Annotated in this window: 208 protein-coding genes, 1 pseudogene and 1 riboswitch (2 of these 210 cut by a window edge); of the genes and pseudogenes, 98 read left to right on the plus strand and 111 right to left on the minus strand. The window is 37.4% G+C overall.

Annotated elements, in window-relative coordinates; translation table 11 throughout:
* From JNG87_RS06205 to JNG87_RS06220, 3 genes and pseudogenes are all read right to left on the minus strand, one after another.
* Window positions 1-1014, minus strand: partial view of an efflux RND transporter periplasmic adaptor subunit gene (locus tag JNG87_RS06205; RefSeq protein WP_202842519.1) — the 5' portion only. Its footprint begins 141 nt before the window's first position; 1014 of the gene's 1155 nt are visible here — the first part of the coding sequence; it begins with the start codon at window positions 1012-1014; its stop codon lies off the left edge, out of view.
* Between the two features lie 2 nt (window positions 1015-1016).
* A pseudogene (locus JNG87_RS06215) lies at window positions 1017-5364 on the minus strand (CusA/CzcA family heavy metal efflux RND transporter).
* A 125-nt stretch (window positions 5365-5489) separates the two neighbouring features.
* Window positions 5490-5876: a hypothetical protein gene (locus JNG87_RS06220; protein ID WP_202842525.1), complete on the minus strand. Its 387-nt coding sequence runs from the start codon at window positions 5874-5876 to the stop codon at window positions 5490-5492.
* A 164-nt stretch (window positions 5877-6040) separates the two neighbouring features.
* Here JNG87_RS06220 and JNG87_RS06225 point away from each other — a divergent pair, with 164 nt between their 5' ends.
* The 4 genes from JNG87_RS06225 (at window position 6041) to JNG87_RS06240 (ending at window position 9396) form a co-directional block, all read left to right on the plus strand.
* Window positions 6041-7060, plus strand: a complete 1020-nt coding sequence (locus JNG87_RS06225) for a sensor histidine kinase (protein ID WP_202842527.1) — start codon at window positions 6041-6043, stop codon at window positions 7058-7060.
* Window positions 7057-7836: a LytR/AlgR family response regulator transcription factor gene (locus tag JNG87_RS06230; protein ID WP_202842529.1), complete on the plus strand. Its 780-nt coding sequence runs from the start codon at window positions 7057-7059 to the stop codon at window positions 7834-7836. Before JNG87_RS06225 ends, JNG87_RS06230 begins: the two co-directional genes overlap by 4 nt.
* 100 nt (window positions 7837-7936) lie before the next feature.
* Window positions 7937-8320, plus strand: a complete 384-nt coding sequence (locus JNG87_RS06235; RefSeq protein WP_202842531.1) for a hypothetical protein — start codon at window positions 7937-7939, stop codon at window positions 8318-8320.
* Complete coding sequence (locus JNG87_RS06240) at window positions 8317-9396, plus strand: alpha/beta hydrolase family protein (protein WP_202842533.1); 1080 nt, start codon at window positions 8317-8319, stop codon at window positions 9394-9396. Before JNG87_RS06235 ends, JNG87_RS06240 begins: the two co-directional genes overlap by 4 nt.
* Window positions 9397-9646: 250 nt before the next feature.
* Here JNG87_RS06240 and JNG87_RS06245 read toward each other — a convergent pair whose 3' ends face one another.
* From JNG87_RS06245 to JNG87_RS06275, 7 genes are all read right to left on the minus strand, one after another.
* Window positions 9647-11026 carry an MBL fold metallo-hydrolase RNA specificity domain-containing protein gene (locus tag JNG87_RS06245; protein ID WP_202842535.1) on the minus strand — a complete coding sequence of 460 codons (1380 nt, stop codon included), beginning with the start codon at window positions 11024-11026 and terminating at the stop codon, window positions 9647-9649.
* Between the two features lie 11 nt (window positions 11027-11037).
* Window positions 11038-11454, minus strand: a complete 417-nt coding sequence (locus JNG87_RS06250; protein ID WP_202842537.1) for an Hsp20/alpha crystallin family protein — start codon at window positions 11452-11454, stop codon at window positions 11038-11040.
* A gap of 69 nt (window positions 11455-11523) precedes the next feature.
* Window positions 11524-11895, minus strand: coding sequence for a hypothetical protein (locus tag JNG87_RS06255; protein WP_202842539.1), 372 nt, complete (start codon window positions 11893-11895; stop codon window positions 11524-11526).
* An 81-nt stretch (window positions 11896-11976) separates the two neighbouring features.
* Complete coding sequence (locus tag JNG87_RS06260) at window positions 11977-13029, minus strand: response regulator (RefSeq protein ID WP_202842541.1); 1053 nt, start codon at window positions 13027-13029, stop codon at window positions 11977-11979.
* An 11-nt stretch (window positions 13030-13040) separates the two neighbouring features.
* Entirely contained in the window at window positions 13041-14228 is a 1188-nt protein-coding gene (locus JNG87_RS06265; protein ID WP_202842543.1) for a PAS domain-containing sensor histidine kinase, read from the minus strand.
* 119 nt (window positions 14229-14347) lie between these two features.
* Window positions 14348-15223: a universal stress protein gene (locus JNG87_RS06270; protein WP_202842545.1), complete on the minus strand. Its 876-nt coding sequence runs from the start codon at window positions 15221-15223 to the stop codon at window positions 14348-14350.
* A gap of 11 nt (window positions 15224-15234) precedes the next feature.
* Window positions 15235-16599 carry a L,D-transpeptidase family protein gene (locus JNG87_RS06275; protein WP_202842547.1) on the minus strand — a complete coding sequence of 455 codons (1365 nt, stop codon included), beginning with the start codon at window positions 16597-16599 and terminating at the stop codon, window positions 15235-15237.
* Between the two features lie 249 nt (window positions 16600-16848).
* Here JNG87_RS06275 and JNG87_RS06280 point away from each other — a divergent pair, with 249 nt between their 5' ends.
* From JNG87_RS06280 to JNG87_RS06305, 6 genes are all read left to right on the plus strand, one after another.
* The gene (locus tag JNG87_RS06280; protein WP_202842549.1) at window positions 16849-17511 is read left to right on the plus strand and encodes a BON domain-containing protein; all 663 of its coding nucleotides are present in this window, start codon (window positions 16849-16851) and stop codon (window positions 17509-17511) included.
* Between the two features lie 38 nt (window positions 17512-17549).
* Window positions 17550-18314 (plus strand): MlaE family ABC transporter permease, encoded by a 765-nt coding sequence (locus tag JNG87_RS06285; protein ID WP_137904014.1) that lies wholly within the window; start codon window positions 17550-17552, stop codon window positions 18312-18314.
* Entirely contained in the window at window positions 18314-19093 is a 780-nt protein-coding gene (locus tag JNG87_RS06290) for an ABC transporter ATP-binding protein (protein ID WP_110008721.1), read from the plus strand. The genes JNG87_RS06285 and JNG87_RS06290 overlap by 1 nt, the downstream gene beginning before the upstream one ends.
* 12 nt (window positions 19094-19105) lie before the next feature.
* On the plus strand, window positions 19106-20149 hold the full coding sequence (locus JNG87_RS06295) for an MlaD family protein (protein ID WP_110008720.1): 1044 nt from the start codon (window positions 19106-19108) through the stop codon (window positions 20147-20149).
* 436 nt (window positions 20150-20585) lie between these two features.
* Window positions 20586-21722: an FIST signal transduction protein gene (locus JNG87_RS06300; RefSeq protein WP_110008718.1), complete on the plus strand. Its 1137-nt coding sequence runs from the start codon at window positions 20586-20588 to the stop codon at window positions 21720-21722.
* Between the two features lie 2 nt (window positions 21723-21724).
* The gene (locus tag JNG87_RS06305; protein WP_202842551.1) at window positions 21725-23986 is read left to right on the plus strand and encodes a PAS domain-containing hybrid sensor histidine kinase/response regulator; all 2262 of its coding nucleotides are present in this window, start codon (window positions 21725-21727) and stop codon (window positions 23984-23986) included.
* Window positions 23987-24562: 576 nt separating this feature from the next.
* Here the strand turns inward: JNG87_RS06305 and JNG87_RS06310 are convergent.
* Window positions 24563-24949 (minus strand): Rid family hydrolase, encoded by a 387-nt coding sequence (locus JNG87_RS06310; protein WP_202842553.1) that lies wholly within the window; start codon window positions 24947-24949, stop codon window positions 24563-24565.
* 298 nt (window positions 24950-25247) lie between these two features.
* Here JNG87_RS06310 and JNG87_RS06315 point away from each other — a divergent pair, with 298 nt between their 5' ends.
* From JNG87_RS06315 to JNG87_RS06335, 5 genes are all read left to right on the plus strand, one after another.
* Entirely contained in the window at window positions 25248-25601 is a 354-nt protein-coding gene (locus JNG87_RS06315; RefSeq protein ID WP_202842555.1) for a hypothetical protein, read from the plus strand.
* A 130-nt stretch (window positions 25602-25731) separates the two neighbouring features.
* Window positions 25732-28041: a TonB-dependent siderophore receptor gene (locus JNG87_RS06320; protein WP_202842557.1), complete on the plus strand. Its 2310-nt coding sequence runs from the start codon at window positions 25732-25734 to the stop codon at window positions 28039-28041.
* A 3-nt stretch (window positions 28042-28044) separates the two neighbouring features.
* Window positions 28045-29490, plus strand: coding sequence for an ABC transporter permease (locus tag JNG87_RS06325; protein WP_202842559.1), 1446 nt, complete (start codon window positions 28045-28047; stop codon window positions 29488-29490).
* Window positions 29491-30837: a DUF3526 domain-containing protein gene (locus JNG87_RS06330; RefSeq protein WP_202842561.1), complete on the plus strand. Its 1347-nt coding sequence runs from the start codon at window positions 29491-29493 to the stop codon at window positions 30835-30837.
* Window positions 30831-31526 carry an ABC transporter ATP-binding protein gene (locus tag JNG87_RS06335; protein ID WP_202842563.1) on the plus strand — a complete coding sequence of 232 codons (696 nt, stop codon included), beginning with the start codon at window positions 30831-30833 and terminating at the stop codon, window positions 31524-31526. The genes JNG87_RS06330 and JNG87_RS06335 overlap by 7 nt, the downstream gene beginning before the upstream one ends.
* 97 nt (window positions 31527-31623) lie before the next feature.
* Here JNG87_RS06335 and JNG87_RS06340 read toward each other — a convergent pair whose 3' ends face one another.
* A complete protein-coding gene (locus tag JNG87_RS06340; protein ID WP_202842565.1) occupies window positions 31624-32919 on the minus strand; it encodes a cryptochrome/photolyase family protein in 1296 nt (431 codons plus the stop codon).
* Between the two features lie 187 nt (window positions 32920-33106).
* Between JNG87_RS06340 and JNG87_RS06345 the strand changes: the two genes are divergently transcribed.
* Window positions 33107-33349 carry a hypothetical protein gene (locus JNG87_RS06345; protein WP_202842568.1) on the plus strand — a complete coding sequence of 81 codons (243 nt, stop codon included), beginning with the start codon at window positions 33107-33109 and terminating at the stop codon, window positions 33347-33349.
* Window positions 33350-33362: 13 nt separating this feature from the next.
* Here JNG87_RS06345 and JNG87_RS06350 read toward each other — a convergent pair whose 3' ends face one another.
* Window positions 33363-34520 carry an MFS transporter gene (locus JNG87_RS06350; RefSeq protein WP_202842570.1) on the minus strand — a complete coding sequence of 386 codons (1158 nt, stop codon included), beginning with the start codon at window positions 34518-34520 and terminating at the stop codon, window positions 33363-33365.
* Window positions 34521-34950: 430 nt separating this feature from the next.
* On the opposite strand from JNG87_RS06350, the gene JNG87_RS21650 reads away from it, so the two are divergent.
* Window positions 34951-35340, plus strand: a complete 390-nt coding sequence (locus JNG87_RS21650) for a GNAT family N-acetyltransferase (protein WP_238349680.1) — start codon at window positions 34951-34953, stop codon at window positions 35338-35340.
* A gap of 17 nt (window positions 35341-35357) precedes the next feature.
* Window positions 35358-35561 carry a GNAT family N-acetyltransferase gene (locus JNG87_RS21655; RefSeq protein ID WP_238349681.1) on the plus strand — a complete coding sequence of 68 codons (204 nt, stop codon included), beginning with the start codon at window positions 35358-35360 and terminating at the stop codon, window positions 35559-35561.
* A gap of 50 nt (window positions 35562-35611) precedes the next feature.
* Here the strand turns inward: JNG87_RS21655 and JNG87_RS06360 are convergent, their stop codons facing one another.
* Window positions 35612-36526, minus strand: coding sequence for a helix-turn-helix domain-containing protein (locus tag JNG87_RS06360; protein ID WP_110008704.1), 915 nt, complete (start codon window positions 36524-36526; stop codon window positions 35612-35614).
* Between the two features lie 76 nt (window positions 36527-36602).
* Window positions 36603-37400, minus strand: coding sequence for an SDR family oxidoreductase (locus JNG87_RS06365; protein ID WP_202842572.1), 798 nt, complete (start codon window positions 37398-37400; stop codon window positions 36603-36605).
* A 134-nt stretch (window positions 37401-37534) separates the two neighbouring features.
* Between JNG87_RS06365 and JNG87_RS06370 the strand changes: the two genes are divergently transcribed.
* Entirely contained in the window at window positions 37535-40876 is a 3342-nt protein-coding gene (locus tag JNG87_RS06370) for a DEAD/DEAH box helicase (RefSeq protein WP_202842574.1), read from the plus strand.
* Between the two features lie 96 nt (window positions 40877-40972).
* On the opposite strand, the gene JNG87_RS06375 is transcribed toward JNG87_RS06370, so the two are convergent.
* The 6 genes from JNG87_RS06375 to JNG87_RS06400 all read right to left on the minus strand — a co-directional run bounded on the left by JNG87_RS06375 (window position 40973) and on the right by JNG87_RS06400 (window position 46303).
* Entirely contained in the window at window positions 40973-42283 is a 1311-nt protein-coding gene (locus tag JNG87_RS06375; RefSeq protein ID WP_202842576.1) for a T9SS type A sorting domain-containing protein, read from the minus strand.
* A gap of 241 nt (window positions 42284-42524) precedes the next feature.
* Window positions 42525-43700, minus strand: coding sequence for an acetyl-CoA C-acyltransferase (locus JNG87_RS06380; protein ID WP_202842578.1), 1176 nt, complete (start codon window positions 43698-43700; stop codon window positions 42525-42527).
* A 155-nt stretch (window positions 43701-43855) separates the two neighbouring features.
* Window positions 43856-44356, minus strand: coding sequence for an endonuclease V (locus JNG87_RS06385; RefSeq protein ID WP_202842580.1), 501 nt, complete (start codon window positions 44354-44356; stop codon window positions 43856-43858).
* A 2-nt stretch (window positions 44357-44358) separates the two neighbouring features.
* Entirely contained in the window at window positions 44359-44727 is a 369-nt protein-coding gene (locus tag JNG87_RS06390) for a glyoxalase (protein ID WP_062670171.1), read from the minus strand.
* Window positions 44724-45173 (minus strand): GNAT family N-acetyltransferase, encoded by a 450-nt coding sequence (locus JNG87_RS06395; RefSeq protein WP_202842582.1) that lies wholly within the window; start codon window positions 45171-45173, stop codon window positions 44724-44726. The genes JNG87_RS06390 and JNG87_RS06395 overlap by 4 nt, the downstream gene beginning before the upstream one ends.
* 89 nt (window positions 45174-45262) lie before the next feature.
* Window positions 45263-46303 carry a M28 family metallopeptidase gene (locus JNG87_RS06400; RefSeq protein ID WP_202842584.1) on the minus strand — a complete coding sequence of 347 codons (1041 nt, stop codon included), beginning with the start codon at window positions 46301-46303 and terminating at the stop codon, window positions 45263-45265.
* A 160-nt stretch (window positions 46304-46463) separates the two neighbouring features.
* Between JNG87_RS06400 and JNG87_RS06405 the strand changes: the two genes are divergently transcribed.
* A complete protein-coding gene (locus JNG87_RS06405) occupies window positions 46464-47603 on the plus strand; it encodes an aminotransferase class I/II-fold pyridoxal phosphate-dependent enzyme (protein ID WP_202842589.1) in 1140 nt (379 codons plus the stop codon).
* 127 nt (window positions 47604-47730) lie between these two features.
* Here JNG87_RS06405 and JNG87_RS06410 read toward each other — a convergent pair whose 3' ends face one another.
* Window positions 47731-50463, minus strand: a complete 2733-nt coding sequence (locus JNG87_RS06410) for a sodium-translocating pyrophosphatase (RefSeq protein WP_202842591.1) — start codon at window positions 50461-50463, stop codon at window positions 47731-47733.
* A 135-nt stretch (window positions 50464-50598) separates the two neighbouring features.
* Here JNG87_RS06410 and JNG87_RS06415 point away from each other — a divergent pair, with 135 nt between their 5' ends.
* Window positions 50599-52320 carry an amidohydrolase gene (locus JNG87_RS06415; RefSeq protein ID WP_202842592.1) on the plus strand — a complete coding sequence of 574 codons (1722 nt, stop codon included), beginning with the start codon at window positions 50599-50601 and terminating at the stop codon, window positions 52318-52320.
* Window positions 52321-52402: 82 nt separating this feature from the next.
* On the opposite strand, the gene JNG87_RS06420 is transcribed toward JNG87_RS06415, so the two are convergent.
* The 11 genes from JNG87_RS06420 to JNG87_RS06470 all read right to left on the minus strand — a co-directional run bounded on the left by JNG87_RS06420 (window position 52403) and on the right by JNG87_RS06470 (window position 62322).
* Window positions 52403-53014, minus strand: a complete 612-nt coding sequence (locus tag JNG87_RS06420) for an inorganic pyrophosphatase (RefSeq protein ID WP_047495607.1) — start codon at window positions 53012-53014, stop codon at window positions 52403-52405.
* 17 nt (window positions 53015-53031) lie between these two features.
* Window positions 53032-53544 (minus strand): hypothetical protein, encoded by a 513-nt coding sequence (locus JNG87_RS06425; RefSeq protein ID WP_137903997.1) that lies wholly within the window; start codon window positions 53542-53544, stop codon window positions 53032-53034.
* 24 nt (window positions 53545-53568) lie between these two features.
* On the minus strand, window positions 53569-54744 hold the full coding sequence (locus JNG87_RS06430; RefSeq protein WP_202842594.1) for a hypothetical protein: 1176 nt from the start codon (window positions 54742-54744) through the stop codon (window positions 53569-53571).
* A 74-nt stretch (window positions 54745-54818) separates the two neighbouring features.
* Entirely contained in the window at window positions 54819-55751 is a 933-nt protein-coding gene (locus tag JNG87_RS06435; RefSeq protein WP_202842596.1) for a phytanoyl-CoA dioxygenase family protein, read from the minus strand.
* 73 nt (window positions 55752-55824) lie between these two features.
* Window positions 55825-56739 carry a hypothetical protein gene (locus JNG87_RS06440; RefSeq protein WP_202842598.1) on the minus strand — a complete coding sequence of 305 codons (915 nt, stop codon included), beginning with the start codon at window positions 56737-56739 and terminating at the stop codon, window positions 55825-55827.
* A complete protein-coding gene (radC, locus tag JNG87_RS06445; protein ID WP_202842601.1) occupies window positions 56736-57413 on the minus strand; it encodes a RadC family protein in 678 nt (225 codons plus the stop codon). Before radC ends, JNG87_RS06440 begins: the two co-directional genes overlap by 4 nt.
* A 16-nt stretch (window positions 57414-57429) precedes the next feature.
* Entirely contained in the window at window positions 57430-58008 is a 579-nt protein-coding gene (locus tag JNG87_RS06450; protein WP_202842603.1) for a murein L,D-transpeptidase catalytic domain-containing protein, read from the minus strand.
* A gap of 15 nt (window positions 58009-58023) precedes the next feature.
* Window positions 58024-58692 (minus strand): ABC transporter ATP-binding protein, encoded by a 669-nt coding sequence (locus JNG87_RS06455; protein WP_002979895.1) that lies wholly within the window; start codon window positions 58690-58692, stop codon window positions 58024-58026.
* Window positions 58693-58969: 277 nt separating this feature from the next.
* On the minus strand, window positions 58970-60565 hold the full coding sequence (locus JNG87_RS06460) for a 2-oxo acid dehydrogenase subunit E2 (RefSeq protein WP_202842605.1): 1596 nt from the start codon (window positions 60563-60565) through the stop codon (window positions 58970-58972).
* Between the two features lie 84 nt (window positions 60566-60649).
* Window positions 60650-61651 (minus strand): pyruvate dehydrogenase (acetyl-transferring) E1 component subunit alpha, encoded by a 1002-nt coding sequence (gene pdhA / locus JNG87_RS06465; RefSeq protein WP_202842607.1) that lies wholly within the window; start codon window positions 61649-61651, stop codon window positions 60650-60652.
* 317 nt (window positions 61652-61968) lie between these two features.
* Entirely contained in the window at window positions 61969-62322 is a 354-nt protein-coding gene (locus JNG87_RS06470; RefSeq protein ID WP_202844242.1) for an NIPSNAP family protein, read from the minus strand.
* A 277-nt stretch (window positions 62323-62599) separates the two neighbouring features.
* On the opposite strand from JNG87_RS06470, the gene JNG87_RS06475 reads away from it, so the two are divergent.
* The 3 genes from JNG87_RS06475 to JNG87_RS06485 are packed head-to-tail and all read left to right on the plus strand — an operon-like array spanning window position 62600 to window position 65511.
* Entirely contained in the window at window positions 62600-63202 is a 603-nt protein-coding gene (locus JNG87_RS06475) for a phosphatase PAP2 family protein (protein ID WP_202842609.1), read from the plus strand.
* 8 nt (window positions 63203-63210) lie between these two features.
* Window positions 63211-63702, plus strand: coding sequence for a BlaI/MecI/CopY family transcriptional regulator (locus JNG87_RS06480; protein ID WP_202842611.1), 492 nt, complete (start codon window positions 63211-63213; stop codon window positions 63700-63702).
* 24 nt (window positions 63703-63726) lie between these two features.
* Window positions 63727-65511 carry a DUF4153 domain-containing protein gene (locus JNG87_RS06485; protein ID WP_202842612.1) on the plus strand — a complete coding sequence of 595 codons (1785 nt, stop codon included), beginning with the start codon at window positions 63727-63729 and terminating at the stop codon, window positions 65509-65511.
* Between the two features lie 62 nt (window positions 65512-65573).
* Here the strand turns inward: JNG87_RS06485 and JNG87_RS06490 are convergent, their stop codons facing one another.
* Both JNG87_RS06490 and JNG87_RS06495 read right to left on the minus strand, forming a co-directional pair.
* Window positions 65574-65810, minus strand: coding sequence for a hypothetical protein (locus JNG87_RS06490; protein WP_110008683.1), 237 nt, complete (start codon window positions 65808-65810; stop codon window positions 65574-65576).
* 86 nt (window positions 65811-65896) lie between these two features.
* Window positions 65897-66247 carry an RNA recognition motif domain-containing protein gene (locus JNG87_RS06495; protein WP_034696719.1) on the minus strand — a complete coding sequence of 117 codons (351 nt, stop codon included), beginning with the start codon at window positions 66245-66247 and terminating at the stop codon, window positions 65897-65899.
* Window positions 66248-66593: 346 nt separating this feature from the next.
* Between JNG87_RS06495 and JNG87_RS06500 the strand changes: the two genes are divergently transcribed.
* The 9 genes from JNG87_RS06500 (at window position 66594) to JNG87_RS06540 (ending at window position 76488) form a co-directional block, all read left to right on the plus strand.
* Window positions 66594-67007, plus strand: a complete 414-nt coding sequence (locus JNG87_RS06500) for a DUF6157 family protein (RefSeq protein ID WP_202842614.1) — start codon at window positions 66594-66596, stop codon at window positions 67005-67007.
* A gap of 97 nt (window positions 67008-67104) precedes the next feature.
* Window positions 67105-67500: an acyl-CoA thioesterase gene (locus JNG87_RS06505; RefSeq protein ID WP_137903989.1), complete on the plus strand. Its 396-nt coding sequence runs from the start codon at window positions 67105-67107 to the stop codon at window positions 67498-67500.
* Complete coding sequence (locus JNG87_RS06510; protein ID WP_137903988.1) at window positions 67497-68057, plus strand: helix-turn-helix domain-containing protein; 561 nt, start codon at window positions 67497-67499, stop codon at window positions 68055-68057. Before JNG87_RS06505 ends, JNG87_RS06510 begins: the two co-directional genes overlap by 4 nt.
* Window positions 68058-68295: 238 nt before the next feature.
* Window positions 68296-71166: a heavy metal translocating P-type ATPase gene (locus JNG87_RS06515; protein ID WP_202842616.1), complete on the plus strand. Its 2871-nt coding sequence runs from the start codon at window positions 68296-68298 to the stop codon at window positions 71164-71166.
* Window positions 71167-71170: 4 nt separating this feature from the next.
* The gene (locus JNG87_RS06520) at window positions 71171-71899 is read left to right on the plus strand and encodes a DUF72 domain-containing protein (RefSeq protein WP_202842618.1); all 729 of its coding nucleotides are present in this window, start codon (window positions 71171-71173) and stop codon (window positions 71897-71899) included.
* Window positions 71900-72194: 295 nt separating this feature from the next.
* Entirely contained in the window at window positions 72195-73061 is an 867-nt protein-coding gene (locus JNG87_RS06525) for a polysaccharide deacetylase family protein (protein ID WP_202842623.1), read from the plus strand.
* 64 nt (window positions 73062-73125) lie between these two features.
* Window positions 73126-73785, plus strand: a complete 660-nt coding sequence (locus JNG87_RS06530) for a YggS family pyridoxal phosphate-dependent enzyme (protein WP_202842629.1) — start codon at window positions 73126-73128, stop codon at window positions 73783-73785.
* Window positions 73786-73841: 56 nt separating this feature from the next.
* The gene (locus tag JNG87_RS06535) at window positions 73842-75026 is read left to right on the plus strand and encodes a sigma-54-dependent transcriptional regulator (RefSeq protein WP_110008675.1); all 1185 of its coding nucleotides are present in this window, start codon (window positions 73842-73844) and stop codon (window positions 75024-75026) included.
* 100 nt (window positions 75027-75126) lie between these two features.
* Entirely contained in the window at window positions 75127-76488 is a 1362-nt protein-coding gene (locus tag JNG87_RS06540; protein ID WP_110008674.1) for an MATE family efflux transporter, read from the plus strand.
* Between the two features lie 166 nt (window positions 76489-76654).
* Here JNG87_RS06540 and JNG87_RS06545 read toward each other — a convergent pair whose 3' ends face one another.
* The gene (locus JNG87_RS06545; RefSeq protein WP_202842631.1) at window positions 76655-77158 is read right to left on the minus strand and encodes a GNAT family N-acetyltransferase; all 504 of its coding nucleotides are present in this window, start codon (window positions 77156-77158) and stop codon (window positions 76655-76657) included.
* 345 nt (window positions 77159-77503) lie between these two features.
* Complete coding sequence (locus tag JNG87_RS06550) at window positions 77504-78067, minus strand: Crp/Fnr family transcriptional regulator (protein ID WP_202842633.1); 564 nt, start codon at window positions 78065-78067, stop codon at window positions 77504-77506.
* Window positions 78068-78143: 76 nt separating this feature from the next.
* On the opposite strand from JNG87_RS06550, the gene JNG87_RS06555 reads away from it, so the two are divergent.
* Window positions 78144-78839 (plus strand): HAD family hydrolase, encoded by a 696-nt coding sequence (locus JNG87_RS06555; RefSeq protein WP_202842635.1) that lies wholly within the window; start codon window positions 78144-78146, stop codon window positions 78837-78839.
* 123 nt (window positions 78840-78962) lie between these two features.
* On the opposite strand, the gene JNG87_RS06560 is transcribed toward JNG87_RS06555, so the two are convergent.
* The 3 genes from JNG87_RS06560 to era form a co-directional block, all read right to left on the minus strand.
* Window positions 78963-81365 carry an alpha/beta hydrolase family protein gene (locus JNG87_RS06560; protein ID WP_202842637.1) on the minus strand — a complete coding sequence of 801 codons (2403 nt, stop codon included), beginning with the start codon at window positions 81363-81365 and terminating at the stop codon, window positions 78963-78965.
* A 131-nt stretch (window positions 81366-81496) separates the two neighbouring features.
* Window positions 81497-81925, minus strand: coding sequence for a DoxX family protein (locus JNG87_RS06565; protein ID WP_202842638.1), 429 nt, complete (start codon window positions 81923-81925; stop codon window positions 81497-81499).
* A 66-nt stretch (window positions 81926-81991) separates the two neighbouring features.
* Window positions 81992-82867: a GTPase Era gene (gene era, locus JNG87_RS06570; RefSeq protein ID WP_110008669.1), complete on the minus strand. Its 876-nt coding sequence runs from the start codon at window positions 82865-82867 to the stop codon at window positions 81992-81994.
* A gap of 347 nt (window positions 82868-83214) precedes the next feature.
* On the opposite strand from era, the gene JNG87_RS06575 reads away from it, so the two are divergent.
* The 3 genes from JNG87_RS06575 to JNG87_RS06585 all read left to right on the plus strand — a co-directional run bounded on the left by JNG87_RS06575 (window position 83215) and on the right by JNG87_RS06585 (window position 85223).
* Window positions 83215-83778 (plus strand): Crp/Fnr family transcriptional regulator, encoded by a 564-nt coding sequence (locus tag JNG87_RS06575; protein WP_202842640.1) that lies wholly within the window; start codon window positions 83215-83217, stop codon window positions 83776-83778.
* 248 nt (window positions 83779-84026) lie between these two features.
* Window positions 84027-84359: a DMT family transporter gene (locus JNG87_RS06580; protein WP_202842646.1), complete on the plus strand. Its 333-nt coding sequence runs from the start codon at window positions 84027-84029 to the stop codon at window positions 84357-84359.
* A 150-nt stretch (window positions 84360-84509) separates the two neighbouring features.
* Window positions 84510-85223 carry a T9SS type A sorting domain-containing protein gene (locus JNG87_RS06585; RefSeq protein ID WP_202842648.1) on the plus strand — a complete coding sequence of 238 codons (714 nt, stop codon included), beginning with the start codon at window positions 84510-84512 and terminating at the stop codon, window positions 85221-85223.
* Between the two features lie 56 nt (window positions 85224-85279).
* Here JNG87_RS06585 and JNG87_RS06590 read toward each other — a convergent pair whose 3' ends face one another.
* The 6 genes from JNG87_RS06590 to JNG87_RS06615 all read right to left on the minus strand — a co-directional run bounded on the left by JNG87_RS06590 (window position 85280) and on the right by JNG87_RS06615 (window position 91254).
* Window positions 85280-86047 carry a class I SAM-dependent methyltransferase gene (locus JNG87_RS06590; RefSeq protein WP_202842650.1) on the minus strand — a complete coding sequence of 256 codons (768 nt, stop codon included), beginning with the start codon at window positions 86045-86047 and terminating at the stop codon, window positions 85280-85282.
* Window positions 86047-86856, minus strand: a complete 810-nt coding sequence (map, locus tag JNG87_RS06595) for a type I methionyl aminopeptidase (RefSeq protein WP_110366009.1) — start codon at window positions 86854-86856, stop codon at window positions 86047-86049. The genes JNG87_RS06590 and map overlap by 1 nt, the downstream gene beginning before the upstream one ends.
* An 86-nt stretch (window positions 86857-86942) precedes the next feature.
* Window positions 86943-87374: a BT0820 family HAD-type phosphatase gene (locus JNG87_RS06600; RefSeq protein ID WP_062670258.1), complete on the minus strand. Its 432-nt coding sequence runs from the start codon at window positions 87372-87374 to the stop codon at window positions 86943-86945.
* A 97-nt stretch (window positions 87375-87471) separates the two neighbouring features.
* A complete protein-coding gene (locus JNG87_RS06605) occupies window positions 87472-88449 on the minus strand; it encodes an acyl-ACP desaturase (RefSeq protein ID WP_110008663.1) in 978 nt (325 codons plus the stop codon).
* Between the two features lie 150 nt (window positions 88450-88599).
* Window positions 88600-90141: a 2,3-bisphosphoglycerate-independent phosphoglycerate mutase gene (gene gpmI / locus JNG87_RS06610; protein ID WP_202842652.1), complete on the minus strand. Its 1542-nt coding sequence runs from the start codon at window positions 90139-90141 to the stop codon at window positions 88600-88602.
* A gap of 183 nt (window positions 90142-90324) precedes the next feature.
* Entirely contained in the window at window positions 90325-91254 is a 930-nt protein-coding gene (locus JNG87_RS06615; RefSeq protein ID WP_202842653.1) for a DUF2268 domain-containing putative Zn-dependent protease, read from the minus strand.
* Window positions 91255-91413: 159 nt separating this feature from the next.
* Between JNG87_RS06615 and JNG87_RS06620 the strand changes: the two genes are divergently transcribed.
* Window positions 91414-91737, plus strand: coding sequence for a translation initiation factor (locus JNG87_RS06620; RefSeq protein WP_002979957.1), 324 nt, complete (start codon window positions 91414-91416; stop codon window positions 91735-91737).
* Window positions 91738-91739: 2 nt separating this feature from the next.
* Here the strand turns inward: JNG87_RS06620 and JNG87_RS06625 are convergent, their stop codons facing one another.
* The 3 genes from JNG87_RS06625 to JNG87_RS06635 all read right to left on the minus strand — a co-directional run bounded on the left by JNG87_RS06625 (window position 91740) and on the right by JNG87_RS06635 (window position 99185).
* Complete coding sequence (locus JNG87_RS06625) at window positions 91740-92639, minus strand: leucine-rich repeat domain-containing protein (protein ID WP_202842661.1); 900 nt, start codon at window positions 92637-92639, stop codon at window positions 91740-91742.
* A 57-nt stretch (window positions 92640-92696) separates the two neighbouring features.
* The gene (locus JNG87_RS06630; RefSeq protein ID WP_202842663.1) at window positions 92697-94850 is read right to left on the minus strand and encodes an alkaline phosphatase PhoX; all 2154 of its coding nucleotides are present in this window, start codon (window positions 94848-94850) and stop codon (window positions 92697-92699) included.
* A 276-nt stretch (window positions 94851-95126) separates the two neighbouring features.
* On the minus strand, window positions 95127-99185 hold the full coding sequence (locus JNG87_RS06635) for a LamG-like jellyroll fold domain-containing protein (protein ID WP_202842670.1): 4059 nt from the start codon (window positions 99183-99185) through the stop codon (window positions 95127-95129).
* Between the two features lie 493 nt (window positions 99186-99678).
* Between JNG87_RS06635 and JNG87_RS06640 the strand changes: the two genes are divergently transcribed.
* Complete coding sequence (locus JNG87_RS06640; RefSeq protein WP_202842671.1) at window positions 99679-100089, plus strand: helix-turn-helix transcriptional regulator; 411 nt, start codon at window positions 99679-99681, stop codon at window positions 100087-100089.
* A gap of 188 nt (window positions 100090-100277) precedes the next feature.
* Here the strand turns inward: JNG87_RS06640 and JNG87_RS06645 are convergent, their stop codons facing one another.
* Complete coding sequence (locus JNG87_RS06645; protein WP_202842673.1) at window positions 100278-102107, minus strand: cytochrome-c peroxidase; 1830 nt, start codon at window positions 102105-102107, stop codon at window positions 100278-100280.
* A gap of 228 nt (window positions 102108-102335) precedes the next feature.
* On the opposite strand from JNG87_RS06645, the gene JNG87_RS06650 reads away from it, so the two are divergent.
* A complete protein-coding gene (locus JNG87_RS06650; RefSeq protein ID WP_202842675.1) occupies window positions 102336-102821 on the plus strand; it encodes a hypothetical protein in 486 nt (161 codons plus the stop codon).
* 21 nt (window positions 102822-102842) lie between these two features.
* Window positions 102843-103697, plus strand: coding sequence for a nucleoside phosphorylase (locus JNG87_RS06655; RefSeq protein WP_062670273.1), 855 nt, complete (start codon window positions 102843-102845; stop codon window positions 103695-103697).
* Between the two features lie 312 nt (window positions 103698-104009).
* Here the strand turns inward: JNG87_RS06655 and JNG87_RS06660 are convergent, their stop codons facing one another.
* Together JNG87_RS06660 and JNG87_RS06665 are read right to left on the minus strand one after the other, a co-directional pair.
* Complete coding sequence (locus JNG87_RS06660; protein WP_202842677.1) at window positions 104010-104771, minus strand: NAD-binding protein; 762 nt, start codon at window positions 104769-104771, stop codon at window positions 104010-104012.
* A 52-nt stretch (window positions 104772-104823) separates the two neighbouring features.
* Window positions 104824-105381, minus strand: a complete 558-nt coding sequence (locus JNG87_RS06665) for a DNA-3-methyladenine glycosylase I (RefSeq protein WP_202842679.1) — start codon at window positions 105379-105381, stop codon at window positions 104824-104826.
* Between the two features lie 139 nt (window positions 105382-105520).
* Here JNG87_RS06665 and JNG87_RS06670 point away from each other — a divergent pair, with 139 nt between their 5' ends.
* Window positions 105521-105820: a hypothetical protein gene (locus tag JNG87_RS06670; RefSeq protein WP_114821904.1), complete on the plus strand. Its 300-nt coding sequence runs from the start codon at window positions 105521-105523 to the stop codon at window positions 105818-105820.
* A gap of 120 nt (window positions 105821-105940) precedes the next feature.
* A complete protein-coding gene (locus JNG87_RS06675; protein ID WP_202842680.1) occupies window positions 105941-106753 on the plus strand; it encodes an enoyl-ACP reductase in 813 nt (270 codons plus the stop codon).
* A gap of 143 nt (window positions 106754-106896) precedes the next feature.
* On the opposite strand, the gene JNG87_RS06680 is transcribed toward JNG87_RS06675, so the two are convergent.
* From JNG87_RS06680 to JNG87_RS06705, 6 genes are all read right to left on the minus strand, one after another.
* Window positions 106897-108336, minus strand: coding sequence for a glycoside hydrolase family 30 protein (locus JNG87_RS06680; RefSeq protein ID WP_202842681.1), 1440 nt, complete (start codon window positions 108334-108336; stop codon window positions 106897-106899).
* A 40-nt stretch (window positions 108337-108376) separates the two neighbouring features.
* Window positions 108377-109186 (minus strand): family 16 glycosylhydrolase, encoded by an 810-nt coding sequence (locus JNG87_RS06685; RefSeq protein ID WP_202842682.1) that lies wholly within the window; start codon window positions 109184-109186, stop codon window positions 108377-108379.
* A 97-nt stretch (window positions 109187-109283) separates the two neighbouring features.
* Window positions 109284-111506: a glycoside hydrolase family 3 N-terminal domain-containing protein gene (locus JNG87_RS06690; protein ID WP_202842684.1), complete on the minus strand. Its 2223-nt coding sequence runs from the start codon at window positions 111504-111506 to the stop codon at window positions 109284-109286.
* Window positions 111507-111515: 9 nt separating this feature from the next.
* Window positions 111516-112940, minus strand: coding sequence for a glycoside hydrolase family 30 protein (locus tag JNG87_RS06695; protein ID WP_202842686.1), 1425 nt, complete (start codon window positions 112938-112940; stop codon window positions 111516-111518).
* A 3-nt stretch (window positions 112941-112943) separates the two neighbouring features.
* Window positions 112944-114503 carry a RagB/SusD family nutrient uptake outer membrane protein gene (locus tag JNG87_RS06700; RefSeq protein ID WP_202842687.1) on the minus strand — a complete coding sequence of 520 codons (1560 nt, stop codon included), beginning with the start codon at window positions 114501-114503 and terminating at the stop codon, window positions 112944-112946.
* 11 nt (window positions 114504-114514) lie between these two features.
* Window positions 114515-117436: a SusC/RagA family TonB-linked outer membrane protein gene (locus JNG87_RS06705; RefSeq protein WP_202842688.1), complete on the minus strand. Its 2922-nt coding sequence runs from the start codon at window positions 117434-117436 to the stop codon at window positions 114515-114517.
* A gap of 176 nt (window positions 117437-117612) precedes the next feature.
* On the opposite strand from JNG87_RS06705, the gene JNG87_RS06710 reads away from it, so the two are divergent.
* The 4 genes from JNG87_RS06710 (at window position 117613) to JNG87_RS06725 (ending at window position 123026) form a co-directional block, all read left to right on the plus strand.
* Window positions 117613-118797, plus strand: a complete 1185-nt coding sequence (locus tag JNG87_RS06710) for an MFS transporter (protein WP_202842690.1) — start codon at window positions 117613-117615, stop codon at window positions 118795-118797.
* Window positions 118798-118813: 16 nt separating this feature from the next.
* On the plus strand, window positions 118814-119602 hold the full coding sequence (locus JNG87_RS06715; protein ID WP_110008647.1) for an NUDIX hydrolase: 789 nt from the start codon (window positions 118814-118816) through the stop codon (window positions 119600-119602).
* 128 nt (window positions 119603-119730) lie between these two features.
* A complete protein-coding gene (locus tag JNG87_RS06720; protein WP_110008646.1) occupies window positions 119731-120909 on the plus strand; it encodes an acyl-CoA dehydrogenase family protein in 1179 nt (392 codons plus the stop codon).
* 161 nt (window positions 120910-121070) lie between these two features.
* Complete coding sequence (locus JNG87_RS06725) at window positions 121071-123026, plus strand: T9SS type A sorting domain-containing protein (RefSeq protein ID WP_202842692.1); 1956 nt, start codon at window positions 121071-121073, stop codon at window positions 123024-123026.
* A 106-nt stretch (window positions 123027-123132) separates the two neighbouring features.
* Here JNG87_RS06725 and JNG87_RS06730 read toward each other — a convergent pair whose 3' ends face one another.
* The 6 genes from JNG87_RS06730 to JNG87_RS06755 form a co-directional block, all read right to left on the minus strand.
* The gene (locus JNG87_RS06730; RefSeq protein WP_202842696.1) at window positions 123133-125496 is read right to left on the minus strand and encodes a patatin-like phospholipase family protein; all 2364 of its coding nucleotides are present in this window, start codon (window positions 125494-125496) and stop codon (window positions 123133-123135) included.
* A gap of 167 nt (window positions 125497-125663) precedes the next feature.
* The gene (locus tag JNG87_RS06735; RefSeq protein WP_202842703.1) at window positions 125664-128351 is read right to left on the minus strand and encodes a PD-(D/E)XK nuclease family protein; all 2688 of its coding nucleotides are present in this window, start codon (window positions 128349-128351) and stop codon (window positions 125664-125666) included.
* Window positions 128348-128884: a DUF922 domain-containing protein gene (locus tag JNG87_RS06740; protein WP_202842705.1), complete on the minus strand. Its 537-nt coding sequence runs from the start codon at window positions 128882-128884 to the stop codon at window positions 128348-128350. Before JNG87_RS06740 ends, JNG87_RS06735 begins: the two co-directional genes overlap by 4 nt.
* Complete coding sequence (locus JNG87_RS06745) at window positions 128884-129288, minus strand: hypothetical protein (protein WP_202842708.1); 405 nt, start codon at window positions 129286-129288, stop codon at window positions 128884-128886. Before JNG87_RS06745 ends, JNG87_RS06740 begins: the two co-directional genes overlap by 1 nt.
* Before the next feature lie 62 nt (window positions 129289-129350).
* Window positions 129351-129986 (minus strand): 16S rRNA (guanine(527)-N(7))-methyltransferase RsmG, encoded by a 636-nt coding sequence (rsmG, locus tag JNG87_RS06750; RefSeq protein ID WP_110008640.1) that lies wholly within the window; start codon window positions 129984-129986, stop codon window positions 129351-129353.
* Between the two features lie 98 nt (window positions 129987-130084).
* Window positions 130085-131422: a M20/M25/M40 family metallo-hydrolase gene (locus JNG87_RS06755; protein ID WP_202842716.1), complete on the minus strand. Its 1338-nt coding sequence runs from the start codon at window positions 131420-131422 to the stop codon at window positions 130085-130087.
* A gap of 247 nt (window positions 131423-131669) precedes the next feature.
* Between JNG87_RS06755 and JNG87_RS06760 the strand changes: the two genes are divergently transcribed.
* From JNG87_RS06760 to JNG87_RS06780, 5 genes are all read left to right on the plus strand, one after another.
* Entirely contained in the window at window positions 131670-132863 is a 1194-nt protein-coding gene (locus JNG87_RS06760) for a pyridoxal phosphate-dependent aminotransferase (RefSeq protein ID WP_202842722.1), read from the plus strand.
* A 34-nt stretch (window positions 132864-132897) separates the two neighbouring features.
* On the plus strand, window positions 132898-135837 hold the full coding sequence (locus JNG87_RS06765) for a M16 family metallopeptidase (RefSeq protein ID WP_202842723.1): 2940 nt from the start codon (window positions 132898-132900) through the stop codon (window positions 135835-135837).
* 149 nt (window positions 135838-135986) lie between these two features.
* Window positions 135987-136619 (plus strand): peroxiredoxin, encoded by a 633-nt coding sequence (locus JNG87_RS06770; RefSeq protein ID WP_202842725.1) that lies wholly within the window; start codon window positions 135987-135989, stop codon window positions 136617-136619.
* A 127-nt stretch (window positions 136620-136746) separates the two neighbouring features.
* The gene (locus JNG87_RS06775) at window positions 136747-137055 is read left to right on the plus strand and encodes a thioredoxin family protein (RefSeq protein ID WP_062670320.1); all 309 of its coding nucleotides are present in this window, start codon (window positions 136747-136749) and stop codon (window positions 137053-137055) included.
* Window positions 137055-137303: a DUF6952 family protein gene (locus tag JNG87_RS06780; RefSeq protein ID WP_002980002.1), complete on the plus strand. Its 249-nt coding sequence runs from the start codon at window positions 137055-137057 to the stop codon at window positions 137301-137303. The genes JNG87_RS06775 and JNG87_RS06780 overlap by 1 nt, the downstream gene beginning before the upstream one ends.
* 507 nt (window positions 137304-137810) lie before the next feature.
* On the opposite strand, the gene JNG87_RS06785 is transcribed toward JNG87_RS06780, so the two are convergent.
* From JNG87_RS06785 to JNG87_RS06795, 3 genes are read right to left on the minus strand one after another with little or no spacing between them, the layout of a single operon-like run.
* Window positions 137811-138500 (minus strand): Bax inhibitor-1 family protein, encoded by a 690-nt coding sequence (locus JNG87_RS06785; protein WP_202842727.1) that lies wholly within the window; start codon window positions 138498-138500, stop codon window positions 137811-137813.
* A 37-nt stretch (window positions 138501-138537) separates the two neighbouring features.
* Window positions 138538-138972 carry a peptidylprolyl isomerase gene (locus JNG87_RS06790; protein WP_238349683.1) on the minus strand — a complete coding sequence of 145 codons (435 nt, stop codon included), beginning with the start codon at window positions 138970-138972 and terminating at the stop codon, window positions 138538-138540.
* 47 nt (window positions 138973-139019) lie between these two features.
* Complete coding sequence (locus JNG87_RS06795) at window positions 139020-140054, minus strand: acyl-CoA reductase (RefSeq protein ID WP_202842731.1); 1035 nt, start codon at window positions 140052-140054, stop codon at window positions 139020-139022.
* Between the two features lie 59 nt (window positions 140055-140113).
* On the opposite strand from JNG87_RS06795, the gene JNG87_RS06800 reads away from it, so the two are divergent.
* The 8 genes from JNG87_RS06800 to JNG87_RS06835 all read left to right on the plus strand — a co-directional run bounded on the left by JNG87_RS06800 (window position 140114) and on the right by JNG87_RS06835 (window position 149645).
* Window positions 140114-140464, plus strand: coding sequence for a 4Fe-4S binding protein (locus JNG87_RS06800; protein WP_002980006.1), 351 nt, complete (start codon window positions 140114-140116; stop codon window positions 140462-140464).
* A 106-nt stretch (window positions 140465-140570) separates the two neighbouring features.
* Window positions 140571-141635, plus strand: a complete 1065-nt coding sequence (serC, locus tag JNG87_RS06805; RefSeq protein ID WP_202842733.1) for a 3-phosphoserine/phosphohydroxythreonine transaminase — start codon at window positions 140571-140573, stop codon at window positions 141633-141635.
* A gap of 123 nt (window positions 141636-141758) precedes the next feature.
* Window positions 141759-142724, plus strand: coding sequence for a D-2-hydroxyacid dehydrogenase (locus tag JNG87_RS06810; RefSeq protein WP_202842735.1), 966 nt, complete (start codon window positions 141759-141761; stop codon window positions 142722-142724).
* Between the two features lie 2 nt (window positions 142725-142726).
* Window positions 142727-143971, plus strand: a complete 1245-nt coding sequence (locus tag JNG87_RS06815; RefSeq protein WP_137903953.1) for a DUF1015 domain-containing protein — start codon at window positions 142727-142729, stop codon at window positions 143969-143971.
* A gap of 54 nt (window positions 143972-144025) precedes the next feature.
* A complete protein-coding gene (locus JNG87_RS06820) occupies window positions 144026-145429 on the plus strand; it encodes a M28 family peptidase (protein WP_202842736.1) in 1404 nt (467 codons plus the stop codon).
* Window positions 145430-145431: 2 nt separating this feature from the next.
* Window positions 145432-146790, plus strand: a complete 1359-nt coding sequence (locus JNG87_RS06825; RefSeq protein ID WP_202842738.1) for a M20/M25/M40 family metallo-hydrolase — start codon at window positions 145432-145434, stop codon at window positions 146788-146790.
* Window positions 146791-146793: 3 nt separating this feature from the next.
* Entirely contained in the window at window positions 146794-148152 is a 1359-nt protein-coding gene (locus tag JNG87_RS06830; protein WP_202842740.1) for a M20/M25/M40 family metallo-hydrolase, read from the plus strand.
* A 1262-nt stretch (window positions 148153-149414) separates the two neighbouring features.
* Complete coding sequence (locus JNG87_RS06835) at window positions 149415-149645, plus strand: hypothetical protein (protein WP_202842742.1); 231 nt, start codon at window positions 149415-149417, stop codon at window positions 149643-149645.
* A gap of 67 nt (window positions 149646-149712) precedes the next feature.
* Here JNG87_RS06835 and JNG87_RS06840 read toward each other — a convergent pair whose 3' ends face one another.
* The 7 genes from JNG87_RS06840 to JNG87_RS06870 form a co-directional block, all read right to left on the minus strand.
* A complete protein-coding gene (locus JNG87_RS06840) occupies window positions 149713-152055 on the minus strand; it encodes a DGQHR domain-containing protein (RefSeq protein ID WP_202842744.1) in 2343 nt (780 codons plus the stop codon).
* A complete protein-coding gene (locus JNG87_RS06845; RefSeq protein ID WP_202842746.1) occupies window positions 152055-152873 on the minus strand; it encodes a DNA adenine methylase in 819 nt (272 codons plus the stop codon). Before JNG87_RS06845 ends, JNG87_RS06840 begins: the two co-directional genes overlap by 1 nt.
* Before the next feature lie 158 nt (window positions 152874-153031).
* Entirely contained in the window at window positions 153032-153253 is a 222-nt protein-coding gene (locus JNG87_RS06850) for a hypothetical protein (protein ID WP_202842755.1), read from the minus strand.
* Between the two features lie 147 nt (window positions 153254-153400).
* Complete coding sequence (locus JNG87_RS06855) at window positions 153401-153976, minus strand: hypothetical protein (protein ID WP_202842757.1); 576 nt, start codon at window positions 153974-153976, stop codon at window positions 153401-153403.
* A 167-nt stretch (window positions 153977-154143) separates the two neighbouring features.
* On the minus strand, window positions 154144-155181 hold the full coding sequence (locus JNG87_RS06860) for a peptidylprolyl isomerase (RefSeq protein WP_228406592.1): 1038 nt from the start codon (window positions 155179-155181) through the stop codon (window positions 154144-154146).
* 82 nt (window positions 155182-155263) lie between these two features.
* A complete protein-coding gene (locus tag JNG87_RS06865) occupies window positions 155264-155776 on the minus strand; it encodes an FKBP-type peptidyl-prolyl cis-trans isomerase (RefSeq protein WP_110011645.1) in 513 nt (170 codons plus the stop codon).
* 172 nt (window positions 155777-155948) lie between these two features.
* Entirely contained in the window at window positions 155949-157019 is a 1071-nt protein-coding gene (locus JNG87_RS06870) for a branched-chain amino acid aminotransferase (RefSeq protein ID WP_202842759.1), read from the minus strand.
* A gap of 85 nt (window positions 157020-157104) precedes the next feature.
* Here JNG87_RS06870 and mnmD point away from each other — a divergent pair, with 85 nt between their 5' ends.
* Window positions 157105-157779 (plus strand): tRNA (5-methylaminomethyl-2-thiouridine)(34)-methyltransferase MnmD, encoded by a 675-nt coding sequence (gene mnmD, locus JNG87_RS06875; RefSeq protein WP_110011643.1) that lies wholly within the window; start codon window positions 157105-157107, stop codon window positions 157777-157779.
* Window positions 157780-157992: 213 nt separating this feature from the next.
* A complete protein-coding gene (locus JNG87_RS06880) occupies window positions 157993-158409 on the plus strand; it encodes an NUDIX domain-containing protein (RefSeq protein ID WP_137903943.1) in 417 nt (138 codons plus the stop codon).
* Window positions 158410-158430: 21 nt separating this feature from the next.
* Here JNG87_RS06880 and JNG87_RS06885 read toward each other — a convergent pair whose 3' ends face one another.
* Window positions 158431-159135 carry a DUF4294 domain-containing protein gene (locus JNG87_RS06885; RefSeq protein WP_062670356.1) on the minus strand — a complete coding sequence of 235 codons (705 nt, stop codon included), beginning with the start codon at window positions 159133-159135 and terminating at the stop codon, window positions 158431-158433.
* A gap of 51 nt (window positions 159136-159186) precedes the next feature.
* Between JNG87_RS06885 and JNG87_RS06890 the strand changes: the two genes are divergently transcribed.
* Entirely contained in the window at window positions 159187-160260 is a 1074-nt protein-coding gene (locus JNG87_RS06890) for a M42 family peptidase (RefSeq protein WP_062670358.1), read from the plus strand.
* A 331-nt stretch (window positions 160261-160591) separates the two neighbouring features.
* Window positions 160592-161242 carry a ribulose-phosphate 3-epimerase gene (rpe, locus tag JNG87_RS06895; protein ID WP_034698534.1) on the plus strand — a complete coding sequence of 217 codons (651 nt, stop codon included), beginning with the start codon at window positions 160592-160594 and terminating at the stop codon, window positions 161240-161242.
* A gap of 206 nt (window positions 161243-161448) precedes the next feature.
* On the opposite strand, the gene JNG87_RS06900 is transcribed toward rpe, so the two are convergent.
* From JNG87_RS06900 to JNG87_RS06910, 3 genes are read right to left on the minus strand one after another with little or no spacing between them, the layout of a single operon-like run.
* On the minus strand, window positions 161449-161940 hold the full coding sequence (locus tag JNG87_RS06900) for a DUF1772 domain-containing protein (RefSeq protein ID WP_202842761.1): 492 nt from the start codon (window positions 161938-161940) through the stop codon (window positions 161449-161451).
* Between the two features lie 32 nt (window positions 161941-161972).
* Window positions 161973-163070 (minus strand): DUF692 family multinuclear iron-containing protein, encoded by a 1098-nt coding sequence (locus JNG87_RS06905; RefSeq protein WP_202842763.1) that lies wholly within the window; start codon window positions 163068-163070, stop codon window positions 161973-161975.
* 3 nt (window positions 163071-163073) lie between these two features.
* Entirely contained in the window at window positions 163074-163295 is a 222-nt protein-coding gene (locus JNG87_RS06910; RefSeq protein ID WP_202842766.1) for a hypothetical protein, read from the minus strand.
* Between the two features lie 153 nt (window positions 163296-163448).
* On the opposite strand from JNG87_RS06910, the gene JNG87_RS06915 reads away from it, so the two are divergent.
* Window positions 163449-165296 (plus strand): alpha-L-fucosidase, encoded by a 1848-nt coding sequence (locus JNG87_RS06915; RefSeq protein ID WP_202842768.1) that lies wholly within the window; start codon window positions 163449-163451, stop codon window positions 165294-165296.
* A 66-nt stretch (window positions 165297-165362) separates the two neighbouring features.
* Here the strand turns inward: JNG87_RS06915 and JNG87_RS06920 are convergent, their stop codons facing one another.
* The 9 genes from JNG87_RS06920 to JNG87_RS06960 all read right to left on the minus strand — a co-directional run bounded on the left by JNG87_RS06920 (window position 165363) and on the right by JNG87_RS06960 (window position 174322).
* Window positions 165363-165779, minus strand: coding sequence for a nucleoside-diphosphate kinase (locus JNG87_RS06920; protein WP_034722935.1), 417 nt, complete (start codon window positions 165777-165779; stop codon window positions 165363-165365).
* 667 nt (window positions 165780-166446) lie between these two features.
* On the minus strand, window positions 166447-167373 hold the full coding sequence (gene rsgA / locus JNG87_RS06925; protein ID WP_062670366.1) for a ribosome small subunit-dependent GTPase A: 927 nt from the start codon (window positions 167371-167373) through the stop codon (window positions 166447-166449).
* Window positions 167374-167534: 161 nt separating this feature from the next.
* Window positions 167535-168614: a chorismate mutase gene (locus tag JNG87_RS06930; RefSeq protein ID WP_047431451.1), complete on the minus strand. Its 1080-nt coding sequence runs from the start codon at window positions 168612-168614 to the stop codon at window positions 167535-167537.
* Window positions 168615-169012: 398 nt separating this feature from the next.
* A complete protein-coding gene (locus JNG87_RS21660; protein WP_238349684.1) occupies window positions 169013-169588 on the minus strand; it encodes a hypothetical protein in 576 nt (191 codons plus the stop codon).
* A 38-nt stretch (window positions 169589-169626) separates the two neighbouring features.
* A complete protein-coding gene (gene dnaX, locus JNG87_RS06940; RefSeq protein ID WP_202842770.1) occupies window positions 169627-170712 on the minus strand; it encodes a DNA polymerase III subunit gamma/tau in 1086 nt (361 codons plus the stop codon).
* 97 nt (window positions 170713-170809) lie between these two features.
* On the minus strand, window positions 170810-171442 hold the full coding sequence (locus JNG87_RS06945) for a TetR/AcrR family transcriptional regulator (protein WP_047375406.1): 633 nt from the start codon (window positions 171440-171442) through the stop codon (window positions 170810-170812).
* Window positions 171443-171447: 5 nt separating this feature from the next.
* Window positions 171448-172704 carry an aminotransferase class I/II-fold pyridoxal phosphate-dependent enzyme gene (locus JNG87_RS06950; RefSeq protein ID WP_110011634.1) on the minus strand — a complete coding sequence of 419 codons (1257 nt, stop codon included), beginning with the start codon at window positions 172702-172704 and terminating at the stop codon, window positions 171448-171450.
* Between the two features lie 432 nt (window positions 172705-173136).
* Window positions 173137-173493, minus strand: a complete 357-nt coding sequence (locus JNG87_RS06955) for a helix-turn-helix domain-containing protein (RefSeq protein ID WP_202842772.1) — start codon at window positions 173491-173493, stop codon at window positions 173137-173139.
* A gap of 91 nt (window positions 173494-173584) precedes the next feature.
* Complete coding sequence (locus JNG87_RS06960; protein ID WP_202842774.1) at window positions 173585-174322, minus strand: LuxR C-terminal-related transcriptional regulator; 738 nt, start codon at window positions 174320-174322, stop codon at window positions 173585-173587.
* A gap of 89 nt (window positions 174323-174411) precedes the next feature.
* Between JNG87_RS06960 and JNG87_RS06965 the strand changes: the two genes are divergently transcribed.
* The 3 genes from JNG87_RS06965 (at window position 174412) to JNG87_RS06975 (ending at window position 179590) form a co-directional block, all read left to right on the plus strand.
* Window positions 174412-175059, plus strand: coding sequence for a DUF1349 domain-containing protein (locus JNG87_RS06965; RefSeq protein ID WP_202842776.1), 648 nt, complete (start codon window positions 174412-174414; stop codon window positions 175057-175059).
* 989 nt (window positions 175060-176048) lie between these two features.
* On the plus strand, window positions 176049-178973 hold the full coding sequence (locus tag JNG87_RS06970) for a sensor histidine kinase (RefSeq protein WP_202842778.1): 2925 nt from the start codon (window positions 176049-176051) through the stop codon (window positions 178971-178973).
* A 5-nt stretch (window positions 178974-178978) separates the two neighbouring features.
* Window positions 178979-179590, plus strand: coding sequence for a response regulator (locus tag JNG87_RS06975; protein WP_062670379.1), 612 nt, complete (start codon window positions 178979-178981; stop codon window positions 179588-179590).
* Window positions 179591-179722: 132 nt separating this feature from the next.
* On the opposite strand, the gene JNG87_RS06980 is transcribed toward JNG87_RS06975, so the two are convergent.
* Window positions 179723-180568 (minus strand): hypothetical protein, encoded by an 846-nt coding sequence (locus JNG87_RS06980; RefSeq protein WP_202842780.1) that lies wholly within the window; start codon window positions 180566-180568, stop codon window positions 179723-179725.
* A 272-nt stretch (window positions 180569-180840) separates the two neighbouring features.
* On the opposite strand from JNG87_RS06980, the gene JNG87_RS06985 reads away from it, so the two are divergent.
* The 6 genes from JNG87_RS06985 (at window position 180841) to JNG87_RS07010 (ending at window position 185558) form a co-directional block, all read left to right on the plus strand.
* Window positions 180841-181797 carry a helix-turn-helix domain-containing protein gene (locus tag JNG87_RS06985; protein WP_202842782.1) on the plus strand — a complete coding sequence of 319 codons (957 nt, stop codon included), beginning with the start codon at window positions 180841-180843 and terminating at the stop codon, window positions 181795-181797.
* Between the two features lie 114 nt (window positions 181798-181911).
* On the plus strand, window positions 181912-183114 hold the full coding sequence (locus JNG87_RS06990; RefSeq protein ID WP_202842784.1) for an MFS transporter: 1203 nt from the start codon (window positions 181912-181914) through the stop codon (window positions 183112-183114).
* Between the two features lie 196 nt (window positions 183115-183310).
* Complete coding sequence (locus JNG87_RS06995) at window positions 183311-183724, plus strand: hypothetical protein (protein ID WP_202842786.1); 414 nt, start codon at window positions 183311-183313, stop codon at window positions 183722-183724.
* A gap of 132 nt (window positions 183725-183856) precedes the next feature.
* Window positions 183857-184456, plus strand: coding sequence for a Crp/Fnr family transcriptional regulator (locus tag JNG87_RS07000; RefSeq protein WP_202844244.1), 600 nt, complete (start codon window positions 183857-183859; stop codon window positions 184454-184456).
* A 65-nt stretch (window positions 184457-184521) separates the two neighbouring features.
* A complete protein-coding gene (locus tag JNG87_RS07005; protein ID WP_202842788.1) occupies window positions 184522-185142 on the plus strand; it encodes a hypothetical protein in 621 nt (206 codons plus the stop codon).
* Window positions 185143-185156: 14 nt separating this feature from the next.
* Window positions 185157-185558: a DoxX family protein gene (locus JNG87_RS07010; RefSeq protein ID WP_202842789.1), complete on the plus strand. Its 402-nt coding sequence runs from the start codon at window positions 185157-185159 to the stop codon at window positions 185556-185558.
* 79 nt (window positions 185559-185637) lie between these two features.
* Here the strand turns inward: JNG87_RS07010 and JNG87_RS07015 are convergent, their stop codons facing one another.
* Window positions 185638-186273 (minus strand): DUF1062 domain-containing protein, encoded by a 636-nt coding sequence (locus JNG87_RS07015; protein ID WP_202842791.1) that lies wholly within the window; start codon window positions 186271-186273, stop codon window positions 185638-185640.
* A 495-nt stretch (window positions 186274-186768) separates the two neighbouring features.
* Between JNG87_RS07015 and JNG87_RS07020 the strand changes: the two genes are divergently transcribed.
* Entirely contained in the window at window positions 186769-188184 is a 1416-nt protein-coding gene (locus JNG87_RS07020) for an aldehyde dehydrogenase family protein (RefSeq protein ID WP_202842793.1), read from the plus strand.
* A 115-nt stretch (window positions 188185-188299) separates the two neighbouring features.
* Window positions 188300-189097, plus strand: a complete 798-nt coding sequence (locus tag JNG87_RS07025) for a helix-turn-helix domain-containing protein (RefSeq protein ID WP_202842795.1) — start codon at window positions 188300-188302, stop codon at window positions 189095-189097.
* Window positions 189098-189243: 146 nt separating this feature from the next.
* Here the strand turns inward: JNG87_RS07025 and metE are convergent, their stop codons facing one another.
* Window positions 189244-191547, minus strand: coding sequence for a 5-methyltetrahydropteroyltriglutamate--homocysteine S-methyltransferase (metE, locus tag JNG87_RS07030; protein WP_202842797.1), 2304 nt, complete (start codon window positions 191545-191547; stop codon window positions 189244-189246).
* A gap of 178 nt (window positions 191548-191725) precedes the next feature.
* A riboswitch (cobalamin riboswitch) is annotated at window positions 191726-191913 on the minus strand.
* Window positions 191914-192108: 195 nt separating this feature from the next.
* On the opposite strand from metE, the gene JNG87_RS07035 reads away from it, so the two are divergent.
* A complete protein-coding gene (locus tag JNG87_RS07035) occupies window positions 192109-192570 on the plus strand; it encodes an Lrp/AsnC family transcriptional regulator (protein ID WP_202842799.1) in 462 nt (153 codons plus the stop codon).
* An 83-nt stretch (window positions 192571-192653) separates the two neighbouring features.
* Here the strand turns inward: JNG87_RS07035 and JNG87_RS07040 are convergent, their stop codons facing one another.
* The 3 genes from JNG87_RS07040 to JNG87_RS07050 all read right to left on the minus strand — a co-directional run bounded on the left by JNG87_RS07040 (window position 192654) and on the right by JNG87_RS07050 (window position 194578).
* On the minus strand, window positions 192654-193196 hold the full coding sequence (locus JNG87_RS07040) for a hypothetical protein (RefSeq protein WP_202842802.1): 543 nt from the start codon (window positions 193194-193196) through the stop codon (window positions 192654-192656).
* 100 nt (window positions 193197-193296) lie between these two features.
* The gene (locus JNG87_RS07045; RefSeq protein WP_110011617.1) at window positions 193297-193665 is read right to left on the minus strand and encodes a VOC family protein; all 369 of its coding nucleotides are present in this window, start codon (window positions 193663-193665) and stop codon (window positions 193297-193299) included.
* Between the two features lie 52 nt (window positions 193666-193717).
* Complete coding sequence (locus JNG87_RS07050; RefSeq protein WP_202842804.1) at window positions 193718-194578, minus strand: alpha/beta fold hydrolase; 861 nt, start codon at window positions 194576-194578, stop codon at window positions 193718-193720.
* 270 nt (window positions 194579-194848) lie between these two features.
* Here JNG87_RS07050 and JNG87_RS07055 point away from each other — a divergent pair, with 270 nt between their 5' ends.
* From JNG87_RS07055 to JNG87_RS07150, 20 genes are all read left to right on the plus strand, one after another.
* Window positions 194849-194992 (plus strand): bacteriocin-like protein, encoded by a 144-nt coding sequence (locus JNG87_RS07055; protein ID WP_171006235.1) that lies wholly within the window; start codon window positions 194849-194851, stop codon window positions 194990-194992.
* Between the two features lie 26 nt (window positions 194993-195018).
* Window positions 195019-195165, plus strand: coding sequence for a bacteriocin-like protein (locus JNG87_RS07060; protein ID WP_171006234.1), 147 nt, complete (start codon window positions 195019-195021; stop codon window positions 195163-195165).
* A 368-nt stretch (window positions 195166-195533) separates the two neighbouring features.
* The gene (locus JNG87_RS07065) at window positions 195534-196541 is read left to right on the plus strand and encodes a LacI family DNA-binding transcriptional regulator (protein WP_202842806.1); all 1008 of its coding nucleotides are present in this window, start codon (window positions 195534-195536) and stop codon (window positions 196539-196541) included.
* 53 nt (window positions 196542-196594) lie between these two features.
* Window positions 196595-197509, plus strand: a complete 915-nt coding sequence (locus JNG87_RS07070) for a carbohydrate kinase family protein (protein ID WP_202842808.1) — start codon at window positions 196595-196597, stop codon at window positions 197507-197509.
* An 11-nt stretch (window positions 197510-197520) separates the two neighbouring features.
* Window positions 197521-198765, plus strand: coding sequence for a sugar MFS transporter (locus JNG87_RS07075; RefSeq protein ID WP_202842810.1), 1245 nt, complete (start codon window positions 197521-197523; stop codon window positions 198763-198765).
* 5 nt (window positions 198766-198770) lie between these two features.
* Window positions 198771-200180 (plus strand): carbohydrate porin, encoded by a 1410-nt coding sequence (locus JNG87_RS07080; protein ID WP_202842812.1) that lies wholly within the window; start codon window positions 198771-198773, stop codon window positions 200178-200180.
* A 16-nt stretch (window positions 200181-200196) separates the two neighbouring features.
* Window positions 200197-201042 carry a sugar phosphate isomerase/epimerase family protein gene (locus JNG87_RS07085; RefSeq protein WP_238349686.1) on the plus strand — a complete coding sequence of 282 codons (846 nt, stop codon included), beginning with the start codon at window positions 200197-200199 and terminating at the stop codon, window positions 201040-201042.
* A gap of 164 nt (window positions 201043-201206) precedes the next feature.
* The gene (locus tag JNG87_RS07090) at window positions 201207-201680 is read left to right on the plus strand and encodes a Dps family protein (protein ID WP_202842814.1); all 474 of its coding nucleotides are present in this window, start codon (window positions 201207-201209) and stop codon (window positions 201678-201680) included.
* Between the two features lie 54 nt (window positions 201681-201734).
* Window positions 201735-202430 carry a LytR/AlgR family response regulator transcription factor gene (locus tag JNG87_RS07095; RefSeq protein ID WP_202842816.1) on the plus strand — a complete coding sequence of 232 codons (696 nt, stop codon included), beginning with the start codon at window positions 201735-201737 and terminating at the stop codon, window positions 202428-202430.
* 107 nt (window positions 202431-202537) lie between these two features.
* Window positions 202538-204745 (plus strand): hybrid sensor histidine kinase/response regulator, encoded by a 2208-nt coding sequence (locus JNG87_RS07100; protein ID WP_202842818.1) that lies wholly within the window; start codon window positions 202538-202540, stop codon window positions 204743-204745.
* Between the two features lie 12 nt (window positions 204746-204757).
* Window positions 204758-205816 carry an NADH:flavin oxidoreductase/NADH oxidase gene (locus JNG87_RS07105; protein ID WP_202842820.1) on the plus strand — a complete coding sequence of 353 codons (1059 nt, stop codon included), beginning with the start codon at window positions 204758-204760 and terminating at the stop codon, window positions 205814-205816.
* Between the two features lie 22 nt (window positions 205817-205838).
* A complete protein-coding gene (locus tag JNG87_RS07110) occupies window positions 205839-206390 on the plus strand; it encodes an antibiotic biosynthesis monooxygenase (protein WP_238349687.1) in 552 nt (183 codons plus the stop codon).
* A gap of 201 nt (window positions 206391-206591) precedes the next feature.
* On the plus strand, window positions 206592-207149 hold the full coding sequence (locus JNG87_RS07115) for a hypothetical protein (RefSeq protein WP_202842824.1): 558 nt from the start codon (window positions 206592-206594) through the stop codon (window positions 207147-207149).
* Window positions 207150-207281: 132 nt separating this feature from the next.
* Window positions 207282-208328, plus strand: a complete 1047-nt coding sequence (locus JNG87_RS07120) for a cupin domain-containing protein (protein WP_202842826.1) — start codon at window positions 207282-207284, stop codon at window positions 208326-208328.
* Window positions 208329-208333: 5 nt separating this feature from the next.
* Window positions 208334-209026: a YoaK family protein gene (locus tag JNG87_RS07125; RefSeq protein ID WP_202842828.1), complete on the plus strand. Its 693-nt coding sequence runs from the start codon at window positions 208334-208336 to the stop codon at window positions 209024-209026.
* Window positions 209027-209030: 4 nt separating this feature from the next.
* A complete protein-coding gene (locus tag JNG87_RS07130; protein ID WP_202842830.1) occupies window positions 209031-209492 on the plus strand; it encodes a redoxin domain-containing protein in 462 nt (153 codons plus the stop codon).
* 2 nt (window positions 209493-209494) lie between these two features.
* Window positions 209495-210013 (plus strand): DsbA family protein, encoded by a 519-nt coding sequence (locus JNG87_RS07135; protein ID WP_202842832.1) that lies wholly within the window; start codon window positions 209495-209497, stop codon window positions 210011-210013.
* Between the two features lie 50 nt (window positions 210014-210063).
* Window positions 210064-210885: an alpha/beta fold hydrolase gene (locus tag JNG87_RS07140; protein WP_202842833.1), complete on the plus strand. Its 822-nt coding sequence runs from the start codon at window positions 210064-210066 to the stop codon at window positions 210883-210885.
* A 130-nt stretch (window positions 210886-211015) separates the two neighbouring features.
* Window positions 211016-212569, plus strand: coding sequence for a sigma-54 interaction domain-containing protein (locus tag JNG87_RS07145; protein ID WP_202842836.1), 1554 nt, complete (start codon window positions 211016-211018; stop codon window positions 212567-212569).
* A gap of 5 nt (window positions 212570-212574) precedes the next feature.
* A complete protein-coding gene (locus tag JNG87_RS07150; protein ID WP_202842838.1) occupies window positions 212575-213057 on the plus strand; it encodes a hypothetical protein in 483 nt (160 codons plus the stop codon).
* On the opposite strand, the gene JNG87_RS07155 is transcribed toward JNG87_RS07150, so the two are convergent.
* The 17 genes from JNG87_RS07155 to JNG87_RS07235 all read right to left on the minus strand — a co-directional run bounded on the left by JNG87_RS07155 (window position 213054) and on the right by JNG87_RS07235 (window position 229604).
* Window positions 213054-213668, minus strand: coding sequence for a TMEM175 family protein (locus tag JNG87_RS07155; RefSeq protein ID WP_202842839.1), 615 nt, complete (start codon window positions 213666-213668; stop codon window positions 213054-213056). The two genes, JNG87_RS07150 and JNG87_RS07155, sit on opposite strands and share 4 nt — an antisense overlap.
* A 122-nt stretch (window positions 213669-213790) precedes the next feature.
* Entirely contained in the window at window positions 213791-215143 is a 1353-nt protein-coding gene (locus tag JNG87_RS07160; RefSeq protein WP_202842841.1) for a sigma-54-dependent transcriptional regulator, read from the minus strand.
* Window positions 215144-215155: 12 nt separating this feature from the next.
* Complete coding sequence (locus tag JNG87_RS07165) at window positions 215156-217423, minus strand: histidine kinase dimerization/phosphoacceptor domain -containing protein (RefSeq protein WP_202842843.1); 2268 nt, start codon at window positions 217421-217423, stop codon at window positions 215156-215158.
* Window positions 217424-217468: 45 nt separating this feature from the next.
* On the minus strand, window positions 217469-218134 hold the full coding sequence (locus JNG87_RS07170) for a YoaK family protein (protein WP_202842845.1): 666 nt from the start codon (window positions 218132-218134) through the stop codon (window positions 217469-217471).
* 4 nt (window positions 218135-218138) lie between these two features.
* The gene (locus JNG87_RS07175) at window positions 218139-218612 is read right to left on the minus strand and encodes a Dps family protein (RefSeq protein ID WP_202842847.1); all 474 of its coding nucleotides are present in this window, start codon (window positions 218610-218612) and stop codon (window positions 218139-218141) included.
* Window position 218613: 1 nt separating this feature from the next.
* On the minus strand, window positions 218614-219039 hold the full coding sequence (locus tag JNG87_RS07180; protein ID WP_202842849.1) for a DoxX family protein: 426 nt from the start codon (window positions 219037-219039) through the stop codon (window positions 218614-218616).
* A gap of 12 nt (window positions 219040-219051) precedes the next feature.
* A complete protein-coding gene (locus JNG87_RS07185; RefSeq protein WP_202842851.1) occupies window positions 219052-220941 on the minus strand; it encodes an amidohydrolase in 1890 nt (629 codons plus the stop codon).
* 6 nt (window positions 220942-220947) lie between these two features.
* Window positions 220948-221691 carry a M17 family peptidase N-terminal domain-containing protein gene (locus JNG87_RS07190; protein ID WP_202842853.1) on the minus strand — a complete coding sequence of 248 codons (744 nt, stop codon included), beginning with the start codon at window positions 221689-221691 and terminating at the stop codon, window positions 220948-220950.
* 20 nt (window positions 221692-221711) lie between these two features.
* Window positions 221712-223100, minus strand: a complete 1389-nt coding sequence (locus JNG87_RS07195; RefSeq protein ID WP_202842855.1) for an alginate export family protein — start codon at window positions 223098-223100, stop codon at window positions 221712-221714.
* Between the two features lie 19 nt (window positions 223101-223119).
* Window positions 223120-223752: a hydrolase gene (locus JNG87_RS07200; RefSeq protein WP_002978754.1), complete on the minus strand. Its 633-nt coding sequence runs from the start codon at window positions 223750-223752 to the stop codon at window positions 223120-223122.
* 32 nt (window positions 223753-223784) lie between these two features.
* Complete coding sequence (locus tag JNG87_RS07205) at window positions 223785-224096, minus strand: phosphoribosylpyrophosphate synthetase (RefSeq protein WP_202842857.1); 312 nt, start codon at window positions 224094-224096, stop codon at window positions 223785-223787.
* Between the two features lie 16 nt (window positions 224097-224112).
* Window positions 224113-224934 (minus strand): alpha/beta fold hydrolase, encoded by an 822-nt coding sequence (locus tag JNG87_RS07210; protein WP_202842858.1) that lies wholly within the window; start codon window positions 224932-224934, stop codon window positions 224113-224115.
* A gap of 301 nt (window positions 224935-225235) precedes the next feature.
* Window positions 225236-225442 (minus strand): ArsR family transcriptional regulator, encoded by a 207-nt coding sequence (locus JNG87_RS07215; RefSeq protein ID WP_202842860.1) that lies wholly within the window; start codon window positions 225440-225442, stop codon window positions 225236-225238.
* Between the two features lie 32 nt (window positions 225443-225474).
* Entirely contained in the window at window positions 225475-226275 is an 801-nt protein-coding gene (locus JNG87_RS07220) for an HAD family hydrolase (RefSeq protein WP_110009801.1), read from the minus strand.
* Between the two features lie 76 nt (window positions 226276-226351).
* Window positions 226352-227401, minus strand: coding sequence for a UDP-glucose--hexose-1-phosphate uridylyltransferase (locus tag JNG87_RS07225; RefSeq protein WP_110009800.1), 1050 nt, complete (start codon window positions 227399-227401; stop codon window positions 226352-226354).
* Window positions 227385-228569 carry a galactokinase gene (gene galK / locus JNG87_RS07230; RefSeq protein WP_202842862.1) on the minus strand — a complete coding sequence of 395 codons (1185 nt, stop codon included), beginning with the start codon at window positions 228567-228569 and terminating at the stop codon, window positions 227385-227387. The genes JNG87_RS07225 and galK overlap by 17 nt, the downstream gene beginning before the upstream one ends.
* Window positions 228570-228731: 162 nt before the next feature.
* Window positions 228732-229604 (minus strand): AraC family transcriptional regulator, encoded by an 873-nt coding sequence (locus tag JNG87_RS07235; RefSeq protein WP_202842864.1) that lies wholly within the window; start codon window positions 229602-229604, stop codon window positions 228732-228734.
* Between the two features lie 156 nt (window positions 229605-229760).
* On the opposite strand from JNG87_RS07235, the gene JNG87_RS07240 reads away from it, so the two are divergent.
* Complete coding sequence (locus tag JNG87_RS07240; RefSeq protein ID WP_202842866.1) at window positions 229761-230357, plus strand: hypothetical protein; 597 nt, start codon at window positions 229761-229763, stop codon at window positions 230355-230357.
* A gap of 128 nt (window positions 230358-230485) precedes the next feature.
* Here JNG87_RS07240 and JNG87_RS07245 read toward each other — a convergent pair whose 3' ends face one another.
* Window positions 230486-230686: the final stretch of an alpha-glucuronidase gene (locus JNG87_RS07245; RefSeq protein ID WP_202842868.1), read on the minus strand. It continues 1833 nt past the right edge of the window; 201 of the gene's 2034 nt are visible here — the last part of the coding sequence; its start codon lies off the right edge, out of view; the stop codon is at window positions 230486-230488.

Below are 230686 nucleotides of genomic sequence, written 5' to 3' on the forward strand. Positions count from 1 at the left end.
GTAGGTCTGTTTCTTTTCTTCAACGAAGACAAAGTCTTTTCCTTCGAAATTGACAATACTCTCTTCAGAAACAGCATTGGAAAAAGAAGTACTGGTTTCGATCTCTGCATTCATATACATTCCCGGTACAAGGCTCTGGTCATATTTTTCAAAATGACAGTGTACTTCAGCCCATCCGCCCGGGCTCACATCTTTGCTGATCAGCAGAATTTCACCGTAGTATTTTTTATCGGGTTCAGTATTGGTATACGCAGCAAATCTTTGCCCCTTCTTCAGATTAGCCAGATCTTTTTCATATACTTTAAGATTAAGATGAATATCTTCCGGATTAATGAGTTCAAAAAGAACATCGGAAGGATTGACATATTTACCGATGTTCACGTTGACTTTGCTTACAAAGCCATTGATACTGCTGTAAACCGGTACGCTTTTCTGAATATTTCCCGAATTGAGAGATTCAGGATTGATATTGATAAGGCGGAGCTGCTGAGCCAGGGAGTTCATCAGAATTTTCTGACTGTTCATTTCAGACTGAGCCTGCTGCATTACCTTATCGCTGGTGGCCTGGCTTTGGTTAAGGGTTTTCTGGCGGTTATAATCCAATTGGGCAAAATGATTTTTAGATTTTGCCATTAAATAATCCTGCTGAAGCTGAATAAACTGTGGATTTTCTATCACTGCAATCACCTGCCCTTTTGATACCGGCTTTCCCGGAAGCAGGCTGCTCGATTTCAGGTATCCGCCTAAAGGAATACTGACAGAAACCAGATTTTGCGGTGGTACATCTATCATTCCGTTAAGTTTTAAAACAGAGGAAATCTTCTGTAAAGAAAGTACCGTTGTTACGACAGGTGCATTTTTCAGTTGAGCATCCGTAAGCGTTACAACATTTTCATCTTTAGAAGATACTGCGGCTGGTGCCGGCTTGGCTTTTCCATGGTCTTGACACTCATAAAACATGAGCAATCCTATTATTGACAGGGAATATGATATAATTTTAAATGTACGTTTCATTGTTATGGATTTAAAGTGAGATATTCCAGCTCTATAGCACTCTGATTTAGTTTCCAGACTGCATCGGTATAGCTGTTTTTTAAAGTAACCGCCTGATTGATCAGGATGACAAATTCCAGATAATTGATTTCGCCGGCAAGAAACTGTTTTTTAGCTGTTTCAGTGATGATATCGGCATTTTTCAGTTCCGAGTTTTCATATTGCGAAACAATATCAAGGTTAGCCTGATAAATTCCGGATGCCTTTCTGTATTGATTCTGCAGGTTGAATTCCATATTGGCAATATCACTGTCCACAACAGATTCAGCAATTTTTGCGGCCTGAATTCTGGCTTTCTGTCCGCCTGAAAAAACAGGAACCGAAACCCCAAGCTGTACAGAATGAAACTGTGGTGCACCGTTGTAGACTTTTTCATCAGCACCCGTCCCTCTAAAGCTGTTGAGGTTGTAGGCCAGCTGAAGTCCGGGAAGCATTTTTGCTTTTTCAAGGGCAATCTGCTGTTCAGAAATATTTTTCTGTTGCTGTAATACTTTAATAGCCGGATGCAAGCTAAGCTCCTCTTTAAAACCTCCATGGTAAATTTTCTGATCTTCAGGAAGAAAATCTGTTTCTGTATTTAAAAGCCACTGAAGCTGATATCCCAGCACAGTAAGCTCCTGGCGCAATTGCTTCAGCTGAATTTCAATAGAAGATTTCTGATTGGAAGCCGTAGTTTTTTCCAGAATATTGCTTTCTCCTGCTTTCAGACGGATATTTGCCTTATTGAGAAAATCAGTGTACAGCTTTAATGTTTCCTGAAGCAGCTTTTCTTTTTGTTTCGCATACAGGATATTATAAAAAGTAAGACTCACCGCTTTCTTCAGTTCATATTCCTTAAGAGAAACGTTCAGCAGAGACTTTTTCCATTCTTCCGTGTATACATTCTTCTGCTTTTTATACACAGTCGGAAATGCTATATTCTGTGAAATTCCGAATTTCATATCCGTCAGTGCACTGTTGATCTGACCATAATCTACTGTTACTCCCGTTTGAGGAATATCAGATGATGACCTGATAAGGGCTTTTGTATATTCTGATTTTAATTTTTCATTTTTAAGATTTCTGTTATTTTTCAAAGCAATATCAACAGCATCCTGCAATGTAACGGAAGTCTGGGAGTTTACCTGCCCCGCAAAACCGAAACATATAATAAAGACCAGAACGGAAATCTGTTTTTTATTTTTTATTTTTTTCATTTTTAAATCCTTTTTCAATAGTTACATACAATAATGGTAAGACGAACAGAGTAAGAAAAGTTGCGACCATCAGACCCCCAATAACCACTGTGGCCAAAGGTCTTTGTACTTCTGCTCCAGCTCCGTTGCTGACCGCCATCGGAATAAATCCTAATGAAGCAACAAAAGCCGTCATCAAAACCGGACGAAGCCTCGATTCTCCACCATCTATAATGATTCTTACAATATTTTTAATTCCTCTCTTTTGAAGACGGTTGAACTCTGAGATCAGCACAATTCCATTGAGCACTGCCACTCCGAAGAGCGCAATAAATCCCACACCCGCACTGATGCTGAAAGGCATTCCTCTAAGTGCCATCAGAAATACACCACCAATAATAGAAAGTGGAATCGCGGTGTAAATTAACAAGCTTTCTTTAACGGAATTAAAGGCAAGGAAAAGCATTACGAAAATAAGAGCCAGAGCAATGGGAACTGCTATCATGAGACGCTGTTTGGCATTATTGAGGTTTTCAAACGAACCTCCATACGTCATATAATATCCTGTAGGAAGTTTCATCTTCTGATCTACCTTCTGCTGAAGTTCTTCTACAATACTCTGAACATCCCTGCCTTTGATATTAAAACCTACTACAATTCTTCGTTGGGCATTTTCCCTCTGAATCTGATTGGGACCATTCTTCACTTCTACTTTAGCAAGCTGAGACAGCGGAATCTGATTTCCAAACGGTGTAGGAACCAAAAGATTTTTAATATCGGTCACATTTTTCCTGTCTTTGTTATCCAGGCGTACGACCATATCAAAGCGTTTTTCACCTTCAAAAACCAATCCGGTACTTTGCCCCGCAAATGCGGTATTAACCACCCGGTTGATATCTGAAACAGATAAATGGTACTGAGCGATCAGAGGGCGGTTATATTCAATGATTACCTGCGGCATTCCCGAAACAGGCTCTATATAGAGATTCTGGGTTCCTTCCACTGTTTCTATAATCTTCCCGAGCTTCTGTGCATTTTGGGAAAGTATATCAAGGTCTTCCCCAAAAATTTTGATCACGACGTCCTGTCTTGCCCCGGTCATCAGTTCATTAAAACGCATCTGAACAGGATATTGGAAGCTGGCAGTAATTCCTGGTACATCCTGCAGTTGTTTCCCCATTTTATCAGCCAGCTCCGGAAAAGTGGACGCTGAAGTCCATTCTTTTTTATCTTTTAGAATAACCATCATATCAGAAGCATCCATCGGCATCGGGTCTGTAGGAACTTCCCCGCTTCCAATTTTTGTGACCACTTTTTCCACTTCAGGAAATCTGGATTTGAGAATGTGTGCTGCTTTCTGGGTACTTTCGATAGTTGTCGTCAGATTACTTCCAGGTAAAACCCTGGTATCTACTGCAAAATCACCTTCTTCAAGGGAAGGAATAAATTCACCACCCATTTTGGACAAAATGAAAACAGCAGTTATAAATAAGACTGCCACTATCCCAAAAACTATTTTGGGCACTCTGAGAAGTTTGAGCAAAACTGCCAGGTATACCTTCTCTACCTTTTTCATCATTCTGTCTGATAATGTAGGCTTACCGCTTCTTTTTCTAAGCAATAACGCGCTCATCATTGGAATATAGGTCAGTGAGAGCAAAAATGCTCCCAGCAGTGCAAAAGCTACGGTCTGGGCCATAGGCTTAAACATTTTGCCTTCAATTCCCTGCAGGGTAAGGATCGGGAGATAGACAATCAAAATGATAATCTGTCCGAAAACAGCGCTGTTCATCATTTTTCCTGCAGATTCTATAACGACGGTATCCATTTCTGATTTTCCGACAGAGAAAATCTTTTTAAACTTTGAATTATGACTAAACTGATGTAAAACAGATTCCACAATAATCACTGCTCCATCAATAATCAGCCCGAAATCCAAAGCCCCAAGACTCATCAGATTCCCGCTGACTCCAAAGAGGTTCATCATACATATTGCAAAAAGCATCGCCAAAGGAATAACAGAGGCAACCAGCAACCCTGCTCTTATATTCCCAAGAAATAAAACCAGTACGAAGACTACAATCAATGCCCCTTCTGTAAGGTTTTTTTCTACTGTTCCTATGGCATTGTTCACCATTTTGGTTCTGTCCAGAAATGGCTCTATCACCACTCCCTTCGGAAGCGATTTCTGAACCTGGGCAATTTTTTCCTTTACATTTTTTATGACTTGATTACTGTTCTCACCTTTGAGCATCATTACTACAGCACCTGACACTTCTCCCTCATCATTAAAAGTCATCGCTCCATAACGCGTAGCAAACCCCGGCTTTACCTCAGCAATATCCCGTATAAACAGCGGAACATCATTTGTTTTTGTCGCAATAGAAATATTGTTGATTTCTTCAATACTTCCTACTAACCCTTCACTCCTGATGTACAGAACAGTAGGCCCTTTCTCAATATAGGCACCTCCTGTATTCTGATTGTTGGCCTGCAATGCATCAAATACGTCATTGATTGTTATTCCATAGGCATTAAGCCTGTCTGGATTTACAGCAATTTCATATTGTTTCAGCTTGCCTCCGAAGCTGCTCACCTCTGCCACTCCTTTTACTCCCAAAAGCTGTCTTCTTACAATCCAGTCCTGAATGGTGCGGAGTTCTGTGATATTGTATTTTTTTTCGTATCCCTTTTCAGGTCTTACTACATACTGGAAAATTTCACCAAGCCCTGTAGAAATAGGCCCAAGCTGTGGATTTCCTATTCCCTGCGGAATAACAGCCTGTATCTGCTGAAGTCTTTCGGCAACCTGCTGCCTCGCCCAGTAAATGTCAACATCATCTTCAAAGACAATAGTCACCAGGGAAAGTCCAAACCTGGAGAAACTTCTGATTTCCTTTAATCCTGAAATATTATTGTTGGCCTGCTCTATAGGAAAAGTAACAAGCCGTTCTATATCTGTTGCACCAAATGATGGCGCAGTGGTAATAACCTGTACCTGATTGTTGGTAATATCCGGTACCGCATCTATCGGCAGTCTGGTAACCTGATAGGCGCCTACACCAATAAGTCCCAATACCAACAATGCAATAATGAGTTTATTCTTTACAGAAAACTCAATGATTTTTGTAAGCATATAATGATTAATTAATCTTAATTATCGTAATAAAATTCTGGTATTCTGACGCATAGACTCAATGCATCCGCATGACATACAGATACAGAATACCTTTCCGGTCAAAAAATGACTGGGAAAACAGATTAAGATTGACAAAATCTTGGCGGCTGCCAGATAGAATTAAGAATTTCCTTGTTATAAAGTGCGTTTTTGTAAAAGGTCTTTTTTATTTCAATAGGATTACAAACCTTTTCTATACAATGAAAATCTAAGGAAGAATTAATAGTGAAAACCACAGCTAGCAGGTTTGCATGTGAAACAAAAGGTAATCTCTGGTCCTGATCGTGGTCACTGTCTTTTACAGGATGATCGTAATGGGTTTTCAGAAATGCAGTAAATGACATTTCAGGATTCAGGTCTTTATGCTGAATGTAATGCTCAATGAGCAACGGCATTTTCAAAAGCTGATAAAGTTCGGTTGTAGAAACCAAATACAATGTTAACAACAGTATGGAAATCAGCTTTTTCACTCTATCAAAATTACAACTTTTTTCATTAAGAATGATTTTAAATAACAGGTTCTATAGCTCATAATAAAGATTTCTGAAGCAAAGCAGTCAGTTCATCCTTTAATTTTCCAGTTTCAGCATTTTATTTCATCATATTAAACTTAATATTTATTTTCTTTGTATAAATGATTAAAAACGAAGGAAAAATATATTTTTACAGTTCACTATTGATTACTTTAGTAGTCAATTCAGCTAAACTCATGGCACTTAACACGAATGGAATTATTGCCCGCTACTGGCACTTCAATATTTGGGAATATAGTTTTCAGTTTCTTTACAACTTCGTATTTTGTCTTCTGCTGTTTTATTTTAATCTTTCCCGCAACAGATTTTTTGGCATATTCAGAGAAAACAAACAATGGATCAGGTTCTATCTGGCAAATACTTTTCTTATTGCTGTTTTTTTTATTGCCGGAAGTACTATCCATTATATATTTTTCGGTACAGTGCATCTTCCGGGGACTATGATCAGAGGATATTTTGCCAGGTTTTTACTCAGTACCATTATGATTGCTGTAGTCATCCGGCTAATTCTGCTGATGCGGGAGAGCAGAAATAAGGACCAGATTAATGAGCAACTGCAAACAGCCTATCTTCAGGCCCAGCTCAGACAGCTTCAGGAGCAGCTTAATCCTCATTTTCTTTTCAATACCCTCAGCAGTCTGTCTGCCATTGTCCGGGAAAATCCCCAACAGGCACAATCCTATATTGTACATCTGTCTAAAGTTTTCCGATACACATTGGTACACACGGGTAATGATTTGGTAACTATCAATCAGGAACTTCTGCATCTTTCTTCCTATACCCAACTGCTTAGCATGCGTCTGGAAAATAGTTTCCAAATCAACATCGCCATAAGCCAGGAGACTTTACAGCGGGAGATTCCGCATTTATCCTTGCAGCCATTGGTTGAAAATGCGGTTAAGCATAATATTGCTACAATTTCACAACCTTTGTGTATTGATATTTATAATGAAAACAACAGTCTGGTTGTCCGAAACAATCTTCAGCCTTTACCTCATGAGACGGAAGGTACTGGACTTGGGTTAATTAATCTGGGTGAAAGATACAAGCTGCAAATACAACATGAGATAGAAATTCATACAACAAAAGAATATTTTATTGTAAAACTACCCTTATTATGAGCCAGCAACTTCGCATCGTAATTATTGAAGATGAGGCTGCCACAGCAAGAGATCTTGAGTTTATTTTAAAAGAAATCAATTCTGGTTTTGAGATTACAGTCATTTTACAAACTGTCCGGGAGTCAGTACTGTGGCTTTCTTCAAACGAGGATCACTATGATCTTATATTTTCGGACATCCATCTCTCGGATGGTCTCTCATTTGAAATTTTCCGGCAGATTCTTATCCTGAAACCCGTTATTTTTGTGACAGCTTATGATGGTTATGCATTGGAAGCTTTCAGGAATAATGGTATTGGTTATATTTTAAAACCTTTTGATAAAGAAGAAATCAACCGTTCTTTACTGAAATATATAACGCTGACTGCTACTGATAATGGTCTGGAACAATCAAAACTACTTGCCTTATTACAACAGCTACAATCTTCTGTGAGTCGTTATAAAAAAACATTTCTTATCCATTACTGCGGAAAGCTGATTCCTGTTGAAGCTTCTAAAATTTATTGGTTTCAAACTTCCAATGAAATGGTATATGCCCAGCTGGAGAACGGACAAAAATATATTGTAGAATATACTTTAGAACAACTTGAGCAGCAACTGAACCCGGAGCTTTTTTTCCGTGCCAATCGTCAGTTTATAATTAATAAGAAGGCTATTGATTCTATTGAGTATTTTTTCAATGGAAGGTTATCCGTTATAATACATCCTGCTCCGGAGGAACAAGTACTTATAAGTAAAGCAAAAGCACCAGCTTTTCGAAAATGGATGGATCAGTAACAATTTCACCCCCGGATTTAGTCGGTTGACCCTTTTTTTTCTTTATAAAATCTACCTGCATTATTACATTTGTTTCATTAAAAACTAAAACTTATCAAATATGCATGTAAAAACAATAAAGAAAATGCTTCTGTTTACTGCAGTTATATTATGTATACCCTTTACAGTATCTGCACAAAGTAAAAGCCTCAAACAAGCTACCCCTGAACAGAGGGCAAAAATGCAGACTGAATGGATGCGAACGAAGCTTGCATTAAACACGATACAAGTTAAACAGGTATATGCTCTTAACCTTCAGTATGCCCAAAAGAATGATCCCATTATTCAAAGTAAGGAGGGCAATTTTTTTAAATTCAAAAAGATGAAAGCTTTACAGAATGAAAAATCTAATGCCCTAAGCCAAATTCTGGATGCAGGACAATATAGAAAATATCTGGAAGCTAAAGATCAGATGATTCATAATATTAAAGACAAAAAACAATGAAAAAACTATTTTATCCATGGGTAATGATAATGTTTATTACCACTTCGGCATGCTCTCAGAGTAATAACGATACTGAGGAAGGCTCTTCTCAACAATCCAAGCTCACCAACAGTCTTCAGGGACCTATACAAAAACCTGCATCAGGGTATGGCTCAGATGGAAATTATGAAGTTGCTGAAATTGATTTTAATAATCCGCAATACGCAGGAACACAAGTTTCAATTTTCTATCCAAAAGGGATTACTTCACCCAGACCCACTATATTCTTTTCACATCCCTTTGGTGGTGAAGAAAAGGATTACAATATAGAGCTGTATCATTTTATCGCCAAGAAAGGCTATGTTGTGGTATTTGTACCATACCGTACCGTAGATATAAGTGTTGATCACCGTTACCAGACACTTTGGGAAGGATTTATAAAAGCTGCAACAGATTATCCCAACATCATAGATACGCAGAAAGTAGGTTTTATGGGACATTCTTTTGGTGGTGGGGCCAGCATAGATCTTGCCTATAAAGCATTTACAGAAAAAGGATGGGGACAAAATGCACGCTTTCTTTTTACCATGGCACCCTGGTATTCTTTTAACTGGAACAGCCCGTTAACCACACAACAGCAACTGCAGAATTTTCCGGCCAATACCAAAATGATTACCCAGGTTTATGATGAAGATACTGTAAATGATCACAGAATGGCAATTGATATATTTAAAAACATTAATATTTCTACAACTGAAAAAGATTTTATTTATTTTAAATCGTCTGCTATTAATGGATACAATTACATCACTGATCATGCTATGCCAAGTTCACGGAAAGCTTTTGATGCCTTGGATTATTATGGGGTATACCGTCTTCTGGATGCCATGATGGATTATAGCTTTAATGGAAATGTCAATGCCAAGAATGTTGCTTTAGGTAATGGTTCAACGGCACAGGTTACTATGCCGTCCTACAACGGACAGATAATGGCCCCACTCGAAGTCACAGATAATCCTACCCCGAAGTATTTGCAAAGTAAATATCAGTTTTTCTGCGGAAGCAATACCAATCCACGAAACAATTATTGTAATTGAAATTGAAAGAAGAATATCCGATATATCTCATTAAATAATCCTAAAAAATATCAACAATAAAGAGAGGTTTTGTTCCTGAAGGAAAAAGGCCTCTCTTATTTTATGCTTTCTGTTATATTATTATATAGACCTGAACTTTATCAGCAAGAAACGTACTGTGGAGAATTGGAAAAATTCATTGTGGTTCACTTTTATCTTTATGGACACCATTTCAGTGGCAATGCGGTTTATCATTTAAAATAATAATTTCCTATTCCGCTTGTGCTAAAATACTTTCTTCATCTTTTTTAAGAATCTTAACCGGGATCTGAAGTTCCGTCTGGATTTTTACCCTGAGGGCTTCCAATGCAGACAGCTCACCATGGACAAGCATGACCTGCTTTGGAGGAATTTTATATTTTCTGATCCATTCCAATAATTCAGCCTGATCTGCATGAGCGGATAACCCTGTAATTTCTGCAATATGGGCTCTGACCTCATAGTATTTTCCGTGCATTTTAAGTTCATGAGATTGATTTAACAATGCCCGGCCCCTCGTACCTTCAGCCTGAAATCCAACGATCAGCACTGTATTTCTCCTGTCGCCGATATAGTGTTTCAGATATTCAAGCACTCTTCCGCCTGTAATCATACCACTTCCTGCAATGACAATTTTTGATTGCTTTTCTGCAATTATTTCCTGGGTTTCAGTATAATCTTTTGTTATGCAAATCTTTTCCATAATATCATTCCATTGCTGCCTCTCAACTAATGTATAATCTGAGTATCTTACCATAATTTCGGTAGCAGCAGCTGCCATAGGACTATCCAGAACCACTGGAATACTGACCGGGATTTTATTCTTGTTTTTAAGTTCCTGAAGGATATAAATGATTTCCTGTGCCCGCCCCACTGCAAAACAGGGAATAATTATATTTCCCCGGTCTTTTACAGTCTTATTAATCCAATATTCCAACTGATCAGATAAATCTTTATTTTCGTGGAGTCTGTCTCCGTAAGTTGATTCCATAACCAAAAAATCAGCCTGTGTAAAAAAATCGGGAGGAGCTAAAACTGCGCTGTGATTTCTTCCTATATCTCCTGAGAAAACTATTATTTTCCCAAAGCAGGTAATTCTCACAGAACAGGCTCCTATAATATGCCCACAGGGTTTAAACATACAGCTTATATGCTCGCTTAGCTTAATTTCCTTATTCTCATCAATCACAAAAAACTGTTTGAAAGATCTTTCTGCATCATTTACCGTATACAGAGGTTTTGCCGGATGATGTTTTGTATAATGATGACGGTTGGCTTTTTCGGCATCTTCTTCCTGAAGTTTGGCGCTGTCAAGTAATATCAGTTTTGTAAGTTCCTTAGTAGGGCCGCTCATGTAAATTTTACCTTTAAACCCATTTTTTACGATAAGCGGAATATATCCGCAATGATCAAGGTGGGCATGGGTAAGAATAATGGCATCTATTTCCGAAACATCGGTATCCAGCTGCATCCAGTTTTGCTCTCTAAGGTATTTTACGCCCTGAAACAGACCACAATCAATAAGAATAGTAAGTTCAGGAGTTTTTAATAAATGTTTCGATCCGGTAACTGTTTCTGCACCGCCAAGTGATTTTAAAGTAATCGTTTTCATTTTGATATAATTTACTGGACCTTTACTTTTTTATTCATCTGTTTTACGGTATTGGCTTTACCCATTTTAATGTACAGCCGGCCATTTTTATAGTGGGCTTTGATATTACTGATATCAATACCTTCCGGAAGCCTGAAACTTCTTGCAAGAGAAGAGGTTAAAAATTCTTTTCTTACATAATTTTTTTTAATTTCTTCTTTTTTATCTGATGTATAAGCCTGAATGTTCAAAACGCCGTTTTCTATCTTTATCTTAAATTCATCTTTCTTAAAGCCGGGAGCATTAACCTGTATCTTGTAATTTCCGTTTTTATCAATGATATTGACTGAATGTTCTATTTTAGCAGGCTGGTTAACAATTTCGTTTTTACTCCAGAACTCTTCTGTTAATAGTTTTACTGCAGATTGTTTTTGGGCTAAAGTTTTCATAATAACCGTTTTTGATTAGATATCAAAGGTACCATAAGACGTATTCAGAAACCGTGACAGTGATTGCACTTAATTGTGATCGTCATCATCCTTCTGCCACCTATTGATAATATTGATAACTTCCCAGGCACCGGACGGATCTGCATTTCTGATAAATGTCCATCGTAAACTGTCATTCCGTATTCCGGGCACATCATCTTTTAAAGGGTCGTTAAGCCATGCTATAATATATCTGACTCCTAATGAAATAAGAATTTCAAAAATAGAGGGCGAAACAGAACAGGCGTCACCGGTAATGATAACAACATCCTTTGCCTGGGCAAAATATACTGTTGCTTCATCCAACGGGACGCTGATGATGGTCATTTTATGTCTTTTATGATTGGCTAAAGCAAGAAATTGTTTGTCAATCTGACTTATATTATATGCGATCACTTTCATAGCTTCTGTTCATTCATCAAATGTATTGAAGAATAAAAAAGCCAGCCGTGTGCAAAATCATTATTAAAGATGATCTGTATTTTAATTTTTCATTTTCTGTAATCGGCTAATGTCCAAAATTGTAATTCTCCCTGCATTTCTATCAATAAGACCTTCTTCTTTAAAGTCTCCGAGTATCCTGCTTACTGTCTCGATAGCCATACCGGCCATAGAAGCGAGATTCTCCCTGGAAATTTCAAAATTTCCCGTCTCCGGATGCACCTGATATAATCTGCTGAGAATTTCTGCCATCCTTTTTCTTACTGAAAAATAAGCGAGATGTAAAAGCTGCTGTTCATGATTGACCACATTTTGTGCAAGAATTTTAATAAACTTTTCTGCCACATCAGGATATTTACAGATCAGCTGATCCAGCTCTTCTCTGGGAATAGAACATAAGGCAGCATCTTCAAGTACTTCGGCCGTTTCTTTATACTCTCTTCCTGTAAACAATGAAGTAATTCCAAAATATTCGTCAGGATAATATACACATGTCATCAGCTCCTTTCCCTCCTCCGTCATTTTTGTAGTCTTTACCGACCCTGAAAGTATGAGATAAACAGCATTTGCCGTATCACCTTCAGTGTATATAATCTGTTTCTTTTTGAGAGTTTTTATTTTGCGAACATCAAAAGATCTTTTCAGTTCTTCAAGGCCGCTTACAGATCGGAACAAATGATTCATCTGATCATCATTGGTGCTATAAGACTTTTTCTGATGCTCTCTTTTCTTAAGCCTGCTCTCAATAGCATTTAAAAGTTCAATATCATCAAACGGCTTTGTCAGATAATCATCAGCTCCCATTTCTATTCCCCTGCGTATTTCTGCCCTGTCCGCTTTAGCTGTAATAAAGACAAAGGGGATCAGTGAAGTTTCTTCTCTTTTGCTTAAAAGATATAATACTCCATACCCATCGAGCTCCGGCATCATAATATCACACAATATAATGTCAGGTATATATCTGATGGCCAACTCCACTCCCTGTCTGCCATTTTTTGCCTGCAAAACCTCATAGCCGGCCAGTGTCAGAATTTCAGAAGTGCTTTCCCGGATGTCATCATGATCCTCAATGATCAATATTTTTGTTTTTTCCATACATAATGAACTTATTTTCTTGTAAAAGACAACGTAAACTGAGTTCCTTTACCAGGTTCGCTATTAAAATCTATATTCCCGTTCATCAGATTAACATACCGGAGAACAATATTTAGTCCCAGCCCGGTTCCCGGAATATTACCAATGTTATGAGCCCTGAAAAAAGGCTGGAAGAGCCCTGCATGATCATCTTCAGGAATGCCTATTCCATTGTCTTTTACCGTCATTAGGTAATATTCTTTATTTATTTCCGTACAAAACTCAATAAGTGTATTTTCCCCGGAATACTTTATGGCATTACTGATCAGATTCATGAGACAGTTTCTTAATAAATTCTGATCCAGATTGACAATATTTTCTACTCCGGTATGCTGATAAATTATAATTTGATTGTCTTTGGTAATCAGCTGCATTTCTTCCACAAGTTCTTCTGAGAATTTTATAATATCAAACTCATTATAAGCCGGGGTTACCATACCCGCTTCCAGTTTTTCCAGGGAAAGAAAATCATTAAGAATCCCGTTGAGACCAGCAATTGCATTTTTTATTTTATGAAGATGTTTCAGGATTTGAGAATGATCAGCAAGCTGAAGGTATTTTTCAATAAGAACGACAGAAAGCTGCATAGAGCTTAAAGGGGTACGGAATTCATGCGAAGCCATAGATACAAAACGGCTTTTCATCCGGTTAAGCTCCTTTTCTTTTTCAAGGGAAAGATTCGCTTCTTCTTTTGCTTTTTCCAAAGCACTTAGCATCTCCTGAAGAGATTTTGTTCTCTTTTCAACCAGGTCTTCAAGTTCTCCGGTGTATTTTTTAAGGAATTCCTCAGCTTCTTTCTCTTTAGACAAGTCGTGGATAAACCCGGTATAAATAACCCTGTCCTGGAGCTGGACTTCGCTTACAGCAAGCCTGAATGGAAACTGGGTGCCATCTTTCCTAAGCCCTTTTACTTCTCTGCCTTTACCAATTATTTTTTTCTCTCCTGTCTGCTGATAGCGCAGAAGATAGCCATCATGTCTGCTATGATCGGGTTCCGGCATTAACACAGAAATATTTTTACCAATTAATTCTTCTTCTCTATACCCAAATATCTTTAACGCAGAAGGATTTAAATTTTCAATCTTACCCTGACTGTCAATAGTAATAATTCCGTCTATTGCTGTTTCTATAATTGCTTGTAAGAGTCTGGCGCTTTCCATAAAAAATAAATACTTACCCTTATTAAAGATAAGTATTTTAAATCAATTTTCTATGAAACACTGTAATATGTTAACAAATAAATATTTTTTAATTATTATTTTTATCAATATTTTGGAATCTAAAAATAGATGTGCCCTCCTTCCGGAATAATCAATAAAGGAATCTGTAAATCGTGAGCTTGTCTGGCTGCATGACTACCGGCAATAAGCCTGCTTATAAAGCTTTTTTGCTGATGACCCATCACCAGCATATCGATGCTTTTCTCTTTTAAAATGTTCAGTCCTGCATCAATGCTCTCACTTTCAATATAATTATAACAGATTTTTCCTTCAAGATCTCTAAAAAAAGTATCTTTCTTCTGCTGATAGGATGTATTATCTATAAGATCAACAGCGGTGTCTGTGATATGGGTTATAAGCAGTTCAGCATTGAAATACTTCGCAAATTTGATCAGCGCATGTGATATTTTTATATCCTGTATATTCAAATCTGTGGCAAATGCAATCTTTTTCAGGTCCTGATATTGATATCCTGCCGGTATGAGAAGTAATGGATATTCAGTATGCTCAATCATTTTGATACTGTTGCTCCCCAGAAGAAACCGTGCAAGATTGCTTGCTCCTTTCATTCCCATTACCACCAGTAATGTTCTGTTTCTAGCCGCTGTATCGTTGATCAGCCGTATGGGATCTCCTGTTTCGCATGTATAATAGATGGAAGGATGAAAAGGAAAAGAATCCTCTCCCCACAAATGCTTTTCTTTATATTCAATACTTTTTACCTCTTTCTTCAATTCATCCTCATATTCTTTCTTTAGTACAGGATATTCATATAAAGTCCATGCGGTCTGTCCGAGCATGGGCTCTTCAACAGGTATATGGAAGGCATGACACAGTTCTATATTACTTTTTAATGTATGTGCCAGGTGAAGAGCATATTCTGCGGCAGCTCTGGCGGGCTCTGAAAAATCGGTGGGTACTACAATTGTTCTCATTATTTTAGTTATTAAAATTGAAGTTTACGTTCCAGGATAGGATCAAGATTATAAATATCATTATAGAATACCAGCTTTCCGTTTTTGATAAGACAGGTAAGGTAAGCAATCATGATAGGAACCGGTTGTTTTAAAACAAAATCTTTTCTTTCATAACGATCCATAAAAGATTTCATAAGCGGGATCTCTTTTTCAGCTCCATCATATTTCAGCAGCTGGGCAGCCAGGTCTCCTGCATTTTCTACACGGATGCATCCATGGCTTAAGGCCCGCTGCGTCTTTTCAAATAATTGTTTCTGAGAGGTATCATGAAGGTATACCCCATAGGAGTTTGAAAATCTGAAAACGACAGCTCCAAGCGCATTATCACAGCCGGAAGACTGCCTTATACTGTATTGATACGGGTTTTTATATATTTGTTTCAAATTTGAAGAAGTAGCAGGTATTGCTTTTCCTGATCTGTCATACAGTGAATAATGATGATCTTCGAGATACCGGCTGTTTTTTACTATTTTAGGAAGCATTTCTTTTATGAATATATTTTGAGGAACTTTCCAGTCAGGAGCAGTTGTAAAATAATCAACGGTACTCTTTAAAACAGGACTTGGCGTAGAGGGTTTTCCTACAATCACCTTATAATTGAGTATCCTGTCTTTCTGAACGAAATCCAGGGAATAAGCAGGAATATTCACCAACAGATAAGTATCTCTGCTTGCGTCCATCCAGCGCAAACGCTCCATATTGATAGCTATCTTTTTAAATTCTTCTTCCCGGCTTTTAACACCATCGCCATAATTCACATTCAGATAATTCTGAAAATCAACGTATTCCTTAATTTCAGGCTGAACATCCAGAACTGTTTTTTGTAAATCATCTTTCTGTAATGCCTGATGCAATATCTCTACTGCCTTAAAACCTTCTATATTATTACCATCAATAAAAGACGAACTGTAAAAAGGATTGTATTTTCCAAAGTGCAGGTAATTGATATAAGTAATAAGAGCATCTGTCATTAAAATATCAGTTACAGCATTTTCTTTGGTATCTGTATATTGAGTTTGCTCTGCAACAATATTTAAAATTTCCGGGGTAAGACTCTGTCCATGGTAATCTTTGGAAGACAATCCCCTTTTACCGGTATCTTTCAATAAAAGAATGGCATCCTGAAGCAGGCTCTTCTTTACAGAAGGATTGATCCAGACATATTCAAACCCGTGTTGATGATAAAACTGGTTTACAGATTTTGGAAAGTGCAGTTCCGTAAGTTCAGCTTTATCACGGAGTACAATTGCTATTTGATTGGCAGCACTTATATCTTGTCCGTGGAAAAATGTAATACTGAAAATAACAGTTATCCAATTCAATAAAGTCTTCATAATCCTTAATTTATGAATGTAAAGTTCCAAATTCATTGCCTGATGAATAATGACCCTTATCACATAAAAAAATGACATAATCCTGTACTCTATTTTTCTTATATGAATACAGCAATCATCTGTTTTGATAAATCAACTTAAAAATTATATGCACAACCATCATATGATCAACATCATTTTTCAGAATGACTGCCATCATTCCTTTAACTGTAAGTCTTCCTGAACTTTGAAGTATAAAATTGACTACAGATGAAAACAAACGAACAATTACAGCAAGATGTACAGGATGCCATCAAGTGGGAACCTCTGCTCCACCCTGCAGAAATAGGAGTTACGGCAGCAGATGGGGTTGTATCTTTAACCGGAACTGTTGATAGCTTTTCGAAAAAGAAACAGGCAGAAAATGCAGCCAGAAATGTAGCCGGAGTAAGGGTACTGGTCGAAAACATCCAGGTAAAACTTCCGGATTCAAAGGTAAAAACGGATGCTGAAATTGGTGCTGAAATCATCAGTGCTTTTGCTTCCAATGTTATTATTCCTCAGGATAAGATAAAGGTTAAGGTAGAAAACGGATGGGTAGATCTGGATGGTGAGCTTCCCTGGGATTATCAGAGAGAGATTACTGAAAATGCAGTACAATTCCTCCCCGGAATAAAAGGTATCTTTAATAATATCACCATCAATCCCGATACTGATGATACGGTCAGTAAAAATAAAGTAGAAGAAGCATTGAAAAGAAGTGCTGTTGATGAAAGAGAAATAACGGTCTCTGTAACTGGTACAACAGTAACCCTGACAGGAACTGTCCATTCATGGCAGCAAAAGGAAGAAGCAGGCCGGATTGCCTGGAAAACTCCTGGTATTAAACATTTAAAAAACAAACTGGAAGTCGATTATGAATACAATGTATAAGTAAACGATTCCGGTTATCAGAAATTAAACAGAATATTGTGAAATCTTTTCTTACAAAAAGCTTTGCTATTGCAGGCAATATTGCCTCCTTTTCTGCCCGGTTTTTCAGAGAAATGGTGAAATCCGGTTTTGAATATAAAGAGTTTACCAGACAATGTTTTGTTGTGGGATATCAGTCATTACCTCTGGTAACCGTAACTGCTTTTATCATGGGGCTGGTACTTACCATTCAGTCACGTCCGGCGATGTCCAGATTTGGGGCTGAATCCTGGATACCGGGTATGGTTTCCCTTTCATTAATAAGAGAAATTGCTCCGGTTATTACCGCTCTGATCTGTGCAGGAAGAGTTTCATCCGGAATAGGTGCCGAGCTTGGGTCTATGAAGGTTACCGAACAGATTGATGCTATGGAGGTTTCTGCCATTAATCCTTACCGTTATCTTGTTGTAACAAGAACTCTTGCCACAACATTAATGATCCCTGTCCTGGTAATTTTTGCCGATCTGGTGGGAATTCTGGGAGGTTTTATAGGAATCAATATTCACGGAGATAATAGTATCAGTCACTATTTTTCCCATGTTTTTGAGTCACTGGAATTTGCCGATCTTCTTCCGGCAACCCTGAAAACATTTTTTTTCGGTTTTTTTATCGGAATTATCGGCTGTTATCATGGTTTTAGTGCTGAAGGAGGAACAAAAAGTGTAGGAAAAGCTGCCAACACAGCCGTAGTTTCAGCTTCCCTGATGATTTTTATTATTGATTTGCTCGCAGTACAGATCGCGGATTTATTTTTTGAATTGTAATGAAAACATATGAAAACCTTAACGCTGAATTTACCTTACCTCAGATTAACGGACCGCTAATCGAGTTTAAGAATGTATGCAAATCTTATGGCAATAATAAGGTATTGGACGGGATCAGCTTTCAGGTTAAAAAAGGAGAAAATCTGGTGATATTAGGAAGATCAGGTTCAGGAAAGTCCGTTACGGTAAAATGCCTTGTAGGTCTTACCAAAATTGATGAAGGAGAAATCTATATTGGCGGAAAAGCAATAACCAGCCTTAATGAAGAAGAGCTTAACAAGGTGAGGAAAAAAATTGGTTTTCTGTTTCAAAGCGGAGCTTTATATGATTCTATGACGGTGAGACAAAATTTAGCATTCACCTTACAGCATCATAATAAAAATCTGAGTGAAGAAACAATATATCAAGCCATTACAGAAGCGCTAAGCAATGTTGGCCTTGAAGAAGCCATCGACAAAATGCCATCGGAACTTTCAGGAGGAATGCGCAAAAGAATAGGCCTCGCAAGAGCTCTGATCATCAAGCCTGAAATAATGATCTATGACGAACCAACCGGAGGGCTGGATACGATTACTGCCAAAGAAATTATAGAACTGATACGCAGCATTAAGCAGAAGTTCAATACAACTTCTATCATTATCACCCATGATTTATTATGTGCAAAGTATACCAGTGACCGGGTTATTGTACTGAAAGATGGAAAGGTCAATATGGAAGGAACCTATCAATCTATTGAAAGCAATATGGACAGCTGGATAAAATCATTTTTTGAAAAATAAACGGAGGAAGTCATGAAAAACGAATCATCAAATAATCTGAAATTAGGAATCTTTGTTATCGCAGGGATCATCCTCTTTATATTGACCATTTATTTTATTGGCCTTAAAAGAAATATATTTGGTTCTAACTTTATTCTGCGTTCAGAATTCGAAAATGTAAGCGGATTAAAACAAGGCAGCAATGTACGCCTTTCCGGGATCAATATCGGAACTGTCAGTAAAATAGATTTTATTTCTGATTCACTGGTTATGGTAAAAATGAGCATCAAAAAAGATGTTCAGCAGTATATTAAGACAGATGCGGTTGCAAGCATCGCTTCAGACGGATTGGTTGGTGATAAAGTACTTGTTATTTCTCCGGGAACAGGTTCTGCCAATGTAGTTGGTAATAATACTGTAATTGCTTCATACAAAAGCACGGAAATTGAAGATGTCCTTTTCAGCATTAAGAAAAGCGCAGACAATATCCGAACCGTTACCACCGGACTGGTTGATTTCACAGCCAAGATGAACAATAAGGACGGTTTACTGGTAAAAATAATGACCAGTAAGGATTTTGCGAACCGTATAGACAAAACGGTACAGAATCTTCAGACAAGCATGAATGATTTCGCTTCATTCACTCCTGTTCTCCACAATAAGGATGGAATTATCTACAGGGTATTTGCTGATAAAAGTCTGAGCGATAATATGGAAAGCAGTATTCTTGATTTAAAAAACAGTGCAGGGCAGATCAGCCTTTTCGCTGCGAAACTCAATGATAAGAACAATATACTTTCTCAAATAACGACAAATGATACTTTAGCGGCCTCACTGGAAAAAACATTGACAAATCTGGAGAAATCTTCTGAGGATCTGAAAAAATTCACTACAAAGATCAACAATGACGAAAATGTAGTTTCCAAATTGGTTGATAATCCAAGATTGGGAAGGTCTGTAGATTCTACCATCAATAATATCGGTAAAGGGGTTGATGAACTCAGGGAATTAGAGGCTGCGGCCCGAAACAACTTTTTATTGAGAGGATATTTCAAAAAAAAGACTAGGAATAAGTGAGAGCCTGTTTTAATAGATTCAAATACTCACCTACTACTTTCATACACTATATTCAATAATAATCGATTATAATTTAAATTTATCAATCTTTATGATAAAATAATTCATTAGTTGATGAAAATTACTTATTTTAGTAGTAAACTTAAAACTAAAACCAACGCAAATGTGTAAAATATTTATAGCCGACGATAATAATTTCTTTGGAGAAATGTTAAAATATCATCTCCCGCTAAATCCCGATTACGAAGTCCTGCTATTCAGAAATACAAAAAACTGCATTTCAACCCCATACAAATATCCTGGTATAATTTGTACTGACTTTCGATTACCTGACATTCAAGATGGTGAACTCTTTAAACAGATTAAAGCCATCTAAAAGAAATAGGAAAATCAATTATTTATAAGCGATTAATAACCTTGAAACAGCAATAATTACATGAAAGTTGCCAAATTACTTTTTATAAACGGAGATTTCAAATCAGAAAGAAATGAAGAAAAGCTTGACTATCACGAAGTGCAGCTCGTCATAGGATTTGGAACCAGAAATATTATAGAAAAAGAGGACTTTTTTATTCTTTTAAAGAAAAAGTTTCCGAATGCAGAGATCGCCCTCTCCTCTTCCTCAGGAGAAATTTTTTGTAATGAAGTGTATGATGGAACAGTTGTTTTAACCGCAATCAGTTTTTCAACATCTTTCATAAAAACGTCACAAATTGATATTGAAAATTTTTCAGACAGCTATGACGCAGGAAAAAAATTAATTGAAAATCTGCCTTCAGAAGGGCTTAGATGGGTATTCATCCTTTCAGATGGCAACAAGGTAAATGGCAGCCAGCTGGTACATGGACTTAACGCCAGCCGTCCGGAAAAAGTTTTGATCTCAGGGGGACTTGCCGGAGATGGGGATAAATTTGAAAAAACAGTGGTTGGACTCAATCAGGTTCCCCAGCCCAATAAAATTCTTGCTGTTGGATTTTATGGAGAACATCTTGAATTATCACATTCTTCAATCGGAGGCTGGGAAAGCTTTGGACTTGAAAGGATAGTTACAAAATCACAAAATAATCTTCTTTACGAGATTGATAATAAAAACGCACTGGATCTCTATAAAAAATATCTGGGAAAATATGCTGAAGAGCTTCCCGGCTCTGCCCTGCTTTTTCCATTATCGCTTAAGCTATCCAAAGATCCGTCATCAGTAGTAAGAACGATTCTGTCCATTAAAGATGACACAATGATTTTTGCGGGAGATTTACCGGAAGGAAGCAAAGTAAGGTTTATGAAAGCCAATATGGACAGGCTTATTGATGCAGCAAATGACGCAGCCAATGAATGCCTACGGATGACCCAACATAACATTAAACTGGGAATCATTATCAGCTGCGTGGGAAGAAAGATCGTACTGGGTGACAGAGTGTATGAAGAAGCAGATATTGTTCGGGATGTTTTCAAATCAGATACGGTACTGACCGGATTTTATTCATATGGAGAATTATCTCCTTTAAGCCCGTTTGGCAACTGTGCTCTGCACAATCAAACGATTACCATTACCACAGTGAATGAAATTGAATAGCTATGGAAATCAAATTACACAATTTGCTTGAAAGGCAGATTAATAAATACCTTACGGACGACTGTAAAAATCATTCCCAGTTTACTAATTTCATCAATGCAGTTAATGAATCCTACAAATCATTTGACAGGGATAAGGAACTCATGGACTACGCTTTCAAACAAAGTGAAGAAGAATATCAGGAGCTTTATCAAAATCTTAAAGATGAAAATACCCTTAAACAGGAATCTATCAGCAATTTATACGAGTCATTAAAGATTATTGACTCCGATATTGAAATAAAAAAATCAGAAGACCTTAAAGAATTATCCCTGTATCTTTCTGAACAGCTGAGAAAAAGAAAAAGGGCCGAAGATTACATAAAGCAACAGGAAGAAAAATACCGTAATATTATTGCTAATATGAATTTAGGGCTCATTGAAGTAGATAATCATGAAATTATCCGCTACGCTAATCAGAGTTTTTGTGATGTTTCAGGGTTTTCACTGGATGAAGTCATTGGCAAAAATCCCAGTGAACTTTTCCTGTATGGAGAAAATAATATCCGTTTCATACAAGATCAGATAGAATTAAGAAAAAAAGGAGTTTCTAGTGTGTATCAGCTTCCTGTCAGGAATAAGAAGGGGGAAACAAGATGGTGGGCCATAAGTGGAGCTCCCAGTTATGATGATCAGGGAAATTTATTAGGGTCCATAGGAATACATCTTGACATAACCGACCAAAAAAAACTGGAAGACGAATTAAAACTTGAAAAAGCAAAAGCCCTGGAGGCCTCAAAAGCAAAAGAGGTTTTTCTGGCCAATATGAGCCACGAAATCCGAACTCCTCTTAATGGCATCATTGGTTTTTTGCGTGAACTTAAAAGAAGCCACCTGTCTTCAGATCAGCAAGAATTTGTAGAAAACAGCTATAATGCTTCACAACATTTATTATCAATTATCAATAACATACTGGATATCTCTAAAATTGAATCGGGAGAAATGTCTCTGGAAAACAAAAGTTTTTCTTTAAAAGACAGCATTCAAAAGGTGATTTCTGTTCTTAAACCAAAAGCGGATGAGAAAAAACTCAAACTGATTACCTATTTTTCACCTGATATTTTTTCTGTTTTAAAAGGTGATTCGTTAAGGCTTGAACAGGTTCTGTATAATATTATTGGGAATTCCCTAAAATTCACCAATGAGGGCCAGATCAGAGTTGAATCCAAGGTCCTGAAAAGTTTCCCCGACCAACAGACCATTTCAATCAGCATTACGGACACAGGAATTGGAATGAGCGAAGAATATGTACGTGATATATTCAAAAAATTCAATCAGGAAGACAGTTCAATTTCGAGAAAATATGGAGGTACTGGTCTTGGAATGTCTATTACACGGGAACTTATTTACCTTATGAAGGGTGAAATTAATGTAGAAAGTGAAAAAAATACAGGTACATCTATTACAATAACTTTACTTCTGGACAGAGGCAGTGAAGAGGATCTGAAAAAAAATGACTGGAAAAATCAACATATTTCCATCGCCGGCACAAGAGTTCTTTTGGTGGAAGATAATGCCCTTAATCAGCTAGTTGCCGAAAAATCACTACATCATTTTAAATGCAGCGTCGCCAAAGCCGAAAATGGTAAAATAGCCATAGAAATTTTAAAAAGAGAAGAATTTGACATTATTTTGATGGACCTGCAAATGCCGGAAATGGATGGTATCGAAGCAACTAAAATAGTAAGAAAGGAACTTGGAATTAAGACTCCCGTAATAGCACTTACGGCCAATGCTTTTAAAACAGAAATAGATCATTGCATTAACGCGGGAATGAATGATTATATCACTAAGCCTTTTAATGAAGAAAATTTACTGAATATCATTTATAAGTATGTCAAAATTCATGAAAAAACTGCAGAGACAGTATCTGATACAGATGAAAAAAGCCTCTACAACCTGAAAAAGATACAAGCACTCAGCAGGGGTGATAAAGAATTTATACAGAAAATGATCTCATTATTTATTGTGCAGACCGAGACAATAATTCCATTGGTGGAAAAAGCGTTTGAAGAGAAAAACTACACCGAAATTGCAACACTGATGGATAAAATCAGACCGGGCATACAGTCTATTGGAATAGTTTCTATTGAGGATGTTGTAAAACAGCTTGAATTACTTGCAAAGGAACAAAATAAGGAATTTCCTGAACTGTATTCCTTATTTGAAAAAATAAAAAAGACCCTTGAAATAGTTGTGATTCAATTGAAAGATGAGATTAAATAGCCTCATCTGTCTGAGTCGGAAGTATGATTGATCTTATTTTCAGATTGCAATCTTCCTGTCAATCCATAATATCATAAAACAGTCTTCCAAAGCCTGCTTCCCTGGTTGAATCTGATATACCAAATTATACAATGAAAAATCCCCGGATCTCTCCGGGGATAAAACTTATAAAAAAAATTTGATTAACATTTCAAAATTAATAAATCTCCATAAATTGAGTTATGATTATGGTCATAAAAAAACCTCCCTGAGGAGGCTAAAAAAACTTTCTGTACTTATTGTTATTTAAAACTTTGTAAATATACGGATAAGCTGTAATCATTCTCTACGGGAAACCGTAATGTTAGCGTTTAATTATTTGTATTTTAGGAAAATAAATAATAATCATGAAACAAATTGTACATTGTTATACTTAAATTTTTTCAACAAAAAACCTCCCGAATCACTGAGAGGTTATACTGTAATTTGTCAGAAATATGAAATTTTCAATGGCCAAATATAATAAAGTGCCAATACCGTCGAATATGATCTCAATCATATACCGGATAAAACAGTACAAAGAATTCTGATAATCCTTTAAACTTTAGCTGTAACTTTAATTTCCACTTTCTGTCCGGGAAGTGCCAGCTCAGTCACTCCGACAATGGTACTGGCAACCATACAGAACTCACCATAAAATTCTTTTCCTAAAACCTTTCTGCTTTCAAAGCCTTCCTGCATATCGGTAACATAGATGACTTCTTCTGTAATATGGCCGGCATTTAATCCAAATTCACTCAGCAACTTGCCTATATTCTGATAGGTCTGTCTGAACTGGTTCTCCATTCCTTCTGCAAGATTTCCCTGCATATCGTGGCCCAATTGTCCGGAAATCCACACTGTGTCACCGCTTTTTACAGATTGCACATAGCCATATGCCTTTTCCCAGGGCATATCAAAAGTTCTGAATTCTTTAGTATTCATAATGTATTTATTTTTACAATAATCTATAATCAATAAACAGGCACAAAATCATAATACATTGATTATAAACTTATTTAAATGGAGTCACCAAAAAATACTATACGAAATACCGTAGTTTTATAAGTGCTTTATTTCATATCAGTGCTTATCAATATTGCTGCAAACCCAAATAGACAATCATTTCGATCCGGTAAATGGTAGTTGGAACTGAATTATTTTAATTTTTAAAGAAAACATCACCTACTTTTTCTTCATCATTCAATTTTTATCAAATTAAATTGTACATTTGTTTTCTATTATGCAAAAATTTCTCAGGGTCTTTTTTGTTTTTTCTTTACTTCTGATATTTGTTTCAAATGTCAGCGGGGTAACCACGTGTCTTGATCATGCCAGACACGCCAAAAGTAAAGTGATCTATAAAAAAGGGTCAAAAGAAGAGAAAATTCTTTCCTTTTCTCAGGACGACGAATGTCAGTGTGCCCTTCATATGCATATGACACAAATTCTTCTTCCTGACTCTTTGAACATGGATTTTGCCATTGACACAACCAGTGATAATGAAATGCCGCAGCCAAAAGCCATTTCATATCGTTGTCTTCTTGACTTTTTCAGCTCCAGAGCTCCCCCAGCCTTATTTTCCGCGGTAGCTTAATCGATGCTGCCTTAATATTTCGTTTACAGATTTTTTGGTCTGTACTGTAATTCCGTGGATACCTGTGTCTTTACACAATTAAGGATATCCTTTTATTAATGGGCCATTCGCTGCCCGTACATGCTTATTCATGACTACCAGTAATTTTAATTATTCGGGAATAATTTATTGTATTTCCCCAAATCCTGTAAAGCTTTTCAGCACAGGCTTTATCACAGTCTCATCACTTCTTTGTGCTCAGTCACGTCCGGAAGATTCGTTATCTACAGTGGTACAAACTGTTGAGGTTATCGGAAGAAAGTCTAAAGATTATACTTCCGACTACTCTTTTGCCGCCACCAAGATCGCAACGAAAAACAAAGATCTGCCTTTAACACTTAATACCGTTACCAAAGAACTGATCACCGACCGCCAGGCTTTTCAGCTTGGAGATGTCATGAAAAATGTGAACGGTATTTCTCCTTCAAGCTATTATAATCAATACAACATCCGTGGGATCAGCCAGAATGAAGAAGGACAGATCATCAATGGAATGCGCACAAGGCAATATTATTTTTTACAGCCGATGACTTCCAATATAGAACGTGTGGAGGTTTTCAAAGGGCCGGCAAGTATTACCATGTCCAGTGTAGATCCCGGAGGAACGATCAATATGGTTACCAAAAAGCCATTATCAAACCCTCGCCACGAAATCAGTTTATCAGGTGGAAGCTTTGAAACTTACCGTGTCACTACAGATCTTACAGGTCCTTTAAATAAGAGCAAAACTTTATTATTCCGTTTTAACGGAGCGTATCAGAATGCCCGTTCATTCAGAGATCATATTAAAAACAGCGGTATCCTGATCTCTCCTTCTATCACCTTTGTTCCGAATGAAAAAACATCCGTGAATGTAGAAATGATTTTCAATGATCTCTATGGAAATCTGGATCGTGGGCAGCCTATTTTCGGGGCAGCGGCTGGAAAAACAGATTTATACAGCACTCCACGATCTTTGAACCTGGGAGCTCCTGATGATTTTTTTAAAACAAGAGAGCTGATGCTGATGGGAACGGTTGCCCATCATTTTAACCAATATATCAGCTTTAATGCATCTTATATGAAGCAATACTGGAGGGAAAATCTTCAGGAGCACAGAACTACCAATTCTTTTGTTCCGGATATGAACAATATCCCGGTTTCCAGCCTTGCCATGATGCAGTTTGTTCAAAGAAAACAAAACTGGGCAACAGATAATATCAATGCGTATTTCAATTTTAAATTCAAAACGGGTTCTGTTCAGCATCAGGCTCTGATAGGTTACGACAGCCAGATCTGGGAGAAACGCAAAGGCGGACAGCAGAAAGCAGCAAGAGGTTTTCTTTTAAAGAATGGCTCTGTGATTTCCTCTTATAATCCTGCAAATGCTTCGGATTATCAGACCATCAATTATAATGGAACAATTATTCCCAGACCTAATGTAACACCATTTGACCTGAATCCCGGTGCGGCCAATTATCAGGGTACTGATTTTAATACGCTTAATGTGATCACCCCTCTGCCTTCTGCTCTTACCACAACGCATGCTGCTTATATCCAGCATCTTCTTACCTGGAAAAAGTTGACAATATTATCGGGAATACGTCAGGAATGGTTTCAGGATATCACCAATTTCAAAGAAGCCAATGAGTCATCGTTCAAAAATAATAAACTGCTGTACAGATTCGGGATTACCTACAGTGTAACGGATCATATTAATCTGTACGGAACTTATTTAACCGGGTATCAACCTCAGTCCAATACGGTAACGCTGATGCCCAATACCTCAGTCCTCACCGGATCTGCAGCAAGATTTAAGCCTCTGACTTCTGATCTTAAAGAACTGGGAATCAAAGCGCAGCTTTTTGGTAGAATTTCATTGAATCTTGCAGTGTATGAAATCAAACAAAGAAATATAATCATCAATGCCAATAATCCTTCAGAACCTGATGAACTTGTACAGCGTGGTGCTGACCGAAGCCGTGGATTTGAAGCTGAATTTTCCGGACATATCCTTCCTCAATGGCATATTTACGGAGGCTACAGCTATATTGATGCTACAATACTGGATGATACCAACCGTGATCTTGTCGGAAAAAGAAAGGAAAACACTTCTAAAAATTCGGTGAATTTCTGGACACGCTACAACTTTTCAACTATTAAATTCCTCAAAGGCTTCGGAATCGGTGTCGGAATACTGCATCAAAGCTCTAAAATCCCCTGGTTTACAAGAAGCTTTGAACTTCCCGCCTATACGACATTGGATGCAGCATTGTATTACACTCCGGCAAAAACGGTCCAGCTTTCTTTTAATCTGAATAATATAACCAACAAAGTCTATTGGATCGGGGCTCAGAACTACTTAAGACTGTTTCCGGGAACTCCGAGAAATTATCTGCTAACTGCTACTTATAAATTTTAAACTATGGCTATTTCTAATTTACAACTGATGGTGAGAAAAACCTGGCAGGATTTGTTTAAAGGAAAACAAAATCTGTTCACCACGATTGCCGTACTCCTGTTCTGTATGCTGAGTATTGGCATAGGATATACAAAATACACCGATTCTTTTTCGAAAATAAAAGAATACCGGAAGGAAGTCCGGGAAAACTGGGAACACAGACCGGATAAGCATCCGCACCGTATGGCTCACTATGGCTATCTGGTTTTCAGAATCGGACATCCGCTGAATATTTTTGACAACGGACTGGATGACTTTCTGGGAAATGTCATATTTCTGGAGGCTCATAAACAGAATACCGCCAATCTGTCGGAAGCGGGAAGCTCGGGTACTTTGGTAAGATTCGGAGCGTTCAGCAGTGCATTTATTCTGCAGAGCATTGTCCCGTTGATTATTCTCTTTTCAGGATTTGGGTTAATTGTACAGGAACGTGAGAATGCCACTTTAAAAATCATCAGTGTCCAGGGAACTTCCGGAAGAGCGATTATCTGGGGCAAAATTCTGGGACTCTGGCTGTTTTCTCTCTGTTTTCTTATTCCTGTAATTCCTGTTGTTTTCGTCGCTGCACTGATGTCCGAGACAACAGATTCTGCGGATATTCTATTACGTTTGTCATTACTGCTGCCTGCTTACATGATTTATTATTTTTTTATCTGCACATTAACCGTTGTCGTATCGGCAAACAGTAAACGTACCTCATCAGCATTGATCAGCCTTATCGGGTTCTGGCTTCTTTTTATTATCGTTCTGCCTAAAGGAATTCAGTTTGCAGCACAGAATTTATATCCTGCACCTTCCCGGATTGCTTTTGAAACGAGCCTGGAAAAGGATATTTTAAAGTCTGGAGACAGCCATAATCCTGATGATCCGCATTTCAAAAAAATCAAGGATTCTTTACTGGCAAAATATCAGGTAAAAACAACCAATGAACTTCCTTTCAACTATGGCGGATTCGTTATGAAGGAAGGGGAAAAAATAAGTTCACATATCTATATCAGACATCAGAAAGAACTGCAGAACATTTACAGTAAACAGCAAAATCTGACTGATATTTCAGGATTCATTAATCCCGCTATTGCCATTAAAAACTTTTCCATGACTGCTGCAGGAACAGATTTCTTTGCTTATAACCAGTTTCAGAAACAGGCAGAAGAATATCGCTATAAAATGGCTCAGCACTTAAATGATTTACAAATTGAGCACATCAGCAATATTAAACCGGAAAACGGCGGACCAGCTGCTGTCATCGACAGGCACAACTGGGAAAAGTTTCCGGATTTTCAGTATCAGTATTCTTCTGTTCTGAAAAGTTTAAAGCAACAGCCAATACCTGCTGCTGCATTAGTTCTGTGGATGGTTATCTGCATCATTGCTATCGAAATAAGTGGAAGAAAATTAAAACTCATCTAAATGAACCGTTATTTATATATCCAATTTTACCGTAATAAATCGTACATCATTGCACTTCTGTTTCTGTTGATGGCAGGGCTTATGGCTATCTATACAGGAAAAAAATTCCTGGACAGGAACGAAGACATCATCTCCCGAAGCGGAGCATTTCAGAAAGAAAGTATTGAAAGAAATACAAAATTTCATAAGGATGATCTGGGACTGGTTCTTTATTATATTAAATTCAATCTGGTGAATGAAACACCCAAATTGGCTGCTTTAAATATCGGAATGCGTGACCTGAATCCTTCTATTCAGGGAGTAACCATCCGAAATCTCGAGGAACAGCGCTACAATGCTGATTTTTATAATCCAGCCAATGCCGCAGTTGGAAATTTTGACTTTAGTTTCGTTGTTGTTTTCCTGTTTCCACTGGTGATTGTTGCATTCTGCTATAATCTGATTTCTGAGGAAGAAGAAAGAGGAACCTGGAAGCTGCTGTCGGTTCAGAGCGGTAATTTACAAAAGCTTCTGGATCATAAGATGTTCATCCGTCTTTTGGCTGTTACAGTTGTATATTTTGTATTAATTATCATCGCTTCGGTCTGGATAAAAATACCTTTAGACTCGTACTATATTGCTTTTATGGTCAGTGGTTGGTTGTATATTCTGATCTGGTTTTCCCTGTGCAGATGGATTGTGTCTTTTCGGAAATCATCGGCTCAAAACGCATTAATTCTTCTGATTGTATGGGTGGGCATCAATTTTATTATCCCGATGAGCAGTAATATTCTGATACAGAAGCTTTATCCGGTTCATGAGTCCCTTAAAGCTGTGATGGAACAGAGAGAAGGCTATCACAACAAATGGGATGAAGACAAACGTCCTACCATGGAAAAGTTTTACAAAGCCTATCCACAATACAGCAATTTCACTGTAGAAGAAAATGATGCATTCACCTGGACCTGGTATTATGCCATGCAGCATATGGGAGACCTGGAATCTGCAAAATCATCCGAACTGTATACGGAAAAAATGCAGAAACGAAATCAGGCAGCAACCTATTTAGGTTATTTCCTTCCCAATCTACATACTCAGCTTGTAGAAAGTCATCTGGCAAAATCTGATCTGCAGAATCATTTGCAGTATGCTGAATCACTCAAAAAATTCCATGAGAAAAAAAGATTGTTCTTCTACCCTCTTATTTTCTCAGGTAAGAGTGCGGAATCTGTCAACTGGGCACAGCAAACGATAGAGGTTTTCAAATTCTCTTCCACTATCAAATGGATACAGATACTTCTTCCCTATCTCATCTTCATTGCTTTATTCATCATTCTTTCACAATATAAATACAGAAAACTATGTTAAAAACAGTCAATCTACATAAAAAATACAACGATTTTACCGCACTTCATTCTCTTAATCTGGAAGTAAAAAAAGGTGAAATTTTTGCACTGCTCGGACAAAACGGAGCTGGAAAAAGTACAACGATCAATATTCTTTTGGGACTCATTAAAGCAACATCCGGAGATGCTTTCATTAATAATATTTCGGTAAAGGAGGAACCTCAGAAAATTAAAAGACATCTTGCCTATATCCCTGAAACCGTTCTTTTATATCCTCATCTTACAGGAATAGAAAACCTTGATTTTTTCTCCAAAATTGCAGGTTTTGATTACCAGAAAGATGAACTGTCTGCGCTCCTTAAACGTACCGGTTTGCAGGAAACCGCCCATCATAAAGCATTGGGCGGTTATTCCAAGGGGATGCGCCAGAAAGTTGGAATTGCCATTGCCCTGGCCAAAGATGCCAAAGTGCTTCTTCTGGATGAGCCTACCAGCGGCCTGGATCCGATTGCTACTGCAGAATTTACAGAAATTGTAAGGCAGCTGGGTAAAGAAGGCAGAACTGTTTTAATGGCAACTCATGATATTTTCAATGCGGTAAGTGTTGCTACCAATATCGGTATTATGAAACAGGGAGAACTTGTCCAGAATTTACCTTCCAAAGCGTTTACAGCACAGGAATTACAGGAGCTGTATCTGAAAACAATCTGATGATTCCGTTACTTCTGTAAGTAACTTTTCATATTAATATCAATTGGTTGATGCCCGGTGACAATTTGTTACCGGGCATTTTGTTGATACCTGATATTTATGCCAAAGCTTTTTTGTATTCGGATAAAGCTCTTTCGCGGGCAAAGGTGTGTTCTACAATAGGTGATGGATATGCTGGTGTATTCCATTCAGGGAGCCATTTTTTGATGTACAGTAAGTCTTTATCAAATTTTTCTGTCTGAGCCGTTGGATTAAAAACCCTGAAATAAGGTGCTGCATCACATCCCGAGCCTGCAGCCCACTGCCAGTTTCCATTGTTGGCAGACAGATCATAATCATTCAGTTTTAATGCAAAATACGCTTCCCCCCAACGCCAGTCGATCAACAGATGTTTGCATAAAAAGCTCGCGACAATCATTCTTACCCGGTTATGCATATAGCCTGTCTCATTCAGCTCCCTCATTCCGGCATCTACAATCGGATACCCTGTGGTTCCTTCACACCAGTGCTTAAACTCTTTTTCATTATTCCGCCAGTGGATATTATCATACTGCTTTTTGAAAGACTGATGAACTACCTGTGGGAAATGATATAAAATCTGCATAAAAAATTCACGCCAGATCAGCTCGGACAGCCATACCGTATTATGTTTTAATGCAAAACCCACACACTTTCTGATGCTGATGGTTCCAAAGCGTAAAGCAATTCCGAGCTGTGTGGTATGCTGTAATGCGGGAAAATCACGGTACTTATCGTAATCATCAATAATAGACGCATCCAGAACCGGTTTTTTAAAATCAAAATCTGTTTTTTTGAAACCTATTTCCTTTAATGCCATAATCTCAGAATATTCCTGTGGAAAGAGGTTCTTACAATCCAATTCAACAGATTGATAATGTTCAGGAGTTAAAGTTTCCCGCCACTTTTTGGCAAAAGGAGTGTAAACCGTGTAAGGCAAACCGTCTTTTTTAACAATCTGATCCTTATCAAAAATCACCTGATCTTTACAGGCTTTAAAAGGAATATTCTTTTCTTTGAAAAAATAATAGATTTCCTTATCTCTTTCAATCGCCTGAGGTTCATAATCTCTGTTGCAGAAAACACTTTTGATAGTGTATTCTTCAAACAACTTTCTGAATATCTCTATAGGTTTACCATGATAGGTATTGATTTTTGAATGATACTTTTTTAATGAAATATTGATATCCGTCAAAGCCTGGTGGATATAATCAACCCTGCGGTCTTCTTTATCTTCCAGCTTCCCGAGAATATCAGTATCAAATATAAAAATGGGTAGTACCGGTGCATCAGACTGCAGAGCGTGGTGAAGTCCGATATTATCTTCCAATCTCAGGTCACGCCTGAACCAGAAAATGGTGATTGTATCTTTCATAATTGCTTAATTCAAATTCATTGATCATTCCTGCTTTGAAATGACTCCATAACTAAGGATAAATATACAGATTTACTCCATTAATATTTTTAACAATTTGCATAATCCGGCTTTATCATTACAGTTTATATGATGATATGAATTAAAATTTTCCGACATTTGCTCCAATTATAATAGAAGCTTACGCATGGAAGAATTTGAAGTACCGGTAACCTATAAGGGTAAAGATCTGCTTTTCAACGGAAAGCTTGCCACATTCTCTTATGGATACAAACTGTACGTGGATGTAGACGGAACTGAAGTCGTTATTGAGCGTGATGATCACGGTGACTTAAGAGCTCTTCTCCCCGATGCTGCTTCCGAAAAAAATGTAGATAAAGGACTTATTGAAGCCATTATAGAAGTATTTAAAGAGCTTCAGGTTTTATGATTTGTTAAATTCATTATGATTTTCTGAATACTTTCATCTGTCCGGCCATAATAGCCAGTAATATTCCAAAGCAGGCAAAAAGACCATATGAATACCTAAGATCAAAGCTTTCTGCAATATATCCGATAAGAGGCGGCCCCATCAGAAATCCTAAAAATGATATGCTGGAAACAAATGATAAAGCAATACTCGGAGCTACTGTACTCACTTTTCCTACTGTACTGTAAACGGAAGGCACACTCAGGGAACTTCCAAGGCCAATGATCATAAAAGCAATGATGCAGATCCACAGTTCCGGAAAGAAAACACTTAGAAAAAGTCCGCTGCTCATCAATAGCCCACAGCACTGCAGAACAATCTTTTTTCCATATTTTTCAATGATTTTATTCCCGATAAAACGACCTAAAGTCATCATTAAGATAAAACTTGTATATCCCAGTATGACAAGGTTTTCAGGTGCTTTAACTATAGTTTGAAAATAAACCCCGCTCCAGTCGAACATCGCTCCTTCAATCGCCATACTCAGAAAGCCTATAATTCCCAAACCAATCAGTGTAGGATTCACTGCTTTGAAAATTGAACGGGTCTGCGGTTCTGCTTTATGAATAATATTGGTCAGATTTTTTGTACTGTACAACCAAAGTATTCCTACCAGAAGGAAAATAACAGCAAAATGATAAAAAGTTCCTACATGGAGATTAATCATCAGCAAACCTATGACTGCCCCCGTAAGCCCTGCAAAGCACCATGCTCCGTGATAAGAAGAAAGAAGAGTTCTTTTCGTAATAGATTCTATCTCAATTGCTTGTGTATTGATGGCAATATTGCACATATTCCCGGACACACCGAAAAAGAACAGAACAGCCCCTAAAGTCCAGTAAGAAGGTGATAAACCAATTAAGAGAAGAAAAAAAGGATACAGCATAAAGCATCTTTTAATAATTCCGCTGCTTCCGTAGATGCTGATCAGTTTTCCGGCCAGAACCATCGTCGACAGCTGTCCTATCGGCATCAGAAGCAACAGCGTTCCCAACTGTGCTTCAGTAATGGAAAGAGCAGTTTTAATGATAGGAATCCGGCTCGCCCAGGAGGAAAAAACAAGCCCGTGGGCAAAGAATAGTAAAAAACAGGCGGTCGGCATTTTTGCATTAAAAGATGGGGTCTCGTTCATTATAACAGGGTAATAAAAATCCTTTTTGCAAATTTAGACACGCTGCGCTATTAAAATGTAGTTCATTTTTGTCATTTTTATGTTCCATTTTGACCAATTAATGAAATTGCCGACCTCATTATGGTGGAAAATCACATTATTTTTTGAACACAAATTTTTATTTTCAAGTCTGTTTAAACTTAACCACAAAAGTCACAAAAGTTTTTATTTTCTAAACACTTTGGTATACTTTAGAAAGTTTAAGTAAATACCGTGTAATTAAGCTCACATAAGATGAAAATCTTTGATTTTCAACAAAACTTTAGGATACTTTTATACACAAAGCATATAACTTTAAATAGTTTAAGTGTTTAAAAAGCTTTTGTGTCTTTTGTGGTTTTATAACGTTTAAATAACTTTTTCATTAATTTCGTTGTATAAATAATGAGCCATGAAAGAAAAATGGATTGCTTATCCCACCATTTTGGAAGGGGAAACAGTTGAATTAATTCCTCTTGAAAAACAGCATTTTGAAGAATTATATACTGCCGCATCAGATAAAGAACTTTGGGAACTCATTCCTACTGACTGTTCAGAGGAGACGATGTTTTATAAAACTTATGAATTCGCTTTATCAGAAAGAGAAACCGGAAATCAGTACCCGTTTGTCATACGACATAAAGAAACCGGAAAATTGATCGGCTCCACCCGCTTTTTTGAAATATATCCAGCAGACAGAAAACTGGAAATCGGATGGACATGGATCATCAAAGAGTTCTGGGAACAGCCATCAACCTGGAATGCAAATTACTACTGCTCACCTTCTGCTTTGATGTACTGAAAACAAACAGGGTACAGTTGAAAACGAAAGACGATAATTTCAGATCACGAAAAGCAATCGAAAAAATCGGTGGTGTATTTGAAGGTATTTTACGTAAAGACAAAGTCCTCAGGGATGGAAGCACAAGAAATGCGGCTTATTACAGTATTTTGGATAATGAATGGGCAGCCGCAAAATGCAAAATTGAAGCTTTGATCAAAGAAAAGCAAAGTATTGGCTAAAAGTATACCATAAAAAACACCCGATATTTGAAACGGGTGTTTGTATTTATTTAATTGAAAGACTGTCTGTAACTCAGCGGTGTTTTATCGGTTTTCTTTTTAAAGAGCTTGTTGAATGACTGCGGATGTTCAAATCCGAGAGCATATGCTACTTCAGAAACAGAAAAGCCTGTCGTAGTAAGGTATTCTTTTGCCTTCTCGATCAGTTTTTCGTGAATATGCTGCTGGGCGTTTAATCCGGTAAGGTTACGAAGCATATCACTCAGATAATGGGGTGACAGATTGAGTGTGGATGCCAGAAATTCCACCGTTGGAAGCCCTTTATTTAATGTTTCCTGCTCGTTAAAATACTTTTCCAGCACCACATCCATTTTAGCCAGCACATCATTATTAACTGCCTTTCTGGTAATAAACTGTCTTTTATAAAAACGGTTGCTGTAATTGAGAAGAACATCAATATAAGAAACAATAACATCCTGGCTTACTTCATCAATGGCTGTATTCAGTTCATTTCCAATATAATCAAGAAGCCCCGTTATTGTTGTTTTTTCCTGATCCGATAAATGCAGTGCTTCATTTGTATCATAAGAAAAGAAACCGAAGTTTTTGATATTCTTTGCCAAAGGATAACTTCTGATGAAATCCGGATGTACCAGCAAAGTATACCCGCAGTATTCTGCATTCTCATCGGTGGAAAGAACCTGTCCGGGTGCTGTGAACATCATGCCTCCTTCATTGAAGTCGTAATATCCCTGCCCGTAACCCATTTTCCCGACCGTGGAATATTTATATGAGATCTTATAAAAATTCAGGATAAAGCTTCTCTTCAGCATATCTTTTCTGATACTCATTTTCGTATTATCCACAAGGCTTACCAACGGATGAAGCGGCTTGGGCAGCTGCAGCATATCGTGCAATTCTGATATGGATGAGATCTTCAGCGGAATATTATCTTTCTTTTCCATGATATAAAATTATAAATTATTGGAGTAAAAAGACAGTACAATGTAATTTACTTTATACTGTCTTTCAAAAATCTGATTACATAAACTGTTTTCCGAACTGCTCTCTGAATGCTTCATCACCTAGTTCAAGACGCTGTGCATAGATGGCTTTAGCATCTTCTCCGGCCACATATCTCAATTGTTTTTTACCATCTGTTGCAGCCTCATAGACTACTGCTGCAATCTGTTCCGGTGTAGAAGCCGCTTCCATCATTCCTTCCATTTTAGAAAACAGAGAATTCGTCATGTCTTCATAAGCAGGACTGGATGCTGAGTCCAGAGAACGGCTTACAAAATCCGTTTTGATTCCTCCGGGAGAAACAGTTTTAATATCAATTCCCAAAGTATTAAGCTCAAAAGCTAAGCTTTCACTCCACCCTTCAAGCGCCCACTTGGTTGCGTGATAAGTAGAACCTAATGGGAATGCTACCAGTCCTCCTATAGACGTTGTAGAAATGAACATTCCTTTTTTCTGTTCTCTGAAGTAAGGAATAAATGCCTGTGTAACGCGTATAACTCCTAATAAATTCGTGTCCAGCTGTTTGACGATCTGATCATCAGAAAGCGCTTCCAAAGGTCCTATAAGGCCATATCCCGCGTTATTATACACCACATCGATGTCTCCAAGTTCAAGAGCCTGCTGTACAGTAGACTTAATCTGTTCCGGATTGGTAACATCCAGCGGAAGTACAGTTACATTCTCCAAAGCCGCAAGATCAGCTGCTGCTTCAGGGGTTCTCATAGTCGCGATTACTTTCCATCCGTTGTTTTGAAATAATTGGGCAGCTGCTTTTCCTAATCCTGTAGAAGCACCTGTTATAAAAATTGTTTTCATTTTTCCTGGTTTAAAATTACAGGACAAAGTTCTGCATTACAACAAACGCCGGAGTTGCCAAAATGGGGTAAGGTGTAGCCAAAACGGATTCTTCAATATATTTGTTTTTTGTAAGTTTGTCCCGATCTATTTTTATGGCAGAATATATTCTTGACAACATCAATATCAGTACACTTTCCGTATATGACCTGCTGAAACATACCTCAGACAGCGCATTTATCGGAATCAGGGATTTTCGTGAGATCTATCCTGTTGCTATTGAAAACAATACAGGAATATTTACAAAAGAGTCTTCATTACAGAATTTTCCGGTAGTTACCATCAGCAAAATAAACAGCACTCTGCTTTGTTCATGCACTTGCAGCAATGAAAAGAACCAGCTTTGTTCTCATCAGGCAGAAATAATCCACTGCATTATTGAAGATAAAAACTATCGCCTGTTTTTTGATGAAACACTCCGCAAAAAAAACTTTCTTCCTAAAGCAAAAGAATATGGGCTGGAAAATGAGCCGGATCTGGATCAGTATTTTGAACTGGAATATACTGAAGGTAAAATTAAAATACTGCCCAGAATCAAAGAAATGCTTCCTGCAGATGATGTGATGTTGACAAGGGATCTTCTTCCTCAGCTTCCTTCTAAACTGGATGAGCTGGCAGTATTGGAATCGGATAAAAAGCAAATATTGGTTATCGGTAAACACCGTTATTACAATCATATGACCTTCTCACTGATGGAGGCAGAAATAACTCAGACAGGAAAGCTCAAAAATCCCGTAACTCCTGTAGATGCCATGCAGCTTATCTGGAAAGCAGAAAAACCTGCAGACATCAAATTTTATACTGCCATTACTACTTTTCAGAACAACTATAATGAAGATTACAATACGGCAGAACTGGAAGCTTTAAAGCTCATTGTACAGAATCCTCTGGAGCTTGAGGTCTATTATCATGACAGGGAAATCGCAGAAACCGTTTCCTCAAAGTCACTTTCCTTTATTGAATTAAATACTTTAGATGCGGAGGTTCAATTATCTGTATTTAAGAAAGATCCGTTTTTTGAAATCACCGGAGAGCTGTTGTTTAATGACATTGCTCTTCCATTTAAAAATATAGTTCTCAGAAATGAGTATTTTGTGTATAACCGAAACATTTTCAGCTTTGTAGACAATCCGGACATGCTCAGAATCATCCGGTTCTTTAAGGCTCATAATGAAATTTTACTGGTTCATTCTTCAAAATATGAAGCTTTCATGCAGGACATTCTGTCTGCTTTAGAAGAACGTATCCATATTAATTACAGCTACATACAACCTGCAACGAAAGTACAGCTTGAAGACAAGAATTATCATACTGAAAAAGTCATTTATCTCCGTCAGCAGGAAAATTATATAGGAATTACTCCCGTCATGAAATACGGTGATGTGGAAGTTCCGGTCTATTCCAGGAAGCAGCTTTTTGATACAGATCAGAATGGAAATCCGTTTAAAATAGAAAGAAATGAATCAGCCGAAGCCCGCTTTACTTCTTTGGTGATGCAGCAGCATCCTGATTTTGAGGAACAGATGGACGGCTATCAGTATTTTTATCTTCACAGGGATAAGTTCCTTGATAACAACTGGTTTCTTGAAGTATTTGAGACCTGGAGAAACGAAGGGATCATTATACTTGGCTTTAACGAATTAAAAAACAATAAATTAAACCCTCACCGGGCAAAAATCAATATTCAGATTACCAGCGGACTGGATTGGTTTAATGCTAAGCTGAAAGTGGGATTTGGTCCCAAAGAAGCTTCTCTGAAACAGCTTCACCGGGCCATCCGGAATAAGAGTAAATTCGTCCAGCTGGATGACGGCAGCATGGGAATTCTTCCCGAAGAGTGGATGGAAAAGATAGCTGCTTATTTCAGAGCAGGAGAAATTGATGAAGAGCTTTTAAAGATTCCGAAAATCAATTTTTCGGAGGTAACGTCACTGTTTGAAAAAGAAATTCTGAGCAAGGAGATTCAGGAAGAACTTACCTCCTATTCCACAAAATTTTCAAAAGTAAAAAACATTCCTGAAGTAGCTGTTCCCGCTGAACTGAATGCTGAACTGAGGGATTATCAGCATGACGGACTGAACTGGCTTAATTTTCTTGACAGTTTCAACTTCGGAGGATGTCTTGCAGATGATATGGGACTTGGAAAAACCATTCAGATCATTGCTTTTATTCTTTCGCAGAGGGAAAAAAGAGGCCATACCACCAACCTGATTGTGGTTCCTACTTCCCTGCTCTTCAACTGGCAGGAAGAGATCAGCAGATTTGCACCTTCCATAAAAGTTCTGCTTCATTATGGTGCAGACCGACCGAAAACAACAGCTCATATGCCTGACTATGAAGTGGTTCTTACTACGTATGGGATGCTGCTTTCGGACATTCAATTTTTGAAAAATTTTAATTTCAATTATGTATTTCTGGATGAATCACAGGTGATTAAAAATCCTAATTCAGAAAGATACAAAGCCGCAAGACTTCTTCAATCAAGAAACAGAATTGTTCTGACCGGAACTCCTGTCGAAAACAGCACTTTTGATCTTTACAGCCAGCTTTCTTTTGCCTGTCCCGGATTATTGGGAAGCAAACAGTATTTTAAGGATATTTATGCCATTCCAATTGATAAATTTGAGTACAGCAAACGTGCCGTGGAGCTTCAGCAAAAGATAAAACCATTCATTCTCAGAAGAACCAAAAAGCAGGTTGCTAAAGAACTTCCGGATAAAACAGAAACAGTGATCTACTGTGAAATGAATACGGAACAGCGTAAAATTTATGATGCTTATGAAAAGGAGCTTCGGGAATTTATTGCCGCCAATGATGACGATGATCTGAACAAAAACAGCATGCACGTCCTTACAGGGCTTACGAGGCTCAGACAGATCTGTAATTCCCCTGTTCTGATGAAGGAGGGATATTCCGGAGAAAATGCCGTTAAAATCGAAATTCTGATGGAGCAAATCCTTGGAAAATCCAAAGATCATAAAATCCTTGTTTTCTCACAATTTGTAGGCATGCTTGATTTGATCAAGACTGAGCTGGAACGCCACAATATTCAGTTTGAATATTTAACAGGTCAAACGAAAGACAGAGGTGAAAAAGTTGCTCATTTTCAGAACAATGAAGATATCCGTGTATTTTTGATCAGCTTAAAGGCCGGAGGTGTCGGTCTCAATCTTACCCAGGCAGATTATATTTATCTTGTTGACCCATGGTGGAATCCTGCAGCTGAAAACCAGGCTATTGACCGAAGTTACCGTATAGGACAGACCAAAAATGTAATTGCGGTGAGGATGATCTGCTCCAATACTGTAGAAGAAAAGATTCTTACCCTTCAAAAGAAGAAAAAAGAACTGGCTCAGAATCTGCTGACTACAGATGGAAAGAAACTCCAGGGATTGTCTAAACAGGATTTGATGAATTTACTGGGATCTGAATCGTAATATAAAAGCTTAAAACCAGCAAAAAAAACCGACAGGTAAAGGACCTGTCGATTAAAAAACAAAAATTGATATGGATATGATTTAGATATGATGTGTCTATTTTTTAATAATCTTTTCTGTGACTGTTTTCTGATTTTTTGTATGAATTTTGATCAGATAAGTTCCTGGAACAAAACGGTCCATTGAAATCGTCATCGAATTACCTTCCAGCATCTTTTGTCCGGACATGTTATAAATTTCATATTTCTCCAATCCTTCTTTCATCTTGATTGTTATAGAATTAGCGGTAGGATTTGGATATATGGCAACAAGAGTTGATGCCTCTTTGGAAACTTCAAGGGTTGAAAGACTCTCAGGCTGAATATTTATAGTATAATCTTCTGCCTGGCCGATAAACCAATCTGAAGGACACGGAAGATTCTTCAAAGCACCCATCCAGGAATTGGATTCATAGGCTTTTACCAGTCTGAAACGGGTTTCTCCCAACTGTGCTCCTGCCGGAATGGTGATATTTCCCGTTGTCACCCCGGACTGCTGGCCAGGAACCGGATTGGAATTATCCAGATAGCCCAGATTAAACTGCTCATCGGCATCAAACTGATTATTATGGTTAAAATCAATATAAGCATAAGCGGATACGGTGGTTTGGCCATGGGTACCGCCTGTAATATTTATTGGATAGCTATTTCCACGGTTCACATTGAAAACTGTTGCTGTGAAGTTTTCAAGCACATCGGAATTTCCATCCAATGCACTGTTTCTAACAACTCCGGCAAATTCTACCGTACTGATCTCACTCACGGTTGAACTTGTAATATTTTCAGTACCGCAATAAGGAGCCGGGAAACTCGCCGTATTTCCTATGATATTCACTGTATAATCTTCCGTCTGCCCTGCTCTTAAACTGCTGTCGCAAGCTGAGCTTATAGAATTAGCGGCTGCCGGATCGGAATAAGCCTGAACATTGGTATTTTTAAGAACCCTCATTCTTGTACTTCCGATGGCAGCATTGGCCGGGATTGCTATGGTATTATTTACTGTAAAAGCATTGGCCGGATTAGCAGCATCAAGTCTTCCGATATAAAAGCTTTCTCCTGCATCATCAAAATTTCCGTTCTGATTAAAGTCTATAAAAACAACTACATCGCTGGGAAATGTACTGGATGGCCCTTGCACGGATATCGGATAGGAATTTCCCAAGTGCAGGTCTGTAGATATTGCAGTAAAATTCTCATAAATTTGCACATTTGCAGATTGTACTGACGATGAATTATTAATCGTTCCGAAAGTCACATTACTGATCATGTTGCTGTCAGCTCCATACTGAAAGGTTGGCATACAATATTGCAGCTGCGCATTCGTCAGGGATGCAAGTACAATACCAGAAAGAGTAGTTATTTTTTTCATTTTCTTTGTTCAATTTCCTGAGACAAATTTATATTTATTTAGAATGAATAAAAATAAGAATGTAATGATATTTGTCAGTTTAATAAAAATAGAGCTTTAACCTTTCGTCTGTAATCATTGAATATTCTGTTTTACCAATGGATAATCAATCTGTTACCAACGCAAAAGATCCTTCTCAAATTTAACTTTAAGAAAGATCTTTTTTAATATAATAATTGGAATCTAAAGTATTTTATCCCTTTTAGCCTATACTTTCAATAAGAACGGCGGAAGCGCCTCCTCCTCCATTACAGATGGCGGCAATTCCATACTTTCCTTTTTCCTGGCGTAAAACATTCACTAAAGTGGTCATAATTCTTGCTCCTGAAGCACCGATCGGATGTCCCAATGCCACTGCTCCTCCGTATACATTTACCTTGCTGATATCATATCCTAGAATTTTCTGATTGGATAGAATTACTGAGGAATACGCTTCATTAATCTCGAAAAAGTCGATATCAGACAGGCTAAGACCGGTTTGTTTCAACAATTTCTGAATAGCGATGGAAGGTGAAGTGGTAAACCATTCCGGTGCCTGCGCGGCATCTGCATAGGCAATTATTTTTGCCAGTGGTTTTAAATTATGTTGCTCTATTGCTTCAGAGGACGCTAGTAAAAGGGCTGCAGCCCCATCATTCAGATTGCTGGAATTGGCTGCTGTGAGTGTTCCGTCGGCTTCAAATGCAGGTTTCAAAAGGGAAATTTTCTCTGGGATCAGTTTATCAATATCCTCGTCTTTACTAACGATTGTAGTTCCTTTTTTACTTTCAATCGATATTGGGATCAATTCGTTGCCAATCTTGTCGTTTTTTGCCGCTTCCTGAGCTCTCTGGTATGAGAGAAGGGCATAATCATCAAGTTCCTGTCTGGTAAGTCCATATTTTTTCACGCCTAATTCCGCTGCACTTCCCATGTGGAAATCATTGTAGACATCCCATAGCCCGTCTTTAATCAATCCATCAGTAAGATTCGTATCTCCCAGTTTTATTCCCCGGCGGATTTTGACATAATGCGGAACGTTGCTCATGCTTTCCATTCCTCCCGTCATAACAATATGATCCATTCCAAGCTGAATCTGCTGTGCACCTATCATCGCCGATTTCATTCCGGAAGCACAAACTTTGTTGATTGTTGTGGCGTCTTTATCTACAGGAATTCCGGCAAAAATAGCCGCCTGCCTTGCTGGTGACTGTCCCAATCCGGCGCTCAGCACATTTCCCATATATACACTGTCTATATGTTCCGGAGCAAGTCCGATACTTTCGTAAGCATTCTGAATGGCCAAAGCCCCCAGCTGAGGCGCTGTAAATCCTGACAGACTTCCCATAAAACCACCAATCGGGGTTCGTTTTGCTGCTACTATAAATATTTCTTTCATAGATTTTATTTTTAAATATACCGACCGGTATATTATTATTTAAAAAAAATCCTTTTCATTTTTAAAAGGAAACTATAGCAAAGATAGTTAAAATATACCAATCGGTATATTATTAAATGATAAAAAATCTTACTTTCTGGGTAAGATTTTATTATTTATGCTCTGCTTAGCTGATCAAGTTTTTTTAATAATGTAGGAATCCTGTAAGCGCCATGCATTTGCTCTACTTTCGACTGAACTTCATCTACACTCATTCCTCTGGCAGTAACAAATAGCGGAGTCTTGCTTTCTCCACGAAATACGCTTCTCCGCTGGAAATCCGGCGTTGTAAATTCATTTTTTGCAATCCCAACTATAGGATACTTTTCTTCCAGTTCTTCATACAGATGACCACCCAGGCCAATTTTCCCGTGATCATCCAAAGTGACGTATCCATCCACAATAATGATATCTCCGGATTTTAATGTAATTTTCTTCAGTAGGCTTACAATACAGGGTAATTCTCTTTTATAGAAGGCTCCGCTTTCATATTCTGAACTCACAGGGGTTTGTTCTATAAACGTTTCCACTTCTTTTTCAGAGGTCCAGTCTTCAAATGCAATACAAACGGTATTGGCATAATCCTCATAATAATAGGTATCAAATGCGTAAATCATATTTATTTCTTAAAAAACTCACCGAAGTGCCACAATATTCCTGAAGGATCATGTACAAAGCACTCTTTCCCCCAATCCATTGTTCTTACAGGAGTAAGCCTCACATTTTCATATTTTTCTGTAAGCTCCAGAGACAAGAGTTCTTTCCAGAATTCATCTGTATTGGCAACTTCCATAAAGATCATGGTATTATCCACCCAGTCTTTTGCATAATAATCCTGGAGATAAAAACCGATTTCTTCTCTTGTAAATAAAGACAATTTAGATTCCAGAACTACTTCTTGAAATCCCATATCTCTGTAAAAATTTCTGCTGATCTCAAAGTTTTGCGCTCCGATAAAAGGTCTGATGGATTTCAGTTTTGGTGTCATAATTTTTTATTTTTCCAGTTTTCAGAACTCATTTGAAACTTGATTTCTCCTTTTCCATGGGGTCCAGCTTCCTTCCATCCAGATTTTCTGTAAAAGATTTCAGCCCTTGTTCCAGGTGAAGTACCCAGCCATACGGAATCTTTATTTTGTTCAAAATACCAGTCCAGCATAATATCATGGAGTTTCCTGCCTATTCCAAGGTTTTCAAAATCCGGATGCACAAAGAGTGCCCAGATATTGTTTTCTTTCAGATCTGCAATGGAAAAACCAACGATCTGATCTTTCATCTCACAAACCCAACCTTTTCCTCTTTGGAATAGAAATTCCTCACAATCTTTATCGGTAACCAATCCAGGATCTGACAGCGTGTTTTCTTTCACGGAGTTTCTCACAATCTGTATTTGTGGGATATCTTCTGGCTTTGCTTCCCGGATTATTGTTTTCATGGTAATGTTTTTGCTGGCAGTTTACAGGAATGATATTTTTTTAACCTTATCAAGGTTTAAAAAAATATCATTCCAATTAAAATTAATAATTATTTTCTGTCAACCACAATTCTTTCTTCTCTGTTGGCAATATCCCATGCAGTGGTAAAAATAAGCTGGGTTCTTTTCTCCAGCAACTGATAATCAATTTTTTCAGGATCATCACCTGGTTTGTGATAATCTTCATGAATACCGTCAAAGAAAAATGCTACAGGAATATTATGCTTGGCAAAATTATAGTGGTCCGAACGGTAATACAATTGTTCAGGGTCATTCAAGTCATCGTATTTGTAATTCAGTTCCAGGTTGTTGGTTCTTTTGTTCGCCGCTTCGTTGATTACTTTAAGTTGGGAGCTCAACATTTCAGAACCAATCACATAGACATATTGCTTACCTCTGTTGGCAGGATCATCACGTCCGATCATATCAATATTAAGGTCAACAACGGTATTGGCTAATGGAAAAACAGGGTTTTCGGAATAATATTCTGAACCGAAAAGTCCATGTTCTTCTCCTGTAACATGGAGAAACAGGATTGATCTTTTAGGCCCTTTTCCTGCTTTTTTAGCTTGCTGAAATGCTTTGGCTATTTCCATTACAGCAACGGTTCCGCTTCCGTCATCATCTGCTCCGTTGTATACCACTCCATTTTTTGTACCTACATGGTCATAATGTGCTGAAACCACTACAATCTCGTCCGGCTTTTCACTTCCTTCAATAAACGCTAAAATATTTTCAGAATCAGGAAGATTGCCACCACCTCTTTTCTTCATGAATTCAGACGGCACTTTCTGATAGTAAGATCCTAATGCTTTAGGAGCTGCAATACCCAGATTTTTGTAATAATTAATCATATACTCACCCGCTTTTTTCTGCCCCTTGCTTCCGGTATCGCGCCCTTCCATATCATCTGCTGCAATAACGTACAGGTTTTTCTTTAAATCCTCTGCATTAATCTCTTTATAGGCATTGTTAAATGCTTTGTTATGTTTTGTTGAAACAGAATGTGGCGCGCTTCCGTCAGCTATTTTTGCCGTTCCGCAACTGGTTACTACCGCCATGGCCAATAACGGGATAAGTATTTTTTTCATAAAGAATAAATTTCTTAAAAATAACAATTTTTATTGAATCCCCGCATTGATAATCAACAGGACAAAATAATATGCAGTTCATTACAAATCTACCAACACATAGGCCTAAGTATAATTTTGATATTAAAATTTTATTATATTTGATAAAAATACAAAATAAGTGAAAGAAATTTACGGATTTACTCATTATTCCTTTTTTACGGAAATGTCCGAGCTGGCAGCCAGGCACGGAAGCTTTGATCTTTCTCTGGGACTTCCCGATTTTGATATTGATGAACGCCTGAAAGTATTTTTAAAGGAAGCTGCTGAGCACAACACGCATCACTATGAACCTCTTGCAGGCAATCCTCTGCTGATGGAGAGCATTATCAGATTCAATGCAAAACGAATTCATCAAATAACGGTTACCACAAAGGAAATCACGATTGTACCCTGTGCAACCTTTGCTTTATATACTGCACTTAAATCAATTCTGAATCAAGGTAATGAAGTTATCATTATTCAACCTTCATACTACACTTATGGGCCAGCTGTTGTTATGAATGGAGGAATTCCTGTTTATTATGATCTTGATGGTGATTTTACCATAGATTGGGATCTGTTTAAAGACTGTATTACTGAAAAGACAAGAGCAGTCATTGTCAACTCTCCCCAGAATCCAACCGGAAAAATATGGAAAAAAGAAGACTGGAATCAGCTCTATGAACTGATCAAAGACCGTGATATTTATTTGATTTCAGAAGAAATATATGATACTTATTGTTATGATGAAACTGAACATTACAGTTCTTTCATCCATCCTGAACTCAGGAAAAAGACTTTCTGTATTTTTTCTTTTGGTAAAATGTTTCATACTTCGGGATGGAAAGTGAGTTATATGCTTGCTTCAGAAGTTTTAACAACAAGATTTCAATGTCATCAACAGTATATTTCTTACAGTGCCAATGCTCCTGCACAATATGCTATCGCAAAATATCTCGACGTATTTGATCCGGATCTCAATAAAAAACTCATGCAGAAAAAAAGAGATATTTTTAATGAAATGATTAAAGAAACACCGCTTCAGATCGAACAACAAGCGGAAGGAAGTGTTTTTCAGGTTGTTAATTTCAGGACTATTTCTAAAAGCATGACAGATGTAGAGTTTTCAAAATGGCTTACCATTGATAAGAAGGTTTCCTGTCTTCCACTTTCTGCATTTTATAATTCAAGGGAGAATTCTGATTATGTCAGGTTTAGTTTTGCTAAAAAAGATGAATTGATTATTCAGGCTTTGGAGCATTTGAAAAGAAGTCTTTAATTTTTCTGGATTTGCTTTTCCCAAAGATCACACAGATTTTCACAGATGATGGTGGATATTTTTAGACTGTATTTATAATACAAAAGCACCGCCATAGCGATGCTTTTGTACTATTTTCACATTTATTTTAAAGAGCCAATACTCTTACATCAATTCTTCTGTTTTTTGCTTTGCATTCATCAGTATCATTAGCTTCACAAACAGGATGCTGTGAACCATATCCTTCTGCTTCTATTCTGTCTCCGGAAATACCTAGTTCGAGCAGTTTAAGTTTGGCTGTCTGCGCTCTCAGATTGGATAATTTAAGGTTACTGTCCTCGTTACCACTGTTGTCTGTATATCCGCCCAATTTTATTTTCAGATCAGGATAAGCATTTAAAATTTCCGCCAGTGTATTAAGCTGAAGCGCGGATTCTGCTTTCAGATCGCTGGAACCTGTTTCAAAATAAAGGTTTTCAATGGTGTACCATTTATTGGGATCTAAAGCCGATTTATCTTTTTGTTTCACCACATTATAAAGCTGGTAAAGCTGGCTTCCATCCCCTATGGCAATTGTTTTACCTCCATTCAGTTTTATTTTCTGGATATTTCCTGTTTCATACACAAAGTCCCCGTTTTCGTTAAGATATCCCTTAATTTCTCCGGGAACAGCAGTAATGATCGGAGTCTCGCCACTTGCAGCTGTTGTCATACCGGAAACTCCTGTAAGGCTTTCAATTTTTGCTTTTCTGTTAGCTTCAATTTTATCTTTATGCAAAACAGCCAAAGTAGGTGCAATCACCAGAGAAACGATTGACATTAATTTGATCAGGATGTTCATCGAAGGTCCTGATGTATCTTTAAACGGATCTCCCACCGTATCACCTGTTACAGATGCTTTGTGTGGTTCTGAACCTTTATAATACGTCTGTCCATTAATATCAACTCCTTTTTCGAAGGATTTTTTCGCATTGTCCCACGCGCCTCCTGCGTTATTCTGAAACATTCCCATTAAGACACCACATACTGTAGCTCCCGCCAGGAATCCTCCTAATACTTCAGGTCCGAAAATAAAACCGATTAATAAAGGAGAAACGATAGCAATCGCACCAGGCAGCATCATTTTTCTGATGGACGCATCGGTAGAAATGGCTACACATTTTTCATATTCCGGTTGCGCTTTCCCTTCCAGAATTCCCGGAATTTCACGGAATTGTCTTCTTACTTCTTCTACCATTGCCATAGCAGCCTGTCCTACTGCGGTAATCGCCAATGAGGAGAAGATAAACGGAATCATCCCACCTACAAAAAGTCCGGCAAGAACATCTGCTCTGTAAATATCAATACCATCAATTCCTGCAATTCCTACAAAAGCAGCAAATAAGGCCAATGCTGTTAAAGCAGCTGAAGCAATGGCAAATCCTTTTCCTGTAGCAGCCGTTGTATTTCCTACGGCATCCAGAATATCTGTTTTTTCACGTACTTCTTTGGGAAGTTCACTCATCTCAGCAATACCTCCGGCATTATCTGCGATAGGTCCAAAAGCATCAATAGCAAGCTGCATGGCTGTGGTAGCCATCATTCCAGCTGCGGCAATTGCCACTCCATAAAGCCCGGCACACAGATAAGAACCATAAATTCCTCCCGCCAATACAATAATAGGAAGCAAAGTAGATTCCATTCCCACGGAAAGCCCACCGATAATATTGGTTGCATGCCCTGTAGAAGATTGTCTCACAATACTGGAAACGGGTCTTTTCCCCATGGCAGTGTAATATTCTGTAATAATGCTCATTAAAGTTCCCACTACCAGACCTACCATGATAGCTCCGAATACACCCATTTTCGTAAACTCATGACCTCTGAGAACCATTTTTTCAGGAAGGATATACGTTACCAGGAAATAGGAAGCAATAGCCGTAATCACAATACTTCCCCAGTTTCCAAGATTTAATGCATTTTGTACGCTGGAAGTGGATGCCCCTTCATTGTCATTAATTTTCACAAATAAAGTTCCGATCATTGAAAATATAATTCCTGTTCCTGCAATCAGCATCGGCAAAAGAATCGGGGCAAAACCTCCGAAAGCATCATCAGAAACAGTTTCTCTACCTAATACCATTGTGGCAAGAACTGTCGCCACATACGATCCAAAGAGGTCTGCACCCATTCCTGCAACATCTCCTACATTGTCTCCAACGTTATCTGCAATGGTAGCCGGGTTTCGGGGATCGTCTTCGGGAATTCCGGCCTCCACTTTTCCCACAAGGTCAGCACCTACGTCTGCCGCTTTTGTATAAATACCGCCTCCTACTCTTGCAAAAAGGGCGATAGATTCAGCACCAAGAGAAAATCCGGTGAGAATTTCAATGGTTCTTTCCATTTCGTGGGAATCTACGGTAGCTTCAGGGGCAAAAATCTGCTTAATGATCAGAAATAAAGCACCTAATCCTAAAACAGCAAGACCAGCGACTCCCATTCCCATCACAGAACCTCCGGTAAAAGATACTTTAAGGGCTTTTGACAGTGAAGTTCTTGCCGCTTCAGCTGTTCTGACATTAGCTTTGGTAGCGATTTTCATTCCGATAAAACCTGCACATGCTGAGAAAATAGCACCTACTACAAAGGCAATTCCTATACTCCAGTGTGAATTTGCATTACTTGATCCCATCACTGCCAGTAAAATGGCAACGACTACAACAAAGTACGTTAAGATTTTGTATTCAGCCTTTAGAAAAGCCATTGCACCATCTGCAATGTGGCCGCTGATTGTTTTCATTTTTTCATTTCCGGCATTCTGTTTATTGACCCAGTTGCTCTGAAGAAATGTATAAAGCAAAGCTATGACACCAAAAATTGGCACTAACACAAATAGATCCATAGTTTATTATTTTATATTAAAAAATTGAGATTAGTCTTATAAATATAATGAAATTATAAACACGTAATAAAATTCACTAATAATAATCTATTATTTTGTAAATTTGTTTCTCACTACAATTTGAATTAATTATTTATGAAAAGGATTTTATATACTCTTTTTTTATCTGTAAGCATAAGCAGTTGCCACAATAAGATACCTAAAGAAAAAGCTGAAATTCTCTATTTCGGAGGTCCTATTATAACAATGGAGGATTCTTCTCCTCAAGTTGAAGCAGTAGCAGTTAAAGATGGGAAAATACTTTTTGCCGGAACAAGACCGGAGGCAGAGCATTTCTCGGAACCTGCCACCAAAATGATTAATTTAAATGGAAAAACTCTTCTTCCCGGTTTTATAGATGTTCATGGGCATCTTACTTCAAGAGCCGGGATCATGGATGCTGTAGATCTTTCTCCCGAACCCTATGGCACGGTGAATTCAATCAAAGATTTGCAGAATACAATTAAAAACTATATCAAAAACAATAAAATTAACGGTCAGCAGCCCATTATCGGAAATGGGTATGATGATGCGATTATGGCAGAACACCGTCATCCTACAAAAACAGAACTTGATGCCATCAGCAAAACCAATCCTATTATTGTTATTCATGCTTCGGGCCATGCCAGCGTGGCAAACAGCGCCATGCTGCAATTGCTGGGAATAACAGAAGCATCAAAAGATCCTGAAGGAGGACACATTGGCAGGGACAAAAAAACAGGAAAACTGAACGGAAAACTAGAAGAGAATGCCAGTTTCACTGCTTTATTGACCTTAACGGAAAAAATGAATACAGGCAAAGATCCTCAGGCTCACGCCATGGAAAACCTGATGAAGGCTCAGGATGAATGGCTCAGCTATGGACAGACTACCATTTGTGATGGGAGAACAATGGGCGAAAGTGTTGCTCTGTTAGAAAAGGCAGCATCTCAACATCTTTTTAAAGCTGATGTTGTATACTTTCCCGATTATGAATATTTCAAAAAGGATTTCAACAGTTTCAGACCAAAATATATGAAATATGAAAACCGCTTGAAACTGGCCGGGTTCAAATTTTCTGATGACGGTTCTCCACAAGGTAAAACGGCCTGGCTCACTCAGCCTTATTTAGTTCCACCTGAAGGTCAATCTACAGATTACAAAGGATTTCCCATCTTTACGGATGAAACGTTATATAACGACCTGAAAACACTTTTCCAGAATCATATAACCGCACAGCTTCATGTGAATGGAGATGCTGCAATAGATCAGGCTATACGGGTTATTAAAAGGTTAAAAGATGAAAATATTTACCATCCGGAATTGCGGGCAACCTTAATTCATGTACAAAACAGCCGCCCGGATCACATTCAAAAAATAAAAGAATTGGGGGTAATTCCTTCTTACTTTTCTACTCATGCGTATTTATGGGGAGACTGGCATTATTCAAGTGTTTTCGGCCCTGAAAGAGCTTCTTTTATAAGCCCGGCAAATTCAGCATTAAAAGCAGGAATTATTTTTACCATTCATCATGACGCTCCGGTTACACCACCCGATCTGATTACCGCAGTTTATGCAGCAGTGAATAGAAAGACGCGTTCGGGAATGATCTTAGGACCTAATGAAAGAATCACTCCCATGGAAGCTTTAAAAGCGATTACCATTAACGGAGCCTATCAGTTGCAGGAAGAAAATAAAAAAGGTTCTATTAAAGCAGGTAAAATGGCTGACTTTGTTATTCTTGATCAGAATCCTTTAACGATAAGCCCTGAAAATCTCAGAAATATTAAGGTGCTTGAAACGATAAAAGAAGGAAATTCCGTATACAAAAGAAACTGAATTTATTGATATCATAAAATATTCACAAAGAAAAAGCAGATGAATTTTCATCTGCTTTTTTGTATGCGTTGGGAAGAAAATCTTATCCTCCGAATTTTTCTGCGTAATCAGCCTGAGAAGCTTTGATCACTTTTCTTGCGTGCTCAGCTCCGTAAACTTCCTGGATTCTGCATTTTGCAGGCTCATCCGGTAAGTTTTTATAGGTAAGGAAGTAGTGCATTAATCTTTTTACTTCTGCTTCCGGTAATTCAGAAATATCTCTGAAGTGTCCGAAAGCGTGGTCATTGATCATTACAGCAACAATTTTATCATCCGCTTCACCACCGTCGATCATTTTGAAACCACCGATTGGAATAGCTTCCATCAATAAACCTCCTGCATGGATGTTGTGAGAACTTAAAACACAGATATCAAGCGGGTCATGATCTCCCATCGTTACATCATCAGCTCCAGCCTCTATAGCAAGTTTCATTACTTCATTGTGGCAGTAAGTTCTAGGAACAAAACCATATAAAGCAGGGATAATGTTAGAGAATTTCTGCGGCCTGTCTACCTTTAAATATCCTGTTTCTTTATCTACTTCATATTTAATAGTATCTGAAGGAACAATTTCCACAAATACGTTTACAACATTTGGCGCATCTTCTCCTGCAGAAATTCCGTGCCATGGATGTGCTTTAAAATTTGGAATCATTATTTATCTGTTAATTTTTAAGTTATTATTAAAATTTCTTTTCTTAAATCTTCAATGGTTTCAGCAATATAGTCGTTGCCTTCCATATAGTTCATGATGAAAATCGTTTTGAATTCATCCAGCTGAACTTCTCCTTTTAACCCGTCATAAGTTTTATGAAGCAGTTCTATAATTGCATTTTTTGAGTCTACGATATTCTTCCAGGAGTTTTTTGTAATGTATAACTGCTGTGAAGAGTTGTATTCAAATTCTTCATTGATCGCCTTTTCAGTCAGGAAAATAAACTCATGAACAGCCAGTCCCCTGTCGAACCTCTGTATAAGGTTTGATGGTTTCATTCTGTCCAGAAACAAGGTCATTCTTTCATAGGAATGTGCTTTGTTCTCTGAATTGGATTTCACACTAAGTAATTTGATTTCCTGGTTCTTAAGAGTAATATATGAGTGTACAAATTGTCTGAGCAAAACCAGAAAAGGAATTGCAATAATCAATGCAAATGCATAGGGTAAATATCCTGATAGACTCGTCATAATTTTAGACTGCAAAATTACTAATTATTTTCCGTCTTCTAAAGAGTTTTTAAAGATATCCACTTTAGAAATTTGTATATAGACCAATGCAAGGATAATTATAAGATAAAAGCCAAGCATCATCCTGTTTACCAGAGACGGAAAAACCAAAAATCTCAGCATGACAGTTGTGTAAATAACAGCGAAAAACAAGAGCTGAGCCTGGTTCTTTTTATTGTAAAATGAGAAACGATTGGCTAAAATGATTACAATAAAAATCAATAAGATTGGAAAGTAGGAAGAATTGAACTCTAACATTACATTACTTTTAATAAAGTGAATATAATCTTCAAAGGAAAACGGATCAGGCTGTGACACAGGATAAATCTGAACTTTGGTAAACTGATTCATAAAGAGTGCAGACCAAGAAACCTGATTAAAAGCCTGTATTAAAAAGAAGGAAAGAAATATATATCCGTATGCTACCAGTAATGAACCTGTTTTAATCTGAAAGTTATTTCTATAAAAATAAATAAGGGCGTACAGGAATGAATAGAATATAAAATATTCCGGCCTCGTAAGCACACACAGCATAGCCAATATGCTTGCGAAAAAGAAATTTTTTCTCACTAAAAATACATAAAAGCTCAAAAGAAGCAGCAAGCATGATAAGGAATCTGCTGAAACATGCCGGGCCGATTCCGGCAAAGGCTTGAACAGTGAAATTAAAACAGTAAGGATAAAGGCAAGAGGATAATTTCTCAGAATTTTTATCAAAAAGCTGAAAATCAGAACTAGAATCAAAGCATAAGAGATAACTGAAATCAAAGAGATGGAAGCAGAAGCACTGAAACCTAATTTGAATAATGACCAGCTTATAAAATTATAAAAAGGTTTCACCACAAAAAGCTGCAGCTCTTCTTCGTAGGCTTTGGGATTTTGCGAGATGATTTTATAGTAAGTGCTCTCCCCTTTTGCTACTTCCTCAGCCATTGGATTAACAGGACCAAGTCCCGCGAAATCAGGACTTTTTTCTCTCAGTTCGTCATATACCTTCTGATGAATTTCTTCAATTTTCATTTCAGGACATTCCGTTTTATAGATGAGTCCCATATAGGCTTCCATATCAGTATTGTAGTAATGATGGGTATACAGGTAGTATGACATCATGCATACATAGATTGAAAATATAAAAACAAGAATATTCTTCTTTTTTCCCATACACTGATATTAAGGATACAAATGTAAAAAAACTATCATTTAAAATGCCTAAAGAAAGTTTTTATGAAAGTTCCCTAAAGTTCAAACAGGGCGGGTCTTTGTGTTACTTCATGATAGCACACACTATTTTCATCAAAAAAATGATAGACAAGACTTTTCCTCGTTCTGTTCTTATCTGTGTGAGGTTCTCCGCCATGAAGAATATTGGCGTGCCAGATCAGTAGATCTCCTTTTTTGGCTTTAAAAATTTCTTTCTGTAAGCCTAATTCTTTTACTTTATCTTCCAGAAAGGTTTCATAGGCTCTGTAGCTTTTCTTTCCTATTTTCAGGGCTGTGCCTTCATTATCATAATCGGAATTCAGGAAATAAGGAAGCTTATGACTTTTAGGAATATAATGAAGCGCTCCGTTACTTTCGTCTACATCTTCCAGGGCAATCCATACTCCAAGCAGTCCTCCCAATGGATAAGTAGTCATGTGAATACTGTCAGAATGGGTTTTCTGCTGGCTGCCGTTGATGAAGTTGATACTTTGGAAAAGCTTGGATTTTCCGTCCAGTAAAACAGATAAAAAGTCTAACAGTTCTTGATCACTTCCAATATTTTTAATGATTTCTGAATGATGGATTGCAAACATCAGTTTTCCTCCGTAAATAAATTTCAAAGTCCCGTCCTTCATCAGTTTATCAATTTCAGTATTGATTTGATCTGCTGTTTCCGGACTAAGGAAATTTCTCAGAATCATATACCCATTCTCATCATACTGAAGAGCACTTTCTTTATTTTCTTCAGAAAGCTTCTTAAAAAAAGGGGTTTCCTTCAATTTTGTATAATCCAGTGTTCTTTCACTAGTTGGAAGATGAGCAAAATCTTTGCTTGAAATACTTGAAAAATAGTTCTTATTGATTCCGTATTTTTTATATAATGGAATATTATGCTTTAATTTATTCTTTTTAAACAAGTTATAAAGCATGTATGATAATTTGTACTGACGAATCTGTTGTAACATAACTGTTTTACTAAGGATTTTATAAAGTTACGGAATATTACTTAATTAGAACCAATCTAAACAATGCTTTTCATCATAAAAAAGACTTTCCTCTTAATATAAGATACCCTAACTTTTTGAAAAGGTTCTTTTTTGAATTCTCAATAATTCCGTAAGGCCTTAATTCCGGCCGGAATCCGCGGAAAAATTCCTCAATATTGGGGAGTTCTCCTCCTTCAAAATCAAATATATGAGTTTCAATATTCTCTTTAATGACATGATCAATCAATACGGATGCTCCTGATAATCTGACATAATTTTTATCATTAAAATTTCCTAAAAGCGCTACCATATCACAGTCCGTATAGGTAGCAATTACATTGATGATCTTATGCTGATAGTAAAATGCCGTAAATTTGAGGTAACCAAGATGATGAAAACTTTCAAATATCCTCATGAATTCTCCAAGATCATTTTCTTTGCTCAGCCCTATAGTATTCGCTTCAATAAAAGCTTTAGCTTTATCGTAAGTGATTGTTTTAATTTCTGATTCTTTTAAAACACCTTCATCTAACCGAAGTTTTCTTTTTCTTTTGGGTGAGTATCTCGAATATACTTTCTCATAAGCATCAGGATACAGTAAAAAATTTTTCTTGATTCTGATCTTTGTACGAAGCTGATTGACATCATTGAAAGGATATGCCCTGATCATATAGTTTTTTTCCAGATATTCCAGAAAAGCCTCATTAAGATCCACATCATCTTTAACGGAAAAAACACCAAGCTGCTGACAAAGCTTAGGGTTGTGCACGATTTTCATTCCATATTTTCTTACGAAAGGAACAGGCATTACTGCTTGGTAATCTTTATAAACAAGAATTTCCCAGGGCATTGTAGAAGTAGTATCTAAGAAATGCTTTGTAGCAGAATATTTTCTCTGCTCGGAATTTTCTAAACACTGAGCATATTTTACAAAGTCAATTTCATGGTATTTTAATCTTCTAATCATAACAATCCTGCGTCCGAGAAACTAAAATAAGCATCCTGCGTGACAATAATATGGTCTAAAAGCTGAATACTTAGTGTATTTCCTGCTTCTTTTATTTTCTGTGTGATATTGATGTCTTCCCGGCTTGGTTTTAAGCTTCCGGAAGGGTGATTGTGGGCAATGATAATGCCGGTTGAAAAATGATCCAGTGCGGCTTTATAAAGAGTTCTTACATCTACAATAGACTGGCTGATTCCTCCCTGGGTAAGCTGGGAAACATGAATCACTTTATTACTGTTGTTAAGGAAAATCGCCCAGAATTCTTCTGTTCTCAGGTCAGAGAGCTGGTTTCTGAGAATGACATAGGCATCGTGACTGTTTCCAATCACCGTTTTTTCAGGAATTTCCTGAACAGCTCTTCTTTTTCCGATCTCTAAAGCTGTAATGATTGAAATAGCTTTTGCAGCACCAATTCCTTTGAATTTCATCAGGTCTTTAACGGATAGCAAACTTAGCTGATGCCAGTTGTTATTGACAGAATTCAGAATTTTTCTTGCAAGCTCTACAGCATTCTCATCCCTGTTTCCACTTCCCATAATAATTGCCAACAGCTCAGAATCCGAAAGTGAGCTCTTGCCTTTCTGCAAAAACTTTTCTCTGGGTCTGTCATCTTCTGCAAGAAATTTTATAGCCATGGAAAGGAATTATAAGTTAATAGAATGCATATAAGATGATCGGCTTCTTCGACTGATCAATATATTTTGCCGTCTCTTTAAAAGCATTTACCGAAAGCATAGGACAGCCTAAACTTAAACATGCAGGATTCCGGGATTCAGTATCCGGAATACATCCGTACGAATGGAGAACAATGGCTCTCTGCATAGCATTACTGTTGGTAGAATCCAGACCTGCCAGCCGATACGCTTTACCAAATTTTCCTACATAGCTTTCTCCAATAGCATATTTTCCAAGGGATGACTGGTAAGATCCTTCAATATTACTGAATTTTAAAGCATCTGACTTTGGAGTCACTGAACCTGAACCATGGGAGACTATAGCCTGCTGTACGATTGTATTGTTTTTCAGGTTATAAATAAAATAGCGATACTTTCCTGAAGGGATTTTAAAGTTGATAAAAACAGCCAGTTCCTGATTGTATTCTTTTCCTTTAATATAATTTTTAATCTCCGAAATCCTTGCCTGAGGAATACCCAATGGATTCAACTGCTGGGAGTCAGCTTTTGAACAGGAAATTACTATTAAAAAAAGAAAAACAAAGTGTTTCATCATCCGGTTTTTATACTGCTATTCTATGATCATTCCATCTTTCATAACAAGCTTACGGTCTGTAATTTCTGCAAGATTAGGGTTATGGGTTACAATGACAAAAGTCTGGTTATATTTGTCTCTAAGATCAAAAAACAATCTGTGAAGATCGTCCGCATTCTTGGAATCAAGGTTACCTGTAGGCTCATCTGCAAAAATGATTTTCGGTGAATTGATTAAAGCCCTTGCCACCGCTACTCTTTGCGCTTCTCCACCAGAAAGTTGGTTGGGTTTATGATTCAGTCTTTGCTCTATCTTCAGATCTTCAAATAAAGCATAAGCCTTTTCGATAGCTTCTCTTTCGTTGGCTCCTGCTATTTTTGTCGGAAGCAATACGTTTTCCAACGCGGTAAACTCCGGAAGAAGCTGATGAAACTGAAATACGAAACCGATATTCTGATTTCTGAATTTTGAAAGCTGCTTATCATTCATATTGATAAATGATTCACCTGCTATTTCAATTTCAGTATCGTATTTCCCGGACTGGGTGGGATGATCCAGTGTTCCTAAAATCTGCAGCAGTGTAGATTTACCTGCTCCCGATTCTCCTACAATAGAAACCACTTCTCCTGTTTTGATATGAATATCAACTCCTTTCAGTACCTCTAAATTCCCATAAGATTTATGGATATTTCTTGCTTTAATCATGATTCAAAAATAGTGAATTGCCTGCAAATAAAAAACCGCTTTTTGAAGCGGTTTGTATTTTATTTTACTTTTTGAATGTTTAGATTCCGGCAATCTACTTATACAGTTCTTTTCTATTAATTTTTTAAATTATTACAGTCTTATTTTTTATAAAAATATTTGTACCAGAAGCTTTTTCTAAACCTATAAGGTTTGTCATTCATCATCATTTCCATTTACCCAAAAAAACAAAAAAACCTCCCAGTCCGGGAGGTTTCAATATTTTCAATTCAGAAAATTACAGTAACAATGTTAATGGACTTTCTAAATAGGTTCTTAAAGTTTGTAAGAACTGAGCACCCGTAGCACCGTCTACCACTCTGTGGTCACAAGCCAATGAAAGTTTCATGGTGTTTCCAACTACGATCTGACCATCTTTAACGATAGGCTTCTCGATAATCGCTCCTACTGAAAGGATAGCAGAGTTTGGCTGATTGATGATACTTGTAAATGTTTCAATTCCGAACATTCCTAAGTTAGAAATAGAGAATGTAGATCCTTCCATTTCATTAGCCTTAAGACCTTTACTCTTAGCTCTTGATGCCATATCTTTTACAGCTGCGGAAATCTGGGTATACGTCATCTGATCTGTATTTTTCAATACAGGAACTACCAATCCGTCCGGAATAGCTACTGCTACACCAATATTGATATTTCCTCTGTGGATGATCTTATCACCAGCCCAGCTTGAATTTACCTGAGGGTGTTTTCTTAAAGCAATTGCAGTGGCTTTAATGATCATATCATTGAAAGAGATCTTGGTATCCGGTAAAGAATTGATTTCTTTTCTGGCCTCAATTGCCTTATCCATATTGATCTCAACCATCAGATAGTAGTGAGGGGCAGTGAATTTACTTTCAGAAAGACGTTTTGCAATAATATTTCTTACCTGAGAGTTTGGAGTTTCTGTATCTTCACCCTGTACAAAGCTTACTGCGACAGGAGCAGCGCTTGCTGCAGGAGCTGAAGCAGCTTGTTTTACAGCTGGCTGATAGTTTTCAATATCTTTTTTAACGATTCTTCCGTTTTCACCAGATCCCTGAACACTGCTGATATCAACTCCTTTATCCTGAGCCATTTTCTTAGCCAGTGGAGAAATTGCCACTCTGTCAGAAGATGAAGAATTGGCAGCCGGAGCAGCTTTTTCTTCTGGTTTAGCTTCTGTTTTTTGTTCAGCTGGTTTTTCAGTTGACTGACCCGCAGCTTTTGGAGCCCCTACAGCGGAAACATCTGTTCCTGCAGGGCCAATGATTGCTAATACGGAATCAACCGGAGCAGCACCTCCTTCTTCTACACCTTGCTTCAATAGTACTCCATTGAATTCAGATTCGAAATCCTGTACCGCTTTATCTGTTTCGATCTCAGCAAGAAGATCTCCTTCTTTTACTGTATCACCTACATTTTTGTGCCATTTAGCCACCTTACCTTCTGTCATTGTATCAGAAAGTCTCGGCATTGTAATAATTTCAACTCCTGCCGGAACTTCTGCAGCAGCAGGCGCAGCAGTTTCTGCTTTAGGCTGTTCTTCTGATTTTTTTTCTTCAGTTGCAGCAGCGGGAGCAGCAGCCCCACCTGTCAATCCTGAAATATCTTCTCCTTCATTCCCGATAATAGCTAAAACAGAGTCTACAGCAGCAGCAGATCCTTCTTCTACACCTACGTATAAAAGAGTACCTTCTATTTCAGATTCGAAATCCTGAACTGCTTTATCAGTTTCAATTTCAGCTAAAATATCTCCTTCTTTTACTTTATCTCCTACTTTTTTATGCCATTTGGCCACCTTACCTTCCGTCATTGTGTCGGACAGGCGGGGCATCGTAATTACTTCTGCCATAATCTATATTGATTTGAGATTCGAGATTTGAGATTTGAGATTTCAGAAATTTCAAACTTCAAATTTCAAATTAATTTTTATTTTTTAGTTTTCTAATTTGTCTAGGAATGGATAGTCTTCCTGAGCATATACATACTCATAGATTTTTTCTGCATCAGGATACGGAGAGTTTTCCATAAATTCGATACACTCTTCAACAAAGTCTCTGGACTTGTTATCGATAGCTTCCAATTCTGTTTCTGTAGCCCATCCGCTTTCTAAAATTCTATGTTTTATCAATTCGATCGGGTCATCATTTTTATGAAGAGCTACTTCTTCTTTAGATCTGTATGGCTCAGCATCAGACATTGAGTGTCCTCTGTAACGGTAAGTTCTTGCTTCAATAAATGTAGGTCCGTCTCCTCTTCTTGCTCTTTCAATAGCTTCGTAAGCAGCTTCTGCTACTTTCTCAGGATCCATTGCATCTACAGCAAGGCAAGGCATTTCGTATCCTAAACCTAATTTATAGATATCTTCGTGGTTGGCAGTTCTTTTTACAGAAGTTCCCATTGCATATTGGTTGTTTTCCACAACAAATACTACCGGAAGTTTCCAGTTCATTGCCATATTGAAAGTTTCATGTAAAGAACCTTGTCTTGCAGCACCATCTCCAAAGAAACAGATGTTTACAGCTTTTCTGTCGAAATATTTATCAGCAAAAGCAATACCTGCACCTAAAGGAATTTGTCCTCCAACGATACCATGTCCTCCGTAAAAACGGTGTTCTTTACTGAAAATGTGCATAGATCCACCCATACCTCCGGATGTCCCTGTAGCTTTACCACAAAGTTCTGCCATGATTCTTTTAGGATCCACACCCATCGCCATTGGATGAATGTGACATCTGTAAGCAGTAATCATACTGTCCTTTGTCAGATCCATTGCATGTGTAAACCCGGCAGGGATAGCTTCCTGACCGTTATACAAATGTAAAAATCCTCTGATCTTTTGTTTTAGGTAAAGAGAACGGCATTTGTCTTCAAACCTTCTCCACATTGTCATATCTTCATACCACTTCAGGTATACCTCTTTAGAAAATTCTTTCATGTGTTAGCTCTTGCTTTTTTATGATGAAATAGTTGAGCAAAATTATGAAAAAAACTTTGTTTTTATTCTATACATAGATAACTTTTCGATTTTTCTGTAAAATCTACTTGCAGGCCGGACGGATTATTCTTAATTTTCGAGCCTTTGAAACTCTCATAAAGCAACCTTTTATTAATCATTTTCTTATCATGACAGCTAAGCAATCAGCCTGTTAATGTGGCTTTTCCGAAATTACAATCAAGATAAAAATACAGGGAAATGATTATGCTTCACTCTCCATTTCCTTCCCCTTTAATTATCGTTAATATATCTTTTGGTTATTTCAATAGCTTTTTTTTCGGAGAAAAACCGGTAAGTTTGAGCGTTCTGTCTTCAATTTCATTAACAAAATTGCCATATTGGCTGGCTGTTCTTGCTTTAATTTCCTTCCATTCCTGATCTGCCAAAAATCCTTCCCAGGCCGTTTTCATAGTGGCTTCATCTTTCCATTCAAGCAGATAAACAAATTCTGTTTTATCTTTAAATTCCGACTCCCAGATAGACACAATGGTAAACCCATATTTTTTCATTATTCTCAGAGCATGATCTCTGAAACGGTCCAGAAAAACCTGCTTGTTCTCTTTGGGAATTTCATAAATTCTTAATTGATGTACAGGTGGCGGCGAAGAAATATTTTTCCGTGAAAACCTTTTGTCCGAAAGTAAAAAATCCTAAGATAACCAATACGAATGTGAATAGGTGCTTCATGATAGTGATGATTAAACTGATCAATTAAAAATAAAACATTTCCTGCAAAATTTAATATTAATCTAAAAAAGTAAAAAAAAGGTTATCGCATCAAAACCTATTAATAATGAATTATTTTCTCAATTTATCCATCAACTTCAGACGGCTTCTTCCCCTTGTTTTTTGAGGTTATAATAGTATATTTGGTTTTTAAACTTGATTATGGAAGAAAAGCAGTCTTCATTATTACACAAAATTTCAAAAGTCATTTCTGATTTTTTTAATCCTTTGGTCTCTCTGATCATTTTCTTTACCTACATGAGCATCAGGGAATATTCTCTTAAGGATTCTATGCTGTATTTTCTGCCTGTATTATTAATGATCATTATTCCGGTTGTTGTATGGCTGGTATGGAATGTGAAAACGGGAAGATATACCAATATGGATGTCTCCAATCGTGTTCAAAGGAAAACCCTGTATATATTTATTGCAGTCTGCGTGATCATTTATCTTCTTTTCAATTATATTAAAAACGGATATATTGATCTTGTCATGCTATTTATTCTGGTGCTGCTTTTCGCCCTTCAGATCAGTAATCTTTTTATCAAAAGCTCGATGCATACAGCATTCAATATATTTGTAGCAGCATTATTTTTCTCACTCGACTGGAAAATGGGTCTTGCGTGGCTGGGAATTGCTGTTTTGGTCGGAATTACCCGTATCATTTTAAAAAGACATACCGTAAAAGAAGTATTTATGGGGGCTGGAATAGCTTTTTTGGTATCTTTTATCTATCTTTATTGCAATATTCAATTTCAACATTAGAATACTCTATGAAAATAAATCATCTTACTGCCGCAGAAGAAAACTTTATGAAGCTGTTTTGGAAAATGGAATCTTTCTATCTGAAGGACGTTATGGAGCAGCATCCGGAACCGAAACCACACCAGAATACGGTTTCCACTTATTTGAAAATATTAGTTGAAAAAGGCTATCTGTCTACTGTAAAAGAAGGAAGAATCTTCAAATACAGCGTGCTTGTTCCTTTAGAAGAGTATAAAAAATTCCTGTTAAAAGAGCTTTCGCATAACTTTTTTAATCATTCAGGGAAAGAAATTCTAGAGCTTTTATTAAGTGAAAAATTAATTTCCCAGGAAGATATGAAAGGCTATTTTGATCTTAAAATCGAAATAAAGCCGGCAAAAATTGAAGAACCTAAGTTCGAAGTAGCTGAAGAAATCCTGAATCCCAAAAAAGAAAAGAAAACCAAAGGAAAGGAAAAAGAGAAAGACAAGGACAAAAAGAAGAAAAAGAAAAAAGATTAATTTAAATTCAAAAAACACCAAATCATGAAAACAAAATTCCAGGAAACTCTAAGCCGGGCCAATGAAGCCATTTTCCGATATCCAATGGTTTTGGTAATGGCTTTATTAGCTTCTGCCGGTGCCATATGTATTGCGGAAACAGATCGCTTTGAAATCACTTCTTATATCAAATTTACCATATGTGCCTGTTTGGGAATTTCCCTGATGTTTGCATTAAAAATGCTGTCACAAAGAATCGGAAAAGAATTATTATTGCACGTATCCGGCGTTATCTTTCTCATCGGTTTTTATTGTATTCTCCCTGACAGAAAGGAAAGTTTTACAGAAGTGCATGCTTATCTTATTGCTGTTACCGCTCTTCTTTCCCATTTACTCGTATCATTTATTCCGTTTCTGGAGAGAGACAGAGAGCTCAGGTTCTGGCAGTACAACAAAAATCTTTTTATCAATATCTTTCTTACTGCCGTATTTACAGGAGTTTTGACTGGTGGCGTTGAATTGGCAATTCTGGCCATTGATAAACTTTTTGATTTTAACTTTCATGACAGAATTTACAGAGATACTTTCTTTGTTCTCGCTATTTTCGGGAGCAGTTTTATTTTCCTTTTATTTAATGATAAAGGCTTAAACAACCTTGAAAAAGATGGTACCTATCCCGTCGTTCTGAAGTTTTTCACTCAGTTTATTTTAATTCCTTTACTCCTGATCTATGTAACGATCCTTTATTTCTATTCTGTTAAAATAGTCATCAACTGGCAGCTTCCGAGAGGCTGGGTTTCTTATCTTGTTTTAGCGTACAGCATTGTGGGTATCCTTGCATTACTTCTTGTACATCCTCTGAAGCAGGAAAACGCAAAATCCTGGGTCAGGATATTCTCAAAAGTATTCTATTATACAATACTACCTTTGATTGCTCTGCTTTTCACTGCAATTTTCACCAGAATTTTAGAATATGGCTATACAGAACCAAGGTACTTTGTTCTCCTGCTTGCTTTATGGCTGTCAAGCATAGTTGTCTACTTTATTTTCAACAAAAAAGCCACCATAAAATTCATTCCTGTCAGCTTATTTTTATTTGGTGTTTTTGCATTGATTTTCCCTTACCTTAATGCTTTTAGCGTGGCTAAAAGAAGTCAGAAAACGGAATTAATGAATATCTTAAAACAACATCAGCTGATCAGTGCCGGCAAGATTAATTTCCAGAAAAAGGTTACAGATACAATCCGTACTGAAATTGCCAATAAATTTGAATTTCTGGCTGAAAGAAAACAAGAGGCATTCCTATCGGGTTTACTGAATGAAAAAGATCAGGCTGAATTGTCAGAAAATATTGAAAAAGGTTCCTTTTACAGTATCAATTACAGCATTCAGAATAAGTTTTCAGATGTGAATGTCACTGTAAAAAACAGGGCGTACGAAATGAACAGACTCGTTCTTGTTCGTGAAGAAAAGGCTGTAGGAATCGGGAATTATCAATATTTAATTTCTTTCCATCGGTATAGCAGAGATCCACAACAACTGAATAATGACCAGTTTGAGCTTACAGACCAACTGACAGAAAAATCCTCATTGAAACTCAGTTTAAATGATCAGGAAGAAGTAGATTTCGGACCACAGATCATTAAACTATTTGAGGAAAATAAAAACAAAACAGGAAACGTAAAACTTCCTGAAATTGCGATGGAATCTGACTTAGGCAAGTATCACGTTAAACTTATCTTCAATGAGATTACAAAGGAAAAATACTCTGAAAATGACACTGCCGATATTTATTACGAAAACGTTTACATTCTTATAAAATTAAAATAACGTTCCAATAAAAAAGAGACTACCTTCTGGATAGTCTCTTTTATTTATCTGAGTTGTATAATTTATCTGTTCGTTCCGGAACTCCAAAGCGGAGAGTTTCTTCCGTAGATCACAAGATTTCCGTCATCCTGAACGGACAACTTGTTTGCTCCTTTACCACCTGTATTTGAACTGAAGGCAACGCCATTTCCACGGGTATACACTACCAGATTACCATCTTCCTTGAAAATTGCTCTTACTCCTCTGCTGGTTGTCTTTGCTTCCCATACAGGAACACCGGATTTGTTATAAAATACCACAACATTTCACCCCAAAATTATAATTAAATGATTTACTGGAAATAAAATTTCCATAAAAAAAGCGGCTTAAAAGCCGCTTTATATTTTTACCAACGATTTCCGCCTCCGCCACGGTTGTTACCATAGCCTCCGCCTCTATTGTTGTTGTTACCATAACCTCCACCTCTGTTGTTATCGAAGCTTCTTCTTGGTTTTTCTTCTCTTGGTTTAGCTTCAGATACGTTTAGAGTTTTTCCGTTGAATTCTTTTTGGTTAAGAGCTTCAATAGCTTGCTTTCCTTCTTCATCACCCATCTCTACGAAACCGAAACCTCTGGAACGACCAGTTTCTCTGTCTGTAACGATTTTAGCTGATGATACATCTCCAAATTCTGCGAATAGATCGTGCAACTCATACTCTTTAGTTGCGTAATTGATGTTTGAAACAAAAATGTTCATTTTAAATAAATTAAAAAATTAATAAAAATTTGGTATATAAAAGAAAAACAACATAAATTAATGAACAAATATTGATTCCAAATATAAACGTATGCAAGATACAATTAAAAATTTCAAATCAAAGCTTTTTTTACATATTTCTCACATTATGTTGAGTACAAGCTATCAAAAAGTATATAAAAACAATTTAAATAACTGAAAATCAAACAATTAAATACTGTATTATCATTTAGTTAATTTATTTAACATTTGACGTAAAAAACAACCTTTATCCAACTTAATCCCGCATTTATATTGACGCACTTATTTTCATTTTAAATTCGAAAAAACATCAAATCATCAACATATGAAACAGCATACCACCAATTACACAGATACTCTTATTGAAATTGCTGAAGACTGTCCGGTTTCCCAGGCACAGATTCCTCCGGAAAAGAAAACAAAGACACTCGCCAACCTTCAATATGAGAAGCTGATAAAACAGCCTTATCAATACTCGTCCGATGATCTTATTTTTGAATGTTATGCAATTAAAAATGATCTATCAGAAAGCGAAAAACAAAGTGAAAGAGAAAAATTCTTTTCCAAAGGCCAGCCCTGCCTCCGGTGCTCTCCTCTTGCAAAAAAATACGGATTCGGATTTCATCACAATTCCGAAGGAAAAGTTGCCCTGATTCCTGTGGAGAGTGAAGAATATCAGATATTGCTAAATGACCGTTCTGTAGCAAAAACAAAAGCCATGCGTTCCAAAAAAAAATGATTGAGAAAATGAATGATTCTTTTCAGTTCAATGAATACTATTCTTTTGAAAAGATCAGCTTTTAACACTAAATTTGTACTTCAAATTATTAAAAGATATGAACTACCATACCAGAAAATGGGTGAAGCCCGAAGATTTAAACCCCAACCATTCACTTTTCGGAGGAAGACTTCTTCAATGGATTGACGAAGAAGCGGCATTGTATGCTATTATCCAATTGGAAAACACAAAAGTAGTAACCAAATTTATCTCTGAAATCAACTTCGTGAGCTCCGCCAAACAGGGAGATATTATAGAAATAGGAATTGAAGCTACTCATTTCGGTTCTTCTTCTATTACTTTGAGATGTGATGTGAGAAACAAAATGACTCATCAGACGATTATTACTGTAGAAAGAATTGTTATGGTCAACCTTGATGCGGAAGGTAATCCTGCTCCTCATGGCAAGACCCAGATTGAATTCGTAAAAGACAGGTTAAACAAAAGCTTATGAAAATATTCATAAAGAATATGGTCTGCAACAGATGTATTGCAGCGGTAGAAAATATTTTCCGTAATGCAGATGTAAGGATAAGCAATATCTTATTAGGTGAAGTAGAAACAGAGAATGAAATTTCACCTGAAAAAATCCAGATTATTGAAAAGGAATTGCTTGACACAGGTTTTGAAAGGATCATGGATTCTGCACATCAGACCGTAGAAAAAATCAAAAACCTCATTATTGTAAAAATAAGCGACCTTGATATCCCGGAAGACTTTCTGCTTTCAGAATTTTTAAGTTCAAAATTTCACAAGGATTACAGCGCTCTTTCAAAAACATTTTCGCAAAACGAAAATATCACATTAGAGCAGTTCTTCATTCTTCAGAAAATTGAAAAAGTAAAAGAACTTCTTTTGTACAATGAATTCAATCTTACCGAAATTGCAGGAAAACTAGGCTACAAAAGTGTTCAGCATCTTTCTTCCCAATTCCGCAATATAACCGGATTTACTCCCACAGAGTTCAAAAAACTTAAGGAACACCATCGCAAGGCTCTTGACAATCTTTAATACGTTTGAGTGTTTGAGGAGTGAAGGAATTAAGTATCCCTATCACACTTACAAACTCTCAAACGCTCAAATCCTACAACTCTACAACTCTACAACTCTACAACTCTACAACTCTCAAACTCTCTTACTCTTATACTCTCAAACTCACCCACTCCACCTAATTTTATAACTATTATCCTTAAATTTATAACAACCTTAGTTTTCCATTTTGGAAATTTGTAGTATAAATTTAAGAATCATGGAACAACAGTATAAAATACTCGGAATGACCTGTTCCGGCTGCCAGAAAAAGATATCCAACCAACTAAACAGTGTTGATGGTGTTAAAGCCGATGTAAATCTGGAAACCCATACCGCCACCATCACTTCTGATCATGGAGTGAAACTTTCAGTTTTGAATAACGCTTTGGCAGAGATAGGAAAATACAGACTTGAAGATCCTGATAATCCTGAGAAAACTTTTATAAAACCTCAGGACCGTGTATCTCCGTCTTCAGTATACTATTGTCCGATGGAATGTGAAGGCGATAAAGTTTATTTCAAGCAGGGCGAAAGATGTCCTGTCTGCAAAATGTATCTGGTTCCTATTGAAGAAAAGCTGGCTAAGGATCCTAATCATAAACCAACCTATTCATCAACCAACCTTCCTGAAAACTTTAAAGACAGCATAGGAAAATACTATTGTCCGATGTTTTGCGAAGGGGATAAAGTATACGATGAGAAAGGCAGCTGCCCTGTTTGTCATATGGATTTGGAGCCTATCACTGAAGAACTTGTACAAAATGTAAGCTCACATCAGCATCACGCTCATTCGCATACTGCTCACAACCATCACGATCACCATCACAGCCATCATCACGAAGCACCAAAAGTGACTGATGAAATGGCCGGCAGATATTACTGTCCGATGTACTGTGAAGGCGACAAAACCTACGATTCCAATGTAGGATGTCCCGTTTGTGGAATGGACCTTGTAAAATATCCTGAAAAGAAAACTGCAAAATACACCTGTCCTATGCATCCGGAAATCATCCGTAACGAACCGGGAGACTGCCCGATCTGTGGAATGGATCTCGTGAGAATGCCAGACAGCGGTGATAACGAGGAAGATGAAACCTATACCATATTAAAGAGAAAATTCATTACCTCACTGATATTTACGATTCCGGTTTTCATTCTTTCTATGGGAGGAATGCTGATCAATTTCCCTTTTTCTCATCAGGTTCAGGGATTTATTGAGCTTGCTTTAACGCTTCCGGTCATGTTTTATTCAGGATGGTTTCTGTTGAAAAGAGGCTGGGTTTCCTTCAAAACATGGAACCTCAATATGTTCAGTCTTATTGCTCTGGGAGTTGCTGCTGCATTTATTTTCAGTATTGTTGCTCTGATATTTCCAGACATTATTCCACATGAAATTCGTGGACACAATCATGAAATCCCATTGTATTTTGAGGCAGTCTGTGTGATTTTAACCCTTGTTATTTTAGGTCAGCTGATGGAAGCAGCAGCTCATAAAAAAACAGGAAATGCCATCAAAGAATTAATGAACCTTTCACCTGATGAAGCCAATCTTATGGTAAATGGTGAGGAAAAGAAAGTTTTGCTCTCTCAGGTAAAAATAGGTGATTTATTAAAAGTAAAACCGGGTGAAAAAATTCCCGTAGACGGAAAAATCATTGAAGGAAATTCTATCGTAGATGAAAGTATGATTACCGGAGAGCCTGTTCCCGTTGAAAAAAATGTAGACGATAAAGTATCTTCCGGAACCATCAACGGTAATCAGGTATTCATTATGAAGGCAGAAAAGGTAGGTGATGAAACACTGCTTTCCCAGATCATTAAAATGGTGAATGAAGCCAGCCGCAGCAAAGCTCCTATCCAGAAGCTTACCGATAAAGTTTCTAAAGTATTTGTTCCTGTAGTCATTCTTATTGCTGTGCTTACTTTTATTCTGTGGCAGTTTTTCGGTCCGGAAGGGAAAAGAACCTTATTTGCTTTTGTGAATGCTGTTGCAGTTCTTATTGTGGCTTGTCCCTGTGCCCTTGGGCTGGCAACTCCAATGTCTTTAATGGTTGGAATCGGAAAAGGTGCTAAAAATGGAATTCTGATCAAAAATGCAGAAGCTCTTGAACAGATGAATAAAGTAAATGTTCTGATTACCGATAAAACAGGAACTTTAACAGAAGGAAAACCTTCAGTAGAACATATTGAAACGGTAAACGGAGATGAAAATCACATTTTAAAACTGGCTTTTTCTCTGAACCAGAATTCTGAACACCCGCTTTCCAATGCCATCATAAAAAGAGCAAAAGAAGAGAATGTAAGTGCTGAAAAAGTAGATCAATTTGAAAACATATCCGGAAAAGGAGTCAAAGGAAATATCAATGGCAAGACCGCTTATCTTGGAAATGAAAGTCTATTGACCTCGCATCAGATTATGATTCCGGAGAGCTTAAAACAGAAAGCAGTAGAAGTTCAGTCTAAAGCCCATACTATTTCTTATATCGCACAGGAACAACAGGTGCTGGGATTCGTAAGCTTTACGGATAAAATCAAAGAAAGCTCTAAGAAAGCCGTAAAACAGCTGATGAGCGAAGGAATAGACGTCATCATGATGACCGGAGACAATGAACATACCGCCAAAGCTGTTGCAGATGAGTTAGGAATCAAACATTTCAAAGCCAACTGTCTTCCTGAAGACAAGCTGAATGAGGTAAAAAAACTACAGCAGCAGGGCAAAATTGTAGCGATGACGGGAGACGGAATCAACGACTCTCCTGCTCTTGCACAGTCTGATGTGGGCATTGCCATGGGAACAGGAACAGATGTTGCCATTGAAAGTGCTGAAATTACTTTATTAAAAGGCGATATCCTAGGTGTTGCAAAAGCTAAATTACTGAGTGAAAAGCTTCTCAAAAACATTAAGGAAAATCTGTTCTTCGCATTCATCTATAATGTACTGGGCGTTCCGGTTGCGGCAGGATTATTGTATCCATTCTTTGGAATTCTTTTATCACCAATGATTGCAGCTGCTGCGATGAGCTTCAGTTCCCTGTCTGTGATACTGAATTCATTGAGATTAAACTCCGTGGATCTGGATATAAAATAATAACATGACAAAAGAAAATCTTTACATAGGGTGCTCGGGATTTTATAATAATGACTGGAAAGGGTCTTTATATCCTGAAAATGCCCCAAGTAAAGATTTTCTTTCTTTATACTCAAAAACGTACAATGCCGTAGAAATCAATTCTACTTTTTATAGGAAGCCAACCTCAAAAACACTGTTAAAGTGGCATGATGAAACACCCGAGGGATTCAGATTTTTCATTAAAATTCCAAAGGCCATTACGCATCAAAACCTGTTTGAAAATTCCAAAGACGAGATTGCTGTATTCTGTGACCACATTCAGGACAGTCTGAAAGATAAACTTTCCGGATTTCTGTATCAGCTTCCTCCTTCCTTTAAAAATACGGCAGAGAATACAGAGCGGATTATCAACAGTATTGATCCCCGATTTCTGAACGTCATTGAATTCCGGCACAGCTCATGGTGGCAAGAAGAAATATTCGATCTTTTAAAACAACACGATATTGTCTTCTCAGGCGTAAGTTTTCCAGGCAATCTTCCTGAAGACCTTATTATTAATCATCCGGAAATACTGTATTACAGGCTTCATGGAAAACCTGTTCTTTACAAATCAGAATATAGTAAAGATTTCATGGATGCATTAGCTGAAAAGATTAAAAATGCCTCTCAAACCTCTTTTATTTTCTTTAATAATACCTGGGGAACGGCAGCTATTAAAAATTCGCTGTATCTAAAACATATTTTGGAATAACACTCCGGCAGAATAATTTGATTTTGTTAAAATAAAATAATTCCCTTTCAATTGAAGAATATTGAAATCTTAACAAACATAGAAAAATACTATCGTTTTCATATTTATAAATGTTAAATTTTAAAGAAAAGAAAATCATAAATTTACAACTTGTCAGGTAATGGAAATTTCCCTTAAAATAAAGTTCTTAAAATAAACTTAAAAAGAAAAAACACTGTACAGCTTGGCATATAATTTGTTAATTTTCAACTGTTATTTTTAACGATTTTTAACAATTTAAAATTCCATTATTTTTATGAGAAAAATTTTTGCGGGAAAGTCAAAAAATATGACTTTTCTTGGGATGGTTGCATTGATGAGTGCAACTTCAGCATTACTGAACAGCTGTAATTTCAAAAACGAAGTGAATAATGACCCCGTCGTCAGTTCACAGGAACATCCTTCCGCAGAAATAGTCCCCGATAATAATGAAGAAGAAGTAGACCCTGATAAAAGAGTGATTTATCTTACCTTTGATGACGGCCCCAACCAGGGAACCGAAAATCTTTTAAAAATCCTTGACAAAAGAAACGTTTGCGCAACTGCCTTTCTGGTTGGTAAACATGCTTATGGAAGTAAAAGACAAAAAGATGATTTTCAGCTTTTGAAGCAAAATCCTCTTATAGAACTGGCCAATCACAGTTTCACGCATGCTCATAACAAATACACTGATTTTTATAAAAATGCTGACGCTGTAGTTCATGATTTTGATATCGCCAAAGACAGTCTGAAGCTTACTGATAAAATAGCAAGAACTCCGGGAAGAAATATCTGGAGACTCAACAATATTAACGTAACAGATATCAAAAGCTCAACAGCAGCTGCAGACGGCCTTAAAAAAGCCGGCTATAAAGTAATCGGTTGGGATCTTGAATGGAGACCTTCACAAAAAATGACTTTAAAAGGAAGTCATGAAGCCATGATCAAGAAAGTAGACAGTATTTTCTTAAATGATCTTGAGAAGACATCAAGACACCTTGTATTCCTTACCCACGACCAGTATCTTAGAGATGCAGACTCTATCAATGAACTGGATATGTTTATTGAGAAACTGCAGAAGAGCAACAAGTTTGTGTTCAGAAAAATATCTCAATATCCTAAAATCAATGAGGTTTTGAATTAATAAACCCTGCAAACCTGATATCACTAAGCTTTGAACATTCAGAGAATTTTCGGACATTTGTATTATGAGTATTAAAGAGAACTACAACACTATAAAAAACCAGCTGCCATCCACTGTGCAGCTGGTTGCCGTTTCTAAAACCCATCCGGTTTCTGCAGTACAGGAAGTCTATGATCTCGGACAGAAGGTTTTTGGAGAAAACAAGGTTCAGGAACTGATGGAAAAAGCTCCTCTCCTTCCTCAGGATATCCAATGGCACCTGATCGGACACTTACAGACCAACAAAGTAAAGTACATTGCTCCTTTCATAGATACCATACAAAGTGTGGATTCTGAAAGATTATTAACAGAAATCAATAAAGAAGCAGAAAAAAATAACAGAATCATCAAAGTCCTTCTGCAGGTAAAAATTGCAGCTGAGGATAGCAAGTTCGGGCTTGAAATTTCTGAAGCAAAAGATCTTTTCCAGCAATACATTGAGGGTAAATTTCCGCATGTTGAAATTACCGGCCTCATGGGAATGGCCACATTCACCGATGAGGAGCAGCAGGTTAGAAATGAGTTTTTAACCCTAAAGAAGCTTTTTGATGAATTAAATCAATCAAAAACATTAAATACCCTATCAATGGGAATGAGTGATGATTTCCCGATAGCGATCGAGTGTGGGGCCAACTCTGTGAGGGTCGGATCTGCCATTTTCGGGAGAAGAGACTACTCCAAATAGAATATTTAGGTACAGTTTTTGCTAATAATTGAAACAAAAAATTTAAATTTGCAACTATGCAAAAAATCCTTATAGTAGAAGACGAAAAAGCAATCTCGGGAGTACTTCACAGTATTCTTTCGGATGAACTCACCGATTATGAATTTGTTATTGCCGAAGATGGCCTTGAAGGTTACAAACAGGTGGAAAAAGAAGATTTCGCATTGGTGATTTCTGATATCAAGATGCCTAAGCTTTCAGGAACCGAGCTTTTGAAACAAAGTCTTGCCTTAAAACCGGAAACTACTTTTATCATGATCTCAGGCCACGCAGACATCGATTCTGCTGTTTCCTGCCTGAAAGAGGGTGCATATGATTTTATTTCCAAGCCCATTGACATCAACAGACTTATTACAAGTGTGAAAAATGCATTGGTAAAAGAAACCCTGAAGAAAGAAAACAAAAACCTTCAGACAGAAAATAAAACCTTAAAGAAAAAAGTAAGTAAAAAATACCAGATGATCGGTACCTCTCCTGCTCTTCAAAAGATTCAGGATATGATTGAAAAGGTAGCTGCTTCTGATGCCAGAGTTCTGATCACCGGGCCTAACGGTGCAGGAAAGGAATTGGTGGCTCATGCGATCCACAATCAAAGTGAGCGTGCAAGAGGTCCTATGGTAGAGGTAAACTGTGCTGCGATTCCGTCTGAACTTATTGAGTCTGAACTTTTCGGACACGTAAAAGGATCTTTTACAGGTGCTATTAAAGATAAGCAGGGAAAATTTGAACAGGCTAATGGTGGAACCATTTTCCTTGATGAGATTGGAGATATGAGCCTTATTGCTCAGGCTAAGGTATTAAGAGCACTTCAGGAAAGCAAAGTTTCTCCTGTGGGAAGTGATAAAGAAATTAAAGTTGACGTAAGAGTAATTGCGGCAACCAATAAAAATATGCAGAAAGAAATTGAGGAAGGAAAATTCAGAGAAGACCTTTATCACAGACTTTCTGTTATTGAAATCTATGTTCCGCCATTGGATGAAAGAAAAGAAGATATCAAATTATTGGTTGAGCACTTTTCAGGAATGATTGCTGATGAGCATGGTACTGCTGCGAAAAAGTTTGACGATAAAGCTATTGATGCTTTAAAAGCGCTTTCGTGGACTGGAAATATCCGAGAATTAAGGAATGTTGTTGAAAGATTGATTATTCTTGGTGGAAACACTGTTTCCGAAGGTGACGTTGCAAGTTTTGTAAGGAAATAATAAGCTATTATTTACCATATTATAAAAATTTGCAGTGTTACCACTGCAAATTTTTTTTTGACCCTATTTGAATGATAAACTATATGAATCTTAAAATATTATGAACTTTTTAAACAAAAATTATACGAAAGAATGCCTGACTTTGGCTCTGCCTGTGATGCTTACCCAGGTGGGGCAGGTTTCAGTAAACTTATTCGATAATATTATTGTCGGAAAATTGTTGGGTGCCGATGCGCTGGCATCCGTTTCGTTGGGAAATGCTGTATTTTTCTCGATATTTGTACTAGCCCTGGGCTTTTCATTTGCGATTCCTCCATTGGTTTCGGAAGCACATTCCAGAGAGGATCATGCTACGATCAACTCTGTTTTCAGCCACGGTTTTATTATCAATATGTCTGTAGGGATTATCCTGATGGTCATCTTATTGTTGGGAATGCCGCTACTCTATCATTCCGGACAGCCTGCCAAGATCATTCCTGATACGGTAAGCTTCCTGAGCATAATGGTAGTGAGTATGATTCCGTTCATGGCATTTCAGACCCTTCGTGAAGTTTCTGAAGGACTTTCTTATACGATTGGAGTTACCAAAGCAACTATTATTGCCAATATCATCAATATTGCCCTAAACTACGTATTTATCAAAGGACTTTGGGGAATTCCTCCAATGGGAGTTAAAGGATCTGCTTTGGCAACTTTGATTTCCAGAATTTTCATGGTGGTTTTCCTTTATTTTGTATTGCTTAAAGAAAAAAGAACAAGACGTTATATCAAAGATTTTTCTTTAAAAATTCAGAATTTTTCAAAGCAGATGTTTGATAAAATGGTAAAACTGGGATTGCCTACAGCGTTACAGATGTTCTTTGAAGTAACCGCTTTTGCCGGAGCCGCGTTTATCTGTGGATTGATCTCTGCTCATGATATTGCTTCCCATCAGATCGCTTTAAGTATGGCTTCATTTACCTTCAACCTGTGTGTCGGTTTCAGTGTTGCATCTACCGTGATGATTGGCAGAAAACTGGGTGAACAGAACTTTGTTGAATTGAGAAAAGTAGGAATCAACAATCTGAAAATTGCTTTTATTTTCATGTGTATCTGTGGACTGGTATTTATTTTAGGCAGAAACATACTTCCGACTTTCTTTACCAAAAAAGAAGAAGTGGAAGTGATTACACTGGCTGCGAAATTAATGATCATCGCCGCTTTATTCCAGCTTTCTGATGGAATTCAGGTGACAGCTTTGGGAATGCTCAGAGGTTTGCAGGATGTGAAAATTCCTTCTATTTATACCTTTATTGCATACTGGGTGATTACCATTCCTTTGGGATATTTCTTCTGTGTTACTTTAGAAATGGGCGCATTCGGAATGTGGATCGCACTTGGACTGGGATTAACGGTCTCCGCTGTTTTCCTGGTAAAACGATTCCTGAATATGTCTGCAAAAAGAATTAAGCAGAATTCATAAAAACAAAAAAGCTGTTTCAATATTTGAGACAGCTTTTTTTATTCTTTTTACAGCAGAACATGATTGATGCCCTTTCTCACATCTACAGGATTATGTGTATTTTCTAAACACCAATAGCACAAATTAATTAACAAATAGACACAAGGTATTTATTTTCATGTTCTATTTAATCTATCCTCTTTCCTAAAATCTTCAGACTTCTTTCCACACCATCCAGAATGGCTACATTAGGAAGGCTTCCCCAATCTTCAAATCCAAAGTGTCTGAATAACTTCAAACTTGGCTCATTATGAAGGAAAATAAGGGCTACAAGGTTTTTTACTCCAAATTTTCCGGCGTTATCAATACAGTACTGAAGAATGGTTTTTCCGTATCCTTTTCCTCTTGAGGTTTCGTCCAGATAAATACTTACTTCTACCGTACCGTTATATGCTGCCCTTTCATGGAATGAACTGAAACTGACCCAACCAACGGTTTGATTCTGGTCATCTTCAACTACCCAAAGCGGCCTTGTCTGGGGATTGTGCTCTTCAAACCATTTTAACTTGCTTTCCACAGAAACTTCTTCCATATCTGCAGTCACCATTCTTGAGGCAATTGTTGAATTATATATAGCTACGATTTTATTTAAATCTGCCAACTCAGCATTTCTGAATTTTAATTTTTCCATGAATATTAGATTCAACTAATTCTAATACAAAAATACAAAATTTTAAAAACACCCTATAGATTTAATATATTTTATCCAAATTTTAATATTAAAACAGAAAAACCCCTTGTAATAACACCAACACTCGCATCTGTTTTAATATTTTTTTTTGGAATACGCAAAGGCGCAATAAGATTGAAAGCTAGAATATTTTTAAGGCGCAACGATTTTATCTTCGATAAAATTAAATTCTGATCATTTTATTGCTTGAGGATTATGCTGATTAAAATTGCTAGTGAAAAATCTACGCAATCTCTTCATTCTGCGGGAAAAATTACCGTAATTCCATTAGCATATTCAACAAAATTATTTCAAATCTTTTAAAATTCTATTTAAACTTCTTACTGCAATTCCGAGATAGGCTGCCATATCTTCTTTGGAAATTTGAATATTTTGCTTAGACTGTATTTGAAGCAACTGTTTCAAAGTATGTTCTACCGTGTAGAGTTGCTGATAGGATGCTCTGCTGGAAGTATTGATAATTCGCTCTGCAAAAGACTCTAAAAGAAGGTGGTTCAGGGCAAGATCATTTTTAATCAAAGCTTTAAAAAACGGAATCTTTACTGCATATACTGTCACTTCATTGAGGGCTTCAATACTGCACAGACAGTTTATATTTTTGATTAATTCCACTTCCCCGATGATTTCACCGCTTCCCAGAAACTCAACGATGTATTCTTTTCCGTTTTCTTCAGCCAGAAAGCATTTGACAATCCCTTCTTTAATCATCATGACATGAGAAAGCTGATGATCCTGTACCAGTATTTGATCCCCTGTAGAAAAAGATTTTACTAGAATATCGTCACTCGTGTTCTGCTTTTTGTGCAGTTCATCAAGATAGTTTAAAAATGTCTGATTCGTCCTTAACATATTCTCCCGGGACAAATGTCCTTTTCTTATTGAGTTTTTATACTGAATTTTACGGACAGAAAATTACAAAACAAAAATGAATAATCATATTACAACCATTGCTTTTGATGCGGATGATACACTTTGGATCAACGAACCTTATTTTCAGGAAGCAGAAAAAGAATTCTGTGTACTTCTTGAAGATTATCTTCCACAACATTCGGTATCACAGGAATTGTTTAAAACAGAAATGCAGAATCTTCATCTGTACGGTTATGGAGTAAAAGGATTTATGCTTTGTATGGTTGAAACCATATCCAGAATATCCAACAATACAGCCTCATTAGAATTGGTTAACAAAGCTATTCAGCTAGGCCGGGAGCTTCTGCAGAAACCTATTGAATTGTTGGATGGCGTTACAGAAACCCTTGAAAGTTTAAAAGGAAAATACAGGCTGGTTGTTGCTACGAAAGGAGATCTGCTTGATCAGGAACGTAAATTGAAAAACTCCGGTTTACAGGAGTACTTCCACCACATTGAAATCATGAGTGACAAGAAAGAAAATGACTATAAAAAACTGCTGAAACATCTGGACTGCCAGCCTGAAAACTTTCTGATGCTTGGAAATTCCATCAAATCAGATATTTTACCGGTACTGGAAATCGGAGGTTTTGCAGCACATATTCCTTACCATGTCACATGGAGCCATGAACAGCATGATGTTACTTTGGAGCATCCGAATTTTATGGAGCTTACAAGTGTTGATGAGATCCTGAAGCATCTTACCATTTAAACCGTTAAGATTGATTAAGCAGGTAAGATTATTAAGGTGAGCTTCACTGTAAGAAATTTTACGTCCCCATTATATTTTAAGTAAAAAAAGAGACTGTTTGCTATAAACAGTCTCTTTTGTCATTTATTTCTTCAAACACTTTTCAAGGAACTGATCCTGTTCCCATAAAAGGTGTAAGATATTTTCTTTAGCCTGGTATCCGTGTGCTTCTTTTGGAAGAAGAACCATTTTTACCGGAGCACCCAGATTTTTCAATGCCTGGAAGTATCTCTCCGTCTGCAAAGTAAATGTTCCCGGGTTATTATCTGCATCACCGTGAATCAGAAGAAGCGGTGTCTTCATTTTGTCCGCATGCATGAACGGAGACATCGTATTATAGATTTCCGGCACATCCCAATAGTTTCTTTGTTCACTCTGGAATCCGAATGGTGTTAATGTTCTGTTATAAGCACCACTTCTTGCAATTCCACATGCAAAAAGATTAGAATGGGTCAAAAGATTTGCGGTCATGAAGGCACCGTAAGAATGTCCTCCTACAGCCACTTTCTTTTTGTCGATATATCCCAGATGATCCACGGCATCGATAGCAGCCGCAGCATTGGCTACCAATTGCGTAATGAAGGTATCATTAGGCTCTGTTTTTCCTTCACCGATAATCGGGAAAGCGGCATCATCCAGAACAGCATATCCTTTCGTTGTCCAATACACAAAAGATCCGTAATACGGGAATGTAAAGTCATTCGAGTTTTGGGTATTCTGTCCTGCTGTATTTTTATCTTTATATTCAGTTGGATAAGCCCAGATTAGCAACGGAAGCTTCTCTTTTTTTGCTTTTCTGTCGTAATTAGCCGGAAGATAAAGAGTTCCTGTTAAGGTAACACCATCATTTCTCTTGTAGGTAATCACTTCTTTGTAAACGTCTTTGATACTTTCAAAAGGATTGGCAAAATTCGTTACAGCTTCTGCTTTATTAGATTTAATATTCTTTCTGAAGTAATTCGGATAAAGACTTGGTGATTGCTGAGTTGTAAGGACTTCACCCTTTGAGGCATTAAGGATATCAATGATTTCTTCTTTACCGTTTTTTATATTAGACGTGTAGAGTCTTTTCTTTTTCAGTGATTTAACATCCATTTCGTCAATAAATGGGTGCTGGCCGTCTTTGGAAAATCCGTCCCCGATCAGATAGGCTTTTCCACCTTTCATATCGATTACATATCTCCCGTATTGGTTTTTCGTTGTGTTAAATCTTCCCGGATCGCTGTATACATCCTGATAATTTCTGTCATCAAAAACTTTGGATTCTCCGTTGTTAATATCTATCAGGTAAGATTTTGTATTTCGTGTGTCATACCAGCCTTCAGAAACAATTGCATAATGATCATTGGTCCAGACTACATCTTCATATCTCTGTCTGGTTTTAAAGAAGGATTTTGGAGCGGCTGTAAACGGAGCTTCCCAGGTAAATATTTCATCTCTGTAATCTGCTTTTTTAGACTGGTCTCCTCCATCCAAAGCTTCAGCATAGGTAAGTGTAGCAGGAGCATCACTTCTCCATGCCATATCTCTTTTTCCGGTTCTTACAGAAGAAAATCCTTTCGGCATGATTTCATTCAGAGGAACATCATTTACTGTTTTCACAATATTTCCTTTCCTATCGTAGACAACCGTTGTGGATGGGAACCTATTAAGCGGAACGATATAGGAAAAAGGTTTCTTGATCATGGTAGCCATCAGATAGTTTCCGTCCGGAGAAAAACTTAAGCCGGCATACATATCCTGCTCTTTCAGTTTCTTAAGATTTCCTGTAAGATCTACGTTGTAAAGTTCGGAAGCTGTAAGGGTCTCAAAGTTTTTTTCGTCCTGAGGATTCTTCAAAAGATCCTGATACGTTCTGTTCTGGGACACTTTACCGTCTGCTGTTGAAACAATCGGGCCTGTAGGAAGATCTTTAGCGGCATCAATAAGAGCAGCTCTGTTTTGCGGAAGTGTTCTGATCAGGAAGCTTTGAGAGTCATTATACCATACATAAGGCATTCCCAGATTGGCATTCAGATTATCTGCTGTAATTTTTTTAGCAGATGCAGTTTCCATATCCACTACCCAAAGCTCCACTCCTTTAGCGGTTGTATTGGTAAAAGCCAGTTTTTTTTCATCCGGTGAAAATGAAACATAGGCAATTTTTGGATTGGAAGGCAGATTTTTTACCTGAATCTCATTTTTATCATTGATCTTTCTGATCTTCAGATTATTTGAGTAGGTCATGCTGCTTGAAATATTAGTAACCGGGTTGATTCTAAGTCCACCAAGCTTCATTTCACTCTGGCTGAGATCTTCTAATGTTTTATATGTTGGACGATAGGTAAAAACTACCCAGTCTTTTTTGCTGTTCATCAGAACACCTGGAGGTCTGTCATAATCTGCCAGTTTTAAAATCTCAGCAGAAGGCTTTTGATACGTAATATTTTCCTGTGCATCATAAAAATTGAGAAATGCCAGAAGGCAAATAGTCAGTTTTATCTTCATATATATTCATTTTCTACGAATGTAGTGAATTTTAAAAGAATTTAACATTAAAAAGTCACTTATCACATTGCAATTATAAACAGAAAGGCACTTCATTTCCTGAAGTGCCTTTTATTTATTGTGTTGTAAAATTACCAGTCTGAAGCTCTTTTTCTTCTTTCTATCATATGATCTACTGAAACTTTCCCGGCTCCGGTTACCATGAGTAGAAGATAAACAGAAAGATAGACAAGTGCCATTTCTCTTTTTTCAAAAGGATCTGCTCCGTGTACTGCAAAAGCAGCAATGATCATGGTAAAGATCAGGAAGCCTAAAGAAACTCTTGTAAAAAGCCCTAAAATAAGTAGTATCGAACATACAAATTCAGCAAAAACCGTAAGAATCAGTGAAATCTGAGGGCCAAGTCCCATAAAATCGAAAAACTCAATTTTACCGCCTGTCAACAGCATCTGAAGTTTTGGAAAACCATGGGACAGCATGGCAAAACCAACAAACACTCTCACTGCTAATAATATAATATCTTTAGGTATTGAGCTCCAATTTGAATTATTATAGTTCATCTACTAAAAAATTTATACTAAGGTAATAAAAATCTTTTAATACAACGGGATTCCGGCTATTTTAGTTTATCTGTAACCGAAATTTTTAAGATCTCTGTCGTTCTTTCTCCAGTCTTTTTTCACTTTCACAAATAAGTTCAAATGAATTTTTTTGGTGAAAAACTTCTCCAGATCTATTCTTGCTTCAGTTCCTACTTTCTTAATCGCTTCTCCTTTGTGCCCGATAATAATTCCCTTCTGAGTATCTCTTTCAACATAGATAATTGAATCGATAAAGATAATTCCTTCTTTCTCCTTGAACTGTTCTGTTACCACTTCTACAGAATAGGGAATTTCCTTATCATAATTCAAAAGGATTTTCTCACGAATGGCCTCATTTACGAAAAATCTTTCCGGTTTATCGGTGTACTGATCTTTATCATAGTAAGGAGGGTTTTCGGGAAGTAAAGATTTTATTTTAGGTAAAATAACTTCTGTGTTGAAGGCATTCAGGGCAGAAATAGGCAGAATTTCAGCTTTTGGAATTCTGTTGTGCCATTCTTCTACCAATTTTTCAAGGCCTGCCTGATCGGTTTGGTCTACTTTATTCAAGAGAAGAAGTACAGGTACAGGGATTTTATTCAGTTTATCAATTAAAAATTCTGATGGTTCCGCTTTATCGGTAACGTCTACAATAAACAGGAAAACGTCAGCATCCTGCAAAGAATCCTTTACAAAATCCATCATTTTTTCCTGCAGTCCGTATTTTGGATCCAATACTCCCGGAGTATCAGAAAATACAATCTGAAGGTCATCTTCATTATAAATACCAAAAATTCTGTGGCGGGTTGTCTGAGCTTTCTGCGTTACAATCGCCAGCTTCTCCCCCATTAATTGGTTGAGCAAGGTCGATTTTCCAGCATTGGGCTTTCCAACTATATTTACAAATCCTGCTTTGTGCATAAAAATAATATTACGAACTGCAAAGTTAGTAAAACAAAATTGGTCTTTACGGTTAATCTTAATTTTTAAAGGAAAAAAGAGAGTTATAGTTTGAAATAAGGGATGTTGAAGAGGAAATATAAAGGGATTCGATGGCTGAGCTAACCACCCCGTCAAAAATTCTTTGAGTTTTCGCCACTCGTCCAGAGGAGGGGAATTTGCTATTTTCGTTGTAATATTGACAGTAAATAAACTGAATCCGGAAGAATTTTGATCGTAATCATTACAAGATTTCTGACAAAAATTAAGGGATAATTTTGTATTGCATTACTTAAAACTGATATTTTTGAATATTAGAATTCATCTTTATGAATATAGACCAGATTCTTGATAAGGTTTACCTTCTTCCTGAAGCATCAAAAAACAGCTTAAAAGAGCATATTACTGAAGTTTCCTATCCTAAAGGATTTTGTCTGATGGAAGCCGACAAAGTGATTCCTTATCTTTATTTTATACGAAAAGGTATTGCGAGAGCCTATTCTTCAACAGCTGACAATGATATTACCTTCTGGTTCGGAAGCGAAGGTCAATGCATTCTCTCGATGAAAAGCTATGTGAAAGATCAACCCGGTTACGAGAGCATCGAGCTTCTGGAAGACTGCGACCTCTATCGAATGGAAACGGAAAGCCTCAGAAAACTGTTCAATGAAGATATTCATATTGCCAACTGGGGGCGAAAGCTTGCTGAAGCAGAAATGATAAAATCCGAAGAGCTGATTATTTCAAGACAGTTTAAAACTTCTCTGGAACGCTACAAAGATATTATGACCTATCAGCCTGAGCTTCTTAAAAGAGTACAGCTGGGTTATATTGCGTCTTATCTGGGGATTACGCAGGTGAGTTTAAGTAGAATCAGGGGGGAGATTAAATAAATTTAAAGATTCAAAGATTTAAGAATTGAAAGATTTAAATATTCTTATGTTTTGGTTAAAGCCAACGGAATGATTTTTTATATTATAAGCGGACTAAAGTCCGCTCCTATTGATATGAGGCAATCTTTTCTTTTTTCTTGCAGCTTACTATTCAAATCCTCCAGCTTCCAGCTTGCTTTTATTTTTTAACAATTGTAAAATTTTTTCTCCTGTCAAATTCTGAACTTTGCAGTAGAAAAATTTAAAAAATGAATTGGTTACTATTAGTTATCGCAGGATTATTTGAAGTTGCCTTCGCATCATGTCTGGGAAAGGCAAAGGAAACGTCAGGAACTGAAATGTACCTGTGGTACGCGGGATTTCTGATCACCATGACGATCAGTATGCTTTTGCTGATTAAAGCGACTCAAACGCTGCCTATCGGGACTGCTTATGCAGTATGGACAGGCATCGGAGCAGTGGGAACTGCCTTAATGGGAATTATCTTTTTTAAGGATCCTGTAAGTTTTTGGAGGGTATTTTTTATTGTAACACTTATCGGTTCTGTGGTAGGATTAAAGGCTGTATCTTCATCACACTAGAAATCGCATAAACTTCTATCAATATTTAAAAATGGGCCGTCTTCGTCATGAAGGCGGTTTTTGTTTGTCTTAATTTTCATCTTGATGATCCTTATAAAAGAGCAAACAGTAAGTAATTCTTTTTATATCTTTACCGGAAACTTTTAACCTATGAAAAAAATTCTATTCCTTTTAGCAGGTGGTTTACTGACTGCCCAGCAAACTTCTGAACTGCTTTCCAATAATTGGTATATTTCCAAAATGGTGACCAGTAGCGGGCAGACCACCAACACACCTGTAATAGATAATGGAGTGCCTGCTACTACATTTAATTCGGCAGGAGGTACAAGCTATGTTATCAATTCAAGGTATTACAATACATCCATGATGAGTTTTGGAGTTATGCCTGGAAGTAACAATCTTATCAAAACAGCCAGCTCGTGTACTCTTTTGTTTTATAATGGCGGAAATGCTCCAGCCGTTCGGGCCTACGATCAGAAAAACTGTGACACTTACGTTTCGGGAGCCTATGCATCTATATACAGCTATCAGATTATTACAAATGGCAACCTCAAAACGCTGATAATAACGGATCCTTCAGGAAATAAGGTCTATTACAACAATAATACTGCACAAATGAGTACGAAAGAAACTGATGCCGTTGCAAAAACGTTTAAAGCATATCCAAATCCTGTAAAAGAGATTTTACATCTTGAAAATATTGAGAGAAACCTTTCTCTTAAGATCTACGATCTGTCAGGAAAACTGGTATCAGAAACGACAACTAACGGCAGCAAAACGTCAATTGATACAAGCAGTTTACAGAAAGGACAATATATGATCAAGATAGAAAATTATAAGTCATATCCTTTTGTCAAAGAATAACAACTGACTTTTCAATTATACAAAACCCGTTTCAAAAGTTGAAACGGGTTTTTATTTTATTTTTTATAAACTACCGGTAAGATTTCGTTATGTCTTAACCCGTACTTTTTTATTTCTTCTTCAGAGAATTTCTGTGAATAGAAGTTGGGTTCTATTTCAAAGCCAGCTTTTCTTAAACGGTCGAAATAATCCATTCCGTACCAGCGAACGTGATCATACTGCCCGAAATGCTTCTGACGTTCCTTTGGATCTTTAATGGTAAAATCTTCATAGGTTTTCTCCAGTGAGTTTTTCATCGGAACCTGAAGAATTCCCCATCCGCCGGGTTTCATTACCCTGTATAGCTCGCTCATTGCTTTTGCATCGTCTTCAATATGTTCCAGAACATGGTTACAGAAAACAATGTCAAAGCTGTCATTTTCAAAAGGCAAATCCAGAATATCAGCTTTCACATCTACAATCGGAGAATATAAGTCTGCCGATATATAATTCAGGTTGCTCATTCTCTTGAATTTTCTTAAAAATTCCTGTTCAGGAGCGATATGCAGAACTTTATAATTTTTAATAAAAAAATCGGTTTCGTTCTGAAGATACAGCCACATCTGGCGGTGTCTTTCCAAACTTAACGTTCCCGGAGAGAGTGCATTTTCTCTTTGTTTTCCATATCCGTACGGAAGGAATTTTCTGTAAGATCTTCCGTCAATGGGATCTAAAAACTGATCTCCTTTGAAAAACTGATAAATAAGCGGTCTTGCCCAGATGCTCATTTTAATAAGCATAGGACGTGGAATTTTATTCAGTAAAAGCTTAGTTACCTTTTTCATTAAAAATCCAGTTGGAACTGCTTTTCTTCATCACTTACAATCCCTAAAGCTTCATATACATAATCAAATGTTGAAAGCAATACCGGCTTACCATTGATCACTGCTACATCATGTTCGAAGTGAGCAGATGGCATGTTATCTAACGTTGTTACCGTCCAGCCGTCGTTATGGAACTTCACTTTTTCAGTTCCCATGTTCACCATCGGTTCAATAGCAATTGCTAAACCGTCTTTAATGACTTTTCCGCTTCCCTGTCTTCCATAGTTCGGAACCTGCGGATCTTCGTGCATTTTTCTGCCTAATCCATGGCCTACAAGCTCTCTTACCACTCCATATCCTTCTTTTTCACAATGTGCCTGAATCGCATGGGAGATATCTCCGATCCTCTTTCCTCTGACACACTGCTCAATCCCTTTGTACAGAGATTCTTTGGTAACCTGTAGTAATTTTTTAATCTCAGGCTTTACTTCCCCGATTTCAAAAGTGTAGGCATGATCTCCTACAAAACCGTTTAGAATAACTCCACAGTCTACAGAAAGAACATCTCCTTCTTTTACCACATCATTGTTTGGGAAACCATGAACAACCTGCTCATTCGGAGAGATACAAAGAGAGTTTGGAAATCCTCCGTATCCTAAAAATGCAGGTTCAGCACCATGATCTTTAATAAAATCATGAGCCAGTTTATCTAAATATAAGGTAGTAATCCCCGGTTTAATTTCTTTTGCCAACATTCCCAATGTTTTAGAAACCAATCGGGCACTCTCCTTCATCAGACGTAATTCGTCTATCGTTTTTAATTGAATCATTGTATTAATTTACCAATGTATTAATAGATCAGTGTAACAATATGGATTGGTAAATTGGTACACTGTTAAATTTAAATTGTTTTATTCTACCAGAAAAGTCCTTTTTTCTTTTCTTTTTTAAGTTTTGAATAGGCAAGAACCTCTTTTCCTTCCACACGGAATTCTATTCTTTCCTGAATGATGTTGTAGATTTCACCCCATCCCGGGAATCCTCCTAAATTTCTGTCGTCAATAAACCAGTCTGCATCTAATTTTCTGGACTGATTTTCAGGATCAAAAACTTCTCCTTCAAAGCTTGAGTTCACAGCATAAAATTCTATTCCGTTTTTTTTGCAGAATTCTACCGCTTCATCTAATGTTTTTCCGTGTCTGTATGTCCAAAGTATCAATCTGAATCCTTCAGACTGAAGTCTTTTCAAAGTTTCGAATGCAAAAGTTTTCGGTTTTCCAATTGCCGGGTAAGCATCGTCAACAATAGTCCCGTCAAAGTCAACAGCAATCTTTTTATTATTTAACATTTTGTCTTTTTTTAGCTTTGCAAAGATAAGAAATAAAAAGAGTGCCAAAAAGAAAGGCACTCAATACTTTTATATTTTAATAATAATAAAGATCGTATTAGCTTTTTACCCAGCTAAACTGGAACTGAAGATCGGGAGTAGAAACTCTGTCTGTGATCTTCTGCAGCCTTGCAGGAAGCTTCATCAGGTATTCCTGAGCTTTTTCAGCTTTTTCTGTAAGTCCTTTTACGTGCTCAATTTTCCATTCATCTAAAAGGTCTTTCATAATGTTGATATAATCCTGGCCTGTGTACACCATACATCTTTGTGCAGCATCTGAGAAATGCCCCCAAAGTTCACCTGCTTTTTGTCCTGACTGTCTCATTAAGTGAGCAGGCATTACAATTTTTTTACGCATCATATCTTCAAACGCAAGAATCATTTCCGAAGGGTCTACTTCAAGGATTTTTGCTACGAAATGTTTGTATGCTTTAGCGTGTCTTGCTTCATCTGCAGCAATCACACCACACATTTTTGCCAATTTTCCGTTTCCGGATTGTTTAGCCAATGTTCCTACTCTTCTGTGAGAAATATTGGTAGCCGTTTCCTGGAAACTCGTATAAATGAAGTTTCTGTATGGGTCCATACTTGTTCCCAGATCGAATCCGTCATTGATCAGGTATTGGGTAGTGATTTCCACTTCTCTCATGTTTACTCTTCCACACAGATAAAGATATTTGTTTAATAAATCTCCGTGTCTGTTTTCCTCAGCGGTCCACGCTCTTACCCAATTGGCCCAGCCTACTTTTTCTTCCTGATTGATTCCATCAACTCCCATTAACCAAGACTCATAAGATGGAAGTGCCTCTTCCGTGATACAGTCACCGATTAATGTTACAAAAAGATCATAAGGCATTTCGCGGGCAAAAGTCTGAATTTCTTCTAAGTCGTGTTTAAATTCTTCACTTGAAGGATCTGGTAAATAATCGGAAGGCTGCCATATTTTTTCAATTGGCGTTAAAAATTTATCAAGAAAAGAACCTACTTCCTTTTCCAATAATCCCATTACTTCTTTCCTAACAAGCTTTTGATACATTTTACTATTCAGTTTTAATTTACAAAGATATGATTTATTTATTATTTAACGCATAATAAAGTATGACTTGCATACTTTATCTGACATAAATCATAAAAAAAATGCCGCTACTAAAGCATAACGGCATTTTTTTAACAATATTATTGAATATTAATTAACCAAAACTTCTCCAGTCATTGCATCTGGTATTTCCACATCCATTACTTTAAGGATTGTAGGGGCTACATCGCCCAGTTTTCCTGGTTTTAAATTCCATGTATGGTCTTTATCCATCACAATAAAAGGAACCAGGTTTGTGGAGTGCTGGGTATTTGGAGTTCCGTCCGGATTGATCATTACATCTGAGTTTCCGTGATCGGCAAGAATGAAAACAGCATATCCGTTTTCATAGGCTGCTGTAGCCACTTTTTCTATACATTGATCTACCACTTCTGCTGCCTTCACTGCTGCTTCAAAAACACCTGTATGGCCTACCATATCTGTATTGGCGAAATTTAAGCAGACAAAATCAGCTGTTCCCTGCTCCAGTTCGGGTACTATAGCATTGGTAATATCATAGGCCGACATTTCCGGTTTCAGATCGTAGGTAGGAACATCTTTCGGGCTTGGGCAAAGCAGTCTTCTTTCTCCTGTAAATTCCTCTTCCCTTCCTCCTGAGAAGAAGAAAGTAACGTGAGGATATTTTTCTGTTTCTGCAATTCTGATCTGGGTTTTTCCATTTTTCTCCAGAATTTCACCCATGGTTTCTGTCAGTACGTTTTCATCAAAAACAACCTGCACATTCTGGAATGTTTTATCATAGTTCGTCAATGTGATATAATAAAGGTTCAGCTTCTTCATTCCAAATTCCGGGAAATCTTTCTGGGAAAGAACTTCTGTAATTTCTCTTCCTCTGTCTGTACGGAAATTGAAGCAGATCACCACATCATCTTCAATGATTCTTGCTACCGGTACTACATTTCCTGTAGCAGTAGTATTCACTAAAATAATAGGCTTCAGGAACTCATCGGTTACATTATTATCATAATACATCTTGATTGTTGCCAAAGCATCCGTTGTCTGTTCTCCTATTCCTTCCACAAGGGCACCGTACGCTAATTTTACACGCTCCCATCTTTTATCTCTGTCCATGGCATAGTATCTTCCTACCACTGTTGCCAGCTTTCCGGTAGTTGCTTCCATATGTTTCTGAAGTTCATCGATAAACCCTAATCCGGAATGCGGATCACAGTCTCTGCCATCGGTAAATGCGTGAACAAAAACATTCTCATTTAAACCGAATTCTTTAGCAGCGGTCAGTAATCCTTTTAAGTGATTGATATGTGAGTGTACACCTCCGTTGGAAACCAATCCGATGAAATGTACTTTTTTATTTTCTTTTTTGGCGTATTCAAAGGCATCCTGAATCACTTTTTCCTGACCCAGTGTTCCTTTTTCGACGGCCATGTTCAGTTTTACCAGGTTTTGGTATACTACTCTTCCGGCTCCCAGGTTCATGTGTCCTACTTCAGAATTTCCCATCTGTCCGGCTGGTAAACCTACCGCCAGCCCGCTTGCTTCAAGGGTGGTATGTGGAAATTTCTGGTAACAGCTGTCTATGAATGGTGTATTTGCTTTATCTATTGCAGAAACGTTAGGGTTTGTTCCCAATCCCCATCCGTCAAGAATGGCCAGTATTGCTTTTTTCGACATTTTGTAAAACTTTTGTTAGACAAATTTACCTAATTTCCTATGAATAGAAGAATTTGAAGTCTTGAATTTTATGGACTGCTGATGATTAGTCAATTAATTTTGAAATTTTAACCGTGTCAAGGTTTAAAACCTTGACACGGTTCGTATAATGATGAACTTTTAAATTGCCAGCAGTATTCCATTTTATTCTTTAAAAAAATCTTCAAAACTGCTATTATTTTGCTTCACATATTCTCTGATATACCGATCCAAAAGGCCACTCTCTTTAAGAAACAGAAGAGGATTCTGAATATGTAAGATATCGTCAATAGCTTTATGCTTATCTGACTGTTTATTAAAATATGCCTCAGAAATATTATACCCAATCCAGTAGCCCAGATCGTTCGGTCTGTTGTCTTTTTTGCTGGTTCCGTAAAGCCAGTCTGTAGGATCATTTTTCTTGAGTACCGTTACAAATTCTTTGTATAATTGATCAGAATGAGCCTCTCCATATTGATAAAACGGGCTGTTATGGCTTTCTCCGGACACCAGCTCACTGATAAAATCAGCACTACCTTCGCTTAATGTGTATTTTAAAAGGTTATCAGTTCCTTTGATATCCTGTTGAAAGTGAATCGTCTCATGTGAAACAAGTCCTGCAATTCCATCCAGATTCTGAAGAGTTTCGGTACCGATCATAATGCCGTCTTTAGAAAATGTTCCTCCCGTATTAAATCTTCCGTATACAAAATATATGGGTGGAAATTTTGCCTGCGGATACCAGTATTTCAATGCGCTGTACACCGCTCTGATTCTTTTTTCTTTTTGATTGATTCCTGACAGAACATTCCGGCTTTTAAGATAATCTTCTTTTCTCTTTTTTACCATTGTATATAACGAATCAGCATTGATTATGCGGTATTCCATAAAACCTTTTACGCCCGGAGATCCGTTACTGATATAATCTCTAAAAGGATTTTCTTTTGAAGCCTCCATTTTATCGAATGCTTTCCAGAACCGGTCTGTATCTCTGGTTTCAAATACAGCGTTCAATGGATCAGTGGAGAAACCTGTCTGTGCTTTTGCAATTCCGGAGGCTAAAAGAAGACATGTAAAAATATATCTGGTTTTCATATTAGTTTTTAAAGATATCTTATCAAACGGCTAAAAATATAAAAACTTATACAGAATAGAAATAAACGCTGTCAAGGTTTGAACCTGACAGGGTTGAAAAATTAAAATTTCGTTGATTATTTCAGTTCATTAATCGCTAATTCTTTTTAATTTTGCGGTATGGATTTACGAGATCAATTGAAGAATCTTTTTCCTGATCATGAAGAGCAGGATTTTGAGATGCCTGAAGAAGAATTCAAGCAGAAAGAGCCATTGGTATGCAAATTTGAGAAAAAAGGAAGAAACGGTAAGCCTGTAACGATTGTTGAAGGCTGGGAAGGCAGCGAGGAAGACCTGAAAAAAATCTCAAAGAAAATAAAAACCACCTTGGGTATAGGCGGCTCTGAGAAGGATGGAACGATTATCATTCAAGGAGATAACCGTGATAAAATCATGAATATCCTTAAAGAAATGGGATATAAAACCAAACGTGTTGGCGGATAGTTCTAGAAATAGATCTGGGTTTCCGGCAGTAAGGTTTTTAAGTTTTCAATTTTAGATTTTTCTATAGGATTTCCTGTAAGAATCAATGTTTTCAGATTTTTAAGCTGTTTGATTTCTACAGGAATGTCTTTCAGATCATTATTGGCCAGATTCATGCTGACGATATTTTTCAGCCCTTTTACTTTGGGCGATATTTCTGTGATATGATTTCCGCTTACATTCAGAAATTCAAGCTTCTTTGCTTTAAAAAGGTTTTCCGGAAGCCTCATAATAGCATTCTGCTGCAGTTCAAGATATTTTAAATTTTCCGGAAAAGACAGATTTCCAAGATCATTGATCTGGTTATTTGAAAGGTTGAGAAATTTCAGATTTTTGATCTGATCCAGTTTGTCTGCAATAAAACTTATCTGGTTTCCCTGAAGATTGATTTCTTCCAACGCGGGAATTTCCATAAGGGCTTCGGGAAATATATTTAGATTATTAGCATCAAAATGTACCACTTTTAAGTTCTGAAGCTTTGCAAGATTAGGATTAATGCTTGTCAAGCTGTTCAGATTCATAGAAAAAGTAGTCAGTTTCTTCAGATTGCTTACCTCATCAGGAATAAATTTAATGCTGTTTTCATTCACATTTAAAATTTCCAGTTCTTTTAAAGCAAAAAGTTCCTGATCCATTTTCTCAAGCTTATTCGCCATAATATTCAAAAAGAATAATGAATCCAGTTTTACAATCTGAGGAGGAAGATTAAAAAGACCTTTTTCTCTGAAACTTATACTGTAAACCGCTTTTTTACTTTTTAAAGCATCTTCAATATTGGTAAATGTAGGATATTTCACCGGATCAATCTGTGCTTTGATCTGAGAAAGTGAGATGACGGAAATCAATAAGAAAAGCTTTTTCATAAAAATAAAAGGTCTGCCAGCAACCAAAGCTGCCGACAGACAAGAATTATAAATAATTTATTTCTTTACAAGTTTAACTGTTTTCTGGAATCCTCCTTCAGCTTCAATATTTAAAACTAAAACTCGTGATCCTTCCAACTGTTGTGTGAAATCAAGATCCAATGCTTTATTGGTTCCGTTGAATTTCTTCGTGTAAACGATTTTCCCGTCCATGCTGTAAGCTGTTACAGAAATATCTTTCAATCCTTTTACAGAATTGATTTTTACCACTCCTGAAGTTGGGTTCGGTGCTACCGTTACTGTATTCTCTTCAATTTTGGTATCAATAGTCCCTAAAGTTCCTTCAGTTCCAAGATTATTTTTAAGGGCAATAACAACTGTTGCTGATTTCCCTCTGTAATCAATCGTATTTCCTGTTGCATCTACGTCTGTAGAAATCGTAGAATCCGGATGCTGGATAGAGAAGAAACCAAATTTATGATCAGGAGTAAATGTCAATCCTGTAGGTTCCGAACCAGCCGGCATAGAAGCAAATAGTCTTACTTTCGGATTGGCCTGTGTATGATCCGGAGCAATGACCCAGATATAGTTTTTACCACCATCCTGAAGTACCCAAAGGTTTCCAAGTTCATCGAAAGTAAGGTTGTCATTTCCGTCTCCCCAGGCTTCAGATTTCATTCCCTGAGCTGTATTGAAAGAATATACAGAAGAACTTCCACCTACAAATGTTTCTACCTGAGAAGCAGTAGTTCCGTTATCCTGTAAACGGTATACTCTGTCTAATCCTTTGGCTGTAAAATAGATTTTACCATCCAGCGGGCTGATATCAACATCTTCTACCCCGTTGAATTTTGTTCCACCTAATGACAGGGCGTTGGTATTGGTATTATTCTGATCTGCTTTTTCTTTATTCGGAACCTGAATCCATGTCGCTGTAGTTCCTACCGGATCTCCTGCAGCCGTTAATCCCTGATCCAGTTTTAATACGTAAAGGTTTCCAGAAGAGAGATCATTAGGAGTATCCATTACATATTTGTACACCAAGTGAGTTCCACCGTCTTCTCCATAATATGCTATAGTTCCCGCATTATTGATCACCACGTTCTCGTGGTTCATGATTCCCATCTGCCAAAGCTTACCTTTTGTCCCGTTAGGGTTTTTAGATATAACCTGAGCAGTAGCAGGATCAATCTCTACCAGCCAGCCATAATCTTTATAACCGTCATTGTTCACATCATTGGAAGTTACAGATTCTTCTGCAGTGACTATAGTTCCCCACGGCGTAACTCCTCCGGAACAGTTCCTGATCGTCTGTACCAAACTTGGATCTGAGAAACTTACCGCTCTTGATTTTGTCAGCTGCCAAAGTTTTGAAGTCGCGTTATAGTTGATTTCTGCCATGGTAACTCCTCCGGGATTCGTTTCATGATTGACAGAAAGGTATCCGTTGGTACTACTTCCTGTTTTTGGAACATAACCGGTAAAGTCATTCTGACCTCCTACCAATCCTCCGCCTTCGGTATAGCTGTCTCCTTCTTTTAAAATAAGCTGGTATTTGTGTTCAGCAGGAATAATTAACTTATTGGTTTGTGCTGTAGGAACAATTGAAGTAAAACAACTGATATGCGTTCCGTTACAAGCTACAGGAATAGTTGTATTGGTAGTCGTTTTCAGATAAGCATCAATTCTTAAGTCTGAACTGGTTGTACTTCTGTTATGTAATTCAATAGAAAATCTGTTAACACCGTTTACAAATTTTGATTTTGGAATTGAAAAAATGTTATAAACACTCTCTGCTGCCCCGTCAATAGTAGTACTGGAGAAAGTATTGAATGTAACAGCACCTGCAGGCATATTATCTCTTACAACTTCTTCTCCGTTAAGGTATACAATAATACCATCATCTCTCATCACACCAAACTCTATAGTATCGGAAAGCGTTGAAAGATCTACCGTAAAATCTTTAGCAAAATAGGCTGTAGTAAGCCCTGAATTGATGGTAGTAGTTACAGGATCTCCATATCCCAACGGACCGTTTCCTACTGCCCATGTTGAAATATCATAGGTTTGGGCATTCCAACCGGCTGGCTGCGCCTGGTTGTTATCTTTATAGCTCCATGACGCATTCTTATTGAATATCAAGGTCTGCGCCTGAAGACCAGAACTGGCCAGTATAGCCAAAGCTCCCACTGCTAGTAGTTTTTTCTTCATTTTTTATTTGATTTATTAGACCTTGCAAAACTATTTTTTTAGCGCTTTTTCTCTGTTAATAGGATTTTAAATCTAAATCATCGAATATTAACTTATCAAAAACCTAATGTTAAGTGGATTAATTTTTTGTTACAAAAGCATAAGGTCCCAACCTTTTTTTCGGAACACAAGTATCTGAAATCCTAATTAAGATTATAAAATTTTAGAAAAAGGACAATCAAAAAAATAAGGTATGCCAACTGACATACCCTATAAATCAAATATTGTTTTTAAAATTTATTTAATGATGAATTTTTCCCGAGATGTATCGGTTTTAGATAGATAGGATGCTATATATGATCCCTTAGGAAGGTTCAGCATAATGTTTTCTTCAGATTTTAAACTGAATATTTCTGCTACTTTTTTACCGGACATATCATAAATAATTAATTGTGAGCCCACCCACGCTTTTGGTACGCGGACTGAGATTGGAGTGCCCTGAGCAGAAGGGTTGGGAACAATTCTTGGCAACTGATTTTTCACAACCTCGGAATTAACTCTGGATAATGTAGAAGAAGAATTGGTTAGAAAAAACTGACTGAAAGAATTTACATTTAAATTTGTGTTAAAAGTAACCTTTGTGTTAAGACCTGTACCGGAAACCTGATCTGCATTATCGACGCTTGTTCCCCAGGTGCTTCCAAAGTCATTGCTCCCTCTTTTGAAGAGACTGTAAGAAGATGGATTCAGATAATTGCCAAATCCTGTATTTTTATAAAATGATAAGGAGGCAAGCGGTGAAAATGCAAGGTTTGTCCCATAATTGTTTATAATCGTATAGAAGCCGAAATTAGTATCTGTATTTGGTAGTTGATCCGGATTAATTGTACCTCTTGATATCCATACATCACCATTCGGATATGTACCTGAGTTAAACTCCATAGAAATCCCGGAAGCTGTAAAATCTTTCACACCAGAAGACGTAATATTCATTTTTTCGCTTACTCCTTCAAAAACAGGAGCATTTGAAGCTAATCTTGTATATCCTGTTCCCTGATAGGATGCAAAAGTTCCTGAGTTGTTTTTATTAACCGTAATATTCCCGGCCGATTCATTGAACTGAAGATAATACACCAATCCATTTAAAATAGGATCTCCGGCAATACTTTTTGTCAAGTGTCTCCATTGTCTGATTTCATCAATGGATAGCGGCCTATTCCAGATGGCAACTTCATCCATTTCCAATTGGGTAAATCTGTTCGTATAACCTCTTCCATAGCTTCCTAAAAACAAGACGTTGAAAACTTCAGACGGTAATGCTGTATTATTTACACTTTCTTTTCCGTTAACATATATTTTTACATTCGTTCCGTTGCTTACCAATGCGATGTGTGACCATTGCCCTACCGGAGCCTGTAACCCGGAAGACCAGCTCCAGTCCGGGTGAAAGCCGATAGTGTTGTTGCCTTCTCTGAAATTCATTCCAAATGGATTACTGCCATCCTGAGACATAAAAACACCGCTGTAATCGGTCTGGATACCGTTGGGTTTTATCCAGCAAGAGAATGTAAAAGAATTTTTATTAAGGTTGGTGTTATCTACTTTAATATAATCGCCTGTGGTTTGACCTGTAAGTTTTATGCTGTTTCCAGGGATTTTGTCCGGCTGGCCAGTTCCACACTGATTATTGATTTCGATAAAATTATTGAGTGTCTGCGTGCTTGTTCCATATTGATCTGTCACCGTTAAAGTTACGGGATAGGTTCCGTTCGCTGCTCCCGCATAAGAAACCAATGGGTTTTCTAATGTGGAAGTGGAAGGAGTACCTCCCGGAAAGCTCCATTGCCATGTAGCACTTGCATTATGTACAACGGAATAATCTTTAAACTGGACTTTTTCTGCAGCCGGACAGCTAATTTTATTATTTCCCACTGATATTAAAGCACTGGGAGGACTTATCTCATATAAAGCATGCTCAAATGCACCTCTGGATGTTCCTATTTTTAATTTATTTTCATTGTAATTGATAAACATAAAACGGACATCACACATGGGCAAGCCATTACCCAGCATTACCCAATTCTGCATCACATTATTTCTGTAAAATATTCCTGCTTTATTGCCTACATACACACCGCCGTTTGATCCTCTCTGGAAAATAATTTTCGTAATAGGAGAAGTAGTGAGTACAGAAGAACTGAGATTAGTCCAGGTTGCTCCTCCGTCACCCGACTTTAATACTTTGCATGAAGACTGAACACCGCTGTAAGTTATCCATATTTTGTCTGGATCATCATCTCCAATGGCAATATCTGATATATTGGTTTGTCCGGAAGTTACCGTGGTATTAGGGGTAATATCAGTCCACGTAAGCCCGGCGTCTGTCGTCTTCCAAAGTTTATTATTGGTTAAACCTTCAACAACAATCATTACATTGGGATTTTTAGCAGAAATCTTTTCTCTGAATACCTGATTGCCAAAGGTTTTTACAATAGATATACTATTTCCGTTGTCTTCGGTTTTAATAAGAGAATTTTTCCATGTTGCCAAATTCGGGTTGCCTGTCGGATATTGACCTGCATGATGGGTAATCATGGTATAGTATTTATTGGGATGGAATTCTATGGAATTAAAATAAGCATAAATTCCTCCTAAATCCAGAAAATTAGGTTCATTAATCAGTGTATTCACGCCGGTCCTGAAATACCGGTAATTACTATATCCCTGGCTGTAAATATACCGGTCATCTAACGGATTAACGTCTGTATTCCCTTGATCTGCCCCTGTTCCGTTATACCAATCAAAACCATTGGCACTTTCCTTAATCATTACGGGGCCATGATTATTTCCCGATGCAACCAGATTGGTTTTGAAAGCACTTCCGAAACCCCAAAGCTCATGATTACCAATACTGTTGGTTAAAGTAGTTATTGTGACTCCCAAATTGCCGGATGCTGCCATTTCCCCATCACTGCCTGTTACAAATTTTCCGTTCACGAAATCCATGGATCTGATATCAGGATGGGTATATGACGCAGGAGTAGTAAAGGTAACTCCATTATCTGTGGAAATCCTGATTTGATCCACTCCATAAGTTCCATATACAATCTTATTTTCATCATTACGGTCCATTTGTATGTCGCCATGATGCAGACTGTTAATTCCTCCGGAACCGGGAACCATATTGATTCTGGAATTTTCAACTGCTCCGGTTGTCTTATTAAATTTATAAAGATGAACCGCCTGATGCCCATAAGCATTAGCACCGCTACCTGCTGCTACATAGAACGAAGAAGTATTATTTGTGGGCAAAAAGACTTTAACCCAGCCAATAATTTGCCCATTGGCAGTAGTATCCAGGGTAGTAGAATTTAATTGGGTAAAGCTAACTCCCTTATTAGTTGATTTATAAACTTTGAAAATATTATTGTTTGATGAACTGCCAAAATAAACCGAATTCTCATCATTCGGATCCCATTCCAAAGATTCACTCTGCGTTGAAGAATCCCCAATCTGATAATCTGCAGGAAGACCGGTTTGAACGGCACTCCAGGTATTTCCGCCATCACTCGTTCTGTACAATGAGGTTCCCCAGTGAACCACAGCAATATTGGCATTTGAAGGAGAAACTGCAATATCATAAGCTTTTCCGGAATAGTTTGCGGAAGTCATCGTGGTGGCAGTCCAGTTAAGTCCGCCATCTATAGATTTAATGAGCTGGGTATTGCTTAATGCATACACTGTTTGCGGGTTGGCAATACATACGTCAATGTCATTATATTTAGAATCAGGAAAACCATTGTCTACCAGATTCCAGGACGTTCCTCCATCTATGGTACGCCATAGCCCTCCGGTTACGAAGGATACAAACATCTTTTGAGCATTGGTAGGATCTATCCTGGTTAAAAATACATACCCTCCGTGATTATACTTGTTGGAATAATTTGTACTCGCACTATTCACCGGCCCTATTATTGTCCAATCACCAACTTGTGTTTGTGTGGGTAATAAGGCAATATTTTTTACTTTAGGTTGATTAAACAATAAAGGTTCTGGGGTAACTTTCCCTTGATTGTCCAAATAAAACAATTTTGTTCTTAGCCAGTCTTCACCAATGCTTCTCGGCTTGCTTTTTTCCCATCTGTGATTCCCAAAATATTTGTCGAAACTGGCTTTTACTTTAAAGTAATCGGCATTGTCTTTCATTTCAGAAAACCAGGGCTGAGACTTGTGCCTTAATTCGTATTCAATGTCTTCATCCTCCTCAGTCTCGTTTCTTGCTGCCGGAAGATTTTGGGTATGGTAAAGTGCTGAGATCAGCAATGTAGGTAAAAGAAGTCGTTTTATTTTCATCATTATTATTATTTAAATATTACATTAATATTATTGAAGTAAATTTAAACAATAACAATAATACCTATATGAAATACGAATATTTTACTAATATTTTACATTTTCAATTAATACAATAAAAATATATAACATTGGCTCTTCAGTTGTTTATCTTGCACCTAGACAAGCTTCAATAGATTTAAGGTATACAAAAGTCTAAGAACATTTTATGTAAAAAAAGAACAATTAAAGAAAAAGAAATTTGATAATAGTAAAGAAAATGAACAAATACTACGGGTTTCAGGGTTCGGATATGTGATGTAAGGCACAATTATTTCATATTCTTCTTGGATACTTATCTTTATTAAATTTGTTAATTGATTCAAAACAAGTCATATTCAGTAAGCTAAACCAGTCGAAAAAGAGAAATTTTATTTAGAAACAAGAATATTTTAGAAGGTAATTTATTTTAAAAACGAGTTTTATTCTTATCTCTTAAAACTTTATATTTGTTATTATGATTGACACAGCTATGCAAAATAAAAAAATACATCAAGGCAAAAATATTAAACGTTTCCGTGAAATGCTGGGTATCAAGCAGGAGGCCTTAGCTTTCGAATTAGGTGACGACTGGAATCAGAAGAAAATCTCTCTTTTAGAACAAAAAGAAACAGTAGAATCTGATATTCTCGCTCAGGTGGCTCAGATTCTTAAAGTTCCTGCAGAAGCAATTGAAAATTTTGATGAAGAACAAGCGATAAACATTATTTCTAATACGGCCTCTTTTGATAATTGTCAACAACCGGCTTTTTTTAATAATCAACCCACTTTCAACCCCCTCGACAAAATGGTTGAACTCTATGAGCGTATGCTTAAACAACAACAAGAGATGATTGATAAGCTGGAAAAGCTGATTCAAAACAAATAAACAAACAGATTGATCCGATCTGTAAAATAACTTAAGACTAAATTCTAAAACGAAGGTAGATTACATTTACACCCGTTTCAGAATTTAGCCTGTTTTTATTAAAACCATATCATTCCTACTGAATCTCGTTCCTCAGAACCCCTAATCTCTACCCTCCCACTCTAAAACTCTCAAACCCTCCAACCCATCTACTTCGCTTTACTCACATCCGTAAGGGCATTCAGAAAGGCGATGATCTGTTTTATTTCTGCTTCGGTGAGGTTCAATTTATCGGGTGCCAGCGTCTGATTTTTCATTTTTAATCCTAAACCTTCTCCTCCGCCTTCATTATAAAAATCAAGAACTTCTTCCAGGGTGTTGAAAGCTCCGTTATGGAAATAGGGCTTTGTAAGTGCGATATTTCTCACTGTCACGGTTTTAAAAGAGTAATCATAAATCCATGACTTTTCTTTTTTCACCGGGCTGTTTCCTCTTCCTAAGTCCTGATCAAGTTCTACCGGAAACTGTTTGATCGGCCTGGTAGTTACTCCCAGTACTTCGGATTCATTTTCATTAAAAAACGGCGGTACCAATCCGGAAAAGGTAGGTCCAAAATGGCAGGTTGCACAATTGGCTTTTCCCATAAAGAGGTTGAATCCTTTTTTCACATCATCGGAAACATTTTTTTCATTCCTCATAAAACGGTCAAAATCGCTGTCAAATGAATACAATGAAGCCACATAAGAACTTAATGCTTTGGAGAAGTTTTCTTTACTGATTTTTCCGTCTTTAAATGCAGTACGGAACGCTTTTTTATACTCAGGTTTTGTTTTTAATTTCTGGATAATGCTTTCATAGCTGGTATTGAATTCCTGCTCATTATAAATAACGTGTTCTGCCTGCTGTTCAAGATAGAAAGCACGAAGATCATAGAAAAATCTCCTGGCAAAAACAGCATTATATAAAGAGGGCGAATTTCTCAACACTGTTTTCCCTTCCACATTACTTTGTGATTTTGCTTTCAGATCTGTAAAAGCATTTTCCTGAAGGTGGCATGTGGCACAGCTCATTTTCCCGTTACCACTTAAGTTCTGATCGTAGAAAATGGATTTTCCAAGATTTCGGAGTTCCGGACTGTCTTCCGAAGATTTCAATAAGGTATAAAAATAAGGATCTAAAAAATCACTGCTGAAAAAGTTCTTATTCCCCACATTCCAGCCTGAAAATTCTTTAAGGTCATCCGGTCTGCCATCCCATTTCCCAAGTTCTTCATATAAAGGCTGCACGTATTTTTTATAAAACTCAATCCTGTCAAAGGTTTCAAAGTCGGTGTTTTTTGAAAGATAACTGATGGCTTCTGTTAAAATCTGATTGGCTTTCTGAGTATTATAATTTTTAAAATAAAGATCATCATTAATGTACTTCTGAATTCCTGCAAGTGCATGACTGGTTTCTTCGGAAATATTCAAAGATCCTGGTGTATCAAAACCTGAAACACCCAGTGAGTAGATCCTGATCAACTCTATTCGCAAAGGCAGTGTTTTGTTATTTCCTTTGCTCAACCCATTTTTTAAAGCACTTAAATAAAACCCGGAAAAGCTGTTATACAAAAAGGTAGTGATGGTTTTGATCTTTTCTTTTTCATTTCCTGCTTCCTCTGAAAATATAAGTTCATCAAGCACCTGCAATCCTTCAGGAGGAAGTGTATATGACGATGTCCCAGCTGCTTCGATGTGAAACAATGGCGCTGCATTAAGGTGGCTTTTGGTAAATTCAGGATAATGGTAAGCAATATAAAATTCTATTTCCTTGAATGAGTTTCTTGTACTGCTCAGCGATTTTTGCAGTTCTTCCAGAGAAATACGGTCTTCAGAGAACTTATCAACATCAGATTTCAATTGTTCAAGCTTTATTCTAAAGTCGGACAGCCCTTTATTGACAAATGTATTTTCGTTTTCTCTTCCTTTGTAAACAGGATTAAAGGACATTACTGCAAATCCTATCAGAAGGACAATTACAAGCAGTGGATAAGATCTCATGAATTTTTAGCGGCAAAACTATTGATCTGATGTTATCTGAGTTTTAATAAGAGATTAAATAATGTTTATATTTCTGATATCATATTTTTCACTAATTTTAAACCCCGAAATCAAATTCATTATTCTAAAGAGAACGGTTCTTCGAAATACCGGAAAATAATGGCGGGAGATTATTGGGAGAGGATTTTTTAAATTAAATTCAACACATCAAAAAAACTAAATAGGAGTATGAAAACAAAACTATGGTTTGCTGTTATGGCAAGTTTCCTTTCTATGACGGCATTTTCCCAGAAAAAAAAGCAACCGGAAAAACAACCTGAAAAGAAACAGGAAATGGCTGTTTATGCTGAGAAAAGAGGTTCTGATTATTATTTGGTCCGCCTGGAAAAAGATAAAAATATTCCCAATGTCTATGTACATTCCAATGGGGTAACCAAGCCTTATAAAAATTATTCTGACCTGAAAGATATTGTTACAGAGTTCCCGGGAATGATGACTTCCAACAATTCCACAAAGGAAGAACTGATTTCTATTCTTAAAAAAGAGGATCACTTCTATGAAATCACTTCACAGAGAAAAGATCCTAAAAATATTGAAAAAACCGTTGTTACCGTATATGAAGTAATGAACGGCCAGAAAAGAATTGTAGAAGAATACAATGACATCTACGAAGTGATGGCATCTCCTTATAAAGAGGCCATTATGATTAATTAAAAAACAAAAAATATACATATTATGCTAAACAAACTTGCTGCCTCAGAACTTGTTCTGAATGAAGACGGAAGTGTATACCACCTGAATCTTTTACCTGAAGATATCGCTGACAAAATCATCCTTGTGGGTGATCCTGACAGAGTGGCAAAAGTTTCAAAATACTTCGATACCGTAGAAATCAAAAAAAATAAAAGAGAATTCTATACGCATACAGGAACGCTTCGTGGAGAAAGAATTACCGTAATGTCTACAGGTATCGGAACTGAAAACATCGATATCGTGATGAACGAACTGGATGCTTTGGTGAACATTGATCTTCAGAACAAAGAATTCAAGACTGAGCACAAAGCGCTTGAGCTTTTCCGTATGGGAACCTGTGGAAGTGTAAACCCTGACGTACAGGTGGACAATATGCTTGTAACTCAAAATGTAGTTGGATTAGACGGACTGATGCATTTCTACCAGGACTACAACTTCGAAAATGAGTTTTCTAAGAGTTTCCTTGAAAAATTTCCCTACGAAAGAATCAAGCCAATGCTTTATTTCTCAGACTGGGCAGAAGAAATGGGAGCATACTACAAAGATGCCAAATACCACGGAAATACAGCAACATTCCCGGGATTCTATGCTCCACAGGGAAGACAGCTTCGTTTGAAAGCGGTAGATGACCAATTCCTGGAAACATTGAATGATCTTGGAATTACCAATTTTGAGATGGAGACCTCTGCGATCTATGCTCTTTCAAAATTATTAGGACACAAAGCCATTACCGTAAATAACGTTATTGCCAATAGAAGACGCGGTGAGTTCTCTGCAGATCACCATGCATCTGAGAAAAACCTTATTGAATGGGTGTTGGAAAGAATTATCAAGTAATTTTTATTTGATAAAAACTAAAACCTCCGGAAACTGTTTCCGGAGGTTTTTTATTAGGTTTTGGCTAAAGCCAATGGAATTTTTATCTATTTTTTAACGGGCTAAAGCCCGTTCCTAATGAATTGTATCTTGCTGAAAATATTGATTCTTTTACGATGAACAAAGCTTACCACTCACCTTATCATTCCCTAGGAATCTAAATACAAAACTTTAAAAACAGCGTAGAGATTCCTGCGGAATTACAGAGTTGTCAATAGAAATCTTGTAAGTAAAATAGTTAAAGGCCGATAATCATTAATACAAATGCCATGATTACAAATGAAAACTCCTCGGATCCGGATATTGAAATGTATACTCCAGTTCTGAAATGAGTTTTGAAGACATTACTTTCTTCCCTTTCACTTCAAACTCTTCTTCATCAAGTAGATTTTTCTGTGCGTTAATCACCTGACTTTTCGCAGGATGTACAGGAGCCGTAACATTATAAAGTTTTGATTCACTTTTCTGTTCAATCATTTCTGAGATAATCCTGCTGATATCAGCATAATGAATATGATTTACCGCATGGTCCAGATTACCTACATTATAATTTTTTAAAAGTCTGTTATCTCCCATCAACCCTCCAAGTCTCAGAATATTCAGTTGGGGATATTTATTTCTCAACATTCTTTCGCCTGATATTTTCTCCAAAGGGACATCTTCTTCTGTAAATTCTTTAGCAATATCGGGATAAACACCTGTAGAACTCATCAGAAACATCTGCCCTTTAAAGTCTCCTATAAAAGCTGACAAATTCTGAATCCTGTTATACAATGAGCTTACACAACAGCTTTTTTCAGAAACAGGAATTGTAATAATCAGAACATCCATATTTTTAATTTCCTCCCATTGGGAAAAAGATTCTGTCAACTGATAATCTGGGAAAGAAGCTATTACAGCAGTGATTCCTCTATTATTGAGATCTTCTGCTTTATTTTCCGTTGTGGTTGTTGCGGACAGATTATATTTTCCGGATAAGGAAGATGCAAGTCTCTCTCCCAGCCAGCCATAGCCGATAATTCCTATTTTCTTCATATTTCAACAGAGGTTTTCACTTTTTTGATGATACAAAAATATCAATAAGTTATCATTTTCTTATAAAACAGCTTTTTAAATGATCATTAATCATTCCGGTGGCCTGCATATGAGCATACATTACTGTAGAACCAACAAATTTGAATCCTCTTTTTTTAAGGTCTTTAGAGACGAGATCGGAAATCTCTGTTGTGGCAGGAACATCAGACAATTTTTCGGGTTTGTTATCGATTGGCTTTCCATCTACAAAACCCCAGATATAGTTGGAAAAGCTTCCAAACTCTTTCTGAACTTCCATAAATCTTTGAGCATTGGTAACCGCTGCAAGAATTTTAAGTCTGTTTCTTATAATTCCTGGGTTGTTCATTAATTCTTCAATCTTTTTATCAGAATAGGCAGCTACTTTTTTATAATCAAAATGATCAAAGGCCTTCCTGAAATTTTCCCTTTTGGATAAAATGGTATACCAGCTCAGGCCGGCCTGAAAGCACTCCAGAATCAGGAACTCAAATATTGTTTCATCATCATAAACAGGTCTTCCCCATTCTTCATCATGATACTTTCTGTAGAGATCATCTTTTTCGCACCAGCCACAGCGGATTTTTTCCATAATTATGATATTTTACAGGTTAAAGTTACTATTGATTTTGAAAAGTATAACAAAATATTATGAAAAGTTTAACAATGACCTTCAGTTTTAGGAATGGTTATTGTTTAATTAGTATTACCAAATTAAAATTTATACTATTATGAACAATTCAGAGTACAACAAAGCGGAAAATGCAGTAAACAATGTAGAAAATTCTTTACAGAATGCAACGGACAAAGCCAAATGGAAAATCGATGAATTGGCAGATAAGGCTAAAGATTATATTAATGAGAAAAGGAATAATGATCAGGAAGCAAGCCAGGAAGACTGGCTAGACAGGGTAAAAGCTAATGTATCCGATGCCTGGGAAGATATTAAGGATAAAGCAGATGAGGCATGGGAAAAAACCAAAGATGCGGCGGAAGATGTAAAGGCAGAATGGAATAAGAAAACCAATTAGTATTTCAGTCATATAAATATTTTCAATAAAATGGAGTCTTAAATTGATAAGGCTCCATTTTTTATTATGCCATAAGCACAATTATTGTTACATTTGTATTATAATAAACATTAAAAAATTATGTCATACGGTTTACTTAAAGGCAAAAAGGGAATTATTTTTGGAGCCCTTAATGAACAATCTATCGCATGGAAAGTTGCTGAAAGATGCCATGAGGAAGGTGCTGAATTTATCTTATCTAATGCTCCTATAGCATTAAGAATGGGAGAACTTAATGGTTTAGCAGAAAAAACAGGTTCTGAAGTAATAGGTGCTGATGCTACTTCTGTAGAAGATCTTGAAAAACTTTTTGATGCCGCTGTTGCAAAATTTGGAAAAATCGACTTTATCCTTCACTCTATCGGTATGTCTATCAACGTAAGAAAAGGAAAACACTATACAGAAATGAATTACGACTGGTTGGAAAAAGGCTGGGATATTTCCGCTGTTTCTTTCCATAAAGTAATGCGTGTAGCATGGGAAAAAGACTGTATGAACGAATGGGGAAGCATTTTGGCGCTTACTTATATTGCAGCTCAGAGAACATTCCCGGATTACAACGATATGTCTGATAACAAAGCGTACCTTGAAAGTATTGCAAGAACTTTCGGAAACTACTGGGGAGAAAGAAAAGTACGTGTAAATACAGTTTCTCAGTCTCCTACAATGACTACTGCCGGAAGCGGTGTGAAAGGTTTCGGAGGATTCCTTGGATATGCAGAAGATATGTCTCCACTGGGAAATGCTACTGCTCTTGAATGTGCAGACTACTGTGTAACGTTATTCTCTGATCTTACTAAAAAGGTAACGATGCAGAACCTGTTCCATGACGGAGGTTTCAGCAGCTCAGGAGTTACTCAGAAAGTGATCAGTAAATATGACGCTGAAAAATAATGAACTGATAAAGTTTCATTTACAATACATAAGACCCATGAAGTTTTTTCATGGGTTTTCTATTTTTATCATCTGAAGACAAATAAAAATCCGGCGGCCTCAAAGAGGCCGCCGGATCTGTCAAAAATAATATTAATATGATATTACAAAATTACGGTCTGTATAGAGTGCGCAGGAGCATTCAGTTTGGCAGCCATACCTTCTATCCATAGATTCGTTTCAATATCATTGTCTGAATCGTTCATGATAACGGTTACCAGCTGGCCGTTTTCATTCATAAAAGCAGAAGATGTAAGCGCTGCTCTGTTGGAAGAGCTTCCGATTCTCTGCGCATTGGGTTTGATATATTTTGAAACATGGCCTATATAATAGTATTCATAGGTATAGAAAACCTCACCGGTTTTGGTATCTGCAATAATCGGGGCAAAGCAGAAGTTTCCCTTATGGTTAGGTCCTCCGGTTTCATCCAATAGAATATTCCAGTCAGTCCATAAAGCATTTCCTTTGTTAAAATCGTTCAGCATATTTTTGCTGTAAAGTTCCCCCAGACTTACATCATAGATTTTATCCATATTGAACTGTTCTTTACATCCTTCCGTAAAAGCCAGGAATTTATCAGGAAATGCTCTGTGTGTTTCTGCCAGATTGTCAAAAAGCTGCGTTTTATTATTCCATGTTTCATACCAGTGATACCCAATACCGCTGGCATATTTTGAGGTTTCAGGATCACTTAATGTAGTGGTTGCTCTTTGATAAATAAGGTCTCTGTTGTGGTCCCAGATCATAACTTTTTTATCTTTGTAACCGTTTTTCCAAAGCGTTGGCCCCAGGTTCTTTTTCAGGAATTCTCCTTCTTCTTCGGCAGTATAGATGCATGATTCCCAGCTTTGGGTAGCCATTGGTTCATTCTGAACGGTTAACCCCCAGATGTTGATTCCTCTCTTTTCGTATTCTTTGATGAATTTGATATAATAATCTGCCCATGTCTGGTAGTATTGATTTTCCAATCTTCCTCCTTTGTACAAACTTTTGTTGGATTTCATCCAGGCTGGCGGGCTCCAAGGCGAGAAATAGAATGTGAAGTTATTACCAATGGCTTTCTGAGCTTCTTTAATCATCGGAATTTTATACTTCTCATCATGAACAACGTTAAATGTCTTCAGAGAAGTATCATTATCCTCTACATAGGTATACGAATCGCTGGAGAAATCACAGGAATTCATATTGGTACGAACCACTGTGTATCCCAATCCGTTTTTTCCGAAATAAGCATCCAGAATTTCTTTCTGCTTATTCTTTGGCATTTTATAAAAAGTCTCTGCTGAAGCGTCTGTAATAGCACCTCCGATTCCTATCAGTTTCTGATATTTAAAACGGGGAGCCACAAAAATACAGGCCTCAGTTTCTTTAGGCTGTCCGAACTGTTCAAATGTAACGGTTCCTTTATCCGCCATCTTCTCATTCACTTTCGAGTTGGTAAGGATTACTTTAGCTGTTTTTCCTGCATTCTTCTTCCAGTAATTCTGAGCATTAACATTGATGAAAACGCCTACTACAAAACAACTTACAATTAATTTTCTCATGATTTTTTCTGTTTCCGGACCCTTCTGGTCCTCATTTTCATTATTTATTTTGATAGACTCTTACGTAGTCTATATAATACTTCTGTGGAAATACAGCATCATCAATGCCTTCTTTCCCACCCCAAAATCCACCTACTGCCAGATTTAAAATGATAAAGTAAGGTCTGTCAAAAGGCCATGCTTCATCGTTTTTCTCTCTGTTCACATACGTGAAAAATTTTTTATCATCTACATAAACATCAATCTTTTCAGGAGTCCAGTCTGCCTTATAGACATGGAATTTTTCGCTGGCATCTTTTACAAACAAGGTATCTGTTTTCTGTGTTCCCTGGATATGGTTGTATTTTTTGGTGTGAACAGAAGCATGTATAAATCCCTGATTGTATCCTACATGTTCCATAATATCCAGTTCACCGTCATCCGGCCATTTCTTCATATTTTCACTCATCATCCAGATGGCAGGCCATGTTCCACGTCCTTTGGGAAGCTTTGCTCTAACTTCTACTGTTCCATACTGAAAGGCAAATTTTCCTTTGGTTAAAAGCCTGGCAGAAGTGTATTTATTATTTTCCCAATTTTCTTTTCTGGCTTCAATGATAAGGTTTCCCTTTTCCATTCTGACATTCTCAGTTCTGTTTTTGGTATAAAACTGAGCTTCTTCATTTCCAAAACCTCCTCCTCCTACATCGTAATTCCATTTTGATGAATCAGGTAGCCCTTTACCGTTAAACTCATCACTCCATATCAGCGTTCTGCGGGCTTCAGGTTTTTGCGAAGCGCAATTCAAAACAGTAAGGAAAAAAATTCCTGCTGCGCATATTTTGATGATATTTTTAGCTTTGAGATTCATGCATAAGTAGATTTAAGTTTTGGCTAAAGTCATTTTTTTTCTGACTTTTGATTAAGCGGGCTAAAGCCCACTCCTATTGAATTGAATTGAATTCAATTTATTTTGTCCAGGTGATTCTTTTGGTCTGAACATGTTGAGAATCCGTCCCGACCATAATGTCAAATTCCCCGCCTTCCCAATCAAAATTCAAGTTATCATCATAGAATTTCAGATCTTCGGGAGTCAGTTTAAAATCGATCTTTTTGCTTTCTCCTTTTTTGATGAATACTTTCTGGAAGCCTTTCAATTCTTTTACCGGTCTGACTACTTTCCCGAAAAGATCCCTGATATACAGCTGTACCACTTCTTCTCCGTCATATTTTCCTGTGTTGGAAACCGTAACGCTGATATTCAAGGTCTGATTTCCTGTAAGGTTTGTGGAATTTAAAACCATATCAGAATATTTGAAATCCGTATAGCTTAAACCATATCCAAATGGGTATTTGGGATCATTATCAAGATCTATATACGCGGAAACATAGTTTCTGTCTGTATTATTTTTTGCTGGTCTTCCTGTATTGTAATGATTGTAGTACACAGGAATCTGACCTTCTGTTCTTGGGAAAGTCATTGGAAGCTTTCCACCGGGATTCACTGTCCCGAACAAAACATCTGCAATAGAGTTTCCTGCTTCTGTTCCCAGCCACCATGTGTACATAATGGCAGGAATATTGTCTGATGCCCAGTTGAAAATCAGAGGCCTTCCGGCATTGATCATCAGGATGATTGGCTTACCTGTTTTGGCAATTTCTTTCAATAAATCTTCCTGAACACCTGTAAAACCAATATTACTTCTGCTTTTTGCTTCTCCACTCATCGCATGGCCTTCACCCAGCGTCATGATGACAACATCTGCTTTTTTCGCCGTTTCTACTGCTTCGGCAAACTGGCTTTTATTCTGATCGTCAACATTGCAGCCTTTTGCATATAATAAAGTAGCGTTTTTATCCAGCTGGTTTTTAATTCCGTCAAATTGAGAAACAATTCTTTGGCTGTCATCTTTGAAAGCAACAGACCAGAAACCGTGATTCGCTACCGTTTCTTTCCCGAAAGGACCAATCAGCGCAACTGTTTTTACACTTTTCGAAAGCGGAAGAATATTTCCCTGGTTTTTAAGAAGAACAATACTTTTAGAACCGAATTCTCTTCCGAATTTTCTGTTTCCCTGATTATCGGTCTGTTCTTTTTGTCTTTTCTCATTGCTGAATCTGTAAGGATCATCGAAAAGTCCCATTTCGAATTTCTTGGTTAAAATTCTACCCGCTGCATCATCTACCAGTTTTGCATCTACTTTTCCTTCTTTCACCAGTTTTGGAAGCTCTGCCATATACACACGGCTTTCCATATCCATATCACTTCCACCCTGTATTGCTCTTTCAGCAGCTTCAGCTCCATCTTTGGCATAACCGTGAGGAACCATTTCCCCGATACTTCCCCAGTCTGACACCACAAAACCTTTATAATTCCATTTTCCTTTTAAGAGGTTTCTCTGTATATATTGGTTGGCCGTTGCAGGAATTCCGTTAATATCATTGAAGGAGTTCATAAAAGTGGCTACTCCTGCCTCCGCAGCGGCTTTGAAAGGAGGAAGATAAGTTTCATTCAATTGTCTGAGACTCATATCTACAGAATTGTAATCTCTTCCGCCTACAGCAGCTCCATATGCCGCGAAATGTTTTGCACAGGCCATCACTGCATCAAGACTTCCCAGACCTCTACCCTGAAATCCTTTAATTCTTGCCAGTCCTATTTTTGTTCCAAGGTAAGTATCTTCTCCTGAACCTTCCATTACTCTTCCCCATCTCGGATCTCTGGCAATATCCACCATCGGAGCAAACGTCCAGTGAATACCGTAAGCGGCAGCTTCTGTAGCAGCAATTCTTTCTGATTTTTCAATCATGGCCAGATCCCAACTTGCAGCCTGTCCAAGATTGACAGGGAATGTGGTACGATAGCCATGGATAACGTCCTGCCCGAACAATAAAGGAATTTTCAGCCTGGACTGCATGGCCAGTTTCTGAAAAGCTCTGGTTTCTTCAGAACCTGCTACATTCAACATGGAACCTACTTTTCCTTTTTTAATTTCTTCTAAAACAGCTGCAGAGTTGGACTGCTGGGGTCCTGTAGCATATTCAAAACCACTATATTGCACCATCTGCCCTACCTTTTCTTCCAGGGTCATTTTAGACAGCAGCTCTGCTACTTTCTGATCAATGGTCTTCTGTCCGTAAGCATTCAATCCCAATGCAGAAAATGCCAGTAAGAAATAAACTCTTTTCATAGTATCAAATTAAAAAATATAGGTTGCTGTAGAACGTCCCGAAATTGTTACAGCAGCGGTTTTCCCGGCAAATTTAATATTAAAATTTTCATCTGCCTGATTATCGTTCTGCACAATTAAAACTATTTTCCCAAATTGAGTCTTAAAGGCAGCCGTTGAAAGCTTATCAGTCTGAGTGGAAGCGATACGCTGAGATCCTGCCGGAATAAATTTTGAAGCGTGTGCAATGATATAGTAAGAAACATTTCTGGTGAAATTCTCACTGTCGGAAACCGTTATGGCTCCTTTACACTCCGTACATCCGCCATCTGTATGAGGGGCAAATTTTGGATCGTTGGCAAGATTCCATTCCAAAGCTGTTTTGCTCCAGTTTCTCATAGAGCCTATGATTACATTTTTCGTATGCCAGTTCAGGTCTTCGGTAAAAGTGCCTTTTGAACCTGTCCATTGTTCAGTAAAGTATAAATTCTTACCCGGAAAAGCATTATGTACCGTACTTAATGCAGAAATATCGCCTTCGTACAGATGAAAAGCAGATCCATCTATATATTTGCCAGCTTCAGAATCTTTTAAAATATCAAGAGCATATTCAGGTTTGTTGCAATTGTGATCATACACAACAATTTTAGTAGTGATTCCGTTGGCTTTAAAAACCGGACCAAGATGGTTCTTAATAAAATCTCCCTGCTGCTCAGACGGCATATACAAACTTGGATTATTTCCGGGATGTAAAGGTTCATTCTGAGGAGTTACGGCATCAATGGTGATCCCTTCTTTTTTCATGCCCTGGATATATTTTACAAAATATTGAGCATACGTTCCATAGAATTCAGGCTTTAAACTCCCTCCTTTTGATTTACCGTTGTCTTTCATCCAAACCGGAGGAGACCACGGGGCAGCAATGATTTTAATGGAAGGATTAATTGCTAAAATTTCCTTCAACATCCCAATCAAAGCCTTGTCTTTTGCCAGATTGAATTTTGAAAGAGAAGGATCAGTCTGTCCTTCAGGCAGATCATCGTACGAGAATACTTCTCCATCAAGATCGGAAGCGCCAATACTCAGTCTTAAATAGCTGATGGATATTGAATTTTTATCATTTCCAAAAAGTTCGTTAAGCAGTGCTTTTCTTTTGGAAGGCGACAACCGGTTGATTACCTCAACACTTCCTCCTGTTAATGTATAGCCAAAGCCATCAATATATTGAAACTTTTGAGTATCATCAATTTCAATATTCTGAAAGCTGTTGGAGCTGTTTACAAATTTAACGGAAACCTGCTGTTGTAATTTTACACTTTCATCCCCTTTTGTAAGCCAGTACTGCACTTCATTTTCTTTATTGGAAGCCACTGAGGTACAAGATAAAGAAAAAAGGGCCACACCACTAAGCAGTGCGGCACCTCTAAAGAAACTATATAAGTTGTGAAACTTCATATTTTAGTAACCAGGATTTTGTTTTAAAGCTGTATTCGGCAATTCATTGAAAGGAATTGGAAGAATTTCATTTTTATTGGCTTTAAATCCTTTGAATGCAAGTACTGATGGAGCATCTCCCCATCTTACAAGGTCAAACCATCTGTGTCCTTCTCCGGCAAGCTCTCTTCTTCTTTCATCTTTAATAGCCTGTAAAGAAACAGGAACTGATGGTAACCCAACTCTTGCTCTTACTGCATCTAATAATGCCTGTGCTCTTGCTCCGGTTGCACCTAATGCTTCAGCCTCCATTAAATAAGTATCCGCCAATCTGATGGCAATATAATTTTGCCTGAAATTAAGCTCAGGAGGCCCTGGAAGTGATGTTTTTAAAGCGTTTGTAGGTAAATACTTGTTGAGGAAGTATCCGGTATCTGCAAAAGCAGGCGTATAAGTAACCTTACCCTCTGTCACCAGTTTTTTTGCATTGAAAACGGTAACGTCCAGTCTTGGATCTCCCTGCATAAAAGTGACAAAGTTCTCTGTTACGGTATTAAATGCCCAACCGGAATAGATATCCGGAGCATTGTTATTCGGGATATCTTTTAAGAAATAAGAACGAGGTCCTACCATCACATTGATAGAGTTTCCTTCGTCTTTTCCCTGTCCCCAGAATCCCCAGTCAGAGCTTCCTTTATTGGTATGCATTACTTCAAGGATAGATTCTGATAAGAATTTGTATTTATTGGGATCCTGATCAGTTTCCAAGGCAACTTTAAATAAATCTGCATAATCTGCCACAAGTTTGTAGCCATACTGACTGGTTCCTCCTGGCGTACCATTTACTTCAGCAAACTGTGCGGCTGCCTGAGGCATTTTCTTATCATAAAGATAAATTTTACCTAATATAGCTCTGGCCGTTCCCTGCGTGATTCGCCCCTTATCACTGATACTTGGCGTCATCATAAGGTCGGGAATAGCAGCAACGATATCGCTTTCTATCTGTGCATACACATCTTCCGGCTTGGCCTGTGGAACGTTCCAGTAATCATCATCAAACTTTATGGTATTAAGAATCAAAGGAATATTTCCAAACATTCTTAGTAATTCAAAATAATATAAAGAACGAAGGACTTTAGCTTCTGCAATATATCTTTTTTTAAGATCCTCATTCATATTTGCCCCCGGAACTCTTTCTATTAAAAGATTAGCACGGGCAACTCCCTGATAGTAATCTCTCCAATAGCTGGCTGGCATTGTATTGGCGTTGATCATATAGTTATTCATTCCCTGGATACCCGCTCCGTCATTGGAATTTCCCCCACCGGAATAAAAATCATCAGATCCTGCATTAAAGAATGTTACGGTATTTTCAAATCCAGCCGAATACTTTCTTAAAGGATCATATACGGAGATCAATGCACTGAAAGACTGCTGCTCATTCTGAAAATATAAATCTGTATTAAAAGATCCTGAATTCTTTACATCATCCAGATAGGAATCACTACAACCGATATTGGTAAAACTCAGACCTGTCAGAAACGCTACGGCAAGTCCTTTATATATTAAATTCTTATTTTTCATTTTGTTGGTCATTAAAATTGAATATTAGCTCCTATAAGGAATGTTCTGGCTTGTGGATAGTAAGCTCTGTCTACACCGATAATATCCTGCTCAGAATTATTTCTTCCCGCAATTTCAGGGTCATATCCTGTATATTTTGTAAAAGTAACCAGGTTCTCTCCTGTGATGTACAGTCTTACCTTGCTCATTCCAAAACGTTGAGTAACATCCTGAGGAATAGTATATCCTAGCTGAACAATTTTCAGACGCACATAATCTCCTTTCTGAAGGTAATAGTTAGACATCCATGAATAGTTGTGGTTAGAATCAGTGCGGGTAAGTCTTGGATTATCATTGGTAGATCCCTCACCTGTCCATCTGTCTAAGATTCTTGTCTGGTAGTTGGCATCAGGCAAATCCAATCTTCTTAACCCCTGGAAAATCTTGTTACCAGCCTGTCCTTGCGCAAACATCATCAGATCAAAATTCTTATAGCTCATATTCACGGTAAGTCCGAAAGTATATTTTGGGATAGAGCTTCCTAAGTTTACTTTATCATTGTCATCAATTTTACCATCTCCATTATTATCCTGCCAGATAAAGTCCCCAGGTTTTGCATCGGGTAATAATTTTACACCATTGGCATTTACATAATTGTCAATTTGTGCCTGATTCTGGAAAACCCCACTATATGTTTGTCCGTAAAATGATCCGTAGGGCTGCCCTACCGCTACTCTGGATACCGCTCCCATGGTCTGGAAAGAAGCCAGGTTGAAGTATTCAATATCATCTTCTAGTCTAAGGACTTTGTTTTTTATCGTAGCGAAGTTACCATTAACCGAAATGCTGAAATCTTCCCAATTTTTCTTGTAGCCTAATTCAAGTTCAACACCTGAGTTTTCCATATCTCCTACATTTGCCCAAGGTGAAACCGGAACTCCTACATAACCAGGGATATTGATTTGTCTGAGAATATCTGTTGTTTTCTTTTTGTACCAGTCTGCTGTAAGGGTAAAATTGTTGAATAATTTCAGATCTGCAGCAATATTCAGCTGGCTGGTCTGTTCCCATTTCAGATTAGGGTTTTCCAGAGTACTTTTCGCATAACCAATGATAATATTATTACTGGAGTTGGTATAATTACTACCGGAAACCATGAAACTTGCAAATCTGAAGTTATCCATTTCATCATTCCCTAACACTCCGTAACCTCCTCTTAATTTTAAGTTATTAACGACATTGTTCTCCGGCCAGAAGTTTTCTTTATGAACGTTCCATCCCAGTGACATAGACGGGAAAGTTCCCCAGTGCTGGTTGGTAGCAAATTTTGAAGAACCGTCTCTACGGATTGTACCTGTAAATAAGTATTTATCTGCATAATCATAAATGATTCTACCAAAATAAGATGCTTTACGGGTCTCGATACCGTCCCATCCTTTTGCTGTAATATTTTCCCTGGGAATATCAAAGTTGAAGGAAGCATCCTGCCAGTTATCAATAGGAAGGTTACTGTAAGTCAAACTGGCACCGCCGGCAATGTTGTATCGGTAAACACCCTGTCCAACCATAATATTGATATTGTGATCACCAAACTTATTCTGATAGGTCAATGTATTTTCCATGCTCCATTCGAACTTATTTTCATCCACCTTATTCAAACTGTTAAAACCGGTATTATTAAAATTTGGGCTTAAATAATATTTCGGTGTAAAGGAGCGGCTTCCCCAATAGGATTTTTTACCATTTAAACTTGTTTTGAATGTAAAGTGATCAAGAAACTTGAGTTCTGCAAAGACATTCCCCACAAAATCATCAGACCAGTTATAATTGCCTTGTTGTATGTGACGGAAAGCCTGCGGATTGGTCATCTCGTTATTTACATATGGGGAAATTCCATATGGACGGCCTTCAGAATCACGGATGATATAAGGACTTTTATAACCGTCCGAATCTACCATTGACCAATCTGTCACGACAACCGGAGTGATAGGATCCAGGTTTACTGCTGAAGCCAACGGTCCTCCAAATTCTTCGTTTGCACTTACTCCCTGAGACTTCACATGGGTATACGCAAAAGTTTGCCCTATGGTCAGGTAATCTGTCACTTTATGGGTTGAGTTAAATCTTGCATTGATTCTTTTGTAATAAGAAATATCACTCATTACAATACCAGTCTGATCAAAATATCCGAAAGAGGTATAGTAGGTGGATTTTTCATTCCCTCCGGTAATACTTACTTCGTGAGACGATTTTTCACCGGTTCCGAAAATAGCATCCTGCCAGTTGGTACCTTTCCCAAATGATTCAGGATTAGAAAATCTGGGTGCCTTTCCGTCATTAACAAAACCTTCATTAATAATTTTGGCATATTGTGTAGCATCTAAGAGATCCAGTTTTTTGGATGCATTTGAGAAACCATAAAACCCGTTATAAGAAAGACTAAGTTTTCCTCTCTTCCCTTTTTTGGTTGTCACCAGGATTACTCCTTTTGCTGCAGAGACTCCATAGATTGCAGATGATGCTCCGTCCTTTAGCACTTCTATACTTTCTATATCCGATTGGTTAAGCCATCCGATATTGTCTACCACAATACCATCTACTACCCACAATGGGCTGTTGCTTCCAGCTCCAAAACTGGTAATCCCTCTTACACGTACAGTAGCAGCAGCACCAGGCTGTCCCGAATTCGTAACAACAGAAACACCGGCAGCTCTACCCTGCAATACCTGTTCAGGCTTACCTGCCGGTATGTTTTCAATGTCACTGGCTTTAATACTCGCGATAGCTCCTGTTACATTACTCTTTTTCTGAGTACCGTAACCGATGACTACCACTTCGTCTATTTTGTTTTCTTTCGCAATTGTGTCCTTCGCCTTGGTGGTCTGGGCACTGAAGTTGGCCGTAAAATAGAGGACGGCAACCACTCCTACGCTTCTTGATATTCTTACATTCATATACAGTTATTGTTTAATTCTCAAATTGAGACAATAAAAATATATTTTTTTTCAATTAATTAACATTCTATTCATAAAAATTTTAATTTTTCTTTTATTTTTCAGGGTTAGAAGCCCTATCTTAGCATCAATATTTCATAAAATTTCATAAAAAATTAATAAAGTTATCTCCCAAAATGATCGTCAAGCCTTCAAAAATTTCTCTTCCGTTAAAACTTACCTTTCTCATTTTTTCAATGGTTCTAAACTGTATGGGACTGGTGATTCTGCAGTTGTCAGAAGAGAAAATCACCTATGGAGAACTGGGACTTTTAGAATCTTTTAAAGATCTACCTATTGCTTTTATTTCGCTTTTTGCAGTGAGCTTTATCAACAAGACAGGACCTAAAAAGGCATTGATCCTTGCCTTGGCCATTGTTGGATTCTGTTCCTGCCTTCTTCCTTTTGTAAAGGTTTTCTGGTTTTATAAACTGTGGTTTGCGATTATAGGAGCCTGTTTCGCTATTGGTAAAATCTGTGTTTTTGGAATTATCAGGAATAATATTTCGGATGAAAAATCCCTGGCAAAGACCATGAATAATGTAGAAGCCTCTTTTATGATCGGAATTTTCGTGGTTAATACCGGTTTTGGGTGGATAATTTCCAGCCAGTACTCGGAATTCTGGAAGTTTGGTTTCCTGATGATTGCTTTATTATCAGCATTTACCATTTTTCTGCTGTCAAAGATAGAAGTAGCAGATTCCAGGCCTATGGAAAACAAAAGCATTCTCTCAGAACTTTCCGGGTTTACCACACCTACGGTAGCTTTATTTTTAGGAGTGATCTTTTTTATCGTCTTTGTAGAGCAGGGATTCAATTCATGGCTTCCTTCTTTTTATAAAAACCATTTGAAGGTCAATTCTTTTTTTGCGCTTCAGGCCACTTCTTTTCTATCCGTCTTTTCTTATGCCGGACGAACGGTTACTGCCAATATCATCAAAAGGTTTTCATTGCCCAGATATTATATTACATGTATGGCTCTTATTATCACCTTACTGATTATTATACTGGGGATACAGTATTTTGATTCGGAGGATTCCAGCTATTTACTTTTTTTATTTCCGGTTATTGGTTTGTTTCTTTCCCCCCTCTACCCTGTAATCAACTCAAAAATGATTGCACAGGTGGATAAAGACAAGATTAATCTTTTCACCTCGCTTATTGTTATTTTTTCTTCTCTGGGCAGCTCTGTAAGCTCTATCATTATGGCTGTTTTATTTGAAAAACAGCTGTTGAATTATTATTCATTATACATCTTATCTTCTGTAATTCTGCTTTTTGTGATTAGTTTTATATATTTTACTGTCACAAATAGAAAATAGTTTTATTTTTACTGCCATGAAAATTAAAGACACAAAAAGTAAAGAAACGCTACAGGAACTCATTGACACGAAAGATTTCGTAGCGCATATTTCCGTTGACTGCACCATATTCGGCTTTCATAATAACATTCTGAAAGTTTTGCTTTTAAAATATCATGATCTGGATCTATGGTCACTTCCGGGTGGTTTTGTTTTTAATGATGAGGACCTGAGAGAAGCTGCTGAAAGGGTTTTGTTTGAAAGAACCCATCTTAAAGGATTATTTTTGAAACAGTTTCACACCTTTGGAAGAATAGACCGTACGGAGAATAATGTACATCAGATCCTTCTTAAAAATAAAGGAATAACCGTTCCTGAAGATCACTGGATATTCCAGCGTTTTGTTACAGTAGGTTACTGCAGCCTCATTGATTTTTCACTGGCTGATACTTTCCCTGATGCTTTCAATGAAAGCTGTGAATGGTTTGAAGTCAACAACCTGCCTAAAATGGCATTCGACCACGACAGAATTATAGAGACAGGTCTTGAATACCTGAGAATGAATATCAATACAGAGGTTGCAGCAAGTAACCTGCTTCCTGAAAAATTTACCATGAAAGATCTTCAGGCTCTTTATGAAACTATTTTAGGACAGAAATTCAGAAGAAATAATTTTCAGCGGAAAATTTTAAGTTTAAATATTCTGGACAGAATGGAAAAACTCTATGACGGCTCGGCCAATAAAGCTCCTTATCTGTATAAATTTAAAACTAAAGTTCATAATTCTACCAATCAGTATCCCATCTCTAATGATGAGGAATCATAAAAATATAAATTTAACTCAAATTATCAACAAAGTAGCAGTAGCCCCCTGAAAATCAATAGTAAAACAAGTTTTTAAAAAAATTTTCAGAACATCACGAAAAATGTTACTTTTAACCAAATCAAAAAATCATGTCATATTATCCTCTTACAAGCATCCCTGATTATTATGGAATTGATGCTTTACTTACTGAAGAACATAAACTAATCCGCCAATCTGTGAGAGACTGGGTTGAAAGTTTTGTAATGCCGCAGATAGATCAGGCCGCTCAAAATCATACAGATCTTCCTAATCTTATGAGAGAATTGGGGAAAATCGGAGCATTGGGACCTTATATCCCGGTTGAGTATGGCGGTTCAGGATTAGACCAGATTTCTTATGGTCTGATTATGCAGGAGCTGGAAAGAGGAGATTCTGCAGTACGTTCTGCTGCTTCGGTACAGAGTTCATTGGTGATGTTCCCTATTAACGAATTTGGTTCTGAAGAACAGAAAAAGAAATACCTTCCAAAGCTTGCTGCGGGAGAAATGATCGGATCTTTTGGATTGACTGAGCCTAACCACGGTTCTGATCCTGGTTCTATGGAAACTTATTTTAAAGATATGGGAGATCATTATCTTTTAAATGGGGCAAAAATGTGGATCACCAACTCTCCTTTATGCGACATCGCTGTAGTATGGGCAAAAAATGAGGAAGGCAAAGTACAGGGATTGATCGTTGAAAGAGGTATGGAAGGTTTCACCACTCCTGAAACTCACAATAAATGGAGCTTGAGAGCATCCAAAACCGGAGAACTGGTATTTAACAACGTAAAAGTTCCCAAAGAAAACCTGCTTCCGGGAGTAACAGGACTGAAAGGACCTTTATCTTGTCTGAATTCTGCAAGATATGGAATTTCCTGGGGAGTAATAGGTGCTGCTATTGACTGTTACTGTACTGCCGTTCAGTATTCCAAAGAAAGAAAACAGTTTGGAAAACCAATCGGTTCTTACCAGCTTCAGCAGAAAAAATTAGCTGAATTCTTAACAGAGATTACAAAAGCTCAGTTACTGTGTCTTCAGCTAGGAAACCTTAAAAACGACCATAAGGCAACTCCGGCCCAGATTTCAATGGCTAAACGTAACAACGTGAAAATGGCAATTGACATTGCAAGAGAATCAAGACAAATCCTAGGAGGTATGGGAATTATGGGTGAATTCCCGATGATGAGACATGCCGCAAACCTGGAATCTGTAATTACTTATGAAGGAACACATGACGTTCATTTACTGATCACTGGATTGGACATCACAGGAATCAACGCTTTCTAAAAAATATACCAATATAAATAATAAAGAGTCTGGCCAATGGTCAGACTCTTTTGTTTACTCACTTTGCAGGGATTTTATATTCAATGAATAATTATTGATCTTATAAAGTTTTTGTTGTTTTATTAAATTTATTACTTTAATACCACGCAAAAACAAACAATATGAAAAAAATCACAACTTTTTTACTAAGTCTTACAGCTCCATTTTACTTTGCACAGCAGGCGGGTGATGTTGTAAGTGCCGAACAGAAACTGGATTTAACACCACAGGGAGTCATCAATTTTATAGCCAATAATCTTGGCGATCAGAATGCTCCTGAGTTTGCCAATTACCTGAACAGTTTCAATATCGGGCTGAAAGGATACAAAATCACTTATTACACCAAAAATGAAAACAATGTTCTTGTAAAAGCTACAGGACTATTGATGTACCCTAACGTACCTTTCAAACTCTCAACAGTAGTATCTGACCATGGAACTACAGACAGCAGGCACAATGTTCCGTCTAATTTCAAAGGGGCTTTAACAGCAGGATTTGTGGTCGAATTATCCTATGTACTCAACGGGTATATTCTGATGGCCCCTGATTACGTAGGGATGGGAACCGGGGACGGAACTCACCCATATGTAGATTATGCCACAGAAGCCGGAGCTACCATAGATTTCATTACCGCTGCCAATAAAGTACTGGCACAACTGAACATCAAACGTTATGATGAATATTTCCTGGCCGGATATTCTCAGGGCGCACATGCTGCAATGTCTACCTTAAAAAGATTAAGCATTTCAAATCCTGATAATATCAAATTCAAATATGCTTACATGGGCGACGGCCCTTATGATTTTTCAGGAGTAACTTTAAATAAAGGAGTCCTTGAAAAAGATATTTATCCTTTCACCTCATTCCTGGCGAATGTCCTTCATACCTGCAACAATACGGGATATAAAACCTATAATAATGACATTTCAGAAGTTATTTCTGCAGAATATCTGGACAAATACAACTATCATGTCGTTCAGGATAACGGCGGACTTTTGTGGGGCCCTGTTATATGGAGAAAGCTCTTTACCACCAGCTTTGTAAACGATGTCACCAATAATCCCAATAACAAGCTCAGACAATGCATGAAACCTAAGGATGTGTATGACTGGTACAATAAAACGCCTATGACACTGGGTCATTCAACTGTCGATTTAGCCATTCCGCCTGAAAATACCTCCAAAACTATTGATGTTCAGCGGGGTTACTATCCATGGTGGGATCTGAACAAGTATAAACTGGATTCCTTCTACTGGGGACCGCTAGGACATGTAGGTGGAATTCTGCCTTTCACTTTAGCTTCCAATGCAAAGTTCAATACCCTGAGAAGCGGCGGCCTTCTTAATGAATGGGCGATTGCAGGTTCAATTTTCGGTAAGCAACCGGAGAAAACTTCTGAAAAACCTTCCCTTCTGTCTTCACAGATAAAACCGGACCTAGGCAGTATGCAGCTGGTTGAAATTACAGATTTCAATAAAGAAAAAGCCCAGAGCAGAACAGCCGGTAGTCAAAATTTATCTGATTTAAAAGACGGAGTTTATTTATTGAAAGTATCGGAAAACAATGAAGATAAAATAATTCCATACATCAAAAATACCCCAAAAGAAGTTGCTGAAAATGAAATTATACAATCTTCCAATGCATCAATATTGCAATTGAAAGTAGATCAGGACGAACTTACTGCTGTGAATATTTTTGATGAAAATAAAACCCTGATCAGAAGTATTTCCTCAAAACAATATCGGGAGGCCGGAGGAATCAATATTCAGAATCTTGAAAACAAAAACTATACGTTTGAAGTTGTTACTCCATACTATAACCTTCAGTTCAGTAAATCGGCTGGCAGCATATTATCATCAGAAAACAGTACTGATATTTACACCCAGAGACAACAGATTGTGGCTAAATCCGGGAATGATATTAAGAACATCAGCATTTACAGTATATCTGGCTCTCTGATCGTTCAACAGGACGTTAATAAACCGGTGTTTGAGTCGAGAAACCTGGAACCGGGAATATATCTGGTGCAGATCACTCTTTCTAATGGAAAAATTATCAATAAAAAAGTAAAACTATAAATCAATCACTCCTCTATATCTTTATTTCAAGTTAATTTTTGGCACTTCAGCAATGAAGTGCCTTTTTGCGTCGATAATTTAAAAGCATTATAAATGGAGCATATCCTTAAAACTTAAATCCGACACTAAAATATATTCTTGAAAAATCAAGCTGGCTGTTTCTGGAAATATTCAAACCAATAGGCCCTATAAGCGATTCATAGCCAAGATTTACTCCGTAGCCGAACATATCAAAACTGTTATTGAAAGGAGAAAACTCTTCACTTACCTTTCCATAACTGAATGATGGGGTAAGATAGAGCTTTTTCATAATTCTGTACTGAAATGAGATGGCCGCCTTAGCAACTGAAGTCATCGGAAGCTCTTTCTGACGAAGTCCATTGAATTCCGGGCTTAGCAGGTCGTAATTATACTCACTGCCTCCAAGATTATACTTTTGGTTCAGGAACAGATACGGAACCTGATCTTCTTTTTTGGCACCAAAGCTCGTACCGAGAAACACATTTGCTTTTACGGTCAGTCTTCTTGTAATCGGGTAGAAAAAGTTCTCATTCAGTGTAAATGAAACGAGATTTTTAGGCTCATAATAGTAAGAGTCTTTCGGGTTAAGAATCTGATAAAGAAGAGGCTGTACCACGTTCAGGTCATAAAGCTCATACTGATCTCCATAGTAAAATCTTGTGCTCACCTGAAGATGATTCCCCCTGCTTGTAAAATACCTTTTATTAAGATTATTCTGTTCAAATTTCAGGAAAGTATTGAAATTGCTGTGGTTATACAGCTTTTTGCTGTAATTATCTACTTTTGACTGATCTACTTTATCCAGTAAACTGTACATTCTTTCCGTACTGAATTCCGTTCCAAGAGACAGGTAAGAATTGGGATTGATATTATAATTCAGTGCAATTTTTCCGGTTATGTTACGGTACATATGGTTCGGAAAACGGTCGCCGCCATCTTCACTTATATCATACAGCCTGAAGTTCAGGTCATTACTTTTAAGATGAACCATTTTAGCTTCCAGATCCAGCCATAAACGTTTACCACTGTCTAAGAACTGCTGGTAAGCAACTTTAGCTTTAAAACGTTCGGAAATATCTACTGTTGCCAGAAACCTGGATCTGTTCAGGAGAATGTTTCTGTACGTATAATTGACAATAATTCCTACGGACTGTTCCGTATCATAGTGCAAAGCCAGTTTAAACGCTCCTTTTTTCGCTCTTTTCACAAAAACATTCATCACAAGACCGTCGTTTACATTTGTGTAGGTATAATACACCTTTACATACTGCCGCATTCCGAAGACCCTGTCTATGGCTTCATTAACGGTTTTTACATCGTAATACTTCCCTTCCGTAAGCCCCATCTGCTTTTTCAGCACTTCAATTTCTGCAGCATCTGTAATGGGTGTTCCGTCTTCTTCGTTAAAAGTAAATTTTGTTGTAGGCAGTTTCACTTCTTCAATCATTGTATGCTCATACGTAATTCCGGCTTTGCGCTGAGCTTCTGCCAGGGCGACAAACTCAGGAAGATGCTTTCTCGCCTCCATCTCTCCTATTTTTATGATCCTTCTGAATTTGGCAAAATCTTTCGTTGTAATTTCTCCCAGTGGATCTACAAAGTCGACCAGAATATTTGATAATTCTTTCTGATGTTTAAAATCTTCTACAGAGCGGATGGCATGAGTCTGATAGATCATCTTCATCGGATTTTCAATCTCTTTTTTCGTAAAAAGTCTGAATCCGGTGTAGCCTCCGATCACAAAACCGGCACCCATCTCACGAACTTCATTGGCCGGATAATTACGATCCAGACCGCCATCAACCAAAAGCTTTCCATCAATATAAACAGGAGCAAAGGCGGCAGGAATAGCCAGCGTAGATCGAATAGCCAGTGGTAATGATCCTTCTTTCTGCATCACCAGACCGCCATTTTCAATATCGGAAGATGTAAGCTGCACAGGAATTCTCAGTTTACTGAAATCGTTGATATGCTTTGCGTTGAAAGTAAGCGTATTAAGAACTTCTCCCATGTACTGCCCTTCAATATAAGAACTTGGAAGTGTGGGAAATCCTTTGACTACTGGAAATTCAAGGATATATTTGTCGTATTCATCTTTTTCACTGATATTGACTTTGTTATAAGGAATTTTATTACTCAGAATTCTGTTCCAGTCCATTTTATAAATGGTATGCTTCATCTGGTCAGCATTATATCCCATTGCATATAAGCCTCCCAGAATCCCTCCCATACTGGTTCCTGTGATATAATCGACTTTGATTCCCAATGAATCGATCATTTTTAAAATCCCGATGTGTGCAAATCCCTTTGCCCCGCCGCCACTGAGTGCAAGACCAAACTTAGTATCTTTGGTTACATTTTGAAGCGCAATATTCAGGGAATCATTTTTTTGCTGAGATTTGATAATAAGAGAAAAAGCAATAGCTAAAAATATCAGGATCTTTTTCATTGGTGCTGCTTAATGTATCTGATTTAAACTTTATAAGTTTTTAATAAGTAGTAAAGATACACAAAAAGTTACCTGCTTTATCACAACATTTCGTGAAGTAAACGATTCTAAGCCAGCTTATTTATTAAGAATAAACAGAGAGAAAAAATATACTAAGACTAAAATTTTTAATATGTTTTTATCGTTTCCACGAAATTGATATCCGGATTCAGGATTTCAAGAATAAGGCTTTTCACAGATTTCATGGCATCATCAATATTTCCTTTATCAAACTGCAGGGCAACCATTCCCTTTTTAGCATCTGCAAAACTCCAGATTCCGGTTTCAATCGGGAAACCCCAAAACTCAGGAAGGTGCTGTACTACGTAATGGTAAATACAAAGCTGAAGGGCCTGTTTCCTGTCGCTGTTATGGAAATATTCATCTACGTTATCCTGATCAATCTTTACAGTAAGATTTTTAGTCCTGGCGGTTTTATAATCAATAATTCTCAGAGTACCGTTCAGTTTATCAATCCTGTCAATGAATCCAAAGAAAGAAATTTTATCATTTCCATCGAGAGGAAAATCGATGTTTTCAAACCTTCTTTCGATATCAATAATCTCCAGTTTATTACCTTGCTTTATGAGTTCAAGATCATGATTCAGCACATTTTCAATGACCTTTTTAGCAATGGCCTTATGGATATAATTCATCCCTTTTTCATAAAATTCCGGCTGGTGTTTCAGTTTTTCAATAGCAATATTTATATATTCATCTACTGCTTTAACTGAATTCTTTAAATCACTTTCTTTTAAAACCTTACCCTTTAACACCTCATACACTTCTTGAAGTGAATAATGGACCAGATTTCCGTAATTTTTTATCGAAAGTTCTTCTTCAATTTCATCTGTTTCCGAAGTGTTTAAAATCTTGGAAAGGTAGAAATCAATCGGATTGTAAAGATAACTCGTCAGGTGGGAAGCAGATACTTTTTCCTTCCATTTCTGAAGACGTTCCTGTACAATTTGTGTCTTGGAAATTTCAATCGGTTTGGTGGCAATAGGTTCAGAGGAATTTTCAATAATGAGATGTTCAATCTCATGAGAACTCTCCATTTCAATTTGGGTAATGAAACGGCTCTTCTCTCCGGTATTCACTCCGGAGCTTAAAGCATTATACAGCAAATGGACATTCTTCGCATCCTGAATCAGCCTGTAAAAGTGATAGGCATAAATGCTGTCATTTTCAAGAAAAGTATGGAGATCAAAGAATCTTCGGATATCAAAAGGAATATAGGTATTCTGTGAGTTTCCAAGCGGGAGTTTCCCTTCGTTGACAGAAAGCAGAATAACGTTTTCAAAGTTCAGGAGACGCGTTTCCAGTAATCCCATGATCTGAAGTCCTTTTAATGGTTCACCCTGAAAATCGATACTTTCAGAATTGATATGCTGGTTAATCAGGATTTCCAGCGTTTCCATTTTAATCTCAATATTGTAGGGAGTCAGCTGGTTTTTGATGATTCTGAATGCATTTTCAAAGTGAGAGACATTCTCATACTGAATATCATCTATTTCGAGCCATTTTACCTGCTGGCAGAACTCAATAAGCATATTCAGGTAGCCGTTGGTTCCAGTTGCTTTTTGAAGAAGACCATAATAAGACAGTCCGCTCAGCAGTTCATGTAAAAGTTTTCTGGAAATATACACAATATTCCTCTCTTCTACTTTGGCTTTAAAATCATTGATAATCTGTTCATCTTCTGCTGATTTCGGCAGCTCTTCCAAAATGGGGAAAACATCTCTGTAATAGTAAGACAGTTTGTTTTTTTCCAATTGCTTCTGCAGGTAGAAAAGACGTTTCACGGCATTGGAGAAAGATAAATTCTTCAACGGGAATCCCATTGTAATATTCAAATTATCAACGCCATGCATCACATCAAGACTGGCTGGAAGAAGGTTTTCATCCAGCAGTACAACTGCCGTATTGGAGTAGGTTTTATTATTGATCTCTTTAAAGATCTCAGGCAGTACTTTGGTCTGGGTTACATTCCCGGACACTTCGTATACCTTAATTTTTTTAGGTTGATTAAAATCGTCTTCTATCCATTGAAAAGCTCTGTTATCATCAAATTCTTTCCATGTTTTATGATTTCTAAGGAATTTTCCGGCTTCCTGTCTTTCATCATTAAAATAATAACGGTCTGCCTGAAAGAAACACTGCGCTTTATTCCACTGTAAAAGGCTTCTTACAAGCTTTTCTTCTACCGGAGTAAAGGCATTGAAGCCACAAAAAACAAATTCTTCTTTGGTATTTTTCGCAAAATCAGCAATTCTGGCTTTAGCCGCCTCATGAATCATTCCGGAAGTAGCCCAGTTTCTCTCCTGCAGTCTCTCCTTTAAAACCGGGAGAAAAACATTCATATTCTGCCAGAAATTAAGAAACTTCTTTCTTGGAACATCGTCATCCTCACCAAGGTCCTGAGCCCATTCTTTGATTCTTTCTTCATCAAACATATACTGCAGAACTGCCTGGTCGCTATCTGAGAATTTCAGGATATCATCCCAATCCTTCTGTAAGGTGGGAAACCATTTCAGAAAATCGGAAAAATCATCTCTGGGAATAAGATTCAGGCTTCGGTACACATCAAAAGAGAAAAGCCACAGCGGAATTCCCTGAATCGTCTGTTGATCGGCAATTTTATTGATGAGTTCCTCTATTGTAAAAAAGTTAGGAAGAAATCCTGAGTAATTATTTTCTTCCAGGATCTGTCTGATAAACACAATGGGACGTTTTCCGGGCAGAATGATATTAAACGCAGAAAGATCAGGGTTTTGTGCTAACAGTTCGTGGATGATCTTATTGAGGAATTTCAAAGGGTTTTATAGCTTTTTAAGTTGTCGAGTTGTTCAGAAATCGACTGATTATATTCGGTTTGTTTTTCTTTATCAAGCCCATGACGGGTTTCTCTGTCGTAGGCCATCTGGAAATTCTTATAATCAACGGATATCCCATCGTAAATTGCTCTGAAATATTTGTTGTAGTCTCCTGAATTTTTGATTTTTTCAGCAACTGCTTTTCTGAATTTTCTTACAAACAATTCTGCAATATCAAAATGCTTCTGCTCATGAAGGAGAATATAATCATTCATTCTTTTGGCATCTTTCCATGATTTATCTTCATGAAACAGTGTTTTGATAGTAATGGCAACCGGTGCTTTGGGATCGGAAGATTTTTCAGCATAAAATTCCCATCCACAATGGGTGTATGCTGCCACATCAGGATTCTTTTTTTTGTTAACCGGACTTTTAAAGTTATCCCAGGTTAGCTTTTTGCCTTCCTCCCAGAAAATTTTCTGCCCGTACACCACCTGCGCTGCCAGTAAACACAATACGAAAGTCAACTTCATTATTTTACTACAATGGTTTTTGTAATCCAGCTGTTTCCTCCATTCCAGAATTTAAAAGTATAGGTTCCTTTGCTTTGCGGGCTGAAATTAATCTGATTTGCTCCCACATATTTCCCTTGTGTACAAGGGCCGTTGGTAATATATTTATAGGAAGTAACTGTTCTTTCCAGGTTATTATTGTAAACATAATCATATCCGTAAAAGCCTTCACAGTGAGACGGATAGGTGGAATACGTTTTTATGCTCTGTATCGCGTAAACGTCCATGGTATCATTAACAATTTTTACGCTGTCTATCTTGATTTTATCAATAGATTCGATGGTATGGTAATCATCATCATTACACGAAACCAGAAGCACGCCCAACAGGAATACTGAAGATCCAATATTTAAAAGTTTTTTCATAACCTTTACTTTTCTGATTATTAACAAATATTAGCAAAAATTATTCCTTATTTACATAAAAATCAGGAATTAAAATTACCTTTTGATACATAAACTACTTTCTTGGTATCAAAAAATTCTTCATCAAAATAGTGTTTAAGATTGAATATTTCACATTTAATTCCGGCAAGTTCTTCAGCAAGATCACCGCCTTTTAAATATAAAATTCCGTTGTGTTTAGGATTAAACTGTTCTTTTTCAAATTTCCCTTTCAGCCATCTTAAAAATTCCGGCATCTGGGTTACTGCTCTGCTGACTACAAAATGGAATTTTTCTTTCAGCTTCTCTGCTCTTCCATGAATAGCGGTAACATTAGTTAATCCAACTCCGTCTGCCACAGCCTGTACTACACTGATTTTCTTCCCAATAGAATCAATCAGGGTAAATTCTACTTCAGGAAAAAGGATCGCCAGAGGAATCCCCGGAAAACCACCTCCGGTTCCGATATCCAAAACTTTGGTTCCCGGTGCGAATTCCATCACTTTTGCAATTCCCAAAGAGTGCAGAATGTGCTTTTCATACAGTGATTCCATATCTTTTCTGGAAATTACATTGATCTTTTCATTCCATTCATTGTACAGATTTTCCAATTTGGAGAACTGTTCTTTCTGTTTTTCAGTAAGATCCGGGAAATATTTTAATAGTAACGATGCAGACATGTGAATTATTATAAACCGCAAAAATAAGTTTTATTTCTCTTGTATTCAAATCAACTTTTCCTGATCCTGATGTAAATTCTGGTTTTCAGCAAAATCCGTCACTTTGCAATTCCTGGTATAACAGGGACACTCAGGTTTCCTGACGGGCTCACGCTCTGTACAGCGAAAATATAATTGTCTTTAGAAAGCGGAATCTTCATAGAAAGTCCTGTGGTGAATATTTTTTTCTGCCACAACGCACTGTCTGTTTCCCTTGCCAGCACATAATATCCTGCAGGGATTCCGGATTTTGGCGTTTCCCAATGTAAAGTGGTGGAATTCGTCAGCTCTTTTACATCCATTTCAACTTTCTCCGGTTTTGAAGGAGATTTTGCAAGATTGGCAAGAACAGCAATATTGGCAGCAACATTCTTTTTCAGATATTTAAAATCTATAAATTCGGTAAGATCACCGTACTGTTTATTGTTTTCTGTTCTTATATCCTGATGCTGATGGTCGTAATTTTCATAATACTCGGTCAGTCTTACGGCAGGAAATCCATTATTCACAAAACTGGTGTGATCTCCTCCGCGCAGAAACCTGTCATTTCTATAGATCAGTTTAATCTCCAGCCCCTTCACGTATTCTTCCGTAACTTCTTTGATATAGCGGGCCAACTGTCTGGATTCACTATCGTTTTCAAAACCAAGATTTCTGATCGTCATCGCTTTTTTATCCAGATCTTTGTAAGGCAGGCCTTCACTGAATACACGAAGAATGCGGGTATTGATCTCTCCTGTTTCTCCTGCTTTTGGATTGCCGATCATATCATTATTAAGAACCGCTTCCAGCTGCAGATTTTCTCTTTTCATTTTTTCAGCCAACTGTTTAGATCCCAACAGCGACTGTTCTTCACCGGAAAATGCTACAAAAATAATCGAACCAGGAAATGAAGATCTGCTCAATATTCTGGCCGACTCTATGACAGCACTTACCCCGCTGCCGTCATCATTGGCTCCCGGTGCTGCGGAAGTTCTGTTCATCACATCAGTCACTCTTGAGTCAAGATGTCCTCCGATCAGGAAAATTCTTTTGTCATTCGGATCTGTTCCTTTCAGAAAAGCAACAGCATTTCCAAGGTTTACTATTTTATCAATTCGCTTTCCATCCGGCTGAATGTCTTCCTGCTGTAGATACACTTCCATTCTTCCACCCGAATTTTTAGCATAATCATTGAATTTTCTGATCACCCAGTTCCTTGCCGCACCTATTCCCTTCTTTGGATCATCGATCGAACTCAAGGTATGCCGGGTTTCAAAGCTTACCAACTTTCCGATATATGATTTTAATGAATCTTCATTCACCTGCGAGACATATTTTTTCACTTCATCATCTTTTGAATATCTCTGCGAGAAAACACTACAGGAAATCAGTAATAAAAAAACGGAATATTTCATAGGACAGATCTTAGGTTGTTAAAGATACAAAACCTACGCTGCAAAATTATTCCCTACAATAATTTATTTTGAATTACTGTTTTTTGGCTAAAATAAGATTGAAATCAATCTCTTACTTCAAAATAAAACATTTTTATAACCCAAAAGACAATTTGACAAAAACCTGATAAAAATCTTTAAAACACCCTTATTTTTATTACCTCCACACCACGTTTTTATTATATATTTGTTAAAATTCAAAAAATAGATGGATAAACTTTCAGATAGAGTAAAAAGATTAGGATACTCACAGACATTTGTTATGTCAAACAAAGCCAGAGAAATGAAAGCCAACGGAATAGATGTGATCAGTTTAACTCTTGGCGAGCCGGATTTCGATGTTCCGGACAATATCAAACAGGCAGCATTCGATGCCATCAATCAAAATTACAGCCACTATTCTCCGGTTCCGGGATTTCTGGAATTGCGTGAGGCTATTGCTTATAAATTAAAAAGGGATAATAATCTGGAATACAAACCTTCCCAGATCTGTGTTTCCAACGGAGCCAAACAGGCTATTATCAATGTTCTGGCAGCTATTATCAATGATGGCGATGAAGTTCTTCTTCCAGCACCTTACTGGGTAAGTTATGATGAAATGGTAAGAATGATGGGTGGAACTTCCGTAATACTTCCTACCTCGTATGTTACCGATTTCAAAGTGACTGCCGAACAGCTTGAAGAAGCTATTACAGAGAAAACCAAAGCGGTACTTTTCAGCTCGCCATGTAATCCGTCAGGAGGATACTACACTTATGATGAATTGAAATCGATCGCCAAAGTAATTGCCAAATACCCTCAGATAACGATCATTTCTGATGAGATTTATGAATACATCAATTACGAAACGAATACCACTTCGATTGCCCAGTTTCCTGAAGTCTATGAACAGACAGCCGTAATCAACGGAATGTCAAAGGCTTTCGCTATGACAGGATGGAGAATCGGGTATTCCGCATGTCCTGAATGGCTGGCAAAAGCTTGTGAAAAAGTACAGGGACAGATGACCAGCGGGGCCAATACGGTAGCACAGAGAGCGTCTATCGTTGCTTTGAAAGCAGATCCTTCCGAATACAGATACATGATTGATGCCTTCAAAAAAAGAAGAGATCTTGTCTATGAACTGATCAAAGAAATCCCGGGATTCAAAGTTGTGCTTCCAAAGGCAGCCTTCTATTTCTTCCCTGATATTTCGTATTATATCGGAAAAAACCTAGATGGAACAGAAATTAAAAATTCTGACGACTTTGCCATGTTCATCCTGGAAAATGCTCATGTTGGATGTGTAGGCGGATTCTCTTTCGGAAGTCCGGAATGTATCAGATTCTCTTATGCTGCTTCTGAAGAAGATTTAAGAGAGGCTATGAAACGAATTAAAGACTTATTGGAGAAATTCAATTAACAAAAAACTAATAACCCCAAATAAAACGACAGCAATGAATCTGTTAAAAAAACTAACCATCGCTACAAGTATTGCCGCTGCAAGTTTTGCCGGATATGCTTTTGGCCAGGATTTCCAGTGGAAAGAAGCTACTTCAAACGGCTACAAGTACAGGTACGTAACCAATGACCCTACTTCTGCAAGGTATTACACTTTGAAAAACGGATTAACGGTTATTTTAAGTCCGACCAACAAGGATCCGAGAATCCAGACGTATATCGCCACAAAAGCAGGAAGTAAAACAGATCCTGCTGACCACACCGGCCTTGCCCATTATCTGGAGCATATGCTTTTTAAAGGAACGAATCAGTTCGGATCTAAAGACTGGGCAAAGGAAAAGCCTCTTTTAGACCAGATTGATGCTCTCTACGAAAAGTACAATCAGACTAAGGACGAAGCCAAAAGAAAAGAAATCTATAAAGAAATTGACAGGGTTTCAGGAGAAGCGGCAAAATTTGCAATTGCCAATGAATATGATAAAATGATGGCCGGTATGGGAGCTGATGGCACCAATGCCTTCACTTCTTTTGAACAAACGGTGTACACGGAAGATGTACCTGCGAATGTTCTTGACAAATTCCTTGCAGTACAGGCTGAACGATTCAGGGAACCGGTTCTGAGGCTTTTCCACACAGAGCTTGAGGCCGTATACGAAGAAAAAAACAGATCTCTGGATGATGACGGAGATAAGGTTTTCGATACGATGTTTGCCAACCTTTTCCCTAACAACAATTACGGAAAGCAAACCACCATCGGAACCATTGAGCACCTGAAAAACCCTTCTCTGCATGCCATCAGAGAATATTATAACAATTATTATGTTCCTAATAACATGGGAATCATCATGTCCGGAGATTTTAATCCGGATGAAGTGATTGCAAAAATTGACAAGGCTTTCTCTTATATGAAGCCTAAAGCAATCCCTGAATATAAAGTTGGACAGGAAAAACCGATCACTGCTCCGGTTGTAAAAGAAGTGGTAGGACCTAATCCTGAAAACGTAATGCTTGGTTTCAGATTTCCGGGAGCTTCTACCAAAGACGCCAGAATGCTGAATCTTGTTGGAAACATGCTTACTAATGGACAAGCAGGATTGATCGATCTTGATCTGGTAAAAAAACAGAAATTACTGGGTGCATATGCTGGTTCTTATGCATTGAAGGATTACTCCGTTCTGCTTTTACAGGGTAAACCCACTGAAGGGCAATCTCTGGATGAAGTAAAAAATCTTCTTCTTCAGGAAATTGATAAACTGAGAAAGGGCGAGTTTTCGGACGACCTGATTCAGTCTATCGTTAACAATGAGAAGAAAGGGATCATTCAGAAAGATGAAAAATACTCAACCAGAGCAAGTATTCTGATGGATGAATTCACTTCGGACGTTGACCACAAAACATCGCTGGAATATGTGGACGAAATTTCAAAACTGACGAAAAAAGATATCATGGATTTTGCATCCAAGTATCTTCAGAACAATAACTACGTTGCAGTTTACAAAAGAAAAGGGGAAGATAAGAGCATTGTAAAAGTTGATAAACCAACGATTACCCCGGTTTCCGTTAACAGAGAAGACCAGTCTCCTTTCCTTAAAAAAATCGACGAGATGCCTGAAAACCCTATCGCTCCGGTATGGTTGAATTATGACAAAGACATTGCTAAAAACAAATTAGCTGATGTGGATGTACTTTCTGTAAAAAATACAGACAATGCGCTGTTCAGAATGTATTACCACTTTGATTCAGGAAAATGGAACAATAAAATTCTTCCATTGGCAGCAGAATATCTTCAGTACCTGGGAACGAAAGACAAATCTTCGGAGATCATCAGTAAGGAATTCTATAAACTTGCCTCAAGCTTCAATGTGAGTGCAGGAAACGAGGAAACTTACGTATCACTGGAAGGTCTGAATGAAAACTTTGATAAAACCATTTCTTTATTTGAAGATTTAATCAAAAACTGTCAGGCAGATCAGGCAGCTCTTGATGCTTACAAAGTTAGGCTGAAGAAAGCCAGAGCGAACGCAAAACAGAATAAAGGAGTAATTATGGCCGGATTGAGAAGTTATGCCCAATACGGTCCTCAAAACCCTTTCAACAATGTACTGAGCGATGCTGAGCTTGATGCATTGAAAGCAGAAGACTTAATTAATGTTCTTCATGATCTGTTCAATTTCAAACACAAAGTACTGTATTACGGGCCCAAATCAGGAAATGAAGTGGTAGCAGCTTTGAAACCTGTCCACAAACTTCCTGCAACCCTGAAAGATCTGCCTAAGTCTAAAACTTTTGCACAGATCCCGACAGACAAGAACAAAGTATTGTTTGCCCATTATGACATGGTGCAGGCTGAAATCTTCTGGGTAAGAAATTCTGACCAATACAATCCATCTGCTACTCCAACGGTAAGTTTATTCAATAACTATTTCGGAGGAGGAATGGGATCTATTGTTTTCCAGACCATCAGAGAATCTAAGGCGCTTGCCTACTCCACGTATTCTTACTTTGCCCTTCCAAGCAAGAAAACAGACAAAGATATGATCATGGCCTATGTAGGAACACAGGCAGACAAATTCAATGAGTCTACAACAGCCATGAATGAGCTCCTGACTACCCTTCCGAAATCTGAGCAGTTATTCGAAACAGCGAAAAGCGGATTGAAAAAATCTATTGCCTCTGAAAGAATCACACAGGACGGAATCATCTTCTCTTATCTGAAATCTCAAAAGCTTGGAAACAACTTTGATATGAGAAAGAATGTTTATGAGCAGGCTCCAAAACTGTCTTTCACAGATATCAATTCTTTCCACGATAAAGAGATGAAAAATAAAAACTACACCTACTGTCTTGTCGCTTCTCAGGACAAAGTGAATGAGGCCGATATGCAGAAATTAGGCGAAGTAAAAAAACTTAATTTAACTGAAATATTTGGTTATTAAAATAAACAAAAAGTCCTGTTAAACAGGGCTTTTTTATTTAACAACACGCCAAAAACAATTATAGATTTTATTTATCAACTTTAGTTTGTTCGATAGATGAATCTTTTATATATTTGCATAAGAAATTTAAATATAAAAACAGAAAAATTATGTCTTTAGTAGGAAAAAAATTCCCAAACTTAACAATTGACGCAATGTCTGAGATGGGTGACGATTTAAGAATCAACATCCTTGATGAAGCAGTAAACAACCAGCAAAAAGTTCTTTTATTCTGGTACCCTAAAGATTTCACTTTCGTATGCCCTACTGAGCTTCACGCTTTTCAGGAGGCTTTAGGTGAGTTCGAAAAAAGAAACACTAAAGTAATCGGTGCATCTTGTGATACCAACGAAGTACACTTCGCTTGGTTGAACACACCAAAAGATAACGGAGGAATTGAAGGAGTAACTTACCCGCTTTTAGCTGATACTCACAGACAATTGGCTAACACATTAGGAATTGTTGATCAGGATTTTGAATATGATGAAGATGGAAACGAAGTTTTCACAGGTTCTAACGTAACTTACAGAGCAACTTACCTTATCGACGAAACCGGAAAAATTTTCCACGAAGCGGTAAACGATATGCCTTTGGGAAGAAACGTAAAAGAATTCTTAAGATTAATCGACGCTTACACTCACGTACAGAAACATGGTGAAGTATGCCCTGCAAACTGGGAAGAAGGAAAAGAAGCAATGAAAGCTGACAGAAATTCTACTGCAGAATACTTAGCAAAAAATTAATATCTTAATTTAAATATAACAATGTAACAATCTAACAGTATAACAATTTGAAAAGTCATTTCTTGAATTGTTAGATTGGTCAATTTTTTAGATTGTTACATTGTTTATTTTTTAAAAAAATAAACTTATGTACACAGAATTAACCGAAGATACATTACAGAATATAGTGAACGAAAACGAAAAAGTAGTGGTTCAATATGGCGCAACATGGTGCGGAAACTGCAGAATCATGAAGCCGAAATTCAAAAAATTAGCATCTGAAAATGATTCTATTCCATTTTTATATGTAGATGCAGAAAAGCTTCCTGAAAGCAGAAAATTAGCAAAAGTAGACAACTTACCTACTTTCGCCATCTTTAAAAACGGAGAACTGGTGAACCAGGTTCAATCTAACCAGGCAGAAAGTTTAATTAACCTTTTTAATGAATTAGCATAATGAAATTACCCGTAATCAGACAGTTTTATCAGAATCAGACTCCTGAAAACCTTGAAAAAACATTAGAAGTACTGGAAAGTTTCTGCGAGTTCAGAGGAACAAGTGAAGAAGATCTGAATGTTGCAGGAGAATTGATTACCAACATCTGCGGAGCGCTGGAAGTTCACGCCAACGTACAAAACGGAATGAGCGAGAAAGATGCATTAAACTCTTTTGCTCAGAAGGTTTTAGGATCAATTGACAAGTAACATCTTTCGGTTATTTTTAACCAAAAGAATGTAAAAACACAAACTACACAATACCTGAGGTTTTCCTCATTACTATACTTTTTCTATTCTTTAAGAATCTTTTTATTTCAACTTAAAATGTACTTCAAAGGACTTTAACCGGTCACATGAAGCTGGAAGTTGTATGAAAAATTGTAAAGAATAACCAATTAAAATCCCGGTGATATTTTCATCAGGATTTTTTGGGTTTTTGGTTTACAACACAAATAGCACAAATAAAGATACGCAAGCATCCGTGTTAATCTGTGGAATCTGTGGGCAAAAATATATTTAAATATTATTATAAGTTTCGGCTGAAGCCGTTGGAAAAGATTTATTTAAAGTAAAACGGGCTAAAGCCCGTTCCTATTGATATTAGTAAATTGTGTTTATTCGTGAAAACATTTGTGACATTTGTGTTTACATAAAAAAAGAAATCCCGATGAAAAATCACCGGGACTATATTTTAAAGCTAAGACAACTTATCAGTTAGTTTCTTCTGCTCATCAGAATACTCAGAATATACCAGAATAAAAGCATAATCGAAGCAAAAAGCTGCAATGCTGCTCCTACATATTGGTTGGTTCCAAATGAATCCTTTAATTTGCTTGTCTGATATAGAATAGTAGCTGATGCTAAAATTACCATTCCTACCGAAAACCACAGTCCAAGGTTAAAACCAAAGATCATCCCTCCTACAATCAGTCCGATGGAAATAAATCCACCGATTACAATGATATTTCTTAGGAAAGAAAAATCTCTTTTAGAAGTGAATGCTACTGCAGAAATACCCGCAAACATCGCAATTGTTAAAGTAGCAGCCTGAAAGATTACATTTGAACCGCCTGTCATATTGGTTGCAATAAAAAGCAGAGGCAAAAAGATAATTGCTTCCAATAAAATATAAAATCCTAATCCCAGATACTGAGTAGATTTACTTTGTGAAAGGGACCATTTGGAAGCCAAAACAGAAGCCAGCCAGAAAACCCCGATAATTAATAGCCAGATATATCTCTGACCAAACATCATCGCAATCAATTCTACCGGAACCGTTTTTAATAATATAGTTTCCACTCCAATAAATGCAAGAATCGATAAAGCAACATGCAAATAGGTCTTCTTGTAAAAATTCGCCTTCTCCACGTCCGAAGAATGGGCGACTAAAACATCTGTCATCATAGTTAATATTTTTTTGTTAATCGAAAATAAATTTCATCTATTTCGCAGGCAAAACCCCCAGAATCTTACCATCATCTTCAAATACCGCTGTAATCGCTTCTTTGGAAGATTCTCCTGCGTATTTATATTTAATACTTGGATGATTGGTACCATCCATTGTTTTATAATATCCTGCTTTTAAAATTTCAAGCTTTTTATTGGGATCAATACCGTCTTTGACCTTCTTAAGAACGTCATCCGTCACAATTTCCTTTACTTTCTCAGAAAGCAAGCCATCAATAGTCTTACGGTCAGAAGCCTGTAAGGCATCAACAAACTTAAGAAAGTTATCATTATACAAATTAACCTTCTCCTTGCTTATACTGGCCTGCTGCTCTTTTTTAGGACTGTTTTCAACTTTTGCACCCGTTACTTTCTGTGCAAAAATCAACTGTGTGCCCACAAGAGCCAGTCCCATCAATAATTTTTTCATAGTATTCATTTTTGTTCTGGTGAAATAAGTGATGGAAGATACGAAAATCAGACCAGTTCTAAAAATTTCATTGTATCTACATTATCTGCATAGGTATCCAGACCCGGATTTTGTGCTTCTCCAAACGGAATCGCATTCATTTCCAACTCTTCTTTTGCCACAACGCACTGAATATTTTCTTCATTTTCTGCAATAAAGCTTTTCACATCATTCAGCGATTCATATCTGCTGAAATTAATTACAGAAAGCGGACTGAACAGCTTATCATCCTCTTTCAGCATCACAAAATTATTATCCCAGAATTTATCCTGATTTAAAAGATAAACCGCTCTGTTATAATCATAATTGTTGGCATATTTGTTATGATTGATAATATCCTGGAATCCTAAGAAGTTCTCAAACAGCCTGTCAATCACAAAATCCTGCGGAATGAAGATTCTTGTCACATTTCTGCATCCCAATCCAAAATACTGGAAAATATCTTTCGCCAGAAGCTGCAGTTCTTCATCCGTTTCATCTCCCTTCAACACCGCCACAGAAGTTCTGTTCTTACGGATAATATTTAAGTGATTTTTAAAATAATATTCCAGATATCTCGCTGTATTATTACTTCCTGTTGCAATAACGGCATCAAAATTTTCTAATTTTTCAACAAACTCAAAAGCTACATTTTCATTGGAAAACTCATTCCATTTCTTCAATAAAAACGGAATCATATACTTATCTTTTGAAGACAGCTTAATGACAGGAATATGGTTGGCCAGAATTACAGAAATTACATCATGAAACCCTACTAAAGGAATATTTCCTGCTAAAATAAGTCCAACTCTTTTTGAAATTTTAGAGATTGAATAATTTCCAAGCCAGTTTTTGATGTTTTCTTCAGTCAGAAGATCTGTCCATTGCTGTAAAGCAAATTTCTGATTATCAATAGTAAACCACGGATTCTCTATTTCTGACCTTTTCAACAATAATTCAATATCAGAATCATCTTCATTGTGATCTTCTGGTTTCTTCGCTAAAAACGCTTTTATATAATCACTTAATTTAATAAGTCCTAAAACTTGATTTTCGGTATTCATAATTACTGTAAAATTGGGTAAAATTTTGTAATTTTGTGCAAATTTAAAAAAAATTAGCGATGGCTATTAAAATAACTGATGAATGCATTAACTGTGGGGCTTGTGAACCTGAATGCCCAAACAATGCAATATATGAAGGAGCTGTAGATTGGAAAGCTTCTGACGGTACGGCTCTTCAAGGTACAATTACTCTGCCGTCCGGACTTACTGTAGATGCTAATGCACCACAGGAACCTGTAAGTGATGATGTCTATTTCATTGTAACAGATAAATGTACAGAATGTAAAGGATTCCACGAAGAACCTCAGTGTGCAGCTGTATGTCCGGTAGACTGCTGTGTGCCAGACGAAGATCATGTAGAATCTGAAGAAGCTCTTCTTAATAAAAAAGCATTCTTACACGGCGAATAAAAAATTCCGTCTCATTTCCGTGAGGCGGTTTTTTTGACCCAAAATCCAATAAATCAAAATAAAGCTGAAGGATATTGAAATCCCAAAGCACCCAAAAAATAAAAATATGAACAAAAAGCACAACTTCAGCGCAGGACCATGTATTTTACCACAGGAGGTATTTGAAAAATCAGCACAGGCTATCCTTGACTTTAACGGCATCGGATTGTCTCTTCTTGAAATTTCTCACAGAAGCAAGGATTTCGTTGCGGTAATGGACGAAGCGCGTGCCATTGTAAAAAGATTGATGAATCTTGGTGATGATTATGAGGTACTTTATTTAGGAGGCGGAGCCAGCCTGCAGTTTGCAATGGTTCCTTACAACCTGATGAAAGTAGGTGGAAAAGCCGCTTACCTGGATACAGGAACATGGGCAGCAGGAGCCATCAAAGAAGCTAAAAAAGTAGGAACGGTAGATGTGGTAGGTTCTTCAAAAGAAGAAAATTATTCTTTTATTCCTAAAGATTATACTGTTGGTTCAGAATACGATTATTTTCACTGTACTTCCAACAATACCATCTACGGAACTCAAATGAAATCTTTCCCTGAAGTGGATACGCTGATGGTATGTGATATGAGTTCTGATATTTTCTCAAGACAGCTGGATTTTTCAAAATTTGACCTGATCTATGCCGGTGCTCAGAAGAATATGGGACCTGCAGGCGTTACTTTAGTGGTTATTAAAAAAGAAATTCTTGGTAAAACAGGAAGAGAAAATATGTTCTCTATTCTGGATTATTCCCAGCACATTGCTAAGGAATCCATGTACAATACGCCACCGGTATTTCCTGTATATGCCTCTTTGCTTACCCTTCAGTATCTTGAAAGAAACGGAGGAATTGCTGCTGCAGAACAAAGAAACGAAGCTAAAGCCAAACTTTTATATGATGAAATCGACAACAATCCGTTATTCGAAACTTTCTGCGTAAAAGAAGACCGTTCACTCATGAATGTTTCCTTCAAAATTACAGACGAAAGCAAGAAAGAAGAATTTGACAATTCATGGAAAGCAGCAGGGATCAGCGGGTTAAACGGACACAGAAGCCTGGGCGGATACAGAGCAAGTTTATACAACGCTCTGCCTATTGAAAGCGTACAGGTTTTGGTAGATGTAATGAAGTCTTTCAAATAAATTAAATAGTAAAAAATTCAAAGATTGAAAGAATTAAAGGCAGTTCATTAAAATTTATTAATTTGCGCCCCAGTTTTAAAATGTTGAAATGGCAATTCTTTCAATCTTTAAATCAAATAATTCATGAAAGTTTTAGCAAACGACGGAATTTCAAAAGCAGGAGAACACACTTTAAAAGAAGCCGGAATTGAAATTCTGGACAATAGAGTGGCTCAGGATCACGTTATTAATTTTATCAACGATAATAATGTGGATGTTCTTCTGGTAAGAAGTGCAACGAAAGTGAGACAAGATCTGATTGATGCGTGCCCCGGCCTTAAAATCATTGGAAGAGGCGGCATCGGAATGGATAATATTGATGTGGAATATGCCAGAAGTAAAGGTATTAAAGTAATCAACACCCCCACAGCATCCTCAAAATCAGTGGCAGAACTTGTTTTTGGCCACTTTATTTCACTGGCAAGATTCCTTCACGAATCCAACAGACTGATGCCTCTGGAAGGAGAAACTCATTTCAACGCCATGAAAAAGTCTTTCAGTAATGCGTATGAACTTTCAGGAAAAACATTAGGAGTAATCGGCTTTGGAAGTATTGGCCAGGAAGTTGTAAAAATAGGAATCGCTTTAGGAATGAAAGTAACTGTTCTGACCAGAAGCCCGAAAACAGAAGTTCTTACATTGAACTTCTTCAACGGACAGTCTGTGAACTTTGAAATCACTTCCACCAATGATATAGATGCATTCCTTAAAGATTCAGACTTTATCAGTATCAATACGCCGAAAACGAATGAGTATATTATAGACACCCCTCAGTTTGAAAAAATGAAAGATGGAGTCTATATTGTAAATACTGCAAGAGGCGGTGTCATCAATGAAGTGGCACTTATCGATTTTATCGAGTCGGGAAAAGTAGCCGGAGCGGCACTGGATGTTTTTGAAAACGAACCCAATCCGGAACTGCCTTTACTGATGAATCCTGCATTATCACTTTCCCCTCATGTAGGAGGCAATACAGTGGATGCGCAAGAGAAAATCGGTATCGAACTTGCAGAACAAATTATTAAGCTACAAAAAGAAACTATAAGATAAATATGCCTGTTTTTAAACCTTTCCGTGGAATAAGACCTCATAGAGACTTTGAGAGTACTTTCCCTACCCATCCACTGGATAATTTCACCCAGGAAGAGATTGCGGAGAAAGCTCAAGTTGAAAATACTTACATCAATATGATTAAACCCTATGTTGTAAGTAAATCTAAAGATATTGACCGGAACCTGCGAAAGATCCGTTCTACCTTTGAAGAACTTCTGGAAGAAAAGAAATTGGTCCAGGACAATTCATCCTACTATCTTTATGAGCAGATCTATCCCAACAAACAGATGTTCAGAGGACTTCTGGGATTGGCAAGTATCGAAGATTTCTGGAATGGAAAAATAAAAAGACATGAAAGTACCATCCCGCAGAAAAAGGAGAAACTGGCTCACTACCTTGAAAAAGTAAATCTGCAGGCAGAACCTGTACTTCTTACCTACCCTGCCAATTCAAAAATTGAATTGCTGATGAATCATGAAGAAAAAAATGTTCCTATCTTCAACCATGTGGATTCTATGGGTATCAGACATAAAATCTGGAGAATAGATAATCGTCTGAAACTTCAGCAGTTTAAAGAAGTGATTGATCAGATTGATTCGTTCTACATTGCCGACGGGCACCACAGAATTGGTTCCACAGCAATGAATGCCAAATACCATAAGGAGAAAAACAAAAAACATAATGGTACAGAGCTTTACAACTTTGTGTATAGTTTCATTGTTTCCAACCAGTCAATAAAGATTCACGACTACAACAGAATCTTACACGATCTGAATGGTATTTCTCCGGAAGATTTCCTGAAGGAACTTGAAAAATATTTCCTGATTCACGAAAAAGGGGAAACATCGTACTACCCTTCTCAGAAATTCCATATCTCAATGTATATGGATGGGAAATTCTACTCTCTTCACGTAAAGCACGATCTCCGTTCGAAAGAAATGTCTCTGGATAACCTGGATCACCACCTTTTGGACAAATATATTTTCAAAAATATCCTTAAAATTGAAGATCCGGACAGCTCTGAACTTATTTCATATGTAAAAGGAACTTCCAACATCAACGGAATCAATCTTTTGAAAGAAAAAGTAGACAATGGTGAAGGTAAAGTTGGCTTTGGAATTTATCCTGTAAGTTTTAATGATATGATTAAAATTTCAGACCTGAAATTAAGTATGCCTCCAAAATGTACATTTATTGAGCCAAAATTAATTACAGCCTTGTTAATGTACGACATGAAACCTTAATAAATTACTATTTTTTTCCTACTTTTATCAATGGAAAAGATAAGTAAATAATAAATGAAAAAAATATTCATTATACTTCCACTCTTTTTGAGTGGATTTTTATTTTCTCAAAAAAAACCACAAAAAGGCCCGGCAAAAAAAGGTACTGTTGCCAGATTTAATTATCACGATGAGTTCAGAAAAATTTCAGATGAAATTATGACCAACGGTACCGCTTATGATAATCTCGGAGAACTTACCAAAAGAATCGGTCCCCGCTTCAGCGCCACTCCCGGGTATGCAAAAGCTGTAGAATGGGCTGAAAAAAAGTTCAAGGAAATTGGTATTAATATGATCTGGAGACAGGAAGCTAAAGCACCGGTCTGGATCAGAGGAAAAGAATCTTTACAGATCAAAGCCGGAAATGGAGATTGGAAAAATATCAGAATGCTTTCTTTCGGAAACTCTGAAGGAACAGGAGGAAAAGATCTGACAGGTGAAGTTGTTTTAATCAATTCCACATCAGAACTTAATGCCATGTCGCTGGGACAGTTAAAAGACAAAATAGTTTTTGTAAATGTTCCTATGGAACCGAGAGTTATCAATACAAGCGATTCTTATTTACAGGCAGCAAAATCAAAATTAATTTCCGCTTCAGTAATTGCAAAGACAGGTGCAAAAGCCTTAATTATAAGATCACTGACCACTGCCAATGATGATACTCCTCATGCCAAAATGATCTACTACGAACCAGATGATAAAATTAAAATTCCGGCTTTATCAATTGGCGTAAGATCTGCAGATGAGCTGGAAAAAACATTGAAAAAACAGAAAGTGACTGCGAAAATCAATATGACCGCAGAATCAAAAGGTGACACTACAAATCCTAATATTATTGCTGAAATTCAGGGTAAAAAAGATTCTAAAGTAATTGTTTTAGGCGCTCAGCTTGATTCATGGGATATTGGCGAAGGTGCCGTGGATGATGGAACAGGCGTTGTGCAATGTATTGAAGTACTAAGAACACTGAAAGCGCTTGGATATGAAAACAACCACACCATCCGTGTAGTTTTGTATGCCAACAGTGAAAACGGAGGGCAAGGTCGTGAGATGTATGCAGCATATGTAAAAAAGAAAGACGAAAAACACGTATTTGCCTTAGGAACTGATGCCGGAGGATATTCTCCCCGTGGGTTTTCATTAGATATGTCCCCGCAGAGAAGAAGACTGGTTTATCCCTGGAAAGAATATTTTCTGCCTTATGGCGTCTATGATTTTGACCAGACAGAAGCCATTCAGGATATTTCGCCTTTGAAAAAACTGGATATTCCTTTAGCAGAGCTTGTGGTAGACACCCAGAGATATTTTGATTATCACCACTCCGAACAGGATACTTTTGACAAAGTAAATAAAAGAGAGCTTCTTCTTGGAGCTGTCGCCATAACACAGATGATTTTTATGGTTGATAAAAACTGGTAACCATGAAAAAGATAACAGGAACTTTATTACTTCTTTTTGGAATGGCCGCATTTGGTCAGTCTAAAGAAGATTCTGTCCAGTTCAGAAAAATCTCCACAGAAATTCTGAACAACGGAAAAGGATACAATGAACTGAGAGAACTTACCAAAACTATAGGAAACCGTCTCAGCGGGTCAGAAGCGTATGAAAAATCAGTTCAGTGGGCGGCACAGAAACTTCGTGATGCCGGAGCTGATAAAGTATGGCTTCAGGAAGTGATGATTCCGGTTTGGGTAAGAGGAAAAGAATCATTACAGATTAAAACTTCTAATGGAAAATGGAAAAGTGTAAAAATGCTTTCCCTTGGAAATTCTGAAGGAACCGGAGGAAAAGATGTTTCCGGAGAAATCATCATGGTAAAATCACTGGAAGAATATGACAGACTTCCTGCTGAAAAAGTGAAAGATAAAATTGTGTTTTTCAACTATTCTTTTAGTCAGGAAAATGTACAGACATTCATTTCTTATCGTGATGCAAACCCCTACAGAAGAACTGCCGCTTCATTAACGGCTAAAAAAGGAGGAAAATTTGCCATCGTCAGGTCTCTTTCCTCTGCTTTCGATGATGTTCCGCACACAGGAAACATGCGCTATGACGAAAATATTTCCAAAATACCAGCCATAACAATCGGAAATACATCAGCTGATGAACTTGAGGCATTATTAAAGAATCATCAGGTTACGGCTAAACTCAATTCCAACTGTGGTATGAAAGGAGAAAAACTTTCCCATTCTGTGATCGGAGAAATTACCGGTAAAAAAGACCAAAGTGTTATTGTTGTTGGTGGGCATTTAGATTCCTGGGATGTCGGCGAAGGAGCCCATGATGACGGAGCTGGCATTGTTCAAAGTATTGAGGTCTTAAGAACCTTTAAAAAATTAGGAATTCAGAATAATCATACGATCCGCGCCGTTTGTTTTGCCAACGAAGAAAACGGAACAAAAGGCGGAAAACAATATGGTAAAATGGTCAAAGAAAACAACGAGAAACATATTTTCGCCATTGAATCTGATGCCGGAGGTTTTTCACCACGCGGAATTTCCCTCGAAATGGATGAGCCTCAAAGAAACCAGATCAAAAGCTGGGTGAATCTGTTTTTGCCTTATGGCGTTTACAACTTTGAAGGAAAATATTCAGGGTCGGATATTGCCCCGCTTCACGAAATGGGAGTTCCCACAGCTGAACTCGTGCCGGACCCGCAACGTTATTTTGATATTCACCATACCGAAGAAGACACATTTGAAAAAGTCAGCCGGAGAGAATTATTATTGGGTTCTACGGTAATGACACAACTTATTTATATGATTGACAAAAATTGGTAAACAATGAAAAAGATATTAGGAACTTCATTATTACTTTTTGGAATGGCTGCATTTGGCCAGTCTAAAGAAGATTCAGTCCAGTTCAGAAAAATCTCTACAGAAATCCTGAACAACGGAAAAGGATATACAGAGCTTAGAGAGCTTACAAAAAATATAGGCCACCGCTTAAGCGGATCCGAAGCCTATGAAAAGTCTGTAAAATGGGCAGAACAGAAACTTCGTGATGCCGGAGCTGATAAAGTATGGCTTCAGGAAGTCATGATCCCGGTTTGGGTAAGAGGAAAAGAATCTCTGAACATCCAGACTTCCAACGGAAAATGGAAAACCCTTAAAATGCTTTCCCTTGGGAATTCTGAAGGAACAGGAGGAAAAGATGTTTCGGGAGAAATCATCATGGTAAAATCTATGGAAGAATATGACAGACTTCCTGCTGAAAAAGTGAAAGATAAAATCGTGTTCTTCAACTACCCTTTCAGCCAGTCATTTGTAGAGACTTTCAAAGCCTATGGTGATGCCGCCAAATACAGAACAACTGCAGCTTCTTTAACCGCTAAAAAAGGAGGCAAATTTGCCATCGTAAGATCACTGTCCTCTGCTTTTGATGATGTGCCTCACACCGGAGCAATGCGTTATGAAGACAAAGTTTCCAAAATCCCTGCGGTAGCCATCGGAAGCACGACTGCAGATGAACTGGAAGCTTTACTGAAAAGCCAGAAAGTTAATGCAAAACTAAACTCCAACTGCGGAATGAAAGGAGAAAAGCTCTCCCACTCTGTTATTGGGGAAATCACAGGTAAAAAAGACCAGAGTGTTATTGTTGTCGGTGGACACCTTGATTCCTGGGATGTAGGTGAAGGAGCCCACGATGACGGAGCCGGAATTGTACAAAGCATTGAGGTTTTAAGAACCTTTAAAAAGCTGGGTATTCAAAATAACCACACCATCAGGGTTGTTTGTTTCGCCAATGAAGAAAACGGAGTAAAAGGTGGAATCCAGTATGGTAAAACGGTAAAAGAGAAAAACGAAAAACATCTTTTTGCTATTGAAACAGATGCCGGAGGCTTTGCCCCAAGAGGCATTGCTCTGGATATGGACGATGCGAAAAGAAATCAGATTAAAAGCTGGTCGAATTTATTCCTTCCTTACGGAGTTTATAATTTTGAAGAGCGGTTTTCAGGAACAGACCTTTATCCGCTTCACGACATGGGAATTCCCGCCGCTGAGCTGATGCCGGATTCGCAGCGATATTTCGATATTCACCACACAGAAGAAGATACTTTTGAAAAGGTGAACCGAAGAGAGCTTTTATTGGGTGCCACTGCTTTGACTCAGATTATTTATATGATTGATAAAAACTGGTAAAATATGAAACCGTCTTTCTAAAGGCGGTTTTTTATTTTAATAGTAATGCATAATAAATTTCACAGTATTCCATTAGTGAAATTTGTGAAAAATATTGGTGGTATTTATGATTCTTACAATTAAACACAAATGACACGAATGATTTTACAAATAACACAAATTCAAAAGGAATGGGGCTTAACCTAAACTTAAGATTTTTATAACCACTGATTTCACAGATTGACACGGATGATTGCGTGTAATTTATTTGTATTATTTGTGAAGGAATATTTGTGTTACTTGTGGTTCTTACAATTAAACACAAATGACACGAATGATTTCACGAATAACACGAACTCACTAACATCAATAGGAATGGCAGTAATCCAGAGCGTAGACGAAGGAAGCCTGTTTTATATTTTATGGATACCTTTAAAACGGCTTTAGCTGGAAATTATAAGTATCCCTTTGATTCCACAGATTGACACGGATGCTTATATATATTTATCTGTTTTATTTGTGAAAGAATATTTGTGTTACTTGTGGTTTTTAAAATTAAACACAAATGTCACAAATGTTTTCACGAATAACACGAACTGAATAATTGATATTACAGGATGCGAATGATCTTAGCCAATTTTTTTTTAACTGTCTGTTGTATTTGTGAAATTTGTGCAAAAAACATTTGCGTTATTCGTGATTTATTTTAAATACATAAAAACACTTCTCGTCCGTAATATTTTCTTCGTTCATTAGCATTAGCTTTAAAAAATAGAAAATTTTTCTATGTTTAAGGAAATAACAGAAGAAAAAACGCTTCACCACTGCTCTCATCAATCCTGTGAAACAAAGTGTTAATCGCAAATTCCGAACTTTGGCATGATATTAGCATGTTATTTCTTGAGAAAAAATTAAAAAAACACTAAGGATGAGAAAAAAGGTTTTCTGTGGATTTTCAGTTTTTCCACTGATTCAAGTTCATATCTAGTATATGAATCCTTTTTTTTCTACGATGCCGTAAAAGATACGGGCTCGTGATTAATTAACCCCCGTTAGTTTTTCACAGCAGTTTTGCACCCGTATCTGACTGGTATCACAATAACCAGGAATCATTGATTGATTCAAAAAAAACAAAAATATCCCGGACTTTCAGCCCGGTATTGGGATATAAATAAATGGCAAAGTCATCGTGAACCTTAGCCCAGTAAAAGAACATATTCTTTTTACCGTGATGAGTGCGCCTTTATGCTATAAATTAATGTATAACCCTTAAAATGTTAGTAATGATGAGAGCCTTTTTTGAAATGATTTTTAAGAGAAATGAAGATGCTGCAAAATTGCATATATGGAGCCTGTTGATGGTGTTAAGTTTTGCTGCATTTTCAGTGTTGGTATACGCCTTAAAACCTAGCTTTAACAGCTTAATTATATACCTGACGGCATTTGCCGCTTATATCGGGTTTGGCCTTGTATTCATCAGTTCCCTGGCCGGAACGCGTATGAAGAAAAGATAACAGAACATATAACTTTTCAATTTATTTTACTGAGAAAACCGCCCCGTTTGGGGGCGGTTTTTTTGTGTTATTCAAAAAAATGCCGATGTATATCTTGTAAGAATTCTACTTCTTTTTTATTAATCCCCTTTTCTTTAGATCCTTCATGGGCAAGTTGATTACGATATGAGTTAAAAAAAGAAATCCATTTCAAAACGTCTTTTTTATTCTTTCCTTGGCCAATATCAATTGCAAAATGCTTTTCAAAACTTTTAAAATCACCAGAAGCATTTGCTGGAACTTTTGTCCAATAATTTTCAATGATGGTTTTGTAATCATTTATATTAAACATCTCCGTCCACTCTACTCTTTTATCTATATTTTCTTTATAATTTTTTTCATTTTCATCATTTGCTCTTTGCTGACAAGCCGTTTTAATTTTATTAATTTCTAATTCCCAATTATTACCAAAAAGCTCTTTTAAATTATCAAGTACAGTAACCTTCATGTACCTTTCAACATCTTTTATATATGCCCTGCCTTTACTTTGATACTCTTCATTCTGTCTCTCATTCCAATCTATAAGTTCTATAGGGTTATATTCAGGAAAGTTATTATTTATTATACTTTGAAAAAATCTAAGCCACTTAATATCCGCTCCCGAACCAAATAAAGACATTTGTTTCTCTTCTTCTTCTTGTGAAATCTTATTAATTCCTTCCAATAAAGCTTGCAAATATTTTCTTATTGCTTCAAATCTTTCTGATTTTGATGAATTTATACTAACTATATTTTTCTCTGTTAAGAATTTGTTTAAGCTTCCTAACAACGAAATAAAAGCAAAAGTTCCTCTATTTGATAAAATAAAATATTTTTCTCTATTAAAAATATCATAATATTCAGCTTCAACAAACTCATAGCAAGAAATTATAAAATCGACTATCTTTTCTTTAGCATTATTCATTTCTTTATCATAATCGTCAGCAGAAATATCATAAAGACTTCCTATTAAACTATCCTCATTATATTTATTTCCTTTTGCCACAGGTAATAAACCAGAATTATTAAGAGCTGACATGAAAGGTTTAAATGTCAAAACAGCTTTATCTTCACCGACAGAAATTTTATTAAATAGGGGGCTTCTTTCGGAATTAGCCAATTTTTTTGTGATTGATGATTTTAACGCTAACAGCCTAGAATCAGCCCTGTCAGAATCCCAATTTAAATCTTCAACTAAGTCAAGCCTTAGACTAGGGCTTACTGCTTTTTGATTTTCATTGATATCCATAAATATTTCTAACTGTTCCATACTTGCCATATTTACAAAAGCAACTACAGGAATAGTATTATTTTCTCGAAACTCAGAGTTTGCATAGCCATAAACCCTATGCTGTCCATCAATTATATATGCTATTCCATAAGAATTTGGAATTTTTAAGGTTCCTGAACAAGAAGAAGAATTAATATCTCTGGAATTAGCTTCAAAATGAATTTTGTGTTTTTTTGAATTAAAATTTAAAATAATAGAGTTAGGAAAATATCCTCCATTATTAATAAATTTTGTAATTCCAGCCAACCTACTTGGTACAAGCAACCTTTGATAAGTTGGAAACTCAGATTCATTAGCTCGTGTTCTATGGAGTATAAACCCCATTTTCAATAAAAAAGAAGGTTCAATTGAAAACATATAGTAATCTTTTTTGCCCATTTTACCCCTTACACTTGGAATTTCAATCTTATTATTGTTAATCAGTTCATTTTTAAAAATCAATCCAATAAATTGATAAAACGCAGCATGCTTATAGCTTTTAATTAAACTATTAACATAATCATAAGTATTATTATTATAATAAAAAGAATTTGTTTTTTCTAATTTTTCAAGATGTTCACTTTCAGAAGAAATTCTAAGATTTCGAGTAGCAAAAATATATTTAACCTTTTTATCTCTCCCAAATATTTGCCAAAGAGCCTTCTTTATCCCATCTAAATGAATACTCAAATTATCAAATTCGTCCTTAGAAAACTTACCCGTTGAAAATTTATCACTTGATTTACATTGGATTAATAAAATAGTTTCGTTATTAATAGCAATAATATCAAAAGATTTTACATCCTCATTTCTTTTAGAATATGGTAAATAAAAAGATTCACTTGAATTAAAACATCGATATCCTAGATCATAAAATTGACACCAAATATCATCTTTAAATTTTTGTTCATGTGTTTTCTTTTTTCTTAGAGTAGTCTTAGTTTTCAAAGGATTCCCATAAATCTCCCAACCCTCTCTTAAAAACTCATCAACCTTTGAATATTCAACTCTTATAGTTTGATAATCATTATTTTTAACTTTGTACATTTTTCCAAGTAAAGATACATCGTCTAATAAATTATCCTCAATCTCTTTAATTTGATCATCATTTAAAAAAGCCATTATTTTTCTATATTAGTTATTAAAATTTCTTTATAATTAGTTCTTATAGCTCCCTTACCGCCTATAGTACTAGATCTTATCAAAGGTATTTTACTTCCAGTTGTATAAATCTCTTTTATTGAATTGTGATAGGCATTCGTAATGATAAAATAAATTTGGTCATTATTTAATTTTTCAGACAATTTTGAAAGTTGTATTTGATTTTCCCAAGAAAAAATTGATTGATTATATTGTACAAAACCATTATTTTCATGAGCTACAGTATATGGAGGATCCAAGAAAATCAAGTCTTTAGCTTTAGCTTTTTTACAACTTTCTTTAAAGTCCCTAACTGAAAAAAAAGTATTTTGCAGTTGATCAGCAACCTTTAGCAAGTTATCAAACTCAAATAAGTCTTTAATCTTTCTATAACCAAATGGTACATTATAAATTCCTTTTCTATTAACTCTATATATTCCGTTAAAAGACGTTTTATTCAAATAAATAAATCTTGCCGCATTTTCTAAATTGTTATCAAAAGTAGTCTCCCTAACTTTATAATAGAATTTTTCATTATTTTCAAAACTTTCTAATTTATTTATCAAATCTTCAGAGTTACTCTTAATTATCCTATAAGCATTAATAAGTTCAGCATTTGTATCTGATAAGTAAGCTTTCTTTTTTATAATTCCTTTTGACTTCAAAAACAAAAACATTGAGCCTCCTCCAACAAAAGGTTCGTAATAATTTTCAAAACTTTCTGGTAAAAAAGTTTCAATATATTTGGTCAACCACGTTTTACCGCCCGCCCATCTTAAAAATGGTTTAACTCTGCTCATTATTGAATTATTAGAAACACTTCATAATAATTCAAAAATAAACGCTATAGAAATATCTTCCTTACGGGTATCCGTAAAAACCACAATATTTTCCAACAAAAAAGCCACTCCTTCCGGGGCAGCTTCCGATAACAAAGTTATCTTAACATCGTAAAAACTTATTCTTTAAACAGATCCTTCATCATTTCTTCAAGGATCTTCTTTGTTTTTTCTTCAATCATTTTCCCTGACTTTTCAACGAGTTCTTCTCTGAATGGTTCACAGCAGGCTTTTATTCCAAAACCTTCATCTGTTTTTACAAATTCCGGATGCCTACTGTGTTCTTTGCATACTTCAGATTCTATTTCCTTCTTTATCTGGTCGTAATTCAGGTCAAACATATTTTTTTATTTTGTTTTTTTAAGTGCATGATAAAGATAGAAGTAATAAATTCATACCGAAATCCGTATTTCTACGGTATTTTCAGGAAACAAAAAACCGTCTTTTTCGGGACGGTACGATTCAATGTAAAAATTAATGTTTATTCTTTAGAACTTATCCAGAATTTTCTTGGGTAAAATCTTCACCAGTTCTTTTTTATATTCTTTTTCAAGAATAACAAATTTCCATGTCTTTTTATCTTTTGAAACCGCACAGGCTTTCATAGCGGCGTTGATGAGATATGAGCCTTCACTGGCGACATATTTCACATTATTTGCTCCGTATTTGGCTGTCAAAGCACCGTTCATTTTCTTTTTCATATCATCATTTAATGAACTGACATTGCATTTCAGTTTCAAAAAATAAGGGGTAATAGAAAAATATTCCCCGGTTATGAGTTCAGGCTTTTCAATATTTCCAAACTTCAGATCTTCTACTTCAATTTTCATAAATGGATTATTGTAAGTCATATTCAAAATCTGTGTCATCTGCTCTTTTGACACTATGGTGAAGAATTTTGGATATATGCCGCTTACCGCCTGATCTATCTGTTTGGATTGAATGCTGTTGACAAAATAAGTAAGTGATTTTCTGATTGCTGCATCGTCAGGATTTGCTTTAGTCTGGGAAAAAGCCATCAACGACAGCATAATGAACAGAAACAGAAGTGATTTGGTTTTCATTTTCTTGATTATTGTTACAAGTTTAAAATAATTCGTATCAGAAAAACAGTGAGCCTTTCCGGATAGTAAATGGGTCGTACCATTTACGCAGATCGTTACAGAATATCTCTCAGCAGAATAAAAAAAGCCATCCTTACGGACGGCTTTGATACTATTGTGAAATTCAATTATTTTACTTTTACAAGCTCAACATCGAAAACCAACCATGAGTTTGGCGGGATCACTCCTCCTGCTCCTCTTTCTCCGTAAGCCATTGCAGGCGGGATCAGTAATGTAGCAGTTTCACCTTCTTTCAATAACAGGATACCTTCATCCCATCCTTTGATTACTCTTCCCATTCCGATTGGAATTTCGATAGGCTCGTTTCTCTTGAATGAAGAATCGAATTCAGTTCCGTCTACCAATTTACCTGCATAGTGTACAGATACATTGTCACCAGCTTTTGGAGCTTTACCGTCAGCTGTTTTTGTAATTTTATAGTAAAGGCCTGATTCAGTTTTTTGCATACCAGCTTTTAGGTTTTCAACCAATTTCTCCTGGTTAGCTTTGAATTCTTCTTCTCTTTTCTTTTTTTCAGCTTCTTCTTTAGCGATGAAAGCTTTATTGTTTTCTGCGATTTTAGCCTTTCCTTCATTGAAAGTTTTAGCTGCATCGTAATGCTTGTACTCATCACCTTTGCTGAAAACAGAAACTTTTTCTAAAACAATATCTGTTTTAGGTTTATCCTGAGCTCCTTTTTCAACGTTAGCAATCGCATCAATTACCTCATTTCCTTTTACCACTTTTCCGAAGATCGTATGTCTTCCATCTAACCAAGGGGTAGCCACTTCAGTAATAAAGAATTGAGAACCGTTGGTATTTGGTCCTGAATTCGCCATAGAAAGAATACCTTTCCCTGTGTGTTTAAGGTCGTTTCTTTCGTCTTCGAATTTATATCCGGGATCTCCCATTCCTGTTCCCTGAGGATCACCTCCCTGGATCATGAAGTCTTTGATTACTCTGTGGAAAATAGTTCCGTCATAGTAAGGAACTCCTTTAGCCTTAGCTTTGTTGTCGATTTTCCCTTCTGCAAGACCGATAAAGTTGGCTACAGTTACTGGTGCTTTCTTGTCTTCAAATTTTACAATCAGGTTACCTTTTGTAGTTTGAAGATTGGCATAAAGTCCGTCATTAAGACCTTCGTAAGTTTCTTTGTCTACGTTCATTTTTTTATAAATTGGGGTACAACTCATCAGCGAAATACTTGCCGCTGCCAGAATTATATTCTTGTTAAACAATTTCATGTATTTATAAAGCTTTTAATTTTATGATTAATGGAATGTCGTTGTCTATTTTCTTTTCGTCTCCGTAAGTTCCGTAGGCCAAAGAAGACGGTACCAAAAGTGTTACTTCCTCTCCATCATGTATAAAACGCAAAGCGTTCTCCACTGCTCTCAGTTCATCAAAGTGTCCGAATCTGGCATCTCTTCTCTCAAAAGGCTGATCATAGATTTTAGTCTGGTCAAAATCATACAGATCATAAGAATAGGAAATGGTTGTTTCGTCTTTCCTTCTTTCTCTCTGATCATAGCCTTCCACGGTTACCCAATAATTAAGCTGCGTAGGATAGTATTTTACAGACTGGCCGCTGATCCAGTCCTGAATCTGGCCACGTTCTATAACATTTAAATTTTTCATCCTGTTTTTAGAAACATCCAGATCTTTCTGGCTCAAAACCCCGCCTACAGGGGGATGCACCGTCTGTGTATTTCTGTTGCAGCTCAACAGGCTTATGGCTGATATGAAGAGTATTTTTTTCATAAACTTTTGCGAAAATACACATTTCGCGAATCAATTACAAAACTTGACACAGAAATATGTGAATGTTGTAACGCATTGATCTTAGCCAAAAAGTCTTCGTGCATTTTACGTGAATACACAGGTACGAAAAAGCCGGGAAAAACCCGGCTTTCATATCGTTATATCAATAGTATTATACTGTTTCCAATACGTGACCTACCATCACTCTCCATCCGAACGGATCTTCAGACAAATTGGTTTGTAAGTCTACCAGATCTTTCTTAAGGATAGCCGCATAGCTTTCTTCATCAGATAATCTCGGAAGCGCAAGTTTTTCTCCCTGATATCCCAAAGCCTGGAATTGAGTGGTTACTACTGCTGTACCTACTCCCCATACTTCTTTAAGTTCACCGTTCTTTAAAGCTTCGATTACAGTTTTAACCGCAATCGGTTCAATTTTCACTTCGATACCTCTTTTCTTCGCTAACTGAATGAAGCTGTCTCTCGTTACTCCGTCAAGGATTTTCTCAGATGTTGGCGGCGTATAGATCGTATCGTTGATTCTAACAAATACGTTCATTGTACCACTCTCTTCGAAATATTCGTGTGTAGCATCATCCGTCCAGATGATTTGCTCATACCCTTCTTCAATGGCCAATTGTGTAGGATAGAAAGAAGCCGCATAGTTACCTGCAGCCTTTGCAGAACCTACCCCTCCGTTTGCCGCTCTTGAATAGTGATCAGAGATCTTTACAGATACCGGTTCTGAATAATAACTCTGTGCCGGTGTTGCAACGATGGCAAACATATATTTATTAGCAACTCTTGCTTTCAAAGCTTCCTCTGTAGCAAAAATCAAAGGTCTGATATAAAGCGACATTCCTTCCCCCTGTGGAATCCACTCTCTGTCAATATCTACCAAAGCTTTCAATCCGTCTAAAAACATTTCTTCAGTCACTTCCGGCATAGCAAGACGTTTCGCTGACTTGTTGATACGTTCAAAATTCTTTTCAGGCCTGAAAAGGAAAACCTGCCCGTCTTTGTCTTTATAGGCTTTCATACCTTCAAAACAAGCTTGTCCGTAGTTTACTCCCATCATAGCAGGCGTAAATGGAATCGGACCGTAAGGAACTAATTTTACATCACCCCATTTTCCGTTTTCATACTCACAAATGATCATATGATCTATGAAAGTACTACCAAATGAAAAATTGTTAGGGTCAAATGTAGAAATTCTGGAGTTTTCAGTTTTTTGAATTATCATTTTTTAAAATTTTTACGATGTTCTACAAATTTAACATAATTTTCTAAATATAAAAATTTTAGAGTAAATTTGACAAAAAATTAGCTTGAAAAGAGAGATTAAGACCACAAACGACGGAAGTAAAACATTGTTTATCAATGATTTAAATGAGAACTACCATTCTCATCATGGAGCCCTGCAGGAAGCTGAACACGTGTTTATCAAAAATGGACTGAATTTAATAAATGATTGCGAAATTAATATTTTAGAACTCGGTTTTGGAACAGGTTTGAATGTTTTGGTAACAATTAATGAATATTTAAAAACTGACAAAAATCATGTCATCAATTATTTTTCGCTCGAAAAATACCCCATAAATGAATCCGAAGTTAAGGATTTAGCTTACTTTGAACTTTTTGATAACCCAGAGTTTAAAAATATTTATCAGAAAATTCATCTGGCAGATTGGGAAAAGTCAGTAGAAATTATTAGTGGATTCAATTTAAAAAAGATAGAATGTGATTTTTTCGACCTGAAAGACATTGATCTGCCTAAAATTAATCTTGTTTACTTTGACTGTTTTGGAGCCAGAGTACAGCCAGACCTTTGGGAAAAGCCATTGTTTGAACTGGTTGCTGACAAAATGGCCATTAACGGATTATTAACCACCTACTCTTCTAAAGGCAGCGTAAGAAGAATTCTTCAGGAACTGAATTTCCAGGTGGAGAAAAAACAAGGACCTCCGGGAAAAAGAGAGATGATTAATGCAATTAAGTTGTAGAAGGAAGCCGGAAGATGGAAGCTGGATGTTTACAGCCGGGTGCTTAATTAATTTTGATTTTTTATTTTAAAATAATAATCAATATATAAGATACGTTGGTTCAATATTATTAGAAACAGATAGTATTAAACTTCCAGCTTCACGCTTCCAACTTCCGGCTTTTTCCAACAAAATTCCTTACATTAGCTATACAAAATATTATACATTATATATATGATAGACAAGATCAACATTAGAGTGTATGCCTGTGCGGTAAAAGATAAACAAGTTTTAACCTTATTTGAAGAATATGCCGGCGAACCTTTAATGAAATTTCCGGGCGGCGGATTGGAATACGGTGAAGGAGTCCTGGAATGTCTGCATCGTGAGTTTGATGAAGAGCTTAATGTCAAAATCAATATTCTGGAACATTTTTATACTCAGGAAAATTTTCTGGTATCGCGTTTCAGAGAAAACGAACAGCTCCTTACCATATATTATATAGTAGATATCGTTAACGAGGAAGACTTTATTATTCTGGATCCCTGTATTGAAAAAACAGAATGGATTGATATCGACAGACCGGACAATCCTTTTCCTCTTCCTATAGATAAAATTGTATTTGATAAATTAAAAGAAAAATTCCTGTAAGCATTCTTACAGGAATTTATATTATTTCTTTACTTTAAAATCATTAGCTCCGGGATAAGGCTGCAGATAACCTGAGTTCCAGTTGGACTGCAGTAATGATTCTATAAATTCATCACTTCTGTTGGTGTGGGGATCATAGCGTTCTTTCAGGTCAATATCAGCCATTTTTCCTTTTACATTCCACCAGAAAGCACTCCATCCACCTCTTAATTCTTTGATAATCTCAAATACATTTTTTCCGGTTGCCCTGTTCATCAGTTTTGCAAAAACCTGTCCTTCGGTAGTCGTAAGATCTCTCAATTGTTTTTCATATTGGTCAGCCAGTATATTCTGTCTTTCTCTTACAAACTTTCTTTTGGCTTTGCTGTCCAGATCATTCATATCTTTCTGGATATCTCTGTACTGCTGCAATGCAGTCACAAATAACGGATATACCCTGTACAGCTTTTTGTTGAGAAAATAATAGTAATTCTTATCCAGCTGGTTATTAAATCTCGGTTTATTCACTAAAACCAACTCATCCAATACGACTACAGGCTCTCCATTGATTTCATACACCTTAATCTTCTGCTGTTCATCATAATAATATTTATTACCAAATTCATCCACTTTCAGAGATTCAGGCGGGTACTGATTGAGTGGTTTCGCCACTATCCCATCCTTCTGACCGAAAACACTTACTCCAAAAAAGAGAATAAAAAGGCAGATAATCTTACTAAAATTCATTATTTTTACACTTATAAGAAGAAAAATTAAACGCAAAAATCATTCCTTTTTATGAAATTTGAAAAGAAATCTTTGAAATTTTTAGAGAAATATTTAAACACATCATCTCCAACAGGTTACGAACATAAAGGTCAGGAAGTCTGGATGGATTACATCAGACCTTACGTAGATAAAATTGAAGTAGACCATTATGGAACCTGCTATGGGATCATCAATCCGGAAGCTGAATTCAAAGTAGTGATTGAAGCACACGCTGATGAGATATCATGGTATGTCAATTATATTACAGATGACGGATTGATCTACGTCATCCGAAACGGAGGTTCTGATCAGACGATTGCTCCTTCAAAAGTTGTCCATATCCATGGTGAAAACGGAATTGTAAAAGGGGTATTCGGATGGCCGGCTATTCATACAAGAACCAATCAGAATGAGCCTACGCCTAAAATTGAAAATATCTTCATCGACTGTGGTGCGACTTCTAAAAAAGAAGTGGAAGAAATGGGAATTTTTGTAGGTTGTATGATCACCTACCCGGATGAATTCTTTGAAATGAACGACAGATATTTTGTCTGCAGAGCTCTGGACAACAGAATCGGCGGTTTCATGATTGCTGAAGTTGCCAGGCTGCTAAAAGAAAATAAAAAATCTATACCGTTCGGACTTTATATTACCAATTCTGTACAGGAAGAAGTAGGTTTATACGGAGCAGACATGATTGCTGACACCATCAAACCGAATATTGCCATTGTAACGGATGTTACCCACGACACTACAACTCCGATGATTGAAAAGAAAAAAGAAGGAGATCAGAAATGTGGTGCCGGACCAGTAGTATTCTTTGCTCCAAGCGTTCATCATACTATCAGAGAACTGATTATTGATACTGCAAAAACCAAGAAAATTCCTTTCCAGAGAGCTGCCGCCAGCAGAGCTACCGGAACTGATACAGATGCCTTCGCCCATTCCAACGGCGGAGTACCAAGTGCTTTAATTTCCTTACCTTTGCGTTATATGCATACTACGGTAGAAATGGTCTCTAAAGAAGATGTAGGTAATGTTATTAAACTTATCTATGAAACAGTTCTTAAGATCAAGCCGGAAATGAAACTGAAGTATCATTAATTAAAATGAAGGCTATTTCTGATTTAATAAAAAGACCAACCTTTATCTCTATTGTATTTATTACACTTGTAGTGCTAGGGATTCCTTTAATTGTCTATCAATTATTTACATCCAATCCCAGTGGAAGCTTAGGAATTACAATAGAAATAATTTTCTTTTTAGTACTGTTTGGACTGCTTGTAATCGACAGATTTCTACTCATAAATATTAACAATAAAAAGTTATCTGTCATAGAAGTGGTGTTAATAACAGGATATCTAGCCATTTATTACTTCACCCATGACCATTCATTTTCAATAGGATAATAAAAGTAAAAGTATAAAAAGTAAAAATGAAAACGAAGCTTATTGCTCCATCCCTTTTATCAGCAGACTTTGGGAATCTGCAAAGAGACATTGAAATGCTGAATAATTCTCAGGCCGACTGGTTCCACATTGATGTCATGGACGGAAGATTTGTTCCTAACATTTCTTTTGGTTTTCCGGTGATGAAAACTGTTCAGCAGCATGCTAAAAAATTTGTGGATGTTCACCTGATGATCGTGGAACCTGAAAAATATGTTGATGAATTCATCAATCATGGTGCTGACCTTGTTTCTGTTCATTATGAAGCATGTACCCACCTTCACAGAACTATTCACCATATTCAGAGCAAGGGAGCAAAAGCAGGTGTTGTTTTAAATCCTTCTACTCCTGTATTGATGCTTGAAGATATTATTGCAGATGTGGATCTTGTATTGTTAATGAGCGTAAATCCGGGATTCGGAGGGCAGAAGTTCATTGAAAATACTTACAAAAAGATTGCAGAAACCAAGGATCTGATCTTAAGTAACAACTCAACTGCACTTATCGAGGTAGACGGAGGAGTAAATCTTGATAACGCTTCCAAATTATTTGAAGCAGGTGCCGATGTTCTTGTTGCGGGAAATGCTGTTTTCTCAGCTGAAAGCCCGGAAAGAACAATCGAGCTTTTAAAAATCTAAAGAAACTATCTTTATGATAAACAAAAGGCAGCCATTGGCTGCCTTTTCTCTTGTTTGGAAATTTAAGTCGTCCTGGTTATAATCTTTTTTTCAACATATTGAAATGTTTAAAATGGTCTTGCTAACAACACAAAGATCTGAATAAAACCAGACGTACACATCGGTAGAAATACGTAATTTAATAGTAGGTATTTTCACTTAATCCTTTATAATTCTTTATTCCAGACACAGGCACAGACTACAAAAAGGATGGTAATGACGGAAAAAACAGTTCTTATATTATTGAGAAAATTCCATCTGTTTTCAAAATTTTCCCGCATCTGTCTGATCGCTTCTGCTGTAGAATTAGAGATATTAAATTTATCCAAAGTATCATTCATCGGAACATTTCCGGCAACCGTTACCCCAAAAACTCCAATCAGATAAGCCAGTGCAGCAAGAAGAAGAAAAATAAAAACAGGCTGCTGTCCGCGGAGCAAAAATGTAGATAAGGGAAGAAGAACCACCGTTCCCATAAAACTCATAAAGAATACAGGATTCAGGATTTCCCTGTTGATATTCTGCATTGCGTTCAGGTATTCTGTATCAGAAAGTTTTCCCAGGCCGAGAACAACTGAGCATGAATACGCATAGAAAAGTCCTCCTATCAAAGCAGTGAGGACAGCGGTAATGATCAATACTAATGTTATCATTTTCATATAATTTGATTTTGGTTATCAGGATAGAATAATTAATAAGGATTCCACTTTTTAATGATATTCTGCGCTGTAAGGATCATTTCAGCGTCCCAGTTTTGTGTTTTAAAATAATGAAAGTCCAGATCTTTAATAGCCTTCACATCTGTATGATCATAAAGAAGTTTTGTGAGTTTCGACTGTTCTTCATACAAAAGCAGGTCTTCCAAAGGTTTTTCGGAAAGTTTCACTTCCTTTTTACACCAACGTTTATTTTCTTTGAATTTCAGGTCTGAAGTTTCAATTATTGTTCTGACTTTATTAAAATCATCCAGAAAATCATTTCTTTCTTCTTCGGTTTTTAAGGTATGCCCCAATCTTTCAATAATAATGTATTCCAGATTTGGACATTGTGTAAGAACCGAGGGTAAAACAGAGAGAATTTCTTCAGGAATAACATCATCATGAGTATCTCTCCTCACCTGCTTATTTCCATACGCACTCTCCTGCCAGCTGCCGCCTGAAAGATGAATTTCTTTTATTTTATGGAGTGGATACAAGTTTATTATTTCCTGAAGACCAACTTCAAAATTACAGGACTGGCAGTAAATATTATGCAGATCGAGGATCAGGAAACCATCGGTATCTTCTATCAGTTTGTCAAGGAAAACCCCTTGCTCTTTCACATCATCAATGGAAAACGAGAATGCCAGATTTTCCACGCCTACAGGAATATTGACAGCTTCCTGAAGTCTGTATAACCTGTCTTTCCCAATCTGTAGGGTTTCCGGCCCCAGAGAGACCGGCAAAGGAACTCCCTGATGAAAATTTTCAGTATTCATGAAGCCAAAATGTTCCGTGATATGATTGTATTTCCGCAGACTGACTTCTTCTTTCAATTTCTTCAGCCATTCTTCCTGTCTTGCTGTCCATCTTGCATCAAATAAAGAATAATATACTCCATGCCCTATTAAACGGTTATTTTCTGCATAAAAATTCAACAGATCCCGAAGCCATTCCGGTTCATTGGTATGATAAAGGGTATCAAAAGACCATTCCATCACTTCGATGGAATTATTCTGCAACAATGGCAAAACAGCAGAAACAAAATCCGCCTCTGCCATCATTGATACTCCTAACATCGGCTTTCTCATCTTCTATCCCATTCCACAGGCCGGACAACCATATTCGCGGAGTACAAGGGTATCTTTTTTAACTACCGGCTTAGGGGCTCCCGGTTTTTTCTTTTCAACGGTATCCGCGGAAGTGGCTTTCTTTATTTTTTTGACAGGCTTTTTTGTTTTAGTTTCTGGTTTAGTGGTCTGTGCAGAAACACTTACCGCTAATAAACTTGCCATTAATATTGCTGGAATTTTCATAATTGCTTTTTCGGGTAAATTTTACAATAAACGTTCCATTTATAAAAATACAATAATAAGAAACGTTTTGACAACAATTATCATTAAATATCACAAACTATTCTACACTATAATGTTTTCTTTATCTATATTTAATGTTAAAATAAAACATATATGAAAAACAGTCTGATTAAAGCTGTTTTCCTTGGATTGATATTATCTGTAAGTAGTATCGACGCACAGGTTCAGACAGTTGACAACAGCAAAAAAATGGAATGGTTTAAAAATGCCAAACTGGGAATTTTTATTCATTGGGGAATCTATTCGGTTAATGGAATCTCAGAATCATGGTCATTCTTCAATAATTATATCAATCACGAAAACTATATGAAACAGCTGAATGGTTTTTCAGCTTCAAAATACCAGCCGCAACAATGGGTGGATCTGATAAAAGAATCCGGAGCAAAATATGCGGTCATTACCACAAAACATCATGACGGAGTTTCATTGTGGAATTCAAAGGCAGAAAAAGCCACTACCATCCCTAAAAATTCTCTGGCCGGAAAAGATGTGTTAACTCCATTTGTTTCAGCACTGAAAAAGTCAGGATTAAAAACAGGACTTTATTTCTCTCTGCCGGATTGGAGCCATCCGTATTATGATGTCAATACCCGTACAAAAAAGCGCTACGAAATCAAAAGTCATCCGGCACGCTGGCAGAATTTCATCAGCTATTATCAGGGTCAGCTTAATGAACTTTCTACCCAATATTCACCAGACCTTCTCTGGTTTGATGGAGACTGGGAACATACTTCTGATGAATGGAAAGCTTCTCAAACCCTGGATTTACTCAGGAAATACAATTCCAATATCATTATTAACTCAAGACTCAATAATCATGGTGATTACGATACTCCCGAACAGGGCATTCCGGTAGTTCCGCCCCAAAATCAATATTGGGAACTTTGTTATACCATGAATGATTCCTGGGGGTATCAGCCTTTTGACAAAAATTATAAAACACCCAATATGATTGTAAGGACTTTGGCAGATGTGATCAGCATGGGAGGAAATCTTTTGCTTGATATCGGTCCGAAATCAGACGGCACTATTCCGGAAGAGCAAATTGAAATTCTGAAAAACCTGGGCAGATGGACATCCAAAAATGAACATGCCATCTATGAAACAACACGTGGAATTTCTTTTGACAACTACAAAGGAAAATCAGCGTTTTCAACCTCGAAAAAATCTTTGTTTCTTTATCTTGAAGAAGCTAAAAAACTTACAAAAATCTATGGACTGGCTACAAAACCCCTTTCTGTAAAAATCATTGGAGATGCATCTGCTGTTGTTACGATGGATTATAATGCCGAGAAAACACTGAATTTGAATTTCTCCAAAGTAAAATTTGACAAGGATGTCACGGTGGCAGAACTTACTTTTGAGACTCCTCCTGCGTTTTTGAACGATTTTAAGAAGGAAAAATATTCTCTTCCCGAAATACTGGAAAGCAAAAATACCCAGGAAGCCGTCTATGATATGAGCAACGCATTGCATAACGGAAATAATCTACTTAACAATGAAGGCTTAACCTCCGATGGTCTTGACATGAAAATACAGAAAACACCTTCAACAAACCCGGAAACACTGCAATGGATAAGTAAGCATGCAGAAGCGTTTTTTGAGACCGGAAAAGGACTGCCGGAAGGTCATTTCTCAGGAATGAGCGCTCTGTCAAAAGACAAACAGACTCTATATCTTTTTGTGGAAGGAATTCCTACGGGACCTATTGCTCTGAAAGGAATAAAAAATGACATTGCCAGAATAAGAATCGTAGGAGAAGGCAGTATGCTCAATCATACGATCTATAATAAACTTTACTGGAGTGACCGTCCGGGAATTATTTATATTGATGTCCCTAAAGAAAGACTGGATAAACAACTGACGGTGATCGCAGTTTTGCTTAATAAACCTGTTGAGCTGTACAGAGAAAAAGTGGGAGCTATTGAAAATAATCTTTAAATAATCCTATAAAAAACAAAATCCGGAGAAAATTCTCCGGATTTTTTATTTTGTAAGATGATTTTCTTAGAAAATCTCTCTTCCTGAAAAATGGAATTGAGCTTCGATTAATGCATTCTCGTCAGAATCTGAACCGTGAACAGCATTTTCTCCGATGCTTCTTGCAAACATTTTTCTGATTGTACCTTCTGCAGCTTCTGCAGGGTTAGTAGAACCGATTAATGTTCTGAAGTCTTCAACTGCATTGTCTTTTTCTAAAACTGCTGCAACGATAGGACCAGAGCTCATGAATTCTACTAATTCTCCATAAAATGGTCTCTCAGCATGTACTTCATAGAATTTTTTTGCATCAGCAACTGTAAGCTGAGTTAATTTTAAAGCTTTGATCTTAAAACCTCCTTCAGCAATCTTACCCAATATAGCACCGATATGTCCGTCAGCAACTGCATCAGGCTTAATCATAGTGAATGTAATGTTAGACATAAATGTATATTTTTTTAATGGCGCAAAATTACAAAAAATATCTTTGATTTTTATTTTAATTTTTTTTTAACATAAAAATAACTTTTATTAAGAAATTGTAACACAAACTTTGGCACAGTAATTGTTTATTCTATTGCGATTCTCATGTTTAATTTGAGTTTTCATGGTTATTAGTTTTTACCCAGCTTCGGCTGGGTTTTTTATTTGCAAAAAATAAAGGCATTTTTTATTAATTATGTAATTTTTTAATTAATATTTAATCATATTTAACGATTTTGTTCTTTTAATTGCAATTGGTGAAATAATTTTATTTTTTGAAAATCCAATCTCATGGTGGTCAGAAATATGACAAAAGTGGAGTTATCTGCCAAAATTGTAAAGTTGAAAAGTAGAGTTATTTAAAAACGAATATTTTTTCATGTAAAAATCAAAAAAATAAATTACAAAAAATAAAATATCCAGAATACATTAAATTGATCTTTAAAAAAAATAATAACAGTAAATATTATTCTTTAGCAGCAAAAGAAAGTGTTACCCTTGTCAAGGTTTCAAACCTTGACAAGGGTGTCATTTCGGTAAAAGGGTTTTAAAAATAAAAAGAGACCATCCAATGATAGTCTCTAGATTATTTCTGACAAATTTGTCCTGTTACATAAAGATTGTATGATTATTTCTGAGAAGCTTCTTCTGCCTCGTCCATCAGTTTAATGTAAGTAGCATAGCGCGAATGCTGAATTTCTCCTGTTTCAAGAGCATCGATAACAGCACATTTAGGTTCATTGATGTGAAGGCAGTTGTGAAATTTACATTCTTCTCTCTTTTTAAAAATTTCAGGAAAGTAATGCTGTACTTCTTCTTTTTCAATATCAATCATTGCAAATTCACGAACCCCGGGAGTATCGATAACATTTCCTCCAAAATCCCAGAAATGCATCTGGGCAAAAGTTGTTGTATGCTTACCTTTCAGGTGGGTATCTGAAATTTCAGAAGTTTTTAAATTCAATCCCGGCTGCAAAGCATTCACTAAGGTAGATTTTCCACAACCTGAGTGGCCAAAGAATACGGAAGTTTTATCTTTAAGAATTTCCTGAAGCTGATCCAGATTCAATTTAGAATAGGACGAAATTTCCAGAGTATCATATCCTATCTCCTGATATAGGAATTCAATATCTTTTACAATTTCAATTTCTTCTTCGTGCAATACATCAATCTTATTAAAAAGAATCAGTGGGGTAATATTATAAGCTTCACAGCATGCCAGGAACCTGTCAAGAAATCCTAATGATGTTTCAGGATGTTTCAGCGTAAAGATAAAGCACGCCAAATCGATATTGGAAGCAATAATATGAGCTTCTTTGGAAAGATTTACGGATTTTCTGATCAGATAATTAGAGCGGGGTTCAATTTTCGTGATCCAGGCAATGTCATCCTGTTCCAGTTGGAACTCAACAAAATCTCCTACAGCAAGTGGATTGGTAAGTCTGGTTTTTATTAATTTGAATTTCCCCCTGATTCTGGCCTCGAAAATTTTATTTGTTTCCAATTCCAAAACCTGGTACCAACTGCCTGTAGATTTAATGATTTTTCCTTTCATAGATAATGCTGATGCAAATATACGCAATTAGGGCTTAGCATTCAGAAAATAGGGTTAAAAACACATGTTTCAATTCTCCTAAATACTGATGGCCAAGCCCTGATTTATTTTTTTACTGTATATATAGTAAAAATTATACTACTCTTACTATTATCCGCAATTTATCTCTCGATCATAATATTATTCTGAACTTCAATAGATTCTTCGTGAATCGCTTTGAATACTTTTTCAATAAACTCCTGAGACATTCCTGTTTCTTTTGCTTTTTGGGTAGCGTATTCTGTGATTACTTTCCAACGTTCAGGCTGGAAGATCGCAATGTCATTTTCTTTTTTAAGCTTACCGATCTTTTCAGAAATTTTCATTCTTTGAGAAAGAAGTTCAATTAACTGGAAGTCAAGATCGGAGATTAAAGTTCTGTGTCTTCCCATTTCTCCTTCAAAACCGGCAAGATTAGAGCTTCTCACTTTCAGATTTCCGATAAGATCTGCAAGAACTTCAGGAGTGATCTGCTGGGAAGCATCGCTCCATGCTTCATCAGGATTACAGTGAGATTCAATGATCGCTCCCTGGTATCCTACGTTAAGTGCCTCCTGTGTAATATCTGCAAGACCTGTTCTGTTTCCGCAGATGTGAGAAGGGTCGATTAACATTGGAATATTTGGAAACTGGCTCTTGAAATCAAGGGCAATCTGCCAGTTTGGATTGTTTCTGTATTTTGTTTTCTGGTAGGTTGAAAATCCTCTGTGAATAACTCCAAGGTTTTTAATGTCCTGTCCTAAAAGTCTTTCCAAAGCTCCGATCCATAAAGCAAGATCCGGATTTACAGGGTTTTTCACAAATACCGGTTTATCAGTTCCTCTTAAAGCCATTGCAATTTCCTGTACCGTAAATGGATTCACTGTAGAACGCGCTCCGATCCAAAGAACATCTACGTCTGCTTCTAAAGCTGCAAATACGTGGTGTGCATTGGCTACCTCAGTTGCTGTTTTAAAACCGTATTCTTCTTTTACTTTTTTCAGCCAGTTCAAACCGATCACTCCTACACCTTCGAAACCGTTGGGTTTGGTACGCGGTTTCCAGATTCCGGCACGGAAAACGGATACATTGGCATTGGATTCCTTAATTCTCCTGGCCGTTTCAAGCATCTGAGCTTCACTTTCCGCACTACATGGTCCTGCAATCATTAGTGGCTGTGTAAGCCCATCGATCCACTCATTTTTTAAATCATTTAAATTCATTATTCTAAATTTTATTGTTTTTTTATATTATTTATTCATTGACAGCAATAGCCCTTTGGATTATAAAATTTAATTTATAATTCTTTTCAAAAAATGCCGTTCAAAATTGTTTAAAGGAATCAGGAAAATAATAGGGCTCTACTTCTCCTGTATTTTTTGGAAAGAAATTCAGTTAACAGTACCAATAAAATCGGTAATACGTTCTGAAATTTCTATAATAAGAAGCAGAAAAACTAAAATAACCGCTAAAAAAATAATTAGCGGGTGCAAAAAAAGACTGATATGTGTTAATCAATTTTTCCATTATATCTGGAAATGTCTTGTTTTAGCGTTTCTGGTTTAATTTGTTTTTGTCAGAAACTTATTTCTGACAGAAATATTTGACAAATATATAAAAATTATGTCAAATCAAACTTCATTAAATCATCAAGATCTTTCAAAAGTGGATTTTTTTCTATAAACTTTTCAAATAATTTTCTCTTCGTCACCACCTCAATCTTCAGATTTTCAACGTCTCTGACGTATTCTACCTCAATAATATGATTCTGAATTTTTCTTTTAAAATGATTAAAAAATTCTCCACTTATTTTATCAAATTCCACTTTTGCAGAGTCTGACGGGAACAAAACTTTGATTTTATGCTCTTCAGCTTTTACCAGTTTAAAGGTTTTTACCGCATTAAATACAAAGTTATTTTTTACCTGAAGCTGTTTAAGCATAATTTTCCATTCCGTCTGCAGATCTGTATCTGTAAAATGGTTTTGAGGAAGATTTTCAGTTCTCACCACAACATCTTCTGCTGTTTCCACTTTATCTTCTTTATTCAAAAAGGAATTGATGCTGAAACCGGAGGATATTCCCGGTCTTGACAAAGGCTTGGTAGTTTTGGTCACAGAAACTTCCTGAACCATCTGAGTAGTAACAGACAGCTGTTCTGTTTTAACTTCTTTTTTCTCCGGAGTTTTTTCCGGCATTTTCACCTCCTGTTTCTCACTGAGAAACGGAGCCAGTATCAGGAATTTTTTTTTTTAGTATCGCCTAAATTAGCTGTCAGTGAAGCCAGCTGCATTAATGCAATTTCAACCGTAAGTCTAGGGTTTTTGGAATTCTTATAATTAATATCTGCATGGTTGCAGATTTCAATACCATCAATAAGCTGCTGGGCGGCCCATTTCTGTCCCTGCTCTACAAACCTGGCCTTGGTCTTCTCTCCTACTTCAATGAGTTCCATGGTGGAAGCATTCTGTGCCATCATCAGGTCTCTGAAATGATTTCCTAATCCGGCAATGAAAATATGAGGATCAAAACCTTTCTTTACAATCTCATTAAATGCGAAAAGCACTTCAGGAATTTTGTTTTCCCTGGCAAGATCCACAATATTCAGATATTGATCGTAATCCAGAATATTGAGCACTTCGGCGGCTTTTGCCAGTGTAATATTTTTCTGGGAGAAAGTCGAAAGTCTGTCGAAGATAGAAAGTGCATCTCTTAATGCACCGTCTGCCTTCTGAGCAATCAGGTACAGGGCATCATCTTCATACTGGATATTTTCTTTCTGGGCAATGTTTCTCAGATGGCTCTGTATGTCTTCGATGACGATTCTTTTGAAGTCATAAATCTGACAACGGGATAAAATTGTTGGAATAATTTTATGTTTCTCCGTGGTAGCCAAAATAAAAATAGCATGCGCAGGCGGCTCTTCCAGCGTTTTAAGGAATGCATTGAAAGCGGCAGAAGACAGCATATGAACCTCATCAATGATATATACTTTGTATTTACCCACCTGAGGTGCAAAGCGTACCTGATCTATAAGTTCTCTGATATCATCAACAGAGTTATTGGATGCAGCATCCAATTCATAGATATTGTAAGCAAAACCATCTTCTGAAACCGAGCCATCTTTCTCATTGATCTTTCTTGCCAGAATTCTGGCACAAGTAGTTTTACCCACACCACGAGGACCGCAAAAAAGTAATGCCTGAGCTAATTGACTTTCTTCAATTGCATGTTCTAAAGTATCCGTAATATGGGATTGTCCTACAACCGTATCAAACTCCTGAGGACGATATTTTCTTGCAGATACTATAAAATTTTCCATTGGTCAAAAATAAGAAATATAGTTTTAATTTGAAAATTAAAAGTTTTCAAATATCAACAAAAACATATTTCTGTTCAAATCGGAAAACTTTTAACCTCTATTTCTTTTTGCTGTATGCAAAGTCAATCAACTCAACAATAGCGCCTTCAATCTCTTTTCGCCCTTCTTCAGTTTTCAGGTCAATACCGCAGAACTTGTTTGCGTTATATCCTGTATAAAGGTTAAGATAGTAAGCTCCGGAAACAATCAGAGCCATAATTGCCCTGTGTCTTGTTGCTACTCCTTCACCAAAGTAAGGATCTGAGATGTTTCCAAATAAAACTTCTCCAACTTCTTCACGTTGTTCAACTAATTTCTTAAGAATAGGCTTGCTTTCTGAAAGCTCCCAAAGGATAATCTTCTGAAGTTCTTTATTTTTCTTCAGGTTTTCGAACTGATTCAAGACAACCATTTTAGTAAGCTCGTGTCCACCGTCCGAGAAATCCATATCAACATCCTGGTTGACCTGGCTCCAGTAATCCTGAGACTTGATATATTCATCGATCAGCTTATCAGTACTTCCAAAGTACTCATAGATCAATTTTTTATCAAATCCGGCTACGGCAGCTATTTTGCTTACTTTTAATCCGGAATATCCTTTTACTCTTAAAATTTTACCAACTGCAGCAAGCAGTTTCTGCTTTGTTTTTTCTTTGTCCCTAATGGGGCCCTGCACTACTTTTCTAGGCATAATTATTATTTTTTCGCAATATGCAATTTTTTATTAATATCATCAAACGCATTAAGCGTTTTATCGAGATGTTCTTTTTCGTGTCTTGCCGTCACACTCATCCTGATACGCGCATCTTTTCGGGGTACAGCCGGGTACAGAATCGGATTGGTATAGATTCCTTTTTCTATTAGTAGTTTTCCGGCTTCTCCTGTTACATAAGGGTCTCCTATTTTTACAGGGATAATTGCAGAGCAGGTAACGCCTGTATCCAACCCTAAGTCGTCAAGCCCTTTTTTGAAATAATTGATGTTATCCCAGAGTTTCTGTCTCCAGATGGGTTCTTCGTCAATTAAATCAATGGCTTTAACTATTCCTGCTGATGATGGTGGAGCTGTCGCTGAGAAAATCTGCTGACGGGAATGGAATCTGATGAATGCTGCTATTTTTTTATCTGCAATGACATATCCACCCAGATTTCCAAATGTTTTGCTGAATGTACCTGTGATAAGGTCTACTTTATCCAATAACCCGGCCTGTTCCAAAGTACCTCTTCCGGATTCTCCAAGGATACCGACACCATGTACGTCGTCTACCATCAGAAAGGCATTATACTTCTTCACAAGGTCATAGATCTCATTAATACGGGAGGTATCACCATCCTGGGAATACACTCCATCCACAATAACGAGTTTCGTACGGTACAGATTTTCAGATACCTTCAAAATGTGTTCCAAAGATTCCAAATTATTGTGCGGAAATGTTTTTTTATTGGTAAAAGCACATCCTTCGTGCACACTGGCATGTACAGCCATATCTAAAATAGCCAGGTCTTCTTTCTGCATCAGGCATTGTAAAGAAGCACTATTAGCTGTATAACCCGTAGTAAATACTACAGCTTCATCTTCTGTTCTTTTAAAAAAACCTGAGATTTTTTTTTCTAATGCATTGTGGTAATCAAAATATCCTCCGATAAGAGGAGTAGCTCCTGTTCCTGTACCATATTTTTCGATTCCTTCAATGGCAGCCTGTTTTACTTTTGGGTGCTGCGTAAATCCTAAATAATCACTTGATACAAAACTAACAAATTCTCTGTTGTGATCTGCAATATTTACATTCAGTACTGCATTGGTTCCTGAAGTATTCTTCAGTCTGTAGTTCATGTGGCCATTAGACTTTACAAAGTCTAAATATTCATAAAAAATTTCAGCTCTTTGAGCCATATCATTGTCTGGTATATTCTCAAAGTCTTTAATGGTTGCTGTTGTGAAATTGATGCTCATCCTTAATCTTGTTTGTTGTGTGTGGTTTAAAAAAAAACAAATATATAACTATTTGAAGGGCTTAAGCTCCCATATTAAGATTAAATATTATTAAAGACACAATAATTTATTCTTATCCCCTGGAAACCAAACTTAATACCATATACCGGTTTCTTTTAACATTTATGTGTATTGAATTAATTAGTTTTTTCTTACCTAAATTTAATAAAAAAACTAAACAATAAAGAAATATTAATAGATAAATAATAAAAAATGACCGTTATTTTTTACAACCATCTCATTTATAAAAGATTATTTTCTATAAATTTTAACATTATAATTCACTAAATTGTCTTTTACAGCAGGAATTCAGTATGATTAAATCCCTACCCGGAGACGAAAAATGCCTCGAAACTCCTGTGACAGGAATTTTAAAGAATAAAAAAGTCAGTTTTAAACGGAATGGGAATCTCTGAATTTTCCGGGAGTAAAACCGGTCATTTTTTTAAAAAATTTTGAAAAATTGGAAGGGTCGTAAGTAAAAATACGGGCAACTTCTGCTACAGATTTATCCGTAACAATGAGCATCTTTTTGGCCTGTTCAATAATTTTTTCATCATAATAAAAACAGGGATGCTGTCCGGTTTCCTTTTTAATGGTATCAGTAAGATGTTTATGAGAAACAGCAAGTTCCCTGGCAATTTCATTCAGTTCCATAAATTCAGGTACAGTTCCGGAAATCACCTTCTGGATGTGCTGATCTAAAAAGGTAAAATACTGACGGGTAATTTCTTCACTTCTTTTCATCATATGGATCTTGCTAATCTGTATTCAAGTTATAAAATTAATCATAAGATACAAAATAACATGGTGAACTTTTCGGATATTCCAGGATGAATGTTTAATAAAAACTATCCTTAAAGGCTTGTGTAGAATTTTTTACTTTTAACTTTTCCAGTATATTCTGACGGTGTCTGTTTACGGTATTGATGCTTATAGAAAGAAGATCTGCAATTTCTTTGCTTGCATACCCTTCCCCTATAAATTTTAAAACTTCCAGTTCCCTTGGGCTTAAAATATTTCTATAATCAAGCTTATCTTTTACAACCACCTCCCCTTTTTCGGTATTCACAATCATAAAACCGGAAGCATTAGAGGGAGTCAGAGCCATATTATAAAGGCAAAGAGCCAACCTCAACCGTCCGTTATCAGGAGAATAAACATAAAACATGCGGTGTTTTACCCATCTGTAGTTCTCATTTTTATCCTTCATTCTTATTTTTGATACAACACTGTATGCTGCGCGCTGCTCTATCTGCATAGCATCCAGTAATTTAAAGAAACGGAGTTCATGGATGTACTTTTTCAGACGGTCATCGGGATGTATTCTTTTCAGCATCTCTTCTTCCCAGATGGAGTTTATTTCTGCAGGATTTTCCTCCATCTTAAGTCCAAGTTCATATGCGGCTGCAGATTTATAAATAAAGCTTTTATTCTCCTGCATATCACTCAGCACACATATTGCACTTTCCATCTGAGAATATGCCAACGCCTGCTGTTTATAGACTCCGATGTCAAGCCTGCATTTTTTCGGGGTGTTGTCCAGTAATTGATCACTAAGCTGTTTACGGATTTCCATAATGGTTATTTATCAGTATTGACGCAAATAAGGTTTAATAATACTTTTGCTAAAATAATAATTTACGCTTAGAACTTATCCCAAAGAGAATGAAGAAAATGATTTTCGGCTTTTGCGCCTTATTCCTGATTCAAAAGTTTTCCGCCCAGAGCCTGGAAAAAATGACCTGGTTTAATGAACCTGAAAAATGGGAAATCAAAAACAACAGTCTTTCCATGTTCGTAACCCCACAAAGTGATTACTGGAGGGTTTCACATTATGGATTTACGGTAGATGACGCTCCTTTCTATTATGCTACCTATGGTGGTGAATTTGAAGCAAAAGTAAAAATAACAGGCAATTATAAAGCAAGATTTGACCAGATGGGCCTTATGCTGAGAACAGATCAGGAACATTATATCAAAGCCGGAGTAGAATTTGTAGATGGCAAATACAATCTCAGCACTGTAGTAACCCAAAACAAAAGTGACTGGAGTGTCATTACATTGGAAAAAACACCTCCTGCCCTATGGATAAAGGCAGTGAGAAGGCTGGATGCTGTGGAAATATTTTATTCTTTTGATGATAAAAATTATATCATGATGCGGAATGCTCCTCTTCAGGACAACACTCCTGTAATGGTTGGCTTAATGGCAGCCTGTCCTGACGGAGAAGGATTCAATGCTGTTTTTGAAAACTTTAAAGTAAAACATCTGCCAGACCAGCGCAGGCTGAAGTGGCTTGAAACTCACCAATAACGATTGAATTACACTTCAATATACAGTCAATTTTATTCACCTCCCATCATTTCCGGGAGGTTTTTTGTTTAGAAAAGATTATCTTCGAGAAAAAACAAAATAATTACCATGAAAGCCTATACTTTCTATGTTTTATCTTCAATATTGGAAATTCAATAGGGCCGGGCTTTAGCCCGGTCTAAAATAAGACGTTTTCATCTGGCTTCAGCCGAAACTTAAATAACAGAAGACTACATCTATCATTTATTCAACTCTATATATTCTGAGTGCTGGTAATAAAAAGAGACTGTTTACTTTAAGTACAGCCTCTTTTGTTTTCTTGAGATAAAAACCGTTTGTGTTCTTAGAATCATTATTTGGGTAATAAATCTTCTTTAATAGTTATGAGAATATTTTGCAAAAATATGAATATCCATAGGCAACGGCAAAGTTATCATGTAGAATAAACCTGTATTTTTTGTCAAACTATTACTACAAAAAAACACATAACAAAATATTCAGCCATTAATTAAAAAAATATTAAAAATTTCCAAACACAACATTATTTACCATTTATAAAATTCTAAAAATAATCACAAATCCAGCATAATACTGAGATCTATAGGCGAGAATTTAAAATAAATCTTACATTAATTTATCACTTATTATTGAAATACGATAATATTTGTAAAAACCCGGAATGATGTATTGTCTGCAAAACATGATAAAACTTAGAGAAAACAAAATATGCAATACTAATTTATCGCCATAATTTCACTATTTTTACACGATCAAAAAATATAAAACACAAAAGACCAGAAAACTTCAATGATAAAAATTTATTCTCAATCGTTCCTGCCTTTTAAAAAAACTTTGACTTGTACAAATACCATTATTAACCGTCTATTGCATTAGCAGCAGATATAGATAAGTTTTGCACATATATGAGAGTTTGGGCATTTATTTTTGCTTGCATCTATCTAAACATTTCCGGACAGCACTATACCTCTATGTGGTACAACATAGACAATGGGCTTCCACAAAGCAGTGCAAAGGCCATTGTCAAAGACAAATATGGCTTTATCTGGATTTCTACCGAAAACGGGCTGGTGAGGTATGACGGCAGTTCTTTTATTACCTTCAGTAATTTCAGGGTAAATAATCTGCATTTTGGTGAATTTATAGGAGATCCCTGTCTTGATAGTATAACGGTTCTTAATAATTTTCAGGAAAGTAAAATCATTATTAAAAACAGGTTTCCCAAAATCGCAAGGCTCACTGCCCATGATAAAATGACCTATTGCAATGGTACCGATATCCTGCACCGTATTGCCAATAATATCATTACATCGGATTTCTATAATGACGTCCAGTATTTTATTCAGCTTAAGAATTCTGTTTATCATTTTACCGAAAAAAATGCCATCATTTATAAGGAAGGAAACAAGGAAATAAAGATTACACTGCCTTTTACCAATAAAGACCTGAATTACATTTTTGTACTGAATAACCACCTTTTCATCAATGATCTGAAAAAAAGAAAAACCTACTCTATCTACAAGGGAAATCTTTCTGTTTCTGATCAACCAACACTTTTTAACCATCCTGATACGAAAATATACTGGCAGCAGATTACCAATCAGACTTTTATTATTAACCACGACAATATTTACCTTTTAGAAGGCAACGAAAAGGATCTCCGTTTAAAATTTCTTGTCAATTTTGAAGAAATCGGAAATCATTCCTACTGTTCGATGTTCTATGATAAAGCGTTCAACAAATTGTACCTGGGAACGCTTAATAACGGTCTGAATGTTCTTCAGCTTTCCAGTTTCTATGTATCAAGAAAAAAAGCTGATTTTTCCAGCAATGTATATTTCGCATCTCTTCCTTTCAGCCAAAGCACAATCATTGCTGAGGACGGAACAGAATTCGGAAGAAACGGAATTGTAAACAGCCACCTTTTCGGAAACAATGACAATTATCTCATGATGTATGACAATTCCGGAAATATTCTGATCAAAAAGAGAAACCATATTGTCAGGTTTTATAAAAATTCGGGCTATAAAAAGAAGGATTCCACTTTTGTTAAAAAGGGGCTTGAAACATTTATGAAAAGCGGAACTCTTTACGGCACTACTTTCACAGATCTTTCGGGCACTCAGCTTCATTTATACAAAAAGGATATATTCAGCCAGCCGGATTACACCTATACTTTTAAAAGTTTTGTCAATATTTTTCATCAATATAATGAGAATGAAATTCTGACCGGAAACAGCGACGGCCTTTATTCCATAGCACTGCGAAGCAATACCATAACTCCTTTGATCAAAAATATCCATGTCAAAAGCATTATCAGGACAAAAGATAATCTGATATGGATTACGACGGAGAAAAGCGGCTTTTATCTTTTTAGAAATCATAAGCTTGTCAAGATGCCAAACGACATCAACGATTATCTTCAGTCAGCTCATTATATTCTTGAAGACAAAAAGGGATATTACTGGATTTCTTCAAACAATGGGATGTTTAAAGTTTCCAAAAAGCAATTGCTGCGCTATGCAGACCATAAAAACACTCCGGTTTTCTATTATCGTTTCACTAAAAAGGATGGTTTTCTGACCAATGAATTTAATGGAAGTTCAGAACCTAACGCCTATGCTCTTGAGAATGGGGATTTTGTATTCCCTTCAATGGATGGTTTTGTGTTTTTCAATCCGGAAAATATTCAGACGTATTATCCGGGAAGAAATAACATTTATATAGAAAGGGTAAAAATCGGTAATTCTGAGCCTCAGTATTTCCATCAGATCCTTGATTTGAAAAATGATTACAAAACAGCGGATGTCTTTATTGATATTCCTTATTTTTCCAATCCGGAAAACCTTTATATTGAAGCTAAAATATTCGGAAAAGAAAATACCGGATGGGAAAAGATCGCAACAGGGAAAGAATTAAAATACACCATCAGCAATCTTTCTCCAGGGGATTACACCTTGAGGGTAAGGGTATTGATATCTGCTGACGGGAAATATGAAGAAAAAACAGTACGTTTCAAAATTCAGCCTCTTTTTTATCAGACATTGCTGTTCAGAGTGTCTGCCTCCATCATTATCCTTATTATCATCATCGTTATCGTTCAGTTAACCACAAATTTTCTAAGGATAAAAAATAAAGCTTTAAAACAGATTGTCCATAATAAAAACTCTGAACTGAAGGAAACCTCTCTTCACCTGGAGGTCGTAAAAAATAACCTTCAGAAAGAAACGGAATACCAGAAAAAACTGGTGGAAACCATCAGCCACGACATTACCACTCCGATCAGATTTATAGCTATGCTTTCCCAGAAACTTCATGAGTCTGATGATGTGGAACTTCAGAAAAAGTACTTTGACAGTATCTATAAATCATCAGAGCAGCTTTACCAGTTTACGCTGAATCTGAAAGAGTATACCGAACTTTATAAGGCAGAAAATATTTTTGAAGAAAAGGAATATCCCATCAACAGAATCCTGGAAACCAAGAACAAGCTGTTCTGTGAAATTGCTAAAGAAAAAGGAACTACGATTACCAATCTTACTGAGGGTGTCATCTATTCCAGGGTAAATGAAAGTATTTTAACAGCCATCATTCATAACCTCCTTGATAATGCTGTGAAGAATACCTCCCAGGGAAATATCACCCTTATGATTACCGAAAATCCACAAAAATCCACAATAATAATTAGTGACACAGGAACAGGAATGTCTGAAGAACAGATTGCTGTTTATATGAACCTGTTCAGAAATCCTAAACTGGAAACTCCCAGCTTTAAAGGAAAAGGATTGGGTCTGCATATGGTTATCCATCTGGTAAAAAAGATCAATGCTGAAATGAATTTCAGGCAAAACCATCCTAAGGGAACTGTTGTGGAAGTAACGCTCAAAAAAAACTAATCTTTATGAATGAAAAAATTTTAATTGCTGATGATCATTATGTAGTAAGGGCAGGAACCTGTTTGGTTCTTGAAACTGCTTATCCGGGTCTGAATATAGATTTTGCTGAAAATTATGACCAGGTGAAAAAGAAACTTGAAGATCAGCGGTATGACCTTATTATTTTAGACATTGATATGCCGGGAACCCAATATAAAAAAATGGTTCCAGAGCTTAAAGATATACAGAATGACCTTAAAATTCTCATATTCTCAGGATATGATAAAGATGTAGCCATCCAATATATCAGGGAAGGGGCTGAAGGCTATCTGAATAAACAAAGCAGTGAAGAGGAAATTAAAAATGCGGTGAAAACGGTCATTGAAAAGGGATATTTCTACCCCGCAGAGCTGATTGGTCTTATTATTCAAAACAAAAGAAATAATCCCGTAGAGAAGTTATCATCCAGGGAATACGAAATTTTTAAACTTCTGGCGGACGGCAACGGTAATCTGGAAATTGCCAACAGGCTCAATATTCAGATGTCTACAGTAAGTACGTATAAAAAAAGAATCTTTCAAAAGCTTAATGTCGGAAATATTGCAGAGCTGATTAAAGTCTATGAAATGATGCATTAAGAAAACGGGGCCGGAATTTAAAGTATTCCTGCCCCGAAAAAACACAAATCTCATGAGATTTTAATAGCTAACCCATTGATTTTTTATGCGTTATTTTTTATCATTGTATTTTTAGAATCATCTGTCGGTGTACTAGTACAGTCTCTGTACCGAGAGAAATAACTCCCTTGTATTATCAGAAGTATTGGAATCTGTGGTTGTAGCATCGCTGCTTCCTGTTGTAGATTTATTATCTACACGGAATGCATAATACACTCTGTACCATCTTGGCTCCGGTTCCTGTACGGTAATATCAAATGTTACCGTCTCATTATGGGTCTGGGTAAGATAAACACCATCATCAAATTGTCTGTAAGCTCCCGGTGATAATTTAATATTTCCATTATCAGAATCACCGGTATGGGTAGACATTTCCGAAACCCAGATTTTCACATCTGAAGTTCCTACATTGTAAAGTCTCGGATTAAAAGTGGTAGCCGCTCCCGTACCTGCTGAACTGCTGTTAAACTGGGCATCAAGTCTCAGGAAACCTCCCAAAACCGGAAGATCGGTAAGATAAGTACTGGCCAATGTACTGGCTCCTGAAGTACCTGCAGGAATGCTCCCGTGATAATAGATTAAATCTCCAATGGGAATATCATTATCCTGTCCTCCAAAAGCAAATTTCCAGGTAGTTCCGTTGAACATATAATAGCCGGCTTTATCTACTTTTGCAGTTTTTACAGAAGGAATAGTTACCGCCTGGGTTACATAGACCAAAGCTCCGGTCTGAGCTGCCAGATAAACATTATCTTTAGCTCTTAACTGGTCTCCTGTCATTCGGGGAGCCATCACTCCATCAGCAGCAGTAGCCACGTCCGGTTTTCCTTCTACATGTAATGTTACTTTAGGAGAATCTGTATTGATCCCAACCTGGGAAAATGCCGCAATTGAAAAACACATCATAATGCTGGCAAGAGGTAATTTTATTTTTTTCATTTTAGTATATTTGTTTAAAAATTATTTGATTTATTTAAAAATTGAATAAATCGTTTAGGGGTTAATTGAAAGATCATCAATCAGCCTTTGTTGAGCTAGCTGATGCAAAGTTATCCGCGCTGATAAATCAAATCCATCAATAATCAATGAAAAACAGGAAACAGCTCATAAAACACAAATTTCTAATAACCAGAAAGTTAAACCAGTCATTTTCTGAAATCTGACTGTTAAGAGAAAATATTGGAATGATTTAAAATTACCTTCTGCCACAAATGACCACCGAAAAAGACATAAAAATTGAACAGTACAAAAGACAACTGGTGTATTATTATAATATTCTGATGTCTGTTATTCTTGCCCTATTTGGTTTAATATTTACTTTTATTATTCCCGATAAAATAATGGCCTGGTATCTTTTCGGAGGACTTTTTTTAATGGTCTATACGTATCTGATTGTACGCAAAACCTACTCGGTGAATGTCATGGTACATTCCTACATCATTATTGCGACGCTTTATAATTTTTACATTATGCTGGCTTTCTGGAACAATTCTATAGCGAGTTTTGTCTGGCTTATTCCGATTCCGCTGGCAGCCTATGTTTTCTTTCAAAGAAAATATGTTTTTATTTACAGCATATATGTTTTGCTGAATATTATAGCGGGATACCTTATTTCTAAATCTTTCAGCTTTAAATTCCCGATACACCAACCAGAAGATGTGAGAATTACCGATACCATCCTTATGATTTCCAATGTAGCAGTCATTGCACTCCTGCTCTATTTTAAGGATAAAATAAAACGGGTTGAAATTTACCACGAAATTGAGGAGAAAGCCCAGAGTACAGCAATACAGCCGGTTCCTACAGCAGACAAAGCTCCTTTTGCGGATGAACTGTTTGACAAAATTGAATCTGTGATGAGAGAAAAACAGCTGTATAAAGATGTTAATTTCAATATTTCAAAGCTTTCCACAGAAATGGAAATCAACAGTAGTTATATCTCAAAATCAATTCGTGCAAAAGGATATCCCAACTTCAATAATTACCTGAATATGCACAGGATTGAATGTGTAAAAAAACTGCTTAATGAAAATGACCTTGAAAAGGTAACCCTCATGTATATCTATACTGAGGCCGGATTCTCTAACCAGTCTACCTTCAACAGGGTTTTCAAGCAGATGGAAAATATTACCCCTTCCGAGTATATCAGCAGCCTTCAGCTTCATTGATTTGTATCACCAATCCACATCATTGAGATAATAATTTTTAAGTTCGGAAAATAATCAGGAAATTTACAAGACAAATTTTCTGTAAAACCATTGCATTGTAATTGCAAAAAAATCATGAATTCATCTGAAAAAGCCATTCAGGGAAGCTTACGTTTCCGATATATAAAACTTTGTATTTTTTTTTCAGGACTTTCGGTTTTTGCACAACTTTATCTTTTCCAGCCGATGCTGCCTATGGCTGCGGAACAGTTTGGGGTATCCGTAGGTGATACTTCCCTGCTGGTATCTTCATCCACGATAGGTATGGCATTAGGCTTATTATTTTTTGCCTTTAAAGCTGACAGTTATTCCAGAAAAAGCCTCATTGTTTTTTCTTTGATTTCTTCTGCGAGCCTTACTGTTATTTCTACCTGGATACCCGATTTAACACTCCTGATTGCCGTTGGAGTATTGAAAGGTTTTGTTGTTTCCGGGGTTTCTGCAGTTGCTCTGGCCTATCTTACGGAAGAAGTGGATGCTCTGGCAGTACCAGCAGCCATCAGTATGTATCTCAGCGGTAATACCATTGGAGGAATGAGCGGAAGAATAATGGCTACTTTGTTTGCGGGGGAATTCGGATGGCGTAATGCCGTTCTTCTGATTGGCATAGAAAGTTTAATCCTAGGCGCTGTATTCTGGAAACTGTTTCCGGAATCAAAGTTCTTCAATCCACAGAAAACAGACTATCATCTTAAGGTAAAACAGATGAAATTTTTCCTTACCAACCCTTATATGCTTCGGTTATACTGTACAGCAGCATTGCTGATGGGAGTTTTCGTGAGTGTTTATAATTACCTGACATTCAGACTGGAAGCAAAACCTTTTTCGTTAAGCCATTTTATTATAGCCTTTATCTTTCTGATGTATATTTTTGGAGTCTTCGGAACGATGATCGTAGGCCGTCTTTCCAGAAGGTTTCCGATGAATAGTATCCTGAAAGCTTCTATCCTGTGCATGCTTACCGGAGCTGCCCTTCTATTATCTGAAAATATTTATATCCTTATTTTCGGGCTCGGGCTTTTCACCCTTTCATTTTTCGCTGCTCATACTATGGCCAGCCAGATGACTGCATTGTATGCAAGGCGGGGAAAATCTTCAGCCACTTCTATTTACTGGCTTTTTTATTATTTTGGTTCAAGTATTCTGGGAAGCGGTACCGGTTATCTGCTTCATGCCTTTTCATGGAATGTTTTCATAGCAGTTCTTATGATAAGTGTTATAACCGCTCTTCTTCTTACCACTTTTAATACCAATCCAAAAGCGGGAATAAAAAACTAATACCACATAGATACCACATCCGGTACTTCATGATTATGTGATAATTCACGTATAGTGTACTATTTTAACGTATTGTTAATTTTTTATATCAAAAATTTAACCTAATATCCTTCAAAACAAGATTTAACAATGCAATGTCGGGCATACTATTTGCTATTTTACTAAAGACCATATCACCATTTAAAATCAAAATATTATGAACGTAGCAGATCTAAAAATCAAGAACTTGGTTGAGTATAAAAATCAGATTTATACCATTGCTGAGATCTTTCAAAATGTCGAACAGGCTTATTTTGTTAAAATTGAAAATGATATTCAAAGTATTTCGGTCCCGGCAACATCCATTAAACCGATTAAAATAACGGAAGAATGGCTTGAAAAGCTCGGCTTTTCACGAACAGACAGTTCAGATCAGAGTATACGGTATGAAAGACCGGAAGCTTTTATAAAATATGATATAGACCTGAGTTCCAGAAAAATACTGGAAGGGCTGAAAATATACGGGAACGCCATAAAGTGTAAATATATCCATGAGTTTCAGAATATTTTCTCAAGCTTATTCGGAAAGGAAACTGTTTTACATTATGGTTATTTGAAAACAGAATCGTAGTTAAATAGTTCTTAGTTGAGGAAGACCACAATTTACATGATAAATTGTGGTCTTCTTATGTATAATTGTTTCATCTTACTTCCGTAATTTAATATTTGCGTAAATTTGTGTCTATACGTACAAAATCTAATGATGGATACAGATACAATAGTTTCACAACTCATAGAACACTTTAGAGAAATTGTCTCTTTAAAAGATAATGATATTGACTGTATTAGTTCCAAATTAGAAATTATACAACTTAAAAAGAAAGATTATCTGCTTCGCGAAGGACAGGTTTCCAGACATATGCGTTTCATTGCACAGGGCAGCCTCTATGCGTACCATATTGATGAAAAAGGAAAAGAAAATACCACTCAGCTGGGTATTGAAAACTGGTGGGTGAATGATCTTTACAGCTATCTTAGCGAACTGCCTTCAAGAATGTTTATTCAGGCTAATGAAGATACCACCATCATACAGATCAGTAAAAATAATCTGGAATCATTGTACAAAGAAGTTCCGGCTGTCTCAGAGTTCTGGCGTCTGAAGATGCAGAGTGCCTATGTTACGTTACAGGAAAGAACCTTTGAACATTCCCGTGTTGATGCTTATACCAAATACCGCACATTTATCACTGCTTACCGTAATATCGAACAGCGTTTTCCTCAATACATGATCGCTTCCTACCTCGGAATCACCGTAGAATATCTGAGCTATCTGAGAAAAAAACACCTGTCTGACGTTTCTTAAGATTTCTTAAGTTTATTCCCCTCCAGCCCGAATAATTTTGCTCACAGAAATTTAATGAGTGAAATATGAAGGCAAAAATTATCGCTGTAACAGTTCTTGCATCAGCTTTTCTAAATCTGAATGCACAGAAACTTTCCTATACCCCGGATCTTGTTTTAGGGCATCGCTCCTATACTTATATGCACAATATCAATTATCAGCTGAATGAACAGCTGAAACTGAACAATCTTACCCTATTTGATACAGAATACACCAAAGATAAAGAAAACATATTCTTCATCAGAAATACGCTCTCGTATAATCTTACCAAAAGACTGAGTGCCAATGCGGCATTTGGAATGAAAAATCCCGGCGCATTTTTCAGTATTTATCTGCAATATAAAATCATTCAGTCCTCCTATTCACTTTCCTACTCTATAGGAACTACGTATCAGAAAGGGGTTTCTCTGGAACAGTCTGTATCATTTGAATACACCCCTTATCTGACAGAAAATGTAAAGGGATATTTCAGTGTGCTCGCTATTGGAAACCTCGATGACAGCGGATATCCCAGAGGGCTGCAGTTTATCAGACTGGGCCTGAAACAGGATAAAATGATGTACGGGCTGGCTTCCAATTTCGACCAGTTTAATAATGGAAAAAAGACCCTGGAAAATATCGGGGCATTTGTAAAATATAACTTTTAAAATAATTATAAGAAATGAAAAAGAACATTGATTCAGGATTACTTATCACCAGAATAGCAATTGCATTTCCAATGTCGGTTTATGGAATCAATAAAGTGATCCATGGAGTTGGTTTTATTGAAGATATGATGAGCATGCATAGCTTACCGTCATTCTTTGCGTATGGCGTGTTTGCAGGAGAAATTATTGCACCTCTCATGCTGATTATAGGATTTCGGGCTCGTCTAGCAGGCCTGATCTTTGCAGCCAATTGCTTCACGGCTACGATTCTTGCACAAACAGCCAATATTTTCAAGCTTAATGAATTCGGAGGCTGGGCTTTGGAACTGCTTGTCATCTATATGCTTGTAAGCTTAAGCTTTTTCTTTACCGGCGCAGGAAAATATGCAGTTTCAACCCAAAATAAATGGGATTAATCCAAATGAAATACATAAAGTAAACTCAATAAAATGCCTCCCGATCAACAACCGGAAGGCTTTTATAATGATTGATCATTTACTGTGTTGAGAAAAAATTCTCTTTTCCGATAAGATAAATATTGATCAGCTCCTGCCTGTTGATATCAACAATATCTCCATTCTTGAACTTATATTTCTTTTGAAGAGGCTTCTCATTAAAGTAAACCTTACCTGAAGCAAGCAAGAGGTTCAGTTTAGATGATGAAAGCCCTAAACATGTCCGGATTACTGTTGAGACTCTCATATTAAAATCAAAAGAAGACTGTATTTGAAAAGAAATGAACTCATCTTCCCTATTCATAAGATCTTCTACAGGAAAATTTGGGTATAGAATTTCATATTCCACACTTTCCCAGTCGGCTTCCACATTATTTTTTCTTCTTATTTCCTGTGAGAAAGCGTATTGCCAGGCAGTTTCGGCATGGTTTTCTGAGAATTTACGGAATATTTCTTTACTGATTGATTCTGTTCTGATTCTTGAAAATACGGTCATATTATAGGTATTGCTGCATTTTACACACCGGTAAATCAGCCATATATCAATATTCTTTTTCTGGGCATTCAGTCTGAATTTATCACTGCATTGAAATCTGTCGCTGCTACATTGATTGCATTTCTTTTTGAGTAAGGGAGTATTTTTCGCTTTTACCTCCCAGATATATTGGGTATTCATTACTTATAATCGTGCTTAATATTCTTTTTGGATTTTTTCCATATTATTCACGCATTACAGAAAGGTATACCTCTGTAGTATAATTCAAAGATGAGGTAAGCTATAGTTTCTCTATGTAGTAAAGTTTTGATCAATAGCATTGGTCAAAGCCGGAATAGCAGAGATAAAGTCACCTTTAACAGTGAATACGACAAATAATAGGATGAAATAAAAACCTGTTCGGGCAGAATTACCCAAACGAAAGAACGATCAGCCTGTGGTTACTGAGACTGATACTAAGCGAAAATAAGTTTAAGAGTTGTTCTCAAAACGTTTTATTTACTTGGTTATGATAAAAGTAGTCAATTTTATTGGAGAACGGAACTTTTTACGGATAAATTCAAAAATAAAATGAACAAGCTTTACAATGGACCATACAACAAAGAAAAATTGAGCTTTACAACAAACCTCTCTTTTTCGTTTCTGCCGAAATTTGTGGTATTAAAATCATCAAAAATGAATCAGATTAATAAAATTTACATCAACGGCGAATTTGTTACGCCAAGAGGAACAGAAACTTTTGATCTTATCAATCCCGTTACTAACCAAAAAACCGGAGAAGTGGTTCTGGGAAATGAAGAAGATACCAGAATGGCCATTGCAGCAGCAAAGAAAGCTTTTACAACTTTTTCAAAAACAACAAAGGAAGAAAGGATCCATTTTCTCAGAAAACTGCACGATGCTGTAAGCAAAAGAGAAGATGAGTTGGTTGCTGTTATGGTGAATGAATATGGAGGAACTTTACAGTTCAGCAGAATGAGTGTCCAAAATGCAGTCTCTGCCTTTACAGCCACCATCAATACTTTGGAATCTTATGATTTCGAAAGAACGGTGGGACATTCCAAAGTACGTTTTGAATCTTTAGGTGTAGTTGGAATCATTACCCCATGGAATGCCAGCAATAGCTTTATCTGTAATAAACTTGCCACTGCCATTGCTGCCGGGTGTACCGCTGTTATCAAACCCAGCGAAATGAGTGCGGCACAAACCCAGCTGCTTACTGAATGTTTCCACGAAGCCGGCCTTCCGGAAGGAGTTTTCAATATCGTCAACGGATTAGGAAATGTAGTTGGAAATGAAATTACTCAGCATCCTGATATCGCAAAAATCTCTTTCACCGGATCTACACTTACAGGAAAAGCGATTGCCAAAGGAGCTGTAGACACCATGAAAAGGGTAACCCTGGAACTTGGAGGGAAGTCTCCTAATATCATTCTTGAAGATGCCGATTTTGAAAAAGCAATTCCTATGGCTGTTTTCGGGGCTTATATGAATAATGGTCAGGCCTGCATCGCCCCTACCCGATTATTGGTTCCGCAAAACAGACTGGAGGAGGTAAATGAACTGGCTAAAAAAGCAGCCGGACAGGTAAAAGTAGGAAATCCTGCTGAAGAAGATACTCTTGTAGGACCTATGGTGAGTGTAAAACAATTTGAAAGAGTACAAAGTTATATCCGTCTGGGACAGGAAGAAGGAGCCGTTCTGCTTGCAGGTGGTGAAGGAAAACCGGAAGGTCTTGAAAGCGGTAATTTTGTAAAAGCAACCATCTTTACCAATGTCCGTAATGATATGCGTATCGCGCAGGAAGAGATTTTCGGGCCTGTACTGTCTATTATTCCTTATGCTGATGAGGAAGAAGCAATTGCCATTGCCAATGACACTACTTATGGTCTTGCTGCTTATATCAGTTCTGATAATCATGAACATGCGGAACGTGTAGCTGCACAGATTGATGCCGGAAGAATCTGTATTAACGGGTTTGCCCACGATCCATACGCTCCTTTCGGTGGTTTCAAGCAAAGCGGTATTGGGCGTGAGTTTGGTGTATTCGGACTGGAAGCTTACCTGGAACCCAAAACGATTCTGGCTTAATATGATCTCTTCACAGCAAAAATATTCTCAGCATTGCTTTGCTGTGGAGATTCTATGATCCTGAAAAGTTTTGTAAGTTTGAATAAGAATTGATCAAGAAACAACTATCTGAGCTATGAGCGAAAATAATATTCCTTTTCCCATCAATTACTCCTGTCATTTTTCAGAATTCAGGGAAGGAGAACAGTTTGCCCGGATTCACAGCCTCGGCCTGGTGCTTTCCGGGGAAATGGAACTTAATGATGGCATCACAAAAACGATATTTAAAGAAGGAGAACTCTATTCTGCCAGAAAAAACCATTTATTAAAATTTGCAAAATATCCACCCAAAAACGGGGAAATCAGAACTATATCCATCTATTTTGACGATGCCATGCTTCATGATTTCAGCCGAGAATATGGGTATCAGGCAGAAAAAAAGGACAATGTTCAGGCCTATATAAAACCAGAGCAAAAGGCATTACATTCTTTTATGTACTCATTATTACCGTATGAAGATCTTCCTGCTTCCGAAGAAATCTTGAGGCTTAAACAAAAAGAAGCTCTCCTTTTACTGTTGAATTACGATCCGGATCTTAAGGATATTCTGTTTGATTTTTCCGAGCCTTATAAAATAGATATTGAAGCTTTTATGAATAAAAACTTTCACTTCAATGTTAATGTAGAGCGTTTTGCTTATTTAACGGGGCGCAGTTTATCTGCATTTAAAAGGGATTTTCAAAAGATATTCGGAATTCCGCCAAGACAATGGCTTCAGCTTCGAAGATTAAAGGAAGCCCATTTTCTGCTAAGCCAAAAAGGAAAGTCCGTTTCTGATATTTATTTAGATCTTGGATTTGAAAATTTATCCCATTTCTCATTTGCCTTTAAAAAACAATTCGGCTATCCGCCAAGTGCTTTACAGGCAAAATAACTTAGATTTTGAACCATTAAGATCCTATCAGAACGATTTTCAACTACTTTATTCTTCAAAAATTTTAATAGTTTAAAAATAACAGATCGTGCCATGAAAATCATAACACGATCTGAATAATTGAATCTAATTATTGTAAAAGTTTTCTAAAGTGCATATTCTACAGAAGCTTCTTTGGCAGCAGCCACCATTGCGATTAAAGCTTTTTCGGTTTCTTCCCAGTGTCTTGTCTTCAGTCCGCAATCAGGATTTACCCAGAGCTGATTGGCAGGAATGACATTCTGAGCCTTTCTCAGCAGTTCAGTCATTTCTTCTTTCGATGGTACTCTTGGTGAGTGAATATCGTATATTCCCGGACCAATTTCATTCGGATATTTGAAATCGGCGAAAGCATTCAGCAGCTCCATCTGAGAACGTGAACATTCTATCGTAATGACATCGGCATCCATATCAGCAATATTTTCAATAATATCGTTAAATTCAGAATAACACATATGCGTATGGATTTGAGTGGCATCTTCTACTCCGCTTGCTGAAATTCTGAAAGCTTCTACGGCCCATTTCAAATAGTTCTGCCAATCTGTTTTTCTTAATGGAAGACCTTCTCTTATGGCAGGCTCATCAATCTGAATAATTCTGATTCCTGCTTTTTCCAGATCCACTACCTCGTCACGAATTGCCAAAGCAATCTGCTTACAAGTTTCTGAACGAGGCTGATCATCACGTACAAAAGACCACTGTAAAATGGTAACCGGACCTGTCAACATTCCTTTTACCCATTTTTCAGTCTGAGATTGGGCATATTGAGACCAGTACACCGTCATCGGTGTTGGGCGGGAAACATCACCGAAGATCACAGGAGGTTTCACACAACGGCTTCCGTAGCTTTGTACCCAACCGTTTCGGGTGAATACAAATCCTTCCAGCTGTTCTCCGAAGTATTCCACCATGTCGTTACGCTCAAATTCTCCGTGAACCAATACATCAATTCCGATGTCTTCCTGCCAGCGGATTGTTCTTTGCGTTTCCTCTTTCAGTAAGGTATCATATTGTTCTGCTGTCAGTTCTCCTTTTTTGAATTTGGCTCTCCAGCTTCTCACTTCTGAGGTTTGCGGGAATGATCCGATCGTAGTGGTTGGGAACAAAGGAAGCTGCAATACTTCCTGTTGCTCTTTTTTACGGATTTTGAAGGTGTTTATTCTCTGAGCATCTTTTTCAGTAACAGCATTGGCTCTTTGCTTCACTTCTTTATTATGGATAAGAGAAGAAGTTCTTCTGCTTTCAATTGCTTTTTTATTTTCTTCAAATGCTTCAAAAATCTGTTCATTTTCCGTTCCGGAAGCCAGTTGTTTAAGCGTTACGACTTCCTTTACTTTTTGTTTTGCAAAAGCCAGCCAGTTTTTAATTTCCGGGTTAAGACTGGTTTCAAAATCCAGGTCACAGGGTGAATGAAGCAATGAACATGATGGTGCAATGAAAATTCTTTCAGATCCTAGTTTTTCAACCGCTTTACTGATAAAAGACAGCGACTTTTCGTAATCATTTTTCCAGATATTTCTACCGTCAACAACTCCTAATGAAAGGCTTACACTTTCAGGAATGCTATTCAGAATATCATCCAGCTGCTCAGGACTTCTAACCAGATCAACATGCAATGTATTGACAGGAAGTGAAACGGCAAGTGAAGTATTGTCTTTTAATCCGTCAAAATAAGTGGCAACGATAAATTTCAGTTTCGGAAAACGTTTTCTGATTTCGGCATACACAGAAAGATACGTTTCTTTGGCTTTCTCATTTAAATCCAGGGCCAGAAAAGGTTCATCAAACTGAATCCATTCCGCACCCTGATCCTGAAGTTTGGTTAAAATCTCGATATAGACTGGAAGAAGATTTACTGCCAAATCCAGCTTATCAAATCCCTCTTCTTTTTCTTTTCCTAATAACAGATAAGAAACCAGTCCGATAATCATCGGTTTTGCATTGATTCCCGCTTGTTTTGCTCCGGCAAATTCATTGAAAATCTTATCTGAACTGAGCTTAAACTGTTGATTTTTATAAAATTCCGGAACGATGTAGTGATAGTTGGTATCGAACCACTTGGTCATTTCCATGGCAGTGATATCCAATCCGTCTTTCTGATATCCTCTTGCCATTGCAAAATAAAGATCCAGCTCAGTATTGTTTTTTTTAAGCACCACTTCATGATACCGTGTTGGAATAGCACCTACGACAAGGCTCATATCCAATACCTGATCATAGTATGAAAAATCATTACACGGGATAAGGTCTATCCCTGCTTCTTTCTGGATATTCCAGTTTTGGTTACAGATAGTTCTTCCGGTATTCAGAAGTTCTTCCAAAAGGATTTTACCTGACCAGTACTGCTCGCAGGCTTTTTTGAGTTCTCTTTTGCTACCAATACGCGGATAGCCAAGAATGTGAGTTTGCATTTTTTTAAACTTTTTAATTAAACTTATTGGGAAAGTTCTTTAAAAGGCTTCGTAATATTTTATCGGAAGAATTTTCAGGAAAGTCATGACATGGCAGACAGCGTAATTTCCTTTACAAAGGAAAATACTCGAATCTGATATATCATCTATATGACCCCAAAGCTTCAGACCGCGAAAGCATTGTCAATTCAGTAAAGGCAGGTCTCCTGACTTGTAACAGTTTCCGTCATCCTTCCCGCTTTTGGCAGTGGAGCTGCAAGGACAAAAACTTTTGGTGTGTTTACTTACAGTTGCGCGACAGCTCGTGATTTTCACACGATTCCCTATTAATCTACCTTAAGTAAAACCTTTCCTGTTTGATGAAGTATCTGTAAAGAACTATACTTTTACCTTTAACAAAGGTTGTCAGTAAAAGCTTTTAATTTTGTGTAAAATTAGTAATACAGAATAAAACCACAATTGAAAACAAATAATTAAGCAAATTAAACTTAAAAAAGTAAAAATAAAAGCATATAATTCTGTACATTTGACTGTTTTAATTAATTAAAAGAATAATATTCTGTGGAACAACTCGATGATAAGGATGTACAGCTGCTCAGGCTCCTCCAGAAAAACGCCAAACTCACCGTTAAAGAACTTGCTAAAGAAGTGAACCTTTCTACTTCACCGGTTTTTGAAAGGGTAAAAAGGCTTGAACAGGAAGGTTTTATTAAAAGATATGCGGCAGTTCTTGATGCTGAAAAACTGAACCGCGGATTTACGGTTTTCTGCCAGATCAAACTCAAAATTCACGACCGGTCTGTGGGGTATGATTTTGTAAAAGAAATTTTAGAAATTGAAGAAGTTGCCGAATGCTATAATATTTCCGGAGATTTTGATTTCCTTCTGAAAGTGCAGGTGCGGGATATGAAGCATTATCAGGATTTTGTATTTAACAAGCTGGGATCCGTAGATTCTATCGGCAGCACGCATAGTACTTTTGTGATGGCTGAGGTGAAAAACAACCATGGACTGACGATATAGATTTCTTTTAAAGTTAACGCCGTCTGAGGATAAAAAAATCCGTCAATAATGACGGATACTATTATTGTTTTGTTTTTTAGTACTTAATTGGCAGCCGGATCCCTAAGTTCTGTTGTTAAACCTATTGATTTTAACAGGTTCTTACTGTCGAAAAGCAATGTTGTATAATGTTTGCCTTTTTTAAAAACCAGTTTTGACCCTCCAGGAAATTCACTGTCTGCTCCCGATTTTTGTATTTTGGCATTGTACTTACCGAACTTCGTTTTACTGTCCTGTAATGTACTTTTATTCAGAACAAGACCAAAAGGAAGCCCTTCCACAATGACAGATTTATTGTCTGAAGTCACAAAAAACATCTCATTGATACTATTGTCTTTTCCCAGGCTGCAATAAAGCTCCAGTCCTGTTTTCATAGGCCATTTTGCATATTTTTCTTCGTTGGCATCTTCATAAAAAACAGTTTTTACGTTCAACGCTTTTGAAATTTTATCCGGAGTCTGTGGGAATATGAATTCTGAGTTTTTGTCCAGTAAAGAACCCAACACGGCTGTTTTCTGTGAAAATGCAGTTGCACTTAATACCAGAAAAAAGATGGTGACAATGAAATGGAATGGTCTCGTCTGCATAAAAATATTTTAAATTGTAATGATTTGATGGCTAAAGATATTAAAATTTTGGGCAAAGCTCTATTTTAAGCAATTTTTTACATCGCACTTCTGTTTTTGGCTATTTTCTTTCCTGTAAATTGAACACGGTACCGGCAGGATCGGTAATCCAGTGCATATTTTCAGGAAGCTCTTCTATTTCGTCACAGGTTTCCACACCGTTTGACAGCAGATATTGTGTAGCAGCTTCTACATCGGGAACGGTAAGCTGGAGCCATGTTTCAGAATGGGTATAGTTATCAACACAATCCAGCCATATGATATTATTCCCGAATTTCACCTCGTGGGTTCTGGAAACAGTGGGATTTTTTATCGGCTTTTCCTCAACTTTCAATTTTAAAATATCCCTGTAAAAAGCAACCGTTTTTTCGTATTTATTTTTGGGAATTTTGATAGCGATATTAATTCCTGCCTCAAATTTTGTATTCATAGTATAGATTTTGAACTTTATAAACAGATTTCAATTCTTTGATGGCATTCTATTATTTCAAAAAAACATTCAGATAATTCACAATCATTGCCGTCTGCATCATCAGGCTTACATGGGTTTGTCCGGGAGCGATAGCCAGCTGGGACTTTGGTAATTCGCCCATATCTGCAAAAACATCACCTCCCAATAATTTATAGGTTTTTGAAAGTTCTGTTTTATCCAATCCGTCATTATCACCAGCTATGATTAAGACAGGCACCGGAATTTTAGAGATATTATCATCACCCAGGTCAAAAGGCTGTCCGGCAGAAGCCATCATCTGCTCCAGAAATGGTTTCCATTTTGTTTTATCAGGTGCTACAGCATTATAGGCAGTATGCATAGGGCTGTTTGTGAAGAGTTCAGGTTTCATTCCTTCAAGAGCTTTATTTACTTCGGGCAGCCATCCGTTAGTTTTATAGGTTGATGAAATGATAACCAGTTTGTTCAGTCTTTCCGGACTTTGAATAGCCAGTTTATAGGCCACTTCACCTCCAAAGCTGTACCCTGCCACATCTGCCTTGTCTATTTTCAGATAGTCCATTACCTTTGTAACATCACTGGCTAAAGTAGCATGCGATAATTTCCTTTCTGAAAAAGGCGTGTGACCATGTCCCTGTAATTCAAGAGCTATTACTTTTCTGTTTTTGGACAATTCCGGGATCAATTCACCCCAGTTCAAATCAATCGTCATGAAAGCGCCATGTAACAGTACAAGAGGCTTTCCTTTGCCATAGACTTCATAATAAACTTTGATGCCATTAACAGGTGCATAACCACTTTCAGAAGGTTTTATTTTTTGTCCATATACCGGAGAGGAGGCAAGGATAATAATAAAGAACAATACTGCAGAGAATTTGAATAGACTTTTCATAATATTATCAGATTTGGTGGATTAATTTTAAGTCAAAGTTACCAACCCGATCGGAAAACGGACTTGTCACAGGGCAAGATTTTATAGAAATGAGAGGAATAGTTTAAGGATTGGTTTAAACTTATTCCCAAAAAACATTTTACTTCATTACATAAAATAAACTTTAATCATTCTACAATTAAGCAACTAAAAAATAAAAATTTTACAATAATTCTATCATGGTTGATAAAATTTTATTAATTTCGAATTGAACTAAACGTACAATTTATTATGAAAAATTTAAAGAAAATCGAAAGAAAAGAATTGAAAACAATTAAGGGAGGAATTGACTGCAGAGGTGGTCAACTTTGTTTAATCGGTGGTAAGTGGCAATGTATGCCTTACGACGGATGCGGTGGCGGAAACCAGCCTTAATTTCAGTGTAATTCAATTACTTGACTATGAAAAATGTAAAAAAAATTTCAAGAGACCAGTTGAGGAATATTAATGGCGGAGCGACAAGCTGCTCTGAAGCCTGCTGCCCACCTCCGGGAATCAAAAGATGTCCATGGGTGATCTGTGTTGCGCCATGTGATATTTTAAGTTAAAAGACTGTATTCTCAAAATAAGCCCTGCAATTCATATGAGTTGCAGGGTTTTATTTTATAGTATAAAGTAAAAACTCTCATTATTATGTTTCTTTATTATTATATATAAAACTTAGTTTCCAGCTATTTAAATCTAAAAAATTAAATTTATTGGATAAACGTTTAACCTAAATTTAATCTCTACATTCAATAAGTTAACAATTTATTCATATTGAAAAAAGACAACAATAAAGTAAAACGCTGATAATGAAGATGTTGGTTATTTTTAAAAAAAGTGCGAAATTACATATTTTTCGGAAACCACCAAAAAAAACAGCTATTGTTTTTTTACTATTTTCTGAAATATTTTTGTGCATTAAAAAAATAAAATGAAAAGGTCTTCCATAAAAGATATTGCTAAACTGGCAGGAGTTTCCGTAGCCACCGTATCTTATGTTCTTAACAGAAAGGAAGGACAGCGTATCAGTGAGGAGACCCGGAAAAAAATTTTTGAAATTGCTGAAACGATTAACTACACTCCGAATAAGATTGCAAAAAGTTTGAAAACCAATAAAACAAAGCTTCTTGGATTAATCGTGGCGGATATCTCCAATGACTTCTATTCCCATATGGCAAGAAATCTTGAAGATAAAGCTTTAAAGTTGGGTTATACCCTGATCATCGGCAGTTCTGATGAGAATGCAGAAAAATTTAAAAAACTTACCGAACTCTTTTCACAGCAGCAGGTAGACGGAATGATCGTTGCCCCCGTAGCAGGGTCAGAAAAGACACTAGAAAACCTTATTCATATTAAATATCCTGTTGTAACGATCGACAGATATCTTAAAGGGGTTTCTGTTCCCGGAATTACCATTGATAATCAGGAGATCGCAGAAAGTACAGCCAGCCTTCTTCTTAATAAGAACTTTGACAAAATGATCTACGTTGGCTATGAAACTGATCTTCCACACCTTCTGGACCGCCAGCATGGCTTTGAGAAAGCGGTAAGCTCTTCCAGCAAAACAGTTGAAATTCAATATCTTCTGGTAGGATTGGAAAATATTGTACAGGAGGTACATTCTAAGCTTGAAAGTACGTTGGGGAAAACTCCAGAAAATACTGCGTTATATTTTTCCAGTAATAAACTTGCGGTAGCAGGGCTTTCCTATCTCGTTAAAAACAATATAAAAGTTCCGGAACAGGTCTCAGTATTGGCATTTGATGAAACGGATGCCTATGACCTCTTCCCTACGGAGATTACCTACATCCAGCAGCCGATTGAAGAAATGGCTGAAGAGGCTATCAAGCTTCTGGACGGGCAAATCACTGATTATACAGCAACCGGAAAAAGAATAACATTATCCGCCAAACTGATTGCCAAAGCATCTTTAAAATAATCAAATCTATATCAATCATTTTTTTAAACAACAACTTAAACGTTTAACCTATTATGATAAAAAATAAATTAAATCACGTGGTATGTTTCGGAGAGGTTCTGTGGGACATCTTCCCTTCCGGATCCAGAGCTGGTGGTGCGCCATTTAATGTTGCCTACAATCTTTTTAAAATGGGAATCGACACCAAAATGCTAAGCCGTATAGGAAATGATGAATTAGGGCACCGTCTTCTTAACCAAATTCAGGATTGGGGAATAACAACAGATTTTATCCAGGTAGACCAGGAAAAGGCTACAGGAACTGTAATTGCTGATTTTGATGAGCATGGAGAAGCTGTATATGACATTGTAAAGGAAGTTGCCTGGGACTATATCCAACCTCTGCCGGAACATAAAGAACTGATTCAAAATTCAGAAGCATTTGTTTTTGGAAGTCTGATCACAAGAAGTGAAGCTTCCCAAAATACACTATTGCAACTTTTGGAATATTCAAAGTTCAGGGTTTTTGATGTTAATTTCCGCCCTCCTTTCATCGATTTTGAATTCATTAAAAAACTATTGCACAAATCTGACCTTGTTAAAATGAATAAGGCAGAGCTCAGAACAATTCTTGAATATCTCGGTGAAGACTATATTGATGAAGATACCAGCATCAAACATCTTCAGGCTTATTTCAACCTGAATGAAATTGTCCTGACCAAAGGAAGTAAAGGCGCCAGATACTTTGTGGGGAATATTGCGTATGATTTTCCGGCAGTTCATATTGAAATTGCAGATACTGTGGGCAGTGGGGATTCTTTTCTTGCCGGGTTTCTGTCTAAAAGAATTCAGGGAAAATCGCCGGAAGAGATCATGAAACAGGCAACTTCACTGGGAGCCTTTATCACATCGAAATCAGGAGCATGTCCGGATTATACCTATGAAGAATTCAAGGCATTCAGAGAAAAAAACAGCTGTAAAACCTCTTAAAAACATACGATATGAATACTCCAAAATTTACAGATAAGAAATACTATATCATCCTGTCCTTTGTTACCTCTTTATTCTTTTTCTGGGCTATTGCCCTTACCATGGGTGATGTTCTGAATAAGCATTTCCAGAACGTTCTTCACATTTCAAAGTCCAAATCAGGGCTGGTACAGCTTTCCATTTTTGGGGCATATGCATTGATGGGCGTTCCGGCAGGTCTGTTTATGAAAAGATTTGGTTATAAATTAGGAGTCATCCTGGGTCTTTCATTGTTTGCACTGGGAGCCTTTCTGTTTATTCCGGCCGCCGACACTTCCTCATTTAACTTTTTCAGACTAGCTCTTTTTGTTCTTGCGATGGGAATGGCAACCCTTGAAACGGTAGCCCATCCTTTTGTAGCCGCTTTGGGGGATGAAAGGACGAGTGATCAGAGGGTTAATTTTGCCCAGTCTTTTAATGGTCTGGGAGCTATTATCGGTCCTCTTTTAGGCGGATATTTTATTTTCGGAACTCCTGATTCCGGATCTGGATCACTGGATTCAGTAAAAAATCTTTATACCTGGATTGGGATTGTCATTCTTGCGATTACTATTATTTTCAGCTTTATCAGGGTTCCTGATCTGAAAGACCCTCATGCGGAAGATATCATCATTTCAGAAAATGAAAAAGGAGAAGACCAGTCTGTATCAGATCCGCACGCACCGCTCTACAAGCAGAGACATTTTATATTTGCAGTTATTGCCCAGTTTTTTAATATTGCCGCACAGGGCGGAACCTGGGCTTATTTTATCAATTACGGGGTAGAAAAAATGCACCTTCCGGAAATACAGGCTTCCTATTACTTTTCTTTAAGTATGGCCATGATGATGATCGGAAGATTTATCGGGACTTTCCTGATGAGATTCATTGCTCCCAACAAACTGCTGGCTATTTTTACCGCATGTAATATCGTTCTGTGCCTGATTATTTCCCAAAGTTTCGGATGGGTATCATTTGTAAGCCTTATTTTGCTCAACCTTTTCCTCAGTGTGATGTATCCTACCATATTCAGTCTTGGGCTTAAAAGATTAGGATCTAAAGTTCAGCAGGCTTCCTCATTCCTGGTTATGGCAATGTTTGGAGGAGCTGTTTTCCCACCGATCATGGGGAGAATTGCTGAAAAAGATATTGCACATGCATATCTGCTTCCTATTCTATGCTATGTTGTTATTTTATTATTTGCATTAAAGTACTACAAGCCTAAAACACTTAAATAATCCCTATGAAAACAAAGCTTTTATTAGCCTGGCTCATGTTACTTACATGTGCTGGCAGGGAAATTAATGCCCAGATCACGATAACCAATAAAAAATTTTCCTTCGGAACAACCGGAAGAATCGGAGCCGGTTATTCTCCGAATGCCGATGGAAAAACAGGAAGACAGCTGAATCTGAACAACCAGGGATCTTTAGGAGGCAGAATGGATCAGGGAGATTATGTAGATTTCTTACCAGCCTTCCATTTTAGCCCGGTGGTGAATGGTGACAGTACAAAAAGTACAAAGATCGATATGCAGGCAAGACTGAGCTTTTATTCAGGAGGGACTTTTCTGGGAAATGTAGACTCAAAATCCAATCAGGGAATGATTGTTGCCTTGCCGGAAGCCTTTGTTGAAGCAAGAAATATTATGGGAAGTGACTGGGATGTCTGGGCGGGATCAAGATGGCTGAGATATGATGACATTCACATTGCAGATTACTTTTATTTTGATGACCATTCCGCAACCGGTTGGGGACTAAGACATAAAAACACAAGGTTTTCAATGTTTTTCCCGGCAGCTATTGATACTGCAGCCAGTAACTCCACTCCATATTCATACACCAATGTCATCAGCGGATCAAAAAACCTGATCTACAGACAGAGAGAAGTTTTTGTCCTTGAGCAGACCCTTCCCTTTAAAAATACAAAGCACAAGCTGAAATTACTGGCAGAATTTCATCATGTAGAAAAATCAGGGGAAAATTCTGTAGAGCAATATCCATCGGATCAGGGCTTGGTTTTTGGAGCTAAATTAAATTCAGATATTCCAACAACAATTTCGGGTTCATTCAATCAGATTTCTGTAAGATACGGGACAGGAATTGCCAATGGAGGTGATAATGGTAATACACAGACCTGGCGAACCTACGGAGCTCCTGATGAGGTCACAAAAACGTATAAAGGAGCTTACTCTTTTACGGTTGTTGAACATTTCCTGTGGAATATATCAAACCGCTGGTCACTTAATCCCTATGCCGTTTTCACCAAAAGTAAAGGAGGATCAACCAGTACTGATAAAGCGATGGACTATTATAACCGTGAAATTTTCAACAGAAAAACAGAGTTTAATACGGGAATCAGAGCCACCTATTATTACAACAACTGGTTTCATATTCTCTCTGAATTTCACTATGCAACCCGTAAAAACGGAATCCAGGATGCGGCATCAATGATGAAGCTTGTTCTGGCTCCCACCATTGTTCCTACGGCGGAAAGAAGTGTCTGGGCAAGACCTCACATCCGTTTTATTGCAGAAGTATCAAGATATAATGATGAGGCTATGAAAAGTCTTTACTCACCGTTTTTACAACAGTCAGGAGCCAAAAGATACGGGACTTATTTCGGAATACGAACAGAATGGTGGATTTTTTAAATTAAAATAAAGAAATATGATGAATATAAAATTAGGGGCTTCCCTACTCTCCTGGATCACTCCGCTATGGAATGCGGAATCAGGAAAATATGCGATAGAAAAAACGGCTCAGGCTGGCTTTGATCTGATCGAAATTCTGCTGCCCGGATCAATGGATTTTGATGCCAAAACCGTAAAAAAACAACTGAAAGACAACCATCTGGAAGCAGTATGCTCACTGAACCTTCCCAAAGATACTCACATTGCGTTTTATCCCAAAGCAGCGGAAAAGTTTATCAAAAAAGCCATCGATAAAGTATATGAACTGGAAACCCATCTTCTGGCTGGTGTCCTGCATGGCGGAATCGGTGTTTTTACCGGAAAACCACTCACAGAAAACGAAAAAGAAATCATTGCTGATGTATGGTCTAATGTGGCGGATTACGCCCAAACCAAAAGTATCGATATTGCCATAGAGCCTATTAACCGCTATGAATCTTATGTCTGCAATACGGCAGAAAATGTCCTGGAACTTATTAAGAAAACGGGCCGAAATAATCTCTTCCTTCACCTTGATACCTTCCATATGAATATCGAGGAAGATAATTTTTATGATCCGATTATCACTTCCGGAAAAATGCTGAAGCATATTCATGTGACAGAGTCTCACCGGGGCATGCTTGGAGAAGGGACCATCAATTGGGAAGAATTTTTCTCAGCATTGAAAAAAATCAATTTTGAAGGAAATCTGGTTCTTGAAAATTTCTCTTCTTCAATTGCCGGAATGCAGGAACAGGTTTCTTTGTGGCAGAAATCACCTTATGATGCGCAGGAGCTGGCTGAAGGCAGTCTTGATTTTTTAAGGAAGCATCTCTGCAGTTGATAAAATTATGTGCTATATTATTTTGAAACTTATGGAAAGTGGAAATTGTCCGCTTTTCACCGACTGATTCTGCCCGTTCATCGAAATTCCAAGCCGTTTTGGTGCGTTATTGAAGACCTTTACATCAGAAAAAAGCAATAATGCTCAACTAAAATCTTATTATTATGAAAACAAAAATCGGAATTACAGAAAAAAACACAGAAGCTGTTGCAGAACAATTAGCAAAACTATTAGCAGATGAAACACTGCTTTACATCAAAACAAGAAATGCCCACTGGAACGTTACCGGAAATAACTTCCATGCCAATCATATTTTCTTTGAAGAACAGTACAAACAACTGGATGAACTGATTGACAGCGTGGCAGAAAGAATGCGTAAAATCGGGCACTATGCACCTGCCACGATGAAAATCTATCTTGAACTGACTCATTTAACGGAATACAGTGAAAGAACCAATGACGGTTTGGGATATATGAAAGACTTGTTAAGTGATCATGAAAGCATTATCGAATCTCTCCGCGGAAATATCACTCCATTTGCAGAAAAGTATAAAGATTACGGTACCAGCGATTTTATTACAGGTCTGATGGAAACCCATGAGGAAATGGCATGGATGATCCGTTCCTATTTCAGATAACACAAAATAAAAAAGTTATAATTATCTTTGTGTAAACCATAAACAACTATACCTATGAAAGCCTTAATCGTGGATGATAATGATATTGCAAGAACAACATTAGCACACCTTGCCAAACAGGTTCCGGATCTTTCCATTGTCAGCGAATTTTCCAATGCTATAGAAGCTTATCATTATCTTCAGTCCAATTCCGTCGATCTGATATTTCTCGATATAGAAATGCCGGAAATGACAGGAATTGAACTCACGAAAACGCTTTCCGGTAAAGAGACCATCATCATTTTCACGACCTCAAAAAAGGAATATGCACTGGAAGCCTTTGAGCTTAATATTGCAGATTACCTTCTGAAGCCCATTATGCCGGTCAGATTTCTGCAGGCAGTAAGCAAAGCACAGACGATTCTTGAAAGCAGAAAAGAGAATGTGGAAATCACAAGGGATGAGTTTCTTTTCGTGAGAGATTCCAATATTACAAGGCGCTTAAAACTGGATGATATTTTCTATGCTGAAGCCATGGGTGATTATGTAAAGTTTTATACCAAAGAAAAGATGTTTGCCATTCACGGTAAAATGAAAACAGCTGAAGAACGTCTTCCTAAAGATCATTTTATAAGAGTTCACCGTTCCTATATTGTTTCTGTGGGTAAAATTGACACTCTTCAGGACGGCGGTATTATGATCAACGGTAAATTCATTCCTGTAGCAGATGCCTACAGGAAAGCACTCAACATGAGAATGAATGTCTTTTAGCCTTTGCCGGCCATCAGAAATCTGACTTCCTTTTTTGATCTCAATCCCTGAACAGTTTAGGGTTTAATCAACCTTTATCTGCATTTTATTTAAATCAGACCGTTATTATGAAAAATATATCTTCAGTAATGGATAACAAGCGATTCAGCTATTTTATTATCCTGACATTTATTGCAGGCTCACTCCTGCTGATAGCTGTTCAGCTCAATTCTGCAGGAAATACCAAGGCACTGATTCAGAATAACAATACCTTGCTGAGCGAATTACGTTCCAGCAATCACTTAAGGGAGATTGACCGTGATATTCTGGGGGTGGAAAGCAGAATCAGAGCTTCTATTGCAACAAATGACACCACGCATCTCGAAGGCATTGATCAAAAAATCAGTCAGATTGAAAATTTCCTGGATTCTCTGTCCAAAGACAATGTAAATGCTGAAGAAGAAAAGCTGATCCACCGGCTAAGCGTTCTTGCCATGGAAAAGAAAACAACCAAAGATAAACTCCTGCACCGTTATCTTTCTGTTGGAAACATGGACGATAATACCTCCATTGCCAATCCGCGTGCAAGAAAAATTTCTAATGAAATCACCAGCATCACGGCTAAAATATATGAAAGCAGAAAACTGAATATGGTTGAGCTCAGCCAGAAAAGTGAGGAAATGGGGCAAAAAGCAAGATTCTACGACATCTCAATACTGATCTTACTGATTTTGGGCGGGTCTGTTGTTGGATATCACATTCTCAGACAGTTTAAACGCCAGAGATTACTTATAAGCGAACTTGATATTGCCGAGAAAAAAGCGTTGGTAGCAGCACAGACCAAAGAAAATTTCCTTGCCAATATGAGCCATGAAATCAGAACTCCTTTAAGCGGAATTCTCGGGTTTACCAATCTGCTGCAAAAACGTCCACTGGACGAAACCTCAGCAGAATTTGTTTCTTCAATACAGCGTTCCGGAGAAAACCTGATGGCCATCATTAATGACATTCTTGATTTATCCAAAATAGAAGCAGGAATGATGCGCATTACCCCGGGAATTTTCAGCATCAACGGTCTGGTTAATTCCGTGGAAACATTTTTTACAGAACGGGCCAAAGAGAAAGGACTTACCATTTCCAGTACGATTGATCCTTCCATTCCTGACACATTGGTGGGAGATGCCACAAGACTGACCCAGATTCTAGTGAACCTCATCGGAAATGCCATAAAATTTACCCATCAGGGAAATATTTCTGTTGAAATCTACAGTAAACAGCAAACAGAGAAGGAAGCCGTTCTGAGATTTAAAATTTCAGATACGGGAATTGGAATTGACAAAGAAAAGCTCACTGAAATCTTCGAAAGATTCAACCAGGGAGAAGATTCGACCACAAGAAATTACGGCGGAACAGGATTAGGCTTATCCATCGTGAAAAGCCTGATTGTACTGCAAAACGGAAACATCGAAGTAAGCAGTGAACAGGGCAAAGGAACTACATTTCATTTCTATATTCCTTACGGAATTGCTGAGGAACAGCTTACTGTCATTCCAGCTGTTGATCCCCACTATTTTAAAGATAAATCCAATACGCCCCTGAAAGTACTGGTGGTTGATGATAATGTGATCAATCAAAGCCTGATGAAACATCTGCTCTCCCAGTGGAATATTGATTTTCATATTGCATCGAATGGTCTTGAAGGAGTAAGTTATCTCAAAAGCAATGCATGTGATCTGGTTTTAATGGATATACAGATGCCGCAGATGGATGGATATGCTGCCACCCAAAAAATACGGGAAGAACTCAGACTGGATATTCCGATCATCGCAATGACCGCCCATGCGCTGGCAGGGGAAAGAGAAAGATGCCTGAGCCGTGGGATGAGCGAATATATTCCTAAGCCTGTCAATGAAGAAGAGTTGTTTATGCTGATTTCGAAACTCGGGTTTAAAGAAAATAATAAAAACGAAAAGAAAACCGAAAACCCATCATCTGACTATCAGTATATTGATCTCACTTATATGCAGACGGTAAGCGGCGGCGATAAAAGCTTCGAACAAATGGTCACTCAACAGTTTATTGAGAATATCCCCAATCATCTACAGAAATTGACAACAGCTTATGAAAACCGGGATTTTCCAGGGATGAAACTGTGGGCTCATGATCTGAAATCCAGCATTGCCATCATGGGATTACATCCTCTGTTAAAGGAAAAACTTGATATTCTTGAAACAGCATCAGCAGAAAACCCTGATCTGCAAAAAATACTGACAGAAGTACAGAACGTTTTGTTGAAAGCCGTTTCTGAAGCTGAAGCATTTTCAAAAACAATTTAAAAATAAGAAAAAATGAATTTATTTTCACCCATACACATTCGCAGTCTTACCTTAAAGAACAGGATTGCACTATCTCCTATGCAGCAATACAGCGCTAAAAACGGAGTTCCCGGCAACTGGCATCTCGTTCACCTTGGAAGCAGGGCTGTTGGCGGTGCAGGGTTGATCCTTACCGAATGTACAGCCGTTTCAGAAGAAGGTCTGGCTACATTATCCGATGTAGGGATCTGGAACGATGAACAGAAAAATGCCTGGAAAAACATCGTAAATTTTGTGCATGAACAGGATGCCAAGATAGGGGTTCAACTCTGGCATGCAGGAGGAAAAGGCAGCCTGAAACATCCCAATGAAAGAATGAAACCTCTCACTCCGGAAGAAGGAGGCTGGACGGTAAAATCATCTTCTGCCCAGGAATTCAACGGAGTTTTTGCAGAAGAGCTCACCATTGATGAGATCCAGGAACTAAAGACGAAATTCGTTAAAGCAGCCCTTCGTGCCATTGAAGCAGGCTTTGATACCATTGAACTGCATGCAGCGCATGGTTACCTGTTCCATCAGTTTTATTCTGCGGTGATCAACAAAAGACAGGATGAATATGGCGGAAGTTTTGAAAACAGGATCCGTTTTCTTGTGGAAACCGTTCAGGAAATCAGAAAAGCTATTCCTGCTGAGACACCTCTGTTCGTAAGAATTTCTTCTACTGACTATATAGAATCGGAGGAAGCCTGGACTCTGGAAGACAGTATCAGGCTTTCGGAAATCCTTAAAGAAAACGGTGTAGATTTCATTACGGCATCCGGCGGCGGATTTACCAATGTAAGCAAGGATAAGGTATTTCCGGGATATCAGGTTCCTTTTGCAAAATCCATTAAAGAAAAGACCGGGATCCTGACAGGAGCTGTGGGAATGATTACAGAAGCAGAACAGGCCGATACGATTATTACCAATGGAGATGCAGATCTGGTGATTATCGCCCGGGAACATCTTAGAGATCCTTATTTTGCCATTCATTCAGCCAGAGCATTAGGTGTTGAAACAGAAATTCCGTGGCAGTATAAAAGGGCATATTAAATTAACCAATAAAAAATCAGTTATGGAAAATCAGGGTGCCTCCGTAGTGATTACCCATCATATTCTGGATGGAAAACAATCACAGTATGAAAAATGGCTGGACGAAATTGTGCCTGTCACCAAACATTCTGAAGGCTTTATTGATCTGCAGATTATTCGGCCGATTCCCGATCTGACTTTTGTGTATACCGTCATTATCCGTTTTGATACGATTAACCATCTTAAAAACTGGATGGAGTCGGATAACCGGAAAAAGCTTATTGAGAAAGCGAATCCACTGTTCAGAAAAAACGATCATTACCAGATCAGATCCGGGCTTGATTTTCTTTTTACGACAGAAAATGAAGGGAATAAAGTTCCGGTACGCTGGAAACAGTTTCTGGCAACCTGGTCTGCCATTTATCCGCTGTCGGTTCTTATTCCTGCTTTGATCATTCCTTTTTTACGGTTTTTACATATTCCACCCAATCATTATTCTGATGGATTTATCAATTCCGGAATCATTGTTTTTCTGATGGTGTTTGCCGTGATGCCCAATTATACCAGGCTGATCAAAAAATGGCTGTATCAATAACCCTATTTAAAAATTATCCTTCATCAATCACTGTAAACCACAGTGATTTTTTTGTTTTCAGGAACCTCGTCCTGTTACCATTTGAACACCACCAGCTTATTCAACGATACTTTCCGCCTGTTGAGCGAACGGCAGGCAAAATTAAAATGACCGGTTTGTAGCTTTACATCATCAATAACATAACAATCAAAATCAACAACTATGGAAATCTTACAAACTCCCGAAAATGCCTTATCGCATTCAAGTGTAAACGCCATCATCAATGCACCCATTGAAAAAGTAGATATCGCAGACTGGCTGCTTAATCTGCCGGATGCGGAATACCAACGCTGCTCTACCCAGCATATCGGAGCTGCTATTTCAGTTACTTTTGACGGCAAACCAGTGTCTTTGAACGTAGAAACGATTGGAGATGCACTGATGGTTCAGCATTATGTTGCAGATGTTCACCGTCCCGATTACTGCCGCATGCTTTCCATCTCGGATTCAATTACCAAAAACGGGCGCACAAAAGTTCAGGTGTTATGGGAACTGAAAGTGACAAAGATTGACGAAAATACCTGCCTTTACACCAATGAAATTCATGCGACAGCCACTTCCGAAATGTTTGAATATCTGAAAGAACACGGGATCAACCTTGCAGATGCCGCTGCATCCAGACAGGCCGCTTCAGATGCCCATAATCATGAGGAAACCCCGAATTTTGCAAAAAGCATTGAAAATAAAGCACTGACAGGGCAATACAACCAGCCTTTTTAAAAAAGTGGCAACCCTCTATATCCTCAACGACTCATTTTGCCTTTTCACCGAATGACATCAAGAAAAAGTAAAATTCAGAAGTAGTTTTACAATAGCAAAAACAAAGAGAATTAATCACAAAAAAATAATACTATGAATCCATCATCATTAAGTTTCAGATACGAATTAGAAAAAAAAGAACCGCGTACCAGTGACGGTGGTACAACAAGAGGTGCTTCCGTAAAAGAATTCCCTGCTTCTGTAGGTATTGCCGGAGTTTCCATGAGGTTACAGCCCGGAAGTATGAGAGAACTTCACTGGCATGCCAATGCCGCAGAATGGGCGTATGTGATTTCAGGAACGGTACGTACAACGATTATTCATCCGGACGGACGAAGTTATACTGATAATTTTGAACCCGGTGACGTATGGTATTTCCCGAAAGGCTACGGACATTCCATCCAGGCTACCGGAACAGAGGAATGTCATTTCATTCTGATTTTTGACAATGGTAATTTTTCCGAAGACCATACCTTCAGCGTTACAGATTTTGTGTCAAGTATGCCTCCTGAAATCGTTGCACAGAATTTAGGACTAAGCCTTGAAGAAGTAGCAGAACTTCCACAGAAAGAGGTTTACTTCGCAGCGGGAGTCGTTCCGGATGAACTCTCTGTGAATGCTGCAGCCCGTCCAGAGGAATCAGACATTGAACTGACAAGCCTGCACCGATATCCTCTACATTCCCAGCAGCCAAGAATCATTCCCGGCGGCGGTCTCCAAAGATTGGTTACTAGTAAGGAATTTCCGATCAGCACCACAATGGCCGGTTCTGTGCTGGAGCTGCAGCCCGGTGCTTTAAGAGAAATGCACTGGCATCCGAATGCGGATGAGTGGCAGTATTTTATATCCGGACAGGCAGAAATGTCGGTATTCCTGGCAGAAGGAGTTTCTGTTACAGAACAGTTCAATGCCGGTGATGTAGGTTATGTACCTATGGGAGCCGGGCACTATATCAAAAATACCGGAGATACCGTCTGTAAAGTATTGATCGGATTTAATAGCGGCACCTATGAATCCATTGATATCAGCGAATGGCTGGCAGGAAACCCTAAAGATGTGATCATTACGAATTTCGGACTGAAGGAAGGAGAAATAGAAAAATTTCCGGAAAAGAAAGTATTCATAAAACCTGGAAAATAGCGCCTGTGATTCCGGAAACAAAAATCCTGCTCCCTGACAAGACCGTCAGAACACAGGAGAAACTGGCAGTATTCCTTGCTTTTATCGCAGGATATACAGATGCCACAGGACTGATACGATGGAAAACCTACGTTTCTTTTATGAGTGGCAATACGACTCAGTTAGGTGCAGCGGTTTTTAGTGGAAAATATGGTGTTATCATCAGTTCTGTCATTGTAATCATCTTTTTTCTGGTGGGGATTTATACAGGAACGTGTCTATCATTATCAAAGAAGTTCAGAAGTACAAAGATGATCTTCTACACGGTTTCCGGCATCATGATCCTTTACAGTATTACTGATTATTATGAGCATATTGCCAATGAAGTGTCTATAGCTGTTATCGGTTTTTCAATGGGCCTTATGAATACCATTATCACATCGGTAGGTAACCAAAAGATCAATACCGATTTTGTGACAGGAACTTTAAACAGTCTGGCAAGAACAGCTGCTCTGTTTGTCATGAGTAATCAGGCAGAGGAGCGGAAGGAATACAAAATAAATATCTTTCATTTGTTATTCTTATGGATGGGCTTTCTCTCCGGTGCTTCAGCAGCTCCTTTCCTGCTCTCTTATTCAGGAAACTGGACGTTGATGTTTCCGGCAGCCTTACTGCTCATCTGTGCATTCACAATACCAATTACAACGATTAAAAACTAATCCTATGCTAGAAAAAAATACGGTTGCCCCTGATTTTACATTATTTGCAACCCCGGACCAGAAGATTACCTTATCCGAATTCAGAGGACGAAACGTTATCCTTGCATTTTACCCGGCAGACTGGAGCCCGGTGTGCAGTGACCAGATGGCATTGTACAACGAAATGCTGAAGTATTTCAAAAAATATGATGCGGAGATTTTCGGAATTTCCGTAGACAGCAAATGGTGCCATCTGGCATTTTCACAATCCAGAAACCTGCACTTCCCACTGCTTGCAGACTTTGAAGCCAAAGGAGAAACAGCCAGGAAATATGGTGTTTACAATGACGAAGAAGGAGAATGCAACAGAGCCCTTTTTGTCATCAATAAAGACGGTCTCATCGAATGGAGCTACCTCTCCCCCACCGCCATCAATCCTGGCGCAGACGGAATTTTAGAAGCATTAGAAAACCTTAACATGAAATAATTATGTCACTTAAACCATCAGTCAGCAATGCTGACCATACTCAGGGCAACTCAGATGCCAGCTTAGTCATTGTAGAATACGGGGATTATCAGTGTCCTTACTGCGGAGCAGCCTATCCGGTTCTTAAAGAATTAATGAAAGAATTCGGAGATCAGATCAGATTTGTATTCAGAAATTTTCCGCTGTCAGAAATGCATCAGTATGCAAGAACGGCAGCACTGACAGCAGAAGCGGCAGCTTTGCAGGGAAAATTCTGGGAAATGCATGATGCTATTTATGAAAACCAGGAATACCTGAATGCTGATCTTCCGTTAAAGCTTGCAGAAAAACTGGGATTAAATATTTCCCAATTCAAAGTTGATATTCATAAGAAGGAATTAGCAGAAAAGGTAGATACAGACTTTGAAAGCGGTATCATCAGCGGAGTGAACGGAACCCCTTCATTTTTCATTAACGGAAATAAATTCAATGGCGGTGCAGAAGACCTTTTCCAGTTGGTACGTGAAAATACTGCCTATTAATCAGAAAAATATTTAAACAAAATCAATTCATAACATTAAAAATAAACAACATGAGCACATTAACATTAAAAGACGGAACAGAAATTTTTTACAAAGATCAGGGACAAGGCCCGGTATTAATGTTTCACCACGGATGGCCTTTATCATCTGACGATTGGGATGCACAGGTAATCTTCTTCCTGCAGAAAGGCTACAGAGTGGTTACTCACGACAGAAGAGGCCACGGACGCTCCAGCCAGAATATCTACAATCACACTATTGAGCAATACGCTTCTGATGCCGCAGAACTGGTTGAATTCTTAGATCTGAAAGATGTTGTACACATCGGGCATTCAACAGGTGGCGGTGAAGTGATCCGTTATGTGAATAAATACTCGAATGGAAGAGCTAAGAAAGCAGTTCTGATCAGCGCCATTCCACCGGTAATGGTGAAAAGTGAGAATAATCCTGACGGTGTTCCTATGGAAGTTTTCGACAATATCAGGGAACAGACGATGAACAACAGAAATCAGTTTTATTATGATCTGACTTTCCCTTTCTACGGCTACAACAGAGAAGGTGCCAATATAAAAGACGGTGTTCAGAGAAATTGGTGGAGACAGGGATTAATGGGCGGAATTGTTGCTCATTATGATGGGATTAAAGCTTTTTCAGAAACAGATTTAACGGAAGATTTAAAAGCTGTTGACATTCCTGTTCTGGTGATGCATGGTGAAGATGACCAGATCGTTCCTATTGCCAATGCGGCATTAAAATCAATTAAATTATTAAAGAACGGAAAGCTGATCACGTATCCGGGATTCCCTCATGGTATGCCGACTACAGAGCATGAGACGATCAACAAAGACCTTTTGGAATTTATCAGATCTTAAAAACAATCTCTTTTCAATATACTGAAGATGAACTTTAATGGTTCATCTTTTTTATTTCAGGTATTGTACCACTCACATGCAGATCTTTTTCAATTTTTACTATCTTTAAACTTTCAAGTAAGAATTTTCTATGAGTAAGCCTTCTGATCCCAATGCAGAAATGATGAAACGCCTGCAGGAAATGCAGAAAGAACAGCTTATGATTTCCCGTTTAACCAAAGAGTTGTCTACCATTTTAGATAAGAAACAGCTTCAGCTTGTTATCAATACATCTTTCAAAACTGAACTGGGATTCAATGATTGTATGATGATCAGGGATGTAAAAGGAAATATTGAAATACTCAGCAGCCGGAATGAAAATCAGAACCATACCACAGATCAACAGCTTGACAGGTATGTAAAAAACTGTCTTGATTCTGCGGAGCCTCTTCTTTTTGATCTGAAAGAATTGTCACCGCTTCCTTCCTGTTTTACCGAAGCTAAAAATTCGGGAATGCGGATGGCTGTCGGATTGGGACTGCCGGCTGTCAGTGAAAGTAAAAATGTACTTTTCCTTTTCTACAGAAGCTTTATTTCAAGAGATACAATTCCGGAAAGAATTTTAAACGGTATTTCTACCCAGCTTTCCATTACCCTTCATAACATTGATGTTCAGGAGCAGTTGAAAACATTTCAGGGAAATATCCGGGACTTTCCAAAAGAAACTGAAGAAGAAAAGGAAAGCAGACACGGCTTTCATGGAATTGTGGGGCAAAGTGAAGCCATGCAGCTCATTTTCGAAAGGATCTCACAGGCAGCTCCATCACAATCCAATGTGATTATCTTTGGAGAAACGGGCACGGGAAAAGAGCTTATAGCACAGGCAGTTCATGAACTTTCAGAATTTTCGGGAAAGAAGATGATCAGAATAAATTGTGCGGCCATTCCTGCCAACTTAATAGAATCTGAACTGTTCGGACACGAAAAAGGAAGCTTCACAGGAGCAACAGAGCAAAGAAAAGGAAAGTTTGAACAGGCTCACAACAGCACCATTTTCCTGGATGAAATTGGTGAACTTCCCCTGGAATTACAAGCCAGGCTTCTGAGGGTTCTTCAGGAAAAAGAAATTGAAAGAATCGGCGGAAACAAAAGGATTAAGGTGAATGTACGGATCATTACGGCCACCAACAGGAATCTTGAAAAAGAAGTAGCGGAAGGCCGGTTCAGAAGTGATCTTTTTTACAGGCTGAATGTATTTCCTATCCATCTTCCTGCCTTGCGGGAAAGAAAAGAGGATATTCCTTTACTGGCAGACTATTTCCTAAAGAAATTATACCCGAAAACTGGCAAAAAGATTAATGGTTTTTCTCAGAACGTAGTAAAAATGATGATTACCAATCCATGGCTGGGTAATATCCGCGAGCTGGAAAACATGGTTGAAAGAAGCATGCTGACAGCAAAAGGAGATATGATCAGGGAAATGGATTTTCCGAAAGTTATTAACTCTCAAAACACGGATCAGGATTTTCAGGTTAAAACACTGCAGGAATTTGAAAAGGAATATATTTTAAAAATAATCAAAAAATGTAACGGCCGTATTTTCGGGGAAACAGGCGCTGCGAAACTGCTGGGATTACCACCAACCACGCTTATTTCCAAAATGCAGAAACTTGGAATAGAGAAGGAACATTATTATAATAAATAATCAATATGGAAATAGAGCTTTTAAAATATTTACAGAGTAATCCGGCAGCATATCCCAATAATCAGGAATATGAAGGAAGGATAAAACCAATTTCGCTTATAGAAATACAACAGCTTGAAGTAAAATATAACAATGGACAAGCTTTTCCAAAAGTTTTAAAAGAGCTTTTATTTCTTGCAGGAAACTATTGTTATGTTCTGGATTATAATATTTTTGATACTCAGGAAGAACTTCAAGATGCTGCCAGGTCGTGGTTATTGTTCTATAATAGAAATATCAACAGAAACTTTTTTGTTGTCGATGCCTATAATGCAGGGGATCAATTTTTATTTATATATCTGGATGAAGGAGATGATCCAATAATAAGACAAGCCTATTTACCGTCAAGGAGTGATATCCAATTTATTACGTCCCTTTTAAACAAGACTCTCTCTCAATATATAGAAGATCAGATTGATGATGTAAAACAGGGACATAATCCTTTTTAATCAACCATTTCTATTTTCCCAGAAGACAATGCCCAGAAAATCCAAAGTCCTAAAATGATCAGCAGCGACAAGGCCGGGATCCAGAACGACAGGATTAATGCCATAACATAAATAGGAAGTCCATACAAGTAGTTGTTGTGGATCTTTTTTATAGCCGCATCAGTAATACCCGGGCGCAAAAGCTTTTTGTTACGGGTTGCCAGAAACCATAATAAATTGTAAGCAAGATTGATCAGGACAAAAATACCGGTATAAAGTGCCACGACAACAGAAGAGGCTTCACCGTCAAAATACCTTGCCAGCAAAGCGGTAGGATAAGAAACTGCTGAAACCAGAAAAAGGATAAGCCCATTCGCAAACATAATCGCCGAATTCCGGCTGTAGATCTGTTTGAAGATCTTATGATGGTTCACCCACATGATGAAAATGCTGAAAAATGAAAGGATAAATGCCAGAAATGCCGGCCATTGATTCTTCAGAAAGACCAGAAGATCATTCCCGTTTTGTATTGAGTTCTCTTCAGGGAAGTGAAGATCCAGCACCAAAAGCGTAACGGCTATTGCAAAAACACCATCACTGAATCCTTCTATTCTGAGTGTTTCTTTTTCCATAATTACCTGATTGATTTATTATTGTAAGGCATAATAATTTTATCCTCAAACTATTTGAAGAGTGATTATTAAAAAATTGAAATAAAAAATGAGCTTACGTTTTTTCTCAAAGCAGCTCCAGATTATTTATACCCTTTGTCAATTCCTAACTTCTTCATTTTGGAATATAAAGTCTGAGGCTGTATTTTCAACAGCTCTGCAGCACCGCCCGGCCCGGAAACTTTTCCGCCGGAAGACTGAAGTGCATTCATAATATGATCTCTTTCCATATCTTCCAATGATTTCAGCGGTCCTTGTGTTTCTGTAGGTTTTTCAACGATTTTAGGCAGATCAAAACTTTCTATTTCTGAGGTTTTGGTCAAAAGAACACTTCGTTCGATCAAATGCTCCAGTTCACGGATATTTCCCGGCCAGTGATAATTCAGCAGCTGTTCCAGTGCTTTTTCACTGATGGATGTGATATTTCTTCTTGAGGCAGCGGCATATTTATTCAGGAAAAAATGGGCCAGCAATACGATATCTTCCTTTCTTTCTCTCAACGGAGGCAGTTCAATAGGGAAAACATTCAAACGGTAATACAAATCCAGCCTGAATCTTCCTTCCGCCACTTCTTTTTCCAGGGAACGGTTGGTCGCTGCCACAATTCTTACGTTCACTTTAACCGTATTATTTCCTCCAAGCCGTTCGATTTCTTTTTCCTGTAAAACTCTCAGTAATTTAACCTGTGAATCCAGTGGCAACTCTCCTATTTCATCCAGGAAGACTGTTCCTCCGTTGGCCTGTTCAAACTTTCCGATCCTCAATGTATTGGCTCCGGTAAAGCTTCCTTTTTCGTGTCCGAAAAGCTCGGATTCGATAAGCGCATGCGGCAGTGCGGCACAGTTGACTACAACAATAGGATGAGCGCTGCGGTCTGAAAGCTCATGAACGGAATGAGCCACTTTTTCCTTACCCGTTCCGCTTTCCCCGACCACCAGAACAGAGGTATCTGTAGGAGCGACTATTCTTATTTTTTCAACAACATCCTGAAGTACCTTGCTTTTCCCGATAATTCCTTCTATGACTTCATTATTTCCGGTATCAGTGCACAATTCACAGCCTCTTTCCATATCATAACGGTATCTGGCAATGTCAAGCATCACAATCATATCACGCTCCCGGAAGGGTTTTACCATAAATCCGTAGGGCTGTGTTTCTTTCACTGCTTCCAGGGTAGACTGGTTGGTATTGGCTGAAATATAAAGAAAAGGCAGGTGCATTTCACGCAGTTCCCAGGCGAGATCAATTCCTGTGAGATCACCTTTTAAGATGATATCAAGAAGTACCCAATCCGGCTTATTATCTGCAATCAGTTTTCTGGCCTGAACCACTGAAGATGCAATTCCTGTAACCTGATAACCGGCCTTCATCAGCATCAGTTTGAGATCATTGGCTACAATAAATTCATCTTCTACAATTAATATTTTTTCTTTCATGGTAATCAGCCTTTAATTTGAAGGAGTTATTTCTGTATTTTTTCTGAAGGTAATCGTGACTTTTAAGCCACCTTTATTTTCGAGATGGAAAGTTCCGTCCAGCTGATCGGTAAGCCCGCGCATCAGATTCATTCCCAAAGAATCTGTTTCTTCGATATTAAAATCTTCGGGAAGTCCTACTCCATTATCTGAGATCCTCAGTTCACAAAGGTCATCACCAATATTTTTAAATGAAACGAAAACTTCCCCTTTCCGGTCATCCGGAAATGCATATTTTACGGTATTGTTGACTGCTTCATTGACGATCAGTCCCATAGGAACCGCCTGGGCCACATCAAGAAACACTTTATCAGTATCTACTGTAAAGTTGATTTTCCTGTCAGATGAATAACATTCTTTGATATAGGTAATCAGCTCATAAATATACCACGACATATCAATCATTGAAAGATTATCAGACTGATAAAGCTTCTGGTGGATCAGGGACATGGCATGCATTCTGTGCTGGCTGTTCTGGATGGCCATCAAAGCATCTTCATTGTCAAGATAAGCCGATTGTGTATTAAGTAAACTGATCACAATCTGCAGGTTATTTTTAACCCTGTGATGGATTTCCTTTAAGAGCCATTCTTTCTCGGAAAGTAATTTCTTCAGCTGTTCGTTCTGTTCATCAATCTGCTTACGTTTCAGTTCCAGGTTTTTATTGGCATTGCTTTTTAATCTTGAGCGGTTATACAGCAAAGCAGCAAAAAGGATCAGTGCCAGAATGCTTCCGATGAAGACATATCTGATAAAGGTATCATTGGCAATCTTAATATCCTGCAGTTTTGCTTTCTGGGTCAGCAGCTGAATATTTTTATCTTTCTGTTCTGTCTCAAACTGAATTTTAAGACTGTTGATCTGCTTGCTTTTTTCACCGTTAAAAACAGAATCGGAAAGCTTTTTGTACAGCTGATAATGCTGTATGGCATCAAGGTATTTTCCCTGTATGGAATCTGCTTTGAACCACATTAAATGGTTTTCCGAACGAAGCATATCATTTCCGTTATTTTTGGCTATCGAATCAAAAAGTCTGGCTTCACGATACATTTTATCAAAGTTCCGGGTCTGGTAATGATAGAAAACAAAGCTTCGCAGCAATGAGGCCTGCTGATTATTTTTTTCTGCATTTTCACCATAATAGGCCACCAGTTTTTTGTAGTAGGCTTCAGCTTCATTAAACTGCTTTAAAATAGTATAGGTGCTGAACAGGATATAGTTTTCTGACATTTCAAAATCCTTGTCTACTATGGGGTAACGTTCTCTGTACTCTTGTATCATGGTAATGGCCTGCTTAAACTTTTTCTGCCTGATCAGCATGGTAGAAATATTATTGGCCACCGTTCTGATGTAGGTGTTATCTTTGTTTTTCTTTGCTGTGGCCAGTGATTTTTCCCAATACTTCATGGCATCATCATTTTTACGGAGATAATAATATACCATTCCGATATTGCTGTAAATAGAGCACATCTGCAAAGAATAATCATTCACACTTTCGGCTGTTTTTTCTGCCAGAAGACCATAACGGAGTGCTTCCTCATAATCCGCTTTCTGAATTTCAACCTGAGAGATAAGATTATAAACACTCTGTAATTCTCTGAATTTAACGGACTTATAAACAGACAGGGATTGTTTGAGCAAGCCCAGAGCCTTATCAGCATTTTCCTTGATGTAGTAAAGCTCACCCAGATCTTTTAAAACACCTGCCTGATTCAGTTTTGATCCTGAATTCTTAAACAGTTCCAATGCTTTTTCTTTCAGTTTGATTTTAGTATCAAAATATTCGGGGTTATTGTCATACATATATGATAATTCATTGTATGCTTCTCCGGCCTGCTCTTTAAAATGATTTTTTTCAAAATAAGAAAGCGCCTGTTTCATGTTGGAAAAAGCAATCGTTTTACGGCCTCTTTCTTTATCTATTTTAGCCTCCAGAAATATGATTTTTCCGGCAGACAGCAGATCTCCGGATTTCACATTGAGTGCTTTTGCCTGTCTGTTCAGAATAGCGGCACTGTCGAGGTCAGCTTTCAGCTCTCCTTTTTTGGTAATGTAATAGTTACTCAGACGCAGCAATAAAGTGATTTTCTGAGTAGTATTGGCGGAAGAGGAAATCTGTTTTCTCAACAGTGCAGGATTTTCCTGGGTCTGTGCTTTTATACTGTATGAAAACATCAAAACCAACGAAAAACATACTATCTTTAGTAGATTTTTAGATAAAAAATAAAGGCTGAAATTCATTTTTTAAAGGTAATCTATTATCCTGTAATCTGCCATAGTCCAGAGCTAGTTTTTACGGTGGTAAAAATAGCAGATTATCATTGCCAGTCCCGGTAAAATCAGTGTTACCAGCCCATATTGTTTTCCTGCATAAGCTCCTAAAAAACAACCAACCAGAAATCCAAGAATGGTAATCAGCTGTTTCTTCAGGCTTGCCCATGCTTCAGGGTGGTGAAAGCCGCTTGACAGAAGCGTTCCGAAATCCAGGGAAGCCTGGGTTACATTTCCTGTCATCATGGTAGTCGGGCCATGGGTTTCCTTTGCATAAAGTTTTCCGAAAGCATTCTGAAGCCCCATTGCAAAAACGGTAATCATAGCCACAGTATACATGATGACTTCTGAAAACATTCCGTAGTAACTGAGAACAGCAACAATAATTCCGGCTAAAAAGAGCAACGCTCCTTCCCAGAATAGCAGCGTATAATGATTGATAACCTTTCCGGCGATTCTTCCTCCTGCCATAACCGCAAGAATAAAGACCGGAAAAGTAAGCAGCTTTACCCAGGCGTGAATATCCGATCCCTTCACAAACTGATAGGCAAAGACAATAAAGTTTCCCGTAACATGCGCCGAAAAAAGGGCATCTGCCGATACAAAAGTCACGGTATCGCAATATCCGGCAATCATGGTTAACAATAAGGTGACAAAACCGATATTATGATTTACTTCCATTTTTCTATTTTAAATGTGAACGCAGCATCCAGGCCATTTTCTCATGGGTTTCCAGCAATCCGGTAATATAGTCGCTTGTCCCTGAATCACGGAATTCAACAGCGAAGTTTTCAATATTTTCACGAAGATGAATGATGATACTTTCGTGGTCGGAAAGAAGTGTTCTGATGTAAGTCAGACTGTCGTTCGATTCCAGATGATGTTCGGACAGATGCGTTAATGCCAGGTACTCCCTTAAAGTGGCCGGTGCATAATGCCCCAGCGTTCTGATTCTTTCCGCCAGATCATCGATGATGTCGTCCAGCTGCCCGTATTGTGCTTCAAAAAACAGATGTTTATTATAAAAGTCGTGACCTTCGACATTCCAATGTGCTTTTCTTGTTTTGGTATACAATACAAATTCATCTGCTAAAGTGGTAACAAGCACTTCAGCAACTTTTGCTAAATTTTCGTTTTTAATTCCGATTGAAGTTTTCATTTTATAAAATATTTAATAAGTAATAATCAAGTGAATATCTTCCTGCTCCCAAGGCAAGAATCAGTAACAGGGACAGCGTATACATGAAAGGAACGTCCCGTACTTCCGGTGAATCTTTTCTGTGAACCACAAAATATCCGATAGCCGTTACCCCGATTGTCGGTAAAACGGCAAGCCTGGTTCCCAATCCTGAAATAATCAGAAACGGAACCACCAGATCAGCAAATGAAGCCACTATGGCATTGAGTTGATCAGGCAATCCCAGAGGGTTTGGAATCACTTCCCTTTGTCCGTTTTCCAGCCTGAATTTCTTTAAGCCATGGACTCTGAACAGCTGAACGGCAAGGAGTACCCGGAAAACCAGGAATGAAGCATCATTGAATGGTGAACCTAAATCTGATGAAAGGATCTGTTTTAAAATTTCCATGTGTATTGATAGTTAAAAAGCAAAGCACGAACAGCCTAAAGCTCCCCAGAATGTATGGTAATTATTAACGGGCACATTGCTCATTCTTGCCTGGTTATGGTTATGATGATGGATATCGCAGCTTCCTCCACAGCTATGAATTTGTGAGGTCAGCGGTGCTTTTAAATCCTGTTTCGCATTTTTCTCAATTTCTTTCTGAAAATGTCCGCCTGCAGGGTAATATCCGTTATAAAGATTGGTGGGAGACCAATCCGGAAGCACAGGAATAGATGGTGGTGCATAGGATGAGAATGTTCCTTTGGCATATACTATTTTCCCGTCTACAATGGTCATTTCTGCTTCAATATTTTTAATCTCTTCATCATCAATCGTGAAATAATCCTGATCAAGAACTGCCAGATCGGCAAACATTCCTACTCTGATATCACCTTTTTTCTGCTGTTCCTGAGAGAACCATGCGCTGCCTTTTGTGTACAGTTCTAATGCGGTTGCTCTGTCCAGCTTTGTTTCGTGGTACAATTGAAGTCCGCCAACAGTTTTTCCTGCGGTCAGCCAGTACATGGAAACCCACGGATTGTAGCTGCTTACTCTTGTGGCATCCGAACCTCCACCTACAGGAACTCCCATTTCCAGCATTTTTTTCACGGGCGGCGTACTTTCTGCCGCTGCGAAACCATAACGGTCTGCAAAATATTCTCCCTGGTAAGCCATTCTGCTCTGGATAGCAATTCCGCCGCCAAGCATTTTCACCCTTTCAATATTTTTTTCATCAATGGTTTCCGCATGATCAAAAATCCATGGCAGGCCGTTGAAGGGAATATCCCGGTTTACTTTTTCAAAAACATTTAAAAAGCGGGTGATGCTTTCATTATAAGTTGCGTGAAGTCTGAATGGCCAGCGGTTTTCTACCAGTAAACGGACTACTTTTTCAAGATCTGCTTCCATGTTTTCAGGCAGATCCGGTCTTGGCTGAAGAAAATCTTCAAAATCGGCTGCCGAAAATACCAGCATCTCTCCTGCCCCGTTGTGGCGGTACATGTCATCGCCCTGGTATAATTTTACAGTATCGATCCAATCGCTGAAATCTTCAAATTCATGCTTAGGTTTCTGGGTAAAAAGATTATAGGCAATTCTTACGGTAAGCTGTTTTTTTTCATTCAGTTCGTTCACCACCTGATAGTCGTCCGGGAAATTCTGGAATCCTCCTCCGGCATCAATGACGCTGGTAATTCCGAAGCGGTTCAGTTCTGTCATAAAATGCCTTGTCGAATTCAGCTGGTGTTCGTAAGAAAGTTTCGGGCCTTTTGCCAGTGTTGAGTATAAGATCATGGCGTTGGGTGTCGCAATAATCAGCCCTGTGGGTTCACCATTAGCATCTCTTTCAATATGTCCGCCTGCCGGAGCCGGGGTATCTTTGGTAAATCCTACCGCTTTCAATGCTGCCCTGTTCATTAAAGCCCTGTCGTATAAATGCAGGATAAAAACAGGTGTTTCCGGAGCAATGGCATTAATTTCCTCCAAAGTAGGCATCCTTCTTTCTGCAAACTGGAATTCGGACCATCCTCCCACTACACGTACCCATTGCGGTGAAGGCGTACGGTCTACCTGGTCTTTTAACATTCTGAGCGCATCAGCCAGTGAGGGAACACCATCCCATCTTAATTCCAGGTTGTAATTCAATCCGCCACGAATCAAATGGATGTGAGAATCATTGATTCCCGGCACCACTCTTTTCTTTTTAAGATCAATCAGTTCCGTGGCTTCATCTGCGAACTGGTCTGCCAGTCCGTCATTTCCGACCGCGATAATTTTCCCGTCTTTAATGGCCACTGCAGAAACTTCCGGAGTTTCTTTATTGAAAGTGTGTATTTTTCCGTTGTATACGATAAGATCTGCTTTCATTTGTAATTATTTGGTGTTCAACTTCGAAATAGCTTCCTGAATTCCTCCTCCGGCAATGGTGAAAAATGATGGTCCGGCCAACAGAATCAGTTTTTTCAGTTTCAATTTATCGGATAGGTGCTGAGTGTTTAAATAAGACTGTGTACGATAGGCATCAAAAGCACCCAAAACCACATTTTCTGCTACTAAAGCGGTTGGAGAATCAATTCCTGCATCTTTGATATCGCTGGCAAATGATACGGTATGTACCTGTAGTTTCAAAGCTTCTCTCATCGCAACACTTCCTACTTCTTTCATCAATTCAGCATCGAAAGAGTTTCTGTTTCCCAGGCCGATCAACAGCAGTTTTCCGGAGGCAAGGCTTCCTTTCGGAGGATTAATTAATAAGGTTTCCAAAGCGTGTCCTTTGAACTGTCCTTTTTTACGGACTTCTGTAATAATTCCTTTTAATGCTTCATCCAGATGAACCATTCCGTTCAGTTCTTTGGGAAGCGCCGGCGGATTGAAAATATCTCCTTCCGTATACTCGAAAACACAGGCGATCTGTAAATCTGCTTTGGCGGCAGAAGGCCCCTGAACCAGTCCTACAACAGAAATACCGTCAACGGTTCCCCATGTTTTTGAGGTTCCAATAGCTGTTTTTTCTGCGGCAGCCTGTGCTGAAACGAAGTGGGTTCCCGCAGTTGCCAACATCAATGCTATAAAGAATGCTTTTGACCAATTGATGTATTTTGAAATTGAATTTTGCATAATAAATGATTTAGTAATGATTAAAATTTGAATCCCAGCCTGATATTCCAGAAAACACCGCTTTTTGCATCCTGAATGATATCTTCAATAAAAGGTCCTTTGTGGAAATACTGAAGTCCGCTCACCAAAGAGAAATGTTTGTTGAAATTATAGGTAAAGCTGGTTAAATAAGCCGTTCCGATATACCTTTTATCTGAACTGCTTCCGGGACGGTTCAATGCTCCGCTTGGCCGGTAAACTCCGTCGTTCAGGGAATATCGCCAGTTGAAGACAACATCCATCTGCATTTTGAGTTTGGAAGTCAGATCAAGGGTCATATACGGATGAATATCAATTAAATTGACAGGTCCCACCTGCGGGCTGAAGCCGAAATACCCTCCTTTCGGATATAAAGGATTAAAGGTATTGAGCCTTCCGTCATTTTTTGAATGATCTCCTGATATATAATCGTTTCTCAGATTGATGCTTGGCTTGAATGTGAAGTTTTCAAAGAGATATCCTACATCCACAGAGCCCGTCCAGGCACTGATCTTTTCGTTTCCAAAACGTCCGAACTGATAGGCTGCTTCCAGGTTATAGATAAATCCGCCGCCATATTTCCAGAGCCTTCCGCCAATTGTGTGACGCTTTTCCCTGGCTGTTCCGGCTTCAAAAACAGATTCATCTCTACGGATTCCGAGGTAATATAGATCCAGATTTCCGGCTTCAGGAATAATAATTTTGGAATAAAGTCCCCAAAGGTTAAGCTGCTTTGAAATGGTATTATCAAAAACGCCGGTCTTGACAGAGTCTGCCATCATCGCAAAAGCATCTACGGAAACATTTTTATAGGAATACATGATTTTAGCTCCTGTAAAAGACAACCTTGCATTCGGTCCTTCCCTTACAGAAATTAATCTGCCGGAACCGTAGTCCAGCTCCTGTCTTCCCAGTCTCACTATCAGCTTCTGATCATCCTTATTCACCAAACCTACATCCAGAAAGAGATTCTGAATACTCAGCTGATCTTCATCAATGCCTCTTGAACCGTTTTTTCTTCCGTTTTGCAAAGCACTTCTGATCTGTGAAAATATTCTGAAGTTTTTCCCGAAATGCCAGTCTGCATAAAGGTCATAGCGCTGCAGGAAAAAGTCGTTGTGTCCTATGTTAAGCCGTCCCCAATCTTCGTTGTTGAAATCCACATATTCATACCTTGCCTCGCCACCCAATGAGAGATAGATATCTTTCTTTTCATTGAGAGGGAGATATTTAATTTTGTCATAAAAGCTTTTGGTGGAATCTTTCAGATATTCATAATTTTCGTCATACCTCAGAAGTTTAAAGCTCTGGGAGGATAAAGTTTCAGAACATAAAAGAACTGTTATGAAAAAAGCTTTTAAAAACAGTATTGAAGGTGCAGATTTCAACATTGAAAATGGTATATAGATTTTAATGATTCAGCATATGGTGGGCATAATGGATCCCTAATCCGTAAGAAGCCCCATATTTTTTCATCAGATCAGTTACAGGGCCATAGGTTTCCTGACGTGCCCAATCTCTCTGAAGCTCCAGAATATACTGAATGGAAGTCATAGGCTTTACTCCGGAATGGATCATTCTCTGTACTGCTCTTTCGTGAGCCTCATCACTCACATCACCACAGGCATCGGTAATGACATATACATCATAGCCTTCCTCAAGTGCAGACAAAGCCGGTCCTACGATACATACACCTGTCCAAAGCCCTGCGAAAACCAGTTTTTGCTTCTGTGTTCCCACAATTGCCTTATAAGCGGCTTCATCTTCCCATGTATTCATAGTAGTTCTGTCAATATATCCTGAAGTTGCCATAGGAAATGCTTCCTCAATTTCAGGGAAAACGGGACCTGAAAAACTTTGTTCAGCAACTGTGGTAACGATAGTCGGAACATTGAATATTTTAGAAGCTCCACACAGTACTGCAACGTTATTGCGCAGCTCATTCATTGAGATACTTTTGGTGGCAAATGCCATTTGTCCTTCAAAATCAATCAGTACCAGTGCATGATTTTCAGGAGAAAGTAGTTTTGATGATGGTTTCATAAAGTTTATTTTATTAAATAATTTGGATTAAGTTAATGGGATGATAGTTTTCTGATGAGTTCTGTACTTACAGTATCCGCATAGATTCCGTAAGCGCTCGTCAGGATGCCTTTTACAGAATACTTGTCGGAAGCGATGCCGTAGACTACTTCTTCATCTCCCTGATCGGTATCTCCTTCAAAGCGGAATGTATATCGTATTTTAAAGTCTTCCGGAGAGACATCAAGAAAATTATTGAGCCTGATGCAATCATTTTTAAGGTTAAAATCTTCTGTATATCCGTTTTGATTAAGCCACTGAACGGCCTCAGTCAACGTATCAAAAGCTGGCTGTATCGTATTCATTTGTAAAGAATGCTTATTATTCTGTGATAAAAGCTAAAATATCTTTGTTGATGGTTGGATGCTCTGTAGTCGGCATACCGTGAGGGAAACCAGGATAGGTAATCAGTTTTCCGTTCTTCAGTAATTTGGCTGATTTTATCGCTGAATTTTCAATCGGTACAATCTGGTCATCCTCACCGTGAAGAACCAATACCGGAATATCAACTGCTTTTAAATCTTCGGTTAAATCTGTTTCTGAAAAGGCTTTGATTCCATCATAATGAGCAACAATTCCTCCCATCAGTCCCTGTCTCCACCAGTTTCTCTGTACTCCGTCCTTTACGTTCGCACCTTCTCTGTTGTAGCCGTAGAAAGGAATAGTAAGGTCATAGTAAAACTGGTTTCTGTTGTTCATCGTCTGTTCCCTGATATTGTCGAAAACTTCCATAGGAACACCGTCAGCATTGTTTTCACTTTTCACCATTACCGGTGGAATGGCGCTGATCAGAACCGCTTTCTTAGCTCTTCCGTTTGCATACTTGTTAACATAACGGATTACTTCACCACCGCCTGTTGAATGCCCGATGTGTACGACATCTTTCAGGCCAAGGAATTCAACCAGTTCTGCAGCATCAGAAGCGTATTGCTCAATAGTGTGATTGTAGATATTCTGGCTGGAACGCCCGTGACCTCTTCTGTCGTGGGTAACCACTCTGTAGCCTTTCTGCAGGAAGAAGATTACCTGTGCATCCCAATCGTCAGATGATAAAGGCCATCCGTGGTGAAACATTAATACAGGTCCTTCTCCCTGATCTTTGTAAAAAATTTCTGTTCCGTCTTTTAATGTTAATGTGCTCATTGTTGTAGTATTTTTTGAATTAAACTTATGAGCATAATGCCAAAAAATAACCCAAAACAATAAAGAATTTGATTTTCAACACATTAATAAAAACAGACAGTAAATTATACTACGAAATACCGTAGTTTTATGATTTACCCTTTACCTTTTATATAAAAAACATATAAAATTTAACAATAGAAACTGTCAAAATTGAAGCTTGCCACGATGAATAACAAAAAAAAATCAGACTCAGGTCTGATTTTTTTTGTTAATAAGTAACATTAATATCTTAATCTGCTGAAAGTTGCTATGATAGCCGTTATTCCGTCTTTATTTGTGACAGATCAAGGCCCATTTTTGTAAATTCTTCCTGTCCTTTATCAGTAATATAATAGTTACGATCTGCAGGATTTTCCTTGGCAATCCAGCCTTTCTCAACAAATTGTTCTAAAAGAAGCTGTCCTAATTTTCCGCCGATATGCTCATAGCATGTTTTGGCTGGCTTTCTGCCGGTTGATGTATTCATATTATTAGTTTAATTGGTGTTATTTGGATGCATTAATTCAGATGCAGATAATCTTTAATGGTTTTCAGAACCCCGAAGCTGTCGTTGGTGCATGCTTCAAAATTGGCTACCTGTTTTACATTGGGATGGGCATTTTGCATCGCGTAAGAATATTTGGCATTCTTCAGCATTTCTATATCGTTCATATAATCCCCGAAAGCCATCGTATTTTCAGGAGAAATGCCCAGCGATTTCTGAAGGATTTTCAAAGCATTTCCTTTATTGATATCTTTATTCATAACATCCAGCCAATACGCTCCTGAAACCACTACTTCCAGACCGAATTCTTCAAATTTTTTCAGTGCCGGATACAGATGTTTTTCAGAACCTTCAGGATGATAAACTGCTATTTTAAAGGCGGTATCATCAATTTTTTCTGTCAGATCATCCTTCTTCATGTTTTCGGTGTAATATTTTGAGAAAAAATCCACAAACTGCTGATCTTCGGTTTCGTAATACGCCATCTTTTTGGCTGATAATACGGCTTTGGCACCGGGTATTTCACGGACCGCTTTAATAATCTCAACGATATATTTGTATTCCAGCGTATCAGCGAAAAGTTCCTGGTCTTTATAGATCACGTATCCTCCGTTTTCAGCAATAAAACCGATCTCACTTTCTATTTCTCCGAAATAATGGGTAATGCCCGGCATCTGTCTTCCGCTTGCCGGGACAAATACAATGTTTCTCTTTTTCAGTTCTTTATAAACTTCTGAAAACTCAGGGCTCATTTCATGGCTGGAGTTAAGAAACGTCCCATCCATGTCCGTCACAATTAATTTAATCTGTTCCATAATTTTATTGGGAAAAGCGAAATTCTGTACGTAGCAGAATCATAATTTGCTTATTCTTTTCAAAGATATTGATTTATTATTTTTTCTTGTAATGAATGGTGGAAAGGTTTCTTAATATTGCGGCACTTTGTTCGGGGGTAATGTCCCGTTGAGGCTCTGCAAGCATTTCATATCCTACCATAAATTTTTTTATTTCCGCACTTCTGAGCAACGGCGGATAAAAGTGCATATGAAAATGCCATTCAGGATGCTCTTTTCCGTCTGTTGGAGATTGATGAATTCCCGCAGAATAAGGAAATGACGTTTCAAAAAGGTTATCATATATTGTGGTCAGATCCTTGAGGACAGCAGCAAAAGATTCTTTTTCCGCTTCAGAAAATTCCGCAATATTTTCTCTTTTCTGTTTGCTGATCATCATTGTTTCGTAAGGCCAAGACGCCCAAAACGGCACCAATGCGGCAAAGTGTTCATTTTCTGTGACGATGCGCTCACCAGCCGTGATTTCCTGCCGAAGATAGTCTTCCAGCAATGTCCTTTTATTCTTTTCAAAATACGATTTCAGCTGATCCTGGGTTTTCTGAACCATTGCCGGAATGGACGACTGCGCCCATATCTGACCATGCGGATGCGGGTTGCTGCAGCCCATGATGCTTCCTTTATTTTCAAAAATCTGAACATAGTTGATATGGTCCAGAGCGGCCAGCTCATTGAACTGCTCCTGCCATACATCCACCACATTTTTGATGTGTTCCAAAGACATTTCCGGCAAAGTAAGGCTGTGGTTTTCAGAAAAACAAACCACCCTGTTGATTCCTCGTTCCGGAAGTAGAGTAAAAAATCCTGACTGTTGTTCAGAAAAATCAACTTCTTCATTCAGCAATGCTCCAAAATCATTGTTAAAGACATAGGTTCCTTTATATTCAGGGTTACGGTCTCCATTAGCACGAATATTTCCTGAGCAGAGATAGCAGTCCGGGGCATATTCAGGACGGTTTTCTGTTACTGTTTCTTCTCTCTGCCCCTGCCATGGCCTGTTTGCCCGTTGTGGGGAAACGAGTATCCATTCATCCAAAAGAGGATTGTATCTTCTGTGGGGATGTTTTTTAGGGTCAAATAATGTATTCATTGGTGTATTCTTTTATCCCGTCTGAAATTTTAACCTGGTAAACTTTCATCTCAATATTAAAGTGTTCAAAATATTTTTCACTGATGGCCTGAATTACTTCCTCAACTTTATCTTCCTGAATCAGGTTGATGCTGCAGCCTCCGAAACCTCCTCCCATCATTCTTGCTCCCAGTACACCTCCCTGCTGCAATGTGTTTTCAACCAAAAAATCAAGTTCTTCGCAGCTGACTTCAAATTCAGTGGACAGCCCGGCGTGAGTTTCCGTGAGAAGTCTTCCCAGATGCTCAACATTTCCTTCTGAAATAGCTTTTGCCGCCATTTCTACCCTCTTTATTTCTTTCAGTAAGTAGAGACATCTTTTATGTGAAACACTTCCCATTTTCTCTTTAACACTGTCAAGCATAGTTGTGGTAAAATCCCGGAACTTCTCTACTTCGGGGAATTTTTCCCATAAAACTTTTTTTCCATGCTCAACATCTTTACGCCTTTCATTATAGCCGGATGTCAGATGACTATGTTTTACACAGCTGTCAAAAAGCAATAAGCTGTATCCTTTAAGGTCAGCATCAAAATATTGATGTTCCAGGGAATTGCAATCAAGCATAATGACCTTATTTTCCTTTCCGAAAACGGAGGCAAACTGATCCATAATTCCGCACTGAACTCCTGCAAAAGTATGTTCGGATTTTTGCCCGATCACCGCGATTTCTTTTTTTGACAGCCGCAGATCAAAAAGTTCATTAAGGATATAGGCAAAACCGCATTCAAGAGCGGCCGAAGAGGAAAGCCCGGATCCCATCGGGATGGTACTGCTGAAAACAATTTCCATTCCGCAAAATTGATTTTCGGGTTTCTGCAGCTGACTGAAAACGCCTAGAATATAGTTCATCCACATCTGCTGTACCGGTTTTACCTCTTTTGTAACATCAAATGTATATTCTTCTCCAAGATCCTTGGCTATGATCCTGCACAAATTGGTCTGTGGCCGTCTGCGGACAGCAAAACAGATGTATTTGTCTATGGCAGCAGGCAATACAAAGCCGTCGCTATAGTCTACATGCTCACCAATAATATTAATTCTTCCGGGAGAAAGGAAAATATGTTCAGGCTCTTCTTTGAATTCGGTCCTAAACTTTTGCAGGGTTGGGTTGATTAACTGTTCATCCATATCAATCTTTTCTGATCAAACAGATCCTGGGGATCTTAAGTATAAAACTACTGAATTTATAACAGAGAAATTATACTTTTAAACATTATTATAAGTGTTAAATATACACTTAAATTTCAATACATTCCAACACAGCAATTTATTTTTAAACCCGACTGTGAATTACTCCATAAAATAATTAAATTCTTTTCTGTACTGAGAAGGGCTTTTACTGATATACTCTTTAAAAGTCCTGTTAAAATAGCTGAAGTTATTGAACCCCGATTCAAAGCAGACTTCCGTAATACTCAAAGGCTGTTCTGCCAGAAGCTTAAGAGCATGGGTAATTCTGTATTCGTTGACAAACTGTGTAAAGGTTTTATTGGTAATTTTTTTAAAATACCGGCAGAAAGACGGCACTTTCATATTGGCAAGATCAGCCATCTCCTCGAGGGTTATGGCTTCTTTGAAATGATCTTTAACGTAATTGAATATAAGATTGATTCTTTCATTATCTTCAATCTGTGTCTGAAGGTAATATTTCCCTGCATTTAAAATCCTGTAATCCTGGGTAACAGACAGTTCATCCAATATTTTCAGAAATCTGCACAGCTTGTCGAGGGAGGAAGCATCATGCATCTCCGTAATCTCTTTCCCGATTGTTTTCTTCACTTCTTCCCCGAATACGATTCCTGCTTTTGACTTTTCCAGCAGTGCAGAAATCCTTTGCATCTCCGGAATATTCCAGATCGGTTCTCCTAAAAAATCAGGCTTAAACTGAATCACCATTTCATACTCATTATGTGTACTTTCATTGGTCAGTCCACAATGTGGAAGGTTACTTCCTATCAGTACAAGATCTCCCTCTGAAAAATAAGTGATACTGCTTCCGATCTGTCTTTTCCCGGAGCCTTTGCATACAAAAATCAGCTCAACCTCGGGATGGTAATGCCAGACATGAGATTTTATATTCTCATTAGTCAGAAATTTAAGGCTGGTAAAACTGCTTCCTATAGTAGGTCTTACCGCCTCAAAAGAAGGATTTACATGTTTCATAGGCCAAATACAAATAATTTCATATGCAAAATTAACAAATAATACACTAATATCATTAAACAAGGTTAATATAGTACATTAATATGAAAATTTAATTATAGCCTGAGAATTATTGCTGCCATAGCTTTGCAGTATTAATCCTAAAAGCCTTAACCCATGAGCACATTATTAAAAGCCGTATTTTTTGCAGGAGCCTTATTGTTTTCAGCAAATGTAATGAGTAAGGACAGAGATTTTTCCCTTTCCTTTGGAAACGTACAAGACAAAACCTTGAATTTTGAGCTTTCAAATGCTAAAAGTGTTTCTGTTTTTGTCTATAACACTGCACATGACGAACTATTTTCCGAAAATCTTGCAGATGGAGATCATGTGATCAAGACTTATGACTTCCAGAGCTTTACACCGGGGACGTATTATCTGGTAGCAGAATCAGAAGCAAAGATCGAAAAATACAAGATTAAAATCAATGCTGATAATGTAATGGAGGTGGAAAAAACACCTGTAAGCGCTGTGCATAAGCCTGAATATACAATTTCCGGGCATATGGCCAAACTTCACATGTCTGATGTAAAAGGACCGGTAAGCATTTCAGTATATGACCTTTCCAATACAACATATTATACTTCGAATAAAAAATATGCTGACGGCAAGGTGGATATCACTTTTGATCTTGATCCTAAAACAGCAGATCAGTATATCATCCAGGTTGAAGAAAACGGAAATGTTTTTAATAAGATAATTTCTCTCCGATAAAACGGAATATACAGATAGATTGATCTATCGATCATTCCAATTATTTTGGATTAAAATTTTACTTACAGTTTATTGTTTTGAGGCAGCTCCATTTCCTAACAGAAAAAGAGCTGCCTCATTTTTTAATTTTAATTGTGATGACCCATGTTCAGTTTAATCTTTTTCAGATCTTCCAGTTCGTGAACAGGCCGTTCTATATCATAAGGTATAGGTTTTTTGGAAAAAGTCTGGAAATACAGCAGGCAGGCATCTTTCCACCACACCGCATCCTTAGATTGAATTTTAAGCTTTGACTGAACATCAGCAAACCTTTGTTTATCAATATAAGG

It is taken from the genome of Chryseobacterium cucumeris, assembly GCF_016775705.1.
Taxonomy (GTDB): domain Bacteria; phylum Bacteroidota; class Bacteroidia; order Flavobacteriales; family Weeksellaceae; genus Chryseobacterium; species Chryseobacterium cupriresistens.

What these genes read in the sequence shown, in the direction of transcription:
- rpe (WP_034698534.1), top strand. Translation starts at nt 160,592, where the DNA reads ATGAAAACGAAGCTTATTGCTCCATCCCTTTTATCAGCAGACTTTGGG.
- JNG87_RS06340 (WP_202842565.1), bottom strand. Translation starts at nt 32,919, where the DNA reads ATGAAAGATACAATCACCATTTTCTGGTTCAGGCGTGACCTGAGATTG.
- JNG87_RS06495 (WP_034696719.1), bottom strand. Translation starts at nt 66,247, where the DNA reads ATGAACATTTTTGTTTCAAACATCAATTACGCAACTAAAGAGTATGAG.
- JNG87_RS07130 (WP_202842830.1), top strand. Translation starts at nt 209,031, where the DNA reads ATGCTAGAAAAAAATACGGTTGCCCCTGATTTTACATTATTTGCAACC.
- JNG87_RS06650 (WP_202842675.1), top strand. Translation starts at nt 102,336, where the DNA reads ATGAAAACAAAACTATGGTTTGCTGTTATGGCAAGTTTCCTTTCTATG.
- JNG87_RS07160 (WP_202842841.1), bottom strand. Translation starts at nt 215,143, where the DNA reads ATGAAAGAAAAAATATTAATTGTAGAAGATGAATTTATTGTAGCCAAT.
- JNG87_RS07085 (WP_238349686.1), top strand. Translation starts at nt 200,197, where the DNA reads ATGATGAATATAAAATTAGGGGCTTCCCTACTCTCCTGGATCACTCCG.
- JNG87_RS06625 (WP_202842661.1), bottom strand. Translation starts at nt 92,639, where the DNA reads ATGAAAAAGCTTTTCTTATTGATTTCCGTCATCTCACTTTCTCAGATC.
- JNG87_RS07175 (WP_202842847.1), bottom strand. Translation starts at nt 218,612, where the DNA reads ATGAAAACTTCAATCGGAATTAAAAACGAAAATTTAGCAAAAGTTGCT.
- JNG87_RS07110 (WP_238349687.1), top strand. Translation starts at nt 205,839, where the DNA reads ATGGAAAATCAGGGTGCCTCCGTAGTGATTACCCATCATATTCTGGAT.
- JNG87_RS06930 (WP_047431451.1), bottom strand. Translation starts at nt 168,614, where the DNA reads ATGAATTTAAATGATTTAAAAAATGAGTGGATCGATGGGCTTACACAG.
- JNG87_RS06950 (WP_110011634.1), bottom strand. Translation starts at nt 172,704, where the DNA reads ATGAGCATCAATTTCACAACAGCAACCATTAAAGACTTTGAGAATATA.
- JNG87_RS06535 (WP_110008675.1), top strand. Translation starts at nt 73,842, where the DNA reads ATGCAAAAAATCCTTATAGTAGAAGACGAAAAAGCAATCTCGGGAGTA.
- JNG87_RS06305 (WP_202842551.1), top strand. Translation starts at nt 21,725, where the DNA reads ATGGAAATCAAATTACACAATTTGCTTGAAAGGCAGATTAATAAATAC.
- JNG87_RS07090 (WP_202842814.1), top strand. Translation starts at nt 201,207, where the DNA reads ATGAAAACAAAAATCGGAATTACAGAAAAAAACACAGAAGCTGTTGCA.
- JNG87_RS06685 (WP_202842682.1), bottom strand. Translation starts at nt 109,186, where the DNA reads ATGAATCTCAAAGCTAAAAATATCATCAAAATATGCGCAGCAGGAATT.
- JNG87_RS06295 (WP_110008720.1), top strand. Translation starts at nt 19,106, where the DNA reads ATGAAAAACGAATCATCAAATAATCTGAAATTAGGAATCTTTGTTATC.
- JNG87_RS07050 (WP_202842804.1), bottom strand. Translation starts at nt 194,578, where the DNA reads ATGAAAAGTCTATTCAAATTCTCTGCAGTATTGTTCTTTATTATTATC.
- gpmI (WP_202842652.1), bottom strand. Translation starts at nt 90,141, where the DNA reads ATGTCGAAAAAAGCAATACTGGCCATTCTTGACGGATGGGGATTGGGA.
- galK (WP_202842862.1), bottom strand. Translation starts at nt 228,569, where the DNA reads ATGGATGAACAGTTAATCAACCCAACCCTGCAAAAGTTTAGGACCGAA.
- JNG87_RS06655 (WP_062670273.1), top strand. Translation starts at nt 102,843, where the DNA reads ATGCTAAACAAACTTGCTGCCTCAGAACTTGTTCTGAATGAAGACGGA.
- JNG87_RS06845 (WP_202842746.1), bottom strand. Translation starts at nt 152,873, where the DNA reads ATGAGCAGAGTTAAACCATTTTTAAGATGGGCGGGCGGTAAAACGTGG.
- JNG87_RS06955 (WP_202842772.1), bottom strand. Translation starts at nt 173,493, where the DNA reads ATGATGAAAAGAAGTGAAGAAATTACCCGTCAGTATTTTACCTTTTTA.
- JNG87_RS06485 (WP_202842612.1), top strand. Translation starts at nt 63,727, where the DNA reads ATGAAAACAAAATTCCAGGAAACTCTAAGCCGGGCCAATGAAGCCATT.
- JNG87_RS06225 (WP_202842527.1), top strand. Translation starts at nt 6,041, where the DNA reads ATGATTAAAAACGAAGGAAAAATATATTTTTACAGTTCACTATTGATT.
- JNG87_RS06660 (WP_202842677.1), bottom strand. Translation starts at nt 104,771, where the DNA reads ATGAAGAAAATAGGAATTATCGGCTATGGCTGGCTGGGAGAGAGACTT.
- JNG87_RS06675 (WP_202842680.1), top strand. Translation starts at nt 105,941, where the DNA reads ATGTCATACGGTTTACTTAAAGGCAAAAAGGGAATTATTTTTGGAGCC.
- JNG87_RS07055 (WP_171006235.1), top strand. Translation starts at nt 194,849, where the DNA reads ATGAAAAATTTAAAGAAAATCGAAAGAAAAGAATTGAAAACAATTAAG.
- JNG87_RS07220 (WP_110009801.1), bottom strand. Translation starts at nt 226,275, where the DNA reads ATGGAACAGATTAAATTAATTGTGACGGACATGGATGGGACGTTTCTT.
- JNG87_RS06995 (WP_202842786.1), top strand. Translation starts at nt 183,311, where the DNA reads ATGAACGTAGCAGATCTAAAAATCAAGAACTTGGTTGAGTATAAAAAT.
- JNG87_RS06265 (WP_202842543.1), bottom strand. Translation starts at nt 14,228, where the DNA reads ATGGAAAGCGCCAGACTCTTACAAGCAATTATAGAAACAGCAATAGAC.
- JNG87_RS06500 (WP_202842614.1), top strand. Translation starts at nt 66,594, where the DNA reads ATGAAACAGCATACCACCAATTACACAGATACTCTTATTGAAATTGCT.
- JNG87_RS06745 (WP_202842708.1), bottom strand. Translation starts at nt 129,288, where the DNA reads ATGAAAAAACTTTTAAATATTGGATCTTCAGTATTCCTGTTGGGCGTG.
- JNG87_RS06690 (WP_202842684.1), bottom strand. Translation starts at nt 111,506, where the DNA reads ATGAAAAGAGTTTATTTCTTACTGGCATTTTCTGCATTGGGATTGAAT.
- JNG87_RS06785 (WP_202842727.1), bottom strand. Translation starts at nt 138,500, where the DNA reads ATGATGACAGATGTTTTAGTCGCCCATTCTTCGGACGTGGAGAAGGCG.
- JNG87_RS06830 (WP_202842740.1), top strand. Translation starts at nt 146,794, where the DNA reads ATGAAAAAGATATTAGGAACTTCATTATTACTTTTTGGAATGGCTGCA.
- JNG87_RS06350 (WP_202842570.1), bottom strand. Translation starts at nt 34,520, where the DNA reads ATGAACGAGACCCCATCTTTTAATGCAAAAATGCCGACCGCCTGTTTT.
- JNG87_RS06635 (WP_202842670.1), bottom strand. Translation starts at nt 99,185, where the DNA reads ATGATGAAAATAAAACGACTTCTTTTACCTACATTGCTGATCTCAGCA.
- JNG87_RS06235 (WP_202842531.1), top strand. Translation starts at nt 7,937, where the DNA reads ATGCATGTAAAAACAATAAAGAAAATGCTTCTGTTTACTGCAGTTATA.
- JNG87_RS06765 (WP_202842723.1), top strand. Translation starts at nt 132,898, where the DNA reads ATGAATCTGTTAAAAAAACTAACCATCGCTACAAGTATTGCCGCTGCA.
- JNG87_RS06985 (WP_202842782.1), top strand. Translation starts at nt 180,841, where the DNA reads ATGACCACCGAAAAAGACATAAAAATTGAACAGTACAAAAGACAACTG.
- JNG87_RS06890 (WP_062670358.1), top strand. Translation starts at nt 159,187, where the DNA reads ATGAAATTTGAAAAGAAATCTTTGAAATTTTTAGAGAAATATTTAAAC.
- JNG87_RS06240 (WP_202842533.1), top strand. Translation starts at nt 8,317, where the DNA reads ATGAAAAAACTATTTTATCCATGGGTAATGATAATGTTTATTACCACT.
- JNG87_RS07225 (WP_110009800.1), bottom strand. Translation starts at nt 227,401, where the DNA reads ATGAATACATTATTTGACCCTAAAAAACATCCCCACAGAAGATACAAT.
- JNG87_RS06780 (WP_002980002.1), top strand. Translation starts at nt 137,055, where the DNA reads ATGAAATTACCCGTAATCAGACAGTTTTATCAGAATCAGACTCCTGAA.
- JNG87_RS07180 (WP_202842849.1), bottom strand. Translation starts at nt 219,039, where the DNA reads ATGGAAATTTTAAAACAGATCCTTTCATCAGATTTAGGTTCACCATTC.
- JNG87_RS06525 (WP_202842623.1), top strand. Translation starts at nt 72,195, where the DNA reads ATGAGAAAAATTTTTGCGGGAAAGTCAAAAAATATGACTTTTCTTGGG.
- JNG87_RS06855 (WP_202842757.1), bottom strand. Translation starts at nt 153,976, where the DNA reads ATGAAAACCAAATCACTTCTGTTTCTGTTCATTATGCTGTCGTTGATG.
- JNG87_RS06400 (WP_202842584.1), bottom strand. Translation starts at nt 46,303, where the DNA reads ATGAAAAAAATACTTATCCCGTTATTGGCCATGGCGGTAGTAACCAGT.
- JNG87_RS06415 (WP_202842592.1), top strand. Translation starts at nt 50,599, where the DNA reads ATGAAAAGGATTTTATATACTCTTTTTTTATCTGTAAGCATAAGCAGT.
- rsgA (WP_062670366.1), bottom strand. Translation starts at nt 167,373, where the DNA reads ATGAAAGGAAAAATCATTAAATCTACAGGCAGTTGGTACCAGGTTTTG.
- JNG87_RS06420 (WP_047495607.1), bottom strand. Translation starts at nt 53,014, where the DNA reads ATGATTCCAAATTTTAAAGCACATCCATGGCACGGAATTTCTGCAGGA.
- JNG87_RS06255 (WP_202842539.1), bottom strand. Translation starts at nt 11,895, where the DNA reads ATGAAAGTGATCGCATATAATATAAGTCAGATTGACAAACAATTTCTT.
- JNG87_RS07115 (WP_202842824.1), top strand. Translation starts at nt 206,592, where the DNA reads ATGGAAATCTTACAAACTCCCGAAAATGCCTTATCGCATTCAAGTGTA.
- JNG87_RS07070 (WP_202842808.1), top strand. Translation starts at nt 196,595, where the DNA reads ATGATAAAAAATAAATTAAATCACGTGGTATGTTTCGGAGAGGTTCTG.
- JNG87_RS06395 (WP_202842582.1), bottom strand. Translation starts at nt 45,173, where the DNA reads ATGAAAACAATAATCCGGGAAGCAAAGCCAGAAGATATCCCACAAATA.
- JNG87_RS06315 (WP_202842555.1), top strand. Translation starts at nt 25,248, where the DNA reads ATGCAAAAATTTCTCAGGGTCTTTTTTGTTTTTTCTTTACTTCTGATA.
- JNG87_RS06970 (WP_202842778.1), top strand. Translation starts at nt 176,049, where the DNA reads ATGTGGTACAACATAGACAATGGGCTTCCACAAAGCAGTGCAAAGGCC.
- JNG87_RS06960 (WP_202842774.1), bottom strand. Translation starts at nt 174,322, where the DNA reads ATGGAAATCCGTAAACAGCTTAGTGATCAATTACTGGACAACACCCCG.
- JNG87_RS07185 (WP_202842851.1), bottom strand. Translation starts at nt 220,941, where the DNA reads ATGAAAGCAGATCTTATCGTATACAACGGAAAAATACACACTTTCAAT.
- JNG87_RS06705 (WP_202842688.1), bottom strand. Translation starts at nt 117,436, where the DNA reads ATGAATGTAAGAATATCAAGAAGCGTAGGAGTGGTTGCCGTCCTCTAT.
- JNG87_RS06365 (WP_202842572.1), bottom strand. Translation starts at nt 37,400, where the DNA reads ATGAAAACAATTTTTATAACAGGTGCTTCTACAGGATTAGGAAAAGCA.
- JNG87_RS07120 (WP_202842826.1), top strand. Translation starts at nt 207,282, where the DNA reads ATGAATCCATCATCATTAAGTTTCAGATACGAATTAGAAAAAAAAGAA.
- JNG87_RS06460 (WP_202842605.1), bottom strand. Translation starts at nt 60,565, where the DNA reads ATGGCAGAAGTAATTACGATGCCCCGCCTGTCCGACACAATGACGGAA.
- JNG87_RS06980 (WP_202842780.1), bottom strand. Translation starts at nt 180,568, where the DNA reads ATGAAAAAAATAAAATTACCTCTTGCCAGCATTATGATGTGTTTTTCA.
- JNG87_RS06665 (WP_202842679.1), bottom strand. Translation starts at nt 105,381, where the DNA reads ATGGAAAAAATCCGCTGTGGCTGGTGCGAAAAAGATGATCTCTACAGA.
- JNG87_RS06290 (WP_110008721.1), top strand. Translation starts at nt 18,314, where the DNA reads ATGAAAACATATGAAAACCTTAACGCTGAATTTACCTTACCTCAGATT.
- JNG87_RS06790 (WP_238349683.1), bottom strand. Translation starts at nt 138,972, where the DNA reads ATGAAAAAATTATTGATGGGACTGGCTCTTGTGGGCACACAGTTGATT.
- JNG87_RS06505 (WP_137903989.1), top strand. Translation starts at nt 67,105, where the DNA reads ATGAACTACCATACCAGAAAATGGGTGAAGCCCGAAGATTTAAACCCC.
- JNG87_RS06590 (WP_202842650.1), bottom strand. Translation starts at nt 86,047, where the DNA reads ATGAAAAAGGTAACTAAGCTTTTACTGAATAAAATTCCACGTCCTATG.
- JNG87_RS07205 (WP_202842857.1), bottom strand. Translation starts at nt 224,096, where the DNA reads ATGAATACGATACAGCCAGCTTTTGATACGTTGACTGAGGCCGTTCAG.
- JNG87_RS07200 (WP_002978754.1), bottom strand. Translation starts at nt 223,752, where the DNA reads ATGAAACCATCATCAAAACTACTTTCTCCTGAAAATCATGCACTGGTA.
- JNG87_RS06615 (WP_202842653.1), bottom strand. Translation starts at nt 91,254, where the DNA reads ATGAAAACCAGATATATTTTTACATGTCTTCTTTTAGCCTCCGGAATT.
- JNG87_RS07010 (WP_202842789.1), top strand. Translation starts at nt 185,157, where the DNA reads ATGAAAAAGAACATTGATTCAGGATTACTTATCACCAGAATAGCAATT.
- JNG87_RS06260 (WP_202842541.1), bottom strand. Translation starts at nt 13,029, where the DNA reads ATGGAAAAAACAAAAATATTGATCATTGAGGATCATGATGACATCCGG.
- JNG87_RS07045 (WP_110011617.1), bottom strand. Translation starts at nt 193,665, where the DNA reads ATGAATACAAAATTTGAGGCAGGAATTAATATCGCTATCAAAATTCCC.
- JNG87_RS06870 (WP_202842759.1), bottom strand. Translation starts at nt 157,019, where the DNA reads ATGATAATTCAAAAAACTGAAAACTCCAGAATTTCTACATTTGACCCT.
- JNG87_RS06320 (WP_202842557.1), top strand. Translation starts at nt 25,732, where the DNA reads ATGACTACCAGTAATTTTAATTATTCGGGAATAATTTATTGTATTTCC.
- JNG87_RS07140 (WP_202842833.1), top strand. Translation starts at nt 210,064, where the DNA reads ATGAGCACATTAACATTAAAAGACGGAACAGAAATTTTTTACAAAGAT.
- JNG87_RS07100 (WP_202842818.1), top strand. Translation starts at nt 202,538, where the DNA reads ATGAAAAATATATCTTCAGTAATGGATAACAAGCGATTCAGCTATTTT.
- JNG87_RS06885 (WP_062670356.1), bottom strand. Translation starts at nt 159,135, where the DNA reads ATGAATTTTAGTAAGATTATCTGCCTTTTTATTCTCTTTTTTGGAGTA.
- JNG87_RS06915 (WP_202842768.1), top strand. Translation starts at nt 163,449, where the DNA reads ATGAAAAACAGTCTGATTAAAGCTGTTTTCCTTGGATTGATATTATCT.
- JNG87_RS06300 (WP_110008718.1), top strand. Translation starts at nt 20,586, where the DNA reads ATGAAAGTTGCCAAATTACTTTTTATAAACGGAGATTTCAAATCAGAA.
- JNG87_RS06880 (WP_137903943.1), top strand. Translation starts at nt 157,993, where the DNA reads ATGATAGACAAGATCAACATTAGAGTGTATGCCTGTGCGGTAAAAGAT.
- metE (WP_202842797.1), bottom strand. Translation starts at nt 191,547, where the DNA reads ATGCAAACTCACATTCTTGGCTATCCGCGTATTGGTAGCAAAAGAGAA.
- JNG87_RS06385 (WP_202842580.1), bottom strand. Translation starts at nt 44,356, where the DNA reads ATGATTTACGCATTTGATACCTATTATTATGAGGATTATGCCAATACC.
- JNG87_RS07165 (WP_202842843.1), bottom strand. Translation starts at nt 217,423, where the DNA reads ATGAATTTCAGCCTTTATTTTTTATCTAAAAATCTACTAAAGATAGTA.
- dnaX (WP_202842770.1), bottom strand. Translation starts at nt 170,712, where the DNA reads ATGGAAAATTTTATAGTATCTGCAAGAAAATATCGTCCTCAGGAGTTT.
- era (WP_110008669.1), bottom strand. Translation starts at nt 82,867, where the DNA reads ATGCACAAAGCAGGATTTGTAAATATAGTTGGAAAGCCCAATGCTGGA.
- JNG87_RS07080 (WP_202842812.1), top strand. Translation starts at nt 198,771, where the DNA reads ATGAAAACAAAGCTTTTATTAGCCTGGCTCATGTTACTTACATGTGCT.
- JNG87_RS06730 (WP_202842696.1), bottom strand. Translation starts at nt 125,496, where the DNA reads ATGAAAAAGATCCTGATATTTTTAGCTATTGCTTTTTCTCTTATTATC.
- JNG87_RS07015 (WP_202842791.1), bottom strand. Translation starts at nt 186,273, where the DNA reads ATGAATACCCAATATATCTGGGAGGTAAAAGCGAAAAATACTCCCTTA.
- JNG87_RS07075 (WP_202842810.1), top strand. Translation starts at nt 197,521, where the DNA reads ATGAATACTCCAAAATTTACAGATAAGAAATACTATATCATCCTGTCC.
- JNG87_RS06815 (WP_137903953.1), top strand. Translation starts at nt 142,727, where the DNA reads ATGCCTGTTTTTAAACCTTTCCGTGGAATAAGACCTCATAGAGACTTT.
- map (WP_110366009.1), bottom strand. Translation starts at nt 86,856, where the DNA reads ATGATTCAATTAAAAACGATAGACGAATTACGTCTGATGAAGGAGAGT.
- JNG87_RS06990 (WP_202842784.1), top strand. Translation starts at nt 181,912, where the DNA reads ATGAATTCATCTGAAAAAGCCATTCAGGGAAGCTTACGTTTCCGATAT.
- JNG87_RS06840 (WP_202842744.1), bottom strand. Translation starts at nt 152,055, where the DNA reads ATGGCTTTTTTAAATGATGATCAAATTAAAGAGATTGAGGATAATTTA.
- JNG87_RS06345 (WP_202842568.1), top strand. Translation starts at nt 33,107, where the DNA reads ATGGAAGAATTTGAAGTACCGGTAACCTATAAGGGTAAAGATCTGCTT.
- JNG87_RS07195 (WP_202842855.1), bottom strand. Translation starts at nt 223,100, where the DNA reads ATGTTGAAATCTGCACCTTCAATACTGTTTTTAAAAGCTTTTTTCATA.
- JNG87_RS06775 (WP_062670320.1), top strand. Translation starts at nt 136,747, where the DNA reads ATGTACACAGAATTAACCGAAGATACATTACAGAATATAGTGAACGAA.
- JNG87_RS06440 (WP_202842598.1), bottom strand. Translation starts at nt 56,739, where the DNA reads ATGATTAGAAGATTAAAATACCATGAAATTGACTTTGTAAAATATGCT.
- JNG87_RS06740 (WP_202842705.1), bottom strand. Translation starts at nt 128,884, where the DNA reads ATGAAGTTGACTTTCGTATTGTGTTTACTGGCAGCGCAGGTGGTGTAC.
- JNG87_RS06975 (WP_062670379.1), top strand. Translation starts at nt 178,979, where the DNA reads ATGAATGAAAAAATTTTAATTGCTGATGATCATTATGTAGTAAGGGCA.
- JNG87_RS06550 (WP_202842633.1), bottom strand. Translation starts at nt 78,067, where the DNA reads ATGTTAAGGACGAATCAGACATTTTTAAACTATCTTGATGAACTGCAC.
- JNG87_RS06430 (WP_202842594.1), bottom strand. Translation starts at nt 54,744, where the DNA reads ATGGGAAAAAAGAAGAATATTCTTGTTTTTATATTTTCAATCTATGTA.
- JNG87_RS07145 (WP_202842836.1), top strand. Translation starts at nt 211,016, where the DNA reads ATGAGTAAGCCTTCTGATCCCAATGCAGAAATGATGAAACGCCTGCAG.
- JNG87_RS06370 (WP_202842574.1), top strand. Translation starts at nt 37,535, where the DNA reads ATGGCAGAATATATTCTTGACAACATCAATATCAGTACACTTTCCGTA.
- JNG87_RS06580 (WP_202842646.1), top strand. Translation starts at nt 84,027, where the DNA reads ATGAATTGGTTACTATTAGTTATCGCAGGATTATTTGAAGTTGCCTTC.
- JNG87_RS06245 (WP_202842535.1), bottom strand. Translation starts at nt 11,026, where the DNA reads ATGAAAACGATTACTTTAAAATCACTTGGCGGTGCAGAAACAGTTACC.
- JNG87_RS06965 (WP_202842776.1), top strand. Translation starts at nt 174,412, where the DNA reads ATGAAGAAAATGATTTTCGGCTTTTGCGCCTTATTCCTGATTCAAAAG.
- JNG87_RS21650 (WP_238349680.1), top strand. Translation starts at nt 34,951, where the DNA reads ATGAAAGAAAAATGGATTGCTTATCCCACCATTTTGGAAGGGGAAACA.
- JNG87_RS07155 (WP_202842839.1), bottom strand. Translation starts at nt 213,668, where the DNA reads ATGGAAAAAGAAACACTCAGAATAGAAGGATTCAGTGATGGTGTTTTT.
- JNG87_RS06715 (WP_110008647.1), top strand. Translation starts at nt 118,814, where the DNA reads ATGAAAATTAAAGACACAAAAAGTAAAGAAACGCTACAGGAACTCATT.
- JNG87_RS07150 (WP_202842838.1), top strand. Translation starts at nt 212,575, where the DNA reads ATGGAAATAGAGCTTTTAAAATATTTACAGAGTAATCCGGCAGCATAT.
- JNG87_RS06425 (WP_137903997.1), bottom strand. Translation starts at nt 53,544, where the DNA reads ATGACGAGTCTATCAGGATATTTACCCTATGCATTTGCATTGATTATT.
- JNG87_RS06645 (WP_202842673.1), bottom strand. Translation starts at nt 102,107, where the DNA reads ATGAGATCTTATCCACTGCTTGTAATTGTCCTTCTGATAGGATTTGCA.
- JNG87_RS06475 (WP_202842609.1), top strand. Translation starts at nt 62,600, where the DNA reads ATGGAAGAAAAGCAGTCTTCATTATTACACAAAATTTCAAAAGTCATT.
- JNG87_RS06515 (WP_202842616.1), top strand. Translation starts at nt 68,296, where the DNA reads ATGGAACAACAGTATAAAATACTCGGAATGACCTGTTCCGGCTGCCAG.
- JNG87_RS06905 (WP_202842763.1), bottom strand. Translation starts at nt 163,070, where the DNA reads ATGAGAAAGCCGATGTTAGGAGTATCAATGATGGCAGAGGCGGATTTT.
- JNG87_RS06920 (WP_034722935.1), bottom strand. Translation starts at nt 165,779, where the DNA reads ATGTCTAACATTACATTCACTATGATTAAGCCTGATGCAGTTGCTGAC.
- JNG87_RS06620 (WP_002979957.1), top strand. Translation starts at nt 91,414, where the DNA reads ATGGATTTACGAGATCAATTGAAGAATCTTTTTCCTGATCATGAAGAG.
- JNG87_RS06945 (WP_047375406.1), bottom strand. Translation starts at nt 171,442, where the DNA reads ATGCCTAGAAAAGTAGTGCAGGGCCCCATTAGGGACAAAGAAAAAACA.
- JNG87_RS21660 (WP_238349684.1), bottom strand. Translation starts at nt 169,588, where the DNA reads ATGCCGGAAAAAACTCCGGAGAAAAAAGAAGTTAAAACAGAACAGCTG.
- JNG87_RS06575 (WP_202842640.1), top strand. Translation starts at nt 83,215, where the DNA reads ATGAATATAGACCAGATTCTTGATAAGGTTTACCTTCTTCCTGAAGCA.
- JNG87_RS06820 (WP_202842736.1), top strand. Translation starts at nt 144,026, where the DNA reads ATGAAAAAAATATTCATTATACTTCCACTCTTTTTGAGTGGATTTTTA.
- JNG87_RS06760 (WP_202842722.1), top strand. Translation starts at nt 131,670, where the DNA reads ATGGATAAACTTTCAGATAGAGTAAAAAGATTAGGATACTCACAGACA.
- JNG87_RS07095 (WP_202842816.1), top strand. Translation starts at nt 201,735, where the DNA reads ATGAAAGCCTTAATCGTGGATGATAATGATATTGCAAGAACAACATTA.
- JNG87_RS06800 (WP_002980006.1), top strand. Translation starts at nt 140,114, where the DNA reads ATGGCTATTAAAATAACTGATGAATGCATTAACTGTGGGGCTTGTGAA.
- JNG87_RS06585 (WP_202842648.1), top strand. Translation starts at nt 84,510, where the DNA reads ATGAAAAAAATTCTATTCCTTTTAGCAGGTGGTTTACTGACTGCCCAG.
- JNG87_RS07040 (WP_202842802.1), bottom strand. Translation starts at nt 193,196, where the DNA reads ATGCAGACGAGACCATTCCATTTCATTGTCACCATCTTTTTTCTGGTA.
- JNG87_RS07000 (WP_202844244.1), top strand. Translation starts at nt 183,857, where the DNA reads ATGGATACAGATACAATAGTTTCACAACTCATAGAACACTTTAGAGAA.
- JNG87_RS06795 (WP_202842731.1), bottom strand. Translation starts at nt 140,054, where the DNA reads ATGAATACCGAAAATCAAGTTTTAGGACTTATTAAATTAAGTGATTAT.
- JNG87_RS07210 (WP_202842858.1), bottom strand. Translation starts at nt 224,934, where the DNA reads ATGAGCACATTAACATTAAAAGACGGAACAGAAATTTTTTACAAAGAT.
- JNG87_RS06850 (WP_202842755.1), bottom strand. Translation starts at nt 153,253, where the DNA reads ATGTTTGACCTGAATTACGACCAGATAAAGAAGGAAATAGAATCTGAA.
- JNG87_RS06770 (WP_202842725.1), top strand. Translation starts at nt 135,987, where the DNA reads ATGTCTTTAGTAGGAAAAAAATTCCCAAACTTAACAATTGACGCAATG.
- JNG87_RS06435 (WP_202842596.1), bottom strand. Translation starts at nt 55,751, where the DNA reads ATGTTACAACAGATTCGTCAGTACAAATTATCATACATGCTTTATAAC.
- JNG87_RS06860 (WP_228406592.1), bottom strand. Translation starts at nt 155,181, where the DNA reads ATGAACGTAGACAAAGAAACTTACGAAGGTCTTAATGACGGACTTTAT.
- JNG87_RS06450 (WP_202842603.1), bottom strand. Translation starts at nt 58,008, where the DNA reads ATGATGAAACACTTTGTTTTTCTTTTTTTAATAGTAATTTCCTGTTCA.
- JNG87_RS06390 (WP_062670171.1), bottom strand. Translation starts at nt 44,727, where the DNA reads ATGACACCAAAACTGAAATCCATCAGACCTTTTATCGGAGCGCAAAAC.
- JNG87_RS06700 (WP_202842687.1), bottom strand. Translation starts at nt 114,503, where the DNA reads ATGAAAAATAAGAATTTAATATATAAAGGACTTGCCGTAGCGTTTCTG.
- JNG87_RS07060 (WP_171006234.1), top strand. Translation starts at nt 195,019, where the DNA reads ATGAAAAATGTAAAAAAAATTTCAAGAGACCAGTTGAGGAATATTAAT.
- JNG87_RS06755 (WP_202842716.1), bottom strand. Translation starts at nt 131,422, where the DNA reads ATGAAATATTCCGTTTTTTTATTACTGATTTCCTGTAGTGTTTTCTCG.
- JNG87_RS07135 (WP_202842832.1), top strand. Translation starts at nt 209,495, where the DNA reads ATGTCACTTAAACCATCAGTCAGCAATGCTGACCATACTCAGGGCAAC.
- JNG87_RS07235 (WP_202842864.1), bottom strand. Translation starts at nt 229,604, where the DNA reads ATGAAACATGTAAATCCTTCTTTTGAGGCGGTAAGACCTACTATAGGA.
- JNG87_RS06835 (WP_202842742.1), top strand. Translation starts at nt 149,415, where the DNA reads ATGATGAGAGCCTTTTTTGAAATGATTTTTAAGAGAAATGAAGATGCT.
- JNG87_RS06540 (WP_110008674.1), top strand. Translation starts at nt 75,127, where the DNA reads ATGAACTTTTTAAACAAAAATTATACGAAAGAATGCCTGACTTTGGCT.
- JNG87_RS07240 (WP_202842866.1), top strand. Translation starts at nt 229,761, where the DNA reads ATGAGCACATTATTAAAAGCCGTATTTTTTGCAGGAGCCTTATTGTTT.
- JNG87_RS06630 (WP_202842663.1), bottom strand. Translation starts at nt 94,850, where the DNA reads ATGAAGAAAAAACTACTAGCAGTGGGAGCTTTGGCTATACTGGCCAGT.
- JNG87_RS06810 (WP_202842735.1), top strand. Translation starts at nt 141,759, where the DNA reads ATGAAAGTTTTAGCAAACGACGGAATTTCAAAAGCAGGAGAACACACT.
- JNG87_RS06330 (WP_202842561.1), top strand. Translation starts at nt 29,491, where the DNA reads ATGAACCGTTATTTATATATCCAATTTTACCGTAATAAATCGTACATC.
- JNG87_RS06680 (WP_202842681.1), bottom strand. Translation starts at nt 108,336, where the DNA reads ATGAGAAAATTAATTGTAAGTTGTTTTGTAGTAGGCGTTTTCATCAAT.
- JNG87_RS06600 (WP_062670258.1), bottom strand. Translation starts at nt 87,374, where the DNA reads ATGTTAAATAATAAAAAGATTGCTGTTGACTTTGACGGGACTATTGTT.
- JNG87_RS06560 (WP_202842637.1), bottom strand. Translation starts at nt 81,365, where the DNA reads ATGAAGATAAAACTGACTATTTGCCTTCTGGCATTTCTCAATTTTTAT.
- JNG87_RS06480 (WP_202842611.1), top strand. Translation starts at nt 63,211, where the DNA reads ATGAAAATAAATCATCTTACTGCCGCAGAAGAAAACTTTATGAAGCTG.
- JNG87_RS06250 (WP_202842537.1), bottom strand. Translation starts at nt 11,454, where the DNA reads ATGAAAACTTTAGCCCAAAAACAATCTGCAGTAAAACTATTAACAGAA.
- JNG87_RS06520 (WP_202842618.1), top strand. Translation starts at nt 71,171, where the DNA reads ATGACAAAAGAAAATCTTTACATAGGGTGCTCGGGATTTTATAATAAT.
- JNG87_RS07025 (WP_202842795.1), top strand. Translation starts at nt 188,300, where the DNA reads ATGAGCGAAAATAATATTCCTTTTCCCATCAATTACTCCTGTCATTTT.
- JNG87_RS06335 (WP_202842563.1), top strand. Translation starts at nt 30,831, where the DNA reads ATGTTAAAAACAGTCAATCTACATAAAAAATACAACGATTTTACCGCA.
- JNG87_RS07170 (WP_202842845.1), bottom strand. Translation starts at nt 218,134, where the DNA reads ATGGAAGTAAATCATAATATCGGTTTTGTCACCTTATTGTTAACCATG.
- JNG87_RS07105 (WP_202842820.1), top strand. Translation starts at nt 204,758, where the DNA reads ATGAATTTATTTTCACCCATACACATTCGCAGTCTTACCTTAAAGAAC.
- JNG87_RS06375 (WP_202842576.1), bottom strand. Translation starts at nt 42,283, where the DNA reads ATGAAAAAAATAACTACTCTTTCTGGTATTGTACTTGCATCCCTGACG.
- JNG87_RS06900 (WP_202842761.1), bottom strand. Translation starts at nt 161,940, where the DNA reads ATGAAAATGATAACATTAGTATTGATCATTACCGCTGTCCTCACTGCT.
- JNG87_RS06720 (WP_110008646.1), top strand. Translation starts at nt 119,731, where the DNA reads ATGTCATATTATCCTCTTACAAGCATCCCTGATTATTATGGAATTGAT.
- JNG87_RS06510 (WP_137903988.1), top strand. Translation starts at nt 67,497, where the DNA reads ATGAAAATATTCATAAAGAATATGGTCTGCAACAGATGTATTGCAGCG.
- JNG87_RS07190 (WP_202842853.1), bottom strand. Translation starts at nt 221,691, where the DNA reads ATGCAAAATTCAATTTCAAAATACATCAATTGGTCAAAAGCATTCTTT.
- JNG87_RS06555 (WP_202842635.1), top strand. Translation starts at nt 78,144, where the DNA reads ATGAATAATCATATTACAACCATTGCTTTTGATGCGGATGATACACTT.
- JNG87_RS06530 (WP_202842629.1), top strand. Translation starts at nt 73,126, where the DNA reads ATGAGTATTAAAGAGAACTACAACACTATAAAAAACCAGCTGCCATCC.
- JNG87_RS06230 (WP_202842529.1), top strand. Translation starts at nt 7,057, where the DNA reads ATGAGCCAGCAACTTCGCATCGTAATTATTGAAGATGAGGCTGCCACA.
- JNG87_RS06725 (WP_202842692.1), top strand. Translation starts at nt 121,071, where the DNA reads ATGAAAAAAATCACAACTTTTTTACTAAGTCTTACAGCTCCATTTTAC.
- JNG87_RS07065 (WP_202842806.1), top strand. Translation starts at nt 195,534, where the DNA reads ATGAAAAGGTCTTCCATAAAAGATATTGCTAAACTGGCAGGAGTTTCC.
- JNG87_RS06710 (WP_202842690.1), top strand. Translation starts at nt 117,613, where the DNA reads ATGATCGTCAAGCCTTCAAAAATTTCTCTTCCGTTAAAACTTACCTTT.
- JNG87_RS06605 (WP_110008663.1), bottom strand. Translation starts at nt 88,449, where the DNA reads ATGTATCAAAAGCTTGTTAGGAAAGAAGTAATGGGATTATTGGAAAAG.
- JNG87_RS06325 (WP_202842559.1), top strand. Translation starts at nt 28,045, where the DNA reads ATGGCTATTTCTAATTTACAACTGATGGTGAGAAAAACCTGGCAGGAT.
- radC (WP_202842601.1), bottom strand. Translation starts at nt 57,413, where the DNA reads ATGGCTATAAAATTTCTTGCAGAAGATGACAGACCCAGAGAAAAGTTT.
- JNG87_RS07215 (WP_202842860.1), bottom strand. Translation starts at nt 225,442, where the DNA reads ATGAATACATCAACCGGCAGAAAGCCAGCCAAAACATGCTATGAGCAT.
- JNG87_RS06545 (WP_202842631.1), bottom strand. Translation starts at nt 77,158, where the DNA reads ATGGAAAAATTAAAATTCAGAAATGCTGAGTTGGCAGATTTAAATAAA.
- JNG87_RS06565 (WP_202842638.1), bottom strand. Translation starts at nt 81,925, where the DNA reads ATGAACTATAATAATTCAAATTGGAGCTCAATACCTAAAGATATTATA.
- JNG87_RS06280 (WP_202842549.1), top strand. Translation starts at nt 16,849, where the DNA reads ATGAAAACAAACGAACAATTACAGCAAGATGTACAGGATGCCATCAAG.
- JNG87_RS06380 (WP_202842578.1), bottom strand. Translation starts at nt 43,700, where the DNA reads ATGAAAGAAATATTTATAGTAGCAGCAAAACGAACCCCGATTGGTGGT.
- JNG87_RS06275 (WP_202842547.1), bottom strand. Translation starts at nt 16,599, where the DNA reads ATGAAGACTTTATTGAATTGGATAACTGTTATTTTCAGTATTACATTT.
- rsmG (WP_110008640.1), bottom strand. Translation starts at nt 129,986, where the DNA reads ATGTCTGCATCGTTACTATTAAAATATTTCCCGGATCTTACTGAAAAA.
- pdhA (WP_202842607.1), bottom strand. Translation starts at nt 61,651, where the DNA reads ATGAAAGAATTTTCTAAAGAGGTATACCTGAAGTGGTATGAAGATATG.
- serC (WP_202842733.1), top strand. Translation starts at nt 140,571, where the DNA reads ATGAACAAAAAGCACAACTTCAGCGCAGGACCATGTATTTTACCACAG.
- JNG87_RS06825 (WP_202842738.1), top strand. Translation starts at nt 145,432, where the DNA reads ATGAAAAAGATAACAGGAACTTTATTACTTCTTTTTGGAATGGCCGCA.
- JNG87_RS06270 (WP_202842545.1), bottom strand. Translation starts at nt 15,223, where the DNA reads ATGAGAACAATTGTAGTACCCACCGATTTTTCAGAGCCCGCCAGAGCT.
- JNG87_RS06360 (WP_110008704.1), bottom strand. Translation starts at nt 36,526, where the DNA reads ATGGAAAAGAAAGATAATATTCCGCTGAAGATCTCATCCATATCAGAA.
- JNG87_RS06410 (WP_202842591.1), bottom strand. Translation starts at nt 50,463, where the DNA reads ATGGATCTATTTGTGTTAGTGCCAATTTTTGGTGTCATAGCTTTGCTT.
- JNG87_RS06640 (WP_202842671.1), top strand. Translation starts at nt 99,679, where the DNA reads ATGATTGACACAGCTATGCAAAATAAAAAAATACATCAAGGCAAAAAT.
- JNG87_RS07020 (WP_202842793.1), top strand. Translation starts at nt 186,769, where the DNA reads ATGAATCAGATTAATAAAATTTACATCAACGGCGAATTTGTTACGCCA.
- JNG87_RS06455 (WP_002979895.1), bottom strand. Translation starts at nt 58,692, where the DNA reads ATGATTAAAGCAAGAAATATCCATAAATCTTATGGGAATTTAGAGGTA.
- JNG87_RS06310 (WP_202842553.1), bottom strand. Translation starts at nt 24,949, where the DNA reads ATGAATACTAAAGAATTCAGAACTTTTGATATGCCCTGGGAAAAGGCA.
- JNG87_RS06695 (WP_202842686.1), bottom strand. Translation starts at nt 112,940, where the DNA reads ATGAAGTTTCACAACTTATATAGTTTCTTTAGAGGTGCCGCACTGCTT.
- JNG87_RS07005 (WP_202842788.1), top strand. Translation starts at nt 184,522, where the DNA reads ATGAAGGCAAAAATTATCGCTGTAACAGTTCTTGCATCAGCTTTTCTA.
- JNG87_RS06910 (WP_202842766.1), bottom strand. Translation starts at nt 163,295, where the DNA reads ATGAAAATTCCAGCAATATTAATGGCAAGTTTATTAGCGGTAAGTGTT.
- JNG87_RS06670 (WP_114821904.1), top strand. Translation starts at nt 105,521, where the DNA reads ATGAACAATTCAGAGTACAACAAAGCGGAAAATGCAGTAAACAATGTA.
- JNG87_RS06865 (WP_110011645.1), bottom strand. Translation starts at nt 155,776, where the DNA reads ATGAAAAAAATACTCTTCATATCAGCCATAAGCCTGTTGAGCTGCAAC.